Annotated in this window: 211 protein-coding genes, 3 tRNA genes, 3 pseudogenes and 1 riboswitch (1 of these 218 only partly in view); of the genes and pseudogenes, 113 read left to right on the forward strand and 104 right to left on the reverse strand. The window is 69.3% G+C overall.

The features are described from left to right. Positions 1–31: 31 nt before the first annotated feature. Genes ACWED2_RS04260 through ACWED2_RS04280 form a run of 5 tightly spaced genes read right to left on the reverse strand, consistent with a single transcriptional unit; the run spans position 32 to position 4,272 of the window. On the reverse strand, positions 32–868 hold the full coding sequence (locus ACWED2_RS04260) for a 5-oxoprolinase subunit C family protein (RefSeq protein WP_449689003.1): 837 nt from the start codon (positions 866–868) through the stop codon (positions 32–34). Continuing rightward, the gene (locus tag ACWED2_RS04265; RefSeq protein ID WP_449689004.1) at positions 865–1,476 is read right to left on the reverse strand and encodes a 5-oxoprolinase subunit B family protein; all 612 of its coding nucleotides are present in this window, start codon (positions 1,474–1,476) and stop codon (positions 865–867) included. Before ACWED2_RS04265 ends, ACWED2_RS04260 begins: the two co-directional genes overlap by 4 nt. After that, the gene (locus ACWED2_RS04270; RefSeq protein WP_449689005.1) at positions 1,473–2,222 is read right to left on the reverse strand and encodes a LamB/YcsF family protein; all 750 of its coding nucleotides are present in this window, start codon (positions 2,220–2,222) and stop codon (positions 1,473–1,475) included. The genes ACWED2_RS04265 and ACWED2_RS04270 overlap by 4 nt, the downstream gene beginning before the upstream one ends. Position 2,223: 1 nt before the next feature. After that, positions 2,224–3,018 (reverse strand): putative hydro-lyase, encoded by a 795-nt coding sequence (locus tag ACWED2_RS04275; RefSeq protein WP_449685796.1) that lies wholly within the window; start codon positions 3,016–3,018, stop codon positions 2,224–2,226. 12 nt (positions 3,019–3,030) lie between these two features. Next, positions 3,031–4,272 carry an MFS transporter gene (locus ACWED2_RS04280; RefSeq protein ID WP_449689006.1) on the reverse strand — a complete coding sequence of 414 codons (1,242 nt, stop codon included), beginning with the start codon at positions 4,270–4,272 and terminating at the stop codon, positions 3,031–3,033. 117 nt (positions 4,273–4,389) lie between these two features. On the opposite strand from ACWED2_RS04280, the gene ACWED2_RS04285 reads away from it, so the two are divergent. Further along, complete coding sequence (locus ACWED2_RS04285; protein WP_449689007.1) at positions 4,390–5,112, forward strand: GntR family transcriptional regulator; 723 nt, start codon at positions 4,390–4,392, stop codon at positions 5,110–5,112. A 239-nt stretch (positions 5,113–5,351) separates the two neighbouring features. Here the strand turns inward: ACWED2_RS04285 and ACWED2_RS04290 are convergent, their stop codons facing one another. The 5 genes from ACWED2_RS04290 to ACWED2_RS04310 form a co-directional block, all read right to left on the reverse strand. Continuing rightward, complete coding sequence (locus ACWED2_RS04290) at positions 5,352–6,713, reverse strand: ricin-type beta-trefoil lectin domain protein (RefSeq protein ID WP_449689008.1); 1,362 nt, start codon at positions 6,711–6,713, stop codon at positions 5,352–5,354. Next, on the reverse strand, positions 6,710–8,563 hold the full coding sequence (locus tag ACWED2_RS04295; RefSeq protein WP_449689009.1) for a ricin-type beta-trefoil lectin domain protein: 1,854 nt from the start codon (positions 8,561–8,563) through the stop codon (positions 6,710–6,712). Before ACWED2_RS04295 ends, ACWED2_RS04290 begins: the two co-directional genes overlap by 4 nt. Beyond that, positions 8,560–9,627, reverse strand: a complete 1,068-nt coding sequence (locus ACWED2_RS04300) for an RICIN domain-containing protein (protein WP_449689010.1) — start codon at positions 9,625–9,627, stop codon at positions 8,560–8,562. The genes ACWED2_RS04295 and ACWED2_RS04300 overlap by 4 nt, the downstream gene beginning before the upstream one ends. A gap of 53 nt (positions 9,628–9,680) precedes the next feature. Then, positions 9,681–10,892, reverse strand: coding sequence for an RICIN domain-containing protein (locus tag ACWED2_RS04305; RefSeq protein ID WP_449689011.1), 1,212 nt, complete (start codon positions 10,890–10,892; stop codon positions 9,681–9,683). Positions 10,893–11,724: 832 nt separating this feature from the next. Beyond that, positions 11,725–12,960 carry an ROK family transcriptional regulator gene (locus ACWED2_RS04310; RefSeq protein WP_449689012.1) on the reverse strand — a complete coding sequence of 412 codons (1,236 nt, stop codon included), beginning with the start codon at positions 12,958–12,960 and terminating at the stop codon, positions 11,725–11,727. A 119-nt stretch (positions 12,961–13,079) separates the two neighbouring features. Here ACWED2_RS04310 and ACWED2_RS04315 point away from each other — a divergent pair, with 119 nt between their 5' ends. The 8 genes from ACWED2_RS04315 (at position 13,080) to ACWED2_RS04350 (ending at position 22,401) form a co-directional block, all read left to right on the forward strand. Further along, positions 13,080–14,267, forward strand: a complete 1,188-nt coding sequence (locus tag ACWED2_RS04315) for an ROK family transcriptional regulator (protein ID WP_449689013.1) — start codon at positions 13,080–13,082, stop codon at positions 14,265–14,267. Between the two features lie 205 nt (positions 14,268–14,472). Continuing rightward, on the forward strand, positions 14,473–16,143 hold the full coding sequence (locus ACWED2_RS04320; RefSeq protein WP_449689014.1) for an ABC transporter substrate-binding protein: 1,671 nt from the start codon (positions 14,473–14,475) through the stop codon (positions 16,141–16,143). 17 nt (positions 16,144–16,160) lie between these two features. Then, on the forward strand, positions 16,161–17,222 hold the full coding sequence (locus ACWED2_RS04325; protein WP_449689015.1) for an ABC transporter ATP-binding protein: 1,062 nt from the start codon (positions 16,161–16,163) through the stop codon (positions 17,220–17,222). Then, on the forward strand, positions 17,219–18,199 hold the full coding sequence (locus tag ACWED2_RS04330) for an ABC transporter permease (RefSeq protein ID WP_449689016.1): 981 nt from the start codon (positions 17,219–17,221) through the stop codon (positions 18,197–18,199). The genes ACWED2_RS04325 and ACWED2_RS04330 overlap by 4 nt, the downstream gene beginning before the upstream one ends. A gap of 1 nt (position 18,200) precedes the next feature. Continuing rightward, on the forward strand, positions 18,201–19,184 hold the full coding sequence (locus tag ACWED2_RS04335) for an ABC transporter permease (RefSeq protein ID WP_449689017.1): 984 nt from the start codon (positions 18,201–18,203) through the stop codon (positions 19,182–19,184). Further along, positions 19,181–20,173, forward strand: coding sequence for an ABC transporter ATP-binding protein (locus ACWED2_RS04340; RefSeq protein ID WP_449689018.1), 993 nt, complete (start codon positions 19,181–19,183; stop codon positions 20,171–20,173). The genes ACWED2_RS04335 and ACWED2_RS04340 overlap by 4 nt, the downstream gene beginning before the upstream one ends. Before the next feature lie 41 nt (positions 20,174–20,214). Further along, on the forward strand, positions 20,215–21,618 hold the full coding sequence (locus ACWED2_RS04345) for a GH1 family beta-glucosidase (protein ID WP_449689019.1): 1,404 nt from the start codon (positions 20,215–20,217) through the stop codon (positions 21,616–21,618). 99 nt (positions 21,619–21,717) lie between these two features. Further along, complete coding sequence (locus ACWED2_RS04350) at positions 21,718–22,401, forward strand: DUF2306 domain-containing protein (RefSeq protein ID WP_449689020.1); 684 nt, start codon at positions 21,718–21,720, stop codon at positions 22,399–22,401. Here ACWED2_RS04350 and ACWED2_RS04355 read toward each other — a convergent pair. Together ACWED2_RS04355 and ACWED2_RS04360 are read right to left on the reverse strand one after the other, a co-directional pair. Continuing rightward, on the reverse strand, positions 22,352–23,512 hold the full coding sequence (locus ACWED2_RS04355; protein WP_449689021.1) for an acyl-CoA dehydrogenase family protein: 1,161 nt from the start codon (positions 23,510–23,512) through the stop codon (positions 22,352–22,354). The two genes, ACWED2_RS04350 and ACWED2_RS04355, sit on opposite strands and share 50 nt — an antisense overlap. Continuing rightward, on the reverse strand, positions 23,509–25,851 hold the full coding sequence (locus ACWED2_RS04360) for a bifunctional salicylyl-CoA 5-hydroxylase/oxidoreductase (RefSeq protein WP_449689022.1): 2,343 nt from the start codon (positions 25,849–25,851) through the stop codon (positions 23,509–23,511). Before ACWED2_RS04360 ends, ACWED2_RS04355 begins: the two co-directional genes overlap by 4 nt. Before the next feature lie 67 nt (positions 25,852–25,918). Here ACWED2_RS04360 and ACWED2_RS04365 point away from each other — a divergent pair, with 67 nt between their 5' ends. Then, complete coding sequence (locus tag ACWED2_RS04365; protein ID WP_449689023.1) at positions 25,919–26,314, forward strand: RidA family protein; 396 nt, start codon at positions 25,919–25,921, stop codon at positions 26,312–26,314. Here the strand turns inward: ACWED2_RS04365 and ACWED2_RS04370 are convergent. After that, positions 26,301–27,143 carry a PaaX family transcriptional regulator gene (locus tag ACWED2_RS04370; RefSeq protein WP_449689024.1) on the reverse strand — a complete coding sequence of 281 codons (843 nt, stop codon included), beginning with the start codon at positions 27,141–27,143 and terminating at the stop codon, positions 26,301–26,303. The two genes, ACWED2_RS04365 and ACWED2_RS04370, sit on opposite strands and share 14 nt — an antisense overlap. A gap of 51 nt (positions 27,144–27,194) precedes the next feature. Here ACWED2_RS04370 and ACWED2_RS04375 point away from each other — a divergent pair, with 51 nt between their 5' ends. From ACWED2_RS04375 to ACWED2_RS04385, 3 genes are all read left to right on the forward strand, one after another. Continuing rightward, positions 27,195–27,872 carry a GNAT family N-acetyltransferase gene (locus ACWED2_RS04375; protein ID WP_449689025.1) on the forward strand — a complete coding sequence of 226 codons (678 nt, stop codon included), beginning with the start codon at positions 27,195–27,197 and terminating at the stop codon, positions 27,870–27,872. Between the two features lie 96 nt (positions 27,873–27,968). Continuing rightward, positions 27,969–28,727: a hypothetical protein gene (locus ACWED2_RS04380; RefSeq protein ID WP_449689026.1), complete on the forward strand. Its 759-nt coding sequence runs from the start codon at positions 27,969–27,971 to the stop codon at positions 28,725–28,727. Positions 28,728–28,763: 36 nt separating this feature from the next. Continuing rightward, positions 28,764–29,123 (forward strand): PLDc N-terminal domain-containing protein, encoded by a 360-nt coding sequence (locus ACWED2_RS04385; RefSeq protein WP_449689027.1) that lies wholly within the window; start codon positions 28,764–28,766, stop codon positions 29,121–29,123. On the opposite strand, the gene ACWED2_RS04390 is transcribed toward ACWED2_RS04385, so the two are convergent. After that, complete coding sequence (locus tag ACWED2_RS04390) at positions 29,120–29,584, reverse strand: MarR family winged helix-turn-helix transcriptional regulator (RefSeq protein WP_449689028.1); 465 nt, start codon at positions 29,582–29,584, stop codon at positions 29,120–29,122. The genes ACWED2_RS04385 and ACWED2_RS04390 overlap by 4 nt on opposite strands. A gap of 99 nt (positions 29,585–29,683) precedes the next feature. On the opposite strand from ACWED2_RS04390, the gene ACWED2_RS04395 reads away from it, so the two are divergent. Beyond that, positions 29,684–30,106, forward strand: coding sequence for a nitroreductase family deazaflavin-dependent oxidoreductase (locus tag ACWED2_RS04395; protein WP_449689029.1), 423 nt, complete (start codon positions 29,684–29,686; stop codon positions 30,104–30,106). Here ACWED2_RS04395 and ACWED2_RS04400 read toward each other — a convergent pair. Further along, positions 30,103–31,263, reverse strand: coding sequence for an acyltransferase family protein (locus tag ACWED2_RS04400; protein ID WP_449689286.1), 1,161 nt, complete (start codon positions 31,261–31,263; stop codon positions 30,103–30,105). The two genes, ACWED2_RS04395 and ACWED2_RS04400, sit on opposite strands and share 4 nt — an antisense overlap. A gap of 81 nt (positions 31,264–31,344) precedes the next feature. Next, positions 31,345–32,637, reverse strand: a complete 1,293-nt coding sequence (locus tag ACWED2_RS04405; protein ID WP_449689030.1) for an FAD-binding oxidoreductase — start codon at positions 32,635–32,637, stop codon at positions 31,345–31,347. Between the two features lie 90 nt (positions 32,638–32,727). On the opposite strand from ACWED2_RS04405, the gene ACWED2_RS04410 reads away from it, so the two are divergent. Genes ACWED2_RS04410 through ACWED2_RS04420 form a run of 3 tightly spaced genes read left to right on the forward strand, consistent with a single transcriptional unit; the run spans position 32,728 to position 35,439 of the window. Then, on the forward strand, positions 32,728–33,612 hold the full coding sequence (locus tag ACWED2_RS04410; RefSeq protein ID WP_449689031.1) for a LysR family transcriptional regulator: 885 nt from the start codon (positions 32,728–32,730) through the stop codon (positions 33,610–33,612). Between the two features lie 31 nt (positions 33,613–33,643). Beyond that, complete coding sequence (locus ACWED2_RS04415; protein WP_449689032.1) at positions 33,644–34,441, forward strand: oxygenase MpaB family protein; 798 nt, start codon at positions 33,644–33,646, stop codon at positions 34,439–34,441. A gap of 38 nt (positions 34,442–34,479) precedes the next feature. Continuing rightward, positions 34,480–35,439, forward strand: a complete 960-nt coding sequence (locus ACWED2_RS04420) for a DNA polymerase domain-containing protein (protein WP_449689033.1) — start codon at positions 34,480–34,482, stop codon at positions 35,437–35,439. Positions 35,440–35,451: 12 nt separating this feature from the next. Here the strand turns inward: ACWED2_RS04420 and ACWED2_RS04425 are convergent, their stop codons facing one another. After that, entirely contained in the window at positions 35,452–36,210 is a 759-nt protein-coding gene (locus tag ACWED2_RS04425; protein ID WP_449689034.1) for a CDP-alcohol phosphatidyltransferase family protein, read from the reverse strand. 67 nt (positions 36,211–36,277) lie between these two features. Here ACWED2_RS04425 and ACWED2_RS04430 point away from each other — a divergent pair, with 67 nt between their 5' ends. The 6 genes from ACWED2_RS04430 (at position 36,278) to ribA (ending at position 41,304) form a co-directional block, all read left to right on the forward strand. After that, complete coding sequence (locus tag ACWED2_RS04430; RefSeq protein ID WP_449689035.1) at positions 36,278–37,240, forward strand: zinc-dependent alcohol dehydrogenase; 963 nt, start codon at positions 36,278–36,280, stop codon at positions 37,238–37,240. Positions 37,241–37,271: 31 nt separating this feature from the next. Beyond that, positions 37,272–37,670, forward strand: a complete 399-nt coding sequence (locus ACWED2_RS04435; RefSeq protein ID WP_310968581.1) for a 6-pyruvoyl trahydropterin synthase family protein — start codon at positions 37,272–37,274, stop codon at positions 37,668–37,670. After that, a complete protein-coding gene (locus ACWED2_RS04440) occupies positions 37,667–38,734 on the forward strand; it encodes a glycosyltransferase family 4 protein (protein WP_449689036.1) in 1,068 nt (355 codons plus the stop codon). Before ACWED2_RS04435 ends, ACWED2_RS04440 begins: the two co-directional genes overlap by 4 nt. 73 nt (positions 38,735–38,807) lie before the next feature. Further along, a complete protein-coding gene (locus ACWED2_RS04445) occupies positions 38,808–39,638 on the forward strand; it encodes a methyltransferase domain-containing protein (protein WP_449689037.1) in 831 nt (276 codons plus the stop codon). Beyond that, the gene (locus ACWED2_RS04450; protein WP_449689038.1) at positions 39,635–40,654 is read left to right on the forward strand and encodes a lysylphosphatidylglycerol synthase transmembrane domain-containing protein; all 1,020 of its coding nucleotides are present in this window, start codon (positions 39,635–39,637) and stop codon (positions 40,652–40,654) included. Before ACWED2_RS04445 ends, ACWED2_RS04450 begins: the two co-directional genes overlap by 4 nt. After that, entirely contained in the window at positions 40,651–41,304 is a 654-nt protein-coding gene (gene ribA, locus ACWED2_RS04455) for a GTP cyclohydrolase II (protein WP_449689039.1), read from the forward strand. Before ACWED2_RS04450 ends, ribA begins: the two co-directional genes overlap by 4 nt. A 32-nt stretch (positions 41,305–41,336) precedes the next feature. Here the strand turns inward: ribA and ACWED2_RS04460 are convergent, their stop codons facing one another. Further along, entirely contained in the window at positions 41,337–42,038 is a 702-nt protein-coding gene (locus tag ACWED2_RS04460) for a creatininase family protein (RefSeq protein WP_449689040.1), read from the reverse strand. A 28-nt stretch (positions 42,039–42,066) separates the two neighbouring features. Here ACWED2_RS04460 and ACWED2_RS04465 point away from each other — a divergent pair, with 28 nt between their 5' ends. The 4 genes from ACWED2_RS04465 to ACWED2_RS04480 all read left to right on the forward strand — a co-directional run bounded on the left by ACWED2_RS04465 (position 42,067) and on the right by ACWED2_RS04480 (position 46,355). After that, positions 42,067–42,867: an inositol monophosphatase family protein gene (locus ACWED2_RS04465; RefSeq protein WP_449689041.1), complete on the forward strand. Its 801-nt coding sequence runs from the start codon at positions 42,067–42,069 to the stop codon at positions 42,865–42,867. Between the two features lie 138 nt (positions 42,868–43,005). Then, positions 43,006–44,496: a serine/threonine-protein kinase gene (locus ACWED2_RS04470; RefSeq protein WP_449689042.1), complete on the forward strand. Its 1,491-nt coding sequence runs from the start codon at positions 43,006–43,008 to the stop codon at positions 44,494–44,496. Positions 44,497–44,620: 124 nt separating this feature from the next. Further along, entirely contained in the window at positions 44,621–45,679 is a 1,059-nt protein-coding gene (locus tag ACWED2_RS04475) for a glycosyltransferase (protein WP_449689287.1), read from the forward strand. A gap of 133 nt (positions 45,680–45,812) precedes the next feature. Beyond that, the gene (locus tag ACWED2_RS04480) at positions 45,813–46,355 is read left to right on the forward strand and encodes a DUF4231 domain-containing protein (protein WP_449689043.1); all 543 of its coding nucleotides are present in this window, start codon (positions 45,813–45,815) and stop codon (positions 46,353–46,355) included. A 3-nt stretch (positions 46,356–46,358) separates the two neighbouring features. Here the strand turns inward: ACWED2_RS04480 and ACWED2_RS04485 are convergent, their stop codons facing one another. Together ACWED2_RS04485 and ACWED2_RS04490 are read right to left on the reverse strand one after the other, a co-directional pair. Then, positions 46,359–49,595 carry a GH92 family glycosyl hydrolase gene (locus ACWED2_RS04485; protein ID WP_449689044.1) on the reverse strand — a complete coding sequence of 1,079 codons (3,237 nt, stop codon included), beginning with the start codon at positions 49,593–49,595 and terminating at the stop codon, positions 46,359–46,361. Between the two features lie 92 nt (positions 49,596–49,687). Then, on the reverse strand, positions 49,688–50,539 hold the full coding sequence (locus ACWED2_RS04490; RefSeq protein ID WP_449689045.1) for a LysR family transcriptional regulator: 852 nt from the start codon (positions 50,537–50,539) through the stop codon (positions 49,688–49,690). An 83-nt stretch (positions 50,540–50,622) separates the two neighbouring features. Here ACWED2_RS04490 and ACWED2_RS04495 point away from each other — a divergent pair, with 83 nt between their 5' ends. Then, complete coding sequence (locus ACWED2_RS04495; protein ID WP_449689046.1) at positions 50,623–51,762, forward strand: MFS transporter; 1,140 nt, start codon at positions 50,623–50,625, stop codon at positions 51,760–51,762. A 138-nt stretch (positions 51,763–51,900) separates the two neighbouring features. Next, on the forward strand, positions 51,901–52,077 hold the full coding sequence (locus tag ACWED2_RS04500) for a hypothetical protein (protein WP_449689047.1): 177 nt from the start codon (positions 51,901–51,903) through the stop codon (positions 52,075–52,077). Between the two features lie 43 nt (positions 52,078–52,120). On the opposite strand, the gene ACWED2_RS04505 is transcribed toward ACWED2_RS04500, so the two are convergent. After that, complete coding sequence (locus ACWED2_RS04505; protein ID WP_449689048.1) at positions 52,121–55,033, reverse strand: tetratricopeptide repeat protein; 2,913 nt, start codon at positions 55,031–55,033, stop codon at positions 52,121–52,123. A 146-nt stretch (positions 55,034–55,179) separates the two neighbouring features. On the opposite strand from ACWED2_RS04505, the gene ACWED2_RS04510 reads away from it, so the two are divergent. From ACWED2_RS04510 to ACWED2_RS04520, 3 genes are all read left to right on the forward strand, one after another. Beyond that, entirely contained in the window at positions 55,180–55,830 is a 651-nt protein-coding gene (locus tag ACWED2_RS04510) for a vWA domain-containing protein (RefSeq protein WP_449689049.1), read from the forward strand. After that, positions 55,817–56,674 carry a hypothetical protein gene (locus ACWED2_RS04515; RefSeq protein ID WP_449689050.1) on the forward strand — a complete coding sequence of 286 codons (858 nt, stop codon included), beginning with the start codon at positions 55,817–55,819 and terminating at the stop codon, positions 56,672–56,674. Before ACWED2_RS04510 ends, ACWED2_RS04515 begins: the two co-directional genes overlap by 14 nt. A gap of 142 nt (positions 56,675–56,816) precedes the next feature. Beyond that, positions 56,817–57,683 carry a hypothetical protein gene (locus ACWED2_RS04520; RefSeq protein WP_449689051.1) on the forward strand — a complete coding sequence of 289 codons (867 nt, stop codon included), beginning with the start codon at positions 56,817–56,819 and terminating at the stop codon, positions 57,681–57,683. 88 nt (positions 57,684–57,771) lie between these two features. Here the strand turns inward: ACWED2_RS04520 and ACWED2_RS04525 are convergent, their stop codons facing one another. The 4 genes from ACWED2_RS04525 to ACWED2_RS04540 are packed head-to-tail and all read right to left on the reverse strand — an operon-like array spanning position 57,772 to position 64,411. Further along, positions 57,772–58,932, reverse strand: coding sequence for a DUF3322 domain-containing protein (locus tag ACWED2_RS04525; RefSeq protein WP_449689052.1), 1,161 nt, complete (start codon positions 58,930–58,932; stop codon positions 57,772–57,774). A gap of 4 nt (positions 58,933–58,936) precedes the next feature. Further along, positions 58,937–62,329, reverse strand: coding sequence for an ATP-binding protein (locus ACWED2_RS04530; protein ID WP_449689053.1), 3,393 nt, complete (start codon positions 62,327–62,329; stop codon positions 58,937–58,939). Next, positions 62,329–62,934 (reverse strand): DUF4194 domain-containing protein, encoded by a 606-nt coding sequence (locus tag ACWED2_RS04535; protein ID WP_449689054.1) that lies wholly within the window; start codon positions 62,932–62,934, stop codon positions 62,329–62,331. The genes ACWED2_RS04530 and ACWED2_RS04535 overlap by 1 nt, the downstream gene beginning before the upstream one ends. A gap of 10 nt (positions 62,935–62,944) precedes the next feature. Further along, positions 62,945–64,411 carry a DUF3375 domain-containing protein gene (locus tag ACWED2_RS04540; RefSeq protein ID WP_449689055.1) on the reverse strand — a complete coding sequence of 489 codons (1,467 nt, stop codon included), beginning with the start codon at positions 64,409–64,411 and terminating at the stop codon, positions 62,945–62,947. A gap of 162 nt (positions 64,412–64,573) precedes the next feature. On the opposite strand from ACWED2_RS04540, the gene ACWED2_RS04545 reads away from it, so the two are divergent. The 5 genes from ACWED2_RS04545 (at position 64,574) to ACWED2_RS04565 (ending at position 66,447) form a co-directional block, all read left to right on the forward strand. Next, the gene (locus tag ACWED2_RS04545) at positions 64,574–65,026 is read left to right on the forward strand and encodes an SWIM zinc finger family protein (protein ID WP_449689288.1); all 453 of its coding nucleotides are present in this window, start codon (positions 64,574–64,576) and stop codon (positions 65,024–65,026) included. Between the two features lie 267 nt (positions 65,027–65,293). After that, positions 65,294–65,884: an SNF2-related protein gene (locus ACWED2_RS04550; protein WP_449689056.1), complete on the forward strand. Its 591-nt coding sequence runs from the start codon at positions 65,294–65,296 to the stop codon at positions 65,882–65,884. Positions 65,885–65,900: 16 nt separating this feature from the next. Further along, positions 65,901–66,122 (forward strand): hypothetical protein, encoded by a 222-nt coding sequence (locus tag ACWED2_RS04555; RefSeq protein WP_449689057.1) that lies wholly within the window; start codon positions 65,901–65,903, stop codon positions 66,120–66,122. After that, entirely contained in the window at positions 66,119–66,340 is a 222-nt protein-coding gene (locus tag ACWED2_RS04560) for a helicase-related protein (RefSeq protein ID WP_449689289.1), read from the forward strand. The genes ACWED2_RS04555 and ACWED2_RS04560 overlap by 4 nt, the downstream gene beginning before the upstream one ends. Then, positions 66,295–66,447 carry a hypothetical protein gene (locus ACWED2_RS04565; protein WP_449689302.1) on the forward strand — a complete coding sequence of 51 codons (153 nt, stop codon included), beginning with the start codon at positions 66,295–66,297 and terminating at the stop codon, positions 66,445–66,447. Before ACWED2_RS04560 ends, ACWED2_RS04565 begins: the two co-directional genes overlap by 46 nt. A 58-nt stretch (positions 66,448–66,505) precedes the next feature. Here ACWED2_RS04565 and ACWED2_RS04570 read toward each other — a convergent pair. Continuing rightward, a tRNA-Arg gene (locus ACWED2_RS04570) sits at positions 66,506–66,578 on the reverse strand. A 200-nt stretch (positions 66,579–66,778) separates the two neighbouring features. Here ACWED2_RS04570 and ACWED2_RS04575 point away from each other — a divergent pair. The 8 genes from ACWED2_RS04575 to ACWED2_RS04610 all read left to right on the forward strand — a co-directional run bounded on the left by ACWED2_RS04575 (position 66,779) and on the right by ACWED2_RS04610 (position 76,054). Beyond that, entirely contained in the window at positions 66,779–68,797 is a 2,019-nt protein-coding gene (locus tag ACWED2_RS04575; protein ID WP_449689058.1) for a hypothetical protein, read from the forward strand. A gap of 289 nt (positions 68,798–69,086) precedes the next feature. After that, the gene (locus ACWED2_RS04580; RefSeq protein ID WP_003087851.1) at positions 69,087–69,740 is read left to right on the forward strand and encodes a response regulator; all 654 of its coding nucleotides are present in this window, start codon (positions 69,087–69,089) and stop codon (positions 69,738–69,740) included. Next, positions 69,741–70,349 (forward strand): trimeric intracellular cation channel family protein, encoded by a 609-nt coding sequence (locus ACWED2_RS04585; protein WP_449689059.1) that lies wholly within the window; start codon positions 69,741–69,743, stop codon positions 70,347–70,349. A 66-nt stretch (positions 70,350–70,415) separates the two neighbouring features. Further along, complete coding sequence (locus ACWED2_RS04590; RefSeq protein ID WP_449689060.1) at positions 70,416–71,108, forward strand: response regulator transcription factor; 693 nt, start codon at positions 70,416–70,418, stop codon at positions 71,106–71,108. Beyond that, positions 71,105–72,514 carry a sensor histidine kinase gene (locus tag ACWED2_RS04595; protein ID WP_449689061.1) on the forward strand — a complete coding sequence of 470 codons (1,410 nt, stop codon included), beginning with the start codon at positions 71,105–71,107 and terminating at the stop codon, positions 72,512–72,514. The genes ACWED2_RS04590 and ACWED2_RS04595 overlap by 4 nt, the downstream gene beginning before the upstream one ends. A 176-nt stretch (positions 72,515–72,690) precedes the next feature. Continuing rightward, positions 72,691–73,491, forward strand: a complete 801-nt coding sequence (locus ACWED2_RS04600; protein WP_449689062.1) for a DeoR/GlpR family DNA-binding transcription regulator — start codon at positions 72,691–72,693, stop codon at positions 73,489–73,491. Next, positions 73,488–74,570 carry a galactose-1-phosphate uridylyltransferase gene (gene galT, locus ACWED2_RS04605; protein WP_449689063.1) on the forward strand — a complete coding sequence of 361 codons (1,083 nt, stop codon included), beginning with the start codon at positions 73,488–73,490 and terminating at the stop codon, positions 74,568–74,570. The genes ACWED2_RS04600 and galT overlap by 4 nt, the downstream gene beginning before the upstream one ends. Before the next feature lie 71 nt (positions 74,571–74,641). Continuing rightward, entirely contained in the window at positions 74,642–76,054 is a 1,413-nt protein-coding gene (locus ACWED2_RS04610; RefSeq protein WP_449689064.1) for a trypsin-like peptidase domain-containing protein, read from the forward strand. Between the two features lie 788 nt (positions 76,055–76,842). Here the strand turns inward: ACWED2_RS04610 and ACWED2_RS04615 are convergent. Genes ACWED2_RS04615 through ACWED2_RS04630 form a run of 4 tightly spaced genes read right to left on the reverse strand, consistent with a single transcriptional unit; the run spans position 76,843 to position 79,911 of the window. Continuing rightward, a complete protein-coding gene (locus tag ACWED2_RS04615; protein WP_449689065.1) occupies positions 76,843–77,958 on the reverse strand; it encodes a molybdopterin-dependent oxidoreductase in 1,116 nt (371 codons plus the stop codon). Then, entirely contained in the window at positions 77,955–78,587 is a 633-nt protein-coding gene (locus tag ACWED2_RS04620) for an SAM-dependent methyltransferase (RefSeq protein WP_449689066.1), read from the reverse strand. Before ACWED2_RS04620 ends, ACWED2_RS04615 begins: the two co-directional genes overlap by 4 nt. Then, a complete protein-coding gene (locus ACWED2_RS04625; RefSeq protein ID WP_449689067.1) occupies positions 78,587–79,270 on the reverse strand; it encodes a TIGR04282 family arsenosugar biosynthesis glycosyltransferase in 684 nt (227 codons plus the stop codon). Before ACWED2_RS04625 ends, ACWED2_RS04620 begins: the two co-directional genes overlap by 1 nt. Next, on the reverse strand, positions 79,267–79,911 hold the full coding sequence (locus ACWED2_RS04630) for a glycosyltransferase family 2 protein (RefSeq protein ID WP_449689290.1): 645 nt from the start codon (positions 79,909–79,911) through the stop codon (positions 79,267–79,269). The genes ACWED2_RS04625 and ACWED2_RS04630 overlap by 4 nt, the downstream gene beginning before the upstream one ends. Positions 79,912–80,069: 158 nt before the next feature. Here ACWED2_RS04630 and ACWED2_RS04635 point away from each other — a divergent pair, with 158 nt between their 5' ends. Genes ACWED2_RS04635 through ACWED2_RS04645 form a run of 3 tightly spaced genes read left to right on the forward strand, consistent with a single transcriptional unit; the run spans position 80,070 to position 83,222 of the window. Next, positions 80,070–81,464: a hypothetical protein gene (locus tag ACWED2_RS04635; RefSeq protein WP_449689068.1), complete on the forward strand. Its 1,395-nt coding sequence runs from the start codon at positions 80,070–80,072 to the stop codon at positions 81,462–81,464. Positions 81,465–81,474: 10 nt separating this feature from the next. After that, the gene (locus ACWED2_RS04640; protein ID WP_449689069.1) at positions 81,475–82,176 is read left to right on the forward strand and encodes a response regulator transcription factor; all 702 of its coding nucleotides are present in this window, start codon (positions 81,475–81,477) and stop codon (positions 82,174–82,176) included. Continuing rightward, complete coding sequence (locus ACWED2_RS04645; protein WP_449689070.1) at positions 82,173–83,222, forward strand: sensor histidine kinase; 1,050 nt, start codon at positions 82,173–82,175, stop codon at positions 83,220–83,222. Before ACWED2_RS04640 ends, ACWED2_RS04645 begins: the two co-directional genes overlap by 4 nt. 69 nt (positions 83,223–83,291) lie before the next feature. On the opposite strand, the gene ACWED2_RS04650 is transcribed toward ACWED2_RS04645, so the two are convergent. Continuing rightward, a complete protein-coding gene (locus ACWED2_RS04650) occupies positions 83,292–84,350 on the reverse strand; it encodes an NAD-dependent epimerase/dehydratase family protein (RefSeq protein ID WP_449689071.1) in 1,059 nt (352 codons plus the stop codon). Between the two features lie 123 nt (positions 84,351–84,473). Between ACWED2_RS04650 and ACWED2_RS04655 the strand changes: the two genes are divergently transcribed. Further along, positions 84,474–84,974: a MogA/MoaB family molybdenum cofactor biosynthesis protein gene (locus tag ACWED2_RS04655; protein WP_013230045.1), complete on the forward strand. Its 501-nt coding sequence runs from the start codon at positions 84,474–84,476 to the stop codon at positions 84,972–84,974. Between the two features lie 394 nt (positions 84,975–85,368). Then, entirely contained in the window at positions 85,369–85,539 is a 171-nt protein-coding gene (locus ACWED2_RS04660) for a hypothetical protein (RefSeq protein WP_449689072.1), read from the forward strand. A gap of 3 nt (positions 85,540–85,542) precedes the next feature. Here ACWED2_RS04660 and mscL read toward each other — a convergent pair whose 3' ends face one another. The 4 genes from mscL to ACWED2_RS04680 all read right to left on the reverse strand — a co-directional run bounded on the left by mscL (position 85,543) and on the right by ACWED2_RS04680 (position 87,749). After that, the gene (mscL, locus tag ACWED2_RS04665) at positions 85,543–85,962 is read right to left on the reverse strand and encodes a large-conductance mechanosensitive channel protein MscL (RefSeq protein WP_449689073.1); all 420 of its coding nucleotides are present in this window, start codon (positions 85,960–85,962) and stop codon (positions 85,543–85,545) included. A 62-nt stretch (positions 85,963–86,024) separates the two neighbouring features. Continuing rightward, on the reverse strand, positions 86,025–86,642 hold the full coding sequence (locus ACWED2_RS04670; RefSeq protein WP_449689074.1) for an SAF domain-containing protein: 618 nt from the start codon (positions 86,640–86,642) through the stop codon (positions 86,025–86,027). Between the two features lie 130 nt (positions 86,643–86,772). Next, a complete protein-coding gene (locus tag ACWED2_RS04675; RefSeq protein WP_191306993.1) occupies positions 86,773–87,072 on the reverse strand; it encodes an FmdB family zinc ribbon protein in 300 nt (99 codons plus the stop codon). An 86-nt stretch (positions 87,073–87,158) separates the two neighbouring features. Then, the gene (locus tag ACWED2_RS04680) at positions 87,159–87,749 is read right to left on the reverse strand and encodes a 5-formyltetrahydrofolate cyclo-ligase (RefSeq protein WP_449689075.1); all 591 of its coding nucleotides are present in this window, start codon (positions 87,747–87,749) and stop codon (positions 87,159–87,161) included. Positions 87,750–87,773: 24 nt separating this feature from the next. Here ACWED2_RS04680 and ACWED2_RS04685 point away from each other — a divergent pair, with 24 nt between their 5' ends. The 5 genes from ACWED2_RS04685 (at position 87,774) to ACWED2_RS04705 (ending at position 91,733) form a co-directional block, all read left to right on the forward strand. After that, a complete protein-coding gene (locus ACWED2_RS04685; protein WP_449689076.1) occupies positions 87,774–88,679 on the forward strand; it encodes a UTP--glucose-1-phosphate uridylyltransferase in 906 nt (301 codons plus the stop codon). Further along, on the forward strand, positions 88,676–89,953 hold the full coding sequence (gene glp, locus ACWED2_RS04690) for a molybdotransferase-like divisome protein Glp (protein WP_449689077.1): 1,278 nt from the start codon (positions 88,676–88,678) through the stop codon (positions 89,951–89,953). The genes ACWED2_RS04685 and glp overlap by 4 nt, the downstream gene beginning before the upstream one ends. Continuing rightward, positions 89,953–90,621 (forward strand): GNAT family N-acetyltransferase, encoded by a 669-nt coding sequence (locus tag ACWED2_RS04695; RefSeq protein ID WP_449689078.1) that lies wholly within the window; start codon positions 89,953–89,955, stop codon positions 90,619–90,621. The genes glp and ACWED2_RS04695 overlap by 1 nt, the downstream gene beginning before the upstream one ends. A gap of 163 nt (positions 90,622–90,784) precedes the next feature. Beyond that, positions 90,785–91,603 (forward strand): divisome protein SepX/GlpR, encoded by an 819-nt coding sequence (sepX, locus tag ACWED2_RS04700; RefSeq protein ID WP_449689079.1) that lies wholly within the window; start codon positions 90,785–90,787, stop codon positions 91,601–91,603. A 54-nt stretch (positions 91,604–91,657) separates the two neighbouring features. Next, positions 91,658–91,733 (forward strand) — tRNA-Ala (locus tag ACWED2_RS04705). Positions 91,734–92,418: 685 nt separating this feature from the next. Here ACWED2_RS04705 and ACWED2_RS04710 read toward each other — a convergent pair. The 12 genes and pseudogenes from ACWED2_RS04710 to ACWED2_RS04765 form a co-directional block, all read right to left on the reverse strand. Continuing rightward, positions 92,419–93,528: pseudogene (locus ACWED2_RS04710) on the reverse strand (recombinase family protein); the annotation flags it as partial. Positions 93,529–93,544: 16 nt separating this feature from the next. Beyond that, on the reverse strand, positions 93,545–93,964 hold the full coding sequence (locus ACWED2_RS04715; protein WP_449689080.1) for a recombinase family protein: 420 nt from the start codon (positions 93,962–93,964) through the stop codon (positions 93,545–93,547). Between the two features lie 158 nt (positions 93,965–94,122). Beyond that, positions 94,123–94,443 carry a hypothetical protein gene (locus ACWED2_RS04720; protein ID WP_449689081.1) on the reverse strand — a complete coding sequence of 107 codons (321 nt, stop codon included), beginning with the start codon at positions 94,441–94,443 and terminating at the stop codon, positions 94,123–94,125. A 97-nt stretch (positions 94,444–94,540) separates the two neighbouring features. Then, a complete protein-coding gene (locus tag ACWED2_RS04725) occupies positions 94,541–95,584 on the reverse strand; it encodes a DNA-methyltransferase (protein WP_449689082.1) in 1,044 nt (347 codons plus the stop codon). After that, on the reverse strand, positions 95,581–95,985 hold the full coding sequence (locus ACWED2_RS04730) for a replication-relaxation family protein (RefSeq protein ID WP_449689083.1): 405 nt from the start codon (positions 95,983–95,985) through the stop codon (positions 95,581–95,583). Before ACWED2_RS04730 ends, ACWED2_RS04725 begins: the two co-directional genes overlap by 4 nt. Positions 95,986–96,037: 52 nt before the next feature. After that, positions 96,038–96,394: pseudogene (locus ACWED2_RS04735) on the reverse strand (replication-relaxation family protein); the annotation flags it as partial. A 124-nt stretch (positions 96,395–96,518) separates the two neighbouring features. Then, the gene (locus ACWED2_RS04740; RefSeq protein ID WP_449689084.1) at positions 96,519–98,690 is read right to left on the reverse strand and encodes a type IV secretory system conjugative DNA transfer family protein; all 2,172 of its coding nucleotides are present in this window, start codon (positions 98,688–98,690) and stop codon (positions 96,519–96,521) included. A 520-nt stretch (positions 98,691–99,210) separates the two neighbouring features. Then, on the reverse strand, positions 99,211–99,717 hold the full coding sequence (locus ACWED2_RS04745) for an MT-A70 family methyltransferase (protein ID WP_449689291.1): 507 nt from the start codon (positions 99,715–99,717) through the stop codon (positions 99,211–99,213). A 243-nt stretch (positions 99,718–99,960) separates the two neighbouring features. After that, positions 99,961–100,746, reverse strand: a complete 786-nt coding sequence (locus ACWED2_RS04750) for a hypothetical protein (RefSeq protein WP_449689085.1) — start codon at positions 100,744–100,746, stop codon at positions 99,961–99,963. Between the two features lie 291 nt (positions 100,747–101,037). Beyond that, on the reverse strand, positions 101,038–101,250 hold the full coding sequence (locus ACWED2_RS04755) for a hypothetical protein (RefSeq protein WP_449689086.1): 213 nt from the start codon (positions 101,248–101,250) through the stop codon (positions 101,038–101,040). 102 nt (positions 101,251–101,352) lie between these two features. Then, positions 101,353–101,532 (reverse strand): hypothetical protein, encoded by a 180-nt coding sequence (locus ACWED2_RS04760; protein WP_449689087.1) that lies wholly within the window; start codon positions 101,530–101,532, stop codon positions 101,353–101,355. Between the two features lie 262 nt (positions 101,533–101,794). Then, the gene (locus ACWED2_RS04765; RefSeq protein ID WP_449689088.1) at positions 101,795–102,220 is read right to left on the reverse strand and encodes a hypothetical protein; all 426 of its coding nucleotides are present in this window, start codon (positions 102,218–102,220) and stop codon (positions 101,795–101,797) included. A 141-nt stretch (positions 102,221–102,361) separates the two neighbouring features. On the opposite strand from ACWED2_RS04765, the gene ACWED2_RS04770 reads away from it, so the two are divergent. Together ACWED2_RS04770 and ACWED2_RS04775 are read left to right on the forward strand one after the other, a co-directional pair. Next, positions 102,362–105,124, forward strand: a complete 2,763-nt coding sequence (locus ACWED2_RS04770; protein ID WP_449689089.1) for an NB-ARC domain-containing protein — start codon at positions 102,362–102,364, stop codon at positions 105,122–105,124. Positions 105,125–105,194: 70 nt separating this feature from the next. Next, on the forward strand, positions 105,195–105,863 hold the full coding sequence (locus ACWED2_RS04775) for a YdcF family protein (RefSeq protein WP_449689090.1): 669 nt from the start codon (positions 105,195–105,197) through the stop codon (positions 105,861–105,863). Positions 105,864–105,914: 51 nt separating this feature from the next. Here ACWED2_RS04775 and ACWED2_RS04780 read toward each other — a convergent pair whose 3' ends face one another. The 3 genes from ACWED2_RS04780 to ACWED2_RS04790 all read right to left on the reverse strand — a co-directional run bounded on the left by ACWED2_RS04780 (position 105,915) and on the right by ACWED2_RS04790 (position 107,767). After that, the gene (locus ACWED2_RS04780) at positions 105,915–106,817 is read right to left on the reverse strand and encodes a S1 family peptidase (protein WP_449689091.1); all 903 of its coding nucleotides are present in this window, start codon (positions 106,815–106,817) and stop codon (positions 105,915–105,917) included. Between the two features lie 429 nt (positions 106,818–107,246). Next, positions 107,247–107,504 (reverse strand): hypothetical protein, encoded by a 258-nt coding sequence (locus ACWED2_RS04785; RefSeq protein ID WP_449689092.1) that lies wholly within the window; start codon positions 107,502–107,504, stop codon positions 107,247–107,249. Beyond that, positions 107,501–107,767: a hypothetical protein gene (locus ACWED2_RS04790; protein ID WP_449689093.1), complete on the reverse strand. Its 267-nt coding sequence runs from the start codon at positions 107,765–107,767 to the stop codon at positions 107,501–107,503. The genes ACWED2_RS04785 and ACWED2_RS04790 overlap by 4 nt, the downstream gene beginning before the upstream one ends. Before the next feature lie 788 nt (positions 107,768–108,555). On the opposite strand from ACWED2_RS04790, the gene ACWED2_RS04795 reads away from it, so the two are divergent. After that, positions 108,556–109,491, forward strand: a complete 936-nt coding sequence (locus ACWED2_RS04795) for a hypothetical protein (protein WP_449689094.1) — start codon at positions 108,556–108,558, stop codon at positions 109,489–109,491. 10 nt (positions 109,492–109,501) lie between these two features. On the opposite strand, the gene ACWED2_RS04800 is transcribed toward ACWED2_RS04795, so the two are convergent. Next, positions 109,502–110,392: a 1-aminocyclopropane-1-carboxylate deaminase/D-cysteine desulfhydrase gene (locus ACWED2_RS04800; protein ID WP_449689095.1), complete on the reverse strand. Its 891-nt coding sequence runs from the start codon at positions 110,390–110,392 to the stop codon at positions 109,502–109,504. Positions 110,393–110,768: 376 nt separating this feature from the next. On the opposite strand from ACWED2_RS04800, the gene ACWED2_RS04805 reads away from it, so the two are divergent. Together ACWED2_RS04805 and ACWED2_RS04810 are read left to right on the forward strand one after the other, a co-directional pair. Next, a complete protein-coding gene (locus ACWED2_RS04805; RefSeq protein ID WP_449689096.1) occupies positions 110,769–111,713 on the forward strand; it encodes a hypothetical protein in 945 nt (314 codons plus the stop codon). Between the two features lie 33 nt (positions 111,714–111,746). Beyond that, positions 111,747–112,547 carry a hypothetical protein gene (locus ACWED2_RS04810; protein WP_449689097.1) on the forward strand — a complete coding sequence of 267 codons (801 nt, stop codon included), beginning with the start codon at positions 111,747–111,749 and terminating at the stop codon, positions 112,545–112,547. A gap of 129 nt (positions 112,548–112,676) precedes the next feature. Here ACWED2_RS04810 and ACWED2_RS04815 read toward each other — a convergent pair whose 3' ends face one another. Together ACWED2_RS04815 and ACWED2_RS04820 are read right to left on the reverse strand one after the other, a co-directional pair. Beyond that, entirely contained in the window at positions 112,677–113,255 is a 579-nt protein-coding gene (locus ACWED2_RS04815; RefSeq protein ID WP_449689098.1) for a hypothetical protein, read from the reverse strand. A 131-nt stretch (positions 113,256–113,386) separates the two neighbouring features. Continuing rightward, complete coding sequence (locus ACWED2_RS04820) at positions 113,387–114,265, reverse strand: DUF5677 domain-containing protein (protein WP_449689099.1); 879 nt, start codon at positions 114,263–114,265, stop codon at positions 113,387–113,389. 111 nt (positions 114,266–114,376) lie between these two features. Here ACWED2_RS04820 and ACWED2_RS04825 point away from each other — a divergent pair, with 111 nt between their 5' ends. Then, entirely contained in the window at positions 114,377–115,897 is a 1,521-nt protein-coding gene (locus tag ACWED2_RS04825) for an AlbA family DNA-binding domain-containing protein (protein ID WP_449689100.1), read from the forward strand. Between the two features lie 43 nt (positions 115,898–115,940). Continuing rightward, positions 115,941–117,713 (forward strand): hypothetical protein, encoded by a 1,773-nt coding sequence (locus tag ACWED2_RS04830; protein WP_449689101.1) that lies wholly within the window; start codon positions 115,941–115,943, stop codon positions 117,711–117,713. 701 nt (positions 117,714–118,414) lie between these two features. Here the strand turns inward: ACWED2_RS04830 and ACWED2_RS04835 are convergent. Next, positions 118,415–119,404 (reverse strand): recombinase family protein, encoded by a 990-nt coding sequence (locus ACWED2_RS04835; RefSeq protein WP_449689102.1) that lies wholly within the window; start codon positions 119,402–119,404, stop codon positions 118,415–118,417. Positions 119,405–119,899: 495 nt separating this feature from the next. Here ACWED2_RS04835 and ACWED2_RS04840 point away from each other — a divergent pair, with 495 nt between their 5' ends. The 7 genes from ACWED2_RS04840 (at position 119,900) to brxL (ending at position 133,058) form a co-directional block, all read left to right on the forward strand. Then, a complete protein-coding gene (locus ACWED2_RS04840) occupies positions 119,900–120,103 on the forward strand; it encodes a helix-turn-helix domain-containing protein (protein ID WP_116112899.1) in 204 nt (67 codons plus the stop codon). Positions 120,104–120,169: 66 nt separating this feature from the next. Further along, positions 120,170–120,799: a DUF1819 family protein gene (locus ACWED2_RS04845; RefSeq protein ID WP_116112902.1), complete on the forward strand. Its 630-nt coding sequence runs from the start codon at positions 120,170–120,172 to the stop codon at positions 120,797–120,799. After that, complete coding sequence (locus ACWED2_RS04850; protein ID WP_449689103.1) at positions 120,796–121,395, forward strand: DUF1788 domain-containing protein; 600 nt, start codon at positions 120,796–120,798, stop codon at positions 121,393–121,395. The genes ACWED2_RS04845 and ACWED2_RS04850 overlap by 4 nt, the downstream gene beginning before the upstream one ends. 5 nt (positions 121,396–121,400) lie before the next feature. Then, positions 121,401–124,877, forward strand: a complete 3,477-nt coding sequence (brxC, locus tag ACWED2_RS04855) for a BREX system P-loop protein BrxC (RefSeq protein WP_449689292.1) — start codon at positions 121,401–121,403, stop codon at positions 124,875–124,877. Beyond that, on the forward strand, positions 124,877–128,446 hold the full coding sequence (gene pglX, locus ACWED2_RS04860) for a BREX-1 system adenine-specific DNA-methyltransferase PglX (RefSeq protein WP_449689104.1): 3,570 nt from the start codon (positions 124,877–124,879) through the stop codon (positions 128,444–128,446). Before brxC ends, pglX begins: the two co-directional genes overlap by 1 nt. After that, a complete protein-coding gene (gene pglZ, locus ACWED2_RS04865; RefSeq protein ID WP_449689105.1) occupies positions 128,439–130,937 on the forward strand; it encodes a BREX-1 system phosphatase PglZ type A in 2,499 nt (832 codons plus the stop codon). The genes pglX and pglZ overlap by 8 nt, the downstream gene beginning before the upstream one ends. A 12-nt stretch (positions 130,938–130,949) precedes the next feature. After that, on the forward strand, positions 130,950–133,058 hold the full coding sequence (brxL, locus tag ACWED2_RS04870) for a BREX system Lon protease-like protein BrxL (RefSeq protein WP_449689106.1): 2,109 nt from the start codon (positions 130,950–130,952) through the stop codon (positions 133,056–133,058). A gap of 34 nt (positions 133,059–133,092) precedes the next feature. Here brxL and ACWED2_RS04875 read toward each other — a convergent pair whose 3' ends face one another. Genes ACWED2_RS04875 through ACWED2_RS04885 form a run of 3 tightly spaced genes read right to left on the reverse strand, consistent with a single transcriptional unit; the run spans position 133,093 to position 134,892 of the window. Then, the gene (locus tag ACWED2_RS04875) at positions 133,093–133,479 is read right to left on the reverse strand and encodes a DUF6527 family protein (protein ID WP_449689107.1); all 387 of its coding nucleotides are present in this window, start codon (positions 133,477–133,479) and stop codon (positions 133,093–133,095) included. Continuing rightward, complete coding sequence (locus tag ACWED2_RS04880; RefSeq protein WP_449689108.1) at positions 133,476–134,648, reverse strand: DUF6791 domain-containing protein; 1,173 nt, start codon at positions 134,646–134,648, stop codon at positions 133,476–133,478. Before ACWED2_RS04880 ends, ACWED2_RS04875 begins: the two co-directional genes overlap by 4 nt. Then, positions 134,623–134,892, reverse strand: a complete 270-nt coding sequence (locus tag ACWED2_RS04885) for a multiubiquitin domain-containing protein (RefSeq protein ID WP_449689109.1) — start codon at positions 134,890–134,892, stop codon at positions 134,623–134,625. Before ACWED2_RS04885 ends, ACWED2_RS04880 begins: the two co-directional genes overlap by 26 nt. 161 nt (positions 134,893–135,053) lie before the next feature. Between ACWED2_RS04885 and ACWED2_RS04890 the strand changes: the two genes are divergently transcribed. Continuing rightward, positions 135,054–135,563: a helix-turn-helix domain-containing protein gene (locus ACWED2_RS04890; RefSeq protein WP_449689110.1), complete on the forward strand. Its 510-nt coding sequence runs from the start codon at positions 135,054–135,056 to the stop codon at positions 135,561–135,563. Then, a complete protein-coding gene (locus tag ACWED2_RS04895) occupies positions 135,560–136,111 on the forward strand; it encodes an ImmA/IrrE family metallo-endopeptidase (RefSeq protein WP_449689111.1) in 552 nt (183 codons plus the stop codon). Before ACWED2_RS04890 ends, ACWED2_RS04895 begins: the two co-directional genes overlap by 4 nt. Before the next feature lie 45 nt (positions 136,112–136,156). On the opposite strand, the gene ACWED2_RS04900 is transcribed toward ACWED2_RS04895, so the two are convergent. The 3 genes from ACWED2_RS04900 to ACWED2_RS04910 all read right to left on the reverse strand — a co-directional run bounded on the left by ACWED2_RS04900 (position 136,157) and on the right by ACWED2_RS04910 (position 138,761). After that, on the reverse strand, positions 136,157–136,609 hold the full coding sequence (locus ACWED2_RS04900; RefSeq protein WP_449689112.1) for a hypothetical protein: 453 nt from the start codon (positions 136,607–136,609) through the stop codon (positions 136,157–136,159). Positions 136,610–136,740: 131 nt separating this feature from the next. After that, a complete protein-coding gene (locus tag ACWED2_RS04905) occupies positions 136,741–137,370 on the reverse strand; it encodes an NAD(P)-dependent oxidoreductase (protein WP_449689113.1) in 630 nt (209 codons plus the stop codon). After that, entirely contained in the window at positions 137,367–138,761 is a 1,395-nt protein-coding gene (locus ACWED2_RS04910; RefSeq protein WP_449689114.1) for an MFS transporter, read from the reverse strand. Before ACWED2_RS04910 ends, ACWED2_RS04905 begins: the two co-directional genes overlap by 4 nt. Before the next feature lie 82 nt (positions 138,762–138,843). Between ACWED2_RS04910 and ACWED2_RS04915 the strand changes: the two genes are divergently transcribed. From ACWED2_RS04915 to vanX, 4 genes are all read left to right on the forward strand, one after another. Further along, positions 138,844–139,506, forward strand: a complete 663-nt coding sequence (locus tag ACWED2_RS04915; protein WP_449689115.1) for a TetR/AcrR family transcriptional regulator — start codon at positions 138,844–138,846, stop codon at positions 139,504–139,506. Positions 139,507–139,613: 107 nt separating this feature from the next. After that, positions 139,614–140,588: a D-isomer specific 2-hydroxyacid dehydrogenase family protein gene (locus ACWED2_RS04920; protein ID WP_449689116.1), complete on the forward strand. Its 975-nt coding sequence runs from the start codon at positions 139,614–139,616 to the stop codon at positions 140,586–140,588. Further along, positions 140,581–141,597, forward strand: coding sequence for a D-alanine--(R)-lactate ligase (gene vanA, locus ACWED2_RS04925; protein WP_449689117.1), 1,017 nt, complete (start codon positions 140,581–140,583; stop codon positions 141,595–141,597). The genes ACWED2_RS04920 and vanA overlap by 8 nt, the downstream gene beginning before the upstream one ends. After that, on the forward strand, positions 141,594–142,202 hold the full coding sequence (gene vanX / locus ACWED2_RS04930) for a D-Ala-D-Ala dipeptidase VanX (protein ID WP_449689118.1): 609 nt from the start codon (positions 141,594–141,596) through the stop codon (positions 142,200–142,202). The genes vanA and vanX overlap by 4 nt, the downstream gene beginning before the upstream one ends. On the opposite strand, the gene ACWED2_RS04935 is transcribed toward vanX, so the two are convergent. Together ACWED2_RS04935 and ACWED2_RS04940 are read right to left on the reverse strand one after the other, a co-directional pair. Further along, the gene (locus ACWED2_RS04935; protein WP_449689119.1) at positions 142,166–143,269 is read right to left on the reverse strand and encodes a sensor histidine kinase; all 1,104 of its coding nucleotides are present in this window, start codon (positions 143,267–143,269) and stop codon (positions 142,166–142,168) included. The two genes, vanX and ACWED2_RS04935, sit on opposite strands and share 37 nt — an antisense overlap. Continuing rightward, entirely contained in the window at positions 143,262–143,939 is a 678-nt protein-coding gene (locus ACWED2_RS04940; protein WP_449689120.1) for a response regulator transcription factor, read from the reverse strand. The genes ACWED2_RS04935 and ACWED2_RS04940 overlap by 8 nt, the downstream gene beginning before the upstream one ends. An 88-nt stretch (positions 143,940–144,027) precedes the next feature. Here ACWED2_RS04940 and ACWED2_RS04945 point away from each other — a divergent pair, with 88 nt between their 5' ends. After that, positions 144,028–144,504 (forward strand): D-alanyl-D-alanine carboxypeptidase family protein, encoded by a 477-nt coding sequence (locus ACWED2_RS04945; protein ID WP_449689121.1) that lies wholly within the window; start codon positions 144,028–144,030, stop codon positions 144,502–144,504. Here the strand turns inward: ACWED2_RS04945 and ACWED2_RS04950 are convergent, their stop codons facing one another. Then, complete coding sequence (locus ACWED2_RS04950) at positions 144,505–145,359, reverse strand: NmrA family NAD(P)-binding protein (RefSeq protein WP_449689122.1); 855 nt, start codon at positions 145,357–145,359, stop codon at positions 144,505–144,507. 71 nt (positions 145,360–145,430) lie between these two features. Here ACWED2_RS04950 and ACWED2_RS04955 point away from each other — a divergent pair, with 71 nt between their 5' ends. Continuing rightward, positions 145,431–146,189 carry a DinB family protein gene (locus tag ACWED2_RS04955; RefSeq protein ID WP_449689123.1) on the forward strand — a complete coding sequence of 253 codons (759 nt, stop codon included), beginning with the start codon at positions 145,431–145,433 and terminating at the stop codon, positions 146,187–146,189. Here the strand turns inward: ACWED2_RS04955 and ACWED2_RS04960 are convergent. The 4 genes from ACWED2_RS04960 to ACWED2_RS04975 all read right to left on the reverse strand — a co-directional run bounded on the left by ACWED2_RS04960 (position 146,186) and on the right by ACWED2_RS04975 (position 150,453). Then, positions 146,186–147,532 (reverse strand): restriction system modified-DNA reader domain-containing protein, encoded by a 1,347-nt coding sequence (locus ACWED2_RS04960; RefSeq protein ID WP_449689124.1) that lies wholly within the window; start codon positions 147,530–147,532, stop codon positions 146,186–146,188. The genes ACWED2_RS04955 and ACWED2_RS04960 overlap by 4 nt on opposite strands. Beyond that, complete coding sequence (locus ACWED2_RS04965; RefSeq protein ID WP_449689125.1) at positions 147,526–148,113, reverse strand: hypothetical protein; 588 nt, start codon at positions 148,111–148,113, stop codon at positions 147,526–147,528. Before ACWED2_RS04965 ends, ACWED2_RS04960 begins: the two co-directional genes overlap by 7 nt. After that, entirely contained in the window at positions 148,110–149,051 is a 942-nt protein-coding gene (locus tag ACWED2_RS04970) for a ParA family protein (protein WP_449689126.1), read from the reverse strand. Before ACWED2_RS04970 ends, ACWED2_RS04965 begins: the two co-directional genes overlap by 4 nt. A gap of 73 nt (positions 149,052–149,124) precedes the next feature. Beyond that, positions 149,125–150,453, reverse strand: a complete 1,329-nt coding sequence (locus ACWED2_RS04975; protein WP_449689127.1) for a cytochrome P450 — start codon at positions 150,451–150,453, stop codon at positions 149,125–149,127. 185 nt (positions 150,454–150,638) lie between these two features. On the opposite strand from ACWED2_RS04975, the gene ACWED2_RS04980 reads away from it, so the two are divergent. Together ACWED2_RS04980 and ACWED2_RS04985 are read left to right on the forward strand one after the other, a co-directional pair. Next, on the forward strand, positions 150,639–150,833 hold the full coding sequence (locus tag ACWED2_RS04980; protein ID WP_449689128.1) for a hypothetical protein: 195 nt from the start codon (positions 150,639–150,641) through the stop codon (positions 150,831–150,833). Between the two features lie 14 nt (positions 150,834–150,847). Beyond that, positions 150,848–152,971 carry a putative bifunctional diguanylate cyclase/phosphodiesterase gene (locus tag ACWED2_RS04985; protein WP_449689129.1) on the forward strand — a complete coding sequence of 708 codons (2,124 nt, stop codon included), beginning with the start codon at positions 150,848–150,850 and terminating at the stop codon, positions 152,969–152,971. On the opposite strand, the gene ACWED2_RS04990 is transcribed toward ACWED2_RS04985, so the two are convergent. From ACWED2_RS04990 to sigJ, 9 genes are all read right to left on the reverse strand, one after another. Continuing rightward, positions 152,914–153,834, reverse strand: a complete 921-nt coding sequence (locus ACWED2_RS04990; RefSeq protein ID WP_449689130.1) for a DMT family transporter — start codon at positions 153,832–153,834, stop codon at positions 152,914–152,916. The two genes, ACWED2_RS04985 and ACWED2_RS04990, sit on opposite strands and share 58 nt — an antisense overlap. 27 nt (positions 153,835–153,861) lie before the next feature. Beyond that, positions 153,862–155,982, reverse strand: coding sequence for an MMPL family transporter (locus tag ACWED2_RS04995; protein ID WP_449689131.1), 2,121 nt, complete (start codon positions 155,980–155,982; stop codon positions 153,862–153,864). Positions 155,983–156,098: 116 nt separating this feature from the next. Then, a complete protein-coding gene (locus ACWED2_RS05000; RefSeq protein ID WP_449689132.1) occupies positions 156,099–156,347 on the reverse strand; it encodes a hypothetical protein in 249 nt (82 codons plus the stop codon). Continuing rightward, positions 156,344–156,685 carry an ArsR/SmtB family transcription factor gene (locus tag ACWED2_RS05005; protein ID WP_449689133.1) on the reverse strand — a complete coding sequence of 114 codons (342 nt, stop codon included), beginning with the start codon at positions 156,683–156,685 and terminating at the stop codon, positions 156,344–156,346. The genes ACWED2_RS05000 and ACWED2_RS05005 overlap by 4 nt, the downstream gene beginning before the upstream one ends. Before the next feature lie 55 nt (positions 156,686–156,740). Next, positions 156,741–157,478, reverse strand: coding sequence for a Long-chain-fatty-acid--CoA ligase (locus ACWED2_RS05010; RefSeq protein ID WP_449689134.1), 738 nt, complete (start codon positions 157,476–157,478; stop codon positions 156,741–156,743). 52 nt (positions 157,479–157,530) lie between these two features. Continuing rightward, positions 157,531–158,250 carry a DUF2786 domain-containing protein gene (locus ACWED2_RS05015; RefSeq protein ID WP_449689135.1) on the reverse strand — a complete coding sequence of 240 codons (720 nt, stop codon included), beginning with the start codon at positions 158,248–158,250 and terminating at the stop codon, positions 157,531–157,533. A gap of 18 nt (positions 158,251–158,268) precedes the next feature. Then, complete coding sequence (locus ACWED2_RS05020; RefSeq protein WP_449689136.1) at positions 158,269–158,856, reverse strand: TetR/AcrR family transcriptional regulator; 588 nt, start codon at positions 158,854–158,856, stop codon at positions 158,269–158,271. Further along, positions 158,835–159,632 carry an SGNH/GDSL hydrolase family protein gene (locus ACWED2_RS05025; protein ID WP_449689137.1) on the reverse strand — a complete coding sequence of 266 codons (798 nt, stop codon included), beginning with the start codon at positions 159,630–159,632 and terminating at the stop codon, positions 158,835–158,837. Before ACWED2_RS05025 ends, ACWED2_RS05020 begins: the two co-directional genes overlap by 22 nt. Positions 159,633–159,707: 75 nt before the next feature. After that, positions 159,708–160,568 (reverse strand): RNA polymerase sigma factor SigJ, encoded by an 861-nt coding sequence (gene sigJ / locus ACWED2_RS05030; protein WP_449689138.1) that lies wholly within the window; start codon positions 160,566–160,568, stop codon positions 159,708–159,710. Positions 160,569–160,667: 99 nt separating this feature from the next. Between sigJ and ACWED2_RS05035 the strand changes: the two genes are divergently transcribed. Then, on the forward strand, positions 160,668–161,645 hold the full coding sequence (locus tag ACWED2_RS05035) for an NAD(P)H-dependent oxidoreductase (protein WP_449689139.1): 978 nt from the start codon (positions 160,668–160,670) through the stop codon (positions 161,643–161,645). A 5-nt stretch (positions 161,646–161,650) separates the two neighbouring features. Here the strand turns inward: ACWED2_RS05035 and ACWED2_RS05040 are convergent. Further along, positions 161,651–163,124: pseudogene (locus ACWED2_RS05040) on the reverse strand (GAF domain-containing protein). 104 nt (positions 163,125–163,228) lie between these two features. Between ACWED2_RS05040 and adh the strand changes: the two are divergent. Then, a complete protein-coding gene (gene adh / locus ACWED2_RS05045) occupies positions 163,229–164,752 on the forward strand; it encodes an aldehyde dehydrogenase (protein ID WP_449689140.1) in 1,524 nt (507 codons plus the stop codon). On the opposite strand, the gene ACWED2_RS05050 is transcribed toward adh, so the two are convergent. Then, complete coding sequence (locus tag ACWED2_RS05050) at positions 164,731–166,101, reverse strand: M20 family metallopeptidase (protein ID WP_449689141.1); 1,371 nt, start codon at positions 166,099–166,101, stop codon at positions 164,731–164,733. The genes adh and ACWED2_RS05050 overlap by 22 nt on opposite strands. Before the next feature lie 54 nt (positions 166,102–166,155). On the opposite strand from ACWED2_RS05050, the gene ACWED2_RS05055 reads away from it, so the two are divergent. Genes ACWED2_RS05055 through ACWED2_RS05065 form a run of 3 tightly spaced genes read left to right on the forward strand, consistent with a single transcriptional unit; the run spans position 166,156 to position 167,937 of the window. Next, the gene (locus ACWED2_RS05055) at positions 166,156–166,839 is read left to right on the forward strand and encodes an MOSC domain-containing protein (RefSeq protein WP_449689142.1); all 684 of its coding nucleotides are present in this window, start codon (positions 166,156–166,158) and stop codon (positions 166,837–166,839) included. Beyond that, positions 166,829–167,449, forward strand: a complete 621-nt coding sequence (locus ACWED2_RS05060; RefSeq protein ID WP_449689143.1) for a TetR/AcrR family transcriptional regulator — start codon at positions 166,829–166,831, stop codon at positions 167,447–167,449. The genes ACWED2_RS05055 and ACWED2_RS05060 overlap by 11 nt, the downstream gene beginning before the upstream one ends. Before the next feature lie 2 nt (positions 167,450–167,451). Beyond that, positions 167,452–167,937: a hypothetical protein gene (locus ACWED2_RS05065; RefSeq protein ID WP_449689144.1), complete on the forward strand. Its 486-nt coding sequence runs from the start codon at positions 167,452–167,454 to the stop codon at positions 167,935–167,937. 28 nt (positions 167,938–167,965) lie between these two features. Here the strand turns inward: ACWED2_RS05065 and ACWED2_RS05070 are convergent, their stop codons facing one another. Next, entirely contained in the window at positions 167,966–169,531 is a 1,566-nt protein-coding gene (locus ACWED2_RS05070) for a beta-N-acetylhexosaminidase (RefSeq protein WP_449689145.1), read from the reverse strand. A 64-nt stretch (positions 169,532–169,595) separates the two neighbouring features. After that, on the reverse strand, positions 169,596–171,473 hold the full coding sequence (locus ACWED2_RS05075) for a propionyl-CoA synthetase (protein WP_449689146.1): 1,878 nt from the start codon (positions 171,471–171,473) through the stop codon (positions 169,596–169,598). Between the two features lie 185 nt (positions 171,474–171,658). Here ACWED2_RS05075 and ACWED2_RS05080 point away from each other — a divergent pair, with 185 nt between their 5' ends. Beyond that, positions 171,659–173,428, forward strand: a complete 1,770-nt coding sequence (locus ACWED2_RS05080; protein WP_449689147.1) for a serine/threonine-protein kinase — start codon at positions 171,659–171,661, stop codon at positions 173,426–173,428. Positions 173,429–173,853: 425 nt separating this feature from the next. Here the strand turns inward: ACWED2_RS05080 and ACWED2_RS05085 are convergent, their stop codons facing one another. Next, positions 173,854–174,420, reverse strand: coding sequence for a class I SAM-dependent methyltransferase (locus ACWED2_RS05085; RefSeq protein ID WP_449689148.1), 567 nt, complete (start codon positions 174,418–174,420; stop codon positions 173,854–173,856). Between the two features lie 76 nt (positions 174,421–174,496). Between ACWED2_RS05085 and ACWED2_RS05090 the strand changes: the two genes are divergently transcribed. Continuing rightward, positions 174,497–175,210, forward strand: coding sequence for an AraC family transcriptional regulator (locus ACWED2_RS05090; RefSeq protein ID WP_449689293.1), 714 nt, complete (start codon positions 174,497–174,499; stop codon positions 175,208–175,210). 1 nt (position 175,211) lies between these two features. Here the strand turns inward: ACWED2_RS05090 and ACWED2_RS05095 are convergent, their stop codons facing one another. Next, a complete protein-coding gene (locus tag ACWED2_RS05095; protein ID WP_449689149.1) occupies positions 175,212–176,780 on the reverse strand; it encodes a dolichyl-phosphate-mannose--protein mannosyltransferase in 1,569 nt (522 codons plus the stop codon). A gap of 68 nt (positions 176,781–176,848) precedes the next feature. On the opposite strand from ACWED2_RS05095, the gene rsmI reads away from it, so the two are divergent. Further along, entirely contained in the window at positions 176,849–177,685 is an 837-nt protein-coding gene (gene rsmI / locus ACWED2_RS05100; RefSeq protein ID WP_449689150.1) for a 16S rRNA (cytidine(1402)-2'-O)-methyltransferase, read from the forward strand. Here rsmI and ACWED2_RS05105 read toward each other — a convergent pair. Further along, entirely contained in the window at positions 177,678–178,217 is a 540-nt protein-coding gene (locus ACWED2_RS05105; protein ID WP_449689151.1) for a QsdR family transcriptional regulator, read from the reverse strand. The two genes, rsmI and ACWED2_RS05105, sit on opposite strands and share 8 nt — an antisense overlap. 52 nt (positions 178,218–178,269) lie before the next feature. Here ACWED2_RS05105 and ACWED2_RS05110 point away from each other — a divergent pair, with 52 nt between their 5' ends. Further along, a complete protein-coding gene (locus ACWED2_RS05110; protein ID WP_449689152.1) occupies positions 178,270–179,226 on the forward strand; it encodes a quinone oxidoreductase family protein in 957 nt (318 codons plus the stop codon). Here the strand turns inward: ACWED2_RS05110 and ACWED2_RS05115 are convergent. The 5 genes from ACWED2_RS05115 to ACWED2_RS05135 all read right to left on the reverse strand — a co-directional run bounded on the left by ACWED2_RS05115 (position 179,203) and on the right by ACWED2_RS05135 (position 183,339). Continuing rightward, positions 179,203–180,468 carry an aminodeoxychorismate synthase component I gene (locus ACWED2_RS05115; RefSeq protein ID WP_449689153.1) on the reverse strand — a complete coding sequence of 422 codons (1,266 nt, stop codon included), beginning with the start codon at positions 180,466–180,468 and terminating at the stop codon, positions 179,203–179,205. The two genes, ACWED2_RS05110 and ACWED2_RS05115, sit on opposite strands and share 24 nt — an antisense overlap. Positions 180,469–180,487: 19 nt before the next feature. Continuing rightward, complete coding sequence (locus tag ACWED2_RS05120) at positions 180,488–181,102, reverse strand: glycoside hydrolase family 25 protein (RefSeq protein ID WP_013229984.1); 615 nt, start codon at positions 181,100–181,102, stop codon at positions 180,488–180,490. A 77-nt stretch (positions 181,103–181,179) separates the two neighbouring features. Further along, positions 181,180–181,944, reverse strand: coding sequence for an ABC transporter permease (locus ACWED2_RS05125; RefSeq protein WP_449689154.1), 765 nt, complete (start codon positions 181,942–181,944; stop codon positions 181,180–181,182). Then, complete coding sequence (locus tag ACWED2_RS05130) at positions 181,934–182,911, reverse strand: ATP-binding cassette domain-containing protein (RefSeq protein WP_449689155.1); 978 nt, start codon at positions 182,909–182,911, stop codon at positions 181,934–181,936. Before ACWED2_RS05130 ends, ACWED2_RS05125 begins: the two co-directional genes overlap by 11 nt. An 80-nt stretch (positions 182,912–182,991) precedes the next feature. Then, positions 182,992–183,339, reverse strand: coding sequence for a hypothetical protein (locus ACWED2_RS05135; protein WP_449689156.1), 348 nt, complete (start codon positions 183,337–183,339; stop codon positions 182,992–182,994). Between the two features lie 156 nt (positions 183,340–183,495). Between ACWED2_RS05135 and metG the strand changes: the two genes are divergently transcribed. From metG to ACWED2_RS05180, 9 genes are all read left to right on the forward strand, one after another. Next, on the forward strand, positions 183,496–185,292 hold the full coding sequence (metG, locus tag ACWED2_RS05140; RefSeq protein ID WP_449689157.1) for a methionine--tRNA ligase: 1,797 nt from the start codon (positions 183,496–183,498) through the stop codon (positions 185,290–185,292). A gap of 9 nt (positions 185,293–185,301) precedes the next feature. Next, positions 185,302–186,138 carry a TatD family hydrolase gene (locus ACWED2_RS05145; protein WP_449689158.1) on the forward strand — a complete coding sequence of 279 codons (837 nt, stop codon included), beginning with the start codon at positions 185,302–185,304 and terminating at the stop codon, positions 186,136–186,138. Positions 186,139–186,427: 289 nt separating this feature from the next. Continuing rightward, positions 186,428–187,861, forward strand: a complete 1,434-nt coding sequence (locus tag ACWED2_RS05150; protein ID WP_449689159.1) for a transglycosylase family protein — start codon at positions 186,428–186,430, stop codon at positions 187,859–187,861. Between the two features lie 148 nt (positions 187,862–188,009). After that, positions 188,010–188,864 carry a 16S rRNA (adenine(1518)-N(6)/adenine(1519)-N(6))-dimethyltransferase RsmA gene (gene rsmA, locus ACWED2_RS05155; protein WP_449689160.1) on the forward strand — a complete coding sequence of 285 codons (855 nt, stop codon included), beginning with the start codon at positions 188,010–188,012 and terminating at the stop codon, positions 188,862–188,864. A 104-nt stretch (positions 188,865–188,968) separates the two neighbouring features. Further along, a riboswitch (SAM riboswitch) is annotated at positions 188,969–189,059 on the forward strand. A 211-nt stretch (positions 189,060–189,270) separates the two neighbouring features. Then, complete coding sequence (locus tag ACWED2_RS05160; protein ID WP_449689161.1) at positions 189,271–190,284, forward strand: methionine ABC transporter ATP-binding protein; 1,014 nt, start codon at positions 189,271–189,273, stop codon at positions 190,282–190,284. Positions 190,285–190,352: 68 nt separating this feature from the next. Further along, positions 190,353–191,315, forward strand: coding sequence for a 4-(cytidine 5'-diphospho)-2-C-methyl-D-erythritol kinase (locus ACWED2_RS05165; RefSeq protein WP_176174797.1), 963 nt, complete (start codon positions 190,353–190,355; stop codon positions 191,313–191,315). After that, the gene (locus ACWED2_RS05170) at positions 191,312–191,719 is read left to right on the forward strand and encodes an ASCH domain-containing protein (protein WP_449689162.1); all 408 of its coding nucleotides are present in this window, start codon (positions 191,312–191,314) and stop codon (positions 191,717–191,719) included. Before ACWED2_RS05165 ends, ACWED2_RS05170 begins: the two co-directional genes overlap by 4 nt. Positions 191,720–191,723: 4 nt before the next feature. After that, on the forward strand, positions 191,724–193,490 hold the full coding sequence (locus ACWED2_RS05175) for an ABC-F family ATP-binding cassette domain-containing protein (protein ID WP_449689163.1): 1,767 nt from the start codon (positions 191,724–191,726) through the stop codon (positions 193,488–193,490). Positions 193,491–193,801: 311 nt separating this feature from the next. Further along, positions 193,802–195,490: a fatty acyl-AMP ligase gene (locus ACWED2_RS05180; RefSeq protein ID WP_449689164.1), complete on the forward strand. Its 1,689-nt coding sequence runs from the start codon at positions 193,802–193,804 to the stop codon at positions 195,488–195,490. 456 nt (positions 195,491–195,946) lie between these two features. Here the strand turns inward: ACWED2_RS05180 and ACWED2_RS05185 are convergent, their stop codons facing one another. The 4 genes from ACWED2_RS05185 to ACWED2_RS05200 all read right to left on the reverse strand — a co-directional run bounded on the left by ACWED2_RS05185 (position 195,947) and on the right by ACWED2_RS05200 (position 198,024). Continuing rightward, positions 195,947–196,303: a DivIVA domain-containing protein gene (locus ACWED2_RS05185; protein WP_449689165.1), complete on the reverse strand. Its 357-nt coding sequence runs from the start codon at positions 196,301–196,303 to the stop codon at positions 195,947–195,949. A 173-nt stretch (positions 196,304–196,476) separates the two neighbouring features. Beyond that, on the reverse strand, positions 196,477–196,800 hold the full coding sequence (locus tag ACWED2_RS05190) for a DivIVA domain-containing protein (RefSeq protein ID WP_449689166.1): 324 nt from the start codon (positions 196,798–196,800) through the stop codon (positions 196,477–196,479). Between the two features lie 21 nt (positions 196,801–196,821). After that, complete coding sequence (gene pth, locus ACWED2_RS05195) at positions 196,822–197,415, reverse strand: aminoacyl-tRNA hydrolase (protein WP_191307189.1); 594 nt, start codon at positions 197,413–197,415, stop codon at positions 196,822–196,824. Between the two features lie 9 nt (positions 197,416–197,424). Further along, positions 197,425–198,024 (reverse strand): 50S ribosomal protein L25/general stress protein Ctc, encoded by a 600-nt coding sequence (locus tag ACWED2_RS05200; protein ID WP_449689167.1) that lies wholly within the window; start codon positions 198,022–198,024, stop codon positions 197,425–197,427. A gap of 351 nt (positions 198,025–198,375) precedes the next feature. Here ACWED2_RS05200 and ACWED2_RS05205 point away from each other — a divergent pair, with 351 nt between their 5' ends. Both ACWED2_RS05205 and ACWED2_RS05210 read left to right on the forward strand, forming a co-directional pair. Next, on the forward strand, positions 198,376–199,470 hold the full coding sequence (locus tag ACWED2_RS05205; RefSeq protein ID WP_449689294.1) for a hypothetical protein: 1,095 nt from the start codon (positions 198,376–198,378) through the stop codon (positions 199,468–199,470). Positions 199,471–199,568: 98 nt separating this feature from the next. Then, positions 199,569–200,210 (forward strand): NAD(P)-dependent oxidoreductase, encoded by a 642-nt coding sequence (locus tag ACWED2_RS05210; protein ID WP_449689168.1) that lies wholly within the window; start codon positions 199,569–199,571, stop codon positions 200,208–200,210. Between the two features lie 81 nt (positions 200,211–200,291). Here ACWED2_RS05210 and ACWED2_RS05215 read toward each other — a convergent pair whose 3' ends face one another. From ACWED2_RS05215 to ACWED2_RS05230, 4 genes are all read right to left on the reverse strand, one after another. Further along, the gene (locus ACWED2_RS05215) at positions 200,292–201,272 is read right to left on the reverse strand and encodes a ribose-phosphate diphosphokinase (RefSeq protein WP_449689169.1); all 981 of its coding nucleotides are present in this window, start codon (positions 201,270–201,272) and stop codon (positions 200,292–200,294) included. Then, on the reverse strand, positions 201,269–202,744 hold the full coding sequence (glmU, locus tag ACWED2_RS05220; RefSeq protein ID WP_449689170.1) for a bifunctional UDP-N-acetylglucosamine diphosphorylase/glucosamine-1-phosphate N-acetyltransferase GlmU: 1,476 nt from the start codon (positions 202,742–202,744) through the stop codon (positions 201,269–201,271). Before glmU ends, ACWED2_RS05215 begins: the two co-directional genes overlap by 4 nt. A 106-nt stretch (positions 202,745–202,850) precedes the next feature. After that, the gene (locus ACWED2_RS05225) at positions 202,851–204,545 is read right to left on the reverse strand and encodes a diguanylate cyclase domain-containing protein (protein WP_449689295.1); all 1,695 of its coding nucleotides are present in this window, start codon (positions 204,543–204,545) and stop codon (positions 202,851–202,853) included. 96 nt (positions 204,546–204,641) lie between these two features. Then, positions 204,642–204,713 (reverse strand) — tRNA-Gln (locus ACWED2_RS05230). A 207-nt stretch (positions 204,714–204,920) separates the two neighbouring features. Between ACWED2_RS05230 and ACWED2_RS05235 the strand changes: the two genes are divergently transcribed. From ACWED2_RS05235 to ACWED2_RS05245, 3 genes are all read left to right on the forward strand, one after another. After that, on the forward strand, positions 204,921–205,886 hold the full coding sequence (locus ACWED2_RS05235; RefSeq protein WP_449689171.1) for an acyl-CoA desaturase: 966 nt from the start codon (positions 204,921–204,923) through the stop codon (positions 205,884–205,886). A 92-nt stretch (positions 205,887–205,978) separates the two neighbouring features. After that, complete coding sequence (locus ACWED2_RS05240; protein WP_378195984.1) at positions 205,979–206,572, forward strand: TetR family transcriptional regulator; 594 nt, start codon at positions 205,979–205,981, stop codon at positions 206,570–206,572. Between the two features lie 31 nt (positions 206,573–206,603). Then, positions 206,604–207,500: a GNAT family N-acetyltransferase gene (locus tag ACWED2_RS05245; RefSeq protein ID WP_449689172.1), complete on the forward strand. Its 897-nt coding sequence runs from the start codon at positions 206,604–206,606 to the stop codon at positions 207,498–207,500. 44 nt (positions 207,501–207,544) lie between these two features. Here the strand turns inward: ACWED2_RS05245 and ACWED2_RS05250 are convergent, their stop codons facing one another. Both ACWED2_RS05250 and ACWED2_RS05255 read right to left on the reverse strand, forming a co-directional pair. After that, positions 207,545–207,937 carry an NUDIX hydrolase gene (locus ACWED2_RS05250; RefSeq protein WP_449689173.1) on the reverse strand — a complete coding sequence of 131 codons (393 nt, stop codon included), beginning with the start codon at positions 207,935–207,937 and terminating at the stop codon, positions 207,545–207,547. After that, positions 207,934–208,437, reverse strand: a complete 504-nt coding sequence (locus ACWED2_RS05255) for an isochorismatase family protein (RefSeq protein WP_449689174.1) — start codon at positions 208,435–208,437, stop codon at positions 207,934–207,936. The genes ACWED2_RS05250 and ACWED2_RS05255 overlap by 4 nt, the downstream gene beginning before the upstream one ends. 30 nt (positions 208,438–208,467) lie before the next feature. On the opposite strand from ACWED2_RS05255, the gene ACWED2_RS05260 reads away from it, so the two are divergent. Then, positions 208,468–209,196 (forward strand): SDR family NAD(P)-dependent oxidoreductase, encoded by a 729-nt coding sequence (locus ACWED2_RS05260; protein WP_449689175.1) that lies wholly within the window; start codon positions 208,468–208,470, stop codon positions 209,194–209,196. Positions 209,197–209,336: 140 nt separating this feature from the next. Beyond that, positions 209,337–210,221, forward strand: a complete 885-nt coding sequence (locus ACWED2_RS05265; protein ID WP_449689176.1) for a serine hydrolase — start codon at positions 209,337–209,339, stop codon at positions 210,219–210,221. Positions 210,222–210,497: 276 nt separating this feature from the next. Here the strand turns inward: ACWED2_RS05265 and ACWED2_RS05270 are convergent, their stop codons facing one another. The 4 genes from ACWED2_RS05270 to ACWED2_RS05285 all read right to left on the reverse strand — a co-directional run bounded on the left by ACWED2_RS05270 (position 210,498) and on the right by ACWED2_RS05285 (position 213,902). After that, the gene (locus ACWED2_RS05270) at positions 210,498–211,679 is read right to left on the reverse strand and encodes a PQQ-dependent sugar dehydrogenase (RefSeq protein ID WP_449689177.1); all 1,182 of its coding nucleotides are present in this window, start codon (positions 211,677–211,679) and stop codon (positions 210,498–210,500) included. Between the two features lie 46 nt (positions 211,680–211,725). Beyond that, positions 211,726–211,959: a hypothetical protein gene (locus ACWED2_RS05275; protein ID WP_449689178.1), complete on the reverse strand. Its 234-nt coding sequence runs from the start codon at positions 211,957–211,959 to the stop codon at positions 211,726–211,728. A 171-nt stretch (positions 211,960–212,130) separates the two neighbouring features. Continuing rightward, a complete protein-coding gene (locus ACWED2_RS05280) occupies positions 212,131–212,787 on the reverse strand; it encodes a response regulator (RefSeq protein ID WP_449689179.1) in 657 nt (218 codons plus the stop codon). Further along, complete coding sequence (locus ACWED2_RS05285; RefSeq protein WP_449689180.1) at positions 212,784–213,902, reverse strand: histidine kinase; 1,119 nt, start codon at positions 213,900–213,902, stop codon at positions 212,784–212,786. Before ACWED2_RS05285 ends, ACWED2_RS05280 begins: the two co-directional genes overlap by 4 nt. A 132-nt stretch (positions 213,903–214,034) precedes the next feature. Between ACWED2_RS05285 and ACWED2_RS05290 the strand changes: the two genes are divergently transcribed. After that, a complete protein-coding gene (locus tag ACWED2_RS05290) occupies positions 214,035–214,631 on the forward strand; it encodes a class I SAM-dependent methyltransferase (RefSeq protein WP_449689181.1) in 597 nt (198 codons plus the stop codon). Beyond that, complete coding sequence (locus tag ACWED2_RS05295) at positions 214,603–215,082, forward strand: DedA family protein (RefSeq protein ID WP_449689182.1); 480 nt, start codon at positions 214,603–214,605, stop codon at positions 215,080–215,082. Before ACWED2_RS05290 ends, ACWED2_RS05295 begins: the two co-directional genes overlap by 29 nt. On the opposite strand, the gene ACWED2_RS05300 is transcribed toward ACWED2_RS05295, so the two are convergent. Next, positions 215,058–215,831, reverse strand: coding sequence for an MmyB family transcriptional regulator (locus tag ACWED2_RS05300; protein WP_449689183.1), 774 nt, complete (start codon positions 215,829–215,831; stop codon positions 215,058–215,060). The genes ACWED2_RS05295 and ACWED2_RS05300 overlap by 25 nt on opposite strands. Before the next feature lie 76 nt (positions 215,832–215,907). Here ACWED2_RS05300 and ACWED2_RS05305 point away from each other — a divergent pair, with 76 nt between their 5' ends. The 4 genes from ACWED2_RS05305 to ACWED2_RS05320 all read left to right on the forward strand — a co-directional run bounded on the left by ACWED2_RS05305 (position 215,908) and on the right by ACWED2_RS05320 (position 221,575). Continuing rightward, the gene (locus tag ACWED2_RS05305) at positions 215,908–216,825 is read left to right on the forward strand and encodes an LLM class flavin-dependent oxidoreductase (protein ID WP_449689184.1); all 918 of its coding nucleotides are present in this window, start codon (positions 215,908–215,910) and stop codon (positions 216,823–216,825) included. A gap of 120 nt (positions 216,826–216,945) precedes the next feature. Beyond that, on the forward strand, positions 216,946–220,500 hold the full coding sequence (gene mfd, locus ACWED2_RS05310; protein WP_449689296.1) for a transcription-repair coupling factor: 3,555 nt from the start codon (positions 216,946–216,948) through the stop codon (positions 220,498–220,500). Between the two features lie 84 nt (positions 220,501–220,584). Beyond that, positions 220,585–221,445 (forward strand): helix-turn-helix domain-containing protein, encoded by an 861-nt coding sequence (locus ACWED2_RS05315; RefSeq protein ID WP_449689185.1) that lies wholly within the window; start codon positions 220,585–220,587, stop codon positions 221,443–221,445. Further along, entirely contained in the window at positions 221,414–221,575 is a 162-nt protein-coding gene (locus ACWED2_RS05320; RefSeq protein WP_449689186.1) for a DUF397 domain-containing protein, read from the forward strand. The genes ACWED2_RS05315 and ACWED2_RS05320 overlap by 32 nt, the downstream gene beginning before the upstream one ends. Here the strand turns inward: ACWED2_RS05320 and ACWED2_RS05325 are convergent. Continuing rightward, on the reverse strand, positions 221,572–221,979 hold the full coding sequence (locus tag ACWED2_RS05325) for a hypothetical protein (protein ID WP_449689187.1): 408 nt from the start codon (positions 221,977–221,979) through the stop codon (positions 221,572–221,574). The two genes, ACWED2_RS05320 and ACWED2_RS05325, sit on opposite strands and share 4 nt — an antisense overlap. A gap of 85 nt (positions 221,980–222,064) precedes the next feature. Here ACWED2_RS05325 and ACWED2_RS05330 point away from each other — a divergent pair, with 85 nt between their 5' ends. The 3 genes in view from ACWED2_RS05330 to ACWED2_RS05340 are tightly spaced (at most 54 nt apart) and all read left to right on the forward strand, a layout consistent with a single transcriptional unit that may run on beyond the window. Then, positions 222,065–223,129, forward strand: coding sequence for a SurA N-terminal domain-containing protein (locus tag ACWED2_RS05330; RefSeq protein WP_449689188.1), 1,065 nt, complete (start codon positions 222,065–222,067; stop codon positions 223,127–223,129). Continuing rightward, on the forward strand, positions 223,126–224,058 hold the full coding sequence (locus ACWED2_RS05335; protein ID WP_449689189.1) for a MazG family protein: 933 nt from the start codon (positions 223,126–223,128) through the stop codon (positions 224,056–224,058). Before ACWED2_RS05330 ends, ACWED2_RS05335 begins: the two co-directional genes overlap by 4 nt. A gap of 54 nt (positions 224,059–224,112) precedes the next feature. Continuing rightward, positions 224,113–224,202: the 5' portion of an RNA polymerase sigma factor gene (locus tag ACWED2_RS05340; RefSeq protein ID WP_449689190.1), read on the forward strand. Its footprint extends 468 nt past the window's final position; 90 of the gene's 558 nt are visible here — the first part of the coding sequence; the start codon lies at positions 224,113–224,115; the stop codon falls past the right edge of the window.

Genomic DNA, 224,202 nt, shown 5'->3' on the forward strand with positions numbered 1-224,202 from the left:
TGGTAATTCGGGTTAGAACCCGAATTACCACTCACGACGCGGGACGGAAGCGCACGGTCTGGCCGGGCCGCAGCTGGGCGGCCAGGTCGAGGTCGGCCTCCTCGACGACGGCGATCACCGGGTAACCGCCGGTCGTCGGGTGGTCGGCGTGGAACAGGATCGGCCGGCCCGACGGCGGCACCTGCAGCGACCCCGGCACGCACGCCTCCGACGGCAGCTCGTCGTGGCGCGCGCGGGACAGCGCCGGCCCGGTCAGCCGGATGCCGACGCGGTCCGAATCCGGCGACACCGTGTACACAGTGGACAAGAGGTCGTCCGGCGCGGCGAACCAGTCGCGGCGCGGGCCCGGCGTCACGCGCAACACCGGTTCCGCCGGGAGGGATGCCCTCGGTGCGAGGTCCACAGCGGGAAACTCCCGCGGGGCCGGGCCGATCGGCAGCAGCATCCCGGCCGTCACCGGCGGCGGGCCGAGCTTCCCGAGCGTGTCCGTCGCCCTCGAACCGAGCACCGGCGGCACGTCGATCCCGCCGCGCACCGCGACGTAACACCGCAAACCGGACACCGCCGTGCCCAGGGAGAGCTCCTCTCCGGGCCACAGCGTGATCGGCCCGTTCGGCCCGCCCTTCGAGAGCGGGCAGGCCGCGCCGGTGACCGCCACCGTCGTCACGCCCGAAGCGCGCAGCACCAGCCCGCCGAGCGTCACCTCCAGGGCCGCCGCCCCGGCCGGGTTGCCGACGAGCCGGTTGGCCAGCCGGAACGACTCGCGGTCGGCCGCGCCGGACCGGCCGACGCCGAGGGCCGCGTGGCCCGGGCGGCCGAGGTCCTGCACCGTCGTCGCGAACCCGGGCCGGACGACTTCGAGCTTCACGACCGCACCGCCGTGAACCGCACCCGGGTGCCCGGCGGCAGCAGGTTCGGCGGGTCGCGTTCGACGTCCCACACCGGCGCGTCCGTGCGGCCCAGCAACCGCCAGCCGCCCGGTGACGCGCTCGGGTAGACCGCGCTGTACTCGCCGGCGATCGCCACCGAGCCCGCCGGGATGCGGGTGCGCGGTGACGACCGGCGCGACACGTGCAGCACGGGATCCGATCCGGTGAGGTAGGCGAACCCCGGCGCGAAGCCGCAGAACGCCGAGACGTACGTCCCCGCGGTGTGCCGCGAAACCAGCGAAGCCACACTCAGCCCGGTTTCCTCGGCGACTTCGGCCAGGTCTTCGCCGTCGTACACCACCGGGATCACCACCTCGCCCGTCCCGGCCGCCACGCTGTCCACAGGGGACACCCGGCGCAGCAGCGCGCCCAGCCGCTCCGCGTCCGTCACCGACGGGTCGTACCGCACCAGCAGGGTCCGCGCCGCCGGGACGAGTTCCACGACCCCGTCCGGCGGCGACTGCGTCAGCGCCGCTTGGAAGCCCAGCACGTCGCCGGTCTCCACCAGGACCGCGCGCCGCCCGCACGGCAGCAACCGGACGGTCATCCGGTGAACGCGCCGAGCTGGATGCCGGCCTCGGTCAGCGCCGCCTCGATCCGCCGGGCCAGCTCGACCGCGCCCGGGGTGTCCCCGTGCACGCACAGGGAATCCGGGCGGACGTCGAGCTTGGTGCCGTTCTCCGTCACGACGCCGCCCGTGGCCATGCCGACCGCGCGGGCGGCGACCACGTCGGCGTCGTGGATGACCGCGCCCGGCTGCTTGCGCGACACGAGCTTGCCGTCCGCGGTGTAGGCCCGGTCCGCGAACGCCTCCGCGTACGCCACCACTCCCGCTTTCTCCGCTTGCCGCTGCATTTCCGAGTTCGGCAGGCAGAGCAGCGCGAGCGCGGGGTCGTACCGGCGCAGGCCCTCGACGATCGCGGCGGCCTGCTCGGCGTCCACCGCCGCGGTGTTGTACAGCGCGCCGTGCGGCTTCACGTACGTCACGCGGCTGCCGGCCGCGCGGGCGAAGGCGTCGAGCGCGCCGATCTGGTAGAGCACTTCGTCGGCCAGTTGGTCCGGTGCGATGTCGAGCGCGCGCCTGCCGAAGCCGGCCAGGTCGTGGTAGCCGACGTGCGCACCGATCGCGACACCGCGCTCGGCCGCCAGCCCGCACACCCGCCGCATCACCGACGGGTCGCCGGCGTGGAAGCCGCACGCGATGTTCGCGCTGGTCACGATGTCGAGCATGGCTTCGTCGTCGCCCATCTTCCAGGCGCCGAAGCCCTCGCCGAGATCGCTGTTCAGGTCCATTTCAGCCCACCCGGTATTCGCTGTCGTACCGATCGGTGATGAACATGTACCCCGGTGCGTGGGTGATCGCAAAGGGGGGCCGCGACGCCATCAGCGCCGCCTGCGGGGTGACCCCGCAGGCCCAGAACACCGGGACGTCGCCCGGCTCCGCGTCCACCGGATCGCCGAAGTCCGGCCGCGAAAGGTCGTCGATGCCCAGTGCGCCCGGGTCGCCGATGTGCACCGGGCCGCCGTGCACGGCGGGCATCGCGCGGGTGATCCGGATGGCGTCGGCCACCCGGTCCTCCGGGATCTGCCGCATCGACACGACCATCGGGCCGAACAGCCGCCCGGCGGGCTCGCACGGCCGGTTCGTCACGTACATGGCGACGTTGCGGCCCTGGTCGACGTGCCGCAGCGGGACGCCTTCGGCGGCCAGCGCCGTCTCGAACGTGAAGCTGCAGCCGATCGAGAAAGCGACCATGTCGCTGCGCCACAGGCCGGTCGCGTCCGAGACCTCGCCGGCCAAAACGCCGTTCTGCCAGATCCGGTAGCGCGGCAGGTCGGTGCGCAGGTCCGCCCCCTCGGCGAGCCGCGTTTCCGGGTCGCCGGGGTCGGTGACGTCGAGCAGCGGGCACGCCTGCGGGTTGCGGGTGCAGAACAGCAGGACGTCGTAGGCCCAGTCCTCGGGCACGGCGATCAGGTTGGTCTGGGTGAAGCCGTTGGCCCAGCCGGTGGTGGGGTGGGCGGTGCCGGTGCGGAACGCCGCTCGCGCCTGCGCGGGCGTGTACGTGGCCGGTTCGTCAAAGGTCGTCATGAGAATCCCCCCTCAATCGACGAGTTCGATACCCCGGGTCTCCGGGAGGCCGAGCAGGGCCAGCACGGCGATGCCGTACCCGATCGCGCCGAACACGATCGCGCCGCCGACGCCGAGGTAGCCCACGATGGTCGGGAAGATCGCCCCGACCGCGCGGCCGAAGTTGTACGTGAAGCCCTGGCCGGTGCCGCGCAGCGCCGTCGGGTACAGCTCGGCGAGGAACGCGCCGAAGCCGCTGAAGATCGCGGACATCGAGAAGCCGAGCGGGAAGCCCAGCACCAGGATCAGGCCGTTCGCGCCCTTGGGGATCTGCGTGTACGCGACGATCAGCGCGGCCGAGAGCAGCGCGAACGTCATGAAGGTTTTCTTGCGCCCCAGCAGGTCGGTCAGATAACCGCCGCAGACGTACCCGACGAAGGCGCCGGTGATCAGGAAGACGAGGTAGCCGCCGGTGCCGATCACGGTCAGCTCGCGCGTCTTCTTCAGGTAGGTCGGCAGCCAGGTGTTGATCGCGTAGTACCCGCCCTGGACGCCGGTGGCCAGCAGCGACGCGAAGAACGTCGTCCGCAGCAGGTCGGCCCGGAAGATCTTGCCGAGCGAGCCGCGGGTGCGTTCGGTGACACGGCGTTCCTCCGCGCGCGGCGCGTCCTGCACGCTGCGGCGGACCCACAGCACGAGCAGCGCCGGGATGACGCCGGTCCAGAACATGATCCGCCAGGCCACGTCGTCGCTCGCGAAGCTGAAGACGATCGTGTAGACGATCACCGAGAGACCCCAGCCGACGGCCCACGCGCTCTGCACGAACGCCACGGTCCGGCCGCGGTACTTGGCCTGCGAATACTCGGCGACCAGGGCCGCGCCGGCCGCCCACTCGCCGCCGAAGCCCAGGCCCTGCAGCGCGCGGAAGACCAGCAGCGTCTCGAAGTTGGGTGCGAAGCCGCAGAGCACGGTGAAGATCGTGTACATCGCGATGGTGATCTGCAGCGTCCGGACGCGGCCGATGCGGTCGGCGAGGATGCCGGCGCCGACGCCGCCGATGGCCGACACGACCAGCGTCGTCGTGCTGAGCAGCCCGGCTTCGCCGCTCGAGATGCCGAAGAACGCGGTGATCGCGGCGAGCCCGAGCGGCAGGGTCTGGTAGTCGTACGAGTCCAGGCCGTACCCGCCGAACGCGCCCAGGAAGGCGCGGCGTCCGCGTTTTCCGAGCGTGCGGAACCAGTCGAACGGCCGGGCCTCGGTAGCTGTGGCAGTCATGGGGCACCTCCTGGCCAGTGTCTCTCATCGTGGCGTGCCTCACACGCTAGAGATTGTTGAACAATTCCACAAGATGCCGATTGGATCGTCCCCCGAGTGGCGGGTAACCTTGTTCACGTGGTCATCGAAGACAGCGTTGTCCCGGGCCTGGAAGCCGATCGCGGCCTGGTCACGCGCAAGAGCACGGCCGAGCGGGTCGCCGGCGTCCTCCGCAAGCGCATCGCGGAGGGGTTCTTCCTCCCCGGCGGCCGGCTGTCGGAGCAGGACATCGGCAACGCGCTCGGCGTCTCCCGCAACACGCTGCGCGAGGCGTTCCGGCTGCTCACGCACGAGCGGCTGCTCGCCCACGAGCTCAACCGCGGGGTTTTCGTCCGCATCCCGAGCGTCGAGGACGTCGTCGACATCTACCGGGTGCGCAAGATCATCGAGTGCGCCGCGGTCCGCGGGCTGAAAGCCAAGCCGGCGTCCTTCGCGCGGATCAAAGAGAAGGTCGACATCGGCGACGAGGCCGCCCGCACCGGCAACTGGAAGGACCTCGGCACCGCGAACGTGTGGTTCCACCAGGAGCTCGCCGCGCTGTCGGGCAGCGAACGCGTCAACGAGCTGGTCGGCAGGCTGACCGCCGAGCTGCGGCTGGTGTTCCACATCATGGCCGAGCCGCGGCGCTTCCACGAGCGCTACCTGCCGCGCAACCACGAAATCCTCGACCGCATCGAGGCCGGCGACGGCCCGGGTGCGGAGCAGCTGCTGATGAAGTACCTCGACGACGCCGAGGAACAGCTGGTGGGCGCGTACGCCGACCGGGCCGAGGCGGCCCGCGCGGCCATCGCGGCCGAGTAGCCAAGCGCCCAAGGTGGCCTTTGGGGCGTTTGGGCAGGGTTGGCGCCCGGACGGCCCGAGCCCGAGCCGTTCGCGACGCGCGGTCGATAGCCTCGGGACGGTTCCGCCGCCGGAGACCCCCAGCGGCAGGCGGGACCCCACGCTGCCGGGTCGCCGCTTCCCCAGGGCCGCGGCCCGGCAGCCCTACGCCGTGAAGGCCGCCTCGCGGCGGCCTTCACGGACTTGCCGGGCGGCCGGGGTCAGCCGGCGTAGCGGGCGAAGATCCTCGTGAAGTCCCACGCCTGCTGCGAAACCCCGGAACAGGTGTCGTTGTTCGGGTAGCCGCCGGGGCACGGGCGGTCGCGGTTCGCCGACCAGAACGTGAGCCGGGCCAGGTGGTGCGCGTTCGCGTAGCCCAGGATGGTCGTGAAGTCGTCGAGCGTGACCGTCTCGTTGTTGTCGGTGATGCCGTTCATCGACGAGATGCCCATGTGCCGGTAGGTGGTGTCGTCGTCGTAGCCGTACGCGCTCTTGACGACGTTCTTGAGCCCCTCGGCCGCCCGCTGCGTCAGCGTGCCCATGTTCTGGCCCGCCCCGCCGAAGTCGAACGGCATGATCACCCAGCCGTCGACGGTCAGCCCGCTCTGCGCCGCTCGGTTGACGAGGCTGTTGTCCGGCCCGGACTGGCCGGTGCCGAACGTGACGTAGAGCTTGATGCCCGGGTTGTTCGCCCGGACCGTCTTCAGCGCGTCGACCGTCCGCTGCTGCACGGCCGGGTTGCTGTAGGCGTCGGCTTCGATGTCGATGTCGATCGCCTTGAGGCCGTAGGCGTTGATCACCTTCTGGTAGCCCGCCGCCAGCTCGCCCGCGCTGCCGCACGACGACTCCAGCTTGTTGCCGGAGTAGCCGCCGAACGACGGGATGACGTCGCCGCCGCCCGCGCGGACGGTGTTGATCGTGTTCTGGTCTACGCCGCCGGTGAGCGCCCGGCCGCCGTCCCACTGCGGGTTGCAGTAGCCGTTGGACAGGATGAAGGCCAGCGTGAACCACTTGACGCCGGTGGCGTTCTGGATGGTCGCCGGGTTGGGCGGGTCGCCCCAGCCGTTGTAGAGGTACGGCGCCACGGCCATCACGCCCGGTCCGGGCGGCGGCGTGGTGCCGCCGCTCGGCAGGGTCCACTGCTGGTTGGCCGTGCTCGCGCAGGTCCAGATCTGCAGGCGGGTGCCGTTGGCGCTGGAGTTGCCGGTGGCGTCGAGGCACTTGCCGGAACCGGTGTTGACCAGGTTCTTGGCCGAGTTGGCCGTCCACTTCTGGGCGCCCGAGCCGTTGCAGTCCCAGAGCTGGATCGTCGTGCCGTTCGCGGTGCCGGCGCTCGTGACGTCCAGGCACTTGCCCAGTGCCTGCAGGGAACCGTCGCTGCCGACCGTCCACTGTTGAGCGTTCGTTCCGTTGCAGTCGTAGAGCTGGACGGCTGTTCCGTTGGCGTTGCTCGCGCCGGCGACGTCGACGCACTTGCCGGCGATGCCGGTGATCGGGCCGGTCGCCGCCTGCGCGACGCCCGGAGCGAGCACCAGCGCCGACGCCGCTGCTACGAGAGCACCGAATGCTGCGAGTTTCTTCATGCGGGCACGTTCCACTTCTGGTTCGCGGCACCGGTGCAGGTCCAGATCTGCAGCCGGGTGCCGTTGGCGCTGGAGTTGCCGGTCGCGTCGACGCACTTGTTCGAGCCCGCGCCGACGAGGTCCTTGGCCGCGGTGGCCGCCCAGCGCTGGTTCGCGGTGCCGCCGCAGTCCCAGAGCTGGAGCTGTGCACCGTCCGCCGTGGACTGTCCGGTGACGTCGAGGCACTTGCCGAGCGCCTTCAGGGTTCCGTCGGTTCCAACCGTCCACTGTTGAGCGCCGGTGCCGTTGCAGTCGTAGAGCTGGACGGCGGTGCCGTTGGCGCTGCTGGCGCCCGCGACGTCGACGCACTTGCCGCCGATGCCGGTGATCGGGCCGGTCTTGCCGCCACTTGACCCTTGGTTGCCGCTCCAGGTGAACGTCGCCGACGTGTGGCCGGGCAGCGTGTAGGTGAACGACGAGTTGCCCCAGTTCACCCGCACGCTCTGGTTGCCGGTGCTCGAGTTGTACGCGATCAGCGCCTTCGAGCCGTCCGGGTTCTTCCAGGCGACGTTGCGGACCGTCGAGTTGTCGTTCGAGTCGATCCGGTACGCGCCCGGTTTCACGAACTTCGTCAGGTGACCCATCGTGTAGTACTCGACGGTGTAGTCGACCTGCCCGCTGCGCGAGTCTCCGTTGTGGACGGTGATCAGGCCGGTGCAGGTGCCGCAGCCGCCGTTGTGCGGACCCATGTTCTGGTCGACGCCGAGGCTCCACTTGACGAAGCTCTTCGACCAGTTCCGGGTGTAGTCCACGATGTTGTTCATGTCCTCGGCCTGCTGGTTCGAGATCCAGGTGCCGCCGGAGTGCTCGGTCGAGTAGGCGTTGACGTTCGGGTACTGGTTGTGCGTCGTCGTCTGCTGGGCGATGTCGCCGCCGTAGCCGTGCCAGGCCACGCCACCGAAGTTCGGGTGGTTGCGGATCGCCGAGTCGTCCAATGTGGGCGCGCCGTAGGAGGCGTAGGTGTCCCAGTTCCAGTCGAGGGCCAGTACCTTTGTGGACAGCGCGGCGTTCTGCAGCGCCGGCAGCAGGTTGTTCTTCGCGAAGTACGCCAAGCCCGCGCCGTTCCAGTTGGTCGACGGGTAGCTCGCGCAGCACGTCGGCTCGTTCTGCATCGAGACGTAGTCGATCGGCACGCCCGCGTCCCGGTAGGCCTGGAGGTACTTGACGAAGTACTGCGCGTAGGCCGGGTAGTACTGCGATTCGACCCAGCCGAGCAGGTAGCTGTCGTTGTCCTTCATCCACGGCGGCGCGCTCCACGGCGACGCCATCACCTTGGCCTGCGGGTTGAGCTGCTTGGCCTGCTTGGTCAGCGGCAGCACGTCGGCCTGGTCGTGGGCGATCGAGAAGTGCGTCAGGTTCGGGTCGGTCTGGCCGGCCGGCATGTCGTCGAACGTGTAGCTGTAGCGGGCCAGGTCGGACGCGCCGAGCGGGTTGCGGATGAAGCTCAGCCCGATGCCGGTGTTCGGGTCGAACAGCTTGCGCATGGTGTCGTCGCGGGTGGCCTGGGAGAGGGCGCCGCTGGAGTTCATCAGCCACGCCGCGGTGTCCGTAAAGGACGCTCCGCCGCCTTCGAACTGCTGGTAGGTGGTGTTTTCGTTGACGTTGATGGTCACCCCGCCGCTGCCGGTGCCGGCGGCGAAGGCCACCGGCGTCTGCTGCTGGAGGCCGCGCGTGACCTGGCGACCGCCGGAGTCGCTGGTCGTGGTGAGCCAGACGTTGACCGTTTCGCCCGCGGCCTGCGCGGGTGCGGCGAAGCCGGCCGCGGTGAGCGCTATCGCGGCTGTGGCCGCGAGGAGAGAACGCTTTCTCATGGTAGAGTCCACTTCTGGTTCGCGCCGGTGCCGCAGGTCCAGATCTGGAGCCGGGTGCCGTTGGCGCTGGAGTTGCCGGTGGCGTCGAGGCACTTTCCGGAGCCGGTGTTCACGAGGTTCTGTGATCCGTTGGCCGTCCACTTCTGGGCGTTGCTCCCGTTGCAGTCCCAGAGCTGGGTCTGCGTGCCGTTCGCGGTGCCCGCGCCGGTGATGTCGAGGCACTTGCCGAGCGCCCGGACGGAACCGTCCGAATTGACCGTCCATTGTTGAGCGCCGGTGCCGTTGCAGTCGTAGAGCTGGACGGCGGTGCCGTTGGCGTTGTTCGCGCCGGCGACGTCGACGCACTTGCCGCCGATGCCGGTGATCGGTCCGGCGTTCTGCGTGGGCGGTGTCGTCGTGCCGCCCACGAACTGCGTCGCGACCTGTTCGCCGAGGCTGACCGCGTTGGCGTGGTTCTCGATCGGGTCGACGTGCGTGTTCGGGAACACGATGTACGTCACCGGACCTTCGGTGCCGCCGTTCTTCGGGTCGGGGTTGATGCCGAGGCTGACGGCGGTGGCGTAGGAGGCCTCACCGATGATGCTCGTCGGGCCGGTGTCGCCGACCACGGCGTAGGTGACCTGGTTGTTGTAGATCACCGCCACGACGGAACCGCCGTCGATGCCGTGGTTGCGGTAGTCCCAAGTGGACGTCGGCTGGGGCAGGACGATGTACGGGAGCTGCGCCGCGTTGAGCGGCTGGTCGGTCGAGGTGTGGAACGCCGTGTCGGGGTAGAAGCAGCAGTCGGTGTTCTCGTTGCACTGCGTCGTGCGGACGCCGTCGCAGTCGATGTCCATGTCGGCCTTGAAGAACACCGCGCCGTTCGCCTGGCAGACGGGAACGGTGGCCGCGCCGCCTTCGTCGTAGGAATACTTTCCGTTCGAGATCTGTTGGCAAGATTGGGTTTTGGCGAGCAGCTGGCTCGCCGAGGGGCCGGCGTTCACCGTGGCTTGAGCCGGCCCGGCCGTGAAGGAGGAAAGCGCTAACAGGGCATACCCCATTAGCGCGACGAGGATTCGCCGCACTTCGGTTCTCCTTGGGGACTGGGCCGGGAGCTACGCGCTCCCGGCCCCGGGGATCAGGGAGTGGTCCACTTCTGGTTGGCGGTGCCGCCGCAGGTCCAGATCTGCAGGCGGGTGCCGTTGGCGCTGGAGTTGCCGGTGGCGTCGAGGCACTTGTTGGCGTTGGGGTTCACGATGTCCCGTGCGCCGGTGACGACCCATTGCTGGGCGCCGGTGCCGTTGCAGTCGTAGAGCTGCACCGCCGTCCCGTCGGCGGTACCCGCGCCACTGACGTCCATGCACTTGCCGAGGGCGCGGATCGTGCCGTCGGTGCCGACGGTCCAGCTCTGCGCGGCGTTGCCGTTGCAGTCGGTGATCTGGATCGGCGTGCCGTTGGCGGTATTCGCGCCGGCGACGTCGACGCACTTGCCGCCGATGCCGGTGATCGTGCCGGTCCGGCCGCCGCCGCTGCTCGAGGTGTTGGTGACGTGCACGTAGTCGACGATGAGCTGCTGCGGGAACTGGGTGCTGCTGTTGGGATCGCCGGGCCAGTAGCCGCCGACGGCGAGGTTGAGGATGAGGAAGAAGTTGTGGTCGTACACCCAGCGGTTGCCGTTCAGGTCCGACGGCGTGCGCGTCTGGTAGAGGTTGCCGTCGACGTACCACTTGATCTGGTTGGGCGCCCAGTCGACGGCGTAGGTGTGGAAGTCGTCGGAGAAGTTCGGGCCGTTGTAGGCGGCGCCGATGCCGCCGGAGCCGGAGTAGCCGGGGCCGTGGATGGTGCCGTGCACGGTGTTCGGTTCGAAGCCGACGTTCTCCATGACGTCGATTTCGCCGTCGGTGGGCCAGTTCCCGCCGCCGAGCATCCAGAAGGCGGGCCACATGCCCTGCCCGCGCGGGAGTTTCATGCGCGTCTCGAAGTGGCCGTAGGCCTGGCTGAACTTGCCGGCGGTGTTCAGCCGGGCGGAGGTGTACTCGCAGCGGCCGTACCAGCAGTTGTAGTTGCCGGGGTTTTCCTTCTTGGCGGTGATGACGAGGTGGCCCTGGCCGTCGAGCTGGGCGTTGTTGGTGCCGGAGGTGTAGTACTGCCGCTCGTGGTTGTTGACGTTGTCGCCGGTTTCGAGCTGCCACTTCGACCCGTCGACGGCGGCGCCCGCGGGGCCGTTGAAGTCATCGGTGAAGGTGGCCGCTGCTTCCGCCGGGGCCGTCGTGAGGGCTTGCTGCCCGAGGACGAGCAGCGCGCAGGCGGCGAGGAGTGCCGCCCAGCGGTTCTTCTTGGAGGTGGACATCGTTGTCGCCTCTCTCACCGTGGGGACCGGCGTTCCGCGCGCAGCACGGAACGCGGGGAGGGGGGAGAAGGCCGCGCCTGCCGGGGCGGCGGCAGGTGTGACCGTGCATCGGGCTTTGTTGTGCCTGGCAACAAAGTATGCATGGTCCAGACAAGCCGGGCAACCGTTCGCGCGGTCATTTTTTTCAACCCGAATTAAGGGTTGGTTGATGGCGTCACCCGGGTGAGGGAGTTCGGGCGGCTGCGCCGGTGGCCTTGGCTTGGGCCTTGTCCACAAGTGGGCGGGGCTGTGGACAGCTCGACCCCTCGGGCGGCGATCGGCGGTTTTTGCCGGTGGGGGCCGATAGAATGGACCTGGGGACGCCCCCCTGGGTGCGGCGGGGGATGTCTGGGTCTCCTGGGGGCCTGGTCCGCGGCGAAAAAATCGCATGCGCGCGGCTTGGTGCCTCTTCTCCGTCCTAGGTGGCCCGGGTCTCTTCGGCCGACGGGCAGGTGGGTGCCCGCCACCCCGAAGCCGGGATTGTGACTACGGCCGGCAGTACCGCGTCAAGGCGGGAAAGCGTGCCTTGACCCGGCACTGCCGGCCGTGTTGGGGCTTCGGATCGGGGTTGCGGGAGGTCTGGTGGTGCAGGTCGGGGCTTGCAGCGTGCCGCTCACGCGGGGTGGCGGGGGAGGTCTGGGTGGGGTGCAGGTCCGGGTGGCAGCCTGCCGCTCATGCCGGTGAGCCACCTGAAGGGCCCTCTGGCTTTGCCGGAACCCTGCCAGGGAGGGTGGGTCCTGCCGAGGCGGCCCGTCGACGCCACGGACCACGCCCGGCAGCGCAAACCTCGCCCTCAGGCCGCGTCGGAATTCGGAGCTCCCGGCTTGGCGATCCTCGAGGTCGCCCCCTGCTCCAGGAGGTCCGCCACCGGCAGGGTCGCCGCGCCGGTCGCCACCGCGTCCAAGCCCAACGACCCCAGCTGGATCGATGTCTGGCTGAACGGGTGCCGCAGGGCGTGCTCGCCCGCCGCCGAGCGGATTCGGGGTAGGAGCTGCTCGCCCAGGGCCAAGCCTGCCCAGCCGCCGATCACGATGCGCTCCGGGTTGAACAAGTTGATCAGGTTCGCGATGCCCGCGCCCAGGTAACCCGCCGTTTCGTCGAGCACCCGGGCCGCCGTCTTGGACTTGGGGGCCGCCGACAGCAGGGCTGAGAACTGGGCCTGCTCGTCCTCGCCCGTGATGTCCTTGCCCCGCGCCCGGCGGTACCGCGCCAGGACCGCCCCCGCGCCGATGTACGCCTCCAGGCAGCCCCGCGCGCCGCAGCGGCACTCCTGACCGCCGTACGCGATCGTCGTGTGGCCCCACTCGCCCGCGCTGCTCGTCGAGCCGCGGTACGTCGTGCCGTCCGTCACCACCGCCGCGCCCACGCCCGAGCCGATCAGCGCTATCACCGCGTGCCTCGCCCCGCGGCCCGCGCCGAACCACATCTCCGCCTGGCCCTGCGTCTTCGCGCCGTTGTCCACGAACAGCGGCAGCCGGACGCCGGCATCGAGCAGCAGGGACGCGAACGGCACCCCGTCCCAGCCGACCGTCGGGGCGTGGACCAGCACCTCCGTGCCCTGCTCGACCGCGCCGGGCACGCCGATGCCGACCCCCAGCACGCCCGATTCGTCGATCCCCGCGCTCGCGAACACCTCCCGGAGCCCGGACGTCACCTGCTCGACCGCGGTCGCCGGGTCCGGGGCCTTCGGGAGCGGGTGCTCGACCGTCGCCAGGCGGTTCATCGCCAGGTCGAACAGCTCGACCTTGACCCCCGTCTCCCCGATGTCGACGCCCGCGACGTGCCCGTACGCCGGGTCCACGCGCAGCAGGACGCGCGGCCGTCCGCCGTCCGACTCGACCTGGCCGGCTTCGGTGATCAGGCGTTCTTCGCCCAGCTCGGCGGTCACGTTGCTCACCGTGGCGGCACTCAATCCGGTGAGCTGGCTCAGTTCGTGCCTCGACAGCGGGCCGTCGAAGTACAGTTTCGACAGCAGCAGGGATCGGTTGTGCCTCCGCAGATCGCGGACGGTGGTGCGCTTGCTCGCCATGGGCAACCCATCTGACTCTCACCGGCTCTCTGACAGGATGCCTGATCACCGTAAGTTGTGGCTATGTATTAAGTAGTGAACTAAGGCTCGAACTGGGTGTGTCTGGCAGAATCCTCCCGGTGACCCAGGTGGTGCGCCAGACAACCCGTGACCTCAGGCGGCACAACCGCGCGGCACTGCTCTCCTCGCTCTACCTCCGCGGTCCCGTCAGCAGACTGGAACTGGTAGCTGAATCGGGACTGTCGGCCGCCACCGTTACCAACGTCGTCTCGGAACTCATCGCGGACGGCGTCGTGGCCGAGGCCGGATCGGTCGAATCGGACGGCGGGCGGCCCCGGACGCTGCTGGCGGTGCGGCCGGACTTCGGGCACGTCGTGGGCGTCGACGTCAGCGAGACGCACGTCGAGGTCGGCCTCTTCGACTGCGCGCTCGGCACCCTCGGGACCGTGCGCCACCCGCTGGTCGGCACCCGGCTCGACCCGGACGAAGTGGCTGGTCTGGTGCGCACGGGCATCGCCGAGGTGCTCGAAGGCGGCGATCCGGACATGGTGTTCGGCGTCGGCATCGGCGTGCCGGGCGCGGTCCGCGACGGCGGGATCGTGCACGCGCCCACCCTCGGCTGGCAGGGCGTGAACTTCGCCGAGCTGATCCACCCGCACATCGAAGCGCCCCTCCACCTGGACAACCGCGCCCGCACGCTGGGGCAGGCCGAGGCTTGGCGCGGCGCCGGCCGGGGCGCCGAGCGCGCCATCGTCGCCCTGCTCGGCGTCGGCGTCGGGGCCGCCGTCGCGACGGCCGGGCGCTCGCACCCCGGCATCACGACGAGCGAGTGGGGCCACACCGTCGTCAAGGCGGCCGGCGCGGCCTGCCGGTGCGGCTCCCACGGCTGCCTGGAGGCCTACGTCGGCACCGAGGCGGTCGTCCGGAACTACGCGGCCCGCGCCGGCCGGGAACCGGTCATCGGAGACGAAAGCGACGGCGAGCTGGCCCGGATCGTGGCCGAAGCGGAAGGCGGCGGCCCGGCCGCCGACGTGCTCGCCGAGACCGGCGAGTACCTGGGCATCGGCATCGCGAACCTGATCAACCTGCTCAGCCCCGATCGGGTGGTGCTTTCCGGCTCGGCCGGGGCGATCATGGGACCGGCGATCCTGCCCGCGGTGCGCGACGCCGTCGGCCGGCACGCGCTGGGCTACCTGGCCGAGCGCACCGAGGTCGTCCTCGGCAGGCTCGGGCCCGAAGCGGTGGCGCTCGGCGCGGCGACCCTGCCGATCGCCGAGCTGCTCGCGAACGGTGGGCGCGCCGGCTGAAACCCTTGCGTTGCAAGGAGTAGTTCGATCAACAGGTCCAGACCGCCAGTTCTTTCAGTACTTAAACTTAGGCACAAAAAGTTACCGCCGTGTTATTGACGTGACCCGAGTCACCCGGGTTGACTTCGGGACGTCGTTCGGTCGCCGGCGGTCGGGGCTCGCTACCAGTCGACAGCAGACACTCGTCGATGACCAGGAGGAACCGATGCGAGTCAAGCGCTCCATCGTCGCAGCGCTAGTAGCCATCACGGCCTTGAGCGGCCTCACCGCGTGCTCGGGCGGCAGCTCGAACGCCGCCCAGGGCAACCCGGACGCCGTGCTCAACGTCGGGAAGCCGGACGGCCCGCAGGCGGAGAACAACAACCCGTTCCTGGAGACCTCCGCCCTGTCGAACATGGGCTACCGGTGGATGATCTACGAGCCCCTCGTCATGCTCAACCGCGTCAAGCCGCAGGAGCCGGGCAAGCCCTGGCTGGCCACCAAGTGGGACTGGTCGGACAACTACAAGAAGCTGGTCCTGACCGTCCGTGACAACGTGAAGTTCTCCGACGGGCAGCCGATGACCGCCGAGGACGTCGCCTACACCTTCCAGCTGCTGCGCGACAACAAGGCGCTGAACGTCGACGCCGTCCCGTACAAGGACATCACCGCGGCCGGCAACCAGGTGACCCTGGCCTTCGACGGCTCGCAGTTCGTCAACCAGGTCAAGATCCTGCAGACCCTCGTCGTGCCGAAGCACGTCTGGCAGGACGTCAAGGACCCGGCGCTCGACCTCGTGAAGAACCCGATCGGCACCGGCCCGTACACGCTGAAGTCGGCCACCCCGCAGACGATGATCGTCGTGCGGCGCGACAGCGGCTACTGGCAGGACGCGCCGAAGGTCAAGGAGATCCGCTACACCTCCTACACCGACAACAACGCGCAGGTCAACGCGCTGGTCAACGGGGCTTCCGAGTGGAGCTTCGTGTTCATCCCGAACTACAAGGCCGTCTACACGAACAAGGACCCGCAGCACTACAAGCTGTGGTTCCCCGCGCAGCTGGCCGTGCACGGCCTGTGGTTCAACACCGAGAAGGCGCCGTGGAACGACCCGAAGCTGCGCCAGGCGATCAACAAGGTGATCAACCGCGACGACATCTTCAACCAGGGTGAGGCCGGCTACTTCTACCCGAAGAACGACCAGGTCACCGGCATCCCGACCCCGGCGGGCGACCCGTTCATCGCGCCGCAGTACAAGGGCCAGTCGGTGCAGGTCGACGTCCCGGGCGCGAAGTCGCTGCTGACCGGCGCGGGCTACCAGCTCGACGGCGGCAAGCTGGCCGATCCGGGCGGCAAGCCGGTCACCATCAAGCTCACCGTGCCGTCGGGCTGGTCGGACTACATCACCGACCTCGAGATCATCAAGGACAACCTGGCGCAGATCGGCATCACCGCCACGGTCGAGAAGATGAACCAGGACGCCTGGATGAAGTCGGTCGACACCGGTGACTTCGAGGGCCTGATGCACTGGACGAACGACGGGTCGACGCCGTACGACATGTACCGCGACGTGATGGACGGCAACCGCTACAAGCCGACCGGCCAGGGTGGCATCAACGGCAACTACGGCCGCTACAAGAACGACGAGGCGACCAAGGCACTGGAAACCTACGCGAACGCCGAGGACGACGCCTCCCGCACCGCGGCCATGGCGACGCTGCAGAAGATCATGATCGAGCAGCAGCCGATGATCCCCACGTCGGCGGCCAACTCCGGCGGCGAGTACAGCACGAAGAACTGGGTCGGCTGGCCCGACGACGCCAACCCGTACGCGCCGGCCCAGCCGACGCTGCGCAACGCGCTCGACATCGTCCTGCACCTCAAGCCCGCGGCCTGACGATGGCGGATTCAGCTGTGACGACCGAGCAGTCCCCCTCCGACCCCGTCGCCGTCGGGTCGGAGGGGGACCTCCCCGTCGTCCTCGAGGCCGAGGGCCTCACGAAACACTTCCCGGTCCGGCGCCGCGGCCGGGCCGCGCTCACCGGCCCGCGACGCAGCATCCAGGCCGTCGACGACGTGACCTTGACGCTCCGGCGGGGCCGCGTCACCGCGCTGGTCGGCGAGTCCGGTTCCGGCAAGTCGACGGTCGCGCGCCTGCTCGCCGGTCTCCACCCGCGCACCGGCGGCGACATCCGGCTGCACGGCGAGACGGTGAACGTCAAGCACGGCAGGGCGTTCCGCGCCTACGCCCGCCGGGTGCAGATGATCTTCCAGGACCCGTTCGCGTCGCTGAACCCGGTGCACACCGTGCGCTACCACCTGACGCGGGCGCTGAAGATCCACGGCCGGGCGGGCGAGGACCTCGAGAAGTCGCTGCACGAGCTGCTCTCGCGCGTCCAGCTGACCCCGCCCGAGCGGTACGTCGACAAGTTCCCGCACGAGCTGTCCGGCGGCCAGCGCCAGCGCGTCGCGATCGCCCGGGCGCTCGGCGCCGACCCGGAGGCGCTGCTGGCCGACGAGCCGGTGTCCATGTTGGACGTCTCCATCCGGCTCGGCGTGCTGAACCTGCTGCGCGACCTGAAGGAACGCCTCCACCTGGCGATCCTGTACATCACGCACGACATCGCGTCGGCGCGCTACTTCGCCGACGACACGATGGTGATGTACGCCGGCCGGATGGTCGAAGGCGGCGACAGCGAGACCATCACCCAACGGCCGGCGCACCCGTACACCCGGCTGCTCATCGACTCCGCCCCCGACCCGGACCGGTTGGCCGGCGCGCCCGGGGACGCCCCGGCCGAACGCGGGTCCGGCGAACCGCCGAGCCTGCTCGACCCGCCGCCGGGCTGCCGGTTCCACCCGCGCTGCCCGGTCGCGATGGAACGGTGCCGGACCGACCTGCCGCCGCGGTTCGACGTCGGCGACGCGCCCGGCCACTGGGCCGCCTGCTGGCTCTACGACGGGGCCGCCCGATGAGGTACCTGCTGCAACGGCTGGGCTTCTACGTCTTCACCGCGTGGGCCGCCGTCACCATCAACTTCTTCATCCCGCGGATGATCCCGGGCGACCCGGTGCAGTCGCTGATCGCGAAGAACCAGGGCATGATCAGCGCGGACGCCATCGAGTCGCTGTACGTCCTGTTCGGACTCGACAAGAACGAAAGCCTGATCTCCCAGTACTTCCACTACTGGGGCCAGCTCTTCCGCGGCGACCTCGGCATCTCGTTCACGTTCTTCCCGACGCCGGTGTCCGATCTGCTCGGCGACAGCCTGCCGTGGACGATCATCCTGGTCGGCATCACCACGATCGTCGGGTTCGCGATCGGCACCGGGCTCGGCGTGGTCGCCGGCTGGAAGCGCGGCTCGTGGGTCGACGGCCTGCTGCCGGTGACGACGTTCCTCTCGTCGATCCCGTACTTCTGGCTCGGCCTGATCGCGCTGACGATCCTGGCCGGCCCGGGCAGCTTCTTCCCGTCGTCCGGCGGCTACGACCCGGGCACCGTGCCCGGCTGGGACGGCTCGTTCATCGGCAGCGCGATCCAGCACAGCCTGCTGCCCGCGCTCACCATCCTGATCAGCTCGATGGGCAGCTGGATCCTGGGCATGCGCAACATGATGGTCACCGTCGCTTCGGAGGACTACGTCACCGTCGCGCACGCCAAGGGCCTGCCGGAACGCCGGGTGATGGTCGGCTACGCCGCGCGCAACGCGCTGCTGCCCAGCGTGTCCGGCTTCGCGCTGGCGCTGGGCTTCATCGTCGGTGGCACGCTGCTGGTGGAGATCGTCTTCTCCTACCCCGGTGTCGGCTACCAGCTGTTCCAGGCGGTCGGCTCGCAGGACTACCCGCTGATGCAGGGCATCTTCCTGATCATCACGCTGTCGGTGCTGGTGGCGAACCTGCTCGCCGACGTCGCCTACCTCGCGCTCGACCCGCGCACCCGGAAGGAGGGCTGACATGGCCGTACCCGCGGCGGACGTCAAGGCCGCCCAGGCCCTCCCGCTCGAAGCGGTCGCCCGACGGCGCCGCTTCCGGTTCCTCACCGGCGGCAAGACGGTCACCGGCCTCGCCGTCATCGTCTTCTTCCTGGTGATCGCGGTGATCGGCGACTGGATCGCGCCCTACGACCCGTCGGCGCGCAGCAGCGACCTGCTGGAATCGCCGTCGGCCCGGCACTGGTTCGGGACCACCCACCTCGGCCAGGACATCTTCAGCCAGGTCGTGGTCGGCACGCGCAGCGTCATGCTGGTCGGCCTCGCCGCGGGGGTCGTGGCGACGATCCTCGCGGTGATCGTCGGCGTGACCTCTGGCTACCTCGGCGGCACGCCGGGCGAAGGGCTGTCGGCGCTGTCCAATGTGTTCCTCGTGATCCCCGCGCTGCCGCTGATCATCATCATCGGCAGCGCGGTGCCCACCGGTGGGGACATCCTGGTGGCGGTGATCATCGGCTTCACGTCGTGGGCGTGGGGCGCGCGAGTGCTGAGAGCCCAAACCCTTTCGCTGAGGGGCCGGGAATACGTCGAAGCGGCCCGGGCGACCGGCGAGTCGACCTGGCGGATCATCTTCTTCGAGATCCTGCCGAACCTGACCGCGGTGATCGCGTCCAGCTTCGTCGGCACGGTGATCTTCGCGGTGATGTCCGAGATCACGCTCGCGTTCGTCGGCGTCTCCGGACTGTCCAACTGGAACTGGGGCACGATCCTGTTCTGGGCGCAGAGCCAGCAGGCGCTGGCCCAGGGCGCGTGGTGGTGGTTCGTGCCGGCCGGGCTGGCGATCGCCATCCTCGGCACCGCGTTGTCCCTGCTCAACTTCGGCATCGACGAGTTCGTCAGCCCGCGGCTGCGCGGCAGCGGCAAGGCACGGGTGAAGGGCGCCGACGGGCGGACGCATCGGATGCGCGTGGGCTTCACGCCCGTGCTCGGGCGGGAGGAACGGCCATGATGGACCCGGTGCTGGAGATCAAGGGCCTGGACGTCGACTACGGCGTCGGCGACGAGGCGGTGCGCGCGGTCCGGGATGTGCACCTGACGCTGCACCGCGGCGAAGTCCTCGGCCTGGCCGGGGAAAGCGGCAGCGGGAAGTCCACTTTGGCCTACGGGCTGACGCGGCTGCTCGCGCCCCCGGGCGTGATCCGCGGCGGCGAGGTGATCTACCACCCCGCGGACGGCGAGCCGTACGACGTGCTGCGGTTGACCGACAAGCAGCTCCGTGACTTCCGGTGGGCGGAGACGTCCATTGTGTTCCAGGGCGCGATGAACTCGCTGAACCCGGTGCACAAGGTGGTCACGCAGCTCGTCGACGTCATCAAGGCGCACGAGCCGCGGACCACGAAAGCGGGCCGCATCGCCCGCGCGAAGGACCTGCTCAAGCTGGTGGGGATTTCCGCCGACCGGCTGGAGGCGTACCCGCACCAGCTGTCCGGCGGGATGCGGCAGCGCGTGATGATCGCGATGGCGCTCGCGCTGGAGCCGCGGATCGTCATCATGGACGAGCCGACCACCGCGCTCGACGTCGTCATGCAGCGGCAGATCCTCGGCCAGCTGGTGGAACTGCGCGAGCGGCTGGGCTTCTCGGTCCTGTTCATCACGCACGACCTTTCGCTGCTGGTGGAGTTCTCGGACCGGATCGCGATCATGTACGGCGGCCGGATCGTCGAGCAGGCGCCGGCGTCGGACCTCTACCGGGACGCGCTGCACCCGTACAGCCACGGCCTGCTGAACTCGTTCCCCGCCTTGCGCGGGCCGCGCCGCGAGCTCGCCGGGATCCCCGGCTCGCCGCCGGACACGCGCGGGATGCCGTCCGGCTGCGCGTTCCACCCGCGGTGCCCCAAGGCCTTCGAGCCGTGCCCCGACCGCGTGCCGCTGCTGGGCACGCCCGGCGACCCGGCGCGCGAGGTGGCGTGCTGGCTGCACCCCGTCACCGCTCCCTGAACGCCGTCCGACCTGTCCGGTACCACTGGAGGAGTGCTGCCTTGACCGAGACCACCGCCGCGACCGCCGAACAGCAGGCGCTGATCGACACCCTGCCGCCGGACTTCCGCTGGGGCGTGGCCACCGCCGCGTACCAGATCGAAGGGGCGGTCGCCGAAGACGGGCGCACACCGTCCATTTGGGACACGTTCTGCCGGGAACCGTGGGCGATCGACAACGGCGACACCGGGGACGTGGCGTGCGACCACTACCACCGGATGCCGGCGGACATCGGGCTCGTGAGCGAGCTCGGCGCGGACACCTACCGGTTCTCCGTGGCGTGGCCCCGGGTCCAGCCGCACGGCCGTGGCGGCGTCAACGAGGCGGGCATCGGGTTCTACGACCGGCTCGTCGACGAGACGCTGAGCCGCGGGATCACGCCGTGGCTGACGCTCTACCACTGGGACCTCCCGCAGGAGCTGGAGGACGCGGGCGGCTGGCCGGCGCGCGACACGGCGTACCGGTTCGCGGACTACGCGATGCTGGTGTTCGACCGGCTCTCGGATCGCGTCCGGCACTGGACGACGTTGAACGAGCCGTGGTGCTCGGCGATGCACGGATACGTCCACGGCGTGATGGCGCCGGGCCGGCGTGACTACGCGGCGGGGCTGCACGCGGTGCACCACCTGCTGCTCGGCCACGGGCTGGCGGTGCAGCGCATGCGCGAGGCGGCGCCGGCGGACACGCAGTTCGGCATCACGCTCAACATGTGCACGGCCGACCCGGCGACGGACTCCCCGGAGGACGTCCGGGCGGCCCGCCAGGCCGACGGCCTCGGCGTCCGCATCTACCTGGACCCGCTGGTCCACGGCCGGTACCCGGCGGACGTGGTCGAGGACCTGGCCGCGCGGGACGTCCGCCTCCCGATCCAGGACGGCGACCTTTCGGTGATCTCGACCCCGCTGGACTTCCTGGGCGTGAACTACTACTTCGGCCAGCAGTTCTCCGGCGTGGACGATTCGGGTTCCGCCGTCGACGCGGACGGCGCCCCGGCGTCGCGGGTGATCCCGTTCGGCGAGCCGACGACGGCGATGGGCTGGGAGATCCTGCCGGGCAAGTTCACCGAGCTGCTGACCCGCCTGGGCCGTGACTACCCTGGCCTGCCGATGTACATCACGGAGAACGGCTCGGCCTTCGACGACGACCCGGACTCGTCCGGCTTCGTGCGCGACGACGGCCGCACGGCGTACTTGGCCTCGCACATCGCGGCGGTGGCGGCGGCCCGCCAGGCCGGCGCGGACGTGCGAGGCTACTTCGCCTGGTCCCTTTTGGACAACTTCGAGTGGGCGTACGGGTACGCGAAGCGGTTCGGGTTGATCCGGGTGGACTACGAGACGCAGGAGCGGACGATCAAGCAGAGCGGGTACTTCTACCGCGACACCGTGCGGCGGGTGCGGGGCAGCTGAACGGCGGTGGGGTGAGCCCCACCACGATGGCGGTGGCTCGCCCCATGGCTCCTCCCGGGGGCCTTCCCTAGCGTCGGAAGGAAACCCCCGGGAGGAGCCGTGACCGTCCAGACCGAGATCAGACCCGTCCGAACGACGCCGAAGTGGTGGCGGCGGCCCTGGGTGGCGCCGCTCGCACTCGTTGTTGCCGTCTTCCTCGCCTTCTCCTTGCCGCCCTACCTGACCCTCGATCCCGGTCGGTCCCGGGTGCCCGCGCCCGCCGGGTTCGGGGCGCACTACTGGCTTCTCGTTGCGCACATCGGGTTCGGGTCCGTGGCCATCGTCGGGGTCATCCTGCAGATCTGGCCGTGGCTGCGCCGGACGCACCCCGTCGCGCACCGGCGGATCGGGCGGGTCTACGTCTTCGGCGGGGCACTGCCATCGGCCGTGCTGGCCGCCGTCGTCGGGGCGGTGACCGTCCTCGGGCCGGTCGTTGCGACGCTCGACGTCATCGCGGCCGCGCTGTGGTTCGGGTTCACCGTCGCCGGGTGGCGGGCGGTGCGGCAGCGGCGGTACGCCGACCACCGGAAGTGGATGATCCGCAGCTTCGCCATGTGCATGAACACGCTGATGTCCCGGGCGCTGTCGCCGATCGGGTTCCTGATCGTCCTGCCGCGCGGTGGGAGCCTCGAGACGATGATCATGAGCGCGGGCACCATTTCGGCCGCGCTGAGCGTGGTGACCTTGCTGCTGCTCAGCCAGTGGTGGCTCGACCGGCACCCGACGCCAGCCATCGTGCGATGATCGTGCGCTGGATCTCCGACGCGCCTTCGTAGATGCGGGGCGCCCGGACCTCCCGGTACAGGTGCTCGAGCAGGTGCCCTCGCCGCAGCGCGCGGGCACCGTGCAGCTGGACCGCGGAATCGACGACGAACTGGGCCGCTTCCGTCGCGAACAGCTTCGCCATCGCCGCCCGGCCGCCGAGGTTCGGCTCGCCCGCGTCGTACGCTCCCGCGGCCGCGTAGACGAGGAGCCGGGCCGCTTCCGTGCGGGTCGCCATCTCGGCCAGCGTGTGCGCCACCGCCTGCTGCTTGAGCAACGGCCCGCCGAAGGCCTCGCGGGAACTCGTGTGGGAAACCGCCGCGTCCAACGCCGCCTGCGCCATCCCGACGGCGAACGCGCCGACGCTCGGGCGGAACAGGTCGAGGGTCCGCATCGCCACGGCGAAGCCGCGGTTCTCCTCGCCGAGCAGCTCCTCCCGCCGGACCTCGACGCCGTCGAACGTCACGGTGCCGATCGGGTGCGGGCTGACCAGGTCGAGGTGTTCGCCGCCGAGGCCCGGCCGGTCGGCGGGGACGACGAACGCGCTCACCCCGCGCGAGCCCGCATCCGGCGTCGTGCGCGCGAACACCGTGTAGAAGTCCGCCTCGGGCGCGTTGGAGATCCACATCTTGGTCCCCGTCAGGCGCCAGCCGTCGCCGTCGGACTCCGCGGCCAGTGACAGCGCCGCCGCGTCGGAGCCGGCATCCGGCTCGGTCAGCGCGAACGCCGCCACCGCGTCGCCGGCCGCCACCGCGGGCAGCCACTTCGCGACCTGTTCGTCTCTTCCGGACTGGAGCACCGGGTAACTGCCCAGGCCCTGCAACGCCAGCGCCGTTTCGGCTTCCGTGCTCACCGTGGCGAGGTTCTCGCGCAGGATGCACAGGTCCGTCGCGGCCGCTTGCCTCGACGGCGCGCCCGACGCGACGCCGGGGAAGAGCCGCGCGAGCAAGCCCAGCGCGCCCATCGCCTTGAGCAGCGGGCGGTTGACCGCACCCTCCACACCGGACTCGGCGAGCGGGCGCAGCTGGTCCTCGGCCAGCCGCCGGACCTCCAGCGCGAAAGCCCGCTGCTCGGGGTTCAGGGCGAAAGTCATGACGAAGCTCCCGGTCGCCAGCGGGCATGGGCCGTTCCGGTGGGCCCGGACCGGACGAGGTCGAGCCGCGGCTCCGGCCCGTCGGAGCGGCCCGTCTGCGGCTTGCGGCTGCCCGCGGCGAACGGCTTCGGCCACGGCATCGGATACCCCTGTTCGGCGGCCGCGTGCAACGTCCACTGTGGATCGTAGAGGTGCGTGCGGCCCAGCGCGCAGAGGTCCGCCCGGCCGGCCAGGATCAGCGAGTTGACGTCGTCGTAGGAGGAAATCGCGCCGACCGCGATCACCGCGATCCCGTACTCTTCGCCGATTTCGCTGCGGATCCGGTCGGCGTACGGGGTCTGGTAGCTGCGGCCGTACTGCGGGCGCTCCTCGCTGACGACCTGCCCGGTCGAGACGTCGATGCCCGCGGCGCCATGGGCGGCGAAGGCCCGCGCGATCTCGACGGCGTCGTCCGCGTCGATGCCGCCTTCGCACCAGTCCGTCGCCGAGATCCGGACGGTCATGGGCCGGGCAGCGGGCCACACGGCACGGACCGCGTCGAAGACTTCGAGGGGGAAGCGCAGCCGGTTCTCGAGCGAGCCGCCGTAGGAATCCGTGCGCCGGTTGGTCAGCGGCGAGAGGAACGACGACAACAGGTAGCCGTGCGCGCAGTGCAGTTCGAGGACGTCGAACCCGGCGCGGGCAGCGGCTTCGGCGCACGCCACGAATTGCGAACGGATCTCCGAAAGTTCCGAAGTGGACAGTTCGCGTGGCACCTGGTTGCGCTCGGAGTAGGGCAACGGCGAAGGCGCACAGACCTCCCAGTTGCCGGTCGGCAGCGGCTCGTCGATGCCGTCCCACATCAGTTTCGTCGAGCCCTTGCGCCCGGAGTGTCCCAATTGGACGCCGATGCGGGACGGCGTCTGCGCGTGCACGAAGTCGACGATCCGCTTCCACGCGGCTTCCTGTTCCGGCGTGTACAACCCGCCGCAGCCGGGCGTGATCCGGCCTTCGGGGGAGACGCAGACCATCTCGGTCATCACCAGCCCGGCCCCGCCCAGTGCCTTGCTTCCCAGGTGCACCAGGTGGAAGTCGCCCGGCACACCGTCCACAGCGGAATACATGTCCATCGGGGAGACGACGATCCGGTTGGGCAGCTCCAGCCCGCCGAGGGAAAATGGCTGGAACATCGGTGGCCGCGACGTCGTCCCGAGCTTCCGCGCGAACCAGGTGTCGAGCTCGGCGGCGAACTCGGGATCGCGCAGGCGCAGGTTGTCGTAGGTGACGCGGCGGCTGCGGGTGAGGATGTTGAAGGCGAACTGCGGCGGCTCCTGGTGGGCGTACTGCGCGATGTTCTCGAACCACTCGAGGCTGGCCTGCGCGGCGCGCTGCGTCGAGGTGACGACCGGCCGCCGTTCCAGTTCGTAGGCCTTCAAAGCCGCTGTGACACCGTCGTTTTCGTGCAGGCACGCCGCCAGCGCCAGCGCGTCCTCCATCGCCAGCTTCGTGCCGGAACCGATCGAGAAGTGCGCGGTGTGGGCGGCGTCGCCGAGGAGCACGACGTTCTCGTGCACCCAGCTCTCGCAGCGGACCGTGCCGAACGAGACCCACTTCGAGTTGTTCGCCAGCACCTGGTGGCCGTCGAGGACGTCGGCGCAGAGTTCGCGGATCAGCGCGATGGACTTCTCGTCGCTCTCGCCGGGCTTCAGCGATGTGGCCGCGATGGGGCCGAACGCCCGCTGCCAGACGTCCTCCTGGACCTCGAGGATGAACGTGCTGCCCTCGCGGCCGTACGGGTAGCCGTGGATCTGCATGATCCCGGCCGGCGTCTCGATGACGTAGAACTTGAAGGCGTCGAACACCAGGTCCGTGCCCAGCCAGATGTACCGGCACCGGCGGGTCTCGACGCTCGGCCGGAACGTCTCGGCGTACCGCGCGCGCACCGCCGAGTTGACCCCGTCGGCGGCGATGACCAGGTCGTAGCCCGCGAGGTCGGCCGGCGCCTCCTCCCGGAAGTGCAGGCCGACGCCGAGCTCGCCGCAGCGGCTCTGCAGGATGCCGAGCAGGCGCTTGCGGCTCATCGCGGCGAAGCCGTGGCCGCCCGAGGTGGTGACCGTGTCGCGGTAGTGGACGTCGATGTCGTCCCAGCGGGCGAACTCGGCCTTCATCGCCTCGTGCACCGCCGGGTCGGCGTGCTCGATGCCGCCGAGCGTCTCGTCGGAGAACACGACGCCGAAGCCGAAGGTGTCGTCGGGCGCGTTGCGCTCCCAGCCGGTGATTTCGTGGCCGGGACCGAGCTGCTTCGCGAGCGCGGCGAAGTACAGACCCGCCGGGCCGCCACCGATGACCGCGATTCGCACGCCGTCCAGGGTATGTCGCGACGACTACGACCGTCAATAACGCGAAAGATGGCGTACCGTGTCCGGCATGGAACGCATCAACCCGCCGGAGCTGGGCAAGCCGTCCGGGTTCTCGCACGCGGTGGTGGCCGAGGGACGGGTCGTCTTCCTCGCCGGCCAGACCGCGCTGGACGCGTCGAACAAGATCGTCGGCGACGGGGTCGTCGAGCAGTTCGAACGCGCGCTCGGCAACCTGCTGGCGTCGCTGCGCGCGGCCGGTGGTTCGCCATCGGATCTGTGCAGCGTGACGATCTACATCGTCGACATGGCCGACTACCGGGCCCACGCGCGTGAGATCGGCCGGGTCTGGAAGCGGCTGGCGGGCACGGAGTACCCGGCGATGGCGGGCATCGGCGTGTCCCGGCTGTGGGACGAGGAGGCCCTGGTCGAGGTGCAGGGCTTCGCGGTGCTCAGCCGAGGTTGATCGCCCTCGCGACGTACGCTCTGGCCGGCGTCTCCAGCTTGGCGTGCAGCTCGAAGAACAGCTCGGCCGCGCGGATCCCCGACCAGCCGGCCGGCAGGAACTCCGCCGGCAGCCCGGGGTCGAGGTAGGGCATCCGCCGCCAGCCGGTCAGCACGCGGACGTAGTCGGCGAAGGCCTGCTCGTCGGTCACGGACTTGCGGCGCAGCGCCGGGCCGTGCTCGTCGAGGAACGTCGTGTACAGCTCGTCGAGGCGGTCGAGGTCCCACCACTGGCGGACCTTCGCGGTGATGTCACCGAACGCCAGGTGGTCGGCGCGGAACAGGTCGGCGTAGCCGGCGAGGCCGAGCCGGGTGAGTGCCTCCTCGGTGGCCGCGTGCAGGTGGGCCGGGGCGATCCAGACGCCGGAGGCCGCGGTGCCGAAGCCCATCCGGGCGAGCTGGGTGCGCAGGAGGTGGCGCTTGTGGCGCTCGGTCTCCGGCACCGAGAACACCGCGAGCAGCCAGCCGTCGGCCGGGGTCGCGCGGCCGCGGCGGAAGATCCGCTCGTCGCCCTCGCGCAGGATTTCGCGGGCTTCGTCGGACAGCTCGTAGCCCGCCGTCGCGTCGCGGCGGACCGCTTCGAGGATCCCGCGCCGCTTCAGCCGGGAGATCGACGAGCGCACCGCGGGCTCGTCGACGCCGACGGCGGCCAGCAGGTCGATCAGCGAAGCGACCGAAAGCCAGCCGCCCTCGGTGCGGGAGTAGAGGCCGTACACCGTCACGATGAGCTGGCGAGGCTGGGCGGACCGGCCGGAGCCGTCCAGTTCCGTTGCCTCGGGTACGGCCGTCATCGCGCCACGATAGCAACCCCGCCGGGTTCGCTCCGCTACGATTTCGCCGCGATGCTGCCAGCCACCAAGGGGATCTTCGACCGGCTCACCCGCCGGGGCCGCCTGATGACCAAGCGGACCTGCGACCGGCAGGGCCACGTGCTGCGCGACGGCCGTTTCCTCTTCCGCACCCCGACCGCGTGGGAGTACGCCGCCGCCGTGGCCGGGGGGAGTGATCCGGCCGCGCAGCGGTGGCTCGGCTGGCAGCGCGACTCGATCGTCGCCGAGCCGGCGCGGGCGGACGCGCTGCGGGTCGTGCCCGGCACCGGGCCGGACTGGTCGTCACCCGATCCGCAGTCCGTCGACCTGGTGATGATCGACCTCGAGGCCAACCGCTGCGTGGGGCTGGTGAGCGTGCACACCGGCGAGGACGGCGGCCCGGAAACCGGCGGCTACCTGGCCCCCGGCCACCGCGGCCGCGGATACGGGCGGGTGCTCTTCGCGGCCGGGCTGACGCTGGCGCACGACCACCTCGGGCTGGCGCGGGTGCGCGCCGGCGCGGAGGTCGGCAACATCGCGAGCGCGCGGTCGCTGCAGGCCGCCGGGCTCGTCCGCGTCGCCGGCCCGCCGACGTACCGGCTGCCGGACGGCCGGGTCACCGAGGCGTGGTGGTTCCAGCACGACGTCCCGCGCCCGGCGCGCTGCGGCGGCCCGCAGGCGACCTGGTTCCCCGCCCGGTCGGTGCTCTGATGGCTTTCGGGGGCGGAGCCCCCGGCCGGAGGCGAAGCCTCGGACGTCATTGAAGCTTCGGTCCACGCCGACGTTTTCCGCGGCTAACTTCGCGGCATGACTTCGCTTTCCGCTCCGGTTCCGCCCGTGCCGCTCGACGTTCCGCCGGGGAGCGTCGCCTGGCTGCGCGCGTCCGTGGCCCGCTTCAGCAACGGCGCCGACCACGTCCGGCGGCGGGCGCTCGCGGTCGGCCTGCTGGCTTCGGTCGACGCGGACTCGTTGCGGGACAAGGCTTTCGACCGTACTCGCCGGATCGTCGCCGACCTCGAAATCGTCGAGGTGATGGCCGGCATCGCGCGGCCGGTGCCGGTCGGGGTGCTCGCCGAGGCGCTGGGCCTGCCGGACGTCTGGGCCGACGTCGCCGGAGTCGCGGCGGCCTACCACCCGCACGTGGCGCCGGGTGCGGCGGCCGAGGCGGCGTTGACCCGGCTGGTCGAGGCCTGCGGTGGGCCGACCGAGCTCGCGGCGGCCCGGATCGGCCTGCTCGTCCAGGCCTGCGACGCCACGGCGGGTCTCATCGGCAACGGGCTTTTCGCCGCGCTGACCGGAAAACCCGCCGAGCAGCCGGTGCTGGCCACGCGCCGCCGGATCGGCGGCGAGGACGTCACGGTGTCCCTCGCCGGGACGCCGTTCGGGGCCGGGCCGCGCGCGTGTCCGGGTCCGCGGCACGCCTCGGCCCTCGCTGCCGGAGTTCTCGAGGCGTTGACGGGTTTCGACCTGACAGAACCGGAAACGACCTGGGTTCCGGCGCCGAATCTCCGGCTGCCCGCGGTGCTGCGGGTGGCCCGCGGCCGAACGGTTTCGGCGTTCTGCTAAGACTTACCGCATTCGTTCTCGGGGGAAGGCGGGGAATTGCTGTACTTCAACGGCCTGCTCGGCATCGTCACGTTCGGGTTGTGGATCTTCTGCCTGGTCGACGTGATCACGACCGACGAATCGTCGTGCCGCAACCTGCCGAAGGGGCTGTGGCTGCTGCTCGTCCTGGTGGTGCCGCTGGTCGGCTCGATCATCTGGCTGGTGGCGGGCCGTCCGGAGCAGGTGGCCCGGGCGCGCGGCCGGTACGAGCGCGACTCGCCGGCCTTTCCGGAGTACGACCGGCCGGGCCGGTTCGCGGCGACGAACCCGGAGGACGACGAAGAATTCCTCCGCAAGTGCCGGGAACGCGCGGAAGCCCAGCGCAAACTGGCCCGCGAAAAGCGCGGCGACGCCTAGCAGGCCGGCCCGTCGCAGGTGCCGCGTTCGTAGGCTTCCAGCGTGGTGATCACCAGCTGACGCTCGGCCGGGGTCAGCGGTGCCAGTGCGTTGCTCCAGGCTCGGGCGCCGCGGGCGAGCCAGGCGTCGACCGCCGGGCGCTTGTCCTCGGCGATGCTGACGATCGTGCGGCGGCGGTCGGCCGGGTCTTCGTCGCGGTTCAGCACGCCCTGGCGGCTGAGGTCGCCGACCATCAGGCTCGCCGTCGTCGGGGCCACCTGGAGCCGGGTGGCCAGCTCGGTGACCGTCATCGGGCCGTCGAAGAGCAGGTACGACAGCAGGGAGAGGTGCCGGGGCGCCAGCGCGCAGCCGTCCAGCTCCGCCGGCACCGGCGTCCGCTTCGCCCGGCCGACCAGACGCGGCATGAGCAGCAGGAGCTGCCGCACGCCGTCCTCGACACTCGGTCCGGCCTCCGTTGACACCACTCACCTCCCGTCGGTAGCTTTGTTTGCAAAGCAAACACTTAGCTCGAGCGTACCTCGCTCGCGCTTGAGCCTACCGGCCAGAAACAAGGGGATCGCATGACCGCGCCAGCCGACATGAACGAGTTCAACAAGCAGGTCGTCGAGGAGTTCCGGGCCAACGAGGGCAAGGTCGGCAACTACTTCGAGGGCAAGAACGTGCTCCTGCTCACCACCATCGGCGCGAAGAGCGGCCAGGAGCGCCTGTCCCCGCTGGTCTACACGAAGGACGGCGACCGCTACGTCATCGCGGCCTCCATGGGCGGCGCGCCGAAGAACCCGGCCTGGTACCACAACCTGGTGGCCAACCCGAAGGTGACGGTCGAGGTCGGCACGGAGAAGTTCGAGGCGACGGCGACGGTGATCGCCGACCGCGCCGAGCGCGACCGCCTGTACGCGGGCATGGTGGCGCACGCGGAGGGCTTCGCGGAGTACGAGACGAAGACCGACCGGCTCATCCCGATCGTGGTACTGGAGCGCTAGGACCCGACCGGGGCGGGCTCGGCGCGCACCTCGGCGGGACGCTCGGCTTCCCGCCGTTCCGCGCGCCGGGCTTCCTTCCGCGCGATCAGCCGCTTGCCGACGTCGATCAGCGGCTTCTCCACCCAGCGGTGGATCAGGTCGGCGATCGCCAGGCCGACCAGGAACACCGTCAGCGCCGAGACCGTCCGGTGCTGACCCAGCCCGGGCACCGCCTGCACGACCGCGAAGTGCACCGGACCCTGCAGCAGGTACAGCGAGTACGACCGCTCGCCGACGAACCGCATCGGGGCCGTGCTGAGCAGCCACCGCAGCGGGCCCGGGCTCACCAGCACGATCAGCAGGAGCATCGTCAGCGCCGCGTACGCGACCAGCAGCCAGAGGTTGTTGCGGGTTTCGTGCCAGAGGTCGTCGAAGTTCGTGTGCAGCAGCGCGAACGCCGCGACGACCGGGATCGCCGCCAGCGGGTGCGTCAACGGCTTCAGCAGCGCGTACCCGCGGCGGTAGTGCAGCAGGATCGCCAGCAGGCAGCCGCCCGCCAGGATGAAGTAGTGGATCGTCGAGCGGTAGATCGCCGTCTGCGATTCGTTCAGCACGAAGCCGCCGGTGGTCGGCGGGACCAGCGCCAGCAGCGCGATCATCGATGCGCCGACCAGCAGGAACTTGCGCTTCGCCGCGCCGATCCCGATCGCCACCAGCAGGAACGGCCAGACGAGGTAGAACTTCTCCTCGATCCCGAGCGTCCACGAGCCGCTGAAGAAGTTGTCCGTGCCGGTGGTGGCCGCCGGCAGGAATTCGTTGAGGAACGTCAGGTAGTACTTCAGCGCCTGCGGGAAGTCGCGCGAATAGAACTCGCCGCGCAGGACGACGAACGCGACGATTCCGCCGAGGATCACCAGGTACGGCGGCAGGATCCGGAACACGCGGCGGATGTAGAAGTTCGACAGCGAAATCCGGCCGGTGCGGTCCTGCTCGCGCAGCAGCAGCGTGGTGATCAGGAACCCGGACAGCACGAAGAAGAGGTAGACGCCGACCCAGCCCGAAAGCCAGGTCCAGTTCGGCCCGCCGAAGTGGAAGAAGATGACCATCGTCGCGGCGAGCGCGCGCAGGCCGTCGAGCCCGGGGAACCGCCGCATGCCGAGGTAGTCCTCGTGGCTCATCGTGCGCAAGACGGTTCCCCTAACGGTGTGGCAAGGCCGGCCGAGTATATGGCGCTGCCCTTCCCCGGCCGTGTCCCCTCCTCATCCCGCCCGGAAGACGTTCCCGGCGTCGTACCGTTGCTTGAGCTCCCGGAGCCGCCGCAGGTCGGCGGGTGGAAAAACGCTTTCCGCCACCTCCTCCGGCGCGTGCTCGCCGTAGACGAACGGCAGGAGCCGCCCGGTCGTCCACGGCGCCAGCGCGTCGAAGAGCTTCGCGTGCGCGCTGCGGATCGCCGCGACGCCGTCGTCGCCGGTCATCGACAACGCGCGGACGACGTACTCGGCCGAGGAGTCCCAGCCCACGCCCGGCGTCTCCGGTGTGCGGGCGAGCGCGCCGCCCAGCCGGTCGATGATGAGCACCGGCGGCGTGGCCGCGCCCGGGCCGGCGTGCTCGACGATCGCGTCGAGCATGGCGTCGTTCAGCTGGGAGACGGTCGCGTTGGTGCCGTGGTAGCCGTGCGGCTGCCGCGGCTCGGCCGCGATCGAGCCCGACTCGGTGAACGGCATCCGCCGCACCGTGTCCGTCAGCGCGGGGGCGACGGCCCGAAGCGGAGCGACGAGATCGTCGCCGTCCTCGCCGAGGTAGGCGATCCGGACCTGGGCGACGTGCTTCCCGCGCAGCGGCTCCGGCACCATCGGCAGGTCGGGGTACCGGATCATGGCCACCGACGTCGTCAGCGTGTCCGGCGCGGCCGCCGACCACGTCCGCCAGGCCCGCAGCACGGACGGCACGTCGGCGCTGTCGAAGGTGAGGCTGCCGCCGTAAAGCTCCTCGACCGGCAGGAGGGCGAACTCGATCGCCGTCACGACGCCGAAGCCGCCGCGGCCACCGCGCAGTGCCCAGAACAGGTCCGAGCCCGGCTCGACGCGCCGCAGCTCGCCGTCGGCGGTCACGACGTCGAGGGCGCGGACGTGGTCGGCGGCGCGGCCGTACCGGCGGGCCATCAGCCCGAAGCCGCCGCTGAGCGTGTAGCCGACGACGCCGACGTCGGGGGACGAGCCGCTGAGCGGTGCCAGGCCGTGCTCCCCGGCGGCTCCGATCACCGCTTCCCACCGGGCACCCGCTTCGACGCGGGCGGTGCGGGCACCGGCGTCGATCTCGACGCCGGTCATCCGCCGGGTGCTGATCAGGACGCCGTCGGTGCCCGCGGTCAGGCCGTGCCCGGTGGCCTGGACCGCGACGGACAGCCCGTGCTCGGCGGCGTGGCGCACCGCGGCGACGACGTCCTCGGCGCTTTCGGCGGCGACGACGGCCGCGGGTGCGGTCGGCACCGACGTCTGGAATCCGGCGGCTTCTTCGGCGTACCCGTCCTGACCGGGCTGGAGGAGGTTCATCTCGGGTCCTTTCCTTGGCTGACTCCAGCTTCGAGCCGAGTCGATCAGAAGTCCAAGATCTGGTTTTTCTCCTGGCTAGAATCAATGCTTATGGAACTCCACCAGCTCGCGTACTTCGTCGCCGTCGCGGAGGAAGGCAACTTCACGCGCGCGGCCGAGCGGCTGCACGTCGCCCAGCCCGGGGTGAGTGCGCAGGTCAAACGCCTGGAGCGGGAACTGGGACAGGAGCTGCTGGACCGCTCGGGCCGGACGGTCCGGCTCACCGACGTCGGCGCCGCGGCCTTGCCACACGCCCGGGCCGCGCTCGCGGCGGTGAAGGGGGTGCGCGAAGCCGTCGAGGAGCTCGCCGGGCTGGTCCGCGGGCAGGTCGCGATCGGCATGGTGACGTCGGTGGGCCCGGTCGGGCTGCCCGACCTGCTGGCCGGCTTCCACGAGCGGTACCCGGCGGTGGAGATCACGCTGTCGGAGGCCGACTCCGACACCATGCTGGCGGCCCTGCGCGAAGGCCGCCTCGACCTCGCCGTCGTCGGCATCTCGACGGCCCCGCCGCCCGGCATCGGCACGCAGGTGCTGCTCGAGGAGCCGTTCCTGGCCGTCACCGCTCCGTCCGGCCCGCTCGCCGGCCGGGACGAGGTCGCGATCCCCGATCTCGACGGCCTGCCGCTGATGGCGTTGCCGAAGGGGACGGGCCTGCGCACGGCGTTGGACGCGGCCTTCGCGCGGGTGGGGCTGACGCCGCGGATCGCGTTCGAAGCGGCCGACCCGAACGTCCTGGTGCAGCTGGCGATGCGCGGGCTGGGGGTGGCGATCGTGCCGGAGTCGCTGGCCCGCTACCACCAGGCGGAGCTGCGGGTCATCGGGCTGACCGGGCCGGGGCTGCGGGGCATGCTCGCGCTGGCGTGGCGGACGGAGGGGCCGTTGAGCCCGGCCGCGCGGGCGTTGATCGCGTTCGCCCGGGCGGCTTACCACTCTTGACAGATCGTCAACAGCGGCGTTCCCTCGGGTGATGACCGAGACCGCTCTTCGTGACGCCGTCATCGGTGCCGGGCTGCTGGCCGGCAGCGCGAACGTGATCATGCAGCTCTCCCGGGCCCCCGTCGGGCACGGCGTCCTGGAGAGCCGGGTCGACAGCGGCAACCTCTTCCGCCACCCGGTGAAGCGGACCCGGACCACGCTGACCTACCTCGCGGTCGCGACGATGGGCACCGACGCCGAGCACGCGGCCTACCGGAAGAGCGTCGACCGGGCCCACGCGCAGGTGCACTCGACCGCGTCGAGCCCGGTCGCCTACGACGCCTTCGACACCGACCTCCAGCTGTGGGTCGCGGCCTGCCTGTACAAGGGCTTCGAAGACGTCTGCCTCGCCTTCTCCGGCGGCGAGCCGGAGCGGTTCTACGCCGAGGCCGCCGCTCTCGGCACCACGCTGCAGGTGCGTCCGGAGATGTGGCCCGCGGACCGGGCGGCCTTCGAGCGGTACTGGGCGGAGGGGCTGGCCGCGGTGGACATCGACGACACCGTCCGCCGCTACCTGACCCGGATCGTCGACCTGGAATTCCTGCCGCCGGTCTTCGCCGTACCCGGACGGCGGTTCCACCGGTTCGTGACCACCGGGTTCCTCCCGCAGCGCTTCCGCGACGAGATGCGGCTGCCCTGGACCGCGGCCGACCAGCGCCGGTTCGACGCGCTGCTCGCCGCGCTCGGCTCTGTCGTCCGCATCCTGCCCGGGCCGCTGCGGCGGTTCCCGTTCAACGTCTGCCTCCAGGATCTGCGGTGGCGGCTGCGCACCGGACGTCCGCTTGTTTGAGAGTTGACCGCTTCGCGCAGGGACGCGAGGGTGGGTCGATGAGTGGCGATGAGGTCCGGCACGGCGTCAAGCTGAGCAGTCTCGACCAGGAGGTCTTCGCGGGCGCGGGGGTCACCAAGCGGGAGCTGCTCGACTACCTCGAAGCGGTGTCTCCCCGGATGCTGCCGGAGCTGCACGACCGGCTGCTGAGCGTCGTGCGGGTGCTGCGCGGCCAGGAGCCGTTCATGCAGAAGAACCTGCCGAAGTACACCCCGGAGTGGGTGGAGCGCCGGGCCTTGTGGGCCGATCGCTCGCGGCGCGAAGTCACCTACGGCCTCTGCAACGACCTGCGCACGCTGATCTGGTTCGGCAACCAGCGCGCGATCGAGTACCACACGTCGCTGTTCCGCGGCGAGCCCGCGAGCGGGCCGACGCACCTGATCCTCGACCTCGACCCGCCGGCGGACGCCCCGTTTTCGCTGGCCGTGGGGGCCGCGAAGCTGGTGCGGGAGGCGTTGCGCAAGGACGGCCTCGACGGCGCGGTGAAGACCAGCGGCTCCAAGGGGGTCCACGTCTTCGTGCCGCTCGCGCCCGGGCAGTCCACCGAGGACATCGCGGCGGCGACCCGCGCGGTCGCGGCCCGGGCCGAGCGGATCGACCCGGCGCTGGGCACGACGGAGTTCGTCGTCGAGCGCCGCGAAGGCAAGGTGTTCCTGGACTCGACGCGGGCCGGCGGCGCCACGGTCGTCTCGGTCTACAGCCCGCGCCACCGCCCGGGCGCCCCGGTGTCCTTCCCGGTCCGCTGGGCCGACGTCGACGGCGTCAAGCCGGCCGACTTCACCGTCCACACGGTCCCGGACCTGCTGGCCGGCGGTGACCCGTGGACGGACGAGATGCCGGAGCCGTTCGTGCTGCCCGCGGACCTGGTCGAAGAGGGACACACGATCCCGATCGCCCGCGTGGTCGCGATGCACGAGGGCAAGCGCCGGGCCCGCGCGGCCCGCGAGTCAGGTTCCTGACCCGCCGGCGCGTCAGGCGGCCTGGTTGTGGCCGTAGCCGAGGGGGCGGCGCAGGGACGCGCGGGTGAGCGCCACGATCTTGGCCGGCCGGTGCTCCTCGACGCGGTGCCGGGCCAGCCAGACGACGTCCCGCCCGAAGGACCACACCAGCGAGGCCAGGGCGAGCGCGACCGCGGCGAACGTCAGCGACAGCGACAGCAGGCCGGACACCGCGACCACCAGGACGACGCCCTGAACCGCGGCCACCGTCTTGCGGGCCATGCTCGGGTACAGCGGCGCGGTCAGCCACGGCATCGTCCACGACGCCGCCACGAACACGTACCGCATCAGGCCGATCGCCAGCACCCACAGCCCGAGCGTGCGGGACACCTGGATGCAGAGCAGCAGGATCAAGAACGCGTCGACCTCCATGTCGAAGCGCGCGCCGAACTCCGACGCCGTCCCGGTGCGGCGGGCCACCTGGCCGTCGAGGCCGTCCAGGAGCAACGCCACGCCGACCAGCCCGACCAGCCACCCGAGGGAGAAATCCCCCTCGGCGACGAGCGCCGCGGCGCAGCCGACGAGAATCGCGCGGGCGAACGTGATCCAGTCCGCCGGCCCGAACGCGCCGCGGCCGCTGCGGCGCAGCCCCCACTCGGTGAGCAGCACCAGCGCGACGCCGTAGACGACTCCGGTCGCCCAGGCGAGCGGCGTGAAACCGCCCGCGAAGACCCCCGCGGCGAGCACCGGCGCCGGAACCACCGAACGCAGGAGAAGGTCGTGCTTGATCATCGTCGACTCCGCGAATTGCTCATAGGGTGGCGACACCAGCCTCCGGTCGCCCGCTGAGGAGAAACACGTGGAACAGGCCTTCTGGGTTCAAAGTCCCGGCTCGGGACAGCTGCGCGAGGAGCGGCTGCCGGAGCCCGGACCGGACGACGTGCTCGTCCGGACGTTGTGCTCCGGCGTCAGCCGCGGCACCGAAACCCTGGTCTTCCGCGGCGGGGTCCCGGCGAGCCAGCACGACGTCATGCGCGCCCCCTTCCAGGAGGGTGAATTCCCCGGTCCGGTCAAGTACGGCTACCTCAACGTCGGCGTCGTCGAACACGGCCCGGCGCACCTGGCGGGCAGGACGGTCTTCTGCCTCTACCCGCACCAGACCGCGTACGTCGTCCCGGCGACGGCGGTGACGCCGGTACCGGACGCCGTTCCGCCCGGGCGCGCGATCCTCGCGGGCACGGTCGAGACCGCGGTGAACGCCGTGTGGGACGCGCGGCCGCGGCTCGGCGACCGGATCGCCGTCATCGGCGCCGGGATGGTCGGCGCGAGCGTCGCCAAGCTCCTCAGCGGCTTTCCGGCGGCGAGGGTGCAGCTGATCGACGTCGATCCGGCGAAAGCGGACATCGCCGCCGCGCTCGGCGTGGACTTCTCGACCCCCGAAGAAGCCCGGGGCGACTGCGATCTCGTCGTGCACGCCAGCGCGTCCGAAGCGGGCCTCGCCAAAGCCCTGGCGCTGCTCGCGCCGGAAGGGGAGGTCGTCGAGCTGTCCTGGTACGGCGACCGCCGGATCAGCGTCCCGCTCGGCGAGAACTTCCATTCGCGGCGGCTGGTGATCCGCAGCAGCCAGGTCGGGACGGTCGCGCGGCCGGACCGCAGCTACGCCCAGCGCCTCGCCGTCGCCCTCGAACTGCTGGCCGATCCGGCGTTCGAAGCGCTGGTCAGCGGGGAATGCATGTTTGAAGATCTCCCATCCGTGTTACCCCGGTTGGCGGCAAATGAACTTTCCGCCCTGTGCCTCCGTGTCATGTATCAGCCGCAGTGACCACGTCCACCCGTACGCATCGGAGGTCTTGGTGTTCAGCATCACCGTCCGTGACCACGTGATGGTCGCCCACAGCTTTCGCGGGGAAGTCTTCGGTCCTGCGCAACGCCTGCACGGGGCGACCTTCCTGGTGGATGCGACGTTCCGCCGCACCGAGCTCGACGAGGACAACATCGTCGTCGACATCGGCAAGGCCACGGAAGAGCTCAAGGCGGTGCTGAGCGACCTGAACTACCGCAACCTCGACGACGAGCCGGAGTTCAAGGGGATCAACACCTCGACCGAGTTCCTCGCGAAGGTCATCGCCGACCGCCTGGCCGACGCCGTCCACGCCGGACGCCTCGGCGAAGGCGCGCGCGGCCTCGAAGGGATCACCGTCTCGCTCCACGAGTCGCACGTCGCGTGGGCGAGTTACGAGCGTGCCCTGTGAACTCCCTTTACGTCATTCTTCCCGGGGACGTCGACGACACGTCCGTCCCCAGCGGCGGCAACACCTACGACCGGCGGATGTGCGACCGGCTCGCCGAGGCCGGCGTCGACGTGCACGAGATCGCCGTCTCCGGCAGCTGGCCGCGGCCGGACACCGAGGCGCGCGCGGTCCTCGGCCACCTGCTCTCCGCGCTGCCCACCGGCTCGGCCGTGCTGCTCGACGGCCTGGTCGCCTGCGGTGTGCCCGAGGTGGTCGTCCCGCAGGCGCGCCGGCTGTCGGTGTCGGTGCTGGTGCACCTGCCGCTGGCCGACGAGACCGGCCTGCCGCCCGCGCTCGCCGCCGAGCTCGACGCGCTGGAGCGCGAGACGCTGCAGGCCGTCGGCTCGGTCGTGGCGACCAGCGAGTGGGCCGCGCGGCGCCTGATCGAGCACCACGGACTGGCCCCGCACCGCGTGCACCCGGTGACGCCGGGCGTCGACCCGGCGCCGCTCGCCGTCGGCACCGACGGGATGTCCCGCCTGGTCTGCGTGGCCAACGTGACCCCGCGCAAGGGCCAGGGCGTGCTCGCCCAGGCCCTGGAAACCGTCGCCGACCTGCGCTGGACCTGCGAATGCGTCGGCGGGATCCGCCGCGAAACCAAGTACGTCGAGCGGCTGCGCGAGCACCGGCTCGGCGACCGCTTCAAGCTCACCGGCCCGCGCACCGGCCGGGCGCTCGAGGCGACCTACCACACCGCCGACCTGCTCGTGCTGCCCTCGCGCGCCGAGACCTTCGGCATGGTCGTCACCGAGGCCCTCGCCCGCGGCGTGCCGGTGCTGACCACCGACGTCGACGCGCTGCCCGACACGGTCGGCGTCGCGCCGGACGGCTCGGTGCCCGGCATGCTCGTCCCGGGCGACGACGTCGAAGCGCTCGGCGCCGCGCTGCGCCGCTGGCTCACCGAGCCGGCGCTGCGTGCGCAGCTGCGCACGTCGGCGAAGCTGCGCCGCGAGACCCTGACCGGCTGGGACGACACCGCCCGCCGGATCGCCGACATTCTCTTGCGGCAGGAGGCGGCGGCATGAGCGAGCTTGCGAGCGAATCATTCAACACAGCGTTTCCCGCTCAGGGCGCACCGAGCGTCAGCGAGGTGCGCGCATGAGTGGCTTCGAGCCGGACTGGCTTTACCTGCGCGAACCCGCGGATGCCGCGGCCCGCGCCATCGGGCTCCTCGACCCGCTGCAGGACCACCTGCCGACCGGCGAGGAGGTCGTCATCCGCGACCTCGGCTGCGGCACCGGCTCGCTCGGCCGCTGGCTGGCCGCCCGCCTGCCCCGCAGCCAGCGCTGGATCCTGCACGACCACGACACCGAACTGCTCACCCGCGCGCAGGAGAGCCTCCCGGGGACCGCGCCCGACGGCAGCCCGGTCACCGTCGTCGCCGAGCAGCGCGACATCACCGCGCTGCGGGCCGAGGACCTCGCCGGGACGTCGCTGGTCACCGCGTCCGCCCTGCTCGACCTGCTGACCAGGACCGAGATCACGGCACTGGCCACGTCGATCGTCGAGGCCGGGTGCGTGGCGCTGCTGATGCTTTCGGTGACCGGCCAGGTGGAGCTCTCGCCCGCCGACCCGCTCGACCCCGCGCTCGCCGTCGCGTTCAACGCCCACCAGCGCCGGATCACCGGCGGCAGGCGGCTGCTCGGCCCGAACGCCGTGGACGTCGCCGAGACCGAGTTCCGCCGGCTCGGCGCCACCGTCCGCCGCGCCGAGACCGCCTGGCGGCTCGGCCCGGACCAGGCGGAACTGCAGCGGCAGTGGCTCGAGGGCTGGGTCGGCGCCGCCGTCGAGCAGCTGCCCCAGCTGCGCCCGGTCGCCGACGTCTACCTGCAGCGCCGGCTCGGGCAGGCCGCGGCCGGCGAGCTGCACGCGGTGATCCACCACGCCGACCTGCTGGTCCTGCCACCGAGCCTGGAGGTGGCGGCGTGAAGCGCGCACTGGCCTGGCTGCGGATCCTCGGCGCGGCCGGCATCCTCGCCGTCCTCGTCTGGCAGCTCGGCAGCGCCGCCTTCCTCGACGGGCTCGGCCGGATCAGCGCGCCCGGCGTGTTCGCCGCCCTGGCCATCGGCCTGGCGACGACGGTGTTCAGCGCGGGCCGCTGGCAGATCGTCGCCACCCGGCTCGGCCTGCGGCTTTCGCTGCGGACCGCGGTCGGCGACTACTACCGCGCGCTGTTCCTCAACGGCGTGCTGCCGGCCGGCGTCCTCGGGGACGTCCACCGCGCGGTCCAGCACGGCCGCGACAGCGGGGACGTGCCGCGCGGTGTGCGGGCCGTCGTCCTGGAACGCACCGCGGGCCAGGTCGTGCTCATCGCTTCCGCGGTCACCGTGGTGCTCGCGTCGCCGTCGGTCGTGCCCGGCGCGTTCCGCGAGGTCGTCGTGGGGGCCGGGGTGGTCGTCGTGCTCGCCGCCATCGCCGGTCTCGTCGTCGGCCGCCTGCTCGGCGGGAAGTGGATCCACAGCCCGTCGAAGTGGCGCCGCGGCTTCGCCGTCACCCTCGCCGACGTGCGGCTCGGCCTGCTGACCCGCGAGACCTGGCCCAGCGTGGGCTTCCTGTCCGTCGCGACCCTGGCCGGGCACCTTGCCCTGTTCGTCGTCGCCGCCCGCGTCGCCGGGGTGGCCGCGCCGGTGTGGCAGCTCGTGCCCCTGATGGTCCTCGCGCTGCTCGCGATGGGCCTCCCGCTCAACATCGGCGGCTTCGGCCCGCGCGAGGGCGTCTGCGCCCTGCTCTTCGGCGCGGCCGGTCTGGGGGCCGCCCAAGGTGTCACCGTCGCTGTGGTCTACGGCGTGCTCACGCTGGTCGCGAGCCTGCCGGGCGCCGGTGTCCTGCTCGTCCGGAGCGTCGCCGGGTTCCGCGTTACCCGCGCTCCGCACACCGGTGCCGTGCCCGCTCCGCGCGTTGCGGCCGGCACCGGGATCGAAACGGAAGTGGGGTTACAGTCATGACCGTAAGTGAGGTCGTCGGGGATCTGCCGCGCCGGGCCGTGGTCGAGCGGGTGGTCGAGACCCGGCTGCCGACCCGGCACGGGACGTTCCGCGCGGTCGGCTATCTCGACCGGACCGGCACCGAGCAGGTCGCGCTGGTGTACGGGGAGATTTCCCCGCTCGGCGCACTGACCCGGGTGCACAGCGAGTGCCTGACCGGCGACGTCTTCGGCTCGACGCACTGCGAATGCGGCGATCAGCTGGCGGCGGCGCTGGACCGGATCGTCGAGGAGGGCTCGGGCGTGCTGGTGTACGTCCAGGGCCACGAGGGCCGCGGCATCGGCCTGCTCGCGAAGCTCGAGGCGATGCGGCTGCAGCAGGACGAGGGCCTCGACACGGTCGACGCGAACGTGGTGCAGGGCCTGCCGGTCGACGCCCGCGACTACCACGCGGCGGCGGGCATCCTGACCGACCTCGGCATCCGCTCGGTGCGGCTGCTGTCCAACAACCCGAAGAAGGTCGAGCAGCTCACGCGCTACGGAATCCGGATCAGCGAGCAGGTCCCGCTGCTGGTTCCGCCGAACCCGGAGAACCTGCGGTACCTGCGGACGAAGGCCGAGCGGATGGCCCACCTGCTCCCGCACCTGGACCAGGTCTTCGCCGGCTCGTGAGTGGTAATTCGGGTTAGAACCCGAATTACCACTCACGAGGAGGTGAGCACCTCGAGGACGCCGGCGAAGCGCTGGACCAGCGTGTCCAGCAGGACGTGTCCCTTGGCCGCACTGGCCAGCGAAGGACGGCCGACCACCCCCGACTGTGTGTACGCCCGCAGGCCCAGCGTCAGCAGGTGCTCCCGGTCGGTGACGTGGTCGGCCTCCTCGTGTCCCGGGCGGACCAGGTGCGGGTGGGCGTGCAGCAGGATCGACGTCTCCAGCTCGCCCGCGTGCATGTCGTCGTCCAGCGACGTCCGCAGGCCGGCCGCGGTGTGCGCCGCCTGCCAGTCGGCGACCCCCGGGAACAGCGCCATCGCGCCCGCCGCCTCCTGGACCACATTGGACAGTACGTAGTTGCCGCCGTGCCCGTTGACCAGCACGAGCCGGTCCACTCCCGACGCCTTCAGCGACGCGGCGACGTCGGTGACCACCGCGTGCAGCGTGCGGGCCGAAATGCTCACCGTGCCCGCCCACCCGGCGTGCTCGTGCGAGCACGAGATCGTGATCGGCGGCAGGTGGAGGACGGGGTACGCCTCGGCGACCGCGCGCGCGAGGGTGGCCGCGATCACCGTGTCGGTCGCCAGCGGCAGGTGCGCGCCGTGCTGCTCGAAGCTGCCGATCGGCAGCACCGCGACCGACGCCCGCCGCTCCTGCTCGTCGGCGGTGGTGGCGAGCGGGAACAGGTCGGTCATCTCCGCGGCCCTTCACTAGGTTGGTGGCATGACCGAGCATGCCGCACTACTGGACGTCGCGCGCGAGGCCGTGGCGAAGGCGACGGAGATCGTCAGGTCGCGCCCCAGTTTTTCCGTTTCCGCGAAAGGCGATCGCGACCTGGTGACCGACGTCGACACCGCGGTCGAGGACGCGCTGCGGGAGTTCCTCGCCGCCGAGACGCCGGAGATCGGCATCCTCGGCGAGGAGCGCGGCCGCAGCGGGGAGAGCGGTGGCCGCTGGTGGGCGCTCGACCCCATCGACGGGACCGCGAACTTCGCCCGCGGAATTCCACTCTGCGGGATTTCCTTGGCGCTCGTGGACGGCGAGCACAGCACGGTCGCCGCGATCGCGTTGCCGTACCTCGGCGTCACGTACACGGCCGCGCGCGGCGAAGGTGCCTTCGCGAACGGAAAGCGCGTCAGTGCTTCGACCGCGACGGAGCTGTCCGACGCGATGATCGCCGTCGGGGACTTCGCGATCGGCGAGCTCGCCGAGGAGAAGAACCGCGCGCGGTTGACGCTGCTGTCGGACCTCGGCGCGCGGGCGCAGAAGATCCGGATGCTCGGCACGGCGGCCATCGACCTCGCCTGGGTGGCGGACGGAAAGCTCGACGCCGCACTGATCCTTTCCAACAACCCGTGGGACACGATGGCCGGCGTGCTGCTCGTGCGCGAGGCCGGCGGCGCCGTCGTGGACCGCGACGGAAGCGAGCACACGGTCGGTTCCGCGGCGACGATCGCCGTCGGCGCCGGGCTGCGCAAGGAGATCGTGGACGCACTTGATCGCGCGTACGGGGTTGTTCGTTAGGATTCCGGGGTACACCGTGGGCGGCGCCACAGCGCTCGTTTGCGCTGTCCGCGCAAGGTTTTCGGTTACGTTGGTACCGGTCGGCCGCCCAGCCTGGCATGCTGACCGGATCTCGTGGGCCACTTCGGAGAATGGTGGATGCTCGTGGAAAGTCGCCGGATCCGCGATCGGTACCGGCTGCTCGAGCCGATCGGCGGCGGCGCGATGGGTACGGTGTGGCGGGCCCAGGACGAAAAGCTCGACCGCACCGTGGCGATCAAGGAACTCCTGCTGCCGCACGACCACGACGAGCAACGCACCCAGGAGGCGAAGAACCGGGCGATGCGCGAAGCGCGGATCGCCGCCCGGTTGCAGCATTCCCACGCGATCACCGTGTTCGCCGTCCTCGAAGAAGAGGACCGGCCGTGGCTGGTGATGGAGTACCTGCCGTCGAAGAGCTTGGCCCTCGTGCTCGGCGAGGAGCCGGCCACGGTGGACGACGCCATCCGCGTCGGCGTGCAGATCAGCTCGGCGCTGGCCGGCGCGCACCGCGCCGGGGTCGTGCACCGCGACGTGAAGCCGGCCAACATCCTGGTCTCCGAGGACGGCACGGCGAAGATCACCGACTTCGGCATCTCCCGCGCGATCGGTGACGTCAAGCTGACCGCAACGGGGGAGATCGCCGGCACGCCCGCGTACCTCGCGCCCGAAGTGGCCCGCGGCGAGGAAGTCGACTTCGCCGCCGACGTCTTCTCGCTCGGCGCCACGCTCTACGCCGCCGTCGAGGGGCAGTCGCCCTACGGCACCGCCGACAACCCGATCGCCTTGCTCTACAAGGCCTCCAGCGGCGAGATCGTGCCGCCGGAGAAGACGGGCCGGCTGACACCGCTGCTGCTGCGGATGCTCGCCACCGAGCCGTCCGAGCGCCCGTCGATGGACGAGGTCGAGCTGGAGCTGCGGGCGCTGCTGCCGGACGCGGAGCCCGGCGAGTCGGTGCTCGCGCCGACGATCCCCGAAACCGAGCCGCCGGCGGTGCCGGTCGTGCCGGCCGCCGTCGCCGTGCCCGCGGGGGAGGTCACCGCGGTGTCGCCGGGCGCGCGCAAGGGCCTGATCGCCGTCGGTGCGGGCGCGGCGCTGCTGTGCGTGGCGGTCGTCGTGGCCATCCTGCTGGTCGTGCGGCAGAAGCCGCCGCAGGACAACGCCGCCCCGCCGCCGTCGCAGACGTCGTCCACCTCGGCGTCCGCGGCTCCCCCGGCGCCGCCGTCGACGCCGGCTCCCTCTTCGCCGCCGACGTCGGCGACCTCGGCTCCGTCGACCCCACCGGCCTCGCCGACGGTTTCGACGGTGTCCTCGTCGAAGACCGCGGGCGAGGCCCTGACCGCGTACTACTCGCTGATCCCGGGCAACCTTTCGCAGGCGTGGAACCTGCTGACCGACGGCTTCAAGGCGAGCAAGCACCAGACCATGGCCACCTACACGAGCTTCTGGAGCGATTACAGCCGGGTCAGCGCCTCGATCGTCTCGGAGACCGGCGGCCGGGTGACCGCCCGGGTCACCTACGTGTCGAAGAGCGGTGGCACCAAGACCGACACGAACACCTTCACGCTCGTCCAGGAGGGCGGCGTCTGGAAGATTGACTCGCAGAGCTGAACCTTCCCGGGCCGGGGTGCGTGTGACGTATGAGCCGTCACCGCCGTCGACCCACGCTGGAGGTAGCCGTGTCTGTTTCCGAACCCGACCTGCTCCGGCGCGCGCGATGAGGCCCGCCGACCCGATGGTGTTCATCCTCCCGGCCGCGCCGCCGGGCAGCGACACCTACGACAAGCGGATGTGCCAGAACCTGCCCGCCGTCGGCCAGCCGGTGCTGGAGCTGCCGATCGCCGGCGACTGGCCGGAGCCGGACGCGACGTCGAGACGGAGATTGGCGCGGTCCCTCGCCGCGCTGCCGGACCGGACGGTCGTGCTGCTCGACGGCATGATCGCTTCCGGCGTGCCCGAGATCGTCGTCCCGCACGCGCGGCGCCTGCGCCTGGCGGTGCTGGTGCACCAGGCCCTCGCCGACGAGCCGGGGCTCGCCCCGGCGCACGCCGCGGAGCTGGACGCGTGCGAGCGCGAGACGCTGCGGATGGCCGGGATGGTCGTCGCGACCAGCCCCTGGCTCGCCCGGCTGCTGATCGACCGCCACGACTTGGACCCGGGCCGCGTCTACGTCGCCAAGCCGGGCACCGACGCGGCCCCGCTCGCGGCGGGCGCGGACGGCGTGTCCCGGCTGCTCTGCGTGGGCGAAGTGACCCGCCGCAACGGCCACGACGTGCTGGTCCAGGCTCTCGGCGAGGTCGACCACTTGGCGCTGTCGTGCGTGTTCGCCGGCTCGCTCGAGGCGGACCCGGCGTTCGTCGGCGAGCTCGGCTGGTCGATCGAGCGGCTCGGCCTCGGCAACCGGATCACGCTCGCCGGCGACGCGGTCGACCTCGGTGCGGCGTACAACGCGGCGGACCTGCTGGTCATCCCGGCCCGCGCGGCGACGTCCGGGATGTTCGTCGCCCAGGCGCTGGCCCGGGGCATCCCGGTGCTGGCCACCGAGGTGGGCGGGGTGCACGACGCCCTCGGCGTCGACGCCGACGGCGAGATGCCGGGCCTGCTCGTCGCGCCGGACGACCCGTTCGCACTGGCGGACGCCCTGCACCGCTGGTACGCGGACCCGGAACTGCGCCGGTCCCTGCGCACGGCGGCGCTCGGCCGGGGCAGCGCGCTGGAGGAGTGGGACGTGGCGGCCCGCCGGCTCACCTTCGTGCTGTCCCGGCTGGCGTCCGAACCGCGGATCGTCGCTTGACAGTGAGGCTTATTCAGCCGTCGGCCGCGGCATGGCTTCTGCGCTGCTCAGCGGTGTGTGGGCGGGGCGCGGGGGCCTAACCGGAATAAGCCTCAGCCTTGCCGGAGTGCTGAGGTTCCACGACCCTGGCCCGATGGCGTCCCAGTCCCGGCGGTCCGGCCACCTCGATTCCGAACGCGGCTTCCTCGAGGTCGCCGGCCGCGATCCGGACCGTCCGCTGCGCGACCAGTTCCTCGGCTTCCGCGACCTGATCTCGGCCGACATGGACTGGGTCGACAGCCGGAAGAGCCAGTTCCGCCGCCGAGCGGCCATCGTGCGGGTGAGCGCGCTCCTGCTCACCGCGGCCTCGACCGTGGTGCTCGGCATCCAGGAGATCCCGGCCCGCGCGTCGGTCGCGCTGCCGATGGTCGCGCTGGTCACCGTGCTCGGCGGGCTCGAGACCTTCTTCAACTGGCGCTCGCGCTGGGTGCTGATGACGGAGACGCGCTACCGCTTCAACCGCCTCCGCGACGAGCTGGACTACTACATCGTCACGACCCCCGCGACCGAGCTGAGCCGCGGGCGGCTTGCGGAATTCTTCGCCAAGCACCAGGTCGTCTGGGACGAGACCAGCCGCCAATGGGTCGAATTCCGCAAGCTCGACCGCCCGCCTCAGGCGCCCGAAGTCCGCGGTTGAGTGTTACGTCAGGGTGAGGGCGTAGATCTCCACCCGCGGGTCGTTCGGCAGGCTCACCGACTGCACGGTCTTCCCACCGTCCAGCGCGCCCGAGATCCCGAACAGCCGGACCGGCGGCCCGTCGACCCCGCTCCCGGCCTTGATCCGGTGCGGCATCTCCAGCACCACCGGGCTTCCCGACCCGGCCCAGTCCCCGAACGTCAAGGCCAGGTCAGCGCTGGTCCCGTCCGTGTAGTGCGCGGTCAGCGTCGTCGACACCGGGCCGTTGTGTGAGGCTCCGACCAGTTTCAACGACGTGTGCTGACCGGCCGGGAGCAGCAGCGACTGCCCGCGGGCCTCCACGAAGTTGGGCGAAGTCCCCGAAGCGTCCGGCGCCGCGTAGGTGACGCCGTCCCACACCACCGGACCCGCCGCCGGGAGCAGCGAAGCGTCGTAGCTCCAGCCGCCGCCGTCGAAGTTGCCCTGGTCGGACGCCGTCACCGTCGCCGTGCCGTCGTGGTTGCGGTCGCGGGTCAGGTCGACCGCGCACTGCGGGCCGGAAGAAGCGCAGGCCGACGGCGTGCGGACCTCGATCGTCGCGGAGCGGGTCGCCGTGTTCGCGCCCAACCCGGACACCTTGACCTCCACCGGGTAGGTCCCGAGGGCAGCGTCCGGCGGCACGTTCACCGTGATCGGCACGGTCTGCTGCACCGGCAGCCGTCCCGACCAGGGCAAAAGCAGCGGCTGGACCCGGGACTTCCACGGCGAGTTCACCGAGACCGTCACCGGCTGCAGGCCCGGGTTCTGCGCCACCACGTCCAGGTCGAGGTGCACTTGCTGCGCGGCACCCGACGGGATCACCACGGACGTCTGCCGCAGCGAAGCGTCGACGTGCCGCCGCTGGTCGCCCGCCGCGTTGTTCACCGACGGCGGCGCCGCGGACGGTGAGGTTCCCCACGAAGACGGCCGCGACCCGAGCTTGTGCGAGAGCTTCCCGCCGTGGGCCAGCGCGGACCAGTCCAGGGACGTCTGGCGGACGTCCCGGCCGTTGAGCGACACGCTTTGGATGTACCGGTTCGCGTCGCTCGCGCCCGGTGCGGACACCGTGAGGGTGCCGCCCTGCGCGGAGCCGTACTGTCCGATCCGGACGGTCGCCGACTCGAACTGCGGGCTCGACAGCGCGAGGAAGTTCGCGCCGCTCATCGTCGGGTACAGGCCGAGCGAGGAGAAGACGTACCAGGCCGACATGGTGCCGAGGTCGTCGTTGCCGGTCATGCCGTCGGGGCCGGTGGTGAACAGCGTCATCGCCGCGCGGACGACGGTCGCGGTCTTCGACGGCGCGCCGACCCAGTTGTAGGTGTAGGGCGCGAGCAGGTCGGGCTCGTTGTTCGGGTTGTAGGTCGCTTTGCCGTAGTAGTCGTACGGGCTGGCGATCCAGTCCTTGCGCGCGGTGCCCGCGGGGTCCTTCAGCAGGTTGCCGTAGGCGAAGAAGGAGTCCAGGCGCTGCTCGGTCGCCGTCCGGCCGCCCATCAGCGAGACGAGCCCGGCCGGGTCCTGCGGCACGAGCCACTGGTACTGGTAGGCGCCGCCCTCGTGGAACTGGTGGCCGGCGTCGACCGGGTTGTACGGCGTGACGAACGTGCCCTGGGTGGTGCGCGGCCGGAACTGGCCGATCGACGAGTCCCACAGGTTGCGGTACCACTGGCCGCGGTCGGCGAACATCCGTGCGTCCGCCTGGTGGCCGAGCCCGCGGGCCATCAGCGCGAGCGAGGCGTCCGCGGCGGCGTACTCCAGCGTCGCCGACGCCGGGTGCTCGCAGTCGTTGTCGCCGCCCTTGTCCGCGCAGTCCTTGCCGAGCTCGAGGCCGCTCGGGACGTACCCGCGCTCGTTGTAGTAGCCGACGCCGGAGCGGCCGTTGTACGGCGAATCGGCGGGCGGCGTGCTCGTCGCGTTCTTTTTGAGCAGCGCGTACGCCTCTTCTTCGTGCCCGGCGAGCAGGCCCTTCGACCACGCCTCGACGAGGAACGGCGTCACCGGGTCGCCGGTCATGATGTTCGTTTCGCTCTCGGCCAGCGCCCACCGCGGCAGCCACCCGCCGTCCCGGCCGATGGCGACGACCGACTGGGCGACGTCCCGCGCGACCTGCGGTTCCAACATCTCCAGCAGCTGGTTCTGCGGCCGGTAGGTGTCCCACAGCGAGAAGTTCTGGTACGGCGTGTAGCCGCTCGCGGTGTGCACCTTGCCGTCGAAGCCGGTGTAGCTGCCATCGGTGTCGCCGGCCAGGTTCGGGTGCAGCTGGGCGTGGTAGAGCGCGGTGTAGAAGGCCGTCTGCCGCTCGGTCGTGCCGCCGGCGATCTTGATCGCGCCGAGCCGGTCGGCCCACTGCTGGTGCAGCGCGGCACGCGTCGCGTCGAAGTCGTAGTTCGACGTCTCCGCCGCGAGGTTCTTCCGCGCGCCGTCCAGGCCGGTGTAGGACAGACCGACCTTGAGCACGACGTCGTGGTCGGTGGTCGCGTCGAAGCTCGCCCAGGCACCGTTGCCGCCGGTGCCCGCGGCGTCCCGGCTGCCGTCGCTGCGCGTCGAGCCGCGCCAGGTGCCGAACGAGCTGAACGGCCGGTCGAAGGTGGCGGTGAAGTAGACGGTGTGTTCGTCGTGGCCGGCGCAGAACCCGCCGGCCTTGACCCGCCCTTCGAGCGTGCGGTCGCCGACGACGTGGATCTCGGAGTCCTTGACCGGCTGGTTGGCCTGACCGGTGTTGAACAGCACGTTCGCCTGCCCGGTCGACGGGAACGTGTAGCGCTGCCAGCCGGTGCGCGCGGTCGCCGTCAGCTCGGCGTCGATCCCGTACTTCTGGAGGCCGACGCGGTAGTAGCCGGGTTCGGCGTGCTCGTCGGCGTGGCTGTACGCCGACTTGTAGGCGTCTTTGTCAACGTTGTCCACGGCGCCGGTCGTCGGCATGATCGGCAGCTCGCCCATCACGCCGCAGCCGACGCCGGACAGGTGCGTCTGGCTGAAGCCGTAGATCGCGTTCTGCAGGTAGTCGTAGCCGCCCTGGCCGCCGGTGTCCGGGCTGACCTGCACCATCCCGAACGGCGCACTGGCGCCGGGGAAGGTGTTCCCGAAGTTCTGCGTGCCGACGAACGGGTTGACCAGGCCCGCCGGATCGACCGGCGCGGCCGCGTGCGCGGTGGCCTGGGTCGTGGCGGCGACCACGAGCCCGACGGCCGCGGCGGCGATCAGTTGTCTGCTTGGCGACCCCATGGGGCGCGCACCTCCCAGGTGACAACGTTGTCAGAAGCGGACTGTCCAGCAGCCTTTCACATCCGCGAACATTTGAGAAGGCGGCAACCAGGTCAAACCGTTGTCATCGCGCCGGAGCAGGCGAGCAGCGCGGCGATGCTCGGCTTGTGTTCGTCGCGCCGCCGCCACGTCATGGTGACGGCGGTGGTGGCTCCGGCCAGGGGGACGGCGACCGCGCCTGCGGGCTCGACCAGGGCGGGCACGATCCCGCACCCCAGGCCGGCGGCCACGCACCGCGCGAGGGCGGCGAGGCTGCCGACCTCCGCCTCGACGACGGGCCCGTCGATCCGGTCCAGCATCTCGCGGAAGCCACAACCCTTCGGCGTCGCGAGGAAGCCGACGCCGTCGAGGTCCTCGGGCCGGAGCTCGTCCTTGCCCGCCAACGGGTGTCCCGGCGGGACGAGGACGACGAGCGGTTCGGTGCCCAGCGACGCGCCGGCGAGCGCCGGGTCGGCGGGCGGGTCGCCGAAGGTGAAGCAAACGTCCACTTCGGACTGGCGCACGGCCTGGTAGAGCTCGCCGCGGCCGCCCTCCCGGAGGGTGACCCGCACGCGTGGCCACTTCGCCCGGTACGCGCTGAAGAGGGCCGGGATGCGGTGCGCGCACAGCGTTTCCAACGCGCCGATGGTCAGATCGCCTTCGGGTTCGCCGCGTTCTTCGTCGACCGCCGCCCGGGCTTCCTCGACGAGCTCGAGCACCTGGTCCGCGTAGCCGACGAGCCGTTCGCCGGCGCCGGTGAGCCGCAGCCGCCGCCCGCGTTCGAACAGTTTCGAGCCGAGTTCCGCCTCCAGGGCCTGGATCTGCTCGGTGACGCTGGACTGCGCGTAGTGCAGCTCGGCGGCGGCGCGGGTGAAGTTGAGCGTCCGCGCGACGAAGCGGAAGGTGCGCAGGTGGCGCAGTTCCATGGCATCCCCCATCGGCGTTCCCGATACCCGCCATCGTAACTGCCTGCTTCCACCGATGTCACCGAGCGTCCAGGCTTTCCGGTGTGGCAAGACTCCTCGCCGGCCTCTCGCTCGGCTACTTCCTGGTCATGCTGGACACGACGATCGTGACGGTCGCGCTCCCGGCTCTTTCCCCGTCTTTACCGGCACAGCAATGGATTTCGAACGGCTACACGCTGACGTTCGCGGCCTTCCTCCTCCCCGCGGGGGCGTGGTCGGACCGCTTCGGCGCCCGCCGGGTGTTCTCCCTCGGTCTCACTTCGTTCGCGGCGCTGTCCGGTTTGTCGGCGCTTTCGTTCTCGGCGCCGACGCTGATCACGTTGCGGGCCCTGCTCGGTGTCGCGGGTGCCCTGCTGGTGCCTTCGTCGCTGTCGCTGATCGCGGCGGCCTACCCGGTGCCGTCCGCGCGGGCGAAGGCGATGGGGGTGTGGGCCGCGGTGAGCGGAACCGGCCTGGTGGCGGGCCCGCTCCTGGGCGGCGTTCTGACGGAGGCGTTCGGCTGGCGGGCGATCTTCCTGGTCAACCTTCCGGTGGCCGCGGTCGCCCGGGTGCTGTCCCGGTCGGCCCCGCCGAGCCCGGCGAGGGCGGGCCGGATGCTTCCCGCGCGCCTGTTCCGGGTTCGCGCGTTCCTGCTGGGGCTCGCGGCGGGCGCGATCGTGAACTTCGGTTTGTCCGGCGTGCTGTTCGTGCTGTCGCTCTATTTCCAGGAAACCCGCGGTTATCCGCCGTCGATGACCGGCTTGGCGTTCCTTCCGCTGACGATCCCGATGGCGTTCAACCCGATTTTCGCCGGCCGCCTGGTGGCTCGCGCCGGGCCGCGCATTCCGGCGGTGACCGGCTTTCTGCTGATGTCCGGAGGCATCCTGGTCCAGGCGTGCTCGACCTCGGCGATCCTGTCGGTGGTCGCGCTGGCGTTGCTGGGCTTCGGGGTGTCACTGGCGATCCCCTCATTGCTGACGATGGTGGTCACCGCGGCTCCGCCCGACCTGACCGGCGTCGCCGGGGGCGCGTTGAACGCCGCTCGCCAGGCTGGTGCGGCCCTCGGGGTGGTGGTACTGGGCGCCTTGCTGACCGCGACGACGGTGCCGGTCGCGTTGGTCGTGGCCGCGGGCGTGCTCCTGGCCGGAGCGGCGACGGTGGCTTCGATCCCGGCGGTGCGGCCCCGGCCGGCCCGGCAGAGCTGAGCCGGGAAGGGGTTTCCTGTTCGTTTATGAAACAGGAAACCTCTTGTCGCTGAATGTGGGGAAGCGAATCCTCGGTGGTGGGCGCGGAATTCTCCGAAGCGCCTGGAACAAATCACCATTCCCGAGGAGGGATTCGCCATGTCCAAAAAGCTGGCCAAAATCGCCGGTCCGGTGCTCGCCGTCTGCGCGGTCGCGGCCCTGCCGCTGATCGGCGCCACCACCGCGTCTGCGGACGGCAACGGCGGGGCGCCGGCCGCCCCGGTCGTCACGCCGACGCCGACGCCCACCACCGACGGCAACCCCTGGCACGGTTGAGGGACCCGCCGTGGGCGGCGGCCGGAACGCCGCCGCCCACGGCTCACCGCGGGCCGCAGGCGCAGCCGAGCGCCGAACGTTCTTTGCGCACCTCGCCGGCTTCCGGCAGGTCGAGCGCGGCGAACTCGTCCTCGGCCGCGGCCCAGTGCGTCACGGCGTCTTCGTGGTCGCCCATCGCGTGCAGCGTCTCGGCGACCCCGCGGTGGGCCCGGGCGCGGTAGGCGCGGTTCCCGCTGCCGGCGGCCAGGTCCAGGGCCGATTTGCCGGCGGTGAGGGCTTCCTGGCGGGCGCCGCGGGCCAGCGCCGTCGCGCCGCGGTCGAGGTACAGCTGGGTGCGCAGGTCGGCGTCCGGAACGTTCGCCGCCACTTCCCGGGCCTTGTCGTGGTAGCGGACGGCTTCGGCGTACCGGCCGCGCTGCCGGTGCACGTTCCCGAGGTTGTTCAGCGCGTAGGCCTCGACGCAGCGGTCGCCGACTTCGGCGGCGTGGCCGTGCGCGTCGGTGTAGCTGGTCAGCGCTTCGGCGAGCAGGCCGAGCCGTTCCTGCACGGACCCGAAGTTGTTGAGCGCGTGCGCCAGACCCTGGGTGTGGCCGATCTCCCGCAGCATCCGCGCGGCGGATTCGTGCTGGCGCAACGCGATCCGGAGGTTGCCGTGCAGTTCGTTGAGGTAGCCGAGCATGCTCAGTGCGTGGGCCTCGCCCCGCCGGTCTTCGGTCTGCTCGTACTTGGTCAGCGCGGCTTCGAGGTGGGCCATCGCCTGGTCGTGTTGCCCCAGCTCCATGGTCGGGATGGCGAGCGCGCACAGCGTCGCCGCTTCGCCGCGCGGGTCGCCGAGGCGGCGCCACTTGGGCAGCGCCTGTGCGGCGAGTTCCAGCGCCTCGGCGAGCCGGCCGCGGCGGTCGTGCGCGGTGGCCAGCCGCAGCAGGACGTGCGCCTGGCCGTAGTCGTTGCCCCGGTCGGCGGCGACGATCTTCCAGGCGAGCTCGAGCGTGCCGATCCAGTCTTCGAACTGGTTCGTCGTGTTGAAGTAGCGCCAGAGCAGCACGGCCAGCCGCCAGGTGTGCTCGGGGAGGGAGTGCGTGGCGGCGTAGCGGATGGCGGCCACGAGGTTGTCGCGTTCGGCGACGATCCACCGCAGCCCGGCGTCGGCGCCGGCGAAGACCGGCGTCACCGGGCAGAACCGGTCCGTCGTCGACGGCAGCTGCGCCCGGTCGAAGGGGTACGCGGCGCGGACCGCGGCCGCCAGCGTGACGAGGTAGTAGTCCAGCAGCCGCACCAGCGCGGGTTCGGGGGCCGGCTCTTCGGCGGCGAACTCCTTGAGCGGGTCGAGCATCCGGTACCGCTCGGGCGTGGCCTCCTCCAGCAGGCTGACTTCGTGGAGGTCGTCGAGCAGCTCCCGCGCTTCGGCGACGTTGCAGCCGGCCAGCGCGGCGCCCCCGGCGACGTCGACGTCCGGACCGGGCAGGCTGCCCAGCAGCCGGAACAGCGTGCGCTGCGGTTCCCCGAGCTGCCGGTAGGACACCCGGACGGCGGCGACCCCGTCGGCCTCGCCCCACGGCCCGTTTTCTTCGAGCAGGCGCAGCAGGTGCTCCAGCGGCCACCGGTCGTGCCGCCGGAACAGTGCGGCGGCCACCCGGATGGGCATGGGCAGGTAGCCGCACCGCCGAACCACCTCGGCGACGCCGTCCGCCCGGCCGCGCAGCCGCGACGGCCCGGCCAGCGCGTGGAACAGCTCGGCGGCTTCGTCCGGGGGCAACGGCGCGAGCCGGATGTTTTCACCGGTGTCGGGGTCGCCCATCCGCCGGCTGGTGATGACGGCCAGGCAGCCGTCCGCCTCCGGCAGCAGTGGCCGGATCTGCTCCGGCGAAGCGGCGTTGTCCAGCACGACGAGCGTGCGCGTGCCCCAGAGCGTCGCCTGGTAGAGCGTCACTTTCCGGCCGACGGTGGCCGGGATCTGCTCGGCGGGGACGCCGAGTTCGACGAGCAGCTCGCTGAGGGCGTCGCCGACGTCGGTCGCGTCGACGCCGGGGGTGAAGCCGTTGAGGCGCGCCAGGAGCTGGCCGTCGGGGAAGCGGTCGCGCAGCCGGTGGGCCGCCTCGACGGCCAGGCCGGACTTGCCGACGCCCGGCGCGCCGCTGATCCAGACCGCCCGCCGCCCGGCCGCGGCGGCCGCCTCGATCACGGCGATCTCCCCGGCCCGGCCGGTGAACTCGCCGGGCCGCGACGGCAGCGAGCTGGGCGGATCGCCCTGTTCGGCCCGGGCGGCGAGCTTGCGCAGCACCGGCCCGGGCGCCATCCGCAGGGCGGCGAGGGCGTCGTGGGTGCCGTGGTAGACGCGCAGCGCGGCGACCCGGTCGCCGCCGGCGAGCAGCGCGCGCATCAGCAGTTCGGCGTGCCGCTGGCTGGCCGGGTCGGCCTGGACGAGCGGCCGCAGCCGGTCGCGCGCCGAGCGGTGGTCACCGGACTCGAGCTCGAGTTCGGCCAGGTCACCGACGACGTCGGGGTAGCTTTCGTCCGGCGAGATCACCTCGGCGCCGCCGACGCGGTCGATGTCGATGTCTTCGAGGAACTTCCCGCGCCAGAGCCCCGCGGCCTCGCGCAGCAGGGTGATCGCCCGGCGGGGGTCGTCGGCGCGGACGTCCGCGGCCTCGGCCCGCAGCCGGTCGAACCGCATGGTGTCGAGCTGGTCCTCGCCGACCCGCAGCAGGTAGCCGGTGGGCGTGGTCTCGATGGTCGCGTCGCCGACGACGTCCCGCAGCCGCTTGATGTAGCTGCGCACCAGGGTGGGCTTGGCTTCGCGGTCGGCCCAGACGATCTCGGCGAGGCGCGCGGGCGTCACCGGCTTGTTCGCGTGCAGGAGCAGCACGACCAGGACGAACCGCTGCTGCTGGTCGCCCAGCGGCACCGGCACGCCGTCGTGCCACGCCTCCAGCGGGCCGAGCATCCGAAACTCCACGCGGCCTCCCCGGCGTCAGCTTGCTGTCCTCTTTTGATGTCGCGCAATCGGCCGTCCGGGTTTCGGGAATCCGCATTTGTTCCACGTTCGATGCACACCGCGTTGGCACACTCCGCCCGTCGATCAGGGGTGAAGGAGAAACGGGTATGGGGACCGACGTGTTGCCGTGTTACGTGGCGTGCGATGTCTCGCTGTCGATGACCGACCACATCGACGAGCTGAACGCCGGGCTGCGCGAATTCCGCGGCGCCGTCCACGCGGACGCGTCGGCCGCCGGCCGCGTGTTCTGCAGCGTGATCGGGTTCGGGGAGCGGCCGCAGGTCGTCCAGTCCCTCCTCCCGATGGACGACCTCGCCGAGCTGCCCGAGCCGCGTCCGTGCGCGGGAACGAACTTCGGCCCGCTGTTCACGTTCCTGCGCGCGGCGATCGACCGGGACGTCCGTGCGCTGGAGCGCCACCGCCTGCGCATCCACCGCCCACTGGTGTTCTTCCTGTCCGACGGCCAGCCGACGGACCCGGTGACCTGGCCTTTCGCGTTCGCGTCGCTGATGGACCCGGCGTGGCCCCGCAGCCCCCAGGTGGTGACGTTCGGCGTCGGCGACGCGGACGAGGAGGCGCTGGGCCGCATCGGAACGTTCCGCCGCTACCTGGGCCGCGACGGCGTCCGCATGGGGACGGCGTTGAGCGCCTCGGTGATGCACGTTCTGTCCACTTCCCGTCCACCGGCCGAACGCACCCTGTCCGAAAGGGGGTCGCCATGGAAACGCACTGAAGGAGAAGCCGGTGGAGCGCGCTGAGCTGGTTCGGGAGCTGAAGGCGTTGCGAAAGGGCCGCGCGCTGGCCGGCCGCGTCGAGGACCGGGTGGGCCCGGCGCTGCGGTCGGCGTGCGCGGTCGCGGAGTCGGACGGAATGGTGACGATCCGGGCGAAGGTGACGGACCGCCTGTCCGAGCTGTCCGCGCACCTGCCCGAGGACCTCCGCCTGGCGGCACTGGCGGCCTTCGCGATCACCCCGGAGGCCCGCCAGCCGCTGTACCAGGAGAGAATGCGCTGGGCGGCGGCGCGCGTCGACCGCGACCCGCGCACGGTCCGCCGCCGCGTGGACGAGGCGATCGAGCTGCTGGCGGAGCTGGCGGCACCGACGAGCCCGGTGGCTCCGGCGGGCAACTGGCACATCTTGTCGTTGACGCTGGCGCTGGTGCTCGAGGAGTCGTGCGTGTTCGAGCAGCACCGCGTGGTGGCGGACCAGGACGGTCTCCGCTCGTTCGAGCCGGCTCTGCCTTTCGCCGAGGGCTCGTTGCTGTATGGAGGAACCCTTTCGCCGGAGGGAAAGGTGGAGTTGCCGGTCCCGCTGCGCCGCGGCGAGTCGTGGGAGTTCGCGGCGGTGTCCAAGCTGGAACCGGCCACCCGGATGGTCTACGTCCCGCGGCACCGGTGCGAGGTGTTCGACCTGAGGCTGCGGTTCGGAAGGGAGACCCCGACAGAGGTGGTGGCGCTCGACGGTGCGTTCGAGAGGGACATCGCGGACCCGCGGTACCGGGGACGGACACTGCGGGTGGACGAGGCGGGGGAGGTCCACCTGCAGTTCCGCCACCTCACGCCGGGGCTGGTTTACGGGGCCCGGTGGGCGGATCAGCCGTGAGGCGGGCTCGATCTTTCGGAGCGGCGCGGGGTGAACCGGCCCGCCAGGCATGGCTACTCTGCCACCTCGTGACACGACGTTTGCCGGAGTCCTCGAAGCGGCTGACCGGCCGACGGCGCCGCGCGGACGAACGGGATGAGCTGTGAGCGAATACCAGTACTACGAGTTCCTGGCGATCGACCGGCCACTGGACGACGGCGAACAAGCCGCGGTCCGGTCCTTTTCCACCCGGGCGACGATCAGCGCCACCAGCTTCGTGAACGAGTACCACTGGGGCGACTTCAAGGGTGATCCGTGCCATCTGATGGAGCGGTATTACGACGCGCATCTGTACGTGGCGAACTGGGGCAGTCATCGAGTGATGTTCCGCCTGCCGTCCGACCTGCTCGATCCGGAGGTCGTCGAGGGCTACTGCGCCGGGGAGACGCGCGCGTGGGTCACGGACGAGTTCGTCATCCTCGACTTCGCGAGTGAAGACGACGCCGGTGAGTCCGATTTCGACGACGAGCCCGAGAACTTGCTGTCGTCGATCGTCGGAGTCCGGGCCGAACTCGCCACCGGCGACCTCCGGCCGCTCTACCTGGCCTGGCTGGCGGCTTACGGCGCTTGGGAACGCGACGAGGATGCTTTCGACCGGGAGGCGGACAACGAGCTCGAACCCCCGGTTCCGGCCGGTTTGGGCACGCTCACCGCGGCACAGCGCGCGCTGGCCGACTTCCTCCGCCTCGACGACGACCTCCTGGCCGTTGCGGCCCAGGCTTCTCCGCCGCTCGCGGACAATCGCGGTGACCTGGCCGCTTGGGTGACCGGCCTGCCGACGGCCGAAAAGGACAGGCACCTCGCCCGGGTCATGCTGGGGGAAGGCGTGCGGGTGCGGAACGAACTGCTGCGCCGCTACAGCGCTGACACCACTCCGGCCGACCCCGGCACGGCCCGTCGGACGGTAGCCGACCTGCTCGACGCCGCGGCGCGGCGGCGGACCGACCGCACACGTCGCCCGGCACGCTAGCACTCTGGGTGGCTATGACGAGGTCGTCGCGTGCCTGCTCGCTGAGGGCATTGCACTGCCGGCCGGGAGCCAGTCGCCTCCGTGTCGCTCAGTGGAATCGGTCGGAGGCCTCCTGGATCGCTGCGTACGAGATGCGTTCTTGCTCCAGCCGCACAGAGCTACCCAGTACACCCTCCACGAGGTCGTTGTAGAGGCTGGACTCGTCCGGCAAGAGTGCTTCGAGGTGTTCGCTCGCGGGATTGGCCTCGCCGACCCACTGCCCCTCGTGGCTGAGGAGCGTGGCCCGGTCCATCAGCATGGACCGGGTGCCTTCGAACGAGCGGCGAACCCTGTTCAGGATGGCGAAGCCGTGGGTGTCGATATCACCCCAGTAGACGAGGTTCTTGCCGGCCAGCCATCGGAGCGGCTGCAACCGGGATACCGCGTACCCTTCCCCGAAGATCACGATCGCGTTCTCGGCCGGTGGGAACGCCAGGTAGGTGATCTCGTTCTCCACGACGAACACCGTGCGTTCCGCGAGCGGCGCAGCGGCCAGCTCGGCGACCCGTACGGCGAGTTCACTGAATCCGTGGCCGGCGGCGAGGTGGCGGAACCGGACGTAGGCGGGCTTCTTCCGGAAGACGTACCGACCGGCGAAATCCGATGGCGGGCAGGTGCGGTCCACCCGGTGTTCCGGCAGCACACAGTCCAGCAACGCCGCCAGGATGGTGCGGTGCCGCTCGATGAACTTGGTGTCGACGCCCGGGACGTCGACCTGGCGGAGGTACATGTCAGGATGGGCGTGAGCCTCGATCCACAACGCGGTGTCGACCAGCCGGAGCCATTCGTCCCGGTGTTTCAGCACTTCCATCGGCTTGGCGGACATCCAGCCGGCGATGATCGGAGCCCGGGAGCGTGTCTCCTCCAGGAGGGTGGTGAACGTTCGCACGTCCGGCCGCACCCCGAGGAAAGCCCACAGCTCTTCATAGGAGTCGACCCAGACCCGGACGGGGATGTCGTTGGTCCCGGCGACTCGGCCGCCGACCGTCTTCATCTCGACTCGAAGGTGCCGCAGCCGATGCCACTGCTCGACCCAAGCACGGGAGCGGTCAAGATGCGCGGCGGTGTCCTGCGCGCTCGGCCCCCGCAACCCGATCGCCAGCGGTTCCCATCGGGTTCCCACGGCGAACTGGGCCAGGAACTCGCCGCGATCCCAACGCCGTCGCAGTCTGCCCAGCACATCATCGGGAACGGTCCAGCTGCCCGGCATCGCGTCACGCGCCTCGATCGGATGTCGTGCCGAGAGCGTGAGCGAGCTGCCGTTGCTGGTACTCCTCGATGGTCAAGGTTTGCAACCGCGAGCTGTCGCCGGTCTTGTTGTCCACGAATCCGACCGCGGCGACGTACGGTTCGATGACGTGGATCTTCTGCAACGGCGTCACGATCAGCAGCTGCAGACCCAGCCGCCGGAACAGGCCGAGCGCGAATCGGGTCGACTCGTCGGAACCGCGGCCGAACGCCTCGTCGATGACGACGAAACGAAAGGTCTTGGACTTGGTCACTCCCCAGTCGAGCTTGAACTGGTAGGCCAGTGATGCCGCGAGGATCGTGTAGGCGAGTTTCTCCTTCTGACCTCCGGATTTGCCGCCCGAGTCGGTGTAGTTCTCGTGCTCGGTGTCATCCGCGCGCCACCGCTCGGACGCGGAGAAGGTGAACCAGTTGCGCACGTCGGTGACCCGGCGGGTCCACTGCCGGTCCGGTTCGGTCTGCCCCTCGCGCCCGCGGAACCGTTCGATCAGCGACTTCACCTGGAGGAACTTCTGCTCCGAATACTGGTTCGAGTCGTCACCGCCGAGCGAACCGCTGGTGCACTCTCGAAGATCCTTGCGGAAGTCACGGATCTCGACGTTCACCGTGGGATGCGGCTCGAGCCGGATGAACCGGCCGGGGTTGTAGTCGATGTCGACCAGCGAGTCGTTGATGGTCTCGATCCGCTGCTTGATCAGCTCGGCCTGCTTGGTCAGCTGCGAGTGGAAGCCCGCGATGTCGCGGATGGTGTTGGTGTTGAGGTAGGTCTTGAACTCGGATTCGAACCGGGGCAGGTCGTCGGAGGCGATGCGGCTGTGCAGCGCGCGGTATTCGCCCGCGGACTGCACCGAGCTGTCGAACTCCTCGGTTTCCAGGGGGTACGCCTTGTGGAAGTCGCCCATCTTCCCGACGATGCGGGCCGCGACCTTGTTCTGCCTGCCGGTGAGCCGATCGATCTCCGCGGTGATTTCGTCGTTCACCTCGACGCGGCACTTGTCGCAGTCTTCCGGAGCGGCGAGGCTTCTGGAGCCGACGCGTGCCTGCACGAGAGCAAAGGACGCCCTCGCGGGCGCGGCCCCCGGCTCGTTCAGCGTGGTGTGCGTGTCCTGCAGTTGCTGCTCGGCGGTTTTGCGCTGGCCGCCGAGGTTTCCGAGTTCCGCCTGCGCCTTGCCTTTGGCCTCTTCCGCCGCTTTGATCCGGCTGCCTACGGCGGTCAGCTCGGCCGTCAGCCGTTTCAGTTCGTCCGATTGCTGTTCCAGACGCCGTTTCTCGCCGGCGAGCTCGGTGATGCGGTTGACCGAAGCCTGCCAGTCGATCTCGGCGAACCCGCTGAACTGGGCCAGCAGGGTCAGCGTGGTGGCGAGCCTGCCCTTGGCGCTCAGCTCGGCTTTGACCTGGTCCGTCCGGGTGCTCAGGCCGCGCAGCTGGGCGTTGAGCCGGTTGGCCTGGTCGAGCAGCGCGTCGATCTTGGCCTGGTTGTCCCAGCCCAGCACGTAGTGCCGGCGATCACCGATCCGGCGGGCGTCGTCCTTTTCGTGCCTGCCGCGCGCGCCCTTGATCTGCCCGGCCCGGGTGACCGCCTTGGCGGCCCGCCGGAACTCCGCCATGGTGTCCACGCACTCGTAGTCGCCGCGGTAGGCCAGTTCGCGATCCAGCCAGGCCGAGAACGGCGAATCCTTGATCTCCAGCTTGGTGACCAAGGAACGCTCCGAGAGCGACGAGGGCGGGGTCTGGCTCAGCCGCTCGGGCACCCGGTAGTAGACGAGCTTGACGCCGAGGTGCCGTTCGTCGATCCACCCGGAGACGGCGTCGTAGTGCTCGTTCGCGACCAGCATCGACAACCCGAAGCCGTGCAGCAGCCGTTCTGCCGCGCCTTCCCACGCGGCGCAGTCCGGGCGAACCTGGATCAGTTCGCCGGCGAACGGCAGCTCGGCGGGATCGACCCGCAGTGCGGCGCACAGCGCGTCCCGCACGTCCAGGCTGCGTTTGGGGATGTTGCTGCGCCGCTCCCGCAAGCTCAGCAGCTCCGTGTTGAGCTCCGCCGCTTCGGCGTCGACCTCGCGGCGCTCGACGGTGAGATCCGTGAGCTGGTTCTGCAGATCGGCTTGTTCCTGGTCGAGTGAGCCCTGCTTTTCGGCGACCGTGCGCTGCCGGGCGGTGAACTGTGCCGGGTCGGCGGCCGCGGGCAGGCCGGCTGCGGCCAACAGCGCCTGATACCGGTCGCTTCGGTCCTTCCGCCGGTCGCGTTCCTTTTCTTCCGCGCCGATTTCGGTTTCGAGCTGACTGATCCGGTCGCCGCCACTGCCGGCGCGCTGGATTTCGAGAGCACGCTCCGTGCGGCGCAACCGCTCCAGGTCGTCATTCGCCTCCGCGAGGCTCGCTTCCTGCTCACCGATGTGGCCGGCGATCGTGGCCAGCCGCTCGTTCAGCAGTGTTGCCTTGCGATCCGCGCAGTAGAACCGCAAGGCGTCACGCGCGGCTTTGCCCGCTGTGATCTGTGCGCCGAGCTCGTCGTAGGTGTCGCATTCGGCGAGCAGTGGTTCGAGCAGGGTCAGCTGGATGCGTGCCTTGAGCACTGCCTCGTGCGCCTTGGTCAGATCTTCGAAGTGCTCGACCAGCCGGTTCGTCCAGCCGGCCGCATCGTACGGTTCAAGCATGTGGGAACGGACGAAATCGTTCAGATTGCCAACCGACTTCATCGACACGGTCTGGTGGAAAAGCTCCATCGCCTGCTCGGACTCGATGCCGAGTCGTCGGCAGAAATCCTTGCTGTAGGCGGGAAAGTGGTCGTGGACGCGAGCACCTTGCTTGCGCAGCCTGCGCTTGAGCGCCGCGATGTCCCCGCCGAACTCGGCGAAGCCGTCCGCGATCGTCAAGTCGCTGTCGGCTGTCACGTAGAAGCGGTCCGGCTGGCCGACGGATGCGTCGCGGAACCAGAACACCTGTGCCAGGGTCACCGTCGAGTCGTAGCCGCGGTTGCCGAAGGAGCCGAGGATGACCGAAAACGACCGGCGGTCACGCAGTCCGACCGGTCGCGATGCCCCGGTGGCTTCGTTGCGCTCGGACTTGTAGTAGCCGAGGACGTACGAGCGGAGGTGCCGCTCCTTCGCCTCGGCTCCCGCCGCCTTGTTGTAGGAGATGCGGTGCGCAGGCAGGAGCAACGTGGTGATCGCGTCGACGATGGTGGACTTGCCGGAGCCGATGTCGCCGGTCAGCAGGCTGTTGCGGCCCGCGGGACGGAACGTCCACACCCGCTGGTCGAAGGTGCCCCAGTTGTAGACTTCCAGGCGCTCCAACCGGTAACCGGCGAGCTCGGCCCCTTCGGTGTCGAGACCGGCCGCGCCGAACAGGCCGCCCATCAGTCCTGCTCCTCTTCGCCGCCGAGCTGCCGGGCGTACTCGGCGAGCCGCTGGTCGAACTCGGCCAGCCACTGCCCGTCCACGAACGCCTTGAGAATGCGCCGCACTTCGTAGGCGGCTTCCTGCCCGGCAACCCGCCGCAGGAAGCCGAGCTCGACGATCTTGGTGAGCTGGGCGTCGATCTGGTCGACCAACCGTGCTTCGTTGCTGCTTTCGGGCAGGAACATCCGGACCATCTCGACGAGCTGCTCCCTGGTGAGGATCAGCCGGGTTTCGGCGCCTGACGCGTCGGACTCCGCGAGTTTCTTCCGCAGCAGGGCCAGCAGGAGACTCACGTGGAAGGACAAGGCCCGTCGCGGGATCAGCCGGGGCAGCTTCCCGTCGTCTTCTTCGTCGTCCGGCTTCGAACGCAGGAAGGCGTAACCCTCCGCTTCGTCGACGACGACAGTCAGACCCATTACGCCGACGTAGTCACGCACCTGGGCCTGCAGTGGCAGCAGGTGGCGCCACGCCTTCTCGTGGCTGTCGGCGTAAACCACCCCCTTCATCAGGTGCGTGACGACCAGTGGCAGGTCGAGCTCGTCTCGGCGCAGCGACGTGGACACAGTGCCCATGCTAAGGGTGCCCACCGACAAAACCGTTGTCGCTCGTCGTGCGGGTGAAGGTCACCCTCGGTATGGTCGCGACCCGCTCCGTGCCGGTGTCGTCGGTCCAGCTCACCTGTTCACGGGTTGTCTCGTCGAAGACGACCTGGAAGGCCGGATCGCCGAGGGAGAGGTAGCCGACCAGCTCGGCCATTCCGTGCTCGAGTGGCTGCCGCCCCAGCACCTCACCCAGCCCGACCTGGGCGCGTTCGCGGAGTTCACGGCGCACGATGCCGCACAACCGCTCGCGATCCACGTACACCTGTTCGAACAGGGCGGACGCGTCGACATCCTCCCTGGCCGTGACAATGCCCGCGCTGTCCAGCGGGACCTTCTCCTTCGGTGTGTAGAGCGGACGTTCCATCGGCAGCGCGAGAGCCGGCGCCGTACCGTCGAGCTCGCAGGTGAGCGCCGGCGTGGGGTGCTCCCGGAGCTTCAGCGCGGACGACTCGATGCTGTGCAGGATGTCCATCACGCGGCGGTTCTCCAGCCACACCTGGTCGTCGAGGAACCGCCGCAGCTGTTCCGACAGCAGCCGTACCGTCGCCTGGGTGCGCTCGGCGGCATCGAGCCAGTCGTAGTGGATGTGCCGCATGCGCGGGTCCGGTTCGCCGACCGCGTCCAGGGACTGCACCTTTTCGAGCAGCTCGGTGAGCTCGGTCTGCCGCTCGTGCGAAAGGAGGAAGTCGTAGAACGCCTGGAAGCTGCGCCCCTGGTCCGAGTCGGCGATGGTGGTGCGGTTGCCGATCACTTCGTCGAGCAGCTGCCCCTTGCTGCCCTCCCAGCCCGCGATGCGGGCCCGCAGCTCCCGATCGAGCCCCCGGAAATTGGCCTCGACCTCGCGGAAGTCAGCCAGCAGCTCACGTGCGGTCGCGGCGAACTGCTGGTAGCGGTCCCGCTGGGCCGAGTCGTCGAGGACCGTGAAGTCACCACCCGCGACCCGGGTGATCTCGGCGTCGATCTCAGTGCGGCGACGGTGGAGTTCGGCCAGCCGGACGTCCGGGTCGGTCTCCGCTCCGAAGGCCATTTGGCGCAGCAGCTCGAAGATCGTGTTCAGGCGGGACTCGGTGCCGACGAAGGAGCGAGCCCGTAGCGAGTCGACCCAGGTCAGCGCCTTCTCCACGGCCGGAGTGGCATCGAAGTGCACCTCGTCCGAGCCGGTCGGGTAGTACTTGCGCAACCACCCGTTCCCCGGTGCCGCCCAATCATCGAGGTAGGCCTTGGCCGGTTTGGGGAAGGTCCCCTCACCGAGGCGCTCGTTGAGCGCATACAGTTCGTCGTCCAGCCGGCCGGCCAGTTCGGTGGCCGAGATCGACCGGACGTTGTCGTCGACGAAGACCTTGCGGAGGAAACCGAGCACGAGCGGCGCGTTGTCGGCACGGAGCAATCGCCACGCCGGATCATTGCGGCGCAGGAAGTCAAGTTCGTCGAAGTCCATCAGCCCTCGGTGCTCACGCAGCTCGGCGGCAACGTCAACACGAACAGTAGTTCACGGGGTGGATCATGGCACCATTTGCCACTTCCGCCACATCCGTCGCAGGTCCGGCAGGCCACGGCATGGCGCGGGAGGGCGGCCGACGCCGGCCGATATCTCGCCGGCATGCAGCGAGTCACTCTGCTCGACATCGGTCCCGACGAGATCGAAGCGGTCGTGGGTGCGACTTTCTTCGCGCGAGGTCTCGACTACGCCCGACGCAACGCGGTCCTGTCGACGAGATGGAGTAATGCGGAGCACCCCCTGCACGGAAAGCCTGGGCAGGGGCGAAGTTTACGAGACGTCGGCCTATTTTCCGCCGTCGACGGGCTGTCCTACGGGTTCGATCACGGCGAATGCACCTGCCCGGTGGGCTTCAACTGCAAGCACGTCGCAGCTCTGGCCCTTACCGCCGTCGCCGACGAGCAGCCGCCGGTGCCCGATCGCAAGCGGCAGACCGCGTCGGCCGGACGTCCACCGACGCCGAAGGTCCGAGCTGGGCGGCCTCCCTCGACTCGCTACTCACCCCGGCGAACCTGGTCCACCGGCCGGATACCATTCCGCTGGCCATCGAACTGACACTGTCGTCGGCCGGACGGACGACGACGGTGTCTGCCCGGTTGGTCCAGCCGGGCCGGACCGGCTGGGTCGGTGGCCCGCTGAGCTGGAACAAGCGCGGCTCCCTCACTCATCAGGGCTATACCGCGGCGCAGCTGCGGGTGCTTCAGCCCACGAATCGGAGGTCCGCGCACCGCTGGGGCGGACCTTGTCGGAGGACGGGTACCGCGATGTCTGCGGATCAGCCGCTACCAGGTCGGGCTCTGGGACGAGCTCGCCGCACTCGGCGTGGTCGGCCGCCAGGCCAAGGCGTGGCAGCGCCAGCTGGCGGCGCTGCGATCGATCGACGACGTCGACACGACGCCCCTGCCGTCCACTCTCGACGCGCAGCTGCGCCCGTACCAGCTGGACGGGTTCCGCTGGCTGGCGTTCGTCTGGAAGTTCCAGCTCGGCGGCATCCTCGCCGACGACATGGGGCTGGGTAAGACACTGCAGTCCCTGGCCCTGATCTGCCACGCCAAGCAGGAAGATCCCGCGCTCGCACCGTTCCTCGTCATCGCACCGACCAGTGTGGTGGCGAACTGGGCGTCCGAAGCCGGTCGGTTCGCGCCCAGCCTGAACGTAGTTCCGATCGGGGACACCACGAGCCGCCGCGGCGACGCACTGGCCGAAACGATCGCCGGCGCGGACGTCGTCGTCACCTCGCACACGTTGTTCCGGCTCGACTTCGACGAATACGCCGCGCTCCCGTGGGCGGGGTTGATCATGGACGAGGCCCAGTTCGCCAAGAACCACCAGCCGGAGATCTACCAATGCGTACGGCAGCTGCCGGCGTCGTTCAAGCTGGCCATACCGGCACGCCGATGGAGAACAGCCTGATGGAGCTCGGTCGCTGTTGTCGATCACCGCGCCGGGCCTGTTCCCGAACCCGGCCCGCTTCGCCGAGTACTACGCGCGCCCGATCGAGAAGCAGGGCGATGTCGACCTGCTCGCACAATTGCGCCGCCGGATCAAGCCACTGGTCAAACGCCGCACCAAGGAGCAGGTGGCGGCCGAGCTGCTGGAGTGCCGTACTGCTACCTCGACGGCAAGACCCGGAACCGGGCCACCGTGGTGAAGCAGTTCAAAAGCGGCCAAGCTCCGGTGTTCCTGATCAGTCTCAAGGCCGGTGGGTTCGGGCTGAACCTCACCGAGGCGGACTACTGCTTCCTGCTCGACCCCTGGTGGAACCCCGCGACCGAGGCGCAGGCCGTGGACCGCACCCACGCATCGGCCAGACCAGGAACGTCATGGTCTACCGCCTCATCGCGAAGGGCACCATCGAGGAGAAGGTGATGGAGCTCAAGGCACGGAAGGCAGCTTTGTTCACCGGAGTCATGGACGAAGGAAACGCCTTCGGCGGCAGTCTGGACGCAGACGACATCCGCGGCCTGTTCGACTGAATCTCCAGGCGTTGTCGCCGGCGGACTCACGAGGTTGCCAGGAATACTGCCTTGACTGTGCCCCCGGCAGGATTCGAACCTGCGACACCCGCTTTAGGAGAGCGGTGCTCTATCCCCTGAGCTACGAGGGCTTGGGTACCTCGGACAGGTTACCCGACAGTCGGCGCGCAGGGTGGTGAGGGCCCGCGGGCTGTTCCGGATGAAGTGAGGAGCACTCGGCGAGGAAGCCGCGTTCAGCGACACCTCATCACTGAACGTAGCGAACCGCCACCTCGATGGCTGTCCGGTTGTCGGCGCTACCGTCTTCGGCAACCAGATGACGGGAGCCGGCGTGCGTACCTACTACGACGAGGATGACCACGAGGGCTTCGAGGCGGGTCAGGACCTCCTGGTCCGGCGCTTCGTCACCTGGGCGGACACGCACGAACGTGAGATCGACCCGTACGGCGTCGTCTCGGCGCTCCAGTTCCGGCACACGTCGGTCGACGGGCGGCTCGCCTACTGGACAGCCGCGCTCGTCCGGGAGTTCCTCCTCTCGTACGTGCCGCGCACGTTGTCGGCCACCGCTGATGATGCTGTGCTCGTGCCCGGGACGTTGCGGCTGTTCCTTCGATACCTGCACGAGACCGAGCTGGCCGATCCGCTGGGCGAGCCCCTGGCCGACCTCGAAGATGCCGTCACGGAGGCAGCCGCCGGGTTTCCGGCCGCGATGGCCGACGAGCGCAACTTCGGCGTGGGCAAGTACTGGGTGATGACCGCCGTCCGGAGCGGAGTCGATCCTTCGGACTCGGAGGCGATGAACGCCTTCCTCACCGAGGTCAGGGCGGGGAAACACCCTTACGACGCCGGTCTGCTCGCCGACCTCGCGGCCAGGCATGTCAGCGAGCGGACCGGACGCGCGCTACCGCAGCTGCCGGTGTCGTTGCCCGCGAAGCCGGAACTCGAGGATGCCGCAGAGCGCTCCTCGCTCGTGGTCAAGCTGCGGAAATTCGTCGAATGGGTGGGTGACGGCCGGGCGCTGACCGGTACCGGCACCCTCAAACTCGCCGACGCCCGCGAGCTCGTGCCGCTGCTGGATACCGGCGACCGGCTCGAGTGGGACCTCGGCGGCGAGGTCCAGCGTGTCCGCAGCAGTGCCGATCTGCCGAACCTCGCCGTCTTGTTCGAACTCGCGAAGCGCGCGCGGATCGTGCGGGTGGTCAAGGGCAAGCTGGTTCGCGTGGCGAAGGCGGCGCCGCTGCTGAAGAACGCTCTCGCTTTGTGGGCGGCGGCGTTCGACGCGCTTCCCGAGCGGGGCCTGCTCGTCAAGGAGCGCGGTTGGGGCGTCGGCTACGTCGTGTTGCTCGACGACTGTCTCGACTTCGTGCTGCCGGACGTGCTCAACACGGTCTACGGCATGCCCGAGCCGGTGCCCGTGGTCCGGCTCGCCGAAACCGTCTGGCTGGCCTGTGTGGAGAGTGCTTGCGTCGATCTCGACCCGGCGGCCGAGCCGATCTGGCGGGACGGGCTCGTCGGCGAGTTCCGTCGGTTGCTGACCGAGCTGGCCGGATTCGGTGCGGTCGAGCTGACCACGGGGCCGGCCGACCCGATGTACGCCATGGACTTGGTGCCGGACAACCCCGAGTTTCCGCCGGAGGTCGTGGACAGGCTGCGAGCCGCTCTCGGGGCGCCGTCGCTCGACCTGGTCGCTCTCACCCCACTCGCGACCTGGGCGGTCCGGGAACGGCTGCTGCGAGAAGGCCGGTTCGCGCCGGTGGTGGGTGAGCTCGCTGCTGCCGCTCCGGCGGCCATGTTGGGTGCGGTCGCGGAGCATTTCAGCGAGGAGGCGGCCGCGGCGGAGATCGATGGCTGGCTCGCCGCGCACGGGGGCCGGGACGCGGGCCTGCCGCTGCTGCTCGACGCCGTCCGCCGGTGCCCGTTCCGCGCACGGGCGTCCGTCATGCTCCAGATCCTCGTCGATTCCCGACCGGACGGCGATGTCGTGCTGGATGGTCTGCGCGCCGACCCGGGCTTGGGCCCGATCGCGACGCAGCTGCTGGTCGAGCGCGGCGAACTGGCTCTCGAAGACCTCGGTGAACACGAAGCCCTGCTTGGCATCGCCGAGCAGTTCCTCCTGCTGCTGGAGTCGGCCGGCCCGGACGCGACAGCTTCGACGTTGGCCGAGCTGCCCGCCGATGAACGAGCGCACCTCGCGAAAGCGATTGCCGCGTCGGGTCATCCGGACCGGGTGGGGCTCGCCGAGCTGGCCGAGGTGTTCGAGCAGGTCCGGCCCGTCCGCAACGCACATCCGCTCGGTGGGGTGACCCGATCCGCCGGCGGCAAGGGGAAACGGAAGCGGCGTCGTCACTGACCGCCGGGCGTGCGAAACGGCGGAGGCCATCGACTGGGGGGGAGCGCGGTGCGGCTCGTCGTCGTGGGTGATCGCTGAGGCGGCACGACCTACGTCGTCACCCAGGTGAGTGGTTCTCACGGCTCTCCCACATCGCGGATACACCCAGCGGGACGGCCGACCGCACCTGACCTGGACGGACCAGTGCCTCACCTGGTCGTGTCTGGTTTCGAACTGCTGAACAACAGTAGGTAACCTTCGTTAACGGGACGCGGGGAGCCGCTCCCACCGGCTGTTGCGGAGGGCTTCGTTGATCAAGCTCATGTTCGCCGACGACGAGGAACTGGTGCGCTCGGGGTTGCGCGCGATGATGTCCGGGGCCCAGGACATCGAGATCGTGGGCGAGGCGAGCGATGGCAGATCCGCGGTGGAGGTCGCCCGGCGGTATCACCCCGACGTTGCCCTGCTCGACATCAAGATGCGGGCCCCTGACGACGGCATTCGTGCTCTCCGGGCCATCCTCGCCCTCCCGGATCCGCCCACCGTGGCCATGCTGACCACCTTCGACATCGACGAATACGTCAGCCTCGCCCTCCGGCTCGGGGCCAACGGGTTCCTCCTCAAGGACATCGATCCCGCCGCGCTGCTCCGGGCGGTCCGGGACCTGGCGAGGGGAGGTGCGGTCCTGGACCCCGGCGTGGCCGCGCGGATGGTCCAGTCGCACCGGGACGAACAACGCGCCGCTCAGCCCGCCCGGAAGCTGCTCGCCTCTCTGTCCGAACGGGAACGCGAGGTCGTCGCCCTGATCGGGCAGGGGCTGTCCAACGCCGAGATCGGGGGGCGGCTTCACCTCTCCGAAGCCACCGTCAAGGGGTACGTCTCCGCCGTGCTCTCCAAGATCGGCGCCGCCAACCGGGTGCAGGCCGCGCTGCTGGCCTACCGCGGTGGGCTGCTCGACCAGTAGATGCTGCTCACGGCGCTGGAGTTCGTCGGGCTCGTCGCCTTCGCCGCGTCCGGGGCGCTCGCCGCGGTGCGGGCGCGGCTCGATGTCTTCGGCGTCGTCGTGGTCGGGCTCACCACCGCCCTCGGCGGCGGGGTCATCCGGGACGTCCTGCTCGGTATCCACCCGCCCACGACGCTGCGGAAGTGGCCGTACCTCGCCGTCTGCGCCGGCACCGCGCTGGTCGTCTTCGTCTTCCACCCGCAGGTCGCGCGGCTGCGGCGAGGCGTTCTCCTGGCCGACGCGCTCGGCCTGGGCGTCTTCGCCACCGCCGGGACGACCATCGCGCTCAACGCCGGCGCCACCGTCTACGCCGCGTGTCTGATCGGGATGACGACCGGCATCGGGGGTGGCGCCGTGCGCGATCTGCTGCTCCGGGAAATCCCGCTCGTCCTGCGGAAGGAGATCTACGCCGTGGCCGCGCTGGCCGGCTCGGCACTTGTCGCCATCGGTCACGCTGTGCAACTGCCCGAAGGTCCGGTGACCGTCGTCGCGGCCGCGGTCGTGGTTTCCGTGCGGATGGTCGCGCTCTGGCGGCACTGGAACGCGCCGGTCGCGCGCGGTCCGGAGTGAGAAATCCTTTGTGAGTTCTGCGTGTGTTCTTAGGCGGGTCTCAGCACGCTGCGTAAAACTAGCGCCATGCGCATCCTTGTGGTGGACGACGACCGCGCCGTCCGTGAGTCGCTCCGGCGGTCCCTGGAGTTCAACGGCTACCAGGTCCAGCTGGCCAGTGACGGTGCGCAGGCCCTCGAGGCGATCATCGCCGACCGGCCGGACGCGATGGTGCTCGACGTCATGATGCCCCGGCTCGACGGCCTGGAGGTCGCCCGCCGCCTGCGCAGCACCGGTGACGACCTGCCGATCCTCGTGCTCACCGCCCGCGACACCGTCTCCGACCGGGTGTCCGGGCTGGACGCCGGCGCCGACGACTACCTGCCGAAGCCCTTCGCGCTCGAGGAGCTGCTCGCCCGGCTGCGGGCGCTGCTGCGCCGCGCCATCCCGGAGGGGCAGAACGGCCAGGCCTCGGAGGTGCTGTCCTTCGCGGACCTGACGCTGGACCCCGGCACGCGGGAGGTCCGCCGCGGCGGCCGCGAGATCAGCCTGACCCGCACCGAATTCGCCCTGCTGGAACTGTTCCTTTCCTACCCGAAGCACGTCCTCACGCGTGGCCGGATCCTGGAGGAAGTATGGGGTTACGACTTCCCGACGTCGGGCAACGCGCTGGAGGTCTACGTCGGCTACTTGCGCCGCAAGACGGAGGCCGAGGGGGAGCCGAGGCTGATCCACACGGTGCGGGGAGTGGGGTACGTCCTGAGGGAAACGCCCCCGTGACCGAACCGGGTGATCCCCGCGGCACACGCTGGGGAGCCCGGCGGTTTTCGCTGCGCGGCCGGGTGACGCTGCTGGCCGCCGCCTGTGTCGCCGGCGCCGTCGCGCTGGTGTCGATCGGCGCGTACATGGTCGTGCGCAGCAACCTCTACCAGCAGCTCGACGACAGTCTGCTGGCCCGCGCGCAGGCGGCGGCCAACTCGCCGCAGGTGCAGACCGAGCTGCGGCAGGTCCCCGGCGCGTTCCTGGCCAGCGCGGACCTGCAGATCGGCCAGCTCAACGCGGCACCCGACGTCCAGCACGCCGTGATGACCTACCCGCTGTCGAGCTCGCCGCCGCCGTTCGGGCCGGACGAGCTGGCCGTCGCGAACGGGGATTCGGCGGAGTCGCTGCGGACGGACTTCCGCTCCGACAGCCGCGTGGTCGCCCTGCCGACCGGGCACGGCGAGGCGATCGTGCTGGCCCAGTCGATGGGCCCGACCAAGCGCACGCTGAACGAGCTCGCGCTGGTGCTGTTCCTGATCGGCGGCGCCGGCATTCTGGTCGCCGCCGCGGCGGGTACCGCGGTGGCGCGCGCCGGCCTGCGCCCGGTCGACCGGCTGACGTCGGCCGCCGAGCGCGTCGCCAGGACTGGCGACCTGCGGCCCATCCCGGTGAGCGGCGACGACGAACTCGCGCGCCTCACCCAGACGTTCAACACCATGCTCGGCACGGTCGCGGACTCGCAGGAACGCCAGCGCCAGCTGGTCGCGGACGCCGGCCACGAGCTCCGGACGCCGCTGACGTCGCTGCGCACCAACCTCGAGCTGCTGCTCGCCGCGAGCAAGCCGGGCGCGCCGCCGTTGCCGGACGAGGACCGCATCGACATCGTCGCGGACATCAGCGGCCAGCTCGACGAGCTGACGCAGCTGATCGGCGACCTGGTCGAGCTCGCGCGCCAGGACGAGCCGCGCGAGCGCTTCGAGCGCGTCGAGCTGCTGGACGTCGTCGAACGGGCCCTCGACCGGGCGCGGCGCCGGGCCGGCGAGATCAACTTCGACGTCTCGCTGCAGCCGTGGGTGCTCACCGGCGACAACAGCTCGCTCGAGCGCGCGGTGCTGAACCTGCTGGACAACGCGGTCAAGTTCTCGCCGCCCGACGCGACGGTGTGGGTGCGGCTGTACCCGCTCGGGGACGGCACCGCCGTCGTCGAGGTCGCCGACGCCGGTCCGGGCATCGCCGAAGAGGACCTGCCCAAGGTGTTCGACCGCTTCTACCGCTCTTCGGAGGCGCGGACGCTGCCCGGCTCGGGCCTCGGGCTGGCGATCGTGAAGCACGCGGCCGAGCGGCACGGCGGGGCGGTGTACGCCTCGCGGGCGCCCGAGGGCGGCGCGTTGATGACGATCCGGCTGCCGGGGGCGCCCGGCTGAGGCCGGCCCCGATCTCCTGTTGCCTGTTCGCGTTACCCGTGGTGGTGTTGTTCAACTCAGTTGTGGTGCCCGCGCTCTGACCTGTTGTTTCGAAGTTCACCCACGTCCGCCCTGCTGATCCTGTGTTGAATCGTGTAGGATTTTGTGTGGTTGAGGCCCGACGGACGGAGTGAACGGTGCTGGCGCGTCAGCGACAGGCGGTGATCCTGGAAGAGGCACGCCGGACCGGTGCGGTCCGCGTGAGCGACCTCGTGACCAGGCTGGGCGTGTCCGACATGACGGTGCGCCGCGACCTCGACGTCCTGGCCGGCCGCGGGCTCGTCGAAAAGGTGTACGGCGGCGCCACTTCGGTCGTCGGCAAGAGCACCGACGAGCCCGGCTTCGAGGCCAAGTCCGTGCGCCAGCGGGCGCAGAAGGAAGCCATCGCCGAGCTCGCCGCGACGCTGGTCCGGCCCGGCACCGCGATCGGCCTCTCCGCCGGCACCACCACCTGGACGCTCGCGCGGGCGCTCGACGCCATCCCCGGGCTCACCATCGTCACCAACTCGATCCAGGTTGCGGACGTGCTCCGCGGGTCGACTCAGCCGGACCGCACCGTCGTGCTCACCGGCGGGGTGCGGACGCCGTCGGACGCGCTGGTCGGGCCGGTCGCCGTGCACAGCCTGCGGTCGCTGCACCTGGACGCCGTCTTCCTCGGCGTGCACGGCATGGCCGACGGGCCGGGGTTCACGACGCCGAACCTCACCGAGAGCGAGACCGACCGCGCGCTGGTCGAGGCCGGGCGCAAGCTCGTCGTGCTCGCCGACCACACCAAGTGGGGCACCGTCGGGATCTCCACGATCGCCGACCTGGACGAGGCCGACGTCGTCGTCACCGATGACGGGATTTCCGACGAGGCCAAGGAAATTCTCGCCGAACGGGCGGGAGAACTCATGATCGCCGAGACGGCGGAGACGGACGAGGCCCGAGAAGCGTGAAGCGCACTGTACGACACCTGGCCGACGGCCGGGAGATCATCTACTTCGACCAGCCCGGCGCGCCGGACCGCGTGGCCGAAGACACCCGTGACCTGCCGCCGGTTTCGGCCGCGTCGGAGATCCGGCTGGACCCGCTGACCGGGGAGTGGGTCGCGATGGCCGCGCACCGGCAGACGCGGACCTACAAGCCGCCGGCCGACCTGTGTCCGCTGTGCCCGAGCAAGCCCGGCAAGCCGAGCGAGATCCCGGAAAGCGATTACGACGTCGTCGTCTTCGAGAACCGGTTCCCGTCCTTCGCCGAGGACGTCGTGGGCGAGCCGTCCACTGTGGATGGTTTCGGGCTGGTGCCGGTGCGGCCCGGCCGCGGCCGCTGCGAGGTCGTCTGCTTCACCAGCAACCACGACGGCTCCTTCGCGCAGCTGAGCGCCGGGCAGGTGCGGGCCGTGGTGGACGCGTGGGCGGACCGCACGACCGGGTTGTCCGCGGTGCCCGGCGTCGAGCAGGTCTTCCCGTTCGAGAACCGCGGCGAGGAAATCGGCGTCACGCTTTCGCACCCGCACGGGCAGATCTACGGCTACCCGTTCGTCACCCCGAAGACCGAGCGGATGCTCGACGTCGCCCGCGCGTACCAGGCCGAACACGGCCGTCCGGTGCTCGGCGACGTGCTCGCGGCCGAACGCAAGTCCGGCGCGCGCGTGGTGACCTCCGGCGAGCACTGGACGGCGTACGTGCCGCCGGCGGCGCGCTGGCCGGTCCAGGTCCAGATCGTGCCGCACCGGCAGGTCCCGGACATCCCTGCGCTGGCCGACGCCGAGCGCGACGACTTCGCCGACGTCTACCTCGACGTGCTGCGCCGCTGCGACGCCCTGTACGACCGGCCGCTGCCGTACATCGCGGCGTGGCACCAGGCGCCGGTGCGCCGCGACCGCGACCTCGGCTGGCTCCACCTGGAACTGTTCTCCGTGCTCCGCGCGAAGGACAAGCTGAAGTACCTGGCGGGGTCCGAGTCGGGCATGGCGGTGTGGATCAACGACGCGACGCCGGAGCAGATCGCGGAACGGCTCCGCGCGGCGGGCTGAGCGGCCATACTCATCTGCGATGCACAGGTTCGGCTCAGGAACCTCTCAGGACCATCGCGCAAGGTGAGGACATGACCGAGAACGACCCCAGCGCACACGACCCCGCGGCGCCGAGGCACCCCGAGACCGGCCAGCAGCCGGCCCAGGGCGGTTGGGCGGGGAACCCGTACGGTGAGCAGGCCCAACCCGAGTCCGGCGGCGCGCCGCAGTATTCGGAGCCGTCCTACCACGCGGTGACCGGGGCCGATCCGGCGTACGGCGGGCAAGCCTCGAACCCGTGGTCCGCCCAAGGTGCGCAGATGCCGTCCGGGCAGAACCCGCAGAGCGTCTACCCGCCGCCGAACCCGTACGGGCAGCCCGCCACCGGCGGCTACCCGGTGGCCGCGGCGCCGGAGCCCAAGCGCTCGGGCGGGAAGCTGCTCGCCGGCGTCGCGCTGGTCGCGCTGCTGGTCGGCGGCGTCGCGGGCGGGGCGGTCGGGTACTTCACCAGCGGGTCGTCGGGCCCGGCCAGCAACGCGCTCAACGCGCCCAAGCCGGCCCAGCAGACCGGCAACGCGCCCGCCGGCTCGATCGAGGCTGTCGCGCAGAAGCTGTCGCCGAGCGTGGTCGAGCTGCAGGTCAGCGGCCAGCAGGGAGCCGGCGAAGGCTCCGGGTTCGTGATCAGCACCGACGGCTACATCCTGACGAACAACCACGTCGTCGAGGTCGGCGCGAACGGCGGCCAGATCCAGGCGGTGTTCCAGGACGGCAAGAAGGCCGCCGCCAAGGTCGTCGGCCGCGACCCGACGACCGACATCGCGGTCGTCAAGGTGAACGGCGTCGCCAACCTCACCCCGGTGGAGCTCGGCCGGTCCGACGACCTGCGGGTCGGCCAGTCGGTGGTCGCCATCGGCTCGCCGTTCGAGCTGGCCGGCACGGTGACCTCGGGCATCGTCAGCTCGCTGCACCGGCCGGTGCGGGCCGGCGGCAGCAGCGGCGACCAGACCACGGTGATGGACGCGGTCCAGACCGACGCGGCGATCAACCCCGGCAACTCGGGCGGGCCGCTGGCGAACATGTCCGGCCAGGTCATCGGCATCAACTCGGCGATCTACAGCCCGCAGTCCGGCGGCCAGGGCCGCGGTGCCTCCGAAGGCGGCAACGTCGGCATCGGCTTCGCCATCCCGATCGACCAGGCGCGGCGCACCGCGGACACGATCATCAAGACCGGCCAGGCGGTGCAGACGTACATCGGCGCGGAGGTCAAGGACGCCCCGCAGGGCGGCGCCGAGCTGGGTGCGATCAAGCCCGGCAGCCCGGCGGAGAAGGCCGGCCTGAAGGCGGGCGACGTCGTCACCAAGATCGACGACCGCCCGATCGACTCGTCCGACACGCTGGTCGCGGCGGTCCGCACCCGCGCCCCGGACGAGAAGGCGACGTTCACGCTCGCCGACGGCCGCACGGTCGAGCTGACGTTCGGCGGCCAGCCCGTCCAGCCCAACTGATTCCCAGCCCAGACGCTCGGCCGCCCTGGCGCGGCCGAGACCAACTTCGGCTCGACCCCCGTTTTCGGGGCCGGACCCACAAGGCCACGCGCGACCAGGCACTCGATGCCGGTCGCGCGTGGCCGCATTTGTGCCCGGGGTCAGGGACGGGGACGGTCGGCCGACGTACTTGGCGGGTCGGCTTGCGTACTTGGAGGGTTGGCCTGTGTGCCTGGGGGGTCGGCTTGCGTGCCTGGGCGGTCGGTTGGCGGGCCTGCGTGGTCGGCCGGTGTGCCCCGAGGGTCGGCTTGCGTACCTGCAGGGTCGGCCGGTGTGCCTGGAGGGTCGGTTGGCGTGCCGGGGCGGGCCTCTCGTGTGACTGGAGGGGCATCTCGCGTGATTGGGGGGACGACACGGTGGCGGAGGGCGGTCAGGACCACTGCCAGCCAGATTGTGGCGAGGGTGAGGGCCAGTGCGGGGGCCGGGTTGGTGTCGTGGAGGCCGGGCATCGGCGGGGTTCCGTACGGACGCCAGAGCAGCGGGAACGCCAGGACGGCCAGCGTGGCGGTGATGACCGTGCCCGCGATGACGGGAGCTCGCCAGTGGCGTGGGAGGAGGCGGGCCAAGGCGAAGCCGAGCACCGCCGTGAGCGGGGCGATGATCGCGTCGTTCAGGACCGGGCCGCCGACGATCCAGCCCACCGTCCCGAAGACGTCCGGACGCAGGGGCAGCGCGTACTCGGCGAACAGCACTCCACCCCAGGCCAGGGGCCGCGAGGCCGGGCAGCGCGAGGAGCGCACGGGCGGTTTTCACAGCGCCTCCAGCTTCGTGACCCACTTCGTCTGCAGCACGCCGGGACGGTTCGGCGCGATGATCCGGCAGGGGAAGCCGTGGTCGGGCGCGAGGACCTCGCCGTTCAGCTCCAAGGCCAGCAACGTCAGCTCGTCGGCTGTGTGTTCGCCGGGGAGCACGCTGACGCCGTACAACCCGCCACGCTCCGATGAGGACACCCGGACCGCCGTGCCCGGTACCGCGCCGGCGGCTTTCAGGAGCGTGGGCAGGGAGATTCCGCGCCAGGTGGCCGACTGGCTCCAGCCCTCCACGCACGCGATCGGGAGCTCTGCCGTCGTCTGCGGCAGCGCGCGCAGCTCGTCGAGCGAGAACTTCGTCGTGCCGCGCGGGGTCACCACGGAAAGCCGCCAGGCCGCCGACCACGTGACCCCCGCGGCGGCTGCCGTGCGGTTCACCGGCAGGTGCTGGGTGCCCTTGCCGGTCTTCCAGGAAAGGGCGGAGACGCCACGCAGGAACGGGACGGTCGCGCCCGCGGTGGCCACGACCGCGACGCCGGTCGCCAGCCCGGTGGTGACGAGGAATCCCCGCCGCGACAGCCCTTCGGCAGGCGGCTCTTCGACGGTGGTCCGGCTCAGCCCGCGGCGGATGACGGGCAGCTTCACCGCGACGTGCACCAGGATCGAGCCGATCGCCAGCCACGCGACCGCGTAGTGCACCTGCGGGAAGTAGAAGCCCCACGGGTAGTTCTGCGCGACGTTCAGCAGCCCGGTCGTCAGCTCGAAGAACGCCGCCCCGGACAGCACCAGGATCGACAGCCGCTCGAGGGCGTGCGGCAGCGAGCGGACCAGCGGCCGGCCGAACAGCTTCGGGTAGACGCTCCACAGTTTCGCCAGGAGCAACGGGATCGACGCCACGCCCGAGATCACGTGCAGCCCCTGCGTGACGCGGTAGAGCCCGACTGGCCGGCTGGGCCACCAGAACCAGCCGGGCGGGTGCTGGACGAGGTGGCTGAGCAAGCCCGTCACGAAGCACGTCGTGAACGTGATCGCCAGCGCGAGGCCGATCTTCGACGTCACGCGCTCGTGGTGCGCCGGGGCCCGGAACTGTTCTTCCGCGGGGATCGGCAGTTTCACGATCGCTCCAATCGCGCGAACCAGCGGTGCCCGCGGTGGGCGGTCCAGCCGACGCGCAACCCGGCGCGCGCGGCGACTTCGGCGATCGCGTCCACGCCGACCCAGGCCCAGGTGAACCAGGCGACGTCGGCGTGGCCGGGGCGCAGCCGGACGCGCTCGTGCCGCAGACCCTGACCGGGCGGTTCCAGCTCGACGAGGACATCGCCGTCGGCGGCGATCAGCCGGGCCGTGCGCCGCAGCAGCGCGACCGGGTCGCCGCCGATGCCGATGTTGCCGTCCGCGAGCAGCGCGTGCCGCCAACGCCCTTCGCCGGGCAGGCGGTCGAAGAGGTTGCGCTGCAACGCACTCCCGCCGCGACGCCGGGTCAGCCCGACCGCCGTGCGCGAGCTGTCGACGCCCAGTGCGACGATCCCGCGCCCGGCCAGCGCCGCGGTGAGCCTGCCGGGCCCGCACCCGAGATCGACGGTGGGGCCGGAACACGCGTCGAGCAGGACGTCGTCGCCCTCGGACGGTCCCGCCCACCGTTCCACCGCCAGTTCGATCCGCTCGCCGTTCGCCAGCTCGAGCCAACACCGGTGGCCGAGCAGGCCGCGGTCGAATTCGTGCCCGGTGCTCACCGGGGCCGTCATCACGCCACCGCCTGTCCGCCGACGGCCCGGACGGCGTGGGCGAACCGGCCGCCGGGGCGCGCCGCCGCCACCGCGCGGGCGTCCGCCATGGTGTCCACATCGGACAGGAGAGCGCCTTCCTGCGGGCTCAGCCCGCTCGCCGTGAGGGCCCGCAGCGTGCGCTCGCCGGTGTCTTCGAGGGACATCGGCACGTCCGCGAGCACCTGCGCGTGCCGCGGCTCGGCGAGGCCCAGCGCCCACCAGCCCCCGTCCGCGGCCGGCCCGAGCACGGAGTCGTGGCCGCCGTGCAGCATCGGTGCGGCCGCCGCGGCGAGGGACTCCGGCGTGACCTGCGGGGTGTCCATCCCGATCTGGAGGATCGGCAGGCCGGCGTGCACTTCGGCGGCGTCCGCGTGGGCGTTCGCCAGCCGGGCACCGAAATCGGGGCCACGCTGCGGGATCGTCGTGACGTGGCGGAGTGCCATGCCGATTTCGACGGGCCGGGCGGACGCGCCGAGGTCGCCCGTCATCGCGACCACGGGCAAGGCACCGGCCACCGCGCAGACGGCGTCGAGCGTGTCGAGCAGCGCGGCCGCGGCGATTTCGGCGGCCTGAGCCGGGGTCGCGGGCGGGCAGAGCCGGGTCTTCGCGAAGCCCGGGACCGGGGCCTTGGCCACGACCAGCAGGACGAACGGACGCGTCATCGGGCCAGCACCCGTCCGAAGTCGCGGACCGCGCGCAGCGTCCCCCGCACCGACCCGGACACCTTCGACTTCGTGCCCTTGGCGCGCTCGCCGTAGCGGACGTCGAACTCGCTGACCCGCCACCCGGCGCGCTGGGCCTTGATCAGCAGCTCCAGGGGATAGCCGAAGGCCCGGTCGGCGACGCCGAGGCCGAGCAGGGCCCGCCGGTCCACGGCGCGCAGCGGCGCGATGTCCCGCACCGGCAGCCCACGGCCGCGTAGCAGCCGGGCCAGCACGACGTTGCCCGCTTTCGCGTGCCACGGCCAGACGCCGGGACCGGTCGGCACCCGGCGTCCGACGGCCAGGTCCGCGCCGCGTTCGACCGCGGTCACCAGCCGCGGCAGGTCGGCGAGGTCCAGGGACCCGTCGGCGTCCGCGAAGCACACGATGTCCGCAGTGGCGGCTTCCAGCCCGGCGTGCACGGCCGCGCCGTAGCCGCGCCGCGGTTCGTGGACGACCTTGGCGCCGAGCGAGGCCGCCACTTCGGGCGAGCCGTCGGCCGAGCCGTTGTCGACCACGATCGCGCGGTAGCCAGGCGGCAGACCGGCCAGCACGCCCGGCAGCGCCGCCGCTTCATCGAGGCAGGGGAGGACGACATCCACATCCAAGTCAGTCACGCGCCGACCGTAGGTCCGTCCCGAGCGCGGTAGAACCCTTGCGGCGCTTACCGAATCATGACGTCCGGTGAGTTCTTACCGCGTCGTTACGGCTGCCGTTCCCAGGGCGCGGACCGCCCGCCGCGAACCTAGGGTGGGCGGCGATGAGCGAGCCGAAATCGGCAGCCCGGCTCGCCGAGCCGCCTGCCCGCGAACCCGAAGCCCCGGTCTCCGGCCGCCGCGCCGACCTCGTCGCGGTCGCCGCGGCGGTGGTGCTCGTCGCCGCGGCCACCGCGGTGGGCCTGTACTACAACCGGCCGCACTCCGGCGTGGTCATCTTCGTCTCCGCGCCGCCGTTGTTCGCCGACTGGCTGCCGCACGTCGGCCCGGGGTCGGTGTTCGCCGTGCTCGTCGCGGTCGCGGTGGTGCTCCACGGTCCGGCACTGGCCGCCCGCCTGCCGTGGCGGCGCGCGCTCGCCGCCGGCTACCTCGCCTCGCTCGCCTGGATCTTCTCGCTGGCCATGGTCGACGGCTGGGCGCGCGGGTTCGCCGGGCGGCTCACCATCCCCCAGGAGTACCTCCACGAGGTCCCGGGCATCACCGACATCCCGCGGATGCTGCGCGAGTTCTCCTCCCGCATCCTCGACTTCCAGCCGAATTCGTGGACGACGCACGTGTCCGGGCACCCACCGGGCGCGACGCTCGTCTTCGTCTGGCTGGACCGGATCGGCCTGCACGGCGGTGCGTGGGCGGCCACGGCCGTGGTGCTCGCCGGCGGCCTGGTCGCGGTGGCGGTCCCGGCCACGGTCGCCCTGCTCGGCCGGCCCGACGCGGCTCGCGCGGTGCTCCCGTTCGCCGTCCTCACCCCGGGCGCCGTGTGGATCGGCGTTTCGGCGGACGGCCTCTTCGCCGGGGTGACCGCCACCGGGCTGGCGCTGCTCGCGCTGTCCGCGACGGGGTTCGCCCACGGCCGCCGGTACGCCGCGCCGGCCGGGCTGGCCGCCGGGGTGCTGCTCGGCTTCGGGATCTTCCTGTCGTACGGCCTGGTGCTGCTCGGCGTGCTCGCGGTGGCGGTCGCCGTCCTCGGCCGGCAGTGGCGGGCGGCGGCGGTGGCGATCGCCGCGGCGCTGGCCGTCGTCGGCGGCTTCGCCTGGGCGGGCTTCTGGTGGCTCGACGGCTACCACCTGGTCGTCGAGCGCTACTACCAGGGCGTCGCGCTGGTCCGGCCCTACTCCTACTGGGTGTGGGCCGACCTCGCGGCAGTCGTGGTCCCCCTCGGCCCCGCCGTCGTGGCCGCCATCCGGCGGGGCCTCGCGTCTCCGCGCCGCGCTCTGTTCACCGACCCGGTGCTCCTGCTCGGCCTCGCGGCGCTGGCCGCCATTCTCTTCGCCGACGTCTCGGGCCTGTCGAAGGCCGAGACCGAACGCATCTGGCTACCGTTCGGGGTGTGGTTGCTGCCGATGACGGCCTTGCTGCCGCGGCCCGGTCGCCGGTGGTGGCTGGCCGCGCAGGCCGCGACGGCGCTGGCGGTCAACCACCTGCTGCTGACGGGCTGGTGAGGGAGACGTGATGAACGATCAGGCCGGGCGGGTGCTCGTGGTCGACGACGACGAGACGGTCCGCGACGTCGTCCGCCGCTACCTCGAGGTGGCGGGGTTCACCGTCGACATGGCCGGCGACGGCGCCGAAGGGCTGGCGAAGTTCGGCGCCCACGAGCCCGACCTCGTCGTCCTCGACGTCATGATGCCGGGCATCAACGGCCTGGAGGTCTGCCGGCGGCTGCGTCAGGTGAGTCAGGTGCCGATCGTTCTGCTCACCGCACTCGGCGAGGAGGAGAACCGCATTGCCGGGCTCGAGCTCGGCGCCGACGACTACGTGACCAAACCGTTCAGCCCCAAGGAACTCGCCCTCCGCGTCGCCTCGGTGCTGCGCCGCGCCCGGATGCCCCGCCCGGAGCCGGCCGCCGCCGAGCTCGTGGACGGTGACCTGCGCCTGCAGATGAAGGCGCGCACCGCGACCCTCGGTGGCCGGGAACTGCCGCTCACCACCCGGGAGTTCGACCTGCTGGCGTTCTTCCTCGCCCACCCCGGCGTCGCCTTCTCGCGCGCGGACCTGCTCGAGAAGGTATGGAGCTGGGACTTCGGTGATCAGTCCACTGTGACCGTCCACGTGCGACGGTTGCGCGAGAAGATCGAGCGCGATCCGGCCAAGCCGGCCCGGGTGGCGACGGTGTGGGGCGTCGGCTACCGCTACGACCGGGAGCAGCCGTGATCGGCCCGGGTGAGTCTTTCGAGGAGATGCTGACGCACCTCTGGCACATCCTGCCGCTCGCGCTGATGTTCTCGCTGCCGGTCGCGGCGCTGGGTGGCGCGGCGTTGTACGTCCTGCGCCGGGGTTCGCTCGCCACCACGCTCACGGTGCTGGTGCTCATCCCGGTGCTCGCCACGCTGGTCGGTGTCCTGGGGATCAGCGGATTCATGTTCACCTCGGCCCTGACCACGATGCTCCTGGTCTGCCTGCTCGTCGCGCTGGTCACCGTGCCGGCGGCGATCATCCTCGGGCGGGCCATCGCGCGCCGCAGCGTGTGGGAGCGCGAGGCGCGTGACCGGGAACGCGCCGCCGAGGCGTCACGGCGTGAACTCGTCGCCTGGATCAGCCACGACCTGCGCAGCCCGCTGGCCGGGATCCAGGCGATGGCCGAAGCACTGGCCGACGGCGTGGTGTCCGAACGCGACGAGGTGGCCGACTACGCCCAGCGGATCAGCGGCGAAACCCGGCGGCTGTCCGCGATGGTCGGCGACCTGTTCGAGCTCTCTCGGATCACCGCGGGCGCGCTGGAGCTCACGATGTCCGCGGTGCCGCTGCGGGACGTCGTGAGCGACGCCGTCGCCGCCCAGGCGCCGGTGGCCCAGCGGAAGCGGGTCCGGGTGCTCGCCAACGCGTCGACCTGGCCGGTGGTGACCGGCAGCGACCCGGAACTGGCCCGCATCGTGCGGAACCTGGTGTCCAACGCGATCCGGCACACCCCACCGGACGGGACGGTCGCGGTGCAGATCGGCGTCGAGGGCAACGAGGCCCTACTCGCCGTCGACGACTCCTGTGGCGGCATCCCGGACGACGAGATCAACCGGGTCTTCGACGTCGCTTTCCGCGGGACGCAGGCGCGCACACCGGAGCGTGGCGGGACGACCAGCGGGGGAGGCCTCGGCCTGGCGATCGCCAAGGGGCTGGTCGAGGCCCATCGTGGGCGGATCGGGGTGCACAACCACGGTCCGGGGTGCCGGTTCGAGGTGCGCCTGCCGCTCGCGATGCCTTGAGCCCCGGCCGGGTGATGTTCGCCTGCGCGGGTGTCCCGCGTTGGCGAGGGTGCCCGCGCACCTTGCCTGTCAGGGTGAGACCGGCTCCCGGAGTTCGGCCGTGGCGAAGTCGGCGATGCCCTCTTCGAAGCCGATCTCCGCGGTGAAGCCGAGCAGCCGGCGGGCCCGGGCGGGGTCTGCCACCACGTGACGGACGTCGGCCGGTCGGGCACCGCCCACTACCTCGGGAGCCGGGCCGTTGCAGGCCCGGGCCAGCTCCGTCGCCAGGTCGCCGACCGTGTGCGGAGTGCCCGAGCAGATGTTGAGCGGGGTGAGGTCGCCCGGACCGGGTGTCCGGAGGGCCAGGACGTTCGCCCTGGCCACGTCGTGGACGTGGACGAAATCGCGCTGCTGGCCGCCGTCCTCCAGGACCCGGGGGGCCTCGCCGCGGGCCAGGGCGGAACGGAAGAGCGACGCGACTCCGGCGTACGGCGTGTTCTGGGGCATTCGCGGGCCGTAGACGTTGTGGTAACGCATTGCCCACACCGTGCCGCCCGTCTGGCGGGCCCACGCGCCCGCCAGGTGTTCCTGGGCCAGCTTGGTCGCCGCGTACGTGCTGCGGGGGTTCAGCGGCGCGTCCTCGGGCACCAGCTGCCAGCCCAGCTCCGCTTCGCACGACGGGCAGCGCGGCTCGAACCGGCTGGCGTCCACATCGGACCGGCGGCGTGGCGACGGTGCCACCACGCCGTGGTCCGGGCAGGCGTAGCGGCCTTCGCCGTAGACGACCATCGACGAAGCGAGGACCAGCTTCCGCACGCCCGCCGCGTGCATTCCGGCCAGCAGCACCGCGGTGCCGTAGTCGTTGTGCAGGGCGTACGACGGTGCGTCCGACGGGTCGACGCCGTGGCCCACCACCGCCGCCTGGTGGCAGACCGCATCGACGCCGTCCAGCAGCTCCGCGACGATCTCCGCGTCCGTGACGTCGCCGCGCAGGAACCGGTGCCTGCCCGTGTACGGCGGCGGGGTGCGGGAGCCGTGGGCCGTGCGGAGGAGGTTGTCCAGCACCACGACGTCGTCACCACCATCGGCCAGTAGGTCGGCGATGTGGGACCCGATGAACCCGGCTCCGCCGGTGACCAGTACGCGCACACCGGCCACGCTAGGGGGCTTCACCGGGCCCCGCCGGGGCTCGCGGCGGCACGTCACGGAATCGTCAGAACTCACCCGGCACCTCCCGGCGCCCGGCCGCCGAAACCGGCTACGGTGGGCGCCATGGAACGGAGTGCACAACGGCTGGGCCGGGCCCTCGTGGTCATCGTGGACGATCGCGTGGCGCACGGCGAGCACGAGGACACCACTGGCCCGCTGGTCACGGAGCTGCTCGAAGAAGCGGGCTTCATCGTCGACGGTGTCGTGGTCGTCGAGGCCGAGACCGCGGGTATCCGCAACGCGCTCAACACCGCCGTGATCGGCGGCGCCGACCTGGTGATCACCGTCGGGGGTACCGGTGTGCTGCCGCGTGACCGGACCCCGGACGCCACCGCCGGTGTGCTCGACCGGCCCATCCCGGGCATCAGCGAGGCCATCCGCGCGTCCGGGCTGGCCGCCGGCGCGGTCGACGCCGGGATCTCCCGCGGGCTCGCCGGGGTTTCGGGCAGCACGCTCGTGGTCAACCTCGCCGGGTCGCGGTCCGCGGTGCGCGATGGGATGGCGACGCTGACCTCGCTCGTGCCGCACGTGATCGACGAGCTTTCGGGCCTCGAAGAGGTCTGATCTCCGGTTTGCCGGGCCGGGGACGGCGGCTTGCGCTGTTCCCGGCCTGAGGCTCGGTCGGGCGCCGGGAGGCATCTGGGCGAGAACCTTGGGTTCGACGACGGCTCTCAGCGGGCCACGCGGCGACGACTTCGCGCCGTGGTGGGTCTCGGGCTGACGAAGCGCAGTTCCGCGGATGGCGGAAGAAGTGCGAGCCCGCCGAGGTTTCGGGCAGCACGCTCGTGGTCGACCTCGCCGAGTCGCGCCGCTCCTGGCCTGGCAGCGCCCGGGTGCTCGGAGGCGAGCGGGGCGAGAGCGAAGGCCGGTTCGGCCGGTGTCCTGTTCCGGCGGTGCCCCGCCGTTGTCGGGGTTCGCTCTGGAGTTGTCAAAGAACGCGTCGTGGGACACTGGGGTCATGCCGGGCGATCAGCGGAAACCCCAGACCAGCGAGCAGCGCCGCCGGGTCGATGAGATCTTCGGGGACGTGCTGCCCGAGACGACCTCCGATGAGCGCGATCCCGAGCGGCGCACCGGTCTCCCGGATGACTGGTACCGGGAGAACCGGCCACCGCACCACGACCGCTGACCTTCAGTCGCGGTCGGTGCCGCGCTGGTGCGACTGCTGGGCGCGCAGCAGGTCGCGGATCTCGATCAGCAGCTCCACGTCCGTCGGCTCCGAAGGACCCGGCTCCTGGCCGCGCTTGCGGCGCTCCTGGACCTTCTTGACCGGCATCACGATCACGAAGTAGACCACCGCCGCGACCAGGACGAAGTTGATCGCCGCGTTGATCACGCTGCCGAAGTCCAGGAACGTCGCCTTGTTGTTGTCGAAGATCTGGTATCCGAGGCCGTTCGCGGCGTCGGTGCCGCCGATCGTGCTGATCAGGGGTTTGATCAGGCCGTTGGTGAACGCCGTGACGATCGCCGTGAACGCCGCGCCGATGACCACCGCCACGGCGAGGTCGACGACGTTGCCGCGCATCAGGAAGTCCTTGAAGCCTTTGAACACCTTGCTCTCCTCACGAGCCACGAACCGGAAGGGGACACCTCGCCCGTCTCGGCGGGCGCGGGCTAGCGGAGAGTAACCGTTACCGGACGCTCCAGTGAAATCGCCGCCACCTTCACCGCGGTCGCTTCCGGGAGCCGGAGCAGCACCAGCCGCCCTTTGGGCGTGGACGGCTCCTCGTGGCCGACCGTCACCACCGTCGCCCCGCCGGCCAGCACGGACGCCGGCGCGGCCGGGTCCGGCGCCGCGACGACGTCCACGCGTTGCCCGGGCCGGAGCAGCTCGGCGATCGCCACGTCGGCCAGCCGGACCGGCACGGTCGCCGTGCCGGGATCACCCGCCTCGGGGACTGTGGCCAGCCGGACGTCGGTCAGTGGCTCACCGGCCCGGACGGGGCTCGCCAGCAGGCGTCCGTCGACGGCGTCGAGGGTGCTCAACACGCCCGCGGGACGTGCTTCACCGGGGAGCTCGGCCAGCCGTACGTCGGCAGCGCGCAGGGGCGCGCCGGACGGGAGGTCGTGTGCCGCGAGGACGGTCGGTGCGCCTCGCGCGGAACCGGGGTGGACGAGCGCCAGCCCGCCGAGCACGAGCAGGCCGACGGCGAGCCAGCGGCGGATGAGCCGCGTCCGCCGGCTCTGCAGCCGGATCAGGTGAAGCGGGCGGAGCTTCTGCAGGATGTCCACGGGGCCCCCTCGGCCGGATCGGGTGCGGCGGCGTGCCGCACGAGATCGACGTTAGGGAAGCCGGACGGGCCGCCGGAAGGGCCACGTCCGGCATCTGTGGACAACCGGGGTGTTGTGGATAACCTCGGCGTCAGGACGCCGCGGCGGCCGTCTTCGTCGTGGTCGAAGAGGAGGATGCCGAGCTCGTGTCGGACTTCGACTCCGTCTTGGTCTCGGTCTTCGCCGGGGTGGCCGCGGTGCTCGACTTGCTCGAGTCGCGCGAGTCCGTGCGGTAGAACCCGCTCCCCTTGAAGACGACGCCGACCGAGCTGAAGACCTTGCGCAGCGCACCGGAGCACTGCGGGCAGACGGTCAGGCTGGGGTCCGAGAACGACTGCACGGCTTCGAACCGGTGGTCGCATTCTTTGCAGGCGTACTGGTACGTAGGCACTGACGGCTCCTTTGCTGGCACTCATCCGACCTGAGTGCTAACCCGATTGTGCGGGAAAACCTTCCCGGAAGGCAATTCCTGGTTGCTCACATCGGCAGTTCGACCACACCTCGACCGGGCGTCAAGGCGCCGGTCATGCGCACGTCGTGCGGTTCCCCCGGCAGCCGTTCGACCAGCTCTTCGTCCCGGACGACGGCCAGCAGCGCGGCGTCGGCCGCGGCGAAGCCCAGCGAGCGGTCGTAGTGGCCCGCCCCGCGGCCGAGCCGGACCCCCCGCCGGTCCACGGCCAGCGCGGGCACCAGCACCAGCTCCGCCGCTCCCACGGCGTCGGTACCCAGGCGTTTCCCGCCCGGCTCGCGGATGCCGCGGAAGCGGCTGGGCACGAGATCGGCCTCGCCCGTGTACTCCGCCCAGTCGAGCGGATCCGTCCGCGACCGGATGACCGGCAGCAGGACCCGCGCACCGCCCGCCACCAGCGCGTCGACGAACGCCGTGGTCCCCGGTTCGGTGCCGAACGGCAGGTACGCGCACACGGTGCCCACTGTGACCTTCGACACCGCACTGACCAGCGCCGACGCCTCCCGCGCGTGGGATTCGGCTGCCTGCCCCGCCCGGGCGCGCGTCACCCGGTCACGCCACTCCGCCTTGCTCAGGTGCTCATTGCCCAGCGGGTGCATGACCTCACGTTAGGCTCTGCGCCCATGACGGGCGCAGCAACCACCCAAACGTTCAGAACCGCCATCGTGCCTGCCGCCGGCCTGGGGACACGGTTCCTCCCGGCGACGAAGGCCGTGCCCAAGGAGCTCCTGCCGGTGGTGGACACCCCGGGGATCGAGCTGGTCGCGGCCGAGGCCGCCGCCGCCGGCGCGCAACGCCTGGTCATCGTGACCTCGCCGGGCAAGGACGCCGTGGTCCGGTACTTCGAAAAGCAGCCCGAGCTCGAGCAGAACCTCGAGGCCAAGGGCAAGACCGCACTGCTCGAGAAGGTACGCCGCGGTACCGACCTCCTCGCCGTCGAAACCGCCATCCAGGAGCAGGCCCTCGGCCTCGGCCACGCCGTCGCGCAGGCCGAACCGAACCTGCGCCCGGACGACGAGGCCGTCGCCGTGCTGCTCCCGGACGACCTGGTGCTCCCGACCGGCGTGCTCGAGAAGATGAGCGCGGTCCGCGCCCAGTTCGGCGGCAGCGTGCTCTGCGCGTTCGACATCCCGAAGGCCGACATCTCGCCGTACGGCGTCTTCGACGTCAGCGACACCGGCGATGACGACGTCAAGCGCGTGCACGGGATGGTCGAGAAGCCGAAGCCGGAGGACGCGCCGTCGACCTACGCCGCGGCCGGCCGGTACCTGCTCGACCGGGCGATCTTCGACGCGCTCAAGCGGATCACCCCGGGCAGCGGCGGCGAGCTGCAGCTGACCGACGCGGTCGCGCTGCTGATCAGCGAGGGGCACCCGGTGCACGTCGTCGTCCACCGCGGTGGACGCCACGACCTGGGGAATCCGGGTGGTTTCCTGCGCGCCGCGGTCGATTTCGCGCTTGAAACGCCCGAGTACGGTCCATCTTTACGGGCGTGGCTCACGGAACGGATCGGGACAGAGCGCCCATGACGGAATCCCTCGACGCGGCGCGGCCCGAGGTGGCCGGGGACGAGGCCGGGTTCCGCTCGGTCGACGCGCAGATCGCGATGACACTGGACGCGGCCGTCCGGCCGCAGCCGGTGCGGGTGGCGATCTCCGAGGCCCAGGGCCTGCTCTGCGCCGAGGAGGTGGTCGCCGAGCACGCGCTGCCCGGGTTCGACCAAGCCGCGATCGACGGGTACGCGGTGCGCAGCGTCGACGTCCGCAACGCCGGGCAGGAGCCGGTGCAGCTGCCGGTCGTCGGGGAGATCGCGGCGGGTTCGCGCCAGCCGCGGCGGCTCCAGCCCGGCCAGGCCGTGCGGGTCGACACGGGCGCGCCCCTGCCGACGCTGGCCGACGCCGTCGTGCCGCTCGCCTACACCGACGGGCACCAGGCCAAGGTCACGGTGCACCGCTCGGTGCCGTCGGCGGGGTACGTGCGGCGGGCGGGCGAGGACGTCCAGATCGGGGACGTCGCCGTGCGCCGCGGCGACACGATCGGCTCGGCCCAGGTGGGCCTGCTGGCCGCGGTCGGGCGGGCGAAGGTCCTCGTCTACCCGCGGCCGCGGGTGTCGATCGTGTCCGTCGGCGACGAGCTGGTCGACATCGACCGGACGCCGTCGGTCGGGCAGGTCTACGACGTCAACTCCTACGCGCTGGCCGCGGCCGCCCGGGACGCGGGCGCCGAGGTCAGCCGGGTCGGCATCGTGCCGAGCGAGCCGAAGCGGCTGCGGGAGGTCGTCGAAGGCCGGCTGCTGATGTCGGAAATCGTCGTGGTCGCGGGTGGCGCCGGGGGCGCCACCGGCGACGAGGTGCACGCCGCGCTGTCCGACCTCGGCCGGATCGACATGACGCGGGTGGCGATGCACCCGGGCTCGGTGCAGGGGTTCGGCAGGCTCGGCCCGGACTCGGTGCCGACGTTCCTCATCCCGGGCAACCCGATGAGCGCGCTGGTGGTGTTCGAGGTGCTGGTGCGGCCGCTGATCCGGGCGGCGCGCGGGACCCGCAACCCGCACCGGCGGATCGTCGGCGCGCGGCTGCTGTCGCCGATCACCTCGACCGAAGGCAGGCGCGGCTTCCTCCGCGGCCAGCTGCTGCGCGACGAGGCCAACGGCGAGTACCTGGTCCAGCCGCTCGGCCAGTCGGGTGCGCACCTGCTCGCGTCGCTGGCCGAAGCGAACTGCCTGATCAACGTGCCGGAAGAGGCGACCGACGTCCCCGCCGGCGAACAGGTCCAAGTCACCTTCCTGGCGCAACGGGCCTGATGAACTCCGTGTCGGGCGTGTCCTATCCGGTCGAAAGCCGGCACCCGGGCTGGCCGGCGCGGCTCGGCCCGCTGCGGGTGCCCGCGGGTGAGGTCGCGATCCGCCCGGTCCGGCTGCGTGACGCCGGCGAGTGGAGCCGGATCCGGCTCCGGGACCGCGCGCACCTCGAAATGTGGGAGCCCACCGGTGTCGGCCCCTGGCCGGAACGCAACGCCTTCTGGTCGTGGCCGTCGCAGTGGGCTGCCCTGCGTTCGCTCGCTCGCCGTGGTCAGTGCCTCCCATTCACCATCACCCTGGACGGGCGCCTCGCCGGGCAGATCACTGTGGGTAACGTCATCCGGGCGTCGCTGCGGTCGGCCTGGATCGGCTACTGGGTGTCGTCCGAGGTGGTCCGCGGCGGGGTGGCGACGGCCGCCGTCGCGCTCGTCACCGACCACGCCTTCAGCTCGGCCGGGCTGCACCGGCTGGAGGCCACCGTGCGCCCGGAAAACGCCGCCAGCCTGCGGGTTCTCACCAAAGCGGGCTACCGGCGGGAGGGGTTGTTCGAGCGCTACCTCGACGTTGCGGGCGGCTGGCGGGACCACTACTGCTACGCCCTGACCCGCGAGGAGACCGGGGTCGGCCTGGTGTCGCGGCTGGTCGCGGCGGGCCGCGCCGACTACGCCTGAACGTGATTACCCACCCGGGTCGGTAGCCGCGTTACCACATGCTGTGAGTTTCACCTAATCCGGTGAGGCTTTTCCGTGATCGAACCCGGCGAGTCTGCGCCCGATCTGTTACTCCTGTGACTAACGTGATTCGTGGTGGAAGGATCGGGGGAGGTGACGGGAGATGCCCAGCTCCGTGATCATCGTCGCGCTCGCCGCGGCATGGCTCGTCGTACTCGTGCCCATGGTCGCGCGACGGCGGCAGCAGGTCGCGAGAACGGCCGACTCGGCGCTCGCGGCCAGGGTCGTGCGCAGTGGACGCAACGAAGACCGGGAGGAATTCGCCATGTCCGACGATCCCGGGAAGTCCCGGCCATCGGTGGAGGACGACCTCGCCGAGCTGGAGGCCGAGCTCGAACTCGACGACGACCCGGATGAGCCGGAGCCCGAACCGCTCCCGCAGCCGGCCCGCGGCTCGCGGGCCGAACGCGACCGGCCCGGCTACCGGCCCGGCCGCGGCGGCTTCGACCCCGAGGCCGCCGAGATCGCGGCCCGCGCGAAGTACGGCTTCCGGCAGCGCGTCGTCGTCATCCTGCTCGTGATCGCGGTGGCCACCGGCGTCGTCGCCGGCTTCGTCGTCCCGCTGGCCTGGTGGGGGCACGGCGCGATCGACGTCGTGCTCGTCGGGTACCTCGTGTACCTGCGCCGTCAGGTGCGCATCGAGGAGGAGATCCGGCAGCGCCGGCTCGCCCGCTTCAACAGCACGCGTGCGCCCCGGCGCCAGTCCGCTCCCGCGCTGTCGGAGGCGGAAGAAGACCACGCGCCGGAGGAGGAGGTCGAGGTCGTCGAGCCGGTCCGCCGCGAGGTGGTCGAGCGCCGGCCGTCCCCGACGTCCCGCGTCCGCCGCAGTGCGGTCGTCGTCGACCTCGACGACGAAGACCCGGCGTTCGAGGAGCTCGACGAGCCCGGGACCGGGCCTTACCGGCGGGCCGTCGGGGAGTGACCCCCCTGCGCGGGGTGCTCGTAGGGCACTGCTAAGCTCTACGAGCACAACCAAGGGGCTGTAGCGCAGTTGGTAGCGCGTCTCGTTCGCATCGAGAAGGTCAGGGGTTCGATTCCCCTCAGCTCCACCAGAAGGTCTTTATTCAAACACCGCCCGACATGGACGCCCATGTCGGGCGTGTTGGTTTGTGCACGGTCTGTAATCGTCTCGCCGAACGTGACCGCCAGAACATCGGCCGGATTGGTTCGGTTCGCTAGGGCACCAGGTGTGACCGCCTGAAGTGCATGTCCGGCCTCCAACAGGGCCGCGAACGGCTCCGTCAGCTCAGCGCGCTCTACTGTGCCGTCTTCGCCGATGTAGAGCTTCTCGAAGAACCCCTGGTTAATCTGCCGGCGGATAGGGCCGGTCTCGCTGAGGTAGGCCACCTCGCAGTGGCTGGCAGCAACGAGTGCTTGGTCGAGGAGCGCTTCAACATCAGCGGTGGTCACCCGTGCCGCCTTGATCTCCCCTTCCGCCGCCGCCAGCTCTCGGGTCAGCCGCTTCATCTCGGAAGCCAAGAGGTCCTGAGGGACGGCTCCGGTGTAGTGGGCTTGGAGCAGCTTCTGGCGCTCGTCTTCGATGCGTTGCTTCGTTCGCAGCGCGCGCTCCAGGCTGCGGCTGGCCTCGATCTGCTGGCTGGCGAGCTCTTCACGTACGCCCGCCCTGATCTGCTCGGCGTACTCAGGGCGGACCTGGAACCGACCGTAGAAGCTGGCGATGCCGTCCTCGATGCGTTCAACGCGCATGGCTCGCCGGCTACAGTTGTTCGTCTTGGTCTTCTTCTTGACGCACATGAAGTAGTCGTAGGCTTCACCGCTCTTACCGCGGTTGCGAGAGAAGATGAGTCGCCCGCCGCAGTCGGAGCAGTAGATCGTGGACCGCAAGTAGTGGTTGTGGGTGCGGTCCTTCTCGCCCGTGTGGTTGTGAGCGGCCAGAATTGCCTGGTTGGCGAGCCACGTGTCCGGCTCAATGAGCGCTTGGTGCTTGCCCTCGTAGTGGATGCCCTGGTAGCTGACCACGCCCATGTAGTAGGGATTGGCCAGGATTTTGTACATTGTGGTCAGTGAGATTGGCTTACTCGGTCGGGTGGGTGTAGAACGACTCGTGAGGCCTTTGGCTCCGGCGGTCAGCGTGAGGTCGATGGCGCTCCACTCGCCGGTCGAGTACTGCTCCAGGCACCAGCGAATGATGTCAGCGCGTTCCGAGTCCAGCTCGACCCACGAGAACTCGACGCTGCCGCGCATCTCTCGTCGGTTGAGGTAGCCGAGGGGTGCGCGGAACGGCGTGCCGCCCTCCTGAGCCTTGCGCACGAGCCCCTTCATAACTTCCTGAGCCAAATTGCCTGAGTAGAACTGAGCAATCTCGGCCATGAGGCCGTAGAGGAGTCGCCCGCTTGGGGTGTCGTCGATGTTTTCGGTACAGGAGACGAGCTTGACGCCGTGCTTGCGCAGCATGAGGTTGATGGCGATGTCATCCTCACGGTTCCGGGCGAGCCGGTCGATCTTGTGCACAAAGATGTAGTCCGGCTTGAGTGTCTTAACATCCTTGAGCATCTTCTGTAGTTGCTCACGGTCGGCTGACCTGGCGGACTCTCCGGCGTCCACGTACTCATCGTGGATCGTGATACCCATCTGCTTCGCCTTGGCGTAACAGGCTTCCCGCTGAGCTGGGATGGAGTAGCCCTCCGAGCCGCCGCCGGTACGCGCCTGCTCCTTGGTGCTGACGCGCAGGTATATCAAGGCCGTTGGAAGGTCGCGGCGCGGTAGCAGCGTCTTGTCGCGGGTACCAGGGGATCGGGTTGGGCGGCTGCGGACAGCGTCGAGGGCCAGCTGCTTGGGATTTGTCTCCCGCGAGGGGCTCTCGCTCGAAACTTCAAGGTCGGTCATTGGTTCCTCCTCTCGGTTATTTGTTGTTGGTGTCTGCAAGCTGCATCGAGCTGATGTAGCTAATGAGCTGGCGGACTTCGCCCTCGACCTCGCGGTGCGGCGAGCTGGCAATTTCCAGTCGCGCTCCCGACTTCTCAATAGCCCACACGATACTGGCATAGAGTGTCGCGTCACGGGCAATCTGGGCGTGACCGTAGGCAATGACGTAACCGCAGTCCAAATCGTTCAGGTCGCCGAGCATCATAATCAGGCCACCGCGGTCGGCAGCCTTGCCTGAGCCGTGGTCAACGTACTCGCCGGCTACCGTTAGCCCCAATTCACTGGCTCGCCGTTCGCACGCGTGGCGTTGAGCAGCTATCGCCTTGCTTGAGCCGTCATTAAGGCGGGCTGTGTGCAGGTAGATTACGGCTCTTTTTGGATAGACTTCTTCTGTCATGTGGAATCCTCCTTTTGGCTTTGGAGAGCCAAGAACGTCATTACGTAATCATTTTCTCAGTCTTTTTAGGAAGTGCCAAGATAGGAAATCCTGTCCTTATTTTCTGGTGGTGGTACCGGATGGCGGATAACCGCCATCCGGTACCTTCGCCGAGCGGTTTACTCGGCGGCTGCAGCCTTGCGGCCTCGGGCAGCCGCGGGCTTTTCTTCGGCGACCTCTGCCGGGTTCTCCGTACCGAACAGGCCCTGGATCGCGCCGCGTCGGGCGGCGGCCTCCTTCTCGATCTCGTCCAGCGCGGCCGTGGCCCGCTGGGCGAAGTCCGGCTCCTGCCGCTTGGTGGTGACGTAAAGCTCTACCGCCCGCAGAGCCGCATCATTCAGCGAGATGCCGTCGAGCTGGGCAACGAGCGTGAACTGGGCGTGCAAGGCGTCAGGCACCTTGATCCCGAGCGTCTTCACGCCGCCTCGTGGTTCGGACATCGCGTCCTCCTCGGTGTTGGTGTGATCGCCCAGGCCCGCGCGTTCGCGCGGGACGAGAGCTGAGCGACCACAGGCCACCGACGAGTGGCCCGGCGGCTCATGAAGCCGCCTCTTTCTGCTCGGCCCGCCAGGTGGCGAGCCGCTTCTCGGCCAGCGCTGCGTAGTCCGGGTTGAGCTCGATGCCCACCCAGTCCCGGCCATACGTCTCGGCGGCTAGCGCCGTGCTGCCCGCGCCCATGAACGGATCGAGCACGATCCCGCGTCGCCAGCTGGTGTGCGGGCAGACCGGCTCCAGCGGGCCCGTGGCTAACCAGCGGCCGTCGTGCAATCGGTCGGCTCGACGCCAGGGACGGTCGCAGACCGAGCAGACTCGCTCTGGGCAGCCTGACAAGATCGGGCGGCGGATCAGCTCCAGCGGGAACGTGGCCATGTGTGCCCCGCGATAGCTCCCGGTCGGGACCGTCCAGACATCACCGGGGTTCTTACCTAATGGGTGACTGGCCAGTCCCGCCGTCTTCATGGCGGCGAGGCCGTGGTTGAGATCCACTCGCGGGCTCTTGCCGCCGCCGAGCGTCGGGACATCCTCGCGCGACAGATAGGTCCGAGCCGTCGTGCGGGCCGGGCCGGCGGCCGCGGTCTTGGCGGGCTCCCGGACTGCATCGAGATCAAAGTGGTAGTTGGGCTGTCGGGTGAACAGGTAGACGACCTCGTGGCTCGTCGTGAAGCGGTCGCGGACACTGCTCGGAGTCGGGTTCGGCTTCGACCAGATCACGGCGTTGCGCAGCAACCAGCCGGACCGGATCAGCCGCAGCGCGACCCGTGATGGGCCGAGCAGCAGGCTCTTCTTCGGCGCACCTTCGCTGGGGTGGCGGCTGTAGCCGTCGCCGAGCACCAGCCAGAGCGAACCGGTCGGGGTAAGGACACGGGCCAGGTCGTTGCAGATGTCAGCGATCTGGGCGGCCCAGGCATCCACCGTCGGCTCGGCTCCGATCTGCTGCTCGTGTCCGTAGTCGCGCAGACTGAAGTAGGGCGGTGAGGTCACAACGCAGTCCACCGAGGCGTCCGGCAGCTCGGCCAGGCGCTGTCGGAGGTCCCCGACGAGGATGCGGCCGGTTGGCAGTGTGGTTTGGGGTTCGGTCATCGGGCACCTCCTTCATGGTTTGGAATTTCGGTCAGACGGTCGGTGGCTTCAGCCAGCAGGCCGACCGCGAACAGGGCTTGCTCGTCGTCAGGCAGGCGGAGAACCTGCCGGGTCAGAGCGTCGCGCCGGTCCGCGTCAGGCACGAGCCACCAGACCCGCGGGAACACGCCGTGACGGTGCTGCTCGGCTCCGTCGTGCCAGTAGCGGACATAGAGCCCGAGCTTGACGGCGATGCGGGTCAGGTTCTCGGTGGCCAGGTCCACCTCGACGAAGGCGCTCAGCTCGTAGCCGCCGGTGACGAGCCGGACGAAGGCATCTGGTTTGAGCGCGACCGGCTCTCCGGCAAGGCCCGTGAAGTGCCGCCAGCTGATCGGCTCGGCGGCGAACTCGAGGAGTTCCATCCGGGCCGGCGCGGGCCGCTTCGACAAGCTGCGTGTACAGCTCGGCCACCGCCAGCAGGTGATCTTGGAACATCGGGCTCGGTTCCCGCAGCCGATGGCGGCGGGCTCCACCAGCTTCGAGTTCAAGCACGGCGTGGCCCAGCCCGGACAGGCCGTAGATCTGGCCATTGCTGCCAGCCCGCACGCCGCCGATCCGTCGGTGGAGTTGGACGACCAGGCCGAAGCTTGTCAGCCGCTGCATGACGGCCCGCGTCTTGCGGCCCCTCGTCGTCGGCGTGCTGGCCGCGACGTGCAGGCGAGCGATCATCGAGCCGGTCATGAGGCGCACATCCCGGAGCGATTCGAGGATGGCCAGGTCCCGAGTCGTTAGCCGTCCGGCGACCCGCCGGGCTCGTCCACGGCCGCTCATTGGACGCCTCCAAGAGCGGTAGAGAGTCCAGGCCAGCTATGGCGGGTTGTCGCAGGTGAGGGCGTTTCTTGCTTGACGCGACCGGTAGGGCGATCGGTAGCCCTTACGAGGGCCTTGGGTCGCGTCATCGGTTGGCCCTTCGCACGCCAACCGGGGCGGCTGGCGGATCACCGCCCTGCCAGCGACGCAGGAGTTCGGCGTCCAGCTCGGCCGGATCGACGCCGTACTGCTCGGCGCTTGTCCGCCGCAAGGCGTCCGGGTCGTTGAAGGCATCCGGGAGTGGCGGCGTGGCCACCTCGAAGGCCGGGCTCGGCGAGCCGTCCACCAGGACGCGCGCCACGGCGCGGTAGGCGGGCAGCCTTTCGAGGTCATCCGGCGTGACGGGTGTGCCGAGGACACCGGCCAGAGCCTTGCCGTCACCAGCCGCCGGCCGAAACACCACGCGAGCGCCGATGTTCGCCAGTACCGCCGCCTTGAGGTCGGGGCTGAGCTGACCAAGATGCTGGTGACAGAGAGTCCAGGCGACATTCGCGCCCCGACTCCTGGCCAGCACGTCGGCGAAGTCGAGCCCGGCCGTGAACCGCTCCAGCTCGTCCACGAATACCGATACCGGTCGTCGCTCGCTTGCAGGCCGCGTGGTCTGCCGCTGGGTGGCTTCCCAGAGTTGCGACAGGAGCAGACTGCCGACGAGACTCGTCGTCTCGGGTCCGAGGGCGCCCGCGTTCAGGTTCACGAGCAGGATGGTCGGCCGGTCGAAGACCCGGGCCAGGTCGAACTTCGGGTGCGCCTGACCGAGTAACCGCCGTACCGGCGGCCGAGCCGTCCAGGGTCGCAGCTTGTTCAGCACGGGTGCCACGATCTGCATGCGCTCTGGGTCGGACAAGCTGTTGAACCAGGCCAGCCAGGGAGCCAGCGTTAGCGGATCGCCAACCTTGGCCGCAACCGTTCGCCGGAACTTCGGATTCGTCAGGAGCGGACCTACGTCGGTCAGCGTGCCGTCGTCTAGTCGTGAGGCCAGATACAGCCCGTGCAGCAGCACGTCGGCGGACCGCGCGCCGATGGCCGCACCGAAGACCTGGCGCAGCAGGCCCAGCACCGAGTCGGCTCGGCGTTCGGCGTCGTCCCGCGGCCCGCTGAGCGGGTTGAAGCCGATTACCGGGCCATCCGTCGCCGGGTCGATCACCACCACGTCGGCCTGGCGCTGCTCGGGTAGCCGGGCCAGTACATCCTGGACCAGATCGCCCTTTGGCTCGATGACTACCAGGCTGCTGCCCGCCTTCGCCTCGGCCGTGATCCAGTGCGCCAGGAGCGCGCTCTTGCCGGTCCCGGATGGTGCGATGACGTGGGCGTGCGTGCCGTAGCTGGTGCGTGGCAGCCAGACCGCTTGACCGCGAGCCGTCGCGTGGGTGCTTCGCCCGAGGGGCCGGCTGGCCGGAGCCGGAGTCCCGGCGGAGGGGTCGTGGAGCAGGCCGGACGGCGGAGCCGCGAAGCCGCCAGGACCACCAGGTACGTCGAGGCCATGAAGGCTCCAGCCTATGACCGTGGCGAGTTCGCTGGCATTGACGATGCCGGAGAACGACCGCACCCGGCCCATGACGCGGATCAGGCGGTCGGCCGTCTTGCTCGACTGCGGCGAGGCGTAAATACGCGTGTGCGAGCCACTGGCCAAGCCCAGCGCGGAGACCGCCGGACGCAGCAGCTGGGCGGCCCGCTTCGGGTGGTCGGCGACAGCTCCCAACCTGCCGCGCACCCCGAGGAGGGGTTCGGCCAGCTTGGTTTTCCAGCCACGTTGCTCGTCGCTAGTGGGCTCGCGGGGCGGTGCCCAGCCCAACCACTCCAGTGGCGACTCACTGACCGGCACCTGAGTCGAACGGTGCGATGGTCCGCAGACCCATTGGAGCACTAAGGACTCGCCAGGGCGCAAGCTTTCGCGTGCCTGGACCAGCCCAGCCGTGACCCCGGCTGAGGTATCCAGCCGCACGGGGTGGATCTTGTTGGTGAGGTGGACTTCGCGGGCCGTGACCGGCGCCGGCCGGTCCGGCGTGTCCGTCTCAAGGAGTGCCAAGTCCGGCAGCTGGGCGACGAGCTCTTGCGGCAGTGAGTCGGCGATGCGCGGCTCGACGCCGAGCAGCCAGCGCACCCGGTCGCGCGCGAACCAGGCTTCGAAGACGACGAGCGGTTGCAGTCGCCGAAGGCCGTGCTGCGGCCGACCGGCCAGCACACGGCACATGGCGGTCAGGTCGGCCAGGGTGCCGTTCCGTGGCGGGATAGCTTCGAACCATTGGAGGTCAGTCATGCGTCACCTCCTGGTCCGCCGGCTGCGTGCCGGTCTCGGAGCGGCGCTCCGTGCAGAGCTGCTGGCGAGCGATGGCAATGCAGGCCCGAGCCAGCTTCCGGACGGCTGGATGGCTGCGTTCACGGGCCGTGACGCGAATAGGTTTCTGTGGCTCGGGCATGCAAAACCTCCCTTCGGTGGTGCTCGAAGAGAGGCATGTGGGCGCATCAAACCAGCCGTGCTTGACGACTGGCACGGATGGGCATGTAATAAAAGATGCGCGACAGCCCCTCACTTCGAGGCTTCTGTTGTGTGACATTTCCTGAGGTGGCACCACTGGCCATGACACCACATCGACGCTTCGACTCGTCGGCGCGGTTAGCTAGTGGGCCTCTCAGGCTTTTTATTGTGCCTTAACGTTGACCGTTCCGACCATGTACGAAAACCCGAACCAAAACCGAACATATTACAATATCTCCGGCGAAACGCCAGTGGCATGAAGGCCCCATGATCAGCTATTGGCAATAGAGAGTAAGGCTGCTCATAGCGCCACGTCGCCAGTCACCTCGTTGCCCCACGCGTGCCAGCCTGGTCGATAGCGACGGGCGAACAGCTCTAGGTAGGGCCCCGGCGAGCACCGTTCGATGATGGCGTACTGCTCTTCCGGCTTGTGTGAGTGTTCCTGAAGCGGTGCGTAGAACCAGGTTCCTTGACCCCGAAACTGGATCGGGGCATGACCGCGAGTGCCGAACAGCAGGTGCTCGGTCTGGTTGCGCAGGTACTGCCCGAGCCGGAAGTGCGGCTTGATCCAGGTCAGGCAGCTCTTGTAGGAGAAGCCCCAGGCCTCCATGACCGATGCCTGAAGCCGCCAGTCCGCATTCGTCACCCACAGCCACAGGTGGGCGTCGTCGGCCGCCAGCCTGTCAACGCGAAGCGCCTGGATGGCCCCCAGGGACATAAGCGGGTAGTGGCGCTCCGCACCTCGGTTGCCGCGCTGATTCAGCTCCCACGGCGGATCGGCGAGGATAGTTCGGTACCGCTGCGACACCGTCAATTGGCGGCTCCTTCCTGATTCTGCCGCCACTGCAGGTGAAGTTCACCAGCCAGAACTCGGCATGCCTCGTCACACTCCTCCCTCGCCAAATCTTCGTTACCGTTCGCGGCTTCAATGAGCTGTTTTCTCGTGCGTCTGGGCATGGTGAACCTCCTTGTTGAATGGGTGGATTACTGTTATTCGAATACTTCGGAATCTTTACGACCTCGGGTTCAACTCGGTTATGGTCGCTCTCTTTTAGAGACTCGGTGTAAGCGCGGTATCGCAGACCTGACACCAGATCGCACCCGGCCGCCAGCTGCCGCGCGCCATGCGGACCGTCACCGGTCCTCTGGTGGCCTCGCACCGACAGGAGGCAAAGACGTACTTCGTGGCCCTAGCAGTCGCGGAATCGCCCGGTCCACGTGGCGGCGTCCGTTGAACCAGCAAGCCGAGACCAAGCTCGACCACGAGATCGCCGAAGTCGGCTTGGCCGCGGGCTGACAGCCGGGGCGTCCGATGCCCAACGCGTTTGTCCGGCTCGACGACCAGCCCCAGTTGCACGGCGAGCCGGGCGAAGCGCCGGTTGTGATAGCGGTGCTCGCGCGAGGTGTCCTGGATGTCGTTAGCGTTGGCGTACACATGGGCGGCTTCGTGCAGGAGCGTGACCAGTACGTTCTCCGCCGGGCTGATGTCTGGCGGCCGGTCGGAGAAACAGGCATTGACGAACAGCTCATGCACGGGACGGTCACCGTGCTGCCACGCATTGGCGTCGAACCAGCCGTACACAGCGGCCGTCGTCCCGCCGCAGGTGATGAGCACCTGGTCTTGAAGAGTCTCCGTCAAGCCAGGCAGTTGATCTTGGCGTCGCCTGGCTGCTTCAAGCAGCACCCGCGCGAGCAGGGCATTAGTTGCTAGGTGCGCGTCGGTCGGGGCGGAGCCTGACTGGAGTAGTCCTTCGGCCGGGAGATCGCTCGGGCAGTGGCTGGCGGCCGGCGTATCCGGCCTCTCAACCAGCCCGGTCGTGAACTGGATTTTGGGCATGAGTCACCTCAGCTTCCTATTTTCGTGGGATGAAGGTGTTCGGTTAGAGCGTGGGCGGGCGCGTTTGACCCGCCCACGCTCTAACCGCCGGGTGATGAATCAGTGAGTTACAGCTGCTCGGACGACTACCGCAAGATCTTGCAGGCGACCCAGACGAGCAGGATGACGATGGTGATGGGCCAGAAGATCGCCGCGATGTGAACCGTCACGAAGAAGAGTGCCAGGAAGATGAACGGGAGCAATAAGAAAATAAGGAACACGAGAAGCAACACCTACCCTTCTGTTTGTTGATTACCTCCGAACCCCGAGAATGATCCAGCCGACCGCGCAGAGCGCTCCGACTGCGATCAGGGGAACCAGGCCTGGCCGAACGATGCTGAAGAACAAGTCAAACCCGGCCGCCAGGTCGCTCATGAGCTCGCCCGGGAGCACCGGCTGCAGGATGCCGACGAGTAGTCGGAGCCCGATCCCAAATGCCAGCAGCCCGCCGACGATGGCGGCCACCCGCCCGAGCATGCGACCAAGGCCACGATGCATCTGACAACACCTCCTTTCTGCTGGTTGAGCGGTTGGGGCCGGGTCGCCCGACCCCAACCGCGCCCTCTCTTAGGCCGAGGCACCACCCCGCCGGCCGCACCCCGGGCAGCCGCCCGACGCAGCCTGCAACAGGACCGCTTGGCGCTCGCCCTCCTGCTGCAGTCGTCCGCGGTAGTAGGCGCGGGTGAACAGCCAGACGACCAGCGCCGCCAGCACGGCGGTGAGGATGTAGCAGTACACGACGTTCATCGCGGCCTCCCGATCCTGCTTGAGGGCGTGCAGCAGTACATCTGAACCTCCTGTGGACTTACTCCGGAAGCGGAGCTACCAGGCGATCTGCCTGACAGAAAGGACATTAGGTCGCCTGAGGTCCATCTGCTGTCAAAGCTTTGCGAAAGGCTTGCGAAAGATCAATAAAAGCGGGCCAAAGACAGCGAAAGCCCGCTCGATCACGAGCGGGCTGGTCTGGGGACCGGTTGGCGGATGGGTTGTGAGAGTTGAGCAGGCAGGGCTAGTTGCGATCCTTCGCGGGTTCCACCATGCGGATGTGGTAGTCCGGGTCGTGTGACAAGAGCGCGAAGTACTGGGGATCTGTCACTCGCTCACAGATGGAACAGCCATCCACGAAAATCTTGGTCACTGACGGCAGAACATCGAGTCTCTCGTCTGCTCGAAGACTCAGCAGAGTTCGAGGAAGCCGTTCGGGTTCTCTGAAGGAGTCGTCCGCAATCATTGCGAGGACCGTCAGAGAGACGCCGAAGTCGTTGGCGCACGTAATCGCCCCGTGACCGTAGGCGATCCACAGTTGAACGTAGTCGGCGACATGATCCCACAGGGCGATCTGAGAAGTTTTGAATCCGGCATCTGGATCGTCAAAGGGCGAGTAGTCGTCCAGAAATTCGTAGAAGTTCTCAAGAGCCCACTTGGCAACGAGCATAATCGGTCTCCTAAGCAAGGAAGAACCGATCCCCGCCAGTTTATAACACATTTACCGCATATTTGCAATAGTAAACTGTAACGAAGTCACGATGTTGAGCGACTAACGAGAGCGGTTTCCTGCTAGAGGTGAGGTGTCGCGATGCCGTGGGAAGATGCGGCTGTGGACAAGGATGTGCGAGACCTATTTGCACGCCATGGAGTTACTTCGCTGCCCGATTGTCCTGGCATCCGGGCGGCGCTGCCTCCTCGTCTGATGTTAGTCGCGGGACAGGCCTCTGCCTTCTCAGATGTCTTGCGCGCCGTACTTGAGGAGGCCATACGTGACGCTGAGACTCCGCACCTTAAGGCGGCGCGGGAATGCCTCGGGTTCACCGGAAAGACATTTGACGAAATTCATCGAATAGTTCACGGCACCGCGGAGAACGTGCCGCTTGCTATCAAACTAACACTTGAGAGCAAGCCCGAGAGTCCCAGTGTCAAAGAGATAAAGCGAAGAGAAGCCTTAGATAGTGTTACGGTGCGAAATATCCTCGCTTCCGCGGAGTTGGTTGTCGGACGAAGGAGTAGTGTTACCTTTAGGAAGGATCATTACTACGAACCGACTGTCGGTGCGTTAAAGACTCAGATTTATCGAGTTTTGAATAATGATAAGGCTATCGAGCGCATTATCCAGGACGTCGGTCTGGGCGATGACGCGGCGCTTGGTGGAGAGCGTTCAATCGTCAGAGGTCATAATCTTGTAGCGCGCAAGTTGGAGCTTGCTAAACTTGACCAATGCCTGCGCCACTTTCGCCGTGGCGGTTCCGGTATTGTGGGTATTTCCGGCTCGCCGGGGATGGGTAAGACAGCGCTGGCCGAAGCATGGGCGGCACACGTCGAGGAGCAAGGTAGTTTTCCGGATGGCTACTTCGCTATCAATTTCCGTGGCTACTCTTCCCAGCGGCTGCAACCTGATGAGGTTGCGGAGCAATTGCTCGCCGACCTGGGCGTCAAAGATATTCCCGCAAATCCAAGGGGGCGAACTAGGCGGCTAGCCTCATTGTTGTCCGAGCGGCAGGTGCTCGTGCTGTTCGATAACGTGCTTCAGGAAGATGATGTACGGGAGCTGCTGCCGGAAAAGAAGTCGCCATCATTCGTCATTGTCACCAGTAGAAAGGAACTTGAAGGACTCTCGATTAGTCATAGAATGGAGCCGATTCGCCTATCCGAGTTGGAGCCGGAAGACGCCGAATACTTCATAAGGAAATCTGCTGGCGAATCACGTTCTGACGGTGATCCGAGAGGAGTCAGGCGCATTGCTGAGGTATGCTCCGGTCTACCCTTGGCGCTCGATGTCGTAGCGACGCGACTTGAGAATTACCCAAATTTAAAGCTTGCCGAGATGGCTCACGACTTGGAATGGGAAGAAAGTCGACTGCAAGCGTTAGAGACCAGCGACGAGAGCACAAGTCCTCGCGCCGTTTTTGCCACCTCTTACAATCAGCTCTCATTGGTAGAGAGGAGAGCTTTTCGTTTACTTAGCCTGCGGTCGAGTCACAAGATTGATACGTATGCGGTTTCGCTTCTTAGTGACTGTGAAATGCAGACTGCTGGAAGGATAGCTCTACGTATCAAGAGTGTCGGCTTGGTCGAAGAACGGCGGGGGCGTTTTGATATGCACGATCTTATCCATGAGTTTGCCGGTGAGCTGTGCAAAGAATACGAAACCCCAGACGTGCGCCGTGCGACCTTTGAACGCCTCGCGTCCTCCTACTGCGAATGCGTGAACTATGCATGTAACGAGAAGAACCCTCGTAACCCCATGGTTGATACAGACGCGGTCGAGCGCTTCCTAGGTCAACCCAAGCAACGGGGCAAGCGAGCTGTTGACCGCTACGCCGAAACTCCGGAGCGCGGCGTGAGGAACCCGGCGCGTTGGTTTGAGGTTGAGCGAACGAATCTCGTTGACCTGGTTAAGCGTGCGTGCACGGTCGAGCCGCCAATACCGCAGGCGGCTCGACTCGCCTTCAGTCTGTTCTACTTCCTCGAAGCGGGTAGTCATTGGTCCGACTGGCAAGCCGTAAACGAAGCTGGCTACGGGCTTGCCTTGCGGCTCGATACTCAAGAAGGCCGCGAGACTCAAGCCGGGCTCTTGCGTAACATGGGGCGATGGCACCTTGTGCAAGTGCGCGACCTTCAGGATGCACTACGCGATGATTCTGTGTCTCGTTCGCGTGTTGAGCCACTCGCGGCGTGCCGCCAGGCGATTGAATACTTTAAGCAGAGCCTCCAGGCTTACCAAGCGCTATGTGCCGCTCAACCTCAATCAGAAGTCCTGCTCAGTCGCGGGGCGGTCGTACGGCGCGAGTTGGCCGATGCCACGCTCGCGCAAGCGAAACTTGATCAGAGGGCGGAGTCGTTCACGCAAGCCCTGCATGCATACCTTGAGGTTAAGGGATTGTTCGATGGCTTCGACGACTCCCCAGCCAGAAGCAACGCCCTCGCCTCACTCAATGTCTCCCTGAGTGAGGTGTATCGACAGTTAGAGCGCTACGGCGAAGCTGAGGAGTGCCTTAAGAGTGCCCTGGCGTTCGCGGGTAAGCGCAAGCCAGACCGCTCGTACAATCATCCGCGTACCAAGGGGTACGCCGAACTGCGTTACGCGGAACTGGAGGACGCGCGAGGTCGCGGGCAGGCGGCGCTTGATCGGTTCGGCAATGCAATTGAAGACTTCCGCGAAGATGATAACGAGATCGCCGAAGCTCGCGCATTGGCGTGTAAAGGTCGGCTTCTCGCCAAGTTGTCGCGCTCATCAGAGGCAGCGCTGGAATTCGGGAAAAGTCGGGAAATTCTAACGCGCCTTGAATCGGGTGAAGCCGACGTGGTTCATGTCTGGTTGCAACAGGTCTCAGGCAAAGAATGACAGTTGCCCCACCTCGCTGCTAGGGTTGCTCGGCTTGTCGAGTTGTTAAACTAACGAAGGAGCTGGAACCGTGGGCGAAAATCACTTGTCCGCCGCCGACTATGACAGGCTGGCGGCCGTGATGGCCGGCCCACATGGGCAGCCGGTCTCTGCCGATAACCCAGTTGACTTCCTGGTCGTCTTTTCCTGCGCCGATCCCAGGGTGGGACAGGAGGCCGCATCGCTCTACGGGCGAGGCCTTGTCCGGCACGTCGTGTTCTCGGGCGCAGTGGGCAAGGACTCGGGAGGCCTGCCTCGACTCGGTATCCCTGAGGCTGTTTTTCTAGCTTCGGTGGCAATAGCGGACGGTCTACCCGTCGAGGCCATATCGCTTGAGCTTGAGGCTCGTAACGGCAAGGAGAATGCGGCCAACTCGTTGCGGCTTCTAAACGACCGTAGGCTCTTGCGGTCAGGAACGAAAGTTGCGGGCCTGGCGCCAGCGCAGCGGAGTCGGCGGCTCTACGAGGAGCTTCGGTTCCAGACCCAGGATGGCGGCTACGACGCGACAGTAGTCGCCGGATTCGCCAGCGGCAGGGTGCATGCCGATGACCCGCAGGTGCGAGATGAGCTAGTCCGCGAGGTCCGTGGACTGCACACCATGCACGCCGGAGCCTCGCCGCGAATTTTGCCGCAAGATGACTTCCAAACTGGCGGCCAGCATTATGATCTCGTAGAGCTGTCGGGGATTCTCGGGTCGTGACCTCGAAGACGCCACGCCGCGCACTCTCGCACGGCGTGGCGTCGTCATTCGTTAGGCGGCAGCCGGAACCCCACGCGCCGTGTCATACAACCAGCTTCGGAAGTCCGGCGAGCTGGTGTAGACGGTCGGGGCCTCGCCGGGATACCGGGCGGCCGCCCGGCTGCAGGTGCCGACGAGTTGCGGCACGCCGTTCACCAGCTGGACGGCCGGGCCGCCGGAGTCACCGCCACCAGGGCCGTCCGTGCCGTGGGGGTTGTTCGTGCAGATTTCCCCGGCGGACTGCAGCGCGTCGGCGCACTGGGCCGCCGGGAGCACCCGCGTGGCCAGCTGCTGGAGACGCGTCGGCAGGTTGGAGGTGTCGCCGTCCGGCTCGTCGGAGCCCCAGCCGTACAGCGTCACCCGGTCGCCGGGGCGGGCGGCGTGTCCGGCGAGCTGGATGGGCTGCATGTTGACCGGGTGGTCGAGCTTCAGCATGGCCACGTCGTCCACCGCCTGTGCGGGCGCCCCGGCCGACCATTGCCAGCCGGGGTGCACCACGATGTTCGTCACCTTGGCCATCTCGCCGCCCTGAGTGCGGTCCTTGGAGCCGACGCGAACCGAGAAGGTCTTGGCGGCCGTGGGGACACTCATGCCAGCGGGGTTGTCGGTGACGCAGTGGGCGTTCGTGACGGCCCAGGAGCGGAAGACCAAGACGGCGCCGCAGTAGTGCCGGGCGAAGCGCCCGTAGTCCGGGGCATCGTACTGGAGCGAGGCCATCCAGGAGGTGTCACCGGTGGCCTCGGTGCCCCCGACGATGTTCGGCTGGACAGCAGCGCTGGCGGTGCCGGTGCTGGCGACAGTCAGAGCCAGCAGGCCAGTGGCCACGGCTGTGAGTTGGGCTTTCAATGTCTCTTTCTCGTTGTAGGTGAGCAAAAACTCCGGCCTGTTGAGTTCAAGCCGGAGGGCTTGAGGCATCCGGATCGGACGAGGGCCAGCGCCGCGGTGATCGAGATGGCTGGTCTGGCAGGTTGCGCAGGCCATCCAGCACGCGCTGCATGAGGACGCGGTCGGGCGGCTGTGGCGGCTGGCGGGGATACGGGCTTGGCGGGCGTTGGACGTAGCGCCGCGCGCGTTCTGGCAAGCCGACCCGTGGCAGCCGGTCGGTGGGTGGGTCGGCCTGGGCCGGCTGAATCCGGGGCAGAACTTCGGTCGGGGCACTGGCCGCAGCTGCTGCCGCTCGTTCGTCGGCAATCCGCTGCTGGATTGCGGCCACTGACCAGTCCGGCAGGTTCCGTGTGGCAGACCCTGCGCGACGGCGGCGCTGACGCCGGTCGCAGACCGTCCAGCAGATGACGAGCCCCAACGGCAGAGCGAGAACACACAGGGCGTAGGCGCCCCACCAGCTCATGACGAGTCGGGACTGCTGTCCGGCTTGAGTGACTCGTCTGGTCCCAGCAGTTCCACTCGGGGCAGCCGGATGACACCCCGCTCGCGGTCGTCGGCGTGGAGGTCGAGTTGCTCGGCCAGCTCCGCCAAGAGGCCGGCGAATTCGTGTTGCCGCTCGACGGACAGGCGGCCTGCCAGCAACTCCGTGATGAACTCGGGCAGATGCTTGCCCAACCCAGTCAAGGCGCGCACCAGCTCGGCGGTTTGGCGGTTCATGCCAGCGCCTCCGCCAGTTCCTCATCCAGCACCCGCAAGGTCGCTCCAGTGCGCCGGATGACGGCCTGCATGGCCAGGGCCGTACCGGGATGGGGCGACAAGGAGGCTGACTCCACAATGAGCACGACGGTGCGGGGATACACCGGTAACACGTCGACCAGGCCGGTGAAACCGGGCCGGGGCGCTTCATCCGCGGCCGCGGAGCGGTCAGCGAACCAAGCCCCGAACACCCAGCCCTCCGTGTAGCACCACAGGTCGAGCACGGCGGCGTAGTCGTGTCGGGCCGCGGGATCGTCGTCCGGGTGCTGATGTAGCCGTACGCCACGAGCGGGTCCACGGCCGGCGGGGCGACGAAGGGACGGGCCAGCAGCACGTCGGCCAGCGCCTCGAGCTTCGGCGGCATGCCGGGGTGCATTTAGAACCCCTCGAGCAGCCGGTATGCCAGACGGGCTGAATCGCAGGGCCAGGGTTGGTCGCACACCAGACAGGGGTCGTTCAGCGCGGAGGCATCGGGCTCGGGCGCGTGGAGAACGAGATACAGCACGGCCAGCAGGTACAGCCTGGCCGGTTCTGGTGCGAGCGGATTCGGTCGAGCCGACGGGCTGAGTGGCTGGCTGGCTGCTCTGGCGCGGGGGAACTGCACCACGGTGGCTCCGTGCATGGTCTTTCCGCCTTCGCTTGCGCTGGTCTTATGCGTGGGCGGCACCCCAGCGGCCGGGGCCATCGTCGGGTGAACGGGGATGGTGCGTGCGGAGTTCGCCCAGGCCTCGGGAGGCGAGAGGCGGTCAACCGGTCGCCGGGGTGCCTGGAACCACAGAACCGCAGTTCAGACGGCCAATCCACCCCACTGGCCCGTGATCTTGAGGCGCAAGGTGTCCCCGTTCAACCGGGATATTCTGTAGGATGTCGGCGACTCGGGTACCGTCCGCGCGAAATCCCGCCTCAGAGGAGTAACCAGATGCCAGCTGTCACGCGCAGCCTGCGGCAGGAGCAGCGGCAATTGTCGGCCGAACTGCGGGCTCAGTCAAAGACCTAGGTCGAGATTGCGCGGGTGTTTGCCGAGCGCTACCACGTCAACATGCGCGTGGCCCTGCGGCTCGTGCGGGACTGGAGCCAACGCGACGCCGCCGAGGCGTGGAACGCCCGCTGGCCGACCGATCCGAAGACGTTCAAGAACTTCTCCTACTGGGAGCTGTGGCCCGGCGACACTGGGCACGCGCCGTCGCTGGCCGTGCTTGGCGGCCTGGCCGAGCTGTACGAGTGCAGCGTCGCTGATCTTGTGGCCGACGCCGCCGACTTCCGTAGTTCGGACGAGGTGCATCAAGCCCACCAGCAGCTGGCCGTGCTCGACCAGCCCGCGCGGGCCGACACCCTGGAGGAGTTCGTGGCGCGGCTCGACCAGGTAGACGCCCCTGAGCTGGCGCGGCTGGCATCCACCTGGACGCAGGCTGGCGGCAACCCGGTCAGCCGGCGGTCGCTCCTACTCAAGGTCAGTGCCGCCCTGTCGTTGGCCTCCGCCGGATGGGCCTTGGCACCCGACCCGGCCGCCGCCGACTCGCTGTCCGAGAACGCTCCGGCGGGCGACGATCTGTCCGGCATCTGGCACAGCCAGTACCACTACCCCAGCACTGGGCGGCGCAAGACCCTGACCGGCGAGCACTACGTCGTGTTGCGCCAGCACGGCAGTCGGTTGGTCGGCATGAGCCTGCCGCACACCACCGGCTCACGGTTACGACTGGAGCTGGCTAAGGACATGGCCGTGGCCACTGGCACCTGGCGGGAGCAGACCTCACCCGGTGGCTACTACCAGGGCGCCACTTACCACGGCACGCTGCAGCTGGTGGTGGATCCGGTCGGGCGGCGGATGAGCGGTATGTGGCTCGGCTTTGGCCGGGACTTCGCCATTAACAGTGGTGATTGGCACCTCAGCCGCTGCGAAACCGACACGTCGCTGGCCGCCCAGCGGGCTTATCACGCCAAGGTTTGATCGAACGTCGCTAACTCAGCACCGCGACGATCCGGGTGCCGGGCGTAACCGCCCCGGCCTCGATGCGGGCGAACAGGCCGTAGAGCATCTTGGCCTCATACACCCAGTCGGGCGTGATGCCGTGGCGCGCCGTGAAGTCGGCGATGAAGGCGTCCAGCTCGGAGCTTCGCTTGGCGTAGCCGCCGAAGTGGAAGTCGTACTCGATGGCCCAGTTCGAGGTCGCTTCACCGAACGCCTCGTGCTGCAGCCGCCGCACCTCGTCGTCGAGGAACTGGCCACCCTTGAGCACCGCAAAGCCGAGGGCGCGCTGCTCCCCACCGAGGCCGGCCGCGATCCCAGCCAGGGTGCCGCCGGTGCCGCAGGCGCAGGTGATGACATCGAAGTCCGTCGCAATCTCGGCGACCAGCTCGGCACAGCCCCGCACCGCCAGGCCGTTCGAGCCGCCCTCCGGCAAGACGTAGCAGGGCCCGAATTCCGCGATGAGACGGGCCAGCACGTTCGGTTCGGTCTTGCGGCGGTAGGTGGCGCGGTCCAGATACGTCAGCACCATGCCGCGGCTGGTGGCGTACGCCAACGAGTCGTTGAGCGGCAGGTGCTCCTCGCCCCGGATCACCCCGACGGTCTCAAAGCCCAGGTAGTAACCGGCCGCAGCCGTTGCCCGGATGTGGTTGGAGAACGCCCCGCCGAAGGTCAGGAGCCGGGTGAAGCCCTGGTCGCGGGCCGCCTCGAGGTTGTACCGCAGCTTGCGCCACTTGTTCCCTGGCACTTCGGGATGGATGAGGTCATCCCGCTTGAGCCACAGCTCGACGCCGCGTAGCTCCAGCCGCTCATCCCGCAGCTCGACCAGGGGCGACGGCAGACGTACGAGGCTCGCCAGGTCGTCGCCTTCGCCGCGGTTCATGCAGGTCAGCGTAGTAGCCGTTGCCCCATCCTGATCTCGCTGGTCGTTAGGAGGATCAGCCGTTCGAGATCTTGCCCGAGGTACCAGGAGGCGCTGAGCTGTCTCGATGTGTGACCCTGAACGCAGGGACAAGCGGCACCACAGGTTGTTACAGGGCTCGAATACTTGAGCCTAACCTGATGACGGCGGTAGGCCACTTCGTTACTCTCGTGGCTGAACACCGGACGATTCGGTAGAAGCCCGTGGTTCAATCAGGCAGTTCCCACTGTGATCTTTCGGTCTGAGTCTTTGGCCCGTTCAATAGCCGCACCTGTAACAGTCTTCCTTCCGGCTGCGACTCAGCAGCAGCCAGAGCATCAGGATGGCGCGTAGCGGGGTGATCGTATTGGACGCCTGCGGGCAGGCTGTCTTGTCATTTGACGTGACAGGATCAGCAAGTCTCTATTCGCAGATGGCTGGCGTACTGGCGGCGTTTGCCTTTGCCGCGGTTACACTGGTCCTGCCTGGCATGCATCGCCGTGCGTCAGTAGTCAGCAAGCGCGAGGAAGCTGCTGATGTGAGGTCAGATTCACTCGTGTTGCTCGCCCTCATATCAGCGTTCGTCAGCTTGCTGATCGCGACGCTTCAGTACTCGGTGTTGGCCGGGGAGCGGGGCTGCGCTCTTATAAAGGGGCGAGCCGCCTCTGAAGAATTTCTCGGCGGTGTAGCCTTTGCGTTTGCCGTCCTACTGCTGCTTTATGCAATAGTCCAACTCGTCGGAAACTCCGGCATTGCCGGCCTGAGCTTCCATGCTCGCCTGATTGTAACCGTGCTGGGCGCTCCGCTGGCCATCTTGTTCTTGACAACAGGAGCCTTTGATGTAGCTGCCACACCCTGGGCAGCAAGTAGCGTGACCGGCGAACTCGGGCCGAATCTCACGCCGTTTCGAAACTTCCTCGCCAACGTGTCGCTGCCTCTGTCTGCTGGCCTGTTCGCACTCTGCTTGATCGCGTGGTTGGTCGGATTTAGATTTCGCGGGAGAGAACCCCGGCTGAGCTTGGGGCGGTCAAAGTCGCACCTCTTGAAGACTCTATTCCCGTATCTCTCTCTTGTGCTCAGTGTTGCAGCCGTAACCCGGTCGGTTGGGCTGGATATCGTAAGGCCGGACGATCGGATTCACGACTGGGAAGTGGCCGCTTGGCTCTCGATATGCTGTGCGGTTCTGCTCCTCCAGGCGGTGCTACTTGCCTTCGACCATGGTAGTGAATACAAGGCGGAAATTGGCGCCGAGGCAGCTCAAACGGACCCGATTGCAAGTGGTGAGAACTCGAATCACATCTAAATTGAGCGTGCAACTAGTAAGGAGTCGTCGACCGTGGCAAAGCCTTCGAGGCTGGAAGCCGCCTTGCCGCTACTCGGAGCCTTGGCGCTCGTGCTTCTCATGTATGTCAAGCGTGCGGGACCACCACCTTCAAAGGCGTACCCGGGTCCGAGCGAGGCAGCGAAAGTCAATAGCATCCAAGAGACGCTTGAGCCGCTAAGTCGCGATGTTCTCGTCCGCCGGTCGCTGGACACATTTCCGGACGGATATCTTAATCATATCAGTATTATCCAGGGAGTCGCTCTGGGGCTGCTCATCCAGCAGGCCTTTAGTGTGCTGACATCAGAGAAGTATTCGACCTACCGGGTTGGCATCTTTGGTGAGGCCTTCCTGCTGTTTCTTGGTATAGTGATTGTCTCTTATGGGTATATCTGGTTTCTAACTATCATGCGCTGGACGCCACGGTTCTGGGACACGCTGGTCCCACTCACCCTCGGAGTGACCGAGATTATCCCTATCTTCCTGTTGGCATCGTTTCGTTGGTGGCTCGTCTTTATGGCCATTTTTGCGACCATGGGAGCTCTCGCCTTCAAGCACTCGCTGTCGAATCTGACGCATGCCCTATTTCCGAATGATTATCAAACGTATACCTTGGTCAGAACGTTGCTGCGGCGTCTGGTTGGTATATGCTTGCTTATGGCGCTGATATGCGGAGTCAGTCTAATTATTAGTCAGCCTCGCACGTGGTTCGTCAACACCTTGCCGTGGGGGCTGATAATCGTCATCCCTGTGCTCGTAGTGATGAACGAAAAAACTCTCGACCAGATCTACTTGAACTTCGGTGTACGCCGCTGAACCTGGAACAGACCGAGGATATGCGGCCGGAGGCTGACGAAGTGGAACGTTCCGAGTTGGTGCACCGGGAACTTTATCGACGGTAAAGCGTCGTATGGGGAGTTGGGCGTCGGTCGCAAACCCGTAACGCTACTCAACTTGCCTCGCGTCCCCTGGAGCCGTATTGGTCACTCCGTTGTCCGAGAGTGTGTCAAGCGACTTCATGAGGTGAAACATCGCCTTGGTGCGCGATGGCGCCCGCCAATACCGGCTGAACAGCCAGGTGTGAGCCGCCTGCGTCAGGTCCAAGAAGATCTCCCACTTCTCGTCTTGCGTTCGGTCCGACTGCTGCACAAGCCAGATCGCATAGACGTAGCGGATGATGATGTCTCTTATGCGCTGAGCCGGATACGCGAACACGACATCGAATATCTCAAGGTTCATCGCTGCAGCAATTTCTTCGATCTGCAGAACGGCAGCGGCCCTGTCTTCCGCAAGTCGGGAAGCGACCGTCTCAGACATTCCTGCGGGCAACTCCAGTGCCGACCACTTAGCGATGTTGACTAGGATGGTCGTCATCTGGGCCTCGAACGTGCGCCGCTTCCGGTGAAGTTCAAGCAGCCTCTCCTTGCGGGCTTCGAGACGTGGCTTGAACAGCCACTCGACGCCGAGCGCGACCACGCCCGAAGTGAGAGCCGAGATCAAGATGGTGGTGAGGGTGGCAGTCATCGGCTCCCTTTGCCATGGAACGATCGTAGGTAGTTTGCGCTATCTTAGTCTCAATTCCATCCCGGAGCGAGCCTTAGTCGATAACGGCAGTAAGCAATGTGTCGGCTGCTGATAAACCGTCGTGCCCACGTTTACTGGCCGTGCAGGAACCGCTCGTGGGCATCGTCGAGTTGGCTTGCACGGGCATTGAGGTCGGTCAGAGCGGGCTCGAAGAAGTCGGCTATCGCCTGGTCGTCGACGATGACAGCCAAGTTGTCGATAAGAATCTTCGTCGCCAGAATGACGAGCATGAGCGGAACTTGCGGTCGCACCTCCATTGAGTTGAGATTCGGAGTAAAAGTGCCATCCTCGTAGTGCAGGTGGTTACGAAACAGGTCGTTCCAGTCGCCATGCGTCTCGACAGAGCCACCGCGATACGCCTCGTAGACCTGGGGGCCGAGCAGACGGACTCGGGCTTCTGTGCTCGGATAGCCAATTGCGCCTCGGGATGGGAGCTGCGACACGTCGGTCACACCGCCTGCTTCAGCCGCGCGCTTAATCGAGCGCATCATGCGCTCCTCGATCGGCAGTACCTGACCGCCGCGCTGCTCGATGTTCTTCTGGATGTTGTCCCAGAGGTGTCGTTCGGCGATTAGGCTGTTTTGAATGTATTGGTCGAACCTAGCGCCGCTGCCGTCGTCCTGGAGTAGGTAGAGCAAGGTAGCCACGGTCTCGATGGCATCACGAAAGACAGACAGCTGTTGAAAGGTTTCTTGGTCCTTGAGCTCCCGCAGGGTCAGGCGCATCAGCTTCATGAGACGCACGATAAGGCCACGCACAACGGCGCGATTGCGGTCCAGTGGCCTCTCCGGTTTGAGGCCCGCGACGAGGCAAGTCCAATGTGCCATCTCTCTTAATAGGTAGAACGCCGCCTCCATGTGGGAGTTCTCCGAGGTGTCGGCCGCGATCTTTTGCCAATCCGGCTGGTATGGAGTGGGCAAGCCGTTGTCGGGTGGTTCAACATAGTTCATATCTCTATATTAGCTGGAGCGAGGGCTGTCGTCCTGTGGTTTTTCCGACGAGGTGACCACTCGTAGCACGCCGTTGCTCGTGGCTGTATATTGTGACGAGGAGGTCGTCATATGGCGGTGGTTGTTGAACCCACACTGACTGAAGAGAAAATCCGAGAGCTATTGGCGGAAAAGAGTGAGCAGCCGTCGCTAGACTTCAAGCGGTCGTCGAACCTCGATCAGCGAAGCGAGCTGGTCGAACTTGTCAAGGACATTGCTGCGATGCAGAGCCAGGAGCACGGTGGCTACATCGTGATTGGTGCCGACGATTACGGCAACGTGGTCGCCGATGTCACCGAGCGCGACGTCACCCTCTTTGATGAGGCAAACTTGCGGGGTAAGGTCCGCAAGTTCATTCCCGAGCCATTCACGATTCAGTCGGCGCATCATGTCATCGATGGCCACCGGGTAATCGGAGTTTACGTTGGTCCAAATCCGCACGGGTGGGCTGTTTTTAGCAATGTGGGTGACTACGTCGACCCGGGATCGGGAAAGACAACCGTCTGCTTCCGTCCCGGCGATGTACTCGTCCGACGTGGATCGGCAAGTACACGCTGGGAGACTTCTGATCAGGTGCGGCTTATCGAGCAGCTGATTGCAAGGCGCAAAGACACTTGGGCGGTGGAGATTACCGCCCAGTTGGCTAATATCGCAGCCGAAGCGGAAAAGACTCGCCATTTGCAAGACCTTCCAATCGAAGCCTTCACGTGGAAGATGGACGAGAAAGGCTTTGAAGATCTCGTCGCGGAGCTCATTCGCCGCAATGACGACATGCCTATTCGTCGCATTTTCGGTCGGGCCAAGGTAGATGCCGCGGCTCTGATTGGTGCGGATCAGGATGAGCTCCGTCGCTTGCTTGACAGAATATCCGTGATTGGCGCCATTGGCCTCTACTACAAGAGAAGTGTTTGGTTAGAAGAAGCTGTATCGAGCCTGATTGAAATTTATGGGCTTGGTTTCGACGATGCTGGTTATGGCCCCAAGGGCATTGATGATGTGTGGTTATGGCTTGATGTTGTTTGTCGAGCATATGCGCTTGGCGGACTCGCTGTTCGACTTCGATGCTGGTCGGATGTTCTACTTATCGCGACTCGGAAGTCAGATAAGGATACGTCGAATCATTATGGTAGCTGGCTTCGGCAAGCTTTGGTTATGGCATCGAGAGCTCATATATTTCAGACTGCGGAACAATCTGGCTTACTCGGCCGTGCTCACAACGTCGTGAGGTCGGTCGAGGCTTTGCATCCAGACATGACTGCAGACGATAACCGGGTGCTTAGTAGTCTCTGTCAGTTTGATGTGTACGCCGCCTTGGCTAACATCAACAAGCGAGGAAAAATCAGCACCGGCGACTTCTATACGAACTTTGCCCGCTACTTCAGCGCTAGGAGTATGCCGGCTTTTGCTGCTGTCATTGAGAGTCCTGAGGTGAGGCAAATTATTTTCGACGGGTCGGATAGGTTCTTGGCCGACGCTATTGCGGAGATAAACAGGCTGGCCGGAAGTGAGAGCTTCGCATTCAATGGCTACGATGGCATAACTGACGAGCGAGTTGCGAGGTTCGTTCAGGAAAATCGCAGTCAAGACAGCTAGATGATATCTGGCCAATCTTTGTTAGAAGGAATAGAGTCAGTCTATGGCACAGGTCTCTTCTAGTGGTAACGGGACCCTGGGCGGTTATCCGTCGTCACTTGTCGTTGCGTCCATGCCGTGGGTCTTCACGCAGCGATCGCCCTTGAGTTCAGACGGCTTCATCTCGGAGGCAAAGCGACGGGGGTTCGATCTAGACACTCAGGTTATTCGCGAGCTCTACCGACACCGGCTACTCGTCCCGTTCGTGTGGGCGCAAAATGAGCCGGACCCGTCGCTCGCGGTCTCCGTCGATGACGAGCCGGGTCGCGCGGGGACCTTGCTTACGGAACTGCGTCTTGCTCGCGAGACAGGCAGGTTGCGTGACCTTGCTTCGACGACCTTCCGGCCGCACCTGCCATTTGCTCGGCATGCACGGTTCAACCGGCGCTGGTGGAACGGGTTTCTCTACTCATGGCATCAGCTGCACGTCTTGTCGATCATGCCGTGGATACTGGAAGGGCGTCGGAACAAGTGGCGGGGTCGTGAACTGCGCGTAACGCTGCCAGCCCCTCATGAGCACTTGATCGAGCGGGCGACCGAGTTCAGGAGGCTTGCCATCGCGGCGACCGCTCTTGAAGCACGGTACCTTCCGAAGCTCGATCCCGAGTGGGTTCATGTCTCGGGCGCCAGTACCGCAGAGTGGAACGCCTACCGAGACTCCTTCGACCCGGTCGCGACGAGCCATACGCTCGGCTACTCTGCTACCCAGGCGAAGGACGATGCCGAGGACCTGCTGGAACTGGCGCATGACGTCGACCCGCTGGGTCGGTCATGGGGCAAGCTCGCGCGGCGAGCGCCGAAGAAGGCATGGGATGAGCTGAAAGGGCCAGCCCTGGCCGCGATGGACATGCGGCAGACGGCTGAAATCTTGCTCCTCTACTACGAAGACTTGGCCGGCCGTGGCTTGGCTGATCCGCTTCCGCAGCCGCCGTCGATGACCGTGCATCCCATGCACGACCGCTTGAGCTACCGCGACAGCACGTTAGACCAAGACCTGATGAGACTGGGAATATCCCCTCATCCCCGTGTCGTGTTGGCAGTGGAGGGCGAGAGCGAAGCCGTCCACGTGCCGAAGGTCTGGACGGAGCTGGGCTTCCGCGAGGTGCCCGAACTCGTGCGGTTACTTCGTCTCGACGGGGTGGACAGAGACTTGCAGAAGGTGGCTGCACTGGCAGCAGCGCCCTTGATCGGCGGACAGCGACTTCAGGGCAGCTGGGACCTGCTCAAGCCGCCCACTTGCCTCATGGTTGCGGTTGATCCCGAGGGAAAGTGGTCTCCAGACAGGGCGGCGAAGACGCGCGAAGACATCGTTGATGAGATCAGGAGTGTGCTTCGGGCGCAGGGCGCCAAGACCACCGAGGAAGAACTCGGCCTGCTCGTTGAGGTGCGGACGTGGTCAGCATCCTGCTACGAGTTTGCTCACTTCGACGATGACGAGCTGGCTGATGCCTTGATGGCCGTGCACGAGACGGTGAACGGCTTAACCCGAGATGAGTTGATTCGGGACTTCGCGAAGCTACGCGAGCGTTCGCGAAAGGGACATCAGCGGGTAGACATCAAGCACGTGTGGAGCCGGTGGAGCTACGAGCCGAGCAAGGTCGCGTTGGCTGAACAGCTATGGCTGGCGTTGAAGCGCAAGATCGATCGGTGCCGAGCCGAGGAGGACGCTCCCGTGCCAGAGATCGTTGAGGTGGTCTTGCGCGCACACGCTACTGCTCAACAGTGGCGATATGAGTCTTTTGTGCTGACGGCGGCCGAAGACCCAGAAGACCAGTAGGCGCTACCGCACCCGCCCGTTAGTGTCCCGCATCCGCACGTTGGCCTCAAGAAGTCGTCGGTGCACGGTGCTCGCCGTGGTGTCGAACTTCTCGGCGACGCGGACTAGCGACCAGCCGGATCGGTAGAGCTCTGCGGCTGCAGGTACATCCTCGGGGGCGAGGCCCCGCCTGGTGTTGAGGCCGCGTGCGCGAAGGTGCTGGCTGATGGTCTGAGTGCTGACGCCGACGAGAGTCGCTAGATCTCGGAGCTTGGCGCCCCCGCGATGACCGCGCACGAGCTCATCAACTTCGTCAGCTCGCAGCTGGCGGGCCGTACGCAAGGACGTGGTGTGATGTGTATCACAAAATTCGACGTTCAGCCACGCCTCGGCCATCTGGAGGACTCGTCGAACGGCGGCCGGAGGCCTTGAAAAGGCCTCCGGCAGGGCCACCGAGAATTCGATTTTCGCGCCCTGACCTGCGGTTTTGTACGCAGAGTAATCCTCTCGCTTGCAAGACGAGCGAGAGGGTTTTCGCTGTTCAGGGCCTGTTTTCGTGTTTTAGCTCCGCACGGTATGAGCCTGTTGGGTTGGTGTTGTTTAGGTCAGTGCGTCGGCGGCCACAGTTCATGGTTGGTGATGCGGTCGTCGGCGAGGTAGAGCTGGCGGAAGAGCGCGTGGTTGAGCAGTCGGCGCTGGTCGTCGGTGCAGCTTTGGTAGACCTAGACGGGGTCACAGGTTCGACCAAGGACGTGGTCGGCGGCGTCTGCGGTCAGTGTCGCCAGGGCGTCGGTGATCCGCCGTTGGCTGACGGTGGCGTAGTAGCGCTCGACGGCGTGTTCGGCGACGGAGACGTTCACGTACGGGGCCGTGCAGTTGCCCTGCTGGCGGTTGCGGCAGAAGAAGTAGGTGTATTCGTCGCGGCGGCGGGTTACGGTGTGCTGGATGATCATCCGTCCGGTGTTGCCTGATTGGTGGCAGTGCCCGCAGTACAGGGCGCCCTTGAGGTAGTGGTGGTGTACCCGTCGTCGTTCTCCGGAGGTGGTGCGGGCGTCGAGGACGGCTTGGACAAGATCGAACAGAATCGGGTTGACGAGCGGTTCGTGTCGGCCAGGAAGTTCTTCGCCGCGGTAGGTGATGTAGCCGAGGTAGTAACGGTCGCGCAGCATCCGGGCCAGCTTGCTGATCGACACCCGCTGTGCTGGGTACCGGGCTGTAGGACGGGTGCGCAGACCTCGTTGGTAGAGCCGCTCGGACAGCTGGTCGATGGTGAGATTACCGGCGGCGAACAGTTCGAAACCGAGCTGAACTAGAGGCGCGCGTTCCGGATCGACGATGATGGTGCGGATGTCACGGCCATCGGTGCGGTCGATGTGGTTGAGGTAGCCGAGCCGAGCGCGGCCGATCGTGCCGCCATTACGGGCCTTCTGCCCCATCTTGTAGGCGATGTCGGCGCCGGACTCGCGGGATTGGTACTCGTTAAAAGTGGCGAGGATGCCGTGCATCAGCTGTCCGACCGGGGTCTCGTCGACGGACTCGGTGGCCGAGATCAGGGTGACGCCCCGCTGACGCAGATCCGCCATGACGAGCGCGTCGTCGACCCGGTTGCGGGCCATCCGGGACAGCTTGTACACGATCACGTGATCGACGTCGTCGGTGTCGCGGATGCGAGCCAGCATCCGCTTGAACACGGCGCGCCTGGCGATCTCCACGGCTGACCGGCCCGGGTTCGACGTACTCTTCCACGATCGTCAAGCCGAGCTGTTCGGCTCTGCGGCAGCACGCCTCGCGCTGGGCCGGGATCGAGATCCCCTCCGGGGCATAGTCCCGCCTGACCTGACTTGCCGAGGACACCCGCAAGTAGATCACCGCCCGACTGGACGGTGGTGTGGTCGCAAGGTTGCTGACTTGGCGTCCGTGATGTCCTGGCTGCGTATCCGACTCGAGCATGACACGAGTAGAGAGCCACGTCGCGGAACCCGCGACCGCGCCGACAGCGGACGATTCGCAAAACCGCCTTGGCGGTGGCGGTGCCAGGTCAGGTGGCCGAACAGGTGGGTGCTTGCAGCCGGGCGTCCACGAGACGGAGCCGCCTGAGACAGGGCTGTTGCCTGTTACACCGGGCTAGACCGGGTCAAGCTGGGCCTTCTCCGGTAAGGTGAGATCCTTCGCGTGCTCGTGACTGCTGGATGGCTGGAGGTTGCCTCGTGTCTGACCCCTGGCTCTCTGCTGACAACATCGCGACTCACCTTGGTGTTACGAAGGACACGGTCTACGCCTGGATCGCAGAGAAGGGCATGCCGGCCCACAAGGTGGGTCGGCTGTGGAAGTTCCAGGCGAGCGAGGTCGATGAGTGGGTTCGAAGCGGCAATGCGGCCTCGTCGGGTGAGGGGGATCTTGGCGATGAGTGAGCAGACAGGAGAGGCGGTCAGTGGAGCTGACCTGTTCGGCTTGCCCTGTACCGGGAGGACGGATCGATGAACGGCCCGCTGGCGGCAGAGCGGCGGTACGCGCTCTCGTTCACCACGGGCGCCCTCTTGGCGCGAGAGGGCGCGCTGCTTGCGCCCGCCTACATCGAGCGGCGCGACTGGGAGCAGGTCCGCGACCAGGCAGTGGAGAGCAACCTGCTTCAGGCGCGGACCCATCGCACGGGAGTCCGTCTGGTCCGCGAGACCGTGAAGCGGCTCTCGGCGCTCGCCGACGACGAGGTCGAGCTCCTGACCGAGGCGACAGCCTCCGAGCGTGGATACCTCATGTGGGCCGCTGCTTGCCGCCGCTACGAGCTCGTCGGTGAGTTTGCTGAGGAGGTCTTGCGGGAGCGCTTTCTGCTCCTGGCCTCCTCGCTGGAATACCAGGACTTCGACAGCTTTTTCCGGACCAAGGCGGTGTGGCATGACGAGCTGGCTGAGATCAAGGACTCGACGCTGCAGAAGCTGAGGTCGAACGTGTTCAAGATGCTCCATGAAGCCGAGCTGTTGTCGGAGGCAGGGTTGATCAGGCCGGCCGTGCTGTCCGAGCGAGTTGTTGCCACCCTCAGCGCCCACACGCCGAGTGACCTGCGATTCTTCCCGACTCGGCAAACTGCAGCGCAGGGGGCTGCGCTGTGATCCCGGAGACTCTGCCTCAGCAGGAAGACCACCTGCTCGCGGTCCTCAGCGGCAAGCGGTTCCTTCAGATGGAGGGCCTGAGCAACGAAGTCCCGTTCTTTATTTATCCGTACCCTCCGGAAGAGGCGCTTGCTGTCGCGGCGGCCAAGAAGCGCATCAAGAACCGGCTGTCCAGTGCCGGAATCACCGTGTTCGAGATCAACCTCTACGACCTGTCTGTCGAACTCCTGAGGGAGCGAGGTGTCTGGGACCGGGTCCTTGCCATCGAGCCGGACCAGGACAAGGCCGACTTCCGCGAGATGCTCCAGGGGATGCTCGACCCGCAGCTGCACATCGCCCCTGCGATCCGAGACCGGCTCGCGCAGGAAGACTTCGACATCTTCTTTCTCACCGGGATCGGCGAGGTCTTCCCGCATATCCGCTCGCACAACGTGCTCAACAACCTGCAGTCTGTAGTCAAGGGCAAGCCGATGCTCATGTTCTTCCCAGGCCGCTACGAGCAGTCCGACACGTTGGGCTCCTCGCTCGTGCTGTTCGGTCGGCTCAAGGACGACCAGTATTACCGAGCCAAGAACATCCTGGAACAGGAGGCGTGAGCTCGATGCAGCTCAGCGAGATCTTCGCCAAAGACATCCAGCGCCCGATCGAAGGCGTCATCAAGGCCGACGACGTCGCACACCTGGGCACTGAGGTCGAGGAGTACGTCCTGACCAACGAGGCCGCGAAGGGCCTGGAGATCCTGCTCGAGGAGTACACGGACTACACCAACGCCAACGGTGTGTGGATCTCCGGCTTCTTCGGTTCCGGTAAGTCACACATGCTCAAAATGCTCGCCCACCTCCTCGGCGACGTCGACGGTCAGGACTACCCGCGCCAGAACGTTTCCGACAGCTTCCGGGCGAAGAGCCCTGATGCCTTCCTCCCAGGTCTGCTCAACAAGGCCGACCGTATCCCCGCCAAGAGCCTGCTGTTCAACATCGACCAGAAGGCCACCCTGATCAGCAAGGACCAAACCGACGCTTTGCTCAAGGTGTTCGTCAAGGTGTTCGACGAGAGCCGCGGCTACTACGGCAACCAGGGCCACGTGGCGCGGTTCGAGCGCGATCTGGACAACCGCGGCCAGTACGCGGCCTTCCAAGCAGCGTTCGAACGCATCGCGGGCATCCCCTGGTCTCAGGGACGCGAGCAGAGTGCACTGGAAGGCCCGAGCATCGACCGGGCCTTCGCCGAGGTCAACGGCGGCACTGCAGACGGCATCATCCGGCAGTACAGCGCCTCCTATTCCGTCTCGATCGAGGACTTCGCGGACGAGGTCAAGGCTTGGCTGGACAAGCAGGGCGACCCGGCCTTCCGGCTGAACTTCTTCGTCGACGAGGTCGGTCAGTTCATCGGTTCGGACACCAAACTGATGCTCAACCTGCAGACCATCGCCGAGTCGCTCAACACCAAGTGCTCTGGCCGGGCGTGGGTGTTCGTGACCTCGCAGGAGGACATGGAAAAGGTCATCGGCGACCGCACCCGCCAGCAGGGCAACGACTTCTCCAAGATCCAGGCCCGCTTCAAGACCCGCCTCAAGCTCACCAGCGCCGATGTCGAGGAGGTCATCCGCAAGCGTCTGCTGGAGAAGAACGACGCCGGCGTGGCCGCGCTGAGTACGATCCACGCCGACCAGCACGCCAACTTCAAGACGCTGTTCGACTTCGTCGACGGGGCCAAGACCTACCGCAACTACGCTGACGAGGCCCACTTCGTCGGGACCTACCCGTTCGTCAGCTACCAGTTCCCGCTGTTCCAGGCCGCGATCGAGGGCATCTCCGACCACAACGTCTTCGAGGGGCGCAACAGTTCGGTGGGCGAGCGCTCGATGCTCGGCGTCGTCCAGCAGGTCGCCAAGGACATCGGCAACGTCGAGGTCGGCCAGCTCGCCACGTTCGACAGCATGTTCGCCGGTATCCGCGCCTCGCTGAAGTCTGCCGCCCAGCGTTCGATCGACGTCGCCGAACGCAACCTCGACAACCCGCTGGCCATCCGCCTGCTCAAGGCACTGTTCCTGGTCAAGTACGTCGAGAGCTTCCAAGCGACCCCGCGTAACCTCACGGTGCTGGTCTACGACCGTTTCGGCCTCGACCTTCCCGCCCTCTCGGAGCAGGTCAAGGAAGCGCTGACCGTGCTGGAGACGCAGACCTACATCCAACGCAACGGCAACACCTACGAGTACCTGACCAACGAAGAACAGGTCATCGAGGAAGAGATCAAAAACGTCGACATCGACGGATCCGAAATCAGCGGGCGACTGTTCAAGATCCTCTCGGGTGACGTCATCAAGACGAACAAGATCCGCTACGCCAAGAACGGCCAGGACTTCCCGTTCGGCTTCAAGCTCGACGACCAGGCCCATGGCCCGCAGCGCGAGCTGGCGGTCCACTTCATCTCGCCGGAGTACGCGTACTCGCCCGAGGAGATCCGCATGCACAGTGCGGGCAAGGACGAGCTGCGCGTCATCCTCGAACCGGACGCTCGGCTGCTGGCGGATCTGCGGCTGTTGATCAGGACCGAGAAGTACATCAAGCGCAAGCAGAGCACCTCGATCTCAGCCACTGAGGGCCAGATCCTGCAGACCAAGGGTGCGCAGAACATCGACCGCGAGAAGGAACTCATCGAGCGGGCGAAGGTCTCGGTGGGCAAGTCCGCGCTGGTCATCAACGCCGCCGACGTCACCTCAAGCTCCCAGGACGCGCTCGTTCGGGTGACCGATGGCTTCCAGGACCTCATCAGCCGCACCTACACCCAGCTCAAGCTGCTTGGCGGTACGACCTACAGCGAGCAGCAGGTCGCCTCGGCAGTCAAGTCCGACAGCGGGCTGTTCGATGCCGAAACCGCCAGCAAGCTCTACGCGCCGGCGGAAGAGTTGTTGTCGTTGGTTCTCCGCAAGGAGACACTCGGCGAGCAGGTCACGATGAAGACAATTGTGGACAGCTTCACCACCAAGCCCTACGGCTGGGACCTGGCCTCGATCGAGGTCCTGGTCGCCTACCTAATCGGCACATCCAAGGTCACGCTTACGGTCGACGGCAACGTCCTCAAGCGTTCCGAGGTCGCTACGGTACTGCGCAACACTCAGAAGCACGCCCACGCCGTGGTGTCTCCCCAAAGAACTTTCGACGAGCGCAAGGTCGCCGCTTTCCGCAAGTTCTGCACCGACTTCTTCGACGAGGGCAACACCCCCAAGGACCCGCTGGAACTCGCCCGCCACGGGGCCGACAGGCTGCAGGCCAAGCGCGACGAGCTCAACGCGACCATCACAGGTTCGAAGTACCCGTTCGTGGCTCAGCTCTCGACTCCGATCGCTCTGCTTGACGAGGTGGTCGGCAAACCCGACGACTGGTACCTGACCGACTTCAACCTTGGCGACGACTTGCTCGACGCCAAGGAAAGCACCATCGACCCGATCCAGGCATTCCTCAGCGGTGGCCAGAAGGCCATCTATGACCAGGCGGCCGACCTGGTGGCCACCCACAGCAGCAACCTCGGTTATCTGCCCTCTGGGAGTGACGCGAAGGTGCGCGCCGCACTGGGCGACCCGAACGCCTTCCGCGGCAACAAGATGGCCCAGCTCAAGCAGGCCACCGACCAGTTGCGTGCTCAGATCGACGGGTTCGTCTCCAGCAACCGCGCGGATGTCGTCGAGGCGATCGAAGAGCGCAAGGCCGGGATCGAAGGCAGCGCCTTCTACGCCAAGGCAACCCCGGACGCACAGGAAAGCGTGCTGCGTCGAGTCGACCAGACGATCTCCCGTATCCGTGCTCAGAACCAGATCGCCCTTATCCGCGAGACTGGCTCGAGTTTCGAGGAGACGGTCTACCCGAGTCTGCTCGACCAGTTGGCCGCCGCTCAGCATGGAGACGACGATGGTGATGGTCGTACGCCGCCGCCAAAGCAGACCGTGTCGATCAAGACCATCGCAGCCACCGGCGTCTCGGGTGTGCTGGAGACAGAAGAGGACGTCGACCGCTACCTCGACGCCCTGCGCACGGCACTCATCCAGACCCTGAACGACGGAAAGCGAGTCTCTCTCTGATGGAAACCGCGCCGCTGAAGTCGTTCGCCACCTGGGCACGTACGACGCTCATCCGAGAGGTGACCGCCCGGATCGCGGTTGTGCTGGCCCCAGCCTCGCCCGAGCGAGTCGAGCAGCCCAAGGCCGTAGAGGACCTGGAGAAGGCGGTCACGGCGGTCGGCGGCGGCGAGAACGGCAAGGCAGCGGTCGCCGACCGGGTCGCCTACACCTGGTTCAACCGAATCGTCGCCCTGCGATTCATGGACGCCAACGGCTACACCGGCATCGGCGTCGTCTCACCACAGCCCGGCGTCGAAACCGGTCAACCCGAAATCCTGGCCGAAGCCAAGCGAGGCAACATCGACGCCGCAGTGGTCAGCACCAAGACCCGCGACACGGTCACGGCTCTGCTCAACGGCACCCGCCGAAGCGACGACACCCAGGGCGAGGCCTACGCCCTGCTGCTCGCGGACTACTGCCGCTACTGGAACCGCGCCATGCCGTTCATGTTCGAGCGGGAGGGCGACTACACCGAGTTGCTCATCCCGGCCAACCTGCTGGCCGACGAATCAGTGCCGAGTCGTGCGGTCAAGGTGCTCACGAAGGACGTGTGCCAGGACGTCGAGGTCATCGGCTGGCTGTACCAGTTCTACATCTCAGAGCGTAAGGACGATGTTTTCGCCAGCTTCAAGAAGAACAAGAAGGCCGGCGCCGACGAGATCCCCGCAGCCACTCAGCTGTTCACGCCGCACTGGATCGTCCGCTACCTCGTCGAGAACTCCCTAGGTCGGCTCTGGATGCTCAACCGCCCAACCTCCCGCCTTGTCGACCAGATGCAGTACTACATCGCGCCGATCGACGACGAGACCGACTTCCTCAAGATCTCCCGGCCCGACGAGCTAAAGGTCGTCGACCCGGCCTGCGGCTCGGGCCACATGCTGACCTACGCCTTCGACTTGCTGTACTCCATTTACGAGGAGGAGGGCTACGCACCCGCCGAGATCCCGAGCCTGATCCTGGCTAACAACCTCTTCGGCGTGGAGATCGACCCGCGAGCCGGGGCGCTGGCGGCGTTCGCCCTGACCATGAAGGCCCGGTCCAAGCAACGCACGTTCTTCAACAAGCAGGTCGATCCCAACGTCTGTGTTCTTGACCCGATCCGGTTCACGCCCGATGAGATCGAGTTCCTATTCACAAGAGGCGGTGACAAGCACGAGGAGACGGCCTTCTGGAACCAGTTCGAGGACGCCGACATCTTCGGGTCACTGATACAGCCCGATACGGAACTAACCGCTCGGGTCGCGTGTCATTTTGAGTCGCTCGACGACGAGGGAGACATGCTCAAAGCGGATATAGCCAGCAGGGCAGCTCGCGTCCTAACGCAGGCTAGATACCTGACCGAGCGCTATTCCGTCGTCGTCGCGAACCCGCCCTACATGGGCAGCAAGAACATGGACGTCCGTCTCGCAGAATTTACCAAAGCTACGTATCCGAGCGGAAAGCAAGACCTATACGGCTGCTTCGTGTTGAGAGCAATGAACTTGGCGTGTCCGAACGGATTTGTCGCCGAAGTCATTGGTGACACCTGGATGTCGATTGTAAGCTTCGAAACTCTGCGCAAGCACATCCTGACAGGTCACTCATTTGACAGTTTTATCCACCTCCGTGATGTGTCCAATCATCCAGATATTTTTGGCGCGAATGCTGCCTTCGTTCTTTCGATGGCTGGCGCCCAAGGTCGAATGACGCCCTTCGTTCAATTGACCACATTGGCCGTGGAGGAAAAGCGTCAGGCACTCCTGAGAGCCATTGCGGAACCGACCTGCGGTTGGCGGTTCTCGGCATCGTCGAACGATTTTGCCAAGGTTCCCGGTTCGCCTATCGCGTACTGGCTCTCTGACGCCAAACGCGCTGTGTTCGATCTGCCCGAAAGCCTGGGTCGGTTCGTAGAGACAGAGGGGCAGAACAAGACGGCCAACAACGACCTGTACCTGCGGTTCCACTGGGAAGTATCGCGTCGGGATTGTAGGCGCGACAAATGGATCCCCTACGCGAAGGGTGGCACCTTCAGGCGATGGTTTGGAAACGTGGAGAACGTGGTCAACTGGACCCCGGCCGCGCGAAGCGAATACCGACGCAACTCATCGTGTCGAATTATTGCCGAGGAGTTCTGGTACCGCCAAGGCATCAGCTGGACTGACATTACCTCGAGCGGCACGGGGTTCAGGTTCCTTCCGGAAGGCGGGACCTTCGACATGGCCGGCCCAACCGCTTTCATTGCACCTGAGTTGAGTCTCGAAACTGTGTTGGGGTTTCTGAACTCCAGTCTTGTTGAGAGTCTCCTACCGGTGTTGAACCCAACGTTGCATCTCCAGCTCCGCGACGTAAAGGCGCTTCCATTTTCAAAGTCACTCCTGGACATTGCATGGCTCTCGCCGAATGTGACAGCTGCTGTGGCGTGCTCTAGGTCGGATTGGGACTCTTTCGAGACCGCCTGGGATTTCCGTATCAGTCCGCTGGTGGCGCTGGCGATCGCAACTGAGGCTTCTGAGGCGGATGTCAGCGCCAGCAGGATCGCCCCCGAATTCGGCGGCACAGACGGTTCACGAGGACGACCTGCCGGCGTGGTCGCTACGCTCGAAGACATTGTCTCCGCATATTCGGCCGAAAGTGCGACGGCCGCGGCTCGGCAGCAGTCTCTGGAGGTCGAGAATAACAGAGTCGTCGCCGAAGCCTACGGTCTTGAGGACGAGGTTCAAATCCAAGTCCCCCTACATCGCGTGTCTTTGACAAGAAACGTCGAGTATCGGTATGGCCCGGGGAAGTCCCCCCAGGAATACTTCGCCCTCGAGTGGACCGATCTCGTCGTCGATCTTGTTTCCTACGCTGTGGGCTGCATGTTCGGCCGCTACAGCCTCGACAAGGAGGGGTTGATTCTTGCCGACCAGGGTGCGACGTTGCAGGACTATTTCGACGCGGTCCCATCAACAACCTTCGCGCCAGATGCGGACAACGTCATCCCGATCGTCGATGGCGACTGGTTCGCGGACGACATCGTTGCTCGCTTCCGGGCCTTCCTTCGGTCAGCATTCGGGGAACGGAATTTCGAAGAGAACCTTGCCTTCGTGACGGAATCGCTCGGAGTGAAGGGTATCCGCGATTACTTCGTCAGGTCGTTCTACAAGGACCATGTCCAGCGGTACAAGAAGCGCCCGATCTACTGGCTGTTCTCCAGCCCCAACGGCTCCTTCAATGCGCTCATCTACATGCACCGTTACACGCCCTCCACAGTCTCGACGGTGCTCAACGAGTACCTGCGCGAGTACCGAGCGAAGCTTGCGTCGAGCCTGCAGCAGCAGGAACTGCTGGCTGCCAGAGGGGGCTCTCCGCGCCAGCAGGCCGCTGCACAGAAGGAGGCGGACCGACTACGCAAGGTCCTTCTGGAGCTCGACGAGTACGAGCACGACGTGCTGTACCCGCTGGCGTCACGGCAGCTCGCGATCGACCTGGACGATGGCGTGAAGGCCAACTATCCGAAGTTCGGTGGCGCCCTGAAGAAGATCCCTGGGCTTGGGGGCAGCAATGAGTGACGCCGCCACCGTCCGGCCGCACCTGCTGCGTTGGTTCGATAGCCGCCGGGTCGTTTTCTGGCACGACGCAGAAGGTCGGTATGCCGCGGAGATCGACGGCCTCGACTTGCCTGGCATCCAAACCATTCGCGTCGCCAACGACGAGTTCTCCATCAAGAACAGGTTGCTGCGCGATAAGCCGGAGGGCAAGTTCCTGGTCTACCGCTCGGGTCGAGTACCTGGTGGCGTTGGGAACTGGCTGCTCGATCTGGAGCTGGCCTACGGGGTCTTCACGGCCGACCGCGCCGCCCTGGTCGCCCAGGATCTCGGCCTCACGGGTAAGGGCATCGTGGAAGTCGTCCAGGCGTATGAGAAGTTCTTCAACGCCACGAAGCGCCTACAGAGCCTCAAGGCACTCCTCAACCCCGAGGACGACGCGACCGATCTGCGCGCCAAGATGACCGCCGTGGTGCTGGGCCTTAAGGACTCGCACAGCCTGCTGGAGATCACGCGCACCCTCCTGACCGAGAACGCGAAGGGCCAGCATGCCAAGTACGACGCTCTTGTCGACTTCGGCCTGGATGGCTTCTACTGGCAGGGCGTGGCCCGGATATACGGCTACCAGTCGGCGTCGCCGAGCGTCGATGACCTGGTGCTGTGGACCTTCAGCAGAGCCATTGAGGGTTTTAAGTCGGAGCGCCCAGGCGGTCTGCAGAATATCCAGCTCGACTTCGCCAGCCTGCGCAACGACCGACGCAGTCAGGCCGCCATGGCGACGCTCGCCAAGCGGGCGGCCGGAGACCTGGACTACAAGTCGAAGATCGAGGACGCCAGCTTCCGCGACCTGGTCGGCGTCGACTTGTTTGAGGAGACAGATCAGAAGATCATCAGCGATCTGGCGCGAGCGGTAGCCGAGCAGACCGTCACTCCGCGCGAGGTGGCCGAGGTGGTGCGCCAGCGGCAGAGCAGTGTCTGGGCCGACGGTTACAAGCAGCTCTACACGGCCGTCGCCAGTGCGTCGGAGCTGCTGGGCGAGCTGGCGTCGCTGAATCTCGGGATGCAGTCGTTCGACGACGGGCTGGAGCGGTATCGGGACAGGTGGTTCCGTATTGACCAGCTGTATCGCCAGTTCGTCTTCGCCGCGCGCACGGCGGAGTACCCGAAGCCTCTGGAGACACTTCGCGGGCTGGTCGAGAAGCATTACACCAACAAGTACGTGTATGAGCTGGGAAACGCCTGGCAGCAGCAGGTGGACCGGGTTGAGAAGTGGCGTTCGATTGCCCTGTATTCGCAGACGGCCTTCTACGTCCGCTATGTCGAGCCGCTGGTGCGCGACGGCGACAAGAAGGCCGTAGTCATCATCTCCGACGCGCTGCGCTACGAGGTGGCCGACGAGCTTGGCTCGCTCATCCGGCGGGAGGACCGCTTCGACGCTAACTTGGACGCCGTGCTCGGGGTGCTGCCCAGCTACACTCAGCTCGGCATGGCGGCGCTGCTGCCGCATGCGACGCTCAAGCATTCGGCGGACGCCAAAATTGTGCTTGCGGACGACCAGCCGACGAACAACACCGCTTTCCGCAGCAAGATCCTGGAGAGCGTCGGCGGAGCGGCGATCCAGGCCGAGGACTTCAAGGCCCTGAACGCTGAGGAACGGCGCGAGCTGTATAAGTCCAACCGGGTCTTGTACGTCTACCACAACCGAATCGACGCCACGGGGGATAAGCCAGGCACCGAACGGCAGGTCTTCGAGGCAGTCGATGACACCCTGCGTGACATTGTTGACCTGGTGAAAAAACTGGCGAGCGCCAACGCCACCAACATCTTCATCACTACCGACCATGGCTTCCTGTTCCAGGAAGAGGCACTACCCGACACGTTCTTCCTCTCGACCCAGCCACAGGGCGATGGCATCAAGGTCGTCAACCGGCGCTTCGTGCTGGGCAACGGGCTCAAGCTCGATAACGCCTTTGCCACCTTCGAGGCCACCCAGCTCGGGCTGGAGAGTGACCTGGAAATCCAGATCCCCAAGTCGCTCCACCGTCTGCGGCTGCCCGGCGGCGGTTCCCGATTCGTGCACGGCGGGGCGACGTTGCAGGAGATCGTCGTGCCGGTGCTGGCGGTCAATAAGAAGCGCAAGAGTGACACCCGGCTGGTCAACGTGGAGGTGTGGCCTGAGTCCGACAAGATCACCACTGGGCAGGTTGTCGTCCGACTCTTCCAGACCGAGCAGGTCAGCGACAAGGTCAAGGCCCGCACGCTCCGTGCTGGGCTCTATGTTGGCGAGACTCTCATCTCGAACGTCGTCGACCTGACCTTCGACCAGACCTCCTCCGACAAGCGCGACCGCTACCAGAGCGCCCGGATGCTGCTCAGTCAAGACGCCAACGATTACAACAACCGGGCCGTCGAGTTCCGCCTGGAAGAGCGCATCCCCAACACCAACCAGTGGCGAGTCTTCGCCAAGGCGGTTTACACATTGAAGCGTTCGTTCGCGTCCGACTTCGACTTCTAGGAGCGAGCAGAGATGAGCGAGACGGAGAACGAGACGCCAGAGCCGACTGCGCCGCGGCAGACTGACCTCGACTTCAAGATCAACCTACTGTTCCCTGGGGTCGTCGTACGCAAGGACCTGGTGAAGGCCGTCAAGGGCAATGCCATCGTGCCGTCGTATGTGCTGGAGTACCTGCTCGGGCAGTACGCCGCCTCAGACGACGAAGCCACCATCCAGGCCGGTATCGACACCGTCCGCAAAATCCTGGCCGAGCACTACGTGCACCGCAACGAGTCCGAGTTGGTCAAGTCGACGATCAAGGAGCGTGGCCGGCACCGAATCATCGACAAGGTCGTCGTCACCCTCAACGAGAAGGCCGACGTCTACGAGGCCGAGTTTGCCAACCTCGGCATCAAGAGCGTGATCGTCGACTCGCCGGTCGTCAGAGCCCACCCCAAGCTGCTGGTCGGCGGCGTCTGGTGCATCTGCGACATCGAGTATTTCCATAGCGACGACCACTGGGACGTGCCTTGGAACCTTGGCTCGATCAAGCCCATCCAGCTGTCCAAGTTCGACGTCGAGCAGTACCTTGAGGCCCGCCGAGGATTCAACACCGAAGAATGGATCGACTTGCTGATCCAGTCCATCGGCTTCAACCCGGCGATCTTCAGCAGGCGAGGGAAGTTCTTCCAGCTCGTGCGCCTCATTCCGTTCGTCGAGCGCAACTATAACCTCGTCGAACTCGGCCCCAAGGGCACCGGCAAATCCCACATCTTCTCGGAGTTCTCACCTCACGGAATGCTTATCTCCGGTGGCGAAGTTACCGTCCCCAAGCTCTTCGTCAATAACTCCAACGGACGCATCGGCCTGGTCGGATACTGGGACGTCGTCGCCTTCGACGAGTTCGCCGGCAAGAAGAAGCGCGCCGACAAAGCGCTCGTAGACATCATGAAGAACTACATGGCGAACAAGTCATTCTCTCGTGGTGTCGAGACGCTTGGCGCCGAGGCCTCAATGGTCTTCGTCGGGAACACCTCGCACACCGTGCCGTACATGCTCAAGAACTCCGACCTGTTCGACGAACTGCCCGAGGCCTACCATGACCCGGCCTACCTCGACCGTTTGCACCACTACATTCCCGGCTGGGAAGTCGACATCATCCGTGGCGAGATGTTCTCTGACGGCTACGGGTTTGTCGTCGACTACATCGCTGAAGTCCTCAAGTCGATGCGCTCGGAGGACTACTCCGACCGCTACCAGCAGCACTTCACGCTGTCGCCCGATATCTCGACGCGGGATCGCGACGGCATCCACAAGACCTTCTCCGGCTTGATGAAGATCCTCTATCCGGGCGGCGAGGCCACCCGCAAGGAAATCGAGGAAATCCTCCGGTTCGCCATAGAGGGACGTAAGCGCGTCAAAGACCAGATCCTGCGCATCGACTCGACCATGGCCGAGGTGAAGTTCGGTTACTTCGACAAAGAAGGCACCTGGTATGCCGTCGGCACGCTCGAGGAGGACCAGTACCCCACGTACTACCGCCCGGTCCGCACGGGCACTGAGCCAGATGAGGCACCGGCAAACGCGGATCCGCTGGGAGCCGGCGCGGCGTCCGCTGAACTGTTCCAGGGACATCGGGAGTACCATGAAGGTCAGCGTGGCGTCTCGTATGACGAGCTGCTCGTCCCGTACTTGCAGGGCGCCTCACAGATCACGATCGTCGACCCCTATGTGCGCATGTTCCACCAGGCCAGGAACCTGATGGAACTCACCGAGGCGATCGCTCGCGGCAAGGACCCTGCGGACGAGGTTGCGCTCAAGCTCATCACGGTCGAGAACCAGGACGGTCCGGAGAAGCTGCAAAAGCAGTACGAGTACCTCGTGCAGATCAAGCAGAGCGCGGCCGTGCTCGGCATCGTCTTCGACGTCGAGTTCGCTGAGCCCCGATCGATCCACGACCGCTCGATCAGCACCGACACCGGCTGGAAGGTCCTGCTCGGGCGCGGCCTCGACATCTTCCAGCGCACGAGCGACAGCCCGTTCGACCTCGCCACGAGGTACCAGAAGTACCGCGGGCTCAAGGCCTTCGGCATCACGTATCTTCGAGAACCTTGCGGAACGGAACAGGGCAACGGCAGCTGATCAGTGTCTGCGGCGAGACGATGTAGAACCCCAGTCAGCGACCAGTCAGACGCCGAAGCAGGCGACCCCACCAAGAGCTCTGGGATGCGTGGGCGACATCGAGGATGTGGCGGTCCGACTCGCGGTTGAGCTGGATCTCATCATGTGTGAAGTTGCGCGCCCACTTGATCGTGCCGTGATCGATGACGTAGTGAGACTGGCACGGCAACGCCCAGTTCCCGATCGATGGCCATACCGTGACCGTGCCGTCAAACGTGAGCACCCACTGAGCCGGTGAGAGGGGCGTGATGACCTCACGACCACAACCGCAGGCACACAGGTGTGCGGCGGTGGAGAACCGGGCTGATACGTAGAGGTGGCCTGGCTCCAATTCTGTGGGTAACGACGTCACGAACTCGGGAACGATCCGCGTCTCCCTCATGCTGCATCCCCATTTCCGTTGCGCATGGTTCCCGTGAAGATTCGGTAGACGGTCTCATCAACCGACTCGAGCTCGGCGTAGTACGTGAGGTACTTCTTCCAGTTGATGACCGCGAGCATTGCGTTGAGGCAGTTGAGGTCGGCGGTCTGGATGTTGCGGTCGTACTCGTCGGGCCTACCGGTCGCGGTGGAAATCGCGCCGGCTGACATGCCGGGGAAGTGGTTCACGACGGCCAAGAGCCCGGAGAGGTGCCCGCCTTCGTTTTGGATGCCCATGCCGACCTCGATCGCGGGGATGCCTCGCTCGTGGAGCCAAGCGAGGATCGCGTTCTTGTCGTCCGCATCGGCGGCGGCCATGAAGACGAAGGTGCAGCAGCCGAGGAGTTCAAGGTTGTCGGCGGTGATGAAGGCTGGGTGCGCGGTGATACCAGTGTGCATGTGGGAGTAGACGCGGGCGAAGTGTTCGGCCTTGTTCGGACGCAACTTGAGGTCCTCGATGTCGGCAGCACCTGGAGCGCGGTAGGCGTTGTGGTTGTCGAACACATCGCCGTCGAACAACTCGATGGCGTCGACCCAGGTCTTGGACACCTGGTCGAGGATGAAACTGCCGGTGCCGCCCAGGCCGATGATGCCGATGCGGTGGCCTCGGAACTTCGCGTTCATCTCAGCGAGACCCGCGCGAGCGGTGCCGGTGTCGGGGTATACGAACGGCAGGTCGTCTGGAACCTCGGTCCAGCCAGCACCCGGCGTCGCCGTCACGGTCGGGTCGAGTGCCTTTGCGGGATGGCTCAGGATCCGCACGTACGAGGTGATCTTGTCGTAGGTGTTTGCGTAGGCGCCGGTGTTCTTCGGCTTGCTGGAGATCATGAAGTTCGCGCTGAGTTCCGGGGTAATGGCGTGACCGTCAGGTGACGGACCTGGGATCGGCTGCCCGTGCTGATCGCAGGGCTGCTCGCCGATAAACCAGATCCGGTGGTCGCCCGAGCCGTCCTGGACGATGTCGCCGCTGAACACGACCGGCAAGGCGAGCCTCCCGTACGCCACCGCCTTGGCGGCGGCGACGTACGGGACACGCTCGACGATCAGGTGGTTGCCCTCGAACGAGAGGCAGTAGTCCTCATCGAGCAGTCGACGAGTCGACGGATCACGATCGAACGGTGACGTAGACATCGAAGACCATGTTTTCCTTGACCTTGACGGTGCCGCCGGGCTGGAGCGAGCCAGCCCCACCGCCGTTGTGCCCGCGCGAGTACTCGATACGCGCGACGTCTCCGTCGTTGAGCGGCTTGTTCGGGAACGCCAAGTTGTAGACCTCCTCGTAAGAGATCACCTTCTCGTCCCATTGGAACTCGCGGGTGTTGACGAAGATCGTCACGGCGTGCTCGCCGTGCCCAGGATTGTTGCCGGGACTCATAGTCCCTCCCTGTGTCAGGCCCCTGCTGGGGCTTTGCTATGACTGTATCAGCAAAGCGTCATCACGTGTGTCAAGACACGCCATGTCGTGTCACCAGGACGGCAGTTCCGCGCTAAGCTCACCTTCATGGAACGGAACTGCGCAGCGTCGGCGTACCCGATATGGACAACGTGACAGGCGCCTCCGACACTTCTGCGAGCGTGGAGGGGCTCGATCTCGCCCGGCTGGGCGAGATGCTCCGCGAGCGCCGCGGGAAGTTGTCCCTGCGCCAAGCCGCAGCCGAGGCTGGCGTCAGCTTCAGTACCTTCACCCGCGTCGAAGCTGGCGCTCAGCCCGACCTCACCTCATTCACCCTCCTGTGCGCATGGCTCGGCGTCTCCCCGGGGCAGTTCTTCACGCCCGTCACCGAACGCCAGGTCGCCCCGATCGACGAGGCGATCGCGCACCTCGCCGCCGATCCGCGGTTGGCGCCGGACGCGGCCTTGAAGATTGCGGACGTCCTCCGCAACATGTACGACGTACTCGCCAAGGCGCCGGCGCAGCGGCAGGTAGTGACGTGCCACCTACGCGCCGCATCTGTGCTTCGCCCCGGGGTTCCCCATCGCCTCAACTCGCTCCTCGGTGAGATGCACGACAAGTTGGCAGCTCGCGTGGCCGGCGGGGAGCTGTGACGCTACGCCGCGGGTTCAAGGCTGAAGCCGAACGAGAGGCGGCAAGGGTCCGGAATGAGCTGGGTCTCGCCTCCCACGATCGCCTTGACCCGCGAGACCTCGCCAAGCACCTCAGTGTCTCGATCGTTGACGCGGGTGAGCTTGTAGACATTGCAGAGCTTGAAGATCTGGAGCGCCTCCAGGCGTTTGCTTTTTCCGCAGCCACCTTCGAGATCGAGCAGCGCAAGATCATCGTGGTCAGCCCGTTGCGCAAAACTGGCCGCCAGAACAGCGACATCGCGCACGAACTCGCGCACGTCATGCTCAAGCACGATCTGTCTGAGATCCGCGAAGTCGACGGGATGCCGTTCCGGACCTGCAAGCCGGACGAAGAGGAAGAGGCCACCGCCTTCGGGGGAACACTCCTCCTGCCTCGGCCTCTGCTTCTTAGTGCTGCGCGGCGCCAAGCCTCGATCGAGCAGATCGCCAATCAGTACGACGTGACCGTCGAGATGGCGCGCTTCCGGTACAACACCACTGGCGTCGCCAAGCAAGCCATGTCCCGCTAGTCCCGCCCGCTACGTGGGAGCGATCCGAAATATGAACTGATCGGTTCACGATCGTGGTCGTCCGTGGGTGTCGCGGGTGGGGATGCCGCGTTCGCGGAGTTTGGTCAGCACGGTGGTGTGGTCGATGCCGAGGTGTTCGCCGACTCGCGCTAGTGACCAGCCGAGGTTGTAGAGGTGGATCGCGTCGTCGACCTGCTCGGGGGAGAGTCCACGGCGGCGCATCGGCACGTCGTGTCGTTTGAGGATGTTGCTGACCGTGCGCCGTTCGATGCCGAACCGGGTACCCAGCTCGTACACGGTTGCTCCGGCTTGGTACCCAGCGATGAGGTCCTTGACCTGGTCGGCGTCGAGTTGCCGTGCACGACTTGGTTTCGGCCGGTTTGCGGGCGGCGGAGCGGGCGTGGACGGGTCGGGGAGCTTCCGGAGCAGCGTCTCCAGGGCTTCTACCTGGGGTTTTGTGTTGTAGTAAGTTCCCCCAAGGTCCACCCCATCGGTCATTGCACGAATTCTTTCTCACTTCGAGGCCTTGGCCCAGGTTTTCCTCCTGGGCCAAGGCCTCGAAGTATTCGACCCACTCGATTTCCGTGATCGGCGGGCACCGCACTTCGGTTGTCCAGTGCCCGCCTTCCTCAACGGGCGATCGTCGGGAAGCGGCGTGACCAGTGCTTGTCGTCGATCGCTTGGACGACGAACCGGGCGAGGTCGGTGCGGGGGATGCTCGTGCCGCCCTTCGGGTTCACCCCGTCCTCGACTCGGTACGTCCCTGTCGGTGGCTCGTCGACGATGCGGGCGGGCCGGACGAAAGTCCAGTCGAGCGGGCTTTCCCGCACGATGTCCTCCATCAGGCGCATGTCGCCGTAGAGCTCGCCCATCAGGGTGCGGGCGACGGCTCGGTACCACAGCGGGTGGTTCGGATCGTCTTGGCGCGCGCCGCTGGAGGAGAGGGCGAGGAGACGGCTGACGCCGGCCGAGGCCATGGCTGAGACGAGCGTGCGGGCGCCCGACGAATAGAGCCCGCCGGCCGTTCGGCCCGCAGGCCCGATCGCCGAGATGACGGCGTCTTGGCCGGTCACGGCCGCGCGCACGCTGTCCGGATCGCGGATGTCGGCCCGGACGACGTCGAGCGGCGCGTCGTGGACCGGCCGGAAGGCCGCCGGATCGCGCACGGCCGCGGTGACCGCGTGGCCGGCGTGTAGTGCCTCCTCGACGATGACGTGGCCCGTGGCGCCGTTCGCCCCGAACACGACGAGCGCGCTCATCGGCTGTCCTCCTCGGTCTGCGAGCGGGGAATGACCGGCACCAGGACGGCGGAGACGAGACAGGCCGCGATGGCCGGCAGAACTCCGGCCACGAGGCCGGCCGTACCGCCGTCGAGTCCGAAGTAGAGGGTTCCGGCGACGGCCACCCCCAGTGCGGTGGCCAACTGCTGCACGGCGTTGAGGCTGCCGGAGGCACTGCCGACCTCGCCGGGGTCCGCGGTCGACAGCACCGCCTGGATCAGCGGGCCGAACAACAGTCCGAGCCCCAAACCGGCCACCAGCATCGGTGGCAGGGACGGCGCGGAGAACACCGCCGCGCCCGCGATCCCGAGCAGGCCCACGATCTCCACTCCCAAGGCCACGTGGAGGACCGAGCGACCGAGCCGGCGGGTCAGCCGCGGAGCGGCGAGCGATCCGAGCATGATCCCCGCGGCGACCGGGGACAGCGCCGCGGCGGTCTGCAGGGCGGAGTGGCCGAGATCCAGCTGCAGGTGCAGCGAAAGAACCAGCAGCAGTCCACCCAGACCGGTGAAGAACACGACAGCCACGACGAGCCCGCCGACGAAGGCTCGCTTGCCCAGCAGGCTCGGCGCCAGAATCGGGGACGGACCGGTGCGTTGGCGGCGGCCGAGCAGACCGAACGCCGGCACTCCCGCCGCGAGCAGGGCGAAGCTCCACCACGGCCAGCCGAGCTCGCGGCCCTGGATGAGTGGGTAGACCAGCAACGCCGACCCCGCGGTCACCAGCGCCACGCCCACGGGATCGATCCGCGTGCCGGGGTCGCCGGGATCGGCGGGCATCCAGCGCACCGCGCCGAGGACCGTGAGCACGCCGAGAGGCAGGTTGACCAGGAAGATCAGCCGCCAGTCGAGCCCACCTGGATCGAGGGCGATCAGTCCGCCCGCCAGGATCGGGCCGCCGATCCCGGCCAGGCCCATGACCGGGCCGAACAGGGAAAACGCCCGGCCGCGCTCCTGTTCGCCGAACACCGCGGTCAGCACGCCGAAGCCCTGCGGGATCATCAGCGCACCGAACGCGCCCTGCACGACACGGGCCGCGATCAGCACGGACGGGTCCGGGGCGGCCGCGCACGCAGCGGAGGCCAGCGTGAATCCGGTCGCACCGATGACGAACAGCCGTCGCCTGCCCCACCGGTCGCCGAGCCGTCCTCCGACGACCAGCAGCACACCGAACGCGAGGGTGTAGCCCGCGGCCAGCCACTGCAGGGTCGCCTCGCTCCCGCCGATCCCGGCGCGCACCGAGGGCGCCGCGACGTTCATGACGGTGGAATCGAGCAGGTCCATGACCCCCGCGAGCAGGACGACGCCCAGTACCCGCCATCGCCACCGGTAGGGCGTCGCCGCGCGTTTCGTGGCCAGCAAGGTGCTCATCTCGTCTCCGATTGTTGGCGAACAGTGTTCGTAGCGAACAGTGTACGTGGCGGACGGTGTTCGTCAACGATAGGCTCGGCGCATGCCCGGAAGCCCGCGAACCCGCCCCGCCAAACCGGCCTTGAGCCGGGAGTCGATCGTCGCCGCCGCCCTCGACCTGGTCGACGAACTCGGCTCGGCCGCCGTGAGCATGCGCCGCGTCGCCACGGCCGTCGACACCGCGCCGGCGTCGCTCTACGTCTACGTCGCCGACCGGCAGGAACTGATGGCGCTGGCGCACGATCTCGCGGTGGCCGGCGTCGACCTGCCGGCCGATGCCGACGGGAACTGGCGAACCCGGCTCGAGCTGCTCGTCGAACGCACGGTGAGCGCCCTTGCGGCCCACGGAGATATCGCCTCGGTCGGCCTGACGCATCTGACACCCGGCCCGAACTCGCTGCGCATCACCGAGGAAATGCTGCGGTTGTTGCGCGTGGGGGGCGTCCCGGACGAAGCCTGCGCCTGGGCTGCCGACCTGTTCGGGCAGTACATCGCCTCGTCAGCCTTGGAGGAGGCGACCTGGCGCCGTGAGCGGCGCCCCGGTTCGGTCACCGTGCGGCTCGACGCCGTCCATACTGCACTTTCCGACGAGGACTACCCGACGATCCGCGCCCTCGTGCCCCTGCTGACCAGTGGTGACTCCGCGTCGCGGGCGACCTGGAAACTACGGGTGCTCATCGACGGAATCCTGGCCCAGTCCCACTGAGCCCATGATCAGGCGGGTTGGCCGGAAGTTACTGGTCGGTAACTTATTCTCGGTGTATCGAAAAGCGCATACGTGCCGGCAACGCCGCGCTCCCTTGAATGGGCCGCATGAGCGAACCGGCACTCGGGATGACGATCTATGGGTGTGACCCCGACGAGGCCGTGCTGTTCCGGGACGTGGCGCCGCGGTTCGGGGTGACGCCGGTCATCACCGATGCGCCGGTTTCCGAGGCCAACGCCGAACTCGCGACCGGCACCCGGTGCGTCAGCGTCGGGCACAAGACGCCGGTCGGCCACGGGACTCTTCGCGCGCTGAGCCGGGCCGGCGTCGCCTATGTCTCCACCAGGAGCGTCGGTTACGACCACATCGATGTCGGGTATGCGCGCAGCCTCGGCATTTCCGTGGGGAATGTTTCCTATTCGCCGGACAGCGTCGCCGACTTCACGCTGATGGTGATGCTCATGCTCGTGCGGGACGCCAAGTCCGTCATCCGCCGGGCCGATGAGCACGACTACCGGCTGAACGACGTGCGGGGGAAAGAGCTGCGCGACCTGACCGTCGGGGTGATCGGCACCGGACGCATCGGTGCCGCGGTCGTCGGCCGGTTGCGGGGCTTCAAATCCCGGGTGGTGGCTTACGACAGCCGTCCTCGTGCTGACGTCGAGTACGTCGAGCTTGACGAACTGTTGCGTACCAGCGACATCGTCACGCTCCACACGCCACTCACGGCCGAGACACGGCACCTGCTGGACCGGCGGCGTCTCGAACTGATGAAGCCCGGGGCGTTCGTCGTCAACACCGGGCGTGGCCCCCTGCTCGACACCGAAGCGCTCGTCTCGGCGCTGGAAAACGGCACGCTGGGCGGCGCCGCACTGGACGTCATCGAAGGGGAAGAAGGCATCTTCTACGCCGACTGCCGGGACCGGCCCGTCGGAAGCGACCTGCTGGTGCGGCTCCAGAAGCTGCCGAACGTGCTCGTCAGCCCGCACACCGCCTACTTCACCGAGCACGCGCTCGGCGACATCGTCGAGAACTCCATCGTCAACTGCCTGGAATTCGAAAGTGGGACACCGCATGGCTAGGCTCAAGGTCGGGATCATCTTCGGGGGCTGTTCCGAGGAGCACCCCGTTTCCGTGAAGTCCGCGGGGGAGGTCGCGCGGCACCTCGACACCGGGAAGTACGAACCGTTCTGGGTCGGGATCACCCAGGACGGTGCCTGGAAGCTCTGCGACGGGCCGGAAGAAGGCTGGGAAACGGGGCGGCCGGTCGTTCTGTCGCCGGACCGGGGTGTCCCCGGGCTGCTGGTCCTCGACGACGGGAAGTACGAGACGATCGGCCTGGACCTCGTGCTGCCCGTGCTGCACGGCAAGCTCGGCGAGGACGGCGCGATCCAGGGCCTGCTGGAGCTGTCGGGCATTCCCTACGCCGGCTGCGACGTCCAGAGCTCGGCGCTGTGCATGGACAAATCCCTGGCTTACGTCGTCGCCGGGAGCGCTGGGATCGCCACGCCGAACTTCCGGACCGTCTTCCCGGGCGAGAACGTCGACGGGCTCGCCTATCCCGTTTTCGTGAAGCCGGCGCGGTCGGGGTCGTCGTTCGGGGTCAGCAAAGTAGCCAAAGAAGAGGAACTGGCGGTGGCGATCGCGACCGCGGCGCAGTACGACTCGAAGGTGCTGATCGAGGAGGCCGTGGCCGGCAGCGAGGTCGGCTGCGCGATCTTGGGCAGCGGCGGGGACCTCTTCGCCGGCGAGGTGGACCGGATCGCCCTGTCCCACGGCTTCTTCCGGATCCACCAGGAGGACGCGCCCGAAAGCGGTTCCGAGAACTCGACGCCCGTCGTGCCCGCCGACATCCCGGCCGAAACCCGCGCCCGCGTCCAGGAGACGGCGAAAGCCATCTACCGCGCGCTGGGGTGCGGAGGGCTCGCCCGGGTGGACATGTTCCTCACCGGCGACGGCACGGTGGTCCTCAACGAGGTCAACACCTTGCCCGGCCTGACGTCCTACAGCCGCTACCCGAGGATGATGGCGGCCGCCGGCCTGCCGCTCGCGGAAGTGATCGACCGGATCGTGGCCGGGACGGTCCGGTGAACGACGACTTCGCGTTCGTGGACGAGCTGGTGCCCGGCATCCGCTGGGACGCCAAGTACGCCACCTGGGACAACTTCACCGGCAAACCGGTGGACGGGTACCTCGCCAACCGGATCGCCGGCACGAAGACGTTGTGCGCCGCCCTCGCGCAAGCGCAGGAAAAGGCCGCGTCCCTCGGCTTCGGCCTGCTCCTCTGGGACGGCTACCGCCCGCAGCGGGCCGTGGACTGTTTCCTGCGCTGGGTGGACCAGCCGGAGGACGGGCGGACGAAGCTGTGGCACTACCCGAACCTCGACCGGGCCGCGATGTTCGCCAAGGGGTACGTGGCGGCGAAGTCCGGCCACACCCGGGGCAGCACGGTCGACCTGACGCTCTACCACCTTGCCACCGGCGAGCTCGTTTCGATGGGCGGCGGCCACGACCTGATGGACCCGATTTCGCACCACGACGCACGGGGGATCTCCCGCCTCGAAGCGGGGAACCGCCGGTACCTCCGGGCCATCATGGAGGACTGCGGGTTCGCCGCCTACGAGCGCGAATGGTGGCACTACGGCCTGAAGGACGAGCCCTACCCGGACACGTACTTCGACTTCCCCGTCGGGTAGCCGGGCAGCCGGACGGTGACGCGGAGGCCGCCGTCCGGCCGCGGCGTGAGGGTGAGCGTTCCGTCGTGGGCCTGCGTGATGCTCTTGACGATGGCCAGGCCGAGACCGACGCCCGCCTGGTCGGTGCGGATGCGCTCGGTGCCGCGCTGGAAGGGCTCGGCGAGGGTGGCGACCAGGGCCGGCGCGAGGCGCTCGCCGGTGTTCTCGACGATGAGCACCGCCGCCCCGGGCACGGCGCCGGCCGTGACCCACACCGCGCCCCGCTCGGGCAGGTTGTGGACGATGGCGTTGTGCACCAGGTTCGTCGTCAGCTGCAGCAGGAGCGCCGGCGAGCCGAGGGCGTGCGCGGCGCCGGACGTCTCGACGGTGACACCCCGCTTCTCGGCGAGGGGCAGCAGCGTCTCGGCGGCTTCTTCCGCGAGCAGGGACAGGTCGACGCGGTCGCGGTCGAAGGCCCGCTGCTCGGCGCGGCTGAGCAGCAGCAGGGCTTCGGTGAGCTCGATCGCCCGCGTGTTGACGACGCGGAGGCGTTCGTCGAGTTCGTCGGTGGTGCGCTCGGGGTCGTTGCGGGCGACGTCGAGCAGGCTCTGCGTGATCGCCAGCGGTGTGCGCAGTTCGTGGGACGCGTTGGCGGCGAACCTGCGCTGCTCGGCGACGTGCGTCTCGAGCCGGGCGAGCATGGTGTCGAAGGCGTCGGCGAGTTCGCGGAACTCGTCGGCGCGGCCGGGCAGCCGGATGCGGTGGGAGAGCGAGCCGTCCGCCGCGACGCGCGTGGCGTCGGTGATGCGCGTCAGCGGGGCGAGCATCCGGCCGGCCAGGAGCCACCCGCCCAGCAGCCCGAACACCAGCAGGAAGACGATCACGACGGCCATGAACGGGACGAACGCGCGAACCAGGCGCGAGCGGTTGATCCAGAAGTCGCCCTCGGTGATGATCCAGCCGTTGGGCAGGAAGTACAGGTAGAAGGCCAGCACCGCGCCCATCAGCAGGATGCCCGCGAGCATGACGAACCCGGCGTAGCTGAGGGTGAGCTTGAGCCGGGCGCTCAGCCCCGGTTCCCTATCCACGGGCGTCGTCACCGGTGTCGATGCGGTAGCCGACGCCGGGCACGGTAGCGATGATCCCGGGTTCGCCGAGCCGCTTGCGCAGCACGGACACGGTGATGCGCACGGCGTTGGTGAACGGGTCGGCGTTCTCGTCCCACGCCCGCTCCAGCAGTTCCTCGGCGCTGATCACCCCGCCTCCGGCCGCGACGAGGACTTCGAGCACCGCGAACTGCTTGCGCGTCAGTGCCACGTACCGGCCGTCGCGGTAGACCTCGCGGCGGAACGGATCCAGCCGCAGCCCGGCGATCTCGTGCACCGGCGGCCGGTTGTGCGCGCGCCGCCGGTCGAGGGCCCGGAGCCGGAGCACGAGCTCCCGGAGTTCGAACGGCTTCGTGAGGTAGTCGTCGGCACCGAGGCCGAAGCCGGTGGCCTTGTCGTCGAGCCGGTCGGCGGCGGTGAGCATCAGGATCGGCAGGCCGCTGCCGGAGGCGACGATGTGCCGGGCGATCTCGTCACCGGACGGGCCGGGGATGTCGCGGTCGAGGACGGCGATGTCGTAGGTGTTGACGCTCAGCAGCTCCAGCGCGGTGTCGCCGTCGCCGGCGATGTCCGCCGCGATGGCCTCCAGCCGGAGACCGTCACGGATGGCGTCGGCCAGGTAGGGCTCGTCCTCGACGATCAAGACACGCACTCCGCCGATGCTACGAGCGGCCGCATATCGGCCGCATATCGGAAAGCGCGTACGCGCCGGCAACACCGCGCCGCCTTGACTGGCCGCCATGACCTCCAGTCAACGCACGTCCCTCGGCCGGGGACACGGCGCCGTCCCGGCCGGCCTGCCGGTCTTCGACGACGAGTCCCCGGCCGTGGCCAACCTGGACCCGGATTTGCTCGACGCCCTGCGCCGGGCCGCGGTGGACGCCGCGGCCGACGGGGTCGCCTTCGTCGTCAACGGTGGCTGGCGTTCCTGGGCGTACCAGGAACAGCTCCGCCGTCAGGGCATCGCGAAGCACGGCTCGGAAGCGGCGGCGGCCCGCTGGGTGACGACGGCGGACAAGTCCGCGCACGTCCGGGGACAGGCCGTCGACATCGGGCCGCCGACCGCCCGGAAGTGGCTCGCCGAAAACGGCGCCCGGTACGGGCTGTGCCAGATCTACCGCAACGAACCGTGGCACTACGAACTGCGGCCCGAAGCCGTCGAACACGGGTGCCCGCCCATGTACGCCGATCCGTCGCAGGATCCGCGGACGCGGTGATCAGGCGAAGTCCGCCGCGTGGTCACGCGCCCACTCCGCGAGCGTGCGGGCGGGCCGTCCGGTCAGCTGCTGCACGGTCGGCCGCACCACGTCGGGCGTCTCGACCGTGTCCGACCAGTAGCGCAGGAGCATCGAGATGATGTCGTCGCCGACGCCGTAGGAGCGCATTTCGGTGCGGAACTCGTCCGGCGTGGTCTCGGTGAAGCGCAGCTGCCGGCCGATGGCCGCGCCGATCGCGGCGAGCTGCTCGAGCCGGGTCAGCGCCTGCGGGCCGGTCATGGGGTAGTGCTTGCCCGCGTGGCCGGGCTCGGTCAGCGCCACCGCGGCGACGGCGGCGACGTCGGCCTCGTGGATCGGGGCCTGCGCGGACGTCGGGTACGGCCCGCGGACGCCGCCGGTGTGGCGGATCGGCTGGGCCCAGGACAGCAGGTTGCCGGCGAAGGTGCCGGGCCGCAGGATCGTCCAGGACGCCGCGCTCTCGCGGACGGCGTCCTCGATCGCGCTGTGGTGCACCCGGCTGGCCGAGCCGCGGTCGCGCTCGTGCTCGAGCGCGGCGGCGAGCGAGGAGAGCAGCACGAGGTGCGTGTCGGCTGCCTTGACGAAGCCGGCCACGCCCGGGGCCGGGAAGACGAACGCGCTGTCGACGCCGTCGAAGAGGCCCTCCGGCGCGGGCGCGCTCAGGTCGCCGGCGACGAGCTCGACGTCGGCGGGCAGGCCGGCCGTGCCGGGTGAGCGGGTCAGTGCGCGCACCCTGTGCCCGCCGGCGAGCAGTTCGGCGACCAGGTGGCGGCCGACGGTGCCGGTGGCACCCGTGACGAGGACGGTCTTGGGCTGCTGAGTGGGTTTGGTGTTCACGAAACCCATGGTGCGGACTATTGCGGCAGGATCCCTGCCTAAATCCGGCGCAGGTGGGCCAGACTGTTCCGATGGTCTCCGAATACGCCCAGAGCGACCGGTTCCGTGGTGCTCGCATCCACCTGTGCGAGCTCGCCGGCCTCGAGATCCGCGACTGCGAGGTGAGCGGCCTGAAGATCGTCGACTGCTACGGCAGCGACGTCTACCTCGGGGGTGACTTCGAGCGCGTCGTCGTCAACGACGTCGACGTGACCGCCTATGTCGATGCCGAGCTCGACCGCCGGCACCCGGCGCGGGTGCTGGCGCGGGATGCGGCTTCACCCGAGGACTACCGGGCCGCCTGGGACGCCGTCGAAAAGCTGTGGGGTGCGACGCTCGAGCGCGTGAAGCTGTTGCCCGAGGCCGAACTGCACGAGCGGGTCGACGGCGAGTGGTCGTTCGTCGAAACACACCGGCATTTGCTGTTCGCCTGTGACGCCTGGCTCGGCAACGCCGTGCTCGAGGAGGAAACGCCCTACCACCCGTTGGGCTTCCCCGCCGGCGGGATGCCGCCGGAGGAGGCGGCGAAGCTCGGCCTCACCCTCGAAGCCACCCCGACGCTCGAGGAGGTGCTCGCGCCGCGGCTGGCCCGCATGGCCGCGATGCGGCGGGTCGTCGACGGGCTCACCGTGGCCGAGCTCGACCGGGTGTGCGGTCGCAAGCCGGCCGACCCGTACCCCGACCAGGAGTACGTCGTGCGCCGGTGCCTCAAGGTGGTGCTGAAGGAAGAAGCCGAGCACCACCGCTACGCCGTGCGTGACCTCGCGGTGCTCGAGTCGAGGGCGTCCTAGGCCGGGGTGCGGTAGCGGTGCAGCAGGGTGTTGAAGTGCCGCAGCTTCTCGACGGTGTCTTCGGAGACCGGGTCCGGGTGGAAGTGCATCACGCTGTTGCGGATCTGCCGGATCTCGTCCAGGCGGGCGATGAACGCCGGCCGGTCCAGTGGCCAGCCGAGCCGGTCCCAGGCGTCCTTGTTCTCCAGGATCCGCTGGTAGTCGCCGAAGGTCAGGTGGTCGAAGCTGTCCACCGGCCGGCCGCACAGGGGCCGGACGGCCGAAAGGTCCAGTGCGCACCGGATGATCCAGCGGAGCGTCTGGTCCAGCTCGCCCAGCTGGAAGAACGGCGTGGCCATCTCGCCGTAGCGGCGGGCGACGTCCGCGGTCGTGACGATGCCCTTCACCGCCTTGCTTTCGTCGGTGACCAGCACGAATTCCCGCTGCTGCAGGGTGGGGAGGACGTCGAAGAGGTCGCGGTCGTAGGCGACGACCTCGGCGTGGACGATCGCGTCGGCGAGCGCCGCCCCGGGCTTGCGGTGCATGGCCTGGGCGATCGAGCGCCACGTCACGGCTCCGCGGGGGTTGCGCGGGCCGCTGAGCACGGGCAGCTGCGAGAAGTCGTTGAGGAGCATCGTGGTGATCGCTTCTTCGAGCGAGCTGTTGGGCCCGACGGACGCCAGGCCTTCGAGCGACTTCAGGTTGCCCACTGTCAGGCGGACGTCCAGGTCGCCGCCGCCTTCGTCGTCCTCGGTGGCCGGCAGGACGTCGGGGGCCGCCGGTTCCTCCGGCTCCTCCGGTGGCGTTGTCAGGGTGACGACGGTGTCGAGCGTGACCGCGCGGAAGCCGGGTGACGTCACCAGCCCGTGGTTGGCCAGGCCCGCCTCGATCCGGCCGACCTGGTCGCCGCGGTCGGTCACGCCCCACAGCTTCAGCAGCTCGCGGACCGTGATGCGCTCGGGATCACCCTGGTCGGCGCGGGTGCGGGCCTGTCGCAGGCGTTCGTGGACGCGTTGGTCCCCGGTCTGGCGGTCGGCGGCCGACATCGCCCGGTCGAGGAACTCCTGGCGCACCGAATCCAGCAGGCGCTTCTCGGCCACCACCACCCAGGCCCGCCACCCGTCGACCGCGCGCATCCCGGCGGCCACCATCGCCGCGCGGGAGGGCGACCGGAACTCCTCGCCGTCGGGCTCGAGCCGGATCCGGCCCTGGTCGGTGACCGTCGCGCCGAAGGTCGCGCCGATGCGCCTGCGCCTGAACTCCAGCTTCGCCCCGGGCTCGAGCAGCCCGGCTTCCAGCAGGTCCGGCACCGTGACGCGGCGGCCGTCGATCAGGTGCATCGAACGGCCGTCGCCGGTCACCACTTCCGCAGCCCGGCGAACTTGCGCCGGGCACCGATGGCCTGTTTGAGCACCCGCCGCTTCAGTTCCTTCTGGCTCAGCCGGTCCACCCGGGTGAGCTGCAGCTCGGCGGCGACGGCGAGCAGGCTGTCCCGGTCGAGGCGCTGCGCCTCGAGGTAGGCCGCGCCTTCCTCTTCGGTTTCCGTTTCCCGCAGGTGGGTGGCGATGGCGGCCGCGTCGACGCCGGGTCTCGCAACGGCCGGCGGTGGTGGTGCAGGAGGCGGACTCGCGACCGGCCGGGGAGCGGCCGGGGCCGGTGGCTGCTCGGCGACGGGTGCGCTGGAGCCGGCGCCGAGGAGCAGGTCGACGAGCTCGGCCTTGGTGAGCTTGCTGTACGGACCCAGCCGGCGATTTTTCGCCAGCACCCTGAGCTCGGCCACAGTCTTTGCCAGCAGACTCTCCCGGGTCTGGGGAGGCTCGGCCGCACCGTCGACGGTCAGGTGTGCGGTGCCGTCGATGATCGCTTCGAGGGTGGCCTCGTCCTGCCGCTCCAGGAACTCGAACACCCGCGCCTGCAGGGCGGCGAGCCGCTTCAGGTCGTTCACCGGCGGTCTCCGGAAAGGGAAAGGGCGCCGAGGACCTCGTCGGTGAACTGGTCGAACTCCCGCACGACGTTGTCGCGGCTGGTGGCGCGCAGCATGCCCGGCACGCCGGTTTCGCCGGCGTCGCCGAAATGGGGCGTGCTGTTGCGGATGTAGCTCTTCAGCACCGGAACCTGGGAGTTCGCCTGCGTCTCGTCGACGTACTTCTGCTGGGCGACCGTCAGTTGCTGGGCGTAGATCTGCACCATGGTGAACACCACGCCGAGGAACTCGGGATTGATCGGCTCGTGCTCACGGCTGCCGCCCTTGTGCTGGACGAAGTCGTTGAACTGTTCGACGAGGCCGGTGCAGTTGCCCCCGAGGTAGTCCAAGCCCAGGGTGGACAGGTAGTCCGCCTTGGCCGGGACGAGAATCCGCTCGCTCGCGACGATCGCCGTCTTGGTGACCAGGCCGAAGTTCGGGGCGCAGTCGATGAGGACCAGGTCGTACTCGGCGAAGAAGCTGTCTTCCAGCGCCTGCCGCAGACAGCCGTGCAGGTCCAGGAACCGCCGCTTCGACCCGTCGAGGGTGGTCGTCCCGCCGAGCAGCGCGGCGAGCTCGAGGTCGATGTCGATCAGGCCGAGGTGGGACGAGATCAGGTCGAGCCGGCCGCCGGTACCGTCGAGCACCTTGTTGACCCGTTCCGGGGACACGACCAGGTGGGGCAGCGGGATGTCCCGCCCGGGCAGCTCGGCGCCGTACCACTGCTTGATCGTGCGTTTGTCCGCCAGCCGCTCGTGCCAGTCGTCGATCGAGAAGAAGGAAAACGTCAGGTTGGTCTGCGGGTCGAGATCGAGCAGCAGCACCCGCAGCCCACGGCTCGCGGCGACCGCGCCGAGGTTCGCGGTCAGCGTCGTCTTGCCCACCCCACCCTTGTAGTTCATGACCGCCACGACCCGCATGCGCCCTCCCCGGTGGTCTCGTCCTGGGGCCCGTTTGTATTACGCGGGCGGGCGTACGGGGGATGGGGCGCCGTCAATTGTCCGGGAACTGTCCAGGATCTGGCCCGCGGGGCACCACGGTCATCGGCAGGCTGTCGGGGTACGCCGCGGAGGTGAACTTCACCCGGACCGGCTTGCCCGGCACCGGGACCAGCCGCCAGGCGGCCGCCACCGTCGCCAGGGTGATCACGATTTCGTTCTGGGCGAAGCGGTTCCCGATGCACTGACGGGTGCCCGCCCCGAACGGGACGAACGCGCCCTTCGGTATCGCCGCCGCGCGCTCCGGTGACCAGCGGTCCGGGTCGAAGCGGTCCGGGTCGGCGAACGACGCCGGGTCGTGGTGGAGCGCGTGGGGGCTGACGATCACCTCGGTGCCCTCCGGCAACCGGACGTCGCCCAGGTCGACTTCGGTGAGCGTGCGGCGCATCAGCATCCAGAGCGGGTAGTGGCGCAGCACCTCGTCGACCACCTGGCGGACGTAGGTCAGCCGGGGGAGGTCGTCGACGGTGACCGGGCGGCCGCCCAGCACCTCGTCGAGTTCGGCGTGCACCCGCGCCTCGATGTCCGGGTTCCGGCCGAGCTCGTGGAACGTCCAGGCCAGCGCCAGCGCCGTCGTCTCGATGCCCGCCGTCAGCAGGGTGAGCACCTCGTCACGCGCCTGCTCGTCGGACATGCCGGCCAGCAGCAACGTCGAAAGCAGGTCGCCGCGGTCGGTGCCGTCACGCCGCCAGTCGCGGATCACCTCGATGACGATTCCCCGCATCCGGGCGATCGCCTCGTCGAACCGGCGGTTGCCGGGCACCGGGAGCTTCTCGACGAACTTGGGTGACAATGCGCGAATCATTCCCTGCTGGATGATCACGTAAATCGAGCGGCGGGCCTCGGCGATCGCCGCTTTTCCCAGCTCGGTGGAAAACAGCGCTTCGCCGACGATCGTCACCGCGAGGCTTTGCATGTCGTCGTCGATCTTGCGCACTTCGCCCGCCCGCCACGAGCCGCTCATCTCCGCGGCCGCGCGCCGCATGATCTCGGCGTAGGCGGCCAGGCGGTCGCGGTGGAACGCCGGTTGCATCAGCCGGCGCTGCCGCAGGTGGAACTCCCCGTTCGAAAGCACCAAGCCATTTCCGACGAACGGCCGGAACTTGTCGAACATGGCGCCCTTGCGGAACTTCGGACCCGCGTCCACCAGCACTTCGTGCGCCAAACGCGGGCTGGTGACGAAGTAGACGGGGGCCGGGCCGAGGTGCAGCCGGACGATCTCGCCGTACCGGGGCAAGGTATCGGTGAATGCGAAGCGTTGCCGGAGGAGCGCCGGAGTGTGCCCGAGCAAAGGCCACCGGCCCGGTGCGACCGGGACGCTCATGCATGCTCCTCGTGGCGCCATTGTCGTTACGCTATTGTGCGGATTTCCCAAGGAGACGGCTCACGGTAGGCGCGTCCGGTCGAACGGGACAGTGCCCGATCGGGTGGTCTGGGCTCACGCGGATGGCCCAGTAGCCGAACCGGAGGGAATCGCTAAGCTCTTTCCCGTCCGACTGAACTGAGAAGGTGTTGTTCGTGACACGATCACCGGAATGGGCGCCACCGGGTATCGGTATCTCCGTGCTGCCCGGCGCGCGCGGTGCTCGGGAGATCTCGCGAACGCGCCCGGAGGTTTCCGCGCTTTCCGCCGGAATCGATATTGTCGAAGCCGGATCGGCCGCTTGCGACGCGACGAACGCCGGAATCGGCCGCACGATCTGATGCGGACCTCGCCCATGTCGATGACCGAACCCCAGCCGGACCAGCCCGCCGCGGCCGATGCGGACCGCGGGCGGACCCGGCTCGCCCGGAAATGGGCGTACCTGCTCAGCGGCGTGACCGTGGTGTCGCTGAGCCGGGAGGAACTCGACGTGGAGCTCGGCGAACTGCTGGGCACGCTCTGCGGCTCCCTGCGCCGCGCGGACCCGGACCTGACCGCGGCCGAGCGGATCGGCGCGCGGCTGGTCGCGCTCGGCTACGTCGGCGAGCCCGGTCTGCGGTGCACGCTCGACGTCCTCGGCAAGGGCCTGCCCGCGCTGCCCGAGCTCCAGGCGGTGGACGGCGCTCCCGAGCGGGTCGTGGCGGCGCTGGGCGCGTTGTCCTGCGGCTTCCTGCTGGCGCACGAGCGCAGCGTCCTCGACCAGCAGGAGATCATGCACCTGTCGCTGCTCAAGGCGGTGCGGGACGCCCAGTGGAACCTCCGGCAGAGCGAAGCCCGCTTCGAAGAGGTGGTGACGTCGTCGGCGAGCGGCATCGCCGTCGTCGCGCTCGACGGCAAGATCGTGCGGGCCAACGCCGCACTGGCCGAGATGCTCGGGCACCCGGCCGGCGAGCTGGCCGGCTCGGTGCTGTACGACGTCGTCCACCCCGAGTCGGTCGAGGTGCTCCGCGACGCGATGATGGCGCTGCTGGACGGCGGCAAGGAGCGGATCCGGCAGTCGGAGCGGCTGCTGCGCCGGGACGGTGACGTCGTCCGCATCTCGCTCACCGCCTCCCTGCTGCGCGACGCCGAAGAGCGGCCCTCCCACTTCGTCGTCGTGATCGAGGACGGCACCGAGCTGATGCTGCTGCAGGGCGAGCTGAGCCGCCAGGCACTGCACGACGTCCTCACCGGGCTGCCGAACCGCCAGTACTTCGGCACCCACCTGGAGACGGCGCTGCGGCGCGCCGACCCGGCGTACGGTGTCACGCTGTTCCACGTCGACCTCGACGCCTTCGGCATGGTCTGCAACAGCCTCGGCCGCCGGGTCGGCGAGCAGCTGCTGGTGCACTTCGCGCAGCGGCTCAAGGCGGTGATGGCCCGCGAAAACGCGATGATCGCGCGGTTCCACAGCGACGAGTTCGGCATCCTGGTCGAGAACACCGAGTCGACGCCGGACATCGACACCATCGTGCGCGCGATCAACGACGAGCTCGCCGAGCCGTTCTTCGTCGACGGCCACGGGCTCGCCCTGTCCGCCAGCGCCGGGGTGGTGCACCGGCCGGCGAAGGGCATCGACCCCCTGGAACTGTTGCGCCAGGCGGATCAGACGCTGCGGCGCGCCAAGGAGCGGCGGCGCGGCCAGTGGAAGATGTTCGACCGCGAGGCCGACGCCCACGACCGGCGCACGCAGGCGCGGGCCGTCGGCATGGCCGGTGCGTGGGAACACGGCGAGATCGGCGTGCGGTACCGGCCGATGGCCCGGCTGGCGGACGGCGAAGTCGCCGGCGTCGAAGCCCGCCTGCACTGGAACCGGCCGGGCGACTCGGCGCTTTCGCACGAGTGCTGCGTCGAGCTCGCCGAGTCGACCGGGCTCATGCTGCCGCTCGGCGACTGGCTGCTGCGCGCCGCCGCCCGCCAGGGCGAGTGGTGGCGGCAGCGCGCGGGCTTCGGCCTCTCCGTGGTCGTCGGCCTCACCGGGCACCAGGTGTCGGACGACGCGCTCGGCACGCGCGTGACGCGGTTGCTGGCGGACACCCGCCTGCCGCCCGAGCAGCTGCTGCTCGGAGTCCCGGCCGGGGCGCTGCCGGTGTCCGGCGTCATGGACAACGTCGTCGCACTGACCGACCTCGGCGTGCACGTCATGCTCGACGAGTTCGGGCTGGGCCCCGACGACCTGCGGGCGATCGAGGACCTGCCGGTGGAGATCGTGCGCGTCGACCGGCGGCTGGCGGAGTGGCAGGCGTGGTCGGACTCGACGTTCCTCAGCGCCCTGGTGCCGCTGGTCCGGCAGGTCGGCGCGACCCTCGTCGTGGACGGGATCCACACCGAGGCCCAGGCGGACTGGTGGCGCACGGCCGGTGCGGACCTGGCGACCGGCGACTACTTCGGGGTGGCCAGGCCGCCGGCCGAACTCGCCGGGCAGTTCGCCGGCACCTGAGGCTGCCACCGGGTCAGGCCGACGGCGACGAGCACGACAGCCATACCGCCGACGACCCGCGGCGTCAGCGGCTCGCCGAGGAAGATCGCGCCGAGCGCGACCGAAACCACGGGCAGCAGGTAGCCGACCGTCGCCGCGGCGGTCGGGCCTTCGTCCGCGATCAGCCGGTAGTTGAGGTAGAAGGTGATCCCGGTGCCGAAGACGCCGAGGATCGTCACCGCGACGACGGCGGTGAGCGTCAGGTGCGGTGCCGTGGACGAGACCGGCAGCGCCAGGGCGGTCAGCGCGGTGGCGGTCATCAGCTGCGCGGCCGACAGGGCGAGCGGAGCGCCGTCCGGCGGCAGTTTCCGTGCCATGTAAGCGAACGCGATCGCGTAGCTGAGGCCGGCCCCGAGCAGGGCCAGCGCCCCCGTGCTCAGCAGGCCCGACTGCTGCCACGGCGCGAAGATCACCACGATGCCGGCGAACCCGAGGGCCAGGCCGAGCAGCCGCGCGGGGTTGAGCCGCCGTTCCGTCCCGAGTGCGACGCCGATCAGCAACGACCACAGCGGGGTGGTCGCGTTCATGACGCCGGCGACCCCGGAGTCGACGGTCCGTTCGCCGATGCCGAACAACGCGAACGGCAGGGCGTTGCAGAAGAACGCGGCGATGATCAGGCGCGCCCAGGTCCGGCCGTCCCGCGGCAGCCGCTGCCGGGCCGCGAAGGCCAGGCCGAGCAGGGTCAACGCGCCGAGAGCGCACCGGACGAGGGTGAGGTGGACGGGGCTCAGCCCGGTCAGGGCCAGTTTGATCCAGAGAAAACCCGAGCCCCACAGCAGGGCCAGGACCACTGTGCGGGCCAAGGCGCCCCGTCCACCGTTCATGTGAGCAACGGTGCCGAACGAAATCCGTCAGGACAAGCGAAGAGTTCTGGAGGGATCGTTAAGGTTTCCTACAGTGTGCGGGGGCCACAGCCGATCGCCGAGCAGCGCCAGTGCGGCGGGCAGGAGGACGCCCCGGACGATCGTCGCGTCGAGCAGGATGGCGAACGCCATGCCGAGGCCGAGCATCTTGTACTCGATCGCGGCGAGGCTGAGGAAGACGCTGAACACCCCGGTCATGATCAGCGCGGCGCTCGTCACCACCCCGGAACTGCGCGCGGTGCCCTCGACGATCGCCTGCCGGGCGGGCGCGCCGGACCGCCGCCGTTCGCGGATCCGGCTGAGGATGAACACGTGGTAGTCGGTGCTCAGGCCGAACAACAGCACGAAGAGGAACACCGGCAGCCAGCCGAGCACCCCGCCGTAGGGGGTGAAACCCAGCAGCGGCGCGAGAAAGCCGTGCTGGAACACGAGCGTGAGCACGCCGTAGGCCGCGCCGGCCGACAGCAGGTTGAGCAGGATCGACACCACCGGCACCGCGACTGACCGGAACACCACGAGCAGCAGCACGAACGCGAGCAGCAGGATGAACCCGAAGGTGTACGGCGCCCGGGCGAGCACCTGCGCGGTGAAGTCGTGCGCTTCGGCGGTCCGGCCCGCGACCGCGTAGCCGACGCCGTCGATCCGCCCGGCCGTTCGCGGCAGCAGGGTTTGCCGCAACGTCGTGAGCGTGCGGCTCGCCGTTTCGTCGTTTCCGTTGCCGCCCAGCGGGATCCGGACGACGAGCGCCTCGCCCACTGGGACGACCACGGCCGGTTGCGGCACTTCCGCGGCCAGTTCGCCGATCGCCCGGCGCAGCGCGGGCGTGTCGACCGGGCCGCCGCGGGTGTTCCAGAGGACGACGTGCGCGGGCATGGTCACCCCGGGAAACGCTTCCTGCACGCGCACGGCCGCGTCGATCACCGGGATGCTGCGCGGCAGGCTCTCGGTCGGCGCCGGGTCCTGCAGCCGCATGCCCAGCGCGGGCAAGGTGAGCAGCACGAGCAGCGCGGTGGCGACGCCGCACCACAGCGCGGGCCGCCGCGTGACGAGAGTCGCCACGCCTGCCCAGAACCGGGAGCGCGCCGGACGGTCGCCGAGCCACGGGATCCGCCCGCGGTCGACGCGGTGCCCGAGCAGTGACAGCGTCGCGGGCAGCACCGTCACCGCGGCCGGCACGGCCAAGCCGACGACGAGGATCGTGCTCACGGTCAGGCCTCGGAGGTTGTCGAGCCCGGTGAACAGCAGGCCGGTCACGCACAGCACGACGGTCAGCCCGGACACGACGATGACGTGCCCGGACGTCCGTGCGGCGATCCGGATGGCCCCGGGCACGCCGTGCTCGCGTTCCTCACGGACCCGGCGCAGGAAGAACAGCGAGTAGTCGACGCCGACCGCCATCCCGATCAGCAGTGTCATCGCGGAGGTCGCGCTGTTGACCGGGAGCCAGTTGTCCACAACGGACAGGAAGCCGAAGGTGGCGGCCACCGCGGTGCCCGCCAGCAGGACCGGGACCGCGGCCGCGACCAGCGAGCCGAACACGACCAGCAGGATCAGCACGGTGATCGGCAGCGAGCGGGCCTCCGACCGTCCGATGTCCTCCTTGATGCTCTTGTCGACCGCGCCCGACACGGTGAGGTCGCCGGCCTGGGAAAGCCGGACGTCCGGGTGCCGGGCGGCGACCGTGTCGATCGACGCGGTCGCCTTCGCGAGGTTGGGCCGGATTTCGGGGCCGCTGCCGGTGATCCGGAAGGTGACCAGTTCCGACCGGCCGTCGGCGGAGACCTGGGAGCGGACGTCCGCGGCCGCGCCCGACGTCGTCAAGGTCGTCATGAGGTCGGCCGTGACCGCCGGGGACCGGGGCTGGACGAGGACGTTCTCCCAGAAGGGTTCGCGGGTGGGCTGGCGGTCGAGCACGGCTTGGCCGGTGCCGGCGTCGCCGGCGGGGCTCGACCGCGCGTCGGTGCCGGGGACGAACGTGCCGAGGGCCCAAGCCAGCGCGACGAGCGCCAGCCAGCCGAGGATCGCGGCGGCGCGGTGCCGCAGCGACCAGTTCGTGACGCGTTCGACCACCGGCCCCCGCCGGTGAACCGGGGTGCCTGCAGGCAGCATGAACTAAGGTCCTCTCGTGAAGGAGTGATCCGATGAGAGCTCGCCCTCGGGCGAGTGGGTGCTTCTTCCTCCTGGGTCGCCGAGTTGCCGCTCGGCGGCCCAGGGCCTTCAAGCGGTCAGTCGACCTCCTTGAGCACGCGTTCGATGGACCGCAACCGGTCTTGGACGTCCCGCAGCCGCCGTTCGGTCTCTTCCTGCGTCCGGACGGCGGTCTCGGCCAGCGCGCGGTATTCGTGCTCCCGCGCCAGTTTCGCCTTGGCTCGCCAGGTCGAGGCCAGCTGCACGATCGCGATCGAGAGCACGACGGTGATCAGGACGAAGATCCCGACGACGCCGAGGATCTCCTGCCACTGGTGCCAGTTCATCTGGGTCCCTCCTCGCCGTCCCCCTGGACGGACTCCGGTGTGGTCAGCGTCGGCGCGGCGGCCGCGATCGCCTCCGGCGTCAGCACGACGGAGAACGGCGTGACCTCGTACACCCGCAGCGTCTTGCCGTCCTCGCCGACCTCGGTGCTGGCGGTGACCAGGCCCGCGGCTTCGAGCTTGCGCAGGTGGACCTGCAGCAGCGCGCGGCTGATCCGCAGCTCGCGGGCCAGCTTGCTGACGTAGGTGCGTTCCGCGTGCAGGGCCGCGACGATCCGCAGCCGGTGCGGGTTGCCGAGGGCGCCCAGCTGCCGCAGGAGCTCGTCGCCGGTCGTCCACATGCAAACAAAAGTTAGCAGGTGGCCGGTGAGGGCGCCATCGGGGTGATCCCCGAGATCACATCGGGTGTTCCATCCACACGTTCGGCTCGACGTAGGTCGCCACGTCGTAGGTGGCCGAGGCGTGGACCGGGGCGATTCCGCCCGGGATGAAGTTTTCGCCGTCCTGCAGCTTCACGCCCGTCCAGTCGCGCCAGTCGGTCAGGGAGCCCGACAGCGTCACCGCGAACGGGCACACCTTCACCACGCGGGCACCCAGGCGCTCGTGGGTGCGCAGCCAGCGGTCGGCCAGGAGGCCGTCGGGGCGGCGGCGGGCCGCGTACTCCGGCATCGGGACCGACGGCTCGGCCTCCTTGCCGATCGGGCGCACCGAGACGATCAGCTTCCGCAGCCCGTCTTCCGCGGCCCGTGCCTTCAGCGCCTTGAGCATCGGGGCCGACAGTCCGGTGCCGCGCAGGTGCGGCGCGATCACGACTTCCAGTGCGCACAACGCGTTCGGCGCGCGGCCGTCCATGACGTCCTGGGCCGCCCACTCGATCGCCTGGTCCCAGCCGTGGTCCGGCAGCTCGGTGCGCTCCGGTGCCGGGTATGCCAGCGGGACCGAAAGGGCGCGGGCCATCGGTGTGCCGTTGTCGTCCAGTGCGATCAGGAAGTACCGCGCCCAGTGACGCAGGAAGCGCTCGCCGGTGATCATCCGGCCGCTCGCGCCCTGGTAGATGAACTGGCCGCCGACGTCGCCGAGGGCCAGTGCGGCGTCGAGGAGGTCGGGGCGGCCGGCAAGATCGACAACGCGCATGCGCCCAGTCAAACGCAAGCGATCACCGCTCCGATAGCGGCAACCGGGCGACTCAGCGCAGGGCTTTGCGGCGCCGCGTCAGCGCGGCCGGGTCGAGGTTCGCCCGGGTGCCGGCGTCGTGGCCGTCGAGGTAGCCGCTGCCGCTGAGTCTTCTGGGCGAAGCGGCGCGCAGGCCGCCGTACTCGGAGTCGAACGCGTGCTGCACCATCTGCGCGCGGTCGCGCACCACCAGCTCCGCCGACCGCGCGCCCGGGACCGCCGTGCGGACGGCTTCCTGTTCGGCGTGGGAAAGCCGCTCGTGGACCGCGCGGGCGAAGCCGTGCAGCCAGGTGCGCCGATACGCGGCCAGTGACTCGCCGGGGAAGAACCCGCCCGGCCGGACGCGGGTCAGCTGGGTGCTCGCCTGCAGCAGCAGGCTGGTGAACAGCAGTTCCACCCGGCCGAGGTCGGAGCGGAAGCCGAACACGGTGACGCTCTCGACCTTCTGGCCGAGGCGGTGCAGCAGCGTCCGGCAGCGCAGCGGGTACGCGACCGAGGTCAGCAGGCTCGCCTTGTCGCGGCTGTACGGGTCGTTCATCGGGATCGTCAGCGTGCCGATCTCGTCGGCACTGGCCCCGGACGCGGCGAGCATCGCCTGGTCGATGCCGTAGCGCGCGACGAGCTCGGCGGCCTTCTGGTTGTACGCCTCGGCTTCCGCCTCGGTGACCGCCGGGTCTTCGGCCTTGGCCAGCAGCTTGCGGATGCGCTCGAGCTGCGGGTCTGACTCGGTCATGCCGGAGAGGGTATTCGATCAGGTGTTCGGGCGCATGGACCGGGTCGGCGTGTCGAGGTACGCGTCGAGCGTGACGGCCAGCGCCGCTTCGGGAGACGGCGCGAAGCTCGCGCCCGCGAGGCCGCCCCACAGCCACAGCTGGGCGAGCCCGTGCAGCGCCGCCCACAGTGACGCGGCGACCAGCCGCAGGTCGGCGCCGGACCGCGCGACCCGCGTCGGCACCGCCGCCACCAGCACGGCGAAGGTGTCGAACACCGCGCTCGCCGCCGCCGAGAGCGCCGGGTCGTCCGGGTCGACCAGGTCGCGGCGGAACATCAGCTCGAACATCGCCGGGTTGGTCAGTGCGAAGTCGAGGTAGCTGTGGCAGGCCGCGGTGAGCCGCTCCCGCGGCGAGGTTTCCGGCAGCGTCTCCCGGCGGGCGAGCAGTTCCGCGTACCCGCGGGTCGCGACGGCGGACAGCAGCTCGGCGCGGCCCGAGAAGTGCCGCAGTGGTGCGCCGTGCGAGACCCCGGCGGCCTTGGCGATCCCGCGCAGCGTGACCGCTCCGACGCCTTCGTCCGCCAGCAGTTCCGACGCCGTCGCGATCAGGCGTTGCCGGGTGCCCATGCCTCGTCCATCGTCATCGGGAGCAGGTCCGGGCGCTTCGGGAGGAAGCCGTCGCCGGGCTGGCGGCCGATCAACCGGTTGCGGGTGCGGGTCACCGCGACCGGCAGGACCTCCCGGAGCAGCCACCGCAGGTCGGCGCGCCGGCTGCCGGGTGCCGCGGTGCCGGGCAGCGGTGCGAGCCAGGCGGGGTCGTGGTCGAGGCCGAGCCGGGCGAGGACGTACGCGGCGAGCCGTCGGTGCCCGTGGGCGGACAGGTGCAGCCGGTCGGCGCCGAAGTAGCGCGAATCGGTGACGGCCTGGTCCGGCCACAGGTCGATGAGCTGGGCCCCGTAGCTGACGGCGGCTTCGCGGATGGCGTCGTTGAGCGCGACGATCCGCGGCCGCATCCGGTGGCCCAGCGGCATCCGGCGGGAGACGTCGCTGAGCGTGAAGGTCACCACCACGGGCGCGATGTCGGTGCAGGCGCGGACGGCGGCGTCGACCCGGCGGGCGACCGTGCGCGCGTCCCAGCCGCGGCTCATGACGTCGTTGCCGCCGCCGAAGAGGGCGACGAGATCCGGTGCCAGCCGCGTGGCCGCCGGGACCTGCTCGGGCACGATCTGGTCGAGCCGGCGCCCGCGGACGGCGAGGTTGGCGTAGCGGAAGCCGGGCTCGTCCTGGGCCAGGCGGGCGGCGACGAAGTCGGCCCAGCCGCGGTAGTGCCGCCGGTCCGGGTACGGGTCGTCGAGGCCCTCGGCGCAGCTGTCGCCGAGGACGACGAAACGGTGGTAGCTCATCCCGATCTCCGTAACCCGTGGTTCACCTTGTGGACACTGTCTATCAAACTTGTGTAGACAGTGTCTACTTCGGGTTCACCCGAGCCAGGGACCGAGCTTGTCGGGGTTCCGCATCGCCCAGATGCGGGTGATCCGGCCGTCCGCGATGTCGAAGGAGTAGACGGCCGCGAGTTCGTCTCCCCGCCGCAGCAGCAGCCCGGGCTCGCCGTTGACCGTCCGCTCCACGAGCGTCAGCGAGCCGGCGGCCGCGAGCTCGGCCACGTACCGGGCGACGAGCTCGCCGCCTTCGATCGGGGCGATCGCGGCGCGGACCCGGCCGCCGCCGTCCGCGGTCAAGGCCGCGTCGGGGTCCAGGAGCTCGATCAGGGTGCCGATGTCCCCGGCGGCCCAGGCCTCCTTGAAGTCCCGGACCAGGCCGGCTTGCCCGGCCGCGGGGGCCGCGGGGCGGGCCGACGCGCGGATCCGGCGGCGGGCCGCGGAGGCCAGCTCCCGGCACGCGGCCGGCGTCCGCCCGGTGATTCCGGCGACCTCGGCGAAGGAGTACCCGAAGACGTCGTGCAGGACGAGGGCGACGCGCTGGGCCGGCGTCATCGCTTCGAGCGCGACGAGGAAGGCCATGCTCACCGACTCGTCCAGGGTGATCCGGTCGGCCGGGTCGGGCTGGTCGGGCACCGGCTCGGGCAGCCACTCGCCCACGTACCGCTCACGCCGGACCCGCGCCGAGCCCAGGACGTCCAGGCAGATGCGGCCGGCCACCGTCGTCAGCCAGGCGCCCGGCGAGGAGATCTCCTCCTGCTGCGCCGGGGTCAGGGCGTACCAGCGCGCATAGGTTTCCTGGACGGCGTCCTCGGCTTCGGTCAGCGAGCCGAGCAGCCGGTAGGCGAGGTTGACCAGGTGACGTCGTTCGGCGACGACCGGTTCCGATGGCGTTGTCATGACTCCTCCGACGACACAGCCTGCCCGAACGTCAGGACCTGACGTTCGCGCGGCCTGCTTCGTCGTACCGCTCGAAGCCAACCGGACAGGGGAGAAACGATGATCAAGATCGGGATCGTGCTCGGCAGCACCCGCTCCGGCCGCGTGGGCGACCAGGTGGCCGACTGGGTCCACGAGCGGGCCGCGCGCCGGAGCGACGCCGCGTTCCAGCTGATCGACCTGCGCGACCACCCGCTGCCGCACCTCGAGGAGCCGCCGAGCTTCTCGGGGCAGTACCAGGACGAGCGCACCCGGGCCTGGGCCGGGGTCGTCGCGTCGTGCGACGGGTTCGTCTTCGTCACGCCGGAGTACAACCACTCCGTTCCCGGGGTGCTCAAGAACGCCCTCGACCACGTCCACGTCGAATGGAACAGCAAGGCGGCCGGCTTCGTCTCGTACGGCGGGGTCGGCGGCGCCCGCTCGGTCGAGCAGCTGCGGCTGGTCTGCGGGGCACTCCAGCTGGCCGACGTGGCCCCGCAGGTCACGCTGCCCCTGGCGACGGAGTTCGAGAACCGCACCCTCTTCAAGCCGGGTGACCACCAGCTCGCCGCGCTGGACACCCTCCTCGACCACGTCGTCGCCTGGAGCACCGCGCTGGCGCCGCTGCGGGGCGGCGCGGCGGAAGCGGCCGTCAGGAGCCGGCTCGACGAGGTGATCGAAGCGTTGCGGGCCAAGGATCTCGACGCGCTGCGCGGGGTCTACGCGCCGGACGTCGTCTCCTTCGACGTCGAACCGCCGCTGCAGCACGTCGGCGTCGACGCGAAGCTGAAGAACTGGGCGAAGGTGTTCACCATCTTCGAGAAGGTGGACTACGAGCTGCGCGACCTGACCGTCACGGTCGGCGCCGGCCTGGCCGTCGGGCACGGCTTCGGCCGGGTCAGCGGCACGCTGCCGACCGGCGAAGACGTGTCCGGCATGTGGGTGCGGGCCACCTTCGTCTTCCGGAAGCTCGGGGCCGGGTGGGTGATCGTGCACGACCAGGCGTCCGTGCCGTTCGACATCGTGACCGGCCGGGGCGTGGCGGACCTCGAGCCGTGAGGAGCTCAGGCGAGCCGCGCGCGGTGGGTGGCCACGGCGGCCCGCCGCGGGTCGGCCGCCGGGAGCGTCCGCAGTAGCGCGTCGAGCACCGCGAAGTCGTCGGCGCCGCAGGACGTTTCCCAGAACGGCCACAGCACGGCGGGGTCGCCGCTGTTCAACGCCACCTGGCGCACCTGCGCGGTCAGGGTCTCCCGCTCCTCGCGGATCGCGGGTGCTTCCGACTCCGGCAGCAGCGGCCCGCGGAAGACACGCAGCGCCTCGGCCGGGGTGCCGGACCGCACCGCCGTGCGGGCGCGGAGGAAGTCGGCGTCGACGTCCGCGGCCAGGCGGTACGGGCGGGTCTGCACCACCGACGCGCCCAGCTGGGACCGCAGCCGGTGGATTTCGGCGCGGACCGTCACCGGATTGCCCGGCTCGCCGTAGAGCTGCAGGGCCAGCCGCTCCGCGGAGAGGCCGTTCGGGTGCAGGGCAAGTAGCGTCAGGATCTCCGCGTGCCGCAGCGTCAACGGCACTTCGCGACCGTCCACAGTGGTCGCGTGGGCGCCGTCGGACAGGTACTCCAGGCGCAGCCGGGGCCGGGGTGCTCCGGCTGGGGACGACAGCCGGAGCAGGTAGCCATCGGGCAGGGGTTCCACCGTGGCGAGGCGGCCGTCGGGCAGGGCGATCGTCCCGCCGCCGGGTCGGACGTCCACTGTGGACGGCAAGGTGCAGGACTCGGCCGCGAGCACCCCGGCCGGCCGCGGAAAGCAGCGCGCCCGGGCGGCCGCGCAGAGCCGCCAGGTGCGGCATGTTGACCCGCCGCAGCCGCTCGTCGCGGAGGGCCAGCTGGGCGCGCAGCTGGCCCTCCGCGAGCTGCGCGGTCGCGGTGACCAGGGAAAGCATCGCCGGGTGCACCGTGCGCAGCGGGCCGCTGACGTCGATCGAGCCGAGCAGCACGCCGGTCTCCGGGTCGCGCACGGGCGCCGCCGCGCACGTCCACGTGTGGTAGCGCCGGACCAGGTGTTCGGCCGAGTAGATCTGCACCGGCTCGCCGGTGGCCAGTGCCGTGCCCATGGCGTTGGTGCCGATCGCCGCTTCGCTCCACTGCGTGCCCTCGGTGAGGCCGACCCGGTCGCCGCGCACGAGCTGGCCCGCCGCGCCTTCGCGCCAGAGGATCAGGCCGTCGGCGTCGGTGACGATCATCAGGTGCTCGGCGTCGTCGGCGATGCTCACCAGCATCTGCCGCAGCACCGGCAGCACGGGTGCCAGCGGATGGGCCTCACGCAGCGCCGCGAGGGCGGCGGAGTCGTGGACGAACGGGGCTTCGCCGTCGTCCGGGTCGACCCGGGCGGCCAGCGAGCGGTTCCACGAGTCGGAGACCACGGAGCGTGGCGACCGCGGGCCCGGCACGCCGGCCAGCACCGCTTCGCGGACGTGCCGCAGGAGCCGCGCGTACGACTCCGGGTCGCGCAGCAGCTCGGGTTCCGGCGACTCTGCCACGCCTGCCAGCGTAGATACCGCGCGCGCCGCGGTGCAACGCGCGTGCAACGTGGCCGGACCTACCTTCGCCGCACCCGATCACTCCGAGCAACGAGGCAGGGAAGATGGTCCAGTACGCCGCACCGAACACCGAAGGCAGCGTCGTCAGCTTCGAGCCGCGCTACGACCACTACATCGGCGGCGAGTACGTGCCGCCGGCGAGCGGCCGGTACTTCGAGAACCCGACGCCGGTCACCGGGCAGACCTTCTGCGAAATCGCCCGCGGTACCGCCGAGGACGTCGAGAAGGCGCTCGACGCGGCCCACGGCGCGGCACCGGCGTGGGGCCGGACGTCGATCGAGGAACGCGCGAACACCCTGCTGAAGATCGCCGACCGGATGGAACGGCACCTCGAAGCGATCGCGGTCGCCGAGTCCTGGGAGAACGGCAAGCCGGTCCGCGAGACGCTGGCCGCGGACATCCCCCTCGCGATCGACCACTTCCGCTACTTCGCCGGCGCCCTGCGCGCCCAGGAGGGCGGCATCTCGCAGATCGACGAGCACACCGTCGCCTACCACTTCCACGAGCCGCTCGGCGTGGTCGGCCAGATCATCCCGTGGAACTTCCCGATCCTGATGGCGGTCTGGAAGCTCGCCCCGGCGCTGGCCGCGGGCAACGCCGTCGTGCTCAAGCCGGCCGAGCAGACCCCGGCGTCGATCCACGTGCTGATGTCGATCATCGGCGACCTGCTGCCGCCGGGCGTGGTCAACATCGTCAACGGCTTCGGCATCGAGGCGGGCAAGCCGCTCGCGTCGAGCAGCCGCGTCCGCAAGATCGCGTTCACCGGCGAGACCACCACCGGCCGGCTGATCCTGCAGTACGCCAGCGAAAACATCATCCCGGTGACGGTCGAGCTCGGCGGCAAGAGCCCGAACATCTTCTTCGACGACGTCGCGGCGGCGAACGACTCCTTCTATGACAAGGCCCAGGAGGGCTTCGCGCTCTTCGCGTTGAACCAGGGCGAGGTCTGCACGTGCCCGTCGCGCGCGCTGATCCAGTCCGGCATCTACGACCGCTTCCTCGGCGACGCCGTCGAGCGGGTGCGGAAGATCAAGCAGGGTCACCCGCTCGACACCGAGACGATGATCGGCGCGCAGGCGTCGAACGACCAGCTCGAGAAGATCCTGTCCTACGTCGACATCGGCAAGCAGGAGGGCGCCGAGATCCTCACCGGCGGCGCCCGGTCCGACCTCGGCGGCGAGCTGTCCGGCGGCTACTACGTCGAGCCGACGGTGTTCGCCGGCGACAACAAGATGCGGATCTTCCAGGAGGAGATCTTCGGCCCGGTGGTCTCGGTGACGAGGTTCGACGACTACGCCGACGCGCTCAAGATCGCCAACGACACGCTGTACGGCCTGGGCGCGGGTGTCTGGTCGCGGGACGGGAACGTCGCCTACCGCGCGGGCCGCGACATCCAGGCCGGTCGCGTGTGGGTGAACAACTACCACGCGTACCCGGCGCACGCGGCCTTCGGCGGCTACAAGGCGTCCGGCATCGGGCGCGAGACGCACAAGATGATGCTCGACCACTACCAGCAGACGAAGAACCTGCTCGTCTCCTACTCCGATCAGGCGCTCGGGTTCTTCTGATGCCCGGGCGGCGCTGAACCCAGCGCGTCGAACAACGCCGTGGCGAGCACCAGGCCCTCCCGGGCGACCGGGGCGAGCAGGTGCTCGTCCGGCGCGTGCTGGTTGCAGCCCGGGTACGAGTGCGGCAGCCACAGCGTCGCCAGGCCGAGGACGTCGGTGAACACGTGGTTCGGCAGGCCGCCGCCGAAGCTGGGCAGCACCGCCACCGGGCGGTCCGACACCGAGCTCAGCACGTCCCGGGCCCAGCTCACCCACGGGTCGTCGACCGGCGTCCGGCTGGCCAGGAAGTTGCCTTCGGTCCGCACCGAAACCATCGGAAAGCCTTGCGCCGCAAGGTGTTCGCGGATGGCCGGGGCGATCCCGTCGACGTCCGTCCCCGCCACGTAACGCAGCTGCAGCACCGCCCGGGCGCGGCCCGGGATCGCGTTGACCGGGCGGTCGACGTCCGCCGCTCCCAGCGAAAGCACCTCGAGGGTGTTCCAGCCGTAGAGGCGCTCGGCGGGCGTCAGCCGCTGGTCGCCCCACGTGGCGTCGGAGGCCTCGACCACGACGTCCGCCAGCGCCGAGCGCACCGGCTCCGGCAGCTCCGGCGGCAGCAGCGCCGGCACTTGGACGCGACCGTGGCCGTCGACCAGGCTCGCGATCGCGCCGGCCAGCGTCGTGGCCGGGTTGCGCAGGATGCCGCCCCAGTTGCCCGAGTGGTGGCCGCCGGGGTGGAGGTCGACGTCCAGGTCGATCCGGACGCCGCCGCGCGCGCCGAGGAACACCGTCGGGGTCGCCGCGTCGAGGCGGGGGCCGTCCGAGGCGACCAGGACGTCCGCCGCGAGCAGCGCCTTCTCCTGCGCGGCGAACTCCGCGAGCCCCGGCGACCCGATCTCCTCGCCGGTCTCGACCAGGAACTTGAGGTTGAACCCCAGCCGCCCGCGCTCGGCCAGCACCAGCCGCAACGCCGTCAGGTTGATCAGGTGCTGGCCCTTGTTGTCCGCGGTGCCGCGGCCGTACCAGCGCTCGCCGTCCGCGGTCAGCGTCCACGGATCCCGGCCCTCGCTCCACGTTCCGGCTTCCCCGACGACGTCGGCGTGGCCGTAGCAGAGCAGCGTCGGCAAGCCGGGCGATTCGGTGCGGACGCCCACGAGGAACGGCCCGCCCGCGGGGTCTGGGTTGGCGTGCTGGGTGACTTCGCAGCCCAGGCCGGTCAACGCCGGCGTCAGCACCTCGTCGAAGTAGGCCTGGATCGCCGCGCGGCCTTCCGGGGCGTCGCTGACCGTGGGGTAGGTGACCAGCGCGGCCAGTTCGGTGAAGAGGGCGCCGGAGTCGACCTGGGCGCGGGCCTTGCCGAGCAGTTCCATGCCCGCCACCTTAAAGCCGGGAAACTTTACGAACGGTCGTGCTACCTTCGGCCCATGAACGTCGACGGCGTGTTTGTGGGGGAACCGGGCGTCCTGGGCCTCCGGCGGGACCGGCCGGTGCTGAGCGCGATCACGAAGGCGCGGGTCACCGTGCCGGAGCTGAACCTGACCGAGCTGAACCTCGACGGCGACCGCCAGGCCGACCTCACCGTGCACGGCGGGGTCGACAAAGCGGTTTACGTCTACCCGGCCGAGCACTACCCGGCCTGGGCGGCCGACGGCCTCGACGCCGAGCCGGGCGGCTTCGGCGAGAACGTCTCGCTGTCCGGCGCCACCGAGGACGACGTCCGGATCGGGGACGTCTGGGCCTGGGGTGACGCGCTGGTCCAGGTCTCGCAGCCGCGGCAGCCGTGCTTCAAGCTGGCCATGAAGACCGGCCGCAAGGACGTGACCCCGCTGATGATCGACAGCGGGCGCTGCGGCTGGTACCTGCGCGTCCTGCGGCCCGGCACGGTACCGACGTCCGGCGCGGTCGAGCTCGCCGAGCGCGCGGACGGCCCGACGATCACCGAGGTGTACCTCGTCTCCTTCGCCAACTACGGACAGCTGCCGGAGGACAAGGTCGAGGCGGCGCTGGACCTCGCCGACCGGGTGCTGGCCACCCCCGCGCTTTCGGCGTCCTACCGCGGCGGCGTCCAGTCCACTGTGGATCGCTGGCGGGCGAAGCGTGCCGGTTGACGGCCGGATCGCCCGCGGCGACGCGACCCGGCGCCTGGTGCTGCGCCGGGCCGTCGACGTCGGTTCGGTCGACGGCCTGGAGGGGTTGTCCCTCGGCCGGCTGGCCACGGAACTGGAGCTGAGCAAGAGCGGCGTGTTCGCGCTGTTCGGTTCCAAGGAGGAGCTGCAGCTCGCGACGATCGAGGCGGCTTGGGAGATCTTCCGGTCGCACGTGGTGACGCCGTCGCTCGCGTTCGCGCCCGGGCTGCCACGCTTGCGCACGGTGTGCGAGCAGTGGCTGGACTACTCGGAACACCGGGTCTTCCCGGGCGGCTGCTTCTTCTTCAACGTCGGCGCGGAGTTCGACGCGCGCCCGGGCCGGGTGCACGACGCGGTGGCGGCGGCGAACGGTTCGTTCGCCGCCTTCCTCCGGGAAACCGCGGCGGAGGCGGTCGCGCTCGGGCACGTCGACGCGGACGCCGAGGTGCTGGCGTTCGAACTCCACGCGCTGGGCCGCGCGGCCAACGCCGACGCCGTCCTCCACGGCGCCGCGGATTTCTATATCTTGGCGAGGAGGGTGATTCGCGCGCGGTTGGACGCGGTCGCGCGGGCTTGTGGGGGGAAACTGTGAGAATGCCGGTCGTCGCCGTGGTAGCGGCTGTGCTCGTGGTGGCCGGGTGCGGCAAGGAGCCCGACCCGCGGGCCTACCCGGGCAGCGAGAACGGGGTGAGCTGGGAGGAAGCGACGGCGCGGTACCGGATTTCGCCGCCGCCGTGCCCGGTCGACGACCTGCGCTTCGACATCCGGCCGCGGCTGACCGACCGGCTGGCGTTCACGTTCACCGCGGACAAGTCCTGTGTGGACGCTTATCTGAAGCGGTACGGCGTCGACCCGGCCGACCCGTGGCTCCACTGGCCCCGCGACTTCCCCGGCAGGCCGCCGCTCTACGAAGGCACGGTGCAGGATCTCGGCTGGACGTTCGATCCGAAGGTGGAGCACTTCGTCTACTCCGGCTTCCGGACGCCGGACCGGTGGTCGTCGTTCGAAGTGGTCGTGCGGCCGGGACCCGGCCGGGAAACCGCCTACTTCCTCAGCCGCACCCTGGGCGGCGACGGGTGAGGGCCGCCCGTGGGGGCGGCCCTCCCGGTCACTTCCAGTCGACCTGCGGGGAGCGGTAGAAGTCGATGCCCTGCGCCACCCAGCGCGGAGCCTGCTTCGCCAGCCGCGTGCGGTAGGCGGCCCAATCGTGGGTGCTGCGAGGGGACCAGCCGATCTCCGCGATCCCCGGCAGCCGCGGGAACGCCATGTACTCGATGTCGTCGCTGGTGCGGATCGTCTCGGTCCACAGCGGCGCTTCGACACCCGCGACCTGGCTCTCGCCGACGCCGTTGACGAGCGACGCCGGATCCCAGTTGTAGCCGTCCTTCACCTCGATCAGCGCGGCCCAGTCCTGGCCGAGCGGCGTCGACTCGGTGTACTTCATGTCGAGGTACGCGAAGTTCGCCGGCGACATCAGGATCTTGTTGCCGCGCGCCGCGGCCGCCGCGACGTCCGGGTTGTCGCCGCCGAAGTCCCAGTACTGCGGGACCGCCGACACCGGCGGCACCGACTTGGCGATCTCGTGCCAGCCGGTGACCTTCTTGCCGTACTTGGCGACGATCGGCTGCACCTTCCGCTCGAAGGCCAGGTAGTCCGCGGGCGGCGTCGAGTGGGCCTCGTCGCCGCCGATGTGCAGGTACTCCCCGGGCGTGAGGGCCGCCAGCTCGCGAACGACGTCCTCGACGAACTTGTAGGTGATCGGCGAAGAGATGCACAGCGAGCTGTAGCCGACCTCGGTGTCCGTGCGCGGCGGGACGGCCTTCCCGTCGCAGTTCAGCTCCGCGTACGTCGACTGCGCCGCGTTCGTGTGGCCCGGCATGTCGATCTCCGGGATCACCGTGATGTGCCGCGAAGCGGCGTACGCGACGATGTCCTGGTACTGCGCCTGCGTGTAGTAGCCGCCCGGGTCGCCGTCGACGGCCGTCTTGCCGCCGACCGTCGCCAGCTTCGGCCAGCTCTTGATCTCGATCCGCCAGCCCTGGTCGTCGGCCAGGTGCAGGTGCAGCGTGTTGACCTTGTACTGGACGATCTGGTCGATGTACCGCTTGACCTGGTCCGGCTTGAAGAAGTGCCGGGCGACGTCGAGCATCGCGCCGCGCTCGGCGAAGCGCGGGTAGTCGAGGATCGTGCCGCCGGCCACGGTCCACGTCCGGTGCTGCACGCGCTTGGCCTCGATCGCCGACGGCAGCAGCTGCCGCAGCGACTGCACCCCTTCGAAGAGCCCGTCCGCGGTGTTGGCGGTGAGCGTGACGCCGTCGTGCGCGACCTTCAGCCGGTAACCCTCGGTGCCGATCCGCGGGTCGTGGCCCAGCTTCAGCGCGATCGCGGGTTGGCCGGCGGCCTGCGGCACGACCGGCAGCGGGTACCCGGTGGCCGGGCGGAGCAGGCCGCGCAGGTAGTCCGCGACCTGGCCGGACCCGCGGTCGGCGGCGATCACGGTGGCCGCGGTGAGCCGGAATTCGCCGCGGGGATCGGCCTTCGCCGAGACGGGCGCCGGCACGACGTCGGTCACGCTGCGTTCGGGAGCGGCCGTGGCGGCCGCGGCGGAAGCGGGCAGGCCGGCGGCCGTGAGACTCACGACGGCCGCGGTCAGGACGGCTCTGGACAAGCGCATCGAAGCACCTCCGGTCGGGGACTCCTGCAAAGGTACAGACCAGCCGGGGCATTTGGAACAGTTCTTAACGAAGGGCGGCCCGGATGGCCTCCAGGACGCCCGGGTCCTCGATCGTGGAGGGCACCGCCTCGTCGCGGCCGTCGGCGATCGCGCGCATCGTCTTGCGCAGGATCTTCCCCGATCGCGTCTTCGGCAGTGCATCCACAATGGACACATCGCGGAAGGCGGCGACCGGGCCGATGTCCCGGCGGACCATCGCCACGAGCTCGTCGCGCAGCTGGTCCGCGGCGATGTCCGCGCCCGCCTTGAGCACCACGAACCCGCGCGGCAGCTGACCCTTGAGCTGGTCGGCCACGCCGATCACGGCGCACTCGGCGACCGCCGGGTGGGCGGCCAGCACGGCCTCCATCGACCCGGTGGACAGCCGGTGCCCGGCGACGTTGATGACGTCGTCGGTGCGGCCCATGACGAACAGGTAGCCGTCTTCGTCGAAGTACCCGGAATCGCCGGTCAGGTAGTGGCCTTCGTAGCGCGAGAGGTAGGCCTCGCGGTAGCGCTCGTCGTCGCCCCACAGCGTCGGCAGCGATCCCGGCGGCAGCGGCAGCTTCACCGTGATGGCGCCTTCGCGCCCGGCCGGGAGCTCTTCGCCGGCCTGGTCGAGGATGCGGACGTCCCAGCCGGGGACCGGCTTGGTCGCGGACCCGGCCTTGACCTCCATCGGCTCGAGGCCGCGGGGGTTGGCGGCGATCGGCCAGCCGGTCTCGGTCTGCCACCAGTGGTCGACGACCGGGACGCCGAGCTTCTCGTGCGCCCAGTGGTAGGTCTCCGGGTCGAGCCGCTCGCCGGCCAGGAACAGCGTCCGGAACTGCTTCAGCTCGTACTTCTCCAGCTCACGGGCGTCCGGATCGACCTTCTTGACCGCGCGCAGCGCGGTCGGCGCGGTGAACAGCGCCTGGACGCCGTGTTCGGCGATGACCCGCCAGAACGCGCCCGCGTCGGGCGTGCCCACCGGCTTGCCCTCGTACATGACCGTGGTGGCTCCGACGAGCAGCGGCGCGTACACGATGTAGGAGTGCCCGACGACCCAGCCGACGTCGGACGCCGTCCACCAGACGTCGCCGGCGTGGATGTCGTAGACGGCGTCCATCGAATAGGCGAGCGCGACGGCGTGGCCGCCGGTGTCGCGCACGACGCCCTTCGGCTTCCCGGTCGTCCCGGACGTGTAGAGGATGTACAGCGGATCGGTGGCCGCGACCGGCACCGGGTCGGCCGGGTCGGCGCCCGCCGCCAGCTCGCGCCAGTCGAAGTGGCGGCCGGAGGTGGCCGGCGCCTGCTCGCGCTGCAGCATGACGACGTGGTCGGGCTGGTGCTCGGTCATGCCCAGGGCGGCTTCGATGATCGGCTGGTACTCCACGATCCGCGTCGGCTCGATCCCGCAGGACGCGGCCAGGATGACCTTGGGCTTCGCGTCCTCGATCCGCGCCGCCAGCTCCTTGGGCGCGAACCCGCCGAAGACCACCGAGTGCACCGCGCCGATCCGCGCGCAGGCCAGCATGGCGATCGCGGCCTCCGGCACCATCGGCAGGTAGACGATCACCCGGTCACCCTTCGTGACTCCGAGCGAGCGCAGCGCGCCGGCGAACCGCGCGACCGTGTCGCGCAGCTCCTCATACGTGTAGGTGCGTTGCCGTCCGGTCACGGGAGAGTCCCAGATCAGCGCGGCCTGGCCGCCGCGGCCGGCCTCGACGTGCCGGTCCAGCGCGTTGTACGACGTGTTCAGCTCGGCATCCGGGAACCACCGGTGGAAGGGCGGGTTCGCGTCGTCCAGCGCCCGCTCCGGCGGCCTGGTCCAGCTGATCGACCGGGCCGCGGCCAGCCAGAACGCGTCCCGCTCGGCCAGGCTGCGCCGGTAGACTCCGGAGTACTCGGAGTACGCGCCCATGCTCCGCTCCTTCGGGTCGGACGGTCCGCCGGTTCCCATCATGGCCCGGGAGCGGCGGGCGCGCCGGATTCCCCCGCGGAAAGACCCGGCAACCTCACGGAGCCCGGGAGCGTCCTAAGCTGGACCGCGGGCAAACGCCGCGTGACGGCCACGAAGTGAACACGGACAGTGAGGGGAGCCCGGCGGTGAACGGACTCGCGAGCGCGTTGCTCTCGCTAGCCCATTCCTTGTTCGGCCCGGGTTTCTGCCCCGGCGACTGGGTTTGGGCCACGAGTGCGGCCGGCGCGCTCGTCGCGCTGATCCCCCCGGCCGGCGCGGTCGCCGTGTCGATCATCCGGAAGGGCACCGGCAACCGCTACGACGCCACGACGCTGGGTGTCTTCGGCGCGATCGGCGTGCTCAGCGCGCTGGTGCTGCCGTGGCTGCTGTCGAACGGCGTGTCAGGGGTCTACCGGGCGGCGTTCTCCGGCGCGAAGACCGGCCTGAGCAACAACGAGCTGTCCTCGCTGGCCGGTGACGGCGGCTGCTGGGTCGGCAGCCAGACCAAGTACCTCGGCGGCGGCCAGACCGTCTACGACGTGCTGTTCGCCAAGAACGGCAGCGACCTCCCGTTCATCGTCTACCTGATCGCCTTCGCCGTGCTGGGCGCCGGCTCGCTGTTCTTCGTGATGCTGCAGGGCCGCACGGCCTTCCGCCGCGGCCCGAAGTGGCCGTCGCGGTTCTTCTGGATCCCGTTCGCCGCGATGCTCGTGTTCAGCGTCGGCATGGAAGCGAACACCGCGCTGCACTTCTGGCTCGGTTTCCTGCCGTTCAGCGTGCTGGGCCTGATCCCGGTCGCGATGGTCGGGCCGCCGCCGTGGTCGGTGATCAACCGGTCGGACCGGTCGGACGAGCCGCCGCCGCGCCGGCCGGAGCCCCAGGGCCCGCCGCCGTCGCAGGTCCAGCCGCGCCCGACCCCGCCGCCCCCGCCGCCGCCCCCGGTCAACCGGCCGTACCCGAAGACGGCGCTGGCGTCCGCGCCCGAGCCGCCGTCCCCGCCGGGCGGCATGCTGGCCGCGGCGCCCGGCCCGATCCCGCCGCCGCCCGGCTCCCGCAACGCCGGCGGCAGCCGCTACCGGCGCGTCAAGCAGCTCGGCGCGGGCGGGTTCGGCACGGTCTGGCAGGCCGTCGACACTCAGCTGAACCGCACGGTCGCGTTGAAGATCGCGCACGCGCCGGACCGTGACACGGCCGAGCGCATGCAGCGCGAAGCCCGCGCGCTGGCCGTGGTCAGCCACCCGAACTGCGTCAAGGTGTACGACCTCGCCGAGGAGCCGGACGGCCTGGCGCTGGTGATGGAGTACCTCGAAGGCCGTCCGCTGGCCGAGCTGGTCGACGGCCAGGGCCCGCTCGACGACGTCGCCGCGGGCCGCCTGTGGGCGACGATGGCGGGCGCGCTGGCGGCGGCGCACGAGAAGGGCGTGCTGCACCGCGACATCAAGCCGTCGAACATCGTCCTCGACCCGAGCGGCCTGGCCCACCTGATCGACTTCGGCATCGCCCGCAGCCAGGGCGACTCGAAGATGACGGCCACCGGGATGATGATCGGCACGCCGGACTTCGTCGCCCCGGAGCAGGCGATGGGCGCGACGGCGTCCCCGGCGTCGGACGCCTGGCAGCTGGCGGCGACGATCAGCTACGCGCTGTCCGGCCAGCCGCCGCGCGGGACCCGGGAGACGCCGATGGCGGCGTTGATGGCCGCGGCCCGCGCCGAGCCGGTGTCCCGGCTGCCGCAGCGCAGCGCGCACGCCCGGCTGCTGGCGGCCTCGCTGGACCCGGAGCCCCGCCGTCGCCCGACGCTGAACGCGGTGCGCCGCGAGGTCGAGGGCTGGCTGTCGCGGGCGGGCAAGTCCGCCGACGGCCCGGTGACCCGGGTGGTGCCCCGCCAGCCGGGGAGCCAGCTGCCCCGCCGCTAGACGAGTAATGCGTAACTCGGTTAGTGGCCGGGTGATGCCCCCTCAAATGACGGAGCTGGGTGGTCATCCCGTCGCCTGCGGCCTGAAAATCACTTTGAGCCGGGCCCGCAACCAACAGACTGACGTGACCAGACGACGCAGGCTTGCGGGCCCGGCTCAAAGTGATAGGCCTCAATCAGGCGACGGGATGACCACCCCGCGGCCCACCTCCAGAAGGTGAGGTGGCAGCGGTAGTTGTGGCCATCCCGGAGTCTGCCTGTCCGGCGAGGACATGCTTTTTCTTCTAAGCCGCGGCAGAAGTGTCCTCTGCTCTGCCGCGGCAGGGTGAACCCGCGGCAGAGCGGGTCTGGTGACGTCGTTGGTCGCCTTGCGCTCCCGGCCGCCGGTTCGCGTGTTGTTCGCCGACCGAGTTACGTATCACTCGTCTAGGGCTTCACGGCCGAGAAGGTCACCAGCTCCTTCGGCCGCAGCTCGACATCGACCTGCTCGAAGCCGGCCTTCTCCAGGCGGCCCGGCAGCGTGCCCGCGTCGACGACGTTCATCGTGTCGCCGATGTGCAGCAGCCGGAACCGGAGGTTGAGCTGGCCGTCGAAGCCGCAGTACGTGCCGCCCGGCCGCAGCACCCGCGCCGCCTCGGCGAAGATCGCGTCCTGCAGTTCCGCCGTCGGCACGTGGTGCAACATCGTGAAGCAGGTGACGGCCGAGAACCGGCCGTCTTCGAACGGCATCTCCGCGCCGCTGCCCTCGACGACCTCGGCGCGGCCGCCGTACTTCACGCGCAGCAGTTCGCTCGACGCCGGGTCGATCTCCAGCACCGTCAGCTTCGGCACCAGGCCGAGCAGCACCTTCGTGGTGGCCCCGAAGCCGGGGCCGATCTCGAGGACGTCGTCACCGAGGTCGCGCTGGGCCAGCCACGGCGTCAGGCGTTCTTCGACGGTGTTCGCCCATTTCTCCGAGCTGCAGATCTTGCGGTGGATCAGGTTCATCGGCATGCGTCCGACGCTATTTCGGTGCCGGACTGGCCGGTAGCCGATAGCCTGTCACGTGATGTCGCGAACCGGCCAAGCCATGCTGATCGGCGAGTTCGACCTGCCCGCCGGCACCTGGTTCCCGTGGCACGAGCACCCGATCCACCAGCTGGTCTGGTCGGCCAGCGGGGTCGTCGCGGTCAAGGCGGGCGACGCGGGCTGGGTGCTGCCGCCGACGCGGGCGTTGTGGATGCCGGCCGGCATCCGCCACCGCACGGGCGCACTCGGCCGGGCGGCGCTGCGCGGCATCTACGCCGATCCGTCGTTGTCGCCGGTGTCGTGGCTCCGGCCGCGGATGGTCGCCGTCCGGCCGCTGCTGCGCGAGCTGCTGGAGTACCTGACCGGCGACGGCGTGGCGCCCGCGGCCCGGCTGCGCGCCGAAGCCGTGGCCTTCGACCTGCTCGAGCCCCTGGACGTCGTGCCGATCGCGGTGCCGTCGCCGTCCGACCCGCGGGCGCGCGACGTCGAGCGCGCGGTGCTGGCGAACCCGGCGGACCCGCGCACGCTGGCCGAGTTCGGCCGGGACGTGGGAGCGGCGGAGCGGACGCTGGCGCGGATCTTCGTCCGCGAGTGCCGGATGCCGTTCGGGACCTGGCGCACGCAGGCGCGGCTGCGGGCGGCGCTCCCGCTGCTGGCCCAGGGCACGCCGCTGGAGACGGTGGCCCACCGCGTCGGGTACAGCTCGGCGAGCGCGTTCGTCGCGGCCTTCCGGCGGGCCGTCGGGGTCACGCCGGGGGCCTACTTCGCGGGCTGAGCTACCGCCAGGAGGGCAGCCAGCGTTCGGCTTCCCACTGGCCGTTCGTGATCGCGATGCCGTTCAGGATCGGCCACAGCCAGGCGAAGTTCGCCACCACCAGCCCGACGTACAACGACACCACGAGCAACCCGGTCCCGCGTCTCTCGAAGCCCCGCCGGGCGCTGCCGAGGATCTGGCCCAGGCACAACGTCAACCCCAGCGCCAGGAACGCCGCCAGCGGCGTCGCGTAGAAGAAGTACATCTGGCGGTCGATGTTGGTGAACCAGAAGACGTACCCGCCCAGGTAGCCGGCCAGCACGGCCGCGAAGCGCCAGTCCGCGCGGAAGATCGAGCGCCAGGCCGCCCAGCCGAGCATCGGGATCGCCAGCCACCACATCGCCGGGGTGCCGATCAGCATCGTCGCGCTGATGCAGCGGGCCTCGCCGCAGCCGGTGACTTCGCCGTTGTAGCTGTACAGCATCGGGCGCAGGCCCATCGGCCACGTCCACGGCTTCGACTCCCACGGGTGCGGGTTGTCCTTGGGCGTGACCAGGGTTTCGTGGAAGTGCAGGACGTTCGCGGTGTAGTCGCCCAGCGAGCGCAGCGCCGGCGGCACCCACGACCAGAAGCCGGGCGCGATGTCCTTGATCTCGGTGTAGTGCCGGTCGGTGGCGGTTTCGCTGGCGAACCAGGCCCAGTACGCGGCGAAGTACATCAGGAACGGGACGAGCAGGATCGCCCACAGCGCGGGCAGCACGTCCCGGCGGATGGTGCCCAGCCAGGGCCGTTCGACGCCGGCCGCGCGCCGGGCCGCGACGTCGAAGAAGACGGTGAGCAGCCCGAACGCGACGATGTAGTACAACGCCGACCACTTGACGCCGAAGGTGAGCCCGATCATCAGCCCGGTTCCGAACCGCCACCAGCGGAAGCCGAGCTTGGGACCCCAGACGGACTCGTTCACCCAGCCTTCGCGGACCGCCGTCGCGAGCCGTTCGCGCACCTGGTCGCGGTCGGCGAGCACGCAGGCGAACGCGGCGAGCACGAACAGCGCGATGAAGATGTCGAGCATGCCCATGCGCGACTGGAGGTGCAGCACGCCGTCGCTGATCACCAGGATGCCGGCGATGCCGCCGAGCAGCGTCGAGCGGGTCAGGCGGCGGGCGATGCGGATGGTCAGCAGCACCATCAGCGTGCCGGCGAGCGCGGGCATGATGCGCCAGCCCCAGCCGTTGTAGCCGAACAGCCATTCGCCGATCGCGATCAGCTGCTTCGCCAGCGGCGGGTGGACGACCAGTTCGTAGCCGTAGTTGTCCTCGTAACCGCCGTTGCGCAGCACCTGCCACGCCTGCGGCACGTAGTGCTTCTCGTCGAAGACGGGGCTGCCCTTGTCCGTCGGCTCGCCGAGGTTCTGCAGGCGGACGATGCCGCCGATCAGCGTCAGCACCAGGGTGACGACCCAGCCGCGCAGGCGATCGGTCGGCAGGCCACGGCCGAGCAGGGTCAGCTCGCGGTCGGTGGGCGGCCGGAGCGCCTCGACCGGGTCCGGCCGGACGCTTTCGTCGTCGGGACGGGTCAGCACGGCGGTCACGGGGGCGATCCTACGGGCGAGGCAGGGCGTGCGTCGTCCGGATCCGCTGATCAGCCTAGGCTGGCCGGGTGACTTCCGGCCGCCTGATCCTCGCCGCCACCCCGCTCGGCGACGTCCGCGACGCTTCCCAGCGCCTGGCCTCGGCCCTCGCGGACGCCGACGTCGTCGCGGCCGAGGACACCCGCCGGTTCCGCTCGCTGGCGACGGCGCTGGGCGTGACCCCGCGCGGCCGGGTGGTGAGCTTCTACGAAGACGTCGAGTCGGCACGCCTGCCGAAGCTGCTCGAAGCGTTGCACGCGGGCGAGACGGTGGTCCTGGTGACCGACGCCGGGATGCCGAGCGTGTCCGACCCGGGTTTCCGCCTGGTGGCGGCCTGCGTGGCCGAGTCGGTTCCGGTCACCTGCCTGCCGGGCCCGTCCGCGGTGACGACGGCGCTCGCGTTGTCCGGTTTGCCGTGTGACCGGTTCTGCTTCGAGGGGTTCGCGCCCCGCAAGCCGGGCGAGCGCACGCGGTGGCTGACGGCACTGCGCGACGAGCCCCGGACGGCGGTGTTCTTCGAGTCCCCGCACCGCCTGGGATCGCTGCTGGAAGACGCGGTGTCGACGCTGGGCGGATCGCGGCGGGCGGCGGTGTGCCGGGAGCTGACGAAGACGTACGAAGAGGTGAAGCGGGGGACGCTCGCGGAGCTGGCTTCGTGGGCCGCGGACGGGGTGCGTGGCGAGATCACGGTGGTGCTCTCGGGTGCTGAGCCGCGGTCGGTGTCGGTGGCGGACCTGGTGGGCGAGGTCGCGGAGCGGGTGGCCGCGGGCGAGCGCCTGAAGTCGGCGGCGGCGGAGGTCGCCGAGGCGGCCGGGGTGTCCAAAAAGGAGCTCTACGACGCCGTGCTGGCGGCCCGGGTCAAGTGAGCAGCGCGGTCACCGCGGCGTGCGCCTTCGCCGCATCAGGCGCGTCTCCGGTGATCACGTCCGTGTACACGAACGACTCGCCGATCCGGACCAGCAGATAGGCCAGGTCCGGCACCGGCAGCGGTGGCTCCAGCCGTCCGGCCGCCACCTCCGTTTCCAGCAGTTCCGAGACCTTCTCCGTCGTCCGTCGTTGGCAAACGCTTGCGCGGGTCGTCAGCAGCCGCAACGCGCGCTCCGGCTCTCGCCGCAAGAAGTCGCGGAACGGCGGTGAGTCGTTCGCGAACCGGACATACCCGCTGACGAAGTCCGCCACCCCCGCGGCTCCGCGCCCCACGCACGAAGGCCACAGCCGCGCGATCGTCACCTCCGAAAGCGACCACAGGATCTCGCCCAGCAGCAGGTCGCGGGACCCCACCCGCCGGTGCAGCGTCGCCCGGCTGATCGACAGCGCCTGGGCCAGTTCCCCCATGTCGACCCGGCGGCCGGCCAGGAACCAGTCGCGGGCGAGGGTGAACGCGTCCGAGTGAGACATATGTCAGAATGTCTCACAACCACTGGGGCTGCTGACGGAGAGGGAACGCGACATGCGCGCAGTGCAGGTGACCGAGTTCGGCGGACCCGAGGTGCTCACCCCCGTCGAGCTGCCCGAGCCGGTCCCCGGGCCTGGCGAGGTGCTGATCGACGTCGAGCGCATCGGCGTGAACTACGCCGACACCCACCAGGCGGAAAACTCCTACCTCGCGCCGTCCCAGCTGCCGCTCGTCCCGGGTGGCGAGGTGGTCGGAACCCAGGACGGCAAGCGCGTCGTCGCCCTGCTCAACGGTGGTGGCGGGTACGCCGAGAAGGCCGTCGCGCCGGCGGCGACCACCTTCCCCCTTCCCGACGGCATCGACGACCTCACGGCGCTGTCCATGCTGGTCCAGGGCACGACGGCCTGGGTGCTGCTGCGCCGGAACGCCCACCTCGAGCCGGGCGAATCGGTCGTCGTGCACGCCGCGGCCGGTGGGGTGGGCACCATCGCCGTCCAGCTGGCCAAGGCCTGGGGCGCCGGCCGCGTCATCGCCACCGCCAGCAGCGAGGAGAAGCGCGCGCTGGCCCTCGAACTCGGCGCCGACATCGCGATCGACTCGCGCGCCGAGGACATGACCGCCGCGCTGCTCGAGGCCAACGACGGCCGCCGGGTCGACGTCGTGCTCGACATGGTCGGCGGGACGACCACCGACCAGAGCATCGCCGCGCTCGCCCCGTTCGGCCGGCTGGCCTTCTACGGCATGGCGGGCCGCGAGAGCCCGAAGCCCGTCGAGCTGCGCAACGTCCTCGGTCACAGCACCACGATCAGCGGCATGTGGCTGCCGCACGTCTTCCGGCTGCCGGGCAACGTCTTCGGGACCGCCCTCACCGACCTGTTCGACCTGGTACTGGCCGGGAAGCTCAAGGCGATCCCGGGCGGCGAGTACGCGCTGTCGGACGCCCGCGGCGCGCACGAGGCCCTGCGCTCCCGCAAGACCGTCGGCAAGCTACTGCTCGACCCCGGCAAGTAACGGGTTCGCCAGGAGGTGTTCCAGGGGTGCCGCCTTGTGGAGGCACTCCTGCCACTCCGCCTCCGGGTCCGAATCCGCCGTGATCCCGCCGCCGACGCCGAGCGCGATCGAGCCGCCGGAGAGCTCGAACGTCCGGATCGCGACGTTCAGCTCCAGCCCCGCCGCCGGCGACACCAGCCCGATCGCGCCCGTGTACACCCCGCGCGCGGTGGGCTCCAGCGAGGCGATCAGGTCCAGGGCGCGGATCTTCGGCGCGCCGGTCACCGACCCCGGCGGGAACGTCGCGGCGAGCAGGTCCGCGTCCGAGACGGCGGCCCGCAGCACCCCGGTCACCGTCGAGTCCAGGTGCCACACCCCGGGCGCCGGGCGCACCTGCAGCAGCGACGGCACCGTCACCGAGCCGACCTCGCACACCCGGCCGAGGTCGTTGCGCACCAGGTCGGTGATCATCACGTTCTCCGCGACGTCCTTCGTGGACCGGCGCAGCAGCGCGGCGTTCCCGTCGTCGCCGGGTCCGCGGCGGGGGAGCGTTCCCTTGATCGGCGTCGAGCGCACCGAACGCCCGTGCCGCGCGAGGAACAGCTCCGGCGAGAACGACACGACCGATCCCCACGCCCCCGACAGGAAGGCCGCGCGGCGGGGGGCCAGTGCGGACACCCCGGCCGAGAACAGCGCGGCCGGGGAGCCGGAGAACGAACCCGTGAACCGCGCGCAGATGTTGGCCTGGAACAGCTCACCGGCCTCGATCGCGTGCACGCACGCCTTCACCGCGTCCCGGTGCTCCGACGGCAGCGGGCGCCGCAGCGGCCCGGCCGTCCACGACGCCGGCGGCGCGGGAGCCGCCAGCAGTGATTCCATTGTGGACACCGAGGGACCGCCGCCGTCCAAGGACTCCAGGTAGCACGTTCCCGACGTGGACCACCGCAGCACGTGGTCCGCCCAGCCCCAGGCGGACGCGGGCAGCGCGCCGGACCGGCCCGACGGGTCGGCCGAGTCGTAGCCCAGGTACCCGAACCAGCCACCCCCGATCACGCCCGGCCCGGCGTCGGCCTGCGCGGGGAGATCCGGGAGGGCACCCGGCGCCACGTGCAGCGACGGCGCGATCACGGCCCGGGAAGAAAACCACTCACCGGACAGCATCGCGGGCGGCGGCAACCCGCGCGAAGCAGCGTGGTGGGCGAGTACCGAAAAAGCGCGCGCGGGCGTGACATTCGTCCGGATCGGGGTGCTCGTCACGCGCATGGCGACATACCACCACAGGTCAGAGCAGCAGGTCGCCCAATGTGAACGGGTACACGACGGCGTTCTGCTCCACCGGCGCGGCGATGCCGGGGACGTCGGGTGCGTACGCGTGCTGGTGCACCCCGAGCCGCGAGTGGAACCAGCCAGCCCGCCCCGGGATGCCGTTGTGCCGGACCAGCCACAGCACCACCTCGCTGTCGGCCCAGCGGTCCGGGTGCAGGCGGTGCTGCCAGCAGTCGTAGTCGGCGTAGACCAGCACCCGCTCGATCCGCGCCGCGTGCCGGACGTGCTTGATCCACGCCTTGACGAACCGGTCGTCGACGCTCGGCGCCGCCACCTCCAGCGCCGGGGCGAGCGAGCCGGGGGCGAACGCGCCGAGCCTGCTGGCCGTCCGCACGAAGAAGTCCGCCTGGTCGTGGACCGCGCCGGGCCGCGCGTAGTGCCGTCCGCCGGCGTGCAGCCCGGCCTCCTGCGCGCCGGCCAGGTTGCGCTCCGCGGCCGGGTTGCTCCAGTTGACGTTCTCGCTGATCGTCACCGACACGAACCGGGTCTGCGCGCCGCGCACGGCCTGCCAGTCGGCCACCTGCTCGCGGTGCGACAGCGAAATGCCGAGTTCACTCTCCGGCTCTGTCACGGTCCGCCCCCGGCACGTCGGTGGAGAGCACACCATACGTCGCCGGAGACGGACCCGCAGTGACAGACACGTGTTGATCAGGCGTTTTCGCGTTGGAAGGTGCGTGTTCCCCACCACACGGACAACACGGCCATCACCAGCACCACGACACTGCCCGTGAACAGGGCGTCCATCGTGAAGTCGCCGCGGAAGGTGTTCCGCTCGACGTCGACGACGTGCCGGAACGGGTTGATCTGCGAAACGGTGTACAGCCAGTCCGGTGCGACGCCGGCCGTGATCGGCAGCAGGATCCCCGAAAGCAGCAGCAGGGGGATGAGCACCGCGTTGAGCAGGGCCGGGAACGTCTCCTCGCTCTTGAGTGTCAGCGCGAGCGCGTAGGAGCACGACGCCAGCGACACCGCGAGCAGGAACACGATCAGCAGGCTCAGCAGCACGCCGCCGACCGGGGCGTCCAGGTCGAACGCCAGGTACGCCAGCGCGATGATCAGCAGCGCCTGGACGACGGCCTGCAGCGCGTTGGCCAGCACCTTGCCCAGCAGCAGCGCGACCCGGCTGACCGGCGTCACCCGGAACCGCTCGACGACGCCGGAGCGGTATTCGGCCAGCAGCCCGAAGCCGACGAACGAGCTGCCGAACAGCGCCAGCTGGGCGATCAGCGCCGGGGTCAGCAGCATCCAGCCGTCCACTTCGGACAGCCCTTGGCCCTGCATGGCCTTGACCATCAGCGGTCCGAACAGGAACAGGTACAGCAGCGGCTGCATGATCCCGATCAGCACCCACGTCGGGTTCCGCAGTGCCGCCAGCATGTCGCGGCGGAAGATCAGCCAGGTGTCACGCAGCACGGCCGGCCTCCTCCGCTTCCCGCAGCGAACGCCCGGTGAGCGTCAGGAAAACGTCGTCCAGCGTCGGCCGGTGGACCTGGACCGACAGCATCGGGATGTTCTTGGCGTCCAGCGCGCGCAGCAGTTCCGGCAGTGCGACGTCGCCGCGCGGCACCCGGAACCGGACCTCCCCGCCGTCGGTGGACAGCTCCTGCGCGCCGGCCAGCCGGCCCGCGATCTCCGCGGCGTCGGTGGCCTGCCCGGGGTCGACGCCGACCTCGACGCGGTCGCCGTTCACCCGCGCCTTGAGCGCGTCCGGGGTCCCTTCGGCGACGATCCGGCCGTCGTCGATGACGATCAGCCGGTCGGACAGCGCGTCGGCCTCGTCGAGGTAGTGGGTGGTGAGGAAGACGGTCACGCCCTGCTCGGCCCGCAGCCGGCGGATGTGCTCCCACAGGTTGGCGCGGCTCTGCGGGTCGAGGCCGGTCGACGGCTCGTCGAGGAACACCAGGCCGGGTGAGTGGATCAGCCCGAGCGCGATGTCGAGCCGCCGCCGCTGTCCGCCCGACAGCGTCTTGGTGAGCCGCTGGTCCAGCCCGGTCAGGTCGAGCTGCTCGGCGAGCTCGGCGCCCCGCGCGATCGCGTCGGCCCTGCTCATCCGGTAGAGCCGGCCCTGCAGCTCCAGCTCGTCGGCGACCTTGCTTTCGGGCGCGCTGCCGCCGCCCTGGGCCACGTAGCCGATGCGCTTGCGCACGCCCAGGGGGTCGGACAGCAGGTCGCAGCCGCCGACGGTCGCGGTGCCCGCGGTCGGCTCGAGCAGCGTGGTCAGCATGCGCAGGGTGGTCGTCTTCCCGGCGCCGTTGGGCCCGAGGAAGCCGACCAGCTCGCCCGCTTCGACGTCGAGGTCGACGCCCTTCACCGCGTGGACTTCGCCCCCAGTGCGGCCCTTGCGGCGGAACCGCCGCTCGAGACCGCGTGCCGTGATCATGAGATCCCCTCTCGAAAGTAGTCAAGCTTGACTAGCTGAGTCGCAACTGTGCCCGACAAGCGTGCGCTAGTCAAACTTGATTACCGAGCGGGTGGCTCGCCTAAGGCCGCTTCGGACTCGCCCGCCATCACGTAGTCGCCCGCCTCGAGCCGGGCGATCAGGCGTTCCAGCCAGGCGTAGCTCGCGTCGGTGATCCCGCCCCACAGCCGGTACAGCTCGCCGACGTGCTCGGGGGTCCCCAGGCCGATGTTCACCTTGAGCTCTTCGAGCATCAGCTTCGCCTGCTGCTGCTCGGCCTCCAGGTGCACCAGCCGGTGCCGGAGCAGGTTGATCACCCGGGCCCGGAGCAGCGTCGTCATCAGCGAGATCGCGGCCGACAGGTCGGGGTGGTTGAGCTGCGGATCGGACAGCGCCTTCGAGAGCAGCACCTGGTACTCCTGCTCGCCCTCGGCCGTCAGCGCGCACCTGGTAGCCGTGCGCGCGGCCGAACATCCGCACCACCCCGAGCACGAGCAGCCGTGTCGCGGACAACCGGGGCCTCCCTCCCGAAAACGTGCGTGACGCCCTCCGTAGGCTAATAAGGTATGAGCACCCCTGTGTTGACCGCGGTGGCCTGGCCCTACGCCAACGGCCCCCGCCACATCGGCCACGTGTCCGGATTCGGCGTCCCGTCCGACGTCTTCTCCCGCTACCAGCGAATGGCCGGCAACCGGGTGCTCATGGTGTCCGGCACCGACGAACACGGCACCCCGATCACCGTCCAGGCGGACAAGGAGAACTCGACCCCGCAGGAAACGGCGGACAAGTACACCCGCCAGATCGGCACCGACCTGCAGGGCCTCGGCCTGTCCTACGACCTGTTCACCCGGACCACGACCGGCAACCACGCCGAGGTGACGCAGCAGATCTTCCTCGCGCTGCACCGCAACGGCTACGTCGTGCCGAAGACCACGCGCGGGGCGATCAGCCCGTCCACCGGCCGCACGCTGCCCGACCGCTACGTCGAGGGCACCTGCCCGATCTGCGGGTACGACGGCGCGCGCGGCGACCAGTGCGACAACTGCGGCAACCAGCTCGACGCCGCGGAGCTGATCAACCCGAAGTCGCGGATCAACGGCGAGACGCCGAAGTTCGTCGAGACCGAGCACTACTTCCTCGACCTGCCGGCGTTCACCAAGACCCTCGGCGACTGGCTGGGCACCAAGACCGACTGGCGCCCGAACGTCCTCAACTTCACCAAGAACCTGATCGACGACATGCGGCCGCGGCCGATCACCCGCGACCTCGACTGGGGCGTCAAGATCCCGCTCGACGGCTGGCGCGACCAGCCGCTGAAGCGGTTCTACGTCTGGTTCGACGCGGTGATCGGGTACTTCTCGGCCAGCGTCGAGTGGGCCCGCCGGTCCGGCAACCCGGACGCGTGGCAGGAGTGGTGGAACAACGCCGACGCCCGCTCGTACTACTTCATGGGCAAGGACAACATCACCTTCCACGCCCAGATCTGGCCCGCCCTGCTGTTCGGCCACAACGGCGAGGGTGACAAGGGTGGCGAGCCGGGCAAGTACGGCCGCCTGCACCTGCCCGACGAGATCGTCTCCAGCGAGTTCCTGACCATGAGCGGCTCGAAGTTCTCGACCTCGCGCGGGCGCGTGATCTACGTCGAGGACTTCCTGCGCGACTTCGGCCCGGACACGCTGCGGTACTTCATCTCGGTCGCCGGCCCGGAGACCCAGGACACCGACTTCACCTGGGACGAGTTCGTCCGCCGGACCAACTTCGAGCTGGCCAACGAGTGGGGCAACCTGGTCAACCGGTCCATCTCGATGGCGCACAAGAACGTCGGCGCCATCCCGCGCCCGGAAGCCCCGACGGCGGCCGACGAAGAGCTGAAGGCGTTGTCCCGCAAGGCGTTCGACACCGCGGGCGCGCACCTGGCCCGGTCCCGGTTCAAGCTGGCGGCGAGCGAGGCGATGAAGGTCGTCACCGCGGCGAACAAGTACATCTCCGACCAGGAGCCGTGGAAGCTCAAGGACGACCCCACGCGGCGCGACACCGTGCTGCACACCGCGCTGCAGGTCGTCTCGGACGCCAACACGCTGCTGACGCCGTTCCTGCCGCACTCGGCCCAGAAGGTGCACGAGGCGCTCGGCGGCACCGGCGTCTGGGCCGCCCAGCCGGAGCTGAAAGAGGTCGAGGACCTCGACATCGACGGCCGGGTCAACCCGATCCTGACCGGCGACTACGCGGCCGAGCAGGCGAAGTGGGAGTCGACGCCGATCGAGGTCGGCAAGCCCCTGGCCAAGCCGTCGCCGCTGTTCACGAAGCTCGACCCGGCGCTCGGCGAGACCGGCCCGGAGTGGGCGCCGATCATCAAGGAGTAAGAAGTACGCATGGGTGATCAGAAGCGCGAGCTGCCGCCTGTTCCGGACCGGCTCCCGGTGTCGGTGGTGGACGCGCACACCCATCTCGACGCGTGCGGCGCGGTCACCGCGGCCGATGTCACGGCCATGGTCGACCGCGCCGAGCGCGCCGGCGTCGCCCGCGTCGTGACGGTCGCGGACGACCTCGCCTCGGCCCGCTGGGCCACCGAGGCCGCCACCTGGGACCGCCGGGTGTTCGCCGCCGTCGCGATCCACCCGACCCGGACCAAGGCGTTCGGCGAGGCCGAGAAGTCCGAAGTGGAGCGCCTGGCCGCCCACGACCGCGTGGTCGCCGTCGGCGAGACCGGCCTCGACTACTACTGGGACTACTCGCCGCACGACGCCCAGCAGGAGGCGTTCCGCTGGCACATCGACCTCGCCAAGCGGCTGGGCAAGCCGCTGATGATCCACGACCGCGAGGCCCACGACGACGTGCTGCGCATCTTGGCCGAAGAGGGTGCGCCGAATGCCGTAATTTTCCATTGTTTTTCCGGGGACGCGGAAATGGCCCGCAAGTGCGTCGACGCGGGCTTTGTCCTTTCCTTCGCGGGCACGGTGACGTTCAAGAACGCGAAGGGGCTCCACGAGGCGGCCCGGCTCTGCCCGGCGGGGCAGTACCTCGTCGAGACCGACGCGCCGTTTCTGACCCCCCACCCGTTCCGTGGACGGCCGAACGAGCCGTTCGGCGCCGCCTACACCGTCCGTCACCTCGCGGCGCTCAGGGGCGAAGCTGTCCACGAAGTCGCCGAAGCGGTCCGGACCACCGCCGAGCGGGTGTACCGACTCCCCAGTGTCACAACGGGTTGAACGCATTGCGACAACAGGGTTCCCGGTTCGTCCACCTGATGGAGTGACCCAGATCACGACACTCCGGGGGGTGTTTGCGCAACCCGCCGCGACCCGTTACTGTCCCGTGATCGTGCCGGTCGGTACTGCACTCAGCAGTTGCCGGCTGTTACGCCCACAGTCACGTCAGTGCACGTCGGGGAAGCGGAACCGGGAGCGGTACGGCCTGGAACCGTGACGATGGCGCCGGCTGCGGGCCCAGACGTAAAGATGCCGCCCCGAACGGCGTCTTGGGAAAGGGAACGACCCGGTGACAGGTAGCAGACAGGCTGGAGCGCGCTCCGCGGCCGTCCTCGATCGCGAATTCGGCTTCGAGGACACTGCGTACGGCCAGCTCGACTTCTCCGACGACCCGAACATCACGCAGCAGGACATCCTCGCCGCGCTCGGCCCCGATGCCGACGCGATGATGGCCGAGATCGACGTCGACGTCGACGAACTGATCCGTCTCATCAACGCCGAGACGACGTACCTGCCCCCGATCGTCATCCCGGACGAGTTCGAGTCCGACCGCACCGCGTCCCCGCAGGCCCGCAAGGCCGCGCTGGACGAGGGTCTCCGCGAGACCACCAAGGTCTGGAAGCGCCGCTTCCTCAAGGGCGCCGTCCTCAGCGTCATGATCAGCATCGCCGGCGGCGGCGCGGCCGCGCTGGCGATGAACAAGAGCATCACCGTCGACGTCGACGGCCACCAGCAGACCGTGCACTCCTTCGGCGACACCGTCGGCGAGGTGCTCGAGGACGCGGGCCTGTCCGTCGGCGCGCACGACTCGCTCTCCCCGTCCCCGCAGGCGGAGGTCGGCGACGGCGGCGTCATCAAGCTCGAGCGCGGCCGCCAGCTGAAGATGATCGTCGACGGCGCGGAGCACACCTCCTGGGTCCGCGCGACCCACCTCGGCGACGCGCTGGGCCAGCTCGGCATGACCGAGCTGGACAAGCCCGGCACGTGGATGTCGATGCCGAAGAGCGGCGAGCTGCCCCTGGAGGGCGCCACCGTCGAGATCAAGACCCTGAAGAACATCACCCTGTACGACGGCGGCAACGCGCCGAAGCAGGTCAAGACGACCGCGGTCACGACGAAGGAGTTCCTGGGCGAGTACAAGCTCACCCTGGGCCCGGAGGACCAGGCCGAGGGCGGCCTGGACGTCAAGCTGACCGACGGCGCCGAGGTGCACATCAGCCGCACCGGCGTCTCGACGGTCGTCCAGAAGGAGAGCATCGACCCGCCGGAGCAGCGCGTCGACGACCCGGACCTGGCCAAGGGCAAGACGCAGGTCGAGGACCCGGGCACGCCCGGTGAGAAGGAAGTGACCTACAAGGTCACGCAGAAGAACGGCAAAGAGGTCGGCCGGGAGAGCATCTCCGAGAAGGTCCTCACCCAGCCGAAGCCGAAGATCGTCCACGTCGGCACCAAGCAGGCCCCGAACCCGGACATCGGCGACGGCTCCGCGTGGGACCGCATCGCCCAGTGCGAGTCGGGCGGCAACTGGGCCATCAACACCGGCAACGGCTACTACGGCGGCCTCCAGTTCGACAAGCGCACGTGGGACGCCTACGGCGGCGACGAGTACGCCGCCCTGCCGAACCAGGCCACCCGCGAGCAGCAGATCGCGATCGCGGAGAAGGTCAAGGCCGGCCGCGGCGGCAGCTACAGCGCCTGGCCCGTCTGCGGCAAGAAGGCCTGAGTCCCACTTCGAACCGGCCCCCGTCCACCCCGGACGGGGGCCGCTTCGCGTGTGCAAGAACCGACCCTCCAGGTACGCGAACCGACCCTCCAGGTACGCGAACCGACCGTCCAGGTACGCGAACCGACCCCCTGGGTAAGCTCCAGCGGTGGTTGAACTGCTGGGACCGGCCGAAATCCGCGGGCTGGCGGCCGAACTCGACGTGCGGCCGACCAAGAAGCTCGGGCAGAACTTCGTGCACGATCCCAACACCGTCCGGCGGATCGTCGAGCTGGCGAACGTCGCCGAAGACGACGTCGTTCTCGAGGTCGGGCCCGGGCTCGGGTCGCTGACCCTCGGGCTGCTCGCCACCGGCGCGCGGGTCGTCGCCGTCGAGATCGACCCCAAACTGGCCGAACGGCTGCCCAGGACCGTCGCCGAGCGGGGCCCCGAAGCGGCGGAGCGGCTGACCGTCGTCGGGGCCGACGCCCTGCGCGTCACCCGCGCGGACCTCGGCGAGCCGACCGCCCTCGTCGCCAACCTGCCCTACAACGTCGCCGTACCGGTCGTGCTGCACCTGCTCGCCGAGGTGCCCTCCCTGCAAAAGGGCCTCGTCATGGTGCAGACCGAGGTGGCCGACCGGATGGCCGCCGGCCCCGGCAGCCGCATCTACGGCGTGCCGAGCGTCAAGCTCGCCTGGTACGGCCCCGCACGCAAGGTCGCCGCCGTGCCACGCTCGGTGTTCTGGCCGGTGCCGAACGTCGACTCCGCGCTCGTCGCCTTCGAACGGGCCGCCCGGACGGCGTCCGACGACCGGGAGCTGCTCTTCGGCTTGGTGGACGCCGCTTTCTCACAACGCAGGAAGACGCTGCGGGCCGCGCTCGCGGGCTGGGCGGGCTCCGCCGAGCGCGCGGGCGAGCTGCTCGGGGCCGCCGGGATCGATCCCAGGACCCGTGGCGAGCAGCTGGACGTGCACGACTTCGCCCGGATCGCGGCCGCCGCCCACTCCACAGTGGAGCCGTGAAGATACGCCTCCGTCGCTCCTGATCTCGCGATTCGGACACCGCCAGTCGTGTGATCTGGGCCAACGGGCTTGCTTTCGCTCCTCGGGATCGGTTTTACTCAGTACGTCCATCCCGAGCGACTGAGAGACCTGGCTCGCCGAAGTCGCAGCAACCACCCTCCGCAGGGCAGGTGCTACCGCCAGGACCGATGGAGGCCGTTTTCGATGAAGAGGGTAGCTCGCCCCCTGCTCCTGACCAGGCGTCGCGTAGTCGACGAAGGCCGCCGCTCCGTGACCGCATGTCGACGCTCCAACTGAGCTAGTCCGAGCCGGTCCACCTCTTCTTCATGCACCGTCCACAACGGACGGACCTTCGCTTGCGGCCGGGCGCGCCCATGGGGGCGGCGCCCCGTTTTCTGGAGCCTTCGTGATCACCGTCGAAAACCTGTCCAAAACCTTTGCCACCAACGGAAACTCCGTCGTCGCGCTGCGGGACGTGAGCGTCGACGTCCAGGCCGGCTCGCTGTTCGGCGTGGTCGGTCCCGCCGGGTCGGGCAAGTCCGTCCTCGCCCGGTGCATCGCCCTGCAGGAGCGCCCCGACCGCGGTGTCGTCCGCCTCGACGGCCTCAACACCGGCACCCTCGACGGCCGCCGCCTGCGCGAGATCCGCCGCCAGCTCGGCGTCGTCTCGACGAAGCCGGAGCTGATCGCCGAGCGCACCATCGCCGGCAACATCGCCTCCCCGCTCGAGCAGCTCGGCGTCGACGGCCCGCAGCGCCGCAGCCGGGTCGGCTCGCTGCTCGACCTCGTCGGCCTGACCCCGCGCGCCGCGCAGCGGCCCGGTGAGCTGTCCGCCGGTCAACTCCGCCGCGTCGCGGTCGCGAAGGCGCTGGCGGCGGCCCCCGCCGTGCTGCTCGCCGACGACCCGACCGCCGGTGTCGACCCGGAAGAGGCCGGTGCGGTGCTCGCCGTCCTCGACCGGGCCCGCTCCGAGCTCGGCACCACGGTCGTCGTCACCACACCGGACGCCGGCGTGGTCCGCCGGGTCTGCGACGACGTCGCGGTGCTGGAGGACGGCACCGTCGTCGAGCGCGGCTCGGTGCTCGACCTGATCTCGAACCCGGCCAGCCGCACGGCGCAGGCGCTGCTGCCGGCCATCGAGACGACCCGCTCGCAGGCGGCGCGCTACGACCGCTCGGCCGACGTCGTGCTGATCGGCTTCGCCTCGGTGGGTGCGCTGCTGCCCGAGGCCGCGGGCCGCTTCGACGTCGAGTTCGCCACCATCGGCGGCGGCCTGACCCGCATCGGTGACACGCCGGTCGGCCGGTTCCGCCTGGGTGTCCGCGGTGAGCGGGCCGACGCGGCGCTGGCCTGGGTCGCCGAGCGTGGTGGGCACGTCACGCACACCGCGCGTGGCCCGCAGGGTGTCGCGGCTGCCTGATCGCTGTCCCGAACGCCCCGATGCGCAGGTCGCATCGGGGCGTTTCCGCGGGCACGTAGGCTGGTCGGGTGCTCGCCGTAGTTCCGCCCCCAGTCACCGTCCGGGTCCCGGCCAAGGTCAACCTGCACCTTTCGGTCGACGACCTGCGTGAAGACGGTTACCACGAGCTGGTCACCGTGTTCCAGGCGCTGTCGCTGACCGACGAGGTGACCGTCGCGGTCACCGAAGAGCCCGGCATCGAGGTCTACGGCGAAGGGGAGGGCTCGGTCCCGACCGGCCCGGAGAACCTGGCCTGGCGGGCCGTCGAAGCGCTGGCCGCGCACGTCGGGCGCACCGGTGAGCCGAAGGTCCGGGTGGTGCTGCGCAAGGGCATCCCGGTCGCCGGCGGCATGGCGGGCGGCAGCGCCGACGCGGCGGCGACGCTGGTCGGGCTGGCGAGCCTGTGGAACCTCGACGTCACCCGCGACGAGCTGGCCGAGATCGCCGCCGGTCTCGGCAGCGACGTCCCGTTCGCGCTCTACGGCGGCACCGCGCTGGGCACCGGCCGCGGCGAGCAGCTGGTCCCGGTGCTGTCGCGGCACACGTTCCACTGGGTGCTGGCCTTCGCCGCCGAAGGGCTGTCGACGCCGAAGGTGTTCGGCGAGCTGGACCGTCTGCGCGCGGCGGGCAACCCGCCCCGGATCGGCTCGCACACGCCGGTCGTCGAGGCGCTGGCCTCCGGCGACCCGCGCCAGCTGGCCCTGCTGCTGGGCAACGACCTCCAGGCGGCGGCCGTCTCGCTGCGCCCCGACCTGCGCCGCACGCTCCGGGCCGGGGTGAACGCGGGCGCGCTCGCGGGCACGGTGTCCGGTTCGGGCCCTACGTGCGCCTTCCTCTGCGAAGACGGGCAGTCGGCGGTGGAGGTCGCGGCCGAGCTGTCCGGCGCCGGTGTGTGCCGGACGGTCCGGGTGGCCCACGGCCCGGTCCCCGGCGCCCGGGTGGTCGGCGGCGACGACGCACCCCGGCCGGCGCCGCCGCGGGTGCACGCATGAAGCACGCCGAGTTCGCGTTCCCCGGTCCGCTGCGCGACAAGCTGGTCGCGGCGATCCTGCGCGGGGAGAAGACCTCGACCACCGGCCTGGTCGCCGAATACGAGAAGTACGGCGAAGAGCTGCCCGTCGTCGGCGAGCGCGAGCTGATGATCGACTCGGCGGGCGACGGGGTCGCGGTCCTCGAGACCACCGAGGCCCGCGTCCTGCCGCTGTCCGAAGTGGACCTCCAGCACGCGCTCGACGAGGGCGAAGGCTTCACGAGTGTCGCCGAGTGGCGCGCCGACCACGAGGCTTACTGGCAGAGCGCGGAAATGCGCGCGGCCATGGAAGATCCGGAGTTCACCGTGGCCGACACGACCCTGGTCGTGGCGACCCGGTTCATTATTGTGGAAAGGATCGGCTGAGCGGATGGCCAACCTGGTCAACCTGGAGGCGGTGAGCAAGTCCTACGGGGTTCGCCCGCTCTTGGACGGCGTTTCCCTCGGCATCGCGGCCGGGCAGCGCATCGGCGTCGTCGGCCTCAACGGTGGCGGCAAGACCACCCTGCTGGAAGTCCTTTCCGGACTGTCCGAACCGGACTCCGGGCGGGTGAGCCACGTGCGCGACCTGCGGATGGCCGTGGTCACCCAGCGCACCGAACTCCCCGACGGCAGCACGGTCGGCGACGTCGTGCTCGAACGCTACGGCGCCGAGCACGAATGGGCCGCCGATGCCCGCGTCCGGTCCATTGTGGACGGACTGGGGATCACGGCGATCGGCCTGGACACGCCGACGGCGAACCTGTCCGGTGGCGAGCGGCGCCGGGTCTCCCTGGCCGCCGCGCTGACCGGCGAGCTCGACCTGATCGTGCTCGACGAGCCGACCAACCACCTGGACGTCGAAGGTGTCCGCTGGCTCGCCGACCACCTGCTGGCCCGGAAGGTCGCCGTCGTGGTCGTCACGCACGACCGGTGGTTCCTCGACACCGTCGCCACCCTGACCTGGGAGGTCGCGAACGGCCGCGTCGAGCAGTACGAAGGTGGTTACGCCGACTGGATCTTCGCCCGCGCCGAGCGGGCGCGGCTGGCCGCGACGGCCGAGGAGAAGCGGCAGAACCTGGCCCGCAAGGAGCTGGCGTGGCTGCGCCGCGGCCCGCAGGCGCGCTCGTCGAAGCCGCGCTACCGCGTCGAGGCGGCCGAGGCGCTGATCGCCGATGTCCCGCCGCCGCGGGACTCCGTCGAGCTGCAGGCGTTCGCCAAGCGGCGGCTCGGGAAGACCGTGCTGGAGCTGGAAGACACGACGTACCAGGTCGGCGAGCGGACGCTGCTCGACCACGTCACCTGGCGGATCGGGCCGGGCGACCGGATCGGCCTGGTCGGCGTGAACGGCTCGGGCAAGACGTCGCTGTTGAAGCTGCTCGGGGGCGACGTCGAGGGCTCGACCGGCCGCCGGATCGAGGGCAAGACGGTGGCGCTCGCGCACCTGCGCCAGGAGCTCGACGACCTGCCCGGCGACCTGCGGGTGCTGCAGGCGATCGAGCAGGTGGCCGGGCGTGTGGTGTTCGGCAAGCAGGAGATGACGGCGTCCCAGCTGGGCGAGAAGCTCGGCTTCCCGGCGGCCCGCCAGTGGACCCCGGTCGCGGACCTCTCCGGCGGCGAGCGGCGCCGGCTCCAGCTGTGCCGGCTGCTGATGGCCGAGCCGAACGTGCTGCTCCTCGACGAGCCGACGAACGACCTGGACATCGACACGCTGCAGCAGCTGGAGGACCTCCTCGACGGCTGGCCGGGCACGATGGTCGTGGTGTCCCACGACCGCTACCTGGTGGAACGCGTCTGCGACACGATCGTCGCGCTGTTCGGCGACGGCCGCATCACCCACCTCCCGGGCGGCATCGAGGAGTACCTGAACCGCCGCGCCCTCGCCAAGGAACCGGCGGCCGCCGCGGCTCCGACGGCGGCCAAGACCGAGGCGAAGAAGTCGGCGGCGGACCTGCGCGCGGCCCAGAAGGAACTGGGCCGGCTGGAGCGCAAGCTCGACCAGCTGCACGCCAAAGAGGAGAAGCTCCACGCGTCCCTGCTCGAAGCCGCGACGGACCCGGCGAAGCTGATGGAGCTGAACGCCGAGCTGAAGGGCGTCCAGGGCGAGATCGAGGACGTCGAGGGCCGCTGGCTGGAGACTTCCGAGCTGCTGGAATGACGCGGGTGATCGGGCCGGACGATCCGCTCGGGCCGCAGTTCCGGCGGATCGCGGTGGCGGGCTCGGCGGATCGGGCAAGTCGACCCTCGCCGGGGCGCTGTGCGAGCGCCGCGGCGTGCCGTACGTGTCACTCGAATCCTTCTACCTCGGGCCCGGCTGGCTGGTGTGGCTCGATCACCCGCGACTCGAACCGTCACCCTGGCCTCGTCGTGGTCCGGCTGCCGGGGCAGCGCCAAGTGGACCGGTGGCTTCGAGGCCCGGTTTCCGCTTTGGTCGGCGGACGTTGACGCTGAGACAGTAATGTTCCTGCCATGAGCAGGTTCGTGGACACGCTCGTCGCCACCGCGACGAGGCGGGGGCAGCAGCGCGGCATGGTCACCGGGGAGCCGAAGGAGCCGGTCCGGCGGACCTGGGGCGAGGTGCACGCCGAGGCTCGGCGGATCGCCGGGGGGCTGGTGGCCGGCGGGTTCGAACGCGGGGGTGCCGTGGCCGTGCTGGCCGCCGCGCCGGTGCTGATCGCGCCGACCGTGCAGGCCGTCTGGCTGGCCGGTGGCAGCGTCACCATGCTGCACCAGCCGACCCCGCGCACCGATCTCGCCGAGTGGGCCGAGGACACCGTGCGGGTGCTGGGAATGATCGGCTCCGATCTCGTGCTGCTGGGCGAGCCCTTCGACCAGCTCGCGCCCGTGCTGCGCGAAAAGGGCATCGGGTTCAAGCTCATCACCGAGCTCGCCGAAGCCGAGCCGCTCGCCGACGTCGTCCCCACCGACGAGGGCGACACCGCGCTCCTGCAGCTCACCAGCGGCTCGACCGCCGACCCCAAGGCCGTGCGGATCACCTACGGGAACCTGTACTCGAACGTCAAGGCCATGGTCGACCGCGCGGAGTTCGACTTCGACGTCGACGTGATGGTGTCCTGGCTGCCGACGTTCCACGACATGGGGATGGTCGGCTTCCTGACCGTGCCGATGACCTTCGGCGTCGAGCTGGTCAAGATCACGCCGGTCGAGTTCCTCTCGGGCCCGCTGATCTGGCCCGAGCTGATCACCAAGTACGGCGGCACCACGACGGCGGCGCCGAACTTCGCGTACGCCATCGTCGGGCGCCGGATGGCCCGCGTCGACGAGGATGACGCCTTCGACCTCTCGAAGCTGCGCATCGCGCTGAACGGTGCCGAGCCCATCGACGAGACCGCCGTGCAGACCTTCGTGGACGCCGGCGCCCGGTTCAAGATGCCCGCCGAGTGCGTCTTCCCGGCCTACGGCATGGCCGAAGCGACGCTGGCCGTGTCGTTCGCGCCGCTGTTCACCGGCCTCACGCTCGACGTCGTCGAGGCCGACGCGCTGGAGTCGGACAACCGCGCGGTGCCGGTGCCCGAAGGCGACCCGCGGCGCGGCACCGACAGCGTCCGGTCGTTCGCGCTGCTCGGCCGTCCCCTCGACGGGCTCGAGGCGGAGATCGTCGACGACACCGGTTCGCCGCTGGCCGACCGTCAGGTCGGCGAGATCCGGCTGCGCGGCGAGGCCGTGACGCCCGGCTACCTGACCATGGACGGCCCGCTGGCGACGCAGGACGCCGACGGCTGGCTCAACACCGGCGACCTCGGCTACCTGGTCGACGGCCAGATCGTCATCTGCGGCCGCCGCAAGGACGTCATCATCATGGGCGGCCGCAACCTGTACCCGACGGACATCGAGCGGGCCGCGAACTCGGTCGAGGGCGTCCGCGCGGGCAACGCGGTGGCGGTCCGGCTGGACGCGGGCAGCCGCCGCGAGCGGTTCGCGGTGGTCGTCGAGTCGAAGCTGGCGGGTGACGCCGAAGCCGAGAAGAGCCTGATGAAGCAGATCTCGGCCCGGGTCCGCGACGCGGTCGACATGCGGCCGTACGCGGTGGTGGTGCTGCCGGCGGGCAGCCTCCCGAAGACGCCGTCGGGCAAGGTCAAGCGCGCGGCGACGGCTCAGCAGTTCGCGGACAAGATCTCGAAGAACGCGGACGCCTGACCCGGGCGCCCCGATGTGGACGCGGCCGCATTGGGGCGCCCGGGAGGGCCCGGAACTGTCGGTGGTCTCCGGTAGCGTGGAAAACGGGGGCGCCCCCGAGGGCGGGGTCCGGCAAAGTCGGGGGCCTTTCAGGTGGCTCACCGGCGTGAGTGGCTGGTTCACCGGCGTGAGCGGCAGGCTGACCGGCGTGAGCGGCGCCTGACGCCCCTGACCTGCACCCCGCCCAGACCTCCCGCTACCCCCGCGTGAGCGGCAGGCTGCCACCCAGACCTCCCGCAACCCCGATCCGAAGCCAGAACACGGCCGGCCGTAGTCACAATCCCAGCTTCGGGGTGGCGGGGCACCAACCTGACTCGTTGGCCGAGAAAGCCCGGGGCAGCTGCACCATCGGCCGCCCGAACCCAGCTCCGGATCTACCCAACGACTTTGCCGGAACCCTGCCCCCGCGGGCGGCGGTCAGCGTTGCTGGACGCGGACTGCGCGCAGCGTCGGCGGGGCGGCTCGCTCGGTGGTGGCTTCCGAAGAACTGCGGGCGCCTGGGAGGTCGGGAGCCTGGCCGGTGCGGGTGGCGAGCTGGTCCTCCACCGCGTCGAGGAATTCGTCGACTTCGCGCTCGTCGTACCCGCGCTTGCCGATCAGCGGCTTCGCGAACATCACGTGGTGCACTTCGGCGGCGGTCAGGTCGTCCTCGTCGGCGAGCGTCTTGGCGATCCGCCGGACGAACGCGTCGACCTCGTGCTTCGCGTAACCACGGCGGCCGATCTGGGCGTTACCGAACGTGACCTCGGCGAGGTTTTCGGCGGTGAACGACATGGAACTCTCCGATTCCGGGTTGGACGGGTGCGAAAACTCCCGTACACCGTCCTAACCCGTGAACAGGCTGCCCGAAAGAGGGGAGCTCCAACCTCACCCCGAAGGGCAGCCGCGCGCCCGCGTTCGGGTGAGCTTGCGCTACCCAACGCTGTGTGGTCGACGTCACAGCGCCGTCAGCTGCGCCCGAACCACTTCCGGGTGCCCTGCGGTCGCTGCGGGTCCTCCTCGACGACGGCCGGCTTCGGGTTGCGCAGTTCCACCAGCGCCGCCTCGGCTTCGTCGAGGAACAGGTCGACCTGGGCCTGGTCGTAGCTGCGCATGCCCACCGGCATGATCGTGAACTCGACGTAGTGGATGTCGTCCGGCGTCAGGATGTTCCGCCCGGCCAGCGCCTCCGCGATGAGGTCGAGGAACGCGTCCACCTCGTCCTCGTTGTAGCCGCGACGGCCGAACCGGGGTTTGCCGAACGCGATCGACCGGACCTCGTCGGGAGTCATGGCTTCACCTCGCCACCCATGTCAGCCCGCGTGGAAGGAGTTCTGCGCGGCCGCGAGGCCGGTGCCGATCAGCGCTTCGGTCGCGTCCGCGCACCGGTCCACCTCCAGCGGGAGTTCCTTGCGCTCGACCGTCGAAAAGTCCTTCAGCACGAAGTCCGCCGGGTCCTGGCGGCCGGGCGGGCGGCCGATGCCGAACCGCACCCGGTAGTAGTCCCTGGTGCCCAGCGACTTCGTGATCGAGCGGAGTCCGTTGTGGCCGTTGTCGCCGCCGCCGAACTTGAGCTTCAGCGCACCGAAGTCGACGTCGAGCTCATCGTGCACCACAACCACGCCGGACGGCGGCACTTTGTAGAACTTCGCCGCCCCCACCACCGGCCCGCCGGAGAGGTTCATGTACGAGCGCGGCTTCACCAGCACGACGCGGCGGCCGGCGAGCCGGCCCTCGAGGACCTCGCCGCCGGTCTTGTGCGCCTTGAACTTGCCGCCGACCCGGGCGGCCAGCTCGTCCAGCACCATGAACCCGACATTGTGCCGGTTTCCGGCATATTGGGGTCCAGGATTGCCGAGGCCGGCGAGCAGGATCAGCTCGCCGGCCCCGGGCAGGTCTTCCGTCATACGGTGATGCTATTCGGCGGCTTCGGCCGACTCTTCGCCAGCTTCGGCCTCGTCGCCGGTCTCTTCACGCTGCGGCTCGTTGACGGCCACGACGAGCGACTCCGGGTCGGTGACCAGGGTGGCGCCCTGCGGCAGCTGGACCTGGCCGGCCAGGATCTGGGTGCCGACCTCGAGGCCCTCGATCGAGACCTCGACCTGCTCCGGGATGTGCAGCGCCTCGACCTCGACCTGCAGGGTGTCGACGTCCTGGTTGACCAGGCCGCCCGGGCCGGGGGTGCCGGTCACGACGACGGGGACGTCGACGGTGACCTTCTCGCCGCGCTTGACGACCAGCAGGTCGACGTGCTCGATGTAGTTCTTCAGCGGGTGCACCACGATGGTCTTGGTCAGGGCCAGCTCGCTCGAGCCCTCCAGGTCCAGCGTGATGACGGCGTTCGAGCCGTTTTCGCGGACGACGCGGGCGAACTCGATGGCCGGCAGCGCGAAGTGCCGCGGGTCCGCGCCGTGGCCGTAGAGGACGGCGGGGATCTTGCCGGCGCGACGCGTGCGGCGCGCGGCGCCCTTGCCGAACTCGGTGCGCGGCTCGACGGACAGACGTACCTCGGACACGGTGTGGCACTCCTTCAAATCAAAGACAGCATGCTGCGGCGGGGGAAGCCGATGTGTTCTGTTCAAGGAAGTTTCGGCGGCGAGTTTCCGGGCGTGCACGACGACAGGGGCTACTCGAGCCGCCGCGTCGATCACGCCGGGCACCCCAGTAGGGCCCCGCCTCGCCGAGACAACCTCAAGAGTGTAAACCAACCTCATCACGGTGGGTTGCGGCGGGTGCCCGGCCCAGGCTAGAACCCTCCTGGAACCCCGGTACGTGACGACACAAATCCGGTGGCGGGACAACGCCGGCCGAGGTGTGCTCGGTAGCGGGAGAGCAGGGGGAGCGAAATGCGGGCTCGGTGGAGCAAGGTGGCGGCGGTGCTGCTGCTGGGCGGACTGCTGGCGGGCTGCCAGGTGGCGGTCGCCGGCACCGCCGGGGTCTCCGCGGCCGACCAGGCGATGGCGAACCGGCGCACCGAGCAGCGGGCCGCGGTCGACGCCGCCCTCACGGCGCTGGGCCAGGCACCCGCGATCGCGCTGAAGGCCACCGTGCAGGGCACCGAGCAGCAGTTCCGGATCACCCGCGGCGGTTACGCCGCCGGCGGGCTGCCGCTGGACGGCCGGTTCGTCCAGGTGACGGCCGCCGCCGGCCAGTTCTACCTGCAGGCCGACGCCGACTACTGGAAGGCGCACGCCATCGACGAGGGCACGCAGTTCGGCACGAGCTGGGTGCGCTCGCTCGGCTCCGAGCTGCCCTTCGACCCGGCGGCCCGGTTCGCGCCGCCGGCGCTCGCCGAAGGGCTGCGCAAGGCGCTGACCGCGCTCGACCGGCTGAGCGAGCCGGTCAAGGCGAAGCTGCCGGACGGCACCGAGGTCTACCAGCTCGGCGCCGCGCCCACGGTCCTGCGCGTCTCGACGGCCAAGCCGAACCGGGTCGTCAGCTTCGCCCCAGCGCTGCTCGACCCGCAGAACGGGCCGAAGTACGGCGCCGAGTTCGGCGTCACCGCGCTCACCGGGGACGCGGTCAAGGCGTTCCACACCGATCTCGACGCCGCCGTCGGCGGGCTGGGGCAGCCGTTCGAGGGGCTGGTGCAGGCCAGCGCCGTCGTCACCAACGACAAGCTCGACTGCAAGGACTTCGTCGGCTCCTGCACGACGACGGTCGACGTCTCCAACAGCGTCGTCGGCACCCCGGCGTCGGGGGAGAAGAGCGTCGTCCGCATCACCCTCTCGGTCGAGGTGAGCGCCGAGTCGCTCGGGGCGCAGACGTGCACCGCGGCCGGGGACGCGGAGCCGTACAAGACGATCTCGCTCTCCTGCGACGTGAAGTTCAAGCTGCCCAACCGCACGGCCAGCTACCAGGTGCTGTCGAAGCCGAGCGCGACGGCGGAGGTGCGCGCGGGCCTGGACGCCGATGCCGTCAAGCAGAAGGTCGCCGCGGAGTTCGCCGGCCTCGGCGGCTGACCTGGGCACCTACCCCCAGGTGTGTTGCTTCCGTTGAAGTAGGTGATCTTCCGTTCTTAGCATCGGCCGTGACGGCCGACTACGAACGAGGAGATTCCATGGCCAAGCTGGTGGTTTTCGGGGCGACGGGCTACGCCGGGGGCAGGATCGGTGCCGAGGCGCTGCGCCGCGGGCACGAGGTCGTCGGGGTCGCGCGCCACGAGGGCTCGGTCCCCGAAGGCCTCGAGGCGAGGCAGGGTTCGCTGCACGACGAGGAGTTCGTCGCGCAGGTCGTGAAGGGCGCGGACGTCGTCGTGGTCGCCACCCCGGCCCGCGAGATCGACGGCAAGAAGCTCATCGAGGCGGTGCCCGCCCTGGCGCGGATCGCGAGCGAGCACGGCGCCCGGCTGTCGTTCGTCGGCGGCGCGGCGAGCCTGTACGTGGCCGAGGGCGGCCCGCGGCTGTTCGACACCCCGGAGTTCCCGGCCGAGTACAAGGACGAGGCCGGCAGCCATGCCGAGGTCCTCGGCCTGCTCCGCGAGCAGCCGGAGAGCCTCGACTGGTTCTACGTCAGCCCGGCCGCCGAGTTCGGCGCGTGGACGCCCGGCGAGCGCAAGGGCGAGTTCCGCATCGGCGGCGACGTCCTGGTGACCGACGAGAACGGCCGGTCGCACATCGGCGGCGACGACTTCGCGATCGCCTACGTCGACGAGATCGAGCAGGCGAAGCACCGCCGGGCGCGGTTCACCGTCGCCTACTGAGGTCTGCCGCGGCTTGTCGTGAGTGGTAATTCGGGTTAGAACCCCAATTACCACTCACGACGACTGCGGTAGGGCTGGGAGTCAGGCGTTGCCGTCGAAGAGGGACGTGACCGAGCCGTCCTCGAAGACCTGCTGGATCGCCTCGGCCAGCATCGGGGCGATCGACAGCACCGTCAGCCCCGGGAAGCGCTTCTCCTCCGGGATCGGCAGCGAGTTCGTCACGATGACTTCCCGCGCCTTGCACGACGAGAGCCGCTGGGTCGCCGGGTCGGACAGGATGCCGTGGGTCGTCGCGATGACCACGTCCGCCGCGCCCTCTTCGATCAGGGCCTCGGTGGCCTTCACGATCGTGCCGCCGGTGTCGATCATGTCGTCGATCAGCACGCAGAGCTTGCCCTCGACCTTGCCGACCACGCGGTTGGCCACCGCCTGGTTGGGCTTGTCCGGGTCGCGGGTCTTGTGGATGAACGCGATCGGGCGGTCGCCCAGCTGGGCGGCCCACTTCTCGGCCAGCCGCACCCGGCCCGAGTCCGGCGAAACGACCGTGATGTCGGCGTCGCCGTAGGTGGCCTTGATGTGGTCGGCCAGCACGGTCTGCGCCATCAGGTGGTCGACCGGGCCGTCGAAGAAGCCCTGGATCTGCGCGGTGTGCAGGTCGACCGTCATGATCCGGTCGGCGCCCGCGGTCTTGAACAGGTCCGCGATCAGCCGCGCCGAGATCGGCTCGCGGCCCTTGTGCTTCTTGTCCTGGCGCGCGTACGGGTAGAACGGCATCACCACGGTGATCCGCTTCGCGCTCGCCCGCTTGAGCGCGTCCACCATGATCAGCTGCTCCATCACGAACTCGTTGATGGGCGTGGTGTGCGCCTGGATGACGAAGGCGTCGGTCCCGCGGACGGACTCCTCGAACCGGACGAACAGCTCCCCGTTGGCGAACGTGTGCGCCGTCTGCGGGGTGATCGTGACGTTGAGGTGCTGGGCCACCTCTTCGGCGAGCTCCGTGTGCGCGCGTCCGGAGAAGAGCATCAGGTTCTTCTTCGGCGTCCCTTGCTTCGGACTCATGCTGGCGACTCCCCGTCGGTTCCTGCTGCTGCTGAATCGGCGTCGAGGGCAGCCTGGGCCGCCTCCGCCGCGGGCGTACCCGGCCGGCGCCGGATCGCCCAGCCTTCGATGTTGCGCTGGGGCGGCGCCGACACCGCGAGTGTGCCCGGCGGGACGTCTTCGCGGATCACGGCACCCGCACCACTGTAAGCGCCGTCACCGATGTTCACCGGGGCGACGAAGGTGTTGTCCGCGCCCAACCGGACATACGACCCGATAACGGTCCGGTGCTTGTTCACGCCGTCGTAGTTCACGAAGACGCTGGAGCAGCCGATGTTGCTGTGCTCACCGATCGTGGCGTCACCCACGTAGGTCAGGTGGGGCACCTTCGTGCCGGCGCCGATGTCGGCGGCCTTCGTCTCGACGAACGCGCCGAGCTTCGCCTTGACACCCAGCTTCGTGCCCGGGCGCAGGTAGGTGAACGGGCCGACGTTGACGCCGTCACCGAGCTCCGAGTCCGAGCCGTGCACGCGGACCACGCTTGCGCCGGCGCCGATCTGCACGTTGGTCAGCGTGCTGTCCGGCCCGACCGTGCTGCCTTCGCCGACCGACGTGCTGCCCTTGAGCTGGACGCCGGGCTCGATGACGACGTCGCGGGCGAGGGTGACGCCGGCGTCGATCCAGGTCGTGGCCGGGTCGACGACCGTGACGCCTTCGCGCTGCCAGCGCTGCACGATCCGGCGGTTGAGCTCGGCGCCGAGCACCGACAGCTGCACGCGGTCGTTGACGCCCTCGGTCAGCCACGGGTCGTCGACGACCAGCGCGCCGACGTGCAGCCCGTCGCCGTTCGCGATGCCCAGCACGTCGGTGAGGTAGAGCTCGCCCTGCGCGTTGTCCGTCGAGAGGCGCGAGAGGCCGTCGCGCAGCACCGCCGCGTCGAAGGCGTAGACGCCCGAGTTGATCTCGGTGATCTCCGCCTGCGCCGGGGTGGCGTCCTTGTGCTCGACGATCCCGGTGACCTTGCCCGCCGCGTCGCGCACGATCCGGCCGTAGCCGGACGGGTCGGCGACCACCGAGGTGAGCACGGTGACCGCGTTCTTGGCCTCGGTGTGCTCGTCGAGCAACGCGCCCAGGGTCGCGGTGTCGAGCAGCGGGACGTCGCCGTAGCTGACGAGCACGGTCCCGGTAAGGTCGGCGGGCAGGGTCGCGAGCGCGCAGGACACGGCGTGGCCGGTGCCCTTCTGCTGGTCCTGCACCGCGGTGCCGACCGGGCGGCCGAGGGCTTCGCCGACCGTGCTCAGCTGTTCGCCGACCGCTTCGCGACCGTGTCCGACGACCACCACGAGGTGTTCGGGGTTCAGGCCGGCGGCGGCCCGGACGGCGTGCTCGACCAGGGGCCGCCCGGCGATGGGGTGCAACACCTTCGGGGTCGCGGATCGCATGCGGGTGCCCTCACCCGCGGCGAGGATCAACGTGCTCAGCGGGCCGGTCAACGGCGCTCCCAACGATGGCTCCGGTCGCCACTTTCCCGTGGAAGTGGTCCGGAGGCACCCTCCAGGTCACTTCCACGTGAAAGTGCGCTTTGGTCGGTGACCGATCCTAACCGTGGTCTTCGGCGTCCCACGCGGGGTCGGTGGGCGGGGCTTCGTTCGCCCACGCGGTGGCCGGGTCGGCGGCCATCGAGTTCGCCGATGCGACCTGGTTGCCACCGCCGCGTTTTGCCTGGTACATGGCCGCGTCCGCGCGGGCGAGGACCTGCTCGCCGCGCTCCTGGGGGCGCAGGGACACCAGCCCGATCGACAGCGTCACGCCGTGCGAAAGGTGGTGCGGCAGGTTCGAGACGGACTTCACGGCGCGCCCGAGCGCCATCTTCGCCGCGGACGCCGGTGTGCCCGGGAGCAGGACGATGAACTCGTCGCCGCCGTAGCGGGCCACCAGGTCGTCGCCGCGCAGCGCGTCCCGCAGCGTGCTCGCGACGACCCGCAGCACGTTGTCGCCTTCGGCGTGCGACTGCTTGTCGTTGACGCCCTTGAAGCCGTCGAGGTCGACCAGGGCGACCGCCAGTGGTTGCGCGTCGGCGGACGACGCGAGCTGGCGCAGCTTCTCGTCCAGCGCGCGCCGGTTCGGCAGGCCGGTGAGCGGGTCCTGCAGCGCCTGCTGGGTGATCGCCCCGTGCTCGGCGGAGAGCCGTTCGTGCTCGCGGCGGGCGTTCAGCGTGGCGATCTGCGACTCGCGCAGGCTCCACATCTCCGACTCCAGGCGCCGCGCGTAGTCGATCAGCGACTCGCTGGCGCCGGAGGCGTAGTCCGGGCTCGTGTCGAGCCGGGCCAGTTCGCGGGCGATGTTCAGCCGCATCGACGGCTGCGAAGTGTCGTGCGAGATGGATTGGCTGGTCTCGCGCAGGACCGACAGGGCCTCCTCGCGGCGGCCCTCCTTGTCGAGGCAGCGCGCCAGCGCGATCGCGACGATCTCCCGGTCGTGCCCGAACGCGCGCTCGGTGTAGAGGTTCCGGAGCCGCTCGATGTGCTCGGCGCCCGGCTGGTTCAGCGCCGGTGCCGCGGCGAGGACGCCGACCTGGTCGATCGCCGCGACGTTCGCCCGGCGCGGGAACAGCGACTCGGCGAACGGGCCCTCGGCGGCCGCGCCCATCGACGCCGCGGTGCGGAACTTCTCGGCGCTCTCGTCGTATTCGTCGATGCGCTCCAAGCGCAGACCCCAGCCGAGCAGCATCTTGATGCGGTTGATCAGCTGCAGGGCGATGTCGTGCGGGCTCGCGCTCTCGCGGATCGCGCCGGCGGCCCGGCCGATCACCTCTTCGGCGGCTTCGTAGACGCCGAGCTGGTTGAGCACCAGCCAGCAGTCGATCAGGGTCGTGGCCAGCAGGCGGTTCCAGCTGCGCAGCCCGACCTGCCGGTCGGGGATCGTGGAGTCGTCCAGGATGGCCAGCGCCCGGGCGATCTCGGTGAGCGCGGCGTCCTCCTGCGCGGCGATCACGAGCCGGCGGCCGCGCAGCGCGTGCGCGTCGGCGCGCAGCAGGGCGATGCCGTGCCGCCGGGTGTGCGCGAGCATCTCGTCGAGGCGGGGCTCGGCCTCGGGGGCCAGGCCCTTGGTGTTCAGCCGGGCGAGGGCGGACGAGCGCAGCAGCTGGGCCACGAGCAGCGGCTCGCCGCGCCGCTGGGTCTCGTCGAGCAGTTCGTCCAGCATCTCGACGATCTCGAGCTGCTGGGTGTACTCGTGCCGCTGGACCGCGGCGTTCAGCTCCCGCGCACGCCCGACGATCCAGGCGTCGGACATCTCGGCCAGCGCGGGCCGCCTGGCCGCCACCGGGTCGGTCGCCTCGTCGGTCAGCGCCAACCTCCCGGTCTCGTGGGTTTCCGGTTCCTTCTGCTGCTCCGCCGCCAGGATTCGAACCTGAACTGTCAGAACCAAAATCTGAAGTGCTGCCGATTACACTACGGCGGATCGATCCTGGTCAGGATAGCGACGATCGGGTGTCGTCCGCGCGGGGGATGCGTTAGGCGCACCTGCGCCGGGTACCCGAGTTCCCGGGGAGGGTGTGAGTTCGGGCTCTCCCCAGCCGCCCGAACCTCCTGTACCGTAACCTACGGCAACGTAGGTTAGGGCGCCCTTGGTAGGAAGGCGTGCCCGTGTAGGAAAGAAGTGAAGCGTATGACGGCCACGCTCGACCGCTCTCAGCCCGCCGGGGAGCCGGAGGCCCCCAAGGGGCCCAAACCTGTCATCGACGGCAAGCGCGGCATCGGCGTGCAGCTGTCGGTCTACTTCGGGGTGATCGCACCGCTCGTGGCCCTCCTGGTCGCGGTGCCGTTCGCGTGGGGCTGGGGACTGAGCTGGGTCGACGTCGGCATCTTCGTGGTGTTCTACGCGATCAGCGGGCTCGGCATCACGGTGTCCTACCACCGCTACTTCACCCACGGCTCCTTCAAGGCCAAGCAGTGGCTGCGCGTGTTCATGGCCATCGCGGGCAGCATCGCCCTGCAGGGCCCGGTGATCACCTGGGTCGCCGACCACCGCCGCCACCACGCGTTCTCCGACCGCGACGGCGACCCGCACTCGCCGTGGGCGTTCGGCACCTCGCCGTGGGCCATCGCCAAGGGCTTCTGGCACGCGCACATGGGCTGGCTGTTCGAGCGGGACCAGACCAACGCCGAGCGCTTCGCGCCGGACCTGGTCAAGGACCCGGCGATCAAGAAGGTCGACGACCTGTTCTGGCTGTGGGCCCTGGTCAGCCTGGTGCTGCCGGCCATCCTCGGCGGGCTCATCTCGTGGTCGCTGTGGGGCGCGGTGACGGCGTTCTTCTGGGCCGGCCTGGTCCGCATCTGCGTGCTGCACCACGTGACCTGGTCGGTCAACTCGATCTGCCACATGATCGGCGAGCGCCCGTTCGCCGCCCGCGACAAGTCGGCGAACTTCTGGCCGCTGGCGATCTTCTCCTTCGGCGAGTCGTGGCACAACCTGCACCACGCCGACCCGACGTCCGCCCGCCACGGCGTCAAGCGCGGCCAGATCGACATCTCCGCGCGGCTGATCTGGATCTTCGAAAAGTTCGGCTGGGTGCACGACGTGCGCTGGCCGACGCCGCAGCGTTTGGCCCGTATCGCGACCGAAAAAGCCTAGTCAACTAGGCTGCCCCGATGGCGGGGAGACGACGTTCGAAGCGTGAACAGGTCACCGGGGCGCGTCCGGCCGCCCCGGTGACCCGGGTCCGGATGACCGGCACCGAGCGGCGGCAGCAGCTGCTGAACGTGGCGCGGGCCCTGTTCGCCGAGAAGGGCTTCGACGGCACGTCGATCGAAGAGATCGCCCACCGCGCGAACGTGTCCAAGCCGGTGGTCTACGAGCACTTCGGCGGCAAAGAAGGCATCTACGCGGTGGTGGTCGACCGCGAGACGCAGCTGCTGCTCGACAGGATGGTCTCGACGCTGCACGGCGGCCACCCGCGAGCGATGCTGGAGCAGGCGGCGACGGCGCTGCTGTCCTACGTCGAGGACTCCCACGACGGCTTCCGCATCCTGGTCCGCGACTCCCCGGTGGCCAGCTCGACGGGGACGTTTTCCACGGTGCTGAACGACATCGCGAGCCAGGTCGAGCACATCCTGGCCCAGCAGTTCGCGGCCCGCGGCTACGACGAGAAGCTGGCCGCGCTGTACGCGCAGGCCCTGGTCGGCATGGTGGCGCTGACCGGCCAGTGGTGGCTGGACGCGCGCAAGCCGAAGCGCGACGAGGTGGCGGCGCACCTGGTCAACCTGGCGTGGAACGGGCTGTCGCACCTGGAACACAAGCCCAAGCTTCGCCTGGCGTAATCGGCTGGACAGCCCTGCGACAGTGGTCGGTATGGCCGACTTTTCGACCTTGCGGCGCATGCAGGGCCTGGCGCAGCGGATCACCGCCACCCACCCGGAACTGGTCAACGCCGACGCGTCGTACGGCGAGCTGGCCTGGAACTGGGGCCGCACGGGCGGCGAGGGCGAGCACCGGCAGTGGTTTTCGGACGGCGAGCTCGCCGCGTGGGGCTGGGCCGAGCTGCCGCGCCGGGTCCGCCGGAACGACGGCTCGGTCAAGGACATCAAGGGCGCGTACCTGGCCTACCAGGTGCACCCCTCGCACGCGGAGCTGGTCGACGAGGTGATCGCCTGGTTCGAGGCCACGGCTCCCGGCCTTTCGCGCACAGTGCTCCCGGCGGCGGCCGACGCGTTCGCCCTGCGGCGGTGGGCCGGGCACGGCTACCAGCCCGACGCGCCGGACACGTGGTCCCAGCTCAACGAACGCGACCTCGTCGAGGTGGCGGAGCCGTCGCTGCCGGCCGGGTTCGCCTTCCGCACGGCCGCGGAGGTCGAGCCGGAAGCCGTGGTGCAGGCGCACATCGACGCGTGGGCACCGACGTCGTACTCGGCTTCTTCGTACGAGAGCTTGCGGCAGGTGCCGGGCTACCGCGGCGACCTGCACGTCCTGGTGGAGGCACCGGACGGGACGATGGCGTGCTCGGCGATCATGTGGCTCGACGAGGTGAACGAGACGGTCGAGTTCGAGCCGGTCGGCACGCACCCGGGTTACCGCCGCCAGGGCCTGGCGAAGGCGATGCTGCTGCGGGGGATGCGGCTGGCGGCCGAGGCGGGTGCCCGCCACGCGACGGTCGCCTGCATGGGCGAGCCGGCACCGGCGCGGGAGTTGTACTACAGCGTGGGGTTCCGGGCGTTTTCCCGTGACGCGCCGCTGATCAAGCGGAAGTGATCGCTCGCCACCGGAGCCGGCCTGGACGAACCTTTACATGCCCCTCAGCTCAGCCGCCCGGCCTCGTGCAGGTGGTCGAAGATCTGCTGCGCCACCAGGGAAACCCGCGGCCGGTCCGGGTAGCCGAGCCAGGCGATCTCCTCGATCTCCGCGCAGGCGCGGGGTGTTCCCCGGTACTCCGCCGAGTAGGCCGTCGTGCGGACGAGCGTGCCCTCCGCGTGTCCGTGTGCCTGGCCCTCGAACGTGCCCGCCGGGGTGATCGACTCGACGTCGATCTCCACTCCGAGTTCCTCACGGATCTCGCGGACCAGCGTCTCGGCGTCGGTCTCGCCCGGCTCGCGCTTGCCGCCCGGTAGGTAGAACTTGTCCTTGCCGCGCGAGCGGGCCGCCAGGACCCGGCCGTCCACGACGTGGATCCAGGCGATCTTGTCGATCACGCCAGCGCCGCCAGCGCTTCTTCGGTCGTCACGACCGTGCCCAGCCGGGGGAAGATCTTCGTGATGGCGTTTTCGTGCGAGAGATCGGAAAGCGCTGTCATCGCGTCCGAGACCGCGACCGTGTCGTAGCCGTGGTCCGAGGCCGCGCGCAGGGTCGACTCGACGCCGAATTCCGTGGCGATGCCGCCGAAGAAGACCGTGCGGACGCCCGCGCCGCGCAGGAACTCGTCGAGGTCCGTGCCCGCGAAGCCGCCGATCGTGTACTTCGTGACGATCTTGTCGTCGCCGGCGTCGAAGACCAGTTCGCTGCCCGGCGGGTTGTCCGGTCGGGACACCTGCACGATCACCACCGGCGCTCCGGCGCCGGGGAACGCCTCCCGCAGCCGCAGTGCGTTGGCGACGACTTCTTCGCCGCGGTACGGCGTGGTGGGCAGCGCCACGATCCGCTGCTGCAGGTCGATCAGCAGGAGCGCGGAGGTGGCCGGGTCGATCTTGCTCATGCCCCGATCCTAGGCACTATGGTCGGGTTCATGGCGAACAACAGGGAAATCGTGGTGACGGGCGGCGGCACGGGCATCGGCTACGCCGTGGCGGTGGCCTTCGCCCAGGCCGGCGAGCGCGTCACGATCACCGGGCGCCGGGAGAAGGTGCTCACCGAGGCCGCGGCGCTCACCGGTGCGCGGCCCGTCGTGTTCGACGCCGCCGATCCGGCCGCCGTCGAAGCCGCGCTGGGAGAGTTGCCGGATCGCGTCGACGTCCTCGTCAACAACGCCGGTGGCAACACGGACTTCCTCGACGGCGACGGCGAAGAAGGGCTGGCCGGCTTCGCGGCCGCGTTCGAGCGGAACCTCAGGTCCAATGTGGTCAGTGCCGCGCTGGTGACGCACGCGCTGCGCGACCGCCTCGCCGACGGCGCGCGCATCATCACCGTCGGCTCGATCGCCGCGCACACCGGCGCTGGGTCCTACGGGGCCGCGAAGGCCGCGGTCGAGGGCTGGAACGTGAGTGTGGCGCGGGAGTTCGGGCCGCGCGGGATCACCGCGAACGTCGTCGCGCCGGGGCTGGTCGGGGACACCGAGTTCTTCCACGGGCAGCTGAGCGATCGGCGTCGCGAGTGGCTGATCGGCAACACGATGAACAAGCGCCCGGGGACGCCGGACGACGTCGCCGCCGTGGTGACGTTCTTGGCGAGCCCGGCGGCCGGGCACGTCACCGGGCAGGTCGTGCACGTCAACGGCGGCGCCCACCTGGGCAGATAGGGCCGCAAGATCGGCCGTTCGGCCGATGCGCGCGCAGGTTGCCCGCCGGAAGGCCGGAACAGACCGGCTCTTCGGACGATTCCCGCCGTCCGCTTCCGCCATAGCTTCGGATTCCTCACGGATCCGGCGGAGGTGTACTGGTGCTCGAGCGACTGAACAACGTGAAGGTGCTCGTGGCGATCGCGGTGGCCATCGTGATCGGGGGCTTGTCCATCGCCTTCGCCGTCAACAGCGGTTCCGGCGGTGACAGCTGGCGCGCCCGGTGCGGTGCGCTGCCGGCCGAGCCCGCGGGGAAGCAGGCGAGTCTCGTGGCCGCAGCGCGGAAAGCGCTGCTGGAGACCGGGCACGAGCCGCGGCTCGGGATCGAAATCGTCGACCTGGATGCCTGTGCCGTCGAAACGCGGTGGAAGGCCGACCAGCCGCAACCCACGGCGTCCGTGGTGAAGCTGCTCATCGCGCTCGACCTGCTCGACCGGTCCGGCGTGCCCTCCGGCAGCGAAGCGACGGCCGTCCGCACCATGCTCGCCGCCAGCGACGACCGCGTCGCCAGCCGCCTGTGGCAGCAGAACGGCGGCCCGGAGATCGTCCGGCGGCAGGTCGCCAGGCTGGGGCTCGCGCACACCACGCCCCCGGACGACGCCGGCCAGTGGGGCTCCACCCGGATGTCGCCCACCGACGTCGTCACGGTCTACCGGCACATCACCGCGAGCCTGTCCGACGACGGTCGCGAATTCCTCACCGACGCGATGGAAAACACCCCGCGCAACGCCGCGGACGGGTTCGACCAGCACTTCGGGATCCCGAGCGCGTTCGCGGGCGCGGCCTGGGCGGTCAAGCAGGGCTGGGGCAGCGCCGAAGCCCGGCGGGTGCTCAACAGCACGGGCCTGGTCCGGACCGCGTCCCGGACCTACGCCGTCGCGGTGATGGCGTCCTGGAAGGAAACCATCGACTGGCCCACCGCGACCACGGCGGTGACCGCCGCCATCACCGCGCTCAGGGGCTCGCTCAAGGCCGGCAAGGCCTGACCGGGGCCGGGTTGGATGCCGGTCCCCGGGTCGCCAGGTCGGCGATGGCGCCCGGGGGCCGGCGCGGTGCTGCCGCGGGAACGCTCTCTTCGGACCGCGTCCAACACACGGGCTGATTCCCCTGTGCGACCCCTATGCATAAGTGTCACACTTGTGTGGCGGTTGATCGTAGGGACCACGGGGTGGACGAAAACTCCTGGTGCAGACCATGTTCCCGCGATCCGCCGCCCCGGCGGAAGTGTCCACGGCACCGAGCGGCCGTGCCTTTTTCATGGTTCAGGCGGGCGTAACCCTCAGCAGCTTGTCGTCCGTCCCGTCCGATGTGGTCACGTACAGGGCGCCGTCCGGGCCGCTGCGGACCGCGCGCAGGCGGCCGAACTTGTCGTCGAACTCCGGCGGCAGCGTGACGTCGAGGACCTTGCCCGCCGGGTCCAGGTGGTACAGCAGCAGTTTCTGGCCCTTGAGCGCCACCACGACCAGCGCGCCGTCGTTCGCGCCCCACTGCGCGCCGGTGAGGAAGGCGTCCCCGCTGATCGCCTCGGTCGTCTTACCGGACGTCCACAGTGGACTCACCGCGTCCGGGAACCGCTGGAGGTCGGTCATCGGCACGCTCTCGTCGTAGCTCGATTCCGTGCCGCCCTTGGACGGGTCCCAGCCGTAGTTCGCGCCCGGCTTCAGCAGGTTGACCTCGTCGTCGAACGTCGGCCCGTGCTCGGCGGTGATCACCTGGCCGCTGCCCGGCCGGATCGCCACGCCCTGGACGTTGCGGTGGCCGTAGGTGTAGATCAGCCGTTCGCGCGGGTCGTTCGAGGTGATGAACGGGTTGTCCGGCAACGGATTCCCGGTCTTCGCGTCCAGCCGCAGCACCTTGCCGCCGAGCGAGTGGCGGTCCTGCGCGATCGACGCGCGCGCGGTGTCACCGGTGCCGACCAGCAGCGCGCCGTCCGGGGCGAACGTGGGACGGCAGCCGGAGTGCCGTCCGCTCGGGTTCACCGGCAGCCCGGTGAGCAGGTCCTTGACCTTCGCCGCGCTCGCGCCGTCGGCGGCCAGCTTCCAGGTGACCAGCCGGATGTCGACGGCCTTGCCGCCTTCCTGGTGGTCCTGGCAGGTGATGAACTCGCGGCTGGTCGCGAAGTCCGGGCTGACGACCATGCCGAGCAGGCCGCCTTCGCCCTTGACCATGACGTCGGAGAAGTCGGCGCGCACCTCGGCCGCCTTGCCGTTGCGGACCAGGGCGAGCTTGCCGGGCCGTTGCGGCACGAGGATGCCGCCGTCGGGCAGGAACCCGACGTCCCAGCCGTGTTCCAGGCCCGCGGTCACGGTCTCGACCTTGAACTCCCCGCTCGCGGCGGACGGCGTGGCCGCGGGCGGCACGCTCTGCACCGGTTCGCTCGCGGCCCCCGAACAGCCCACGACCAGCAGGGACACCGCACCGAGGAGACCCAGCGAACGCCGCATAAGGCCCATCCTGCCACCGGCGGGTGAAATCGCCGTTCGCCAGCCGCTACGACGTCAGTTGTGGTGCGGGCAGGGGCCGTACTGGCCGAGCGCCGTGCGTGTCGACGTCGGCCTTCACCCCGGGCGGGGCGGTCTTCGCCAGCTCGGCGCCTTCGCCGGCGATCACGTCGGCTTGCCGGGCGAGTTCGCCGGCCTTGGGTTCTTCGCGGCCGTCGTCGGGCAGTACGGTCCTGGCGAGATCGGCGCTGAAGTGGATCAGCAGGACGGAGAATTCCTGCAACCGGCCGCACAGAGCCTGCTGAGCGACGTCGAGGGCCGGTGCGGCGCTCGCCGCGGGCGCCGAGCTGCCGTTCTGCCGGGCGTGTGCACGACATGACTCCTCGGACGTCGGTCTGGTCCGGCGAATCTGACGAGAGGCTCCGGGGAGGGGTCCCCGTCGGCCGGGCGGCGCTCAGGAACCCGGCTTCACCAGCCCGGACTCGTAGGCGAACACCACCGCGTGCACCCGGTCGCGCAGCCGCAGCTTGCCGAGGATCCGGCCGACGTGCGTCTTGACCGTCGTCTCGCCGATGTAGAGCTTCGCGGCGATCTCCGTGTTCGAGAGTCCGCGCGCGATCAGGCCCAGCACGTCCTTCTCGCGTTCGGTCAGCGCCCCGAGCCGCGCGACGTCGACGGGGTCGCGGTCGTCGGCGAGGTACCGGTCGAGCAGCCGCCGGGTGACGGACGGCGAGACCATCGAGTCGCCCCGCAGCACACCCCGGATCGCGACGAGCATCTCCTCCGATGGCGCGTCTTTGACCAGGAACCCGCTGGCCCCGCCCCGCAGGGCGGCGTAGGCGTACTCGTCGAGGTCGAAGGTGGTGATGACGAGGACACGCACGTCCGGCAGTTCGGCGCAGATCCGCGCGGTCGCGGCGACCCCGTCCAGCACCGGCATCCGCACGTCCATCAGCACGAGGTCGGGCCGGAGATCCCGGGCAAGAGCGACGGCTTCTTCGCCGTTGGCCGCTTCCCCGACGACGGCGAGGTCGGCTTGGCTCTCGACGATCATGCGGAGGCCGACGCGGACGAGCTGCTGGTCGTCGCACAGCAGGATGCGGGTGGTCACGGCCGCACCACCAGGGTCGCGCACACGCGGAAACCGCCGTCCGGGAGCGGCCCGGTCGTCAGCTCGCCGTGGTACATCTCGACGCGCTGGCGCATGCCGGCCAGCCCGCGGCCGGACGACGGCAGGGCCGGCGCCGGCGGCGCGTGACCGCCGGTGTTCGTCACCTCGATCCGGACCTCCGGCGGCTCGAAGGCGACGCCGACACGGCCGGTCGCGTCGGCGGGAGCGTGCTTGATCATGTTGGTCAGTGCCTCCTGGACGATCCGGTACACCTGCAGCGCGGCGCTCGCGGGCAACGTGCCCGGATCGCCGGTGACGTCGAGGGCGACCGCACGCCCGGACTGGCCGACGAGCTCGCGCAGTTCGGCGAGCGTCGGCTGGGGGCTGCGCGCCCCCTGGCCGGCGTGCAGGACTTCGAGGAGCCGCCGCAGCTCGGCGAGCGCGTCACGGCCCGTGTGGACGATCGTGTCGAGCGTGCGGTCGACGGCTTCGGGATCGCGGTGCCGGGCGAGCTTCGCGCCCTCGGCGTTGAGGACGATCACGCTCATACTGTGTGCGAGCACGTCGTGCAGCTCGCGCGCGATCCGGGTGCGCTCCTCCGCCACCGCCGCGCGGGCCTGGGCGTCGTCGCGTTTCGCCTCTTCCGCGGTGAGCTCTTCCCTGGTGCGGAAGAACTCCCCGAGCGCCCACGCGGCGATGTGCAGCGGCCAGATGCCGACGATCGTGGCGGTCGGGTTGTCGGTGTCGCTGCCGTAGAGGAAGCCCCACTGCCAGCCGAGCACGAAGATCGCCACGGCGATCACCGCGGCGAACCGCCGTTGGCCCAGCTTGACCAGGTTGAACAGCACGACCGCCATGGCCAGTTCGGTGCGGCCGCGGTCGTAGGCCCAGATGTCGTTGCAGTACACCGCCACCGCCCCGGCGATGATCAGCACGGCGGCCGTGCGCGGGAACCGGCGGCGCAGCAGCAGGGGGAGCAGGAACAGCATCGGGATCGCGCGGACGGCGTACGGACCGGGACCGACCCAGTTGGGCGACAGGAAGAAGAACACCCCGTACAGCGGCAGGTCCACCGTCCACCGGTGCCGGCGCACCCACTTCACGAGTCGTTCCACACCCCGAACGTAGTGCGCGGATGCCGCCGGGGGCGTCCTTCCGGCGGCCCGATTCCCGTCCTCCCGGAGGAGGATGTGCCGGGCCGGCTCGGCGGATCCCGGGCCACCCCCGCCGTTCCTAGCGTCGGGGTCATGTCGATCACCAGGGAATTCCTCCGCCACCCCGTGCTGACGGGCGCGATCGCGCCGAGTTCGCCGCGGCTGGCCGAAGAGATGACGGCGGGCCTCGGCCTGGAACGCGCCACGCGCGTCGCCGAGCTCGGGCCGGGCACCGGCGTGTTCACCGAAGCCGTCCTCGCGCTGCTTCGCCCCGAAGCGCGCTTCACGGCCATAGAGATCAACCCGCGATTCGCCTCTTCGCTGCGGGAGCGCTTTCCGCAGCTCGACGTCGTCACCGGCTCGGCCGAACACCTGGCCCTCGACGAAATCGACGTCGTCGTCTCCGGTCTGCCGTGGACGGCCATGCCCGCGGCCCGTCGGCAACGCACCCTCGGCGCGATCACCACCGCACTCGCCCCGAACGGCCGCTTCACGACGTTCGCGTACGCCCACGCGGCCTGGACGCCGCCCGGCCGCCGCTTCGCCGCGTCGCTGCGAAGCCGGTTCGCGGTCGTGGAACGCACGAAGGTGGTCTGGGGCAACCTGCCGCCCGCGTTCGTCTACCGCGCGGCGCTGCCGGTCGCGGTGGGAAGGGTCCGGCGTGGACAGCCTGCTGCGGCCCCTGCTTGACGCGCCCCCGGTGGCCGTCTACCTCGTCTGCGCGCTGGTCATCACGGCGGAAACCGCGCTGCTGCCAGGGATCGTGCTGCCGACGTTGTCGACGCTGCTGCTGATGGGCTTCCTCGCCGAGCGGGGCACGCTCCACCTCGGGCTCGCTTGGGTGGTGGCCGTCGCCGCGGGCGTCCTCGGCGACCAGCTCGCCTACCTCGAAGGCCGCCGCTGGGGACCGCGGCTCATCCGCGGCGACCGTGGGAAGCGGGTGGAAGCGGCGATCGCGCGCCACGGCGTCCTGGCGGTGGTCGCGGGCCGCTGCCTGGCCGGCGTCCGGACGCTGGTGCCGCGCGTCGCGGGCTCGGCGGGGATGCCGTACCGCAGGTTCGCGGCGGGCAGCGTGGCGGCGGCGGTGCTGTGGGCGAGCGCGGAACTGCTGGTGGGTCACACGACGGCCCTGGTGCTGTGAAGGCGTTCCGCGGTCTCGGCGTCCGCGGGCAGGAACGTCTCCAGCTTAAGTTCCGAGACGGTCACGTCCGCCGCCGTCGCGAACGTCGTGATCGCGGTGATCAGCCGCAGCTCGCCGAGCGATGTGGCCAGGCGGACCGGGACCGCGAACCCCAGGTGCTCCGGGCCGGGCGGGGCCGCGGGCGGCAGGTACCCCGCCAGCTCGGCGAGCTGGGCGGCCAGCCGCTCGTCCGGGGTGCGGGCCAGGTCGTTGCGGAGGCGCTCGAGGATGTGCCGGGCCCAGTCGTCGAGGTTTGCGACGCGCGGTGCCATCCCCTGGGGGTGCAACGCCAGCCGCAGGGTGTCCACCGGTTCGCGCAGCAGCTCCGGGGCGACACCCTCGGTGAGCAGCTCGAACCCGTCGTTCGCCGCGACCAGCACGCCGTAGCGGTCGACGACGATCGCGGGGTAGGGCCGGTGGCCGTCGAGCAGCCGCCGCAGCCCGTCGAGCACCGGCCGGATCGCCGGGTCGTCGAGCCGCGTTTCGGGGTACGTCGGCGCGTACCCGGCGGCGTGCAGCAGGCCGTTGCGCTCGCGCAAGGGCAGTTCGAGGGACTCGGCGACCCGCAGGACCATGTTCCGGCCCGGTACCGAGCGCCCGCTCTCCATGAAACTCACGTGCCGCTGCGTCGTCCCCGCGCGCAGGGCGAGGTCGAGCTGGCTGATCCGGCGGCGGATGCGCCAGTCCTTGAGCGCCGTTCCGAAGTCCACGGGGTCCATCCTGCTCGGCCGGTCCATTCCCCGCGGGGAATTGAGCGCATACCTTCGCCGCGGCGAAGCTGGGGCCATGACGAACTACGGCCTGGTCATCCCGACCTACCAGCCCATCCTCGACGCCGGGCGGACCGCGCCCGAGCTGGTCGCCACCGCCGTCGCCGCCGAAGAACTCGGCCTCGACTCGGTCTGGGTCGGCGACACCCTCGCGCGGGCTCCCCTCGACGCTCTCACCGTCCTCGCCGCCTTCGCCGCCCGGACTTCGCGAGTCACCCTCGGGACGGCCGCGCTGCTCCCGGCCCTGCGGAACCCGATCCTGACCGCGAACCAGCTGCTCGGCATCGACCTGCTCAGCGAAGGACGGCTCACCGTGGCCGTCGGCGCCGGGTTCGCCGGCCGCAGCGAGCCGGAGTTCGCGTTCGCGGGCGTCCCGTGGGAGCGCCGCCGGGCCCGGCTGGACGACATCGTGGCTCTCTGGCGCGCGGCCTGGAGCGGGGAAAAGTCGTTCCACGGCGCCGTGCTGCACTACGACTCCCTGCCGGTGTTCCCGGCCCCGGCCGGGGTGGGTGGCCCGCCGGTGTGGCTGGCGGCGTACACGCCGGGCGCGCTGGAACGCGTCGGCCGGCTGTACGACGGCTGGCTGCCCTACCCGCCGGACCCCGCGGACTACGGCTCGGGACTGGCCCGGATCCGTGCCACGGCCTCCCGGCCGGTCACCCCGGCGTTGTTCGCGACGGTCCTGGTCGAGGACGACCCGGTGCGCGGGGGCCGGCTGCTGGAGGAGTACTGCCTGACGAACTACGGCCGCCCGGCGGCGTTCGTGCAGGGGATCCAGATGCAGGTCACCGGCAGTGCCGCGGAGGTGGCGGCGCAGTTACGCGAGTACGAAGGTGTGGAGCACTTCCTGGTGCGGATCGCGAGCACGGACCCGAAGGTCTTCGACGAGCAGCTGCCGCGGGTGGCGGAGGTGGTGGAAAGGCTCCGGAAGTGAGTCTGCCGCGGCTCTCGTGAGTGGTAAGTAGGGTTAGAACCCGAATTACCACTCACGACCAGCGGTGATCGGGAAGTTGTCGGGGGTGGGAAGTAGGCTGGGAAGGTGACCGACGCTCCACTGTCCGGACTCCTCACCGCCATCCTTCCCGACCCGGCCCTGCGCGGCGTGGTCGAGCGCGCCGGCGCGCCGCTGCTCGAGCTGCAGGGCCCGATCGCCGCCCGGCAGCTCGTCGCCGCCGCGCTCGCCGCCGATGCCGGGGCAGGCAGGCCCGTGCTCGCCGTCACCGCCACCGGCCGCGAGGCCGACGAGCTGACCGCCTCCCTCGGCGCGCTCCTGGGCAAGAGCAGAGTCGCCGACTTCCCGAGCTGGGAGACCCTCCCGCACGAGCGGCTCTCCCCGCGCGCGGACACCGTCGGCCGCCGCCTCGAGGTGCTGCACCGGCTGAAGACGGGCGATGACGGCCTGCGGGTCGTCATCGCCACCGTCCGCAGCCTGATCCAGCCCATGGCGCCCGGGCTCGGCTCGCTCGAGCCGATCGACCTCGTCGTCGGCGAGGAGACGCCGTTCGAGGAGCTCCTGGAGCGGCTGGTCGAGCTCGCGTACACCCGCGTCGACATGGTCGAGAAGCGCGGCGAGTTCGCCGTCCGCGGCGGCATCCTCGACCTGTTCGGGCCTACCGCGCAGCACCCCGTCCGGGTGGAGTTCTGGGGCGACGAAGTCAGCGAAATCCGCGCGTTCGCCGTCTCCGACCAGCGGTCGCTGCCCGGTGAGATCCCGCGGGTCACCGCGCCGCCGTGCCGCGAGCTGCTGCTCACCCAGCCGGTCAAGGACAAGGCCGCCGAGCTGGCGAAAACGTACGAAGCGGACGCGCACCTGGCCAAGATGCTCACCAAGCTCGCCGACGGCATCCCGGTCGAGGGCATGGAGGCGCTCATCCCGGTCCTCTGCGAAGGCGAGCTGGAGCTGCTCACCGACGCGATGCCGGTGGGCACGCACGTGCTGCTCACCGACCCGGAGAAGATCCGTGCCCGCGCCGCCGACCTGGTCCGCACCGGCCAGGAGTTCCTCGAAGCGTCCTGGACGACGGCCGCGGCGGGCGGCCAGGCCCCGATCGACCTCGGCGCGTCGGCCTACCGAGGCCTCGACGAGATCGCGTCGCACGCGCAGGACACCAAGCGCGCCTGGTGGACGATCACCCAGCTGACCAGCGAAGACCCGGACGTCTACCGCGTCTCGGTGGAGGCCGCGCCCGCCTACCGCGGCGAGCTCGAACGCGCGACGGCGGACCTGCGCGCCCACACGGCGGCGGGCGGCACGGCGGTGCTCGTCGTCGCCGGCCAGGGCACCGCGGCGCGCGCGGTCGAGCAGCTCACCGGCGCCGACGTCCCGGCCACCCAGGCCGGCGACGGTCTCGCCGAGCCGCCCGCCGCAGGCATGGTCACGGTCACCTGTGGCGGCCTCACCGACGGGTTCGTCTCGCCCGAGCGCGCCCTGGTCGTGCTCAGCGAAGCGGATCTCACCGGCCGCGGCGCGGGCGCCGGAACGTCCACAAAGGACCTGAACACGAAGATGCCGTCCCGGCGGCGCAACGCGGTCGACCCGCTGGCGCTCAAGGCCGGCGACTACGTGGTGCACGACCAGCACGGCATCGGCCGGTTCGTCGAGATGGTCCAGCGGACGGTCGCCGGCGCCACCCGCGAGTACCTCCTGCTGGAGTACGCGTCGTCGAAGCGCGGCCACCCGGGCGACCGGTTGTTCGTGCCCACCGACCAGCTCGACGAGGTCTCCCGCTACGTCGGCGGCGAGCTGCCCACGCTCAACAAGCTCGGCGGCTCCGACTGGAAGAACACCAAGGCCAAGGCCAAGAAGGCGGTCAAGGAGATCGCCGCCGAGCTCGTCCAGCTGTACGCGGCGCGCCAGGCCGCGCCCGGCCACGCGTTCGGGCCGGACACGCCGTGGCAGCACGAGCTGGAAGACGCCTTCCCGTTCACCGAGACGAACGACCAGCTGGCCGCGATCGACGAGGTCAAGGCGGACATGGAACGCGGCGTCCCGATGGACCGCGTGATCTGCGGTGACGTCGGCTACGGCAAGACGGAGATCGCGGTCCGTGCGGCGTTCAAGGCGGTCCAGGACGGCAAGCAGGTCGCGGTCCTGGTGCCGACGACGCTGCTCGCCCAGCAGCACCTGAACACCTTCCACGAGCGCATGCGGTCGTTCCCGGTCACGATCAAGGGCCTGTCCCGCTTCACGAACAAGGCCGAGTCCGACCTGATCCTCGAGCAGCTCGCGGCGGGCGAGGTCGACATCGTGATCGGCACGCACCGGCTGCTGCAGACGGGCATCCGCTACAAGGACCTCGGTCTCGTGATCGTCGACGAGGAGCAGCGCTTCGGCGTCGAGCACAAGGAGCACATCAAGGCGCTGCGCACGCACGTCGATGTGCTCACCATGTCGGCGACTCCGATCCCGCGCACCCTGGAGATGTCGCTGGCGGGCATCCGCGAGATGTCGACGATCCTGACCCCGCCGGAAGACCGCCACCCGATCCTCACGTACGTCGGCGCGTACGACGACAAGCAGGTAGGCGCGGCGATCCGCCGCGAGCTGCTGCGCGACGGCCAGGTCTTCTACGTCCACAACCGGGTTTCGTCGATCGAGAAGGCGGCGCGGCGGATCCGCGAGCTGGTGCCGGAGGCGCGGGTCGTCACCGCGCACGGCCAGATGAACGAGGAAAAGCTCGAAAAGATCATCCAGGGCTTCTGGGAGAACGAGTACGACGTGCTCGTCTGCACGACGATCGTCGAGACCGGCCTGGACATCTCGAACGCGAACACGCTGCTGGTCGAGCGAGGCGACCTGCTGGGTCTCGCGCAGCTGCACCAGCTGCGCGGCCGGGTCGGGCGTGGGCGCGAGCGTGGGTACGCGTACTTCCTGTACCCGCCGGAGGCGCCCCTGACGGAGACAGCGCACGACAGGCTGGCGACGATCGCCCAGAACACCGAGCTCGGCGCGGGCATGGCGGTCGCGATGAAGGACCTGGAGATCCGCGGCGCGGGCAACATCCTGGGTGCGGAGCAGTCGGGGCACATCGCGGGCGTCGGGTTCGATCTCTACGTGCGCTTGGTCGGCGAAGCGGTCGACGCGTTCCGTCGGCACGCGGGCGCGGAGCCTTCCGAAGAGGAGGAGCTGGCGGAAGTCCGCGTGGACCTCCCGATCGACGCCCACATCCCGCACGACTACGTGCCCGGGGAGAGGCTGCGCCTGGAGGCGTACCGCAAGATCGCGGCGGCGCCGGACACGGAGGGCCTGGACGCGGTCCGCGAGGAGCTCATCGACCGCTACGGCCAGCCGCCGGCGCCGGTGAACAGGCTGCTGGCGGTGGCCAAGTTCCGCCACACGTGCCGCGAGGCGGGCGTGACGGAGGTGGCGGTCCAGGGCAACACGATCCGGTTCGCGCCGCTGCCACTGCTCGATTCGCAGATGGTGCGGTTGAAGAGGTTGTACCCGAAGGCGGTGTTCAAGGCGGTGACGAACACGGTCTCGGTGCCCAAGCCGACGGAGGGTCCGGCCGGTGGGCGGATCGGCGCGCCGACCTTGCGGGACGAAGAGCTGCTGGAGTGGTGCACGAAGCTGCTGGTCCAGCTGACGAAGAAACCGGCGGCCGTGTAAAGGGGAGTGGACACCGGCGCCATTTCGGGGGACTTTCCGTTGTGGCGCCTGGGTTTCCGCCGGTCGGGCCTTTACGTTCGCCTCATGGCGGAATTTCGCGAGCCGAACATCCGGGCCCGGCAGCTCGGCGACCGGCTGCTCCAACGGATGGCGGAGAAGGGCTGGGGCGTCCGGGAAATGTCCCGGCGCCTGGAGATGAGCGCGCAGTGGGTATCGGCGGTGACCCGCGGTCTGGCTCGGCCGGACCCAGTGAATCTGGCTCGGTTCCTCACTCTTCTGGGAGTCAAGGGTGCGGAATACCAGGAGCTCATGGCCCTGGGTGACGAAATGCGCAAGCCGGGCCTGCTCGAACGCTCGGACAACCTTCACGCTTTGATCAGCCACGAAGAACATGCCGCCGCCATCTCGGTCTTCCAGGGGAATGTGGTGCCGGGACTGCTGCAAACAGGTGACTATGCCCGGAGTTTGGCGATCGGAATGGGCAACCAGCCGGATCCCGACAAGCTGGATGAGCACATATTCGCCCGGCTGTCGCGGCAGGCGATCCTCACCCGGCCAAGGGTGCGCTTCCGGTTCTTCGTGCACGAGTTCGCGCTCCGCCTGCCGGTCGGCAGTCCAAGCGTGATGATCGACCAGTTCAGGCAGATCTTGCGGATAGCCGCCCAGCCGAACGCAACTGTGCGGATCTTGCCGGCGAGTCTGGGTGGTCATCCGGCCTCGGCGGGGCATTTCCAGATGATGGAGTCGGACTCCTATCAGCCGGTCATCTGCATCGAGAGCGAGGTGGCATCGCTCTACCTTGAGGAGCGGAGGGAGATCGCGGCTTACCGAAGAGTGCTGCGCGGTCTGGAAAGCAGCGCGCTGAGTGAGGCAGACTCGCGGGAGTTCATCGTCGACCTCATCGGAGAAGCAGATGCCGGAAGCATGGCGAAAGAGCACCTATAGCAGCCAAGGCGACTGTGTCGAGGTCGCCCTCGACCGGCCTGTCCTGATCCGGGACACCAAGGACCGTGAAGGCGGCATCCTCACCGCCTCCACCGCAACCTGGCGCGAACTCCTTACCCGACTTCGCTAACCAACATCGCTGAACATCGGCGGCAACGGCTCCGCCAGCCCCATCCGCACCGACTCCACCGGCACCGGAACCGCCCCGGCACCCGCCATCGGCAACGGCCGGGGCTTCCGCGGCATCCGTGACCCCGAGCCCCCACCCCGCCCCGGGTACACCAACAACCCGCGCGCCGGGTCCGGGACCGCGTCGAGCGCCGCCGTAACGACCGGCAGTGCCCGAAACGCGTCTCGCCTCTCCTCCGTCGAAAACTCGATCTCCAGCACCACGCCCCAGCGGTGCTCGTGCCAAACCCACTGCTCAGCGCCGTTGGTCAGCGCCGCTTCGGTGAGTGCGTCCCCTCGTGCCAGGCGCCACAGCGAAGCCGATTGCTCCCCGTCGAACACTTCGATGGTCAGCCAATGGTCCATAAGTCGACATTACCGCCGCCGGGACCCCATGCGGGTTGCGTTTCGGGGGCGATGGTGTGAGAGGGTATGGCCTGTGATGCGGATCATGGGGCGCCCTCGCGCGCTGGTCGCGGTCGTTGCCGGTGCTCTTCTGCTCGCCGGGTGCGGCTCGGGTCCCAGCCAGGTGGGGGCCGCCGCCGTCATCGGTGATCGCACCGTCTCCATCGACCAGGTGCAGGCGCTGATCGACAAAGCCGTCCGCGAGCAGCCGTACGCGCAGAAGCTCGCCTCCGAGCACAAGCTCGAGGTGCTCGGCCGGGCCGCCGTCACCCAGCTCGTCCTGCACGAGCTGCTCGCCCAGGCCGCCGAAAAGCAGGGCATCACCCCCAACTACGGCCAGATCGACGCCCAGCTGGCGAAGGATCCCCTCAACGGTCCGGTCCCCGCCGACGCGAGCAACGAAGCCCAGGCGGTCAGCCAGGTCGTCGCCCGCGCGCGCGATCACCGCGAGGAGCTGACCGACACCTACCTCTCCCAGGCGCTGGCCGAGAAGCTCATCCCGAACCTGTCGGTCACCTTCGACTTCACCACGATCGGCACGTTGCCGGACCCCAACACCGGCTCCGCGCCCCAGGGCCCCGAAGCGAAGAAGGCAGCCCTGGACCTCGCCCGGCAGTTCGCCGCCGACCCGGCGGCCGCGAAGAAGCGCATCAGCTCCGACGTCCAGTTCGAGGCCACGGCGCGGCAGCGGGCGAAGGCGGCGGGCAACACCAACGTCGACGCCATCCCGCCGCTCACCGGCCTCGGTGACGCCGTGCCCGCCGCGCAGGCCGGCGCCCTCGCTTCCACGCCGGTCTTCGGGTCGCCGGCCGGGACGGTCACGGCCGTCCCGTTCCCGAGCCAGGACCTGGCGGGCACCTGGCTCGTCGCGGTGGTCCGGCAGCGCACGGACGACCGCGCCGTCGCCACCGAGCAGGCGCCGGAGCTCGACGCCGCCACCAAGACCGCGATCGGCATGCGACAGCTGCAGCCGCTGTTCGACGAGCTCGGCGCGCGGATCAACAAGCGGTACGGCGTCTGGGACGCCGTGGGCATGACCGTCGTGCCGAACCAGGACGCCGTCGAGGGCCTCGTGCTGCCCCCGGGTGGGTCCGGCAGTGCCAAGCAGTGAGCACGGGTGTCGTCGTAGTCGTCCGCGGGACGACGCTGCCCGGTGCGGCGCTCAAGATCCTGCGTGAGTCATCCGCCGTCTACGCGGCCACGGACGTCGATCCGGCCGCGTTCGGCGTCCCGGCCATCACCGAGGCGCCTTCGCTGAAGGACGTCGTGCTGCTCGCCGGCTCCCGGGACGAGCCCGCGGCGTCGCTGCTCATCGCGACCGGCGCGGACGTCATCGAGACGCCGGTGCCGCCGCTGGTCGAGGCCGCCGAGGTGATGGACCGGCTGCGCTCGCCGGGCGGCTGCCCGTGGGACGCGGCGCAGACGCACGATTCGCTGCGGCAGTACCTGGTCGAGGAGACCTACGAGCTGCTCGACGCCATCGAAGAGGGTGACCGCGAGGCGCTGCGCGAAGAACTCGGCGACGTCCTGCTGCAGGTGCTCTTCCACGCGCGAGTGGCGGCCGAGGACGCCGAAGATCCGTTCGGCATCGACGACGTCGCCGCCGCGCTCGTCGCGAAGCTGGTCGGCCGGCACCCGCACGTCTTCGCCGACGCCGACGCCGTGCACACCGTCGAGCACCAGAACCTCAAGTGGGAAGAGCTCAAGCAGCGCGAGAAGCAGCGACGGTCCATTGTGGACGGCGTGGCGCTCGGCCAGCCCGCGGTCGCGCTGGCGGGCAAGCTGGGCCAGCGCTCCGGGCGCGCGGGCATCCCGCTCGACCTCTTCCCCGAAGGCGCGGGGGCACCCGCCCAGCTGTTCCGCATCGCGGCCACCGCGCGCCGGGCGGGCGTCGACGCCGAGGGTGAGCTGAGGGCGCTGGCGAAGCAGTTCGCGAAGGACATCCAGGCCGCCGAGCAGGCCGCCCGCGACGCCGGGCTGGAGCCGACGACGCTGGAGGCCGACGGCTGGCGGAAGTTCTGGCCACCGCGTCCGGTGTGACGCAGCACACATTCGGGTGAGAACCGTTTCCGCGGATCCGGCGTCTTGCCTGGTGTGAGACACACGCCAGTGGAAGACGTCGACGAGGAGCACCTCGTCCGGCGCACGGCCAAGGGCGACCGCGCGGCGTTCGAGGAGCTCTAC

This window comes from Amycolatopsis sp. NPDC005003 (genome assembly GCF_053600695.1).

Excerpts from the sequence above, each read along its gene's own strand:
- ACWED2_RS04525 (WP_449689052.1), bottom strand. The coding sequence starts at position 58,932 with ATGCCGGGCAGCTGGACCGTTCCCGATGATGTGCTGGGCAGACTGCGA.
- ACWED2_RS05145 (WP_449689158.1), top strand. The coding sequence starts at position 185,302 with ATGGGTGATCAGAAGCGCGAGCTGCCGCCTGTTCCGGACCGGCTCCCG.
- ACWED2_RS04265 (WP_449689004.1), bottom strand. The coding sequence starts at position 1,476 with ATGACCGTCCGGTTGCTGCCGTGCGGGCGGCGCGCGGTCCTGGTGGAG.
- ACWED2_RS04825 (WP_449689100.1), top strand. The coding sequence starts at position 114,377 with ATGGCGGTGGTTGTTGAACCCACACTGACTGAAGAGAAAATCCGAGAG.
- ACWED2_RS05090 (WP_449689293.1), top strand. The coding sequence starts at position 174,497 with ATGCTGATCGGCGAGTTCGACCTGCCCGCCGGCACCTGGTTCCCGTGG.
- ACWED2_RS04635 (WP_449689068.1), top strand. The coding sequence starts at position 80,070 with ATGAGCGAGCCGAAATCGGCAGCCCGGCTCGCCGAGCCGCCTGCCCGC.
- ACWED2_RS04900 (WP_449689112.1), bottom strand. The coding sequence starts at position 136,609 with ATGACCGATGGGGTGGACCTTGGGGGAACTTACTACAACACAAAACCC.
- ACWED2_RS04485 (WP_449689044.1), bottom strand. The coding sequence starts at position 49,595 with ATGGGGTCGCCAAGCAGACAACTGATCGCCGCCGCGGCCGTCGGGCTC.
- ACWED2_RS04280 (WP_449689006.1), bottom strand. The coding sequence starts at position 4,272 with ATGACTGCCACAGCTACCGAGGCCCGGCCGTTCGACTGGTTCCGCACG.
- ACWED2_RS04530 (WP_449689053.1), bottom strand. The coding sequence starts at position 62,329 with ATGGGCGGCCTGTTCGGCGCGGCCGGTCTCGACACCGAAGGGGCCGAG.
- ACWED2_RS04270 (WP_449689005.1), bottom strand. The coding sequence starts at position 2,222 with ATGGACCTGAACAGCGATCTCGGCGAGGGCTTCGGCGCCTGGAAGATG.
- ACWED2_RS05005 (WP_449689133.1), bottom strand. The coding sequence starts at position 156,685 with ATGTGGACGACCGGCGACGAGCTCCTGCGGCAGCTGGGCGCCCTCGGC.
- ACWED2_RS04955 (WP_449689123.1), top strand. The coding sequence starts at position 145,431 with ATGGTCTCCGAATACGCCCAGAGCGACCGGTTCCGTGGTGCTCGCATC.
- ACWED2_RS04970 (WP_449689126.1), bottom strand. The coding sequence starts at position 149,051 with ATGCGGGTCGTGGCGGTCATGAACTACAAGGGTGGGGTGGGCAAGACG.
- ACWED2_RS04910 (WP_449689114.1), bottom strand. The coding sequence starts at position 138,761 with ATGAGCACCTTGCTGGCCACGAAACGCGCGGCGACGCCCTACCGGTGG.
- ACWED2_RS04365 (WP_449689023.1), top strand. The coding sequence starts at position 25,919 with ATGGAACGCATCAACCCGCCGGAGCTGGGCAAGCCGTCCGGGTTCTCG.
- pglZ (WP_449689105.1), top strand. The coding sequence starts at position 128,439 with ATGAGTGACGCCGCCACCGTCCGGCCGCACCTGCTGCGTTGGTTCGAT.
- ACWED2_RS04480 (WP_449689043.1), top strand. The coding sequence starts at position 45,813 with ATGGCGTCCCAGTCCCGGCGGTCCGGCCACCTCGATTCCGAACGCGGC.
- ACWED2_RS04725 (WP_449689082.1), bottom strand. The coding sequence starts at position 95,584 with ATGACCGAACCCCAAACCACACTGCCAACCGGCCGCATCCTCGTCGGG.
- ACWED2_RS05115 (WP_449689153.1), bottom strand. The coding sequence starts at position 180,468 with ATGCGCGTGACGAGCACCCCGATCCGGACGAATGTCACGCCCGCGCGC.
- ACWED2_RS04740 (WP_449689084.1), bottom strand. The coding sequence starts at position 98,690 with ATGACTGACCTCCAATGGTTCGAAGCTATCCCGCCACGGAACGGCACC.
- ACWED2_RS04405 (WP_449689030.1), bottom strand. The coding sequence starts at position 32,637 with ATGAACCTCCTCCAGCCCGGTCAGGACGGGTACGCCGAAGAAGCCGCC.
- ACWED2_RS05130 (WP_449689155.1), bottom strand. The coding sequence starts at position 182,911 with ATGATCACGGCACGCGGTCTCGAGCGGCGGTTCCGCCGCAAGGGCCGC.
- ACWED2_RS04565 (WP_449689302.1), top strand. The coding sequence starts at position 66,295 with ATGGTCTACCGCCTCATCGCGAAGGGCACCATCGAGGAGAAGGTGATG.
- ACWED2_RS04625 (WP_449689067.1), bottom strand. The coding sequence starts at position 79,270 with ATGACGCGTCCGTTCGTCCTGCTGGTCGTGGCCAAGGCCCCGGTCCCG.
- ACWED2_RS04995 (WP_449689131.1), bottom strand. The coding sequence starts at position 155,982 with ATGCTGCCTGCAGGCACCCCGGTTCACCGGCGGGGGCCGGTGGTCGAA.
- ACWED2_RS04475 (WP_449689287.1), top strand. The coding sequence starts at position 44,621 with ATGGTGTTCATCCTCCCGGCCGCGCCGCCGGGCAGCGACACCTACGAC.
- ACWED2_RS04820 (WP_449689099.1), bottom strand. The coding sequence starts at position 114,265 with ATGAACTATGTTGAACCACCCGACAACGGCTTGCCCACTCCATACCAG.
- ACWED2_RS04800 (WP_449689095.1), bottom strand. The coding sequence starts at position 110,392 with ATGAACCGCGGCGAAGGCGACGACCTGGCGAGCCTCGTACGTCTGCCG.
- ACWED2_RS04990 (WP_449689130.1), bottom strand. The coding sequence starts at position 153,834 with ATGAACGGTGGACGGGGCGCCTTGGCCCGCACAGTGGTCCTGGCCCTG.
- ACWED2_RS04330 (WP_449689016.1), top strand. The coding sequence starts at position 17,219 with ATGAGGTACCTGCTGCAACGGCTGGGCTTCTACGTCTTCACCGCGTGG.
- ACWED2_RS04375 (WP_449689025.1), top strand. The coding sequence starts at position 27,195 with ATGCTGCCAGCCACCAAGGGGATCTTCGACCGGCTCACCCGCCGGGGC.
- ACWED2_RS04660 (WP_449689072.1), top strand. The coding sequence starts at position 85,369 with ATGCCGGGCGATCAGCGGAAACCCCAGACCAGCGAGCAGCGCCGCCGG.
- ACWED2_RS04340 (WP_449689018.1), top strand. The coding sequence starts at position 19,181 with ATGATGGACCCGGTGCTGGAGATCAAGGGCCTGGACGTCGACTACGGC.
- ACWED2_RS04335 (WP_449689017.1), top strand. The coding sequence starts at position 18,201 with ATGGCCGTACCCGCGGCGGACGTCAAGGCCGCCCAGGCCCTCCCGCTC.
- ACWED2_RS04370 (WP_449689024.1), bottom strand. The coding sequence starts at position 27,143 with ATGACGGCCGTACCCGAGGCAACGGAACTGGACGGCTCCGGCCGGTCC.
- ACWED2_RS04355 (WP_449689021.1), bottom strand. The coding sequence starts at position 23,512 with ATGACTTTCGCCCTGAACCCCGAGCAGCGGGCTTTCGCGCTGGAGGTC.
- ACWED2_RS04880 (WP_449689108.1), bottom strand. The coding sequence starts at position 134,648 with ATGTCTACGTCACCGTTCGATCGTGATCCGTCGACTCGTCGACTGCTC.
- ACWED2_RS04620 (WP_449689066.1), bottom strand. The coding sequence starts at position 78,587 with ATGACGGCCCCGGTGAGCACCGGGCACGAATTCGACCGCGGCCTGCTC.
- ACWED2_RS05240 (WP_378195984.1), top strand. The coding sequence starts at position 205,979 with ATGACCGGCACCGAGCGGCGGCAGCAGCTGCTGAACGTGGCGCGGGCC.
- ACWED2_RS05235 (WP_449689171.1), top strand. The coding sequence starts at position 204,921 with ATGACGGCCACGCTCGACCGCTCTCAGCCCGCCGGGGAGCCGGAGGCC.
- ACWED2_RS05170 (WP_449689162.1), top strand. The coding sequence starts at position 191,312 with ATGAAGCACGCCGAGTTCGCGTTCCCCGGTCCGCTGCGCGACAAGCTG.
- ACWED2_RS04425 (WP_449689034.1), bottom strand. The coding sequence starts at position 36,210 with ATGATCAAGCACGACCTTCTCCTGCGTTCGGTGGTTCCGGCGCCGGTG.
- brxL (WP_449689106.1), top strand. The coding sequence starts at position 130,950 with ATGAGCGAGACGGAGAACGAGACGCCAGAGCCGACTGCGCCGCGGCAG.
- ACWED2_RS04920 (WP_449689116.1), top strand. The coding sequence starts at position 139,614 with ATGAGCGAACCGGCACTCGGGATGACGATCTATGGGTGTGACCCCGAC.
- ACWED2_RS04320 (WP_449689014.1), top strand. The coding sequence starts at position 14,473 with ATGCGAGTCAAGCGCTCCATCGTCGCAGCGCTAGTAGCCATCACGGCC.
- ACWED2_RS04760 (WP_449689087.1), bottom strand. The coding sequence starts at position 101,532 with ATGAACGTCGTGTACTGCTACATCCTCACCGCCGTGCTGGCGGCGCTG.
- sepX (WP_449689079.1), top strand. The coding sequence starts at position 90,785 with ATGCCCAGCTCCGTGATCATCGTCGCGCTCGCCGCGGCATGGCTCGTC.
- pth (WP_191307189.1), bottom strand. The coding sequence starts at position 197,415 with ATGACGGAAGACCTGCCCGGGGCCGGCGAGCTGATCCTGCTCGCCGGC.
- ACWED2_RS04490 (WP_449689045.1), bottom strand. The coding sequence starts at position 50,539 with ATGGAACTGCGCCACCTGCGCACCTTCCGCTTCGTCGCGCGGACGCTC.
- ACWED2_RS04875 (WP_449689107.1), bottom strand. The coding sequence starts at position 133,479 with ATGAGGGAGACGCGGATCGTTCCCGAGTTCGTGACGTCGTTACCCACA.
- ACWED2_RS04680 (WP_449689075.1), bottom strand. The coding sequence starts at position 87,749 with ATGCACCCGCTGGGCAATGAGCACCTGAGCAAGGCGGAGTGGCGTGAC.
- ACWED2_RS04830 (WP_449689101.1), top strand. The coding sequence starts at position 115,941 with ATGGCACAGGTCTCTTCTAGTGGTAACGGGACCCTGGGCGGTTATCCG.
- ACWED2_RS05070 (WP_449689145.1), bottom strand. The coding sequence starts at position 169,531 with ATGCGCTTGTCCAGAGCCGTCCTGACCGCGGCCGTCGTGAGTCTCACG.
- ACWED2_RS05025 (WP_449689137.1), bottom strand. The coding sequence starts at position 159,632 with ATGAGCTACCACCGTTTCGTCGTCCTCGGCGACAGCTGCGCCGAGGGC.
- ACWED2_RS05270 (WP_449689177.1), bottom strand. The coding sequence starts at position 211,679 with ATGCGGCGTTCGCTGGGTCTCCTCGGTGCGGTGTCCCTGCTGGTCGTG.
- ACWED2_RS04985 (WP_449689129.1), top strand. The coding sequence starts at position 150,848 with ATGTCGATGACCGAACCCCAGCCGGACCAGCCCGCCGCGGCCGATGCG.
- ACWED2_RS04785 (WP_449689092.1), bottom strand. The coding sequence starts at position 107,504 with ATGAACCGCCAAACCGCCGAGCTGGTGCGCGCCTTGACTGGGTTGGGC.
- ACWED2_RS05105 (WP_449689151.1), bottom strand. The coding sequence starts at position 178,217 with ATGTCTCACTCGGACGCGTTCACCCTCGCCCGCGACTGGTTCCTGGCC.
- ACWED2_RS05055 (WP_449689142.1), top strand. The coding sequence starts at position 166,156 with ATGAACGTCGACGGCGTGTTTGTGGGGGAACCGGGCGTCCTGGGCCTC.
- metG (WP_449689157.1), top strand. The coding sequence starts at position 183,496 with ATGAGCACCCCTGTGTTGACCGCGGTGGCCTGGCCCTACGCCAACGGC.
- glp (WP_449689077.1), top strand. The coding sequence starts at position 88,676 with ATGACGGAATCCCTCGACGCGGCGCGGCCCGAGGTGGCCGGGGACGAG.
- ACWED2_RS04890 (WP_449689110.1), top strand. The coding sequence starts at position 135,054 with ATGGACAACGTGACAGGCGCCTCCGACACTTCTGCGAGCGTGGAGGGG.
- ACWED2_RS04610 (WP_449689064.1), top strand. The coding sequence starts at position 74,642 with ATGACCGAGAACGACCCCAGCGCACACGACCCCGCGGCGCCGAGGCAC.
- ACWED2_RS05065 (WP_449689144.1), top strand. The coding sequence starts at position 167,452 with ATGCCGGTCGTCGCCGTGGTAGCGGCTGTGCTCGTGGTGGCCGGGTGC.
- ACWED2_RS05175 (WP_449689163.1), top strand. The coding sequence starts at position 191,724 with ATGGCCAACCTGGTCAACCTGGAGGCGGTGAGCAAGTCCTACGGGGTT.
- ACWED2_RS04395 (WP_449689029.1), top strand. The coding sequence starts at position 29,684 with ATGACCGCGCCAGCCGACATGAACGAGTTCAACAAGCAGGTCGTCGAG.
- ACWED2_RS04500 (WP_449689047.1), top strand. The coding sequence starts at position 51,901 with ATGTCCAAAAAGCTGGCCAAAATCGCCGGTCCGGTGCTCGCCGTCTGC.
- ACWED2_RS04400 (WP_449689286.1), bottom strand. The coding sequence starts at position 31,263 with ATGAGCCACGAGGACTACCTCGGCATGCGGCGGTTCCCCGGGCTCGAC.
- ACWED2_RS04380 (WP_449689026.1), top strand. The coding sequence starts at position 27,969 with ATGACTTCGCTTTCCGCTCCGGTTCCGCCCGTGCCGCTCGACGTTCCG.
- ACWED2_RS05245 (WP_449689172.1), top strand. The coding sequence starts at position 206,604 with ATGGCCGACTTTTCGACCTTGCGGCGCATGCAGGGCCTGGCGCAGCGG.
- ACWED2_RS04420 (WP_449689033.1), top strand. The coding sequence starts at position 34,480 with ATGAGTGGCGATGAGGTCCGGCACGGCGTCAAGCTGAGCAGTCTCGAC.
- ACWED2_RS05225 (WP_449689295.1), bottom strand. The coding sequence starts at position 204,545 with ATGTCCGACGCCTGGATCGTCGGGCGTGCGCGGGAGCTGAACGCCGCG.
- ACWED2_RS05320 (WP_449689186.1), top strand. The coding sequence starts at position 221,414 with ATGCCGGAAGCATGGCGAAAGAGCACCTATAGCAGCCAAGGCGACTGT.
- ACWED2_RS04465 (WP_449689041.1), top strand. The coding sequence starts at position 42,067 with ATGACCGAGCATGCCGCACTACTGGACGTCGCGCGCGAGGCCGTGGCG.
- ACWED2_RS05015 (WP_449689135.1), bottom strand. The coding sequence starts at position 158,250 with ATGACCGAGTCAGACCCGCAGCTCGAGCGCATCCGCAAGCTGCTGGCC.
- ACWED2_RS04845 (WP_116112902.1), top strand. The coding sequence starts at position 120,170 with ATGAACGGCCCGCTGGCGGCAGAGCGGCGGTACGCGCTCTCGTTCACC.
- ACWED2_RS05260 (WP_449689175.1), top strand. The coding sequence starts at position 208,468 with ATGGCGAACAACAGGGAAATCGTGGTGACGGGCGGCGGCACGGGCATC.
- ACWED2_RS04585 (WP_449689059.1), top strand. The coding sequence starts at position 69,741 with ATGCTGCTCACGGCGCTGGAGTTCGTCGGGCTCGTCGCCTTCGCCGCG.
- ACWED2_RS05110 (WP_449689152.1), top strand. The coding sequence starts at position 178,270 with ATGCGCGCAGTGCAGGTGACCGAGTTCGGCGGACCCGAGGTGCTCACC.
- ACWED2_RS05325 (WP_449689187.1), bottom strand. The coding sequence starts at position 221,979 with ATGGACCATTGGCTGACCATCGAAGTGTTCGACGGGGAGCAATCGGCT.
- ACWED2_RS04730 (WP_449689083.1), bottom strand. The coding sequence starts at position 95,985 with ATGGAACTCCTCGAGTTCGCCGCCGAGCCGATCAGCTGGCGGCACTTC.
- ACWED2_RS05185 (WP_449689165.1), bottom strand. The coding sequence starts at position 196,303 with ATGTCGTTCACCGCCGAAAACCTCGCCGAGGTCACGTTCGGTAACGCC.
- ACWED2_RS04655 (WP_013230045.1), top strand. The coding sequence starts at position 84,474 with ATGGAACGGAGTGCACAACGGCTGGGCCGGGCCCTCGTGGTCATCGTG.
- ACWED2_RS04510 (WP_449689049.1), top strand. The coding sequence starts at position 55,180 with ATGGGGACCGACGTGTTGCCGTGTTACGTGGCGTGCGATGTCTCGCTG.
- ACWED2_RS04310 (WP_449689012.1), bottom strand. The coding sequence starts at position 12,960 with ATGGCGAGCAAGCGCACCACCGTCCGCGATCTGCGGAGGCACAACCGA.
- ACWED2_RS04640 (WP_449689069.1), top strand. The coding sequence starts at position 81,475 with ATGAACGATCAGGCCGGGCGGGTGCTCGTGGTCGACGACGACGAGACG.
- ACWED2_RS04885 (WP_449689109.1), bottom strand. The coding sequence starts at position 134,892 with ATGAGTCCCGGCAACAATCCTGGGCACGGCGAGCACGCCGTGACGATC.
- ACWED2_RS04590 (WP_449689060.1), top strand. The coding sequence starts at position 70,416 with ATGCGCATCCTTGTGGTGGACGACGACCGCGCCGTCCGTGAGTCGCTC.
- ACWED2_RS04295 (WP_449689009.1), bottom strand. The coding sequence starts at position 8,563 with ATGAGAAAGCGTTCTCTCCTCGCGGCCACAGCCGCGATAGCGCTCACC.
- ACWED2_RS04275 (WP_449685796.1), bottom strand. The coding sequence starts at position 3,018 with ATGACGACCTTTGACGAACCGGCCACGTACACGCCCGCGCAGGCGCGA.
- ACWED2_RS04945 (WP_449689121.1), top strand. The coding sequence starts at position 144,028 with ATGACCTCCAGTCAACGCACGTCCCTCGGCCGGGGACACGGCGCCGTC.
- ACWED2_RS04415 (WP_449689032.1), top strand. The coding sequence starts at position 33,644 with ATGACCGAGACCGCTCTTCGTGACGCCGTCATCGGTGCCGGGCTGCTG.
- ACWED2_RS05330 (WP_449689188.1), top strand. The coding sequence starts at position 222,065 with ATGGGGCGCCCTCGCGCGCTGGTCGCGGTCGTTGCCGGTGCTCTTCTG.
- ACWED2_RS05085 (WP_449689148.1), bottom strand. The coding sequence starts at position 174,420 with ATGCCGATGAACCTGATCCACCGCAAGATCTGCAGCTCGGAGAAATGG.
- ACWED2_RS04975 (WP_449689127.1), bottom strand. The coding sequence starts at position 150,453 with ATGAGCGTCCCGGTCGCACCGGGCCGGTGGCCTTTGCTCGGGCACACT.
- ACWED2_RS04545 (WP_449689288.1), top strand. The coding sequence starts at position 64,574 with ATGCAGCGAGTCACTCTGCTCGACATCGGTCCCGACGAGATCGAAGCG.
- ribA (WP_449689039.1), top strand. The coding sequence starts at position 40,651 with ATGACCGTAAGTGAGGTCGTCGGGGATCTGCCGCGCCGGGCCGTGGTC.
- pglX (WP_449689104.1), top strand. The coding sequence starts at position 124,877 with ATGGAAACCGCGCCGCTGAAGTCGTTCGCCACCTGGGCACGTACGACG.
- ACWED2_RS05190 (WP_449689166.1), bottom strand. The coding sequence starts at position 196,800 with ATGACTCCCGACGAGGTCCGGTCGATCGCGTTCGGCAAACCCCGGTTC.
- ACWED2_RS04770 (WP_449689089.1), top strand. The coding sequence starts at position 102,362 with ATGCCGTGGGAAGATGCGGCTGTGGACAAGGATGTGCGAGACCTATTT.
- ACWED2_RS05020 (WP_449689136.1), bottom strand. The coding sequence starts at position 158,856 with ATGGGCACCCGGCAACGCCTGATCGCGACGGCGTCGGAACTGCTGGCG.
- ACWED2_RS04765 (WP_449689088.1), bottom strand. The coding sequence starts at position 102,220 with ATGCTCGTTGCCAAGTGGGCTCTTGAGAACTTCTACGAATTTCTGGAC.
- ACWED2_RS04715 (WP_449689080.1), bottom strand. The coding sequence starts at position 93,964 with ATGACAGAAGAAGTCTATCCAAAAAGAGCCGTAATCTACCTGCACACA.
- ACWED2_RS05010 (WP_449689134.1), bottom strand. The coding sequence starts at position 157,478 with ATGCGCGTTGTCGATCTTGCCGGCCGCCCCGACCTCCTCGACGCCGCA.
- ACWED2_RS04915 (WP_449689115.1), top strand. The coding sequence starts at position 138,844 with ATGCCCGGAAGCCCGCGAACCCGCCCCGCCAAACCGGCCTTGAGCCGG.
- vanA (WP_449689117.1), top strand. The coding sequence starts at position 140,581 with ATGGCTAGGCTCAAGGTCGGGATCATCTTCGGGGGCTGTTCCGAGGAG.
- ACWED2_RS05305 (WP_449689184.1), top strand. The coding sequence starts at position 215,908 with ATGACGAACTACGGCCTGGTCATCCCGACCTACCAGCCCATCCTCGAC.
- ACWED2_RS05315 (WP_449689185.1), top strand. The coding sequence starts at position 220,585 with ATGGCGGAATTTCGCGAGCCGAACATCCGGGCCCGGCAGCTCGGCGAC.
- ACWED2_RS05255 (WP_449689174.1), bottom strand. The coding sequence starts at position 208,437 with ATGAGCAAGATCGACCCGGCCACCTCCGCGCTCCTGCTGATCGACCTG.
- ACWED2_RS04540 (WP_449689055.1), bottom strand. The coding sequence starts at position 64,411 with ATGGACTTCGACGAACTTGACTTCCTGCGCCGCAATGATCCGGCGTGG.
- ACWED2_RS04305 (WP_449689011.1), bottom strand. The coding sequence starts at position 10,892 with ATGTCCACCTCCAAGAAGAACCGCTGGGCGGCACTCCTCGCCGCCTGC.
- ACWED2_RS04695 (WP_449689078.1), top strand. The coding sequence starts at position 89,953 with ATGAACTCCGTGTCGGGCGTGTCCTATCCGGTCGAAAGCCGGCACCCG.
- adh (WP_449689140.1), top strand. The coding sequence starts at position 163,229 with ATGGTCCAGTACGCCGCACCGAACACCGAAGGCAGCGTCGTCAGCTTC.
- ACWED2_RS04410 (WP_449689031.1), top strand. The coding sequence starts at position 32,728 with ATGGAACTCCACCAGCTCGCGTACTTCGTCGCCGTCGCGGAGGAAGGC.
- ACWED2_RS04445 (WP_449689037.1), top strand. The coding sequence starts at position 38,808 with ATGAGTGGCTTCGAGCCGGACTGGCTTTACCTGCGCGAACCCGCGGAT.
- ACWED2_RS05050 (WP_449689141.1), bottom strand. The coding sequence starts at position 166,101 with ATGGAACTGCTCGGCAAGGCCCGCGCCCAGGTCGACTCCGGCGCCCTC.
- ACWED2_RS04685 (WP_449689076.1), top strand. The coding sequence starts at position 87,774 with ATGACGGGCGCAGCAACCACCCAAACGTTCAGAACCGCCATCGTGCCT.
- ACWED2_RS05215 (WP_449689169.1), bottom strand. The coding sequence starts at position 201,272 with ATGAGTCCGAAGCAAGGGACGCCGAAGAAGAACCTGATGCTCTTCTCC.
- ACWED2_RS05035 (WP_449689139.1), top strand. The coding sequence starts at position 160,668 with ATGATCAAGATCGGGATCGTGCTCGGCAGCACCCGCTCCGGCCGCGTG.
- ACWED2_RS04905 (WP_449689113.1), bottom strand. The coding sequence starts at position 137,370 with ATGAGCGCGCTCGTCGTGTTCGGGGCGAACGGCGCCACGGGCCACGTC.
- ACWED2_RS05000 (WP_449689132.1), bottom strand. The coding sequence starts at position 156,347 with ATGAACTGGCACCAGTGGCAGGAGATCCTCGGCGTCGTCGGGATCTTC.
- ACWED2_RS04470 (WP_449689042.1), top strand. The coding sequence starts at position 43,006 with ATGCTCGTGGAAAGTCGCCGGATCCGCGATCGGTACCGGCTGCTCGAG.
- ACWED2_RS04815 (WP_449689098.1), bottom strand. The coding sequence starts at position 113,255 with ATGACTGCCACCCTCACCACCATCTTGATCTCGGCTCTCACTTCGGGC.
- ACWED2_RS05210 (WP_449689168.1), top strand. The coding sequence starts at position 199,569 with ATGGCCAAGCTGGTGGTTTTCGGGGCGACGGGCTACGCCGGGGGCAGG.
- ACWED2_RS04780 (WP_449689091.1), bottom strand. The coding sequence starts at position 106,817 with ATGCCTCAAGCCCTCCGGCTTGAACTCAACAGGCCGGAGTTTTTGCTC.
- ACWED2_RS05075 (WP_449689146.1), bottom strand. The coding sequence starts at position 171,473 with ATGGGCGCGTACTCCGAGTACTCCGGAGTCTACCGGCGCAGCCTGGCC.
- ACWED2_RS04290 (WP_449689008.1), bottom strand. The coding sequence starts at position 6,713 with ATGAAGAAACTCGCAGCATTCGGTGCTCTCGTAGCAGCGGCGTCGGCG.
- ACWED2_RS04460 (WP_449689040.1), bottom strand. The coding sequence starts at position 42,038 with ATGACCGACCTGTTCCCGCTCGCCACCACCGCCGACGAGCAGGAGCGG.
- ACWED2_RS04720 (WP_449689081.1), bottom strand. The coding sequence starts at position 94,443 with ATGTCCGAACCACGAGGCGGCGTGAAGACGCTCGGGATCAAGGTGCCT.
- sigJ (WP_449689138.1), bottom strand. The coding sequence starts at position 160,568 with ATGACAACGCCATCGGAACCGGTCGTCGCCGAACGACGTCACCTGGTC.
- brxC (WP_449689292.1), top strand. The coding sequence starts at position 121,401 with ATGCAGCTCAGCGAGATCTTCGCCAAAGACATCCAGCGCCCGATCGAA.
- ACWED2_RS05290 (WP_449689181.1), top strand. The coding sequence starts at position 214,035 with ATGTCGATCACCAGGGAATTCCTCCGCCACCCCGTGCTGACGGGCGCG.
- ACWED2_RS04750 (WP_449689085.1), bottom strand. The coding sequence starts at position 100,746 with ATGCCCAAAATCCAGTTCACGACCGGGCTGGTTGAGAGGCCGGATACG.
- ACWED2_RS05180 (WP_449689164.1), top strand. The coding sequence starts at position 193,802 with ATGAGCAGGTTCGTGGACACGCTCGTCGCCACCGCGACGAGGCGGGGG.